This window comes from Lacibacter sp. H407, assembly GCF_037892605.1.
Lineage (GTDB): Bacteria > Bacteroidota > Bacteroidia > Chitinophagales > Chitinophagaceae > Lacibacter.
In genome coordinates this window covers 2,133,847-2,364,532 of sequence record NZ_JBBKTU010000001.1, presented here as the reverse complement: position 1 = coordinate 2,364,532, position 230,686 = coordinate 2,133,847, and the positions used below count along the sequence as shown (strand labels likewise).

217 protein-coding genes, 4 tRNA genes and 3 rRNA genes (2 of these 224 running past the window's edge) are annotated in these 230,686 nt (G+C 40.7%); 103 read left to right on the top strand and 121 right to left on the bottom strand.

Annotated features, from left to right (window positions below):
• The 4 genes from ccoG to WG989_RS10325 form a co-directional block, all read left to right on the top strand.
• Positions 1 to 361: the 3' portion of a cytochrome c oxidase accessory protein CcoG gene (gene ccoG / locus WG989_RS10340; RefSeq protein WP_340429243.1), read on the top strand. The gene continues 1,046 nt to the left of window position 1, outside the view; the window shows 361 of its 1,407 coding nt (coding positions 1,047-1,407); the start codon falls outside the window, past its left edge; the stop codon is at positions 359 to 361.
• A 12-nt stretch (positions 362 to 373) separates the two neighbouring features.
• A complete protein-coding gene (locus WG989_RS10335) occupies positions 374 to 817 on the top strand; it encodes a FixH family protein (RefSeq protein ID WP_340429242.1) in 444 nt (147 codons plus the stop codon).
• Positions 814 to 1,521: a sulfite exporter TauE/SafE family protein gene (locus WG989_RS10330; RefSeq protein WP_340429241.1), complete on the top strand. Its 708-nt coding sequence runs from the start codon at positions 814 to 816 to the stop codon at positions 1,519 to 1,521. The genes WG989_RS10335 and WG989_RS10330 overlap by 4 nt, the downstream gene beginning before the upstream one ends.
• Positions 1,522 to 1,638: 117 nt before the next feature.
• On the top strand, positions 1,639 to 2,034 hold the full coding sequence (locus WG989_RS10325) for a hypothetical protein (protein WP_340429240.1): 396 nt from the start codon (positions 1,639 to 1,641) through the stop codon (positions 2,032 to 2,034).
• A 73-nt stretch (positions 2,035 to 2,107) separates the two neighbouring features.
• On the opposite strand, the gene WG989_RS10320 is transcribed toward WG989_RS10325, so the two are convergent.
• Both WG989_RS10320 and WG989_RS10315 read right to left on the bottom strand, forming a co-directional pair.
• Positions 2,108 to 3,163 carry a response regulator gene (locus tag WG989_RS10320; protein ID WP_340429239.1) on the bottom strand — a complete coding sequence of 352 codons (1,056 nt, stop codon included), beginning with the start codon at positions 3,161 to 3,163 and terminating at the stop codon, positions 2,108 to 2,110.
• A gap of 80 nt (positions 3,164 to 3,243) precedes the next feature.
• Positions 3,244 to 4,458: a PAS domain-containing sensor histidine kinase gene (locus tag WG989_RS10315; protein ID WP_340429238.1), complete on the bottom strand. Its 1,215-nt coding sequence runs from the start codon at positions 4,456 to 4,458 to the stop codon at positions 3,244 to 3,246.
• A gap of 162 nt (positions 4,459 to 4,620) precedes the next feature.
• Here WG989_RS10315 and WG989_RS10310 point away from each other — a divergent pair, with 162 nt between their 5' ends.
• Genes WG989_RS10310 through WG989_RS10300 form a run of 3 tightly spaced genes read left to right on the top strand, consistent with a single transcriptional unit; the run spans position 4,621 to position 7,484 of the window.
• Entirely contained in the window at positions 4,621 to 5,232 is a 612-nt protein-coding gene (locus tag WG989_RS10310; protein WP_340429237.1) for a DUF6498-containing protein, read from the top strand.
• 21 nt (positions 5,233 to 5,253) lie between these two features.
• Positions 5,254 to 6,453 carry a DUF2130 domain-containing protein gene (locus WG989_RS10305; protein WP_340429235.1) on the top strand — a complete coding sequence of 400 codons (1,200 nt, stop codon included), beginning with the start codon at positions 5,254 to 5,256 and terminating at the stop codon, positions 6,451 to 6,453.
• 2 nt (positions 6,454 to 6,455) lie between these two features.
• Positions 6,456 to 7,484, top strand: coding sequence for a zinc-dependent peptidase (locus tag WG989_RS10300; protein WP_340429234.1), 1,029 nt, complete (start codon positions 6,456 to 6,458; stop codon positions 7,482 to 7,484).
• 38 nt (positions 7,485 to 7,522) lie between these two features.
• On the opposite strand, the gene WG989_RS10295 is transcribed toward WG989_RS10300, so the two are convergent.
• From WG989_RS10295 to WG989_RS10285, 3 genes are all read right to left on the bottom strand, one after another.
• Entirely contained in the window at positions 7,523 to 9,034 is a 1,512-nt protein-coding gene (locus WG989_RS10295; protein ID WP_340429232.1) for a magnesium chelatase, read from the bottom strand.
• A 14-nt stretch (positions 9,035 to 9,048) separates the two neighbouring features.
• Positions 9,049 to 9,462 (bottom strand): GxxExxY protein, encoded by a 414-nt coding sequence (locus WG989_RS10290; RefSeq protein WP_340429231.1) that lies wholly within the window; start codon positions 9,460 to 9,462, stop codon positions 9,049 to 9,051.
• Between the two features lie 97 nt (positions 9,463 to 9,559).
• Positions 9,560 to 10,657: a vWA domain-containing protein gene (locus tag WG989_RS10285; RefSeq protein WP_340429230.1), complete on the bottom strand. Its 1,098-nt coding sequence runs from the start codon at positions 10,655 to 10,657 to the stop codon at positions 9,560 to 9,562.
• 141 nt (positions 10,658 to 10,798) lie between these two features.
• Between WG989_RS10285 and WG989_RS10280 the strand changes: the two genes are divergently transcribed.
• Positions 10,799 to 11,398, top strand: coding sequence for a hypothetical protein (locus WG989_RS10280; RefSeq protein WP_340429229.1), 600 nt, complete (start codon positions 10,799 to 10,801; stop codon positions 11,396 to 11,398).
• 38 nt (positions 11,399 to 11,436) lie between these two features.
• Here WG989_RS10280 and WG989_RS10275 read toward each other — a convergent pair whose 3' ends face one another.
• The 3 genes from WG989_RS10275 to WG989_RS10265 form a co-directional block, all read right to left on the bottom strand.
• Positions 11,437 to 14,706 (bottom strand): glycosyltransferase family 117 protein, encoded by a 3,270-nt coding sequence (locus tag WG989_RS10275; protein ID WP_340429228.1) that lies wholly within the window; start codon positions 14,704 to 14,706, stop codon positions 11,437 to 11,439.
• Between the two features lie 115 nt (positions 14,707 to 14,821).
• Positions 14,822 to 15,643 carry an SAM hydrolase/SAM-dependent halogenase family protein gene (locus WG989_RS10270; RefSeq protein WP_340429227.1) on the bottom strand — a complete coding sequence of 274 codons (822 nt, stop codon included), beginning with the start codon at positions 15,641 to 15,643 and terminating at the stop codon, positions 14,822 to 14,824.
• Between the two features lie 98 nt (positions 15,644 to 15,741).
• Positions 15,742 to 16,545: an SDR family oxidoreductase gene (locus WG989_RS10265; protein ID WP_340429226.1), complete on the bottom strand. Its 804-nt coding sequence runs from the start codon at positions 16,543 to 16,545 to the stop codon at positions 15,742 to 15,744.
• 152 nt (positions 16,546 to 16,697) lie between these two features.
• On the opposite strand from WG989_RS10265, the gene WG989_RS10260 reads away from it, so the two are divergent.
• A tRNA-Lys gene (locus WG989_RS10260) sits at positions 16,698 to 16,770 on the top strand.
• 53 nt (positions 16,771 to 16,823) lie between these two features.
• On the opposite strand, the gene plsX is transcribed toward WG989_RS10260, so the two are convergent.
• The 3 genes from plsX to WG989_RS10245 are packed head-to-tail and all read right to left on the bottom strand — an operon-like array spanning position 16,824 to position 18,552.
• Complete coding sequence (gene plsX, locus WG989_RS10255) at positions 16,824 to 17,780, bottom strand: phosphate acyltransferase PlsX (RefSeq protein WP_340429225.1); 957 nt, start codon at positions 17,778 to 17,780, stop codon at positions 16,824 to 16,826.
• Positions 17,781 to 17,803: 23 nt separating this feature from the next.
• Positions 17,804 to 17,998 carry a 50S ribosomal protein L32 gene (rpmF, locus tag WG989_RS10250; protein WP_340429224.1) on the bottom strand — a complete coding sequence of 65 codons (195 nt, stop codon included), beginning with the start codon at positions 17,996 to 17,998 and terminating at the stop codon, positions 17,804 to 17,806.
• A gap of 11 nt (positions 17,999 to 18,009) precedes the next feature.
• Positions 18,010 to 18,552, bottom strand: coding sequence for a YceD family protein (locus WG989_RS10245; RefSeq protein ID WP_340429223.1), 543 nt, complete (start codon positions 18,550 to 18,552; stop codon positions 18,010 to 18,012).
• A 428-nt stretch (positions 18,553 to 18,980) separates the two neighbouring features.
• Here WG989_RS10245 and WG989_RS10240 point away from each other — a divergent pair, with 428 nt between their 5' ends.
• Complete coding sequence (locus WG989_RS10240; protein WP_340429222.1) at positions 18,981 to 20,072, top strand: DUF3810 domain-containing protein; 1,092 nt, start codon at positions 18,981 to 18,983, stop codon at positions 20,070 to 20,072.
• A 73-nt stretch (positions 20,073 to 20,145) separates the two neighbouring features.
• Here the strand turns inward: WG989_RS10240 and dcd are convergent, their stop codons facing one another.
• Positions 20,146 to 20,682, bottom strand: a complete 537-nt coding sequence (gene dcd, locus WG989_RS10235) for a dCTP deaminase (RefSeq protein WP_340429221.1) — start codon at positions 20,680 to 20,682, stop codon at positions 20,146 to 20,148.
• A gap of 68 nt (positions 20,683 to 20,750) precedes the next feature.
• Here dcd and WG989_RS10230 point away from each other — a divergent pair, with 68 nt between their 5' ends.
• On the top strand, positions 20,751 to 21,380 hold the full coding sequence (locus WG989_RS10230) for a 4'-phosphopantetheinyl transferase family protein (protein ID WP_340429219.1): 630 nt from the start codon (positions 20,751 to 20,753) through the stop codon (positions 21,378 to 21,380).
• A gap of 72 nt (positions 21,381 to 21,452) precedes the next feature.
• Here the strand turns inward: WG989_RS10230 and WG989_RS10225 are convergent, their stop codons facing one another.
• Positions 21,453 to 21,968, bottom strand: coding sequence for a hypothetical protein (locus WG989_RS10225; RefSeq protein ID WP_340429217.1), 516 nt, complete (start codon positions 21,966 to 21,968; stop codon positions 21,453 to 21,455).
• Between the two features lie 78 nt (positions 21,969 to 22,046).
• Entirely contained in the window at positions 22,047 to 23,069 is a 1,023-nt protein-coding gene (gene murB, locus WG989_RS10220; protein WP_340429216.1) for a UDP-N-acetylmuramate dehydrogenase, read from the bottom strand.
• A gap of 4 nt (positions 23,070 to 23,073) precedes the next feature.
• Here murB and WG989_RS10215 point away from each other — a divergent pair, with 4 nt between their 5' ends.
• The 3 genes from WG989_RS10215 (at position 23,074) to WG989_RS10205 (ending at position 25,241) form a co-directional block, all read left to right on the top strand.
• Entirely contained in the window at positions 23,074 to 23,745 is a 672-nt protein-coding gene (locus WG989_RS10215) for an NAD(P)H-binding protein (protein ID WP_340429214.1), read from the top strand.
• 83 nt (positions 23,746 to 23,828) lie between these two features.
• Complete coding sequence (locus tag WG989_RS10210) at positions 23,829 to 24,242, top strand: RNA recognition motif domain-containing protein (RefSeq protein WP_340429213.1); 414 nt, start codon at positions 23,829 to 23,831, stop codon at positions 24,240 to 24,242.
• A 477-nt stretch (positions 24,243 to 24,719) separates the two neighbouring features.
• On the top strand, positions 24,720 to 25,241 hold the full coding sequence (locus tag WG989_RS10205; protein ID WP_340429211.1) for a M23 family metallopeptidase: 522 nt from the start codon (positions 24,720 to 24,722) through the stop codon (positions 25,239 to 25,241).
• A gap of 45 nt (positions 25,242 to 25,286) precedes the next feature.
• On the opposite strand, the gene priA is transcribed toward WG989_RS10205, so the two are convergent.
• The 4 genes from priA to WG989_RS10185 form a co-directional block, all read right to left on the bottom strand.
• On the bottom strand, positions 25,287 to 27,725 hold the full coding sequence (gene priA, locus WG989_RS10200; protein WP_340429210.1) for a replication restart helicase PriA: 2,439 nt from the start codon (positions 27,723 to 27,725) through the stop codon (positions 25,287 to 25,289).
• Positions 27,726 to 27,809: 84 nt separating this feature from the next.
• Positions 27,810 to 28,580: a lysophospholipid acyltransferase family protein gene (locus tag WG989_RS10195; RefSeq protein WP_340429208.1), complete on the bottom strand. Its 771-nt coding sequence runs from the start codon at positions 28,578 to 28,580 to the stop codon at positions 27,810 to 27,812.
• An 88-nt stretch (positions 28,581 to 28,668) separates the two neighbouring features.
• Positions 28,669 to 29,127: a DUF4258 domain-containing protein gene (locus WG989_RS10190; protein WP_340429207.1), complete on the bottom strand. Its 459-nt coding sequence runs from the start codon at positions 29,125 to 29,127 to the stop codon at positions 28,669 to 28,671.
• A gap of 208 nt (positions 29,128 to 29,335) precedes the next feature.
• Positions 29,336 to 32,116, bottom strand: coding sequence for a DEAD/DEAH box helicase (locus WG989_RS10185; RefSeq protein WP_340429206.1), 2,781 nt, complete (start codon positions 32,114 to 32,116; stop codon positions 29,336 to 29,338).
• Positions 32,117 to 32,391: 275 nt separating this feature from the next.
• Here WG989_RS10185 and mtaB point away from each other — a divergent pair, with 275 nt between their 5' ends.
• A complete protein-coding gene (gene mtaB / locus WG989_RS10180) occupies positions 32,392 to 33,681 on the top strand; it encodes a tRNA (N(6)-L-threonylcarbamoyladenosine(37)-C(2))-methylthiotransferase MtaB (protein WP_340429205.1) in 1,290 nt (429 codons plus the stop codon).
• 52 nt (positions 33,682 to 33,733) lie between these two features.
• On the opposite strand, the gene WG989_RS10175 is transcribed toward mtaB, so the two are convergent.
• From WG989_RS10175 to WG989_RS10135, 9 genes are all read right to left on the bottom strand, one after another.
• Entirely contained in the window at positions 33,734 to 34,210 is a 477-nt protein-coding gene (locus WG989_RS10175) for an RrF2 family transcriptional regulator (RefSeq protein WP_324228146.1), read from the bottom strand.
• Positions 34,211 to 34,220: 10 nt separating this feature from the next.
• On the bottom strand, positions 34,221 to 34,772 hold the full coding sequence (locus WG989_RS10170) for a BrxA/BrxB family bacilliredoxin (RefSeq protein WP_340429204.1): 552 nt from the start codon (positions 34,770 to 34,772) through the stop codon (positions 34,221 to 34,223).
• Between the two features lie 130 nt (positions 34,773 to 34,902).
• A complete protein-coding gene (locus WG989_RS10165) occupies positions 34,903 to 35,220 on the bottom strand; it encodes a DUF59 domain-containing protein (protein WP_324228148.1) in 318 nt (105 codons plus the stop codon).
• Entirely contained in the window at positions 35,220 to 35,663 is a 444-nt protein-coding gene (locus tag WG989_RS10160) for a SufE family protein (protein ID WP_340429203.1), read from the bottom strand. Before WG989_RS10160 ends, WG989_RS10165 begins: the two co-directional genes overlap by 1 nt.
• Entirely contained in the window at positions 35,660 to 36,901 is a 1,242-nt protein-coding gene (locus tag WG989_RS10155; protein WP_340429201.1) for a SufS family cysteine desulfurase, read from the bottom strand. The genes WG989_RS10160 and WG989_RS10155 overlap by 4 nt, the downstream gene beginning before the upstream one ends.
• Positions 36,902 to 36,931: 30 nt before the next feature.
• Positions 36,932 to 38,239 (bottom strand): Fe-S cluster assembly protein SufD, encoded by a 1,308-nt coding sequence (gene sufD, locus WG989_RS10150; RefSeq protein WP_340429200.1) that lies wholly within the window; start codon positions 38,237 to 38,239, stop codon positions 36,932 to 36,934.
• 80 nt (positions 38,240 to 38,319) lie between these two features.
• Positions 38,320 to 39,084: a Fe-S cluster assembly ATPase SufC gene (gene sufC / locus WG989_RS10145; protein ID WP_340429198.1), complete on the bottom strand. Its 765-nt coding sequence runs from the start codon at positions 39,082 to 39,084 to the stop codon at positions 38,320 to 38,322.
• Between the two features lie 32 nt (positions 39,085 to 39,116).
• Positions 39,117 to 40,562 (bottom strand): Fe-S cluster assembly protein SufB, encoded by a 1,446-nt coding sequence (gene sufB, locus WG989_RS10140; protein ID WP_340429197.1) that lies wholly within the window; start codon positions 40,560 to 40,562, stop codon positions 39,117 to 39,119.
• A 300-nt stretch (positions 40,563 to 40,862) separates the two neighbouring features.
• The gene (locus tag WG989_RS10135; RefSeq protein ID WP_340429196.1) at positions 40,863 to 41,429 is read right to left on the bottom strand and encodes an ORF6N domain-containing protein; all 567 of its coding nucleotides are present in this window, start codon (positions 41,427 to 41,429) and stop codon (positions 40,863 to 40,865) included.
• A gap of 156 nt (positions 41,430 to 41,585) precedes the next feature.
• Here WG989_RS10135 and WG989_RS10130 point away from each other — a divergent pair, with 156 nt between their 5' ends.
• Positions 41,586 to 43,127, top strand: a complete 1,542-nt coding sequence (locus tag WG989_RS10130) for a choice-of-anchor I family protein (RefSeq protein ID WP_340429195.1) — start codon at positions 41,586 to 41,588, stop codon at positions 43,125 to 43,127.
• A 69-nt stretch (positions 43,128 to 43,196) separates the two neighbouring features.
• Here WG989_RS10130 and WG989_RS10125 read toward each other — a convergent pair whose 3' ends face one another.
• Entirely contained in the window at positions 43,197 to 44,066 is an 870-nt protein-coding gene (locus WG989_RS10125; protein ID WP_340429194.1) for an OmpA family protein, read from the bottom strand.
• 400 nt (positions 44,067 to 44,466) lie between these two features.
• Here WG989_RS10125 and WG989_RS10120 point away from each other — a divergent pair, with 400 nt between their 5' ends.
• Positions 44,467 to 45,189 (top strand): peroxiredoxin, encoded by a 723-nt coding sequence (locus WG989_RS10120; RefSeq protein WP_340429193.1) that lies wholly within the window; start codon positions 44,467 to 44,469, stop codon positions 45,187 to 45,189.
• Positions 45,190 to 45,258: 69 nt separating this feature from the next.
• On the opposite strand, the gene WG989_RS10115 is transcribed toward WG989_RS10120, so the two are convergent.
• From WG989_RS10115 to WG989_RS10095, 5 genes are all read right to left on the bottom strand, one after another.
• Complete coding sequence (locus WG989_RS10115) at positions 45,259 to 45,915, bottom strand: CoA transferase subunit B (RefSeq protein WP_340429192.1); 657 nt, start codon at positions 45,913 to 45,915, stop codon at positions 45,259 to 45,261.
• Between the two features lie 85 nt (positions 45,916 to 46,000).
• Complete coding sequence (locus WG989_RS10110; RefSeq protein WP_340429191.1) at positions 46,001 to 46,696, bottom strand: CoA transferase subunit A; 696 nt, start codon at positions 46,694 to 46,696, stop codon at positions 46,001 to 46,003.
• A gap of 123 nt (positions 46,697 to 46,819) precedes the next feature.
• Positions 46,820 to 49,042, bottom strand: coding sequence for an ATP-binding protein (locus WG989_RS10105; protein WP_340429189.1), 2,223 nt, complete (start codon positions 49,040 to 49,042; stop codon positions 46,820 to 46,822).
• 129 nt (positions 49,043 to 49,171) lie between these two features.
• Positions 49,172 to 50,119, bottom strand: a complete 948-nt coding sequence (locus WG989_RS10100; protein ID WP_340429188.1) for a class I SAM-dependent methyltransferase — start codon at positions 50,117 to 50,119, stop codon at positions 49,172 to 49,174.
• A gap of 98 nt (positions 50,120 to 50,217) precedes the next feature.
• Positions 50,218 to 51,198: a LuxE/PaaK family acyltransferase gene (locus tag WG989_RS10095; RefSeq protein WP_340429187.1), complete on the bottom strand. Its 981-nt coding sequence runs from the start codon at positions 51,196 to 51,198 to the stop codon at positions 50,218 to 50,220.
• Between the two features lie 48 nt (positions 51,199 to 51,246).
• On the opposite strand from WG989_RS10095, the gene WG989_RS10090 reads away from it, so the two are divergent.
• From WG989_RS10090 to WG989_RS10055, 8 genes are all read left to right on the top strand, one after another.
• Positions 51,247 to 51,720, top strand: coding sequence for a hypothetical protein (locus WG989_RS10090; protein ID WP_340429185.1), 474 nt, complete (start codon positions 51,247 to 51,249; stop codon positions 51,718 to 51,720).
• 21 nt (positions 51,721 to 51,741) lie between these two features.
• A complete protein-coding gene (locus tag WG989_RS10085) occupies positions 51,742 to 52,575 on the top strand; it encodes a UbiA prenyltransferase family protein (RefSeq protein ID WP_340429182.1) in 834 nt (277 codons plus the stop codon).
• A gap of 88 nt (positions 52,576 to 52,663) precedes the next feature.
• Complete coding sequence (locus WG989_RS10080; protein WP_340429179.1) at positions 52,664 to 53,779, top strand: M20/M25/M40 family metallo-hydrolase; 1,116 nt, start codon at positions 52,664 to 52,666, stop codon at positions 53,777 to 53,779.
• Positions 53,776 to 53,949 (top strand): hypothetical protein, encoded by a 174-nt coding sequence (locus WG989_RS10075; RefSeq protein WP_340429176.1) that lies wholly within the window; start codon positions 53,776 to 53,778, stop codon positions 53,947 to 53,949. The genes WG989_RS10080 and WG989_RS10075 overlap by 4 nt, the downstream gene beginning before the upstream one ends.
• Positions 53,933 to 55,306, top strand: coding sequence for a class I SAM-dependent methyltransferase (locus tag WG989_RS10070; RefSeq protein ID WP_340429174.1), 1,374 nt, complete (start codon positions 53,933 to 53,935; stop codon positions 55,304 to 55,306). Before WG989_RS10075 ends, WG989_RS10070 begins: the two co-directional genes overlap by 17 nt.
• 18 nt (positions 55,307 to 55,324) lie before the next feature.
• Positions 55,325 to 56,872, top strand: a complete 1,548-nt coding sequence (locus WG989_RS10065) for a sulfatase-like hydrolase/transferase (RefSeq protein WP_340429172.1) — start codon at positions 55,325 to 55,327, stop codon at positions 56,870 to 56,872.
• A gap of 142 nt (positions 56,873 to 57,014) precedes the next feature.
• The gene (locus WG989_RS10060) at positions 57,015 to 58,466 is read left to right on the top strand and encodes a sulfatase-like hydrolase/transferase (RefSeq protein WP_340429170.1); all 1,452 of its coding nucleotides are present in this window, start codon (positions 57,015 to 57,017) and stop codon (positions 58,464 to 58,466) included.
• An 86-nt stretch (positions 58,467 to 58,552) separates the two neighbouring features.
• A complete protein-coding gene (locus WG989_RS10055; protein WP_340429169.1) occupies positions 58,553 to 60,043 on the top strand; it encodes a sulfatase-like hydrolase/transferase in 1,491 nt (496 codons plus the stop codon).
• A gap of 3 nt (positions 60,044 to 60,046) precedes the next feature.
• Here WG989_RS10055 and aroQ read toward each other — a convergent pair whose 3' ends face one another.
• From aroQ to WG989_RS10005, 10 genes are all read right to left on the bottom strand, one after another.
• A complete protein-coding gene (gene aroQ, locus WG989_RS10050) occupies positions 60,047 to 60,466 on the bottom strand; it encodes a type II 3-dehydroquinate dehydratase (RefSeq protein WP_340429167.1) in 420 nt (139 codons plus the stop codon).
• A 147-nt stretch (positions 60,467 to 60,613) separates the two neighbouring features.
• On the bottom strand, positions 60,614 to 61,735 hold the full coding sequence (gene carA / locus WG989_RS10045) for a glutamine-hydrolyzing carbamoyl-phosphate synthase small subunit (protein ID WP_340429165.1): 1,122 nt from the start codon (positions 61,733 to 61,735) through the stop codon (positions 60,614 to 60,616).
• Positions 61,736 to 61,807: 72 nt separating this feature from the next.
• A complete protein-coding gene (gene rplQ, locus WG989_RS10040) occupies positions 61,808 to 62,317 on the bottom strand; it encodes a 50S ribosomal protein L17 (protein ID WP_445298476.1) in 510 nt (169 codons plus the stop codon).
• Between the two features lie 95 nt (positions 62,318 to 62,412).
• A complete protein-coding gene (locus WG989_RS10035; protein WP_340429163.1) occupies positions 62,413 to 63,411 on the bottom strand; it encodes a DNA-directed RNA polymerase subunit alpha in 999 nt (332 codons plus the stop codon).
• A 126-nt stretch (positions 63,412 to 63,537) separates the two neighbouring features.
• On the bottom strand, positions 63,538 to 64,143 hold the full coding sequence (gene rpsD, locus WG989_RS10030) for a 30S ribosomal protein S4 (RefSeq protein ID WP_340429161.1): 606 nt from the start codon (positions 64,141 to 64,143) through the stop codon (positions 63,538 to 63,540).
• A gap of 184 nt (positions 64,144 to 64,327) precedes the next feature.
• Positions 64,328 to 64,732 (bottom strand): 30S ribosomal protein S11, encoded by a 405-nt coding sequence (gene rpsK, locus WG989_RS10025; RefSeq protein ID WP_340429158.1) that lies wholly within the window; start codon positions 64,730 to 64,732, stop codon positions 64,328 to 64,330.
• A gap of 160 nt (positions 64,733 to 64,892) precedes the next feature.
• Positions 64,893 to 65,273, bottom strand: coding sequence for a 30S ribosomal protein S13 (gene rpsM / locus WG989_RS10020; protein ID WP_340429155.1), 381 nt, complete (start codon positions 65,271 to 65,273; stop codon positions 64,893 to 64,895).
• Positions 65,274 to 65,361: 88 nt separating this feature from the next.
• On the bottom strand, positions 65,362 to 65,478 hold the full coding sequence (ykgO, locus tag WG989_RS10015; RefSeq protein WP_083243899.1) for a type B 50S ribosomal protein L36: 117 nt from the start codon (positions 65,476 to 65,478) through the stop codon (positions 65,362 to 65,364).
• Positions 65,479 to 65,525: 47 nt separating this feature from the next.
• Entirely contained in the window at positions 65,526 to 65,744 is a 219-nt protein-coding gene (gene infA / locus WG989_RS10010; RefSeq protein WP_129130093.1) for a translation initiation factor IF-1, read from the bottom strand.
• 119 nt (positions 65,745 to 65,863) lie between these two features.
• The gene (locus WG989_RS10005) at positions 65,864 to 66,271 is read right to left on the bottom strand and encodes a hypothetical protein (RefSeq protein ID WP_340429145.1); all 408 of its coding nucleotides are present in this window, start codon (positions 66,269 to 66,271) and stop codon (positions 65,864 to 65,866) included.
• Positions 66,272 to 66,426: 155 nt separating this feature from the next.
• Between WG989_RS10005 and WG989_RS10000 the strand changes: the two genes are divergently transcribed.
• The 3 genes from WG989_RS10000 (at position 66,427) to WG989_RS09990 (ending at position 68,165) form a co-directional block, all read left to right on the top strand.
• Positions 66,427 to 67,056 carry a DUF4136 domain-containing protein gene (locus WG989_RS10000; protein WP_340429143.1) on the top strand — a complete coding sequence of 210 codons (630 nt, stop codon included), beginning with the start codon at positions 66,427 to 66,429 and terminating at the stop codon, positions 67,054 to 67,056.
• Between the two features lie 24 nt (positions 67,057 to 67,080).
• Complete coding sequence (locus WG989_RS09995) at positions 67,081 to 67,692, top strand: hypothetical protein (protein ID WP_340429141.1); 612 nt, start codon at positions 67,081 to 67,083, stop codon at positions 67,690 to 67,692.
• 101 nt (positions 67,693 to 67,793) lie between these two features.
• A complete protein-coding gene (locus tag WG989_RS09990; protein ID WP_340429139.1) occupies positions 67,794 to 68,165 on the top strand; it encodes an SPOR domain-containing protein in 372 nt (123 codons plus the stop codon).
• Between the two features lie 66 nt (positions 68,166 to 68,231).
• Here WG989_RS09990 and WG989_RS09985 read toward each other — a convergent pair whose 3' ends face one another.
• Positions 68,232 to 69,389: a homogentisate 1,2-dioxygenase gene (locus tag WG989_RS09985; protein ID WP_340429138.1), complete on the bottom strand. Its 1,158-nt coding sequence runs from the start codon at positions 69,387 to 69,389 to the stop codon at positions 68,232 to 68,234.
• 187 nt (positions 69,390 to 69,576) lie between these two features.
• Between WG989_RS09985 and WG989_RS09980 the strand changes: the two genes are divergently transcribed.
• The 3 genes from WG989_RS09980 (at position 69,577) to WG989_RS09970 (ending at position 71,824) form a co-directional block, all read left to right on the top strand.
• The gene (locus tag WG989_RS09980; protein ID WP_340429136.1) at positions 69,577 to 70,077 is read left to right on the top strand and encodes a metallophosphoesterase family protein; all 501 of its coding nucleotides are present in this window, start codon (positions 69,577 to 69,579) and stop codon (positions 70,075 to 70,077) included.
• Positions 70,078 to 70,138: 61 nt separating this feature from the next.
• Entirely contained in the window at positions 70,139 to 71,236 is a 1,098-nt protein-coding gene (locus WG989_RS09975) for a pyridoxal phosphate-dependent aminotransferase (protein WP_340429135.1), read from the top strand.
• A gap of 162 nt (positions 71,237 to 71,398) precedes the next feature.
• Positions 71,399 to 71,824 (top strand): nuclear transport factor 2 family protein, encoded by a 426-nt coding sequence (locus WG989_RS09970; RefSeq protein WP_340429134.1) that lies wholly within the window; start codon positions 71,399 to 71,401, stop codon positions 71,822 to 71,824.
• Between the two features lie 39 nt (positions 71,825 to 71,863).
• Here WG989_RS09970 and WG989_RS09965 read toward each other — a convergent pair whose 3' ends face one another.
• Positions 71,864 to 72,304, bottom strand: coding sequence for an LTA synthase family protein (locus WG989_RS09965; RefSeq protein ID WP_340429131.1), 441 nt, complete (start codon positions 72,302 to 72,304; stop codon positions 71,864 to 71,866).
• 126 nt (positions 72,305 to 72,430) lie between these two features.
• On the opposite strand from WG989_RS09965, the gene WG989_RS09960 reads away from it, so the two are divergent.
• Positions 72,431 to 72,826 carry a hypothetical protein gene (locus WG989_RS09960; protein WP_340429129.1) on the top strand — a complete coding sequence of 132 codons (396 nt, stop codon included), beginning with the start codon at positions 72,431 to 72,433 and terminating at the stop codon, positions 72,824 to 72,826.
• 99 nt (positions 72,827 to 72,925) lie between these two features.
• Here the strand turns inward: WG989_RS09960 and WG989_RS09955 are convergent, their stop codons facing one another.
• Positions 72,926 to 74,035, bottom strand: a complete 1,110-nt coding sequence (locus tag WG989_RS09955) for a TolB family protein (protein ID WP_340429128.1) — start codon at positions 74,033 to 74,035, stop codon at positions 72,926 to 72,928.
• A gap of 93 nt (positions 74,036 to 74,128) precedes the next feature.
• Here WG989_RS09955 and WG989_RS09950 point away from each other — a divergent pair, with 93 nt between their 5' ends.
• From WG989_RS09950 to WG989_RS09920, 7 genes are all read left to right on the top strand, one after another.
• Positions 74,129 to 74,953, top strand: a complete 825-nt coding sequence (locus WG989_RS09950; RefSeq protein WP_340429125.1) for a tetratricopeptide repeat protein — start codon at positions 74,129 to 74,131, stop codon at positions 74,951 to 74,953.
• Positions 74,954 to 75,026: 73 nt separating this feature from the next.
• Complete coding sequence (rpe, locus tag WG989_RS09945) at positions 75,027 to 75,674, top strand: ribulose-phosphate 3-epimerase (RefSeq protein ID WP_340429124.1); 648 nt, start codon at positions 75,027 to 75,029, stop codon at positions 75,672 to 75,674.
• A gap of 109 nt (positions 75,675 to 75,783) precedes the next feature.
• Positions 75,784 to 76,236, top strand: a complete 453-nt coding sequence (locus tag WG989_RS09940) for a hypothetical protein (protein WP_340429122.1) — start codon at positions 75,784 to 75,786, stop codon at positions 76,234 to 76,236.
• Between the two features lie 46 nt (positions 76,237 to 76,282).
• Entirely contained in the window at positions 76,283 to 78,766 is a 2,484-nt protein-coding gene (locus WG989_RS09935; protein ID WP_340429121.1) for a TonB-dependent receptor, read from the top strand.
• Positions 78,767 to 78,944: 178 nt separating this feature from the next.
• Entirely contained in the window at positions 78,945 to 79,577 is a 633-nt protein-coding gene (locus WG989_RS09930; protein WP_340429119.1) for a T9SS type A sorting domain-containing protein, read from the top strand.
• Positions 79,578 to 79,690: 113 nt separating this feature from the next.
• The gene (locus WG989_RS09925) at positions 79,691 to 81,334 is read left to right on the top strand and encodes an AMP-binding protein (RefSeq protein ID WP_340429118.1); all 1,644 of its coding nucleotides are present in this window, start codon (positions 79,691 to 79,693) and stop codon (positions 81,332 to 81,334) included.
• Between the two features lie 220 nt (positions 81,335 to 81,554).
• Positions 81,555 to 82,193, top strand: a complete 639-nt coding sequence (locus tag WG989_RS09920) for a class I SAM-dependent methyltransferase (RefSeq protein WP_340429116.1) — start codon at positions 81,555 to 81,557, stop codon at positions 82,191 to 82,193.
• Between the two features lie 2 nt (positions 82,194 to 82,195).
• Here the strand turns inward: WG989_RS09920 and WG989_RS09915 are convergent, their stop codons facing one another.
• The 6 genes from WG989_RS09915 to WG989_RS09890 all read right to left on the bottom strand — a co-directional run bounded on the left by WG989_RS09915 (position 82,196) and on the right by WG989_RS09890 (position 86,705).
• Positions 82,196 to 82,624: a hypothetical protein gene (locus tag WG989_RS09915; protein WP_340429114.1), complete on the bottom strand. Its 429-nt coding sequence runs from the start codon at positions 82,622 to 82,624 to the stop codon at positions 82,196 to 82,198.
• A 30-nt stretch (positions 82,625 to 82,654) separates the two neighbouring features.
• Positions 82,655 to 83,401, bottom strand: a complete 747-nt coding sequence (locus tag WG989_RS09910; RefSeq protein ID WP_340429111.1) for a tRNA threonylcarbamoyladenosine dehydratase — start codon at positions 83,399 to 83,401, stop codon at positions 82,655 to 82,657.
• Positions 83,401 to 84,060 (bottom strand): TatD family hydrolase, encoded by a 660-nt coding sequence (locus WG989_RS09905; protein ID WP_340429110.1) that lies wholly within the window; start codon positions 84,058 to 84,060, stop codon positions 83,401 to 83,403. The genes WG989_RS09910 and WG989_RS09905 overlap by 1 nt, the downstream gene beginning before the upstream one ends.
• Positions 84,061 to 84,077: 17 nt before the next feature.
• Positions 84,078 to 84,920, bottom strand: a complete 843-nt coding sequence (locus tag WG989_RS09900; protein ID WP_340429108.1) for an MBL fold metallo-hydrolase — start codon at positions 84,918 to 84,920, stop codon at positions 84,078 to 84,080.
• Between the two features lie 71 nt (positions 84,921 to 84,991).
• Positions 84,992 to 86,437: a DUF4403 family protein gene (locus WG989_RS09895; protein ID WP_340429106.1), complete on the bottom strand. Its 1,446-nt coding sequence runs from the start codon at positions 86,435 to 86,437 to the stop codon at positions 84,992 to 84,994.
• 136 nt (positions 86,438 to 86,573) lie between these two features.
• Positions 86,574 to 86,705 (bottom strand): hypothetical protein, encoded by a 132-nt coding sequence (locus WG989_RS09890; RefSeq protein ID WP_340429104.1) that lies wholly within the window; start codon positions 86,703 to 86,705, stop codon positions 86,574 to 86,576.
• 153 nt (positions 86,706 to 86,858) lie between these two features.
• Between WG989_RS09890 and WG989_RS09885 the strand changes: the two genes are divergently transcribed.
• The 11 genes from WG989_RS09885 (at position 86,859) to WG989_RS09835 (ending at position 97,712) form a co-directional block, all read left to right on the top strand.
• Complete coding sequence (locus WG989_RS09885; protein WP_340429103.1) at positions 86,859 to 87,845, top strand: PhoH family protein; 987 nt, start codon at positions 86,859 to 86,861, stop codon at positions 87,843 to 87,845.
• Between the two features lie 47 nt (positions 87,846 to 87,892).
• Positions 87,893 to 89,134 carry an acyltransferase family protein gene (locus WG989_RS09880; protein ID WP_340429102.1) on the top strand — a complete coding sequence of 414 codons (1,242 nt, stop codon included), beginning with the start codon at positions 87,893 to 87,895 and terminating at the stop codon, positions 89,132 to 89,134.
• An 84-nt stretch (positions 89,135 to 89,218) separates the two neighbouring features.
• Positions 89,219 to 89,620 carry a hypothetical protein gene (locus tag WG989_RS09875; RefSeq protein ID WP_340429100.1) on the top strand — a complete coding sequence of 134 codons (402 nt, stop codon included), beginning with the start codon at positions 89,219 to 89,221 and terminating at the stop codon, positions 89,618 to 89,620.
• 79 nt (positions 89,621 to 89,699) lie between these two features.
• Positions 89,700 to 90,062, top strand: coding sequence for a fluoride efflux transporter CrcB (gene crcB, locus WG989_RS09870; RefSeq protein WP_340429098.1), 363 nt, complete (start codon positions 89,700 to 89,702; stop codon positions 90,060 to 90,062).
• A gap of 15 nt (positions 90,063 to 90,077) precedes the next feature.
• Positions 90,078 to 90,803, top strand: coding sequence for a glycine-rich domain-containing protein (locus WG989_RS09865; RefSeq protein WP_340429097.1), 726 nt, complete (start codon positions 90,078 to 90,080; stop codon positions 90,801 to 90,803).
• A gap of 140 nt (positions 90,804 to 90,943) precedes the next feature.
• Positions 90,944 to 91,855: a ParB/RepB/Spo0J family partition protein gene (locus WG989_RS09860; protein ID WP_340429094.1), complete on the top strand. Its 912-nt coding sequence runs from the start codon at positions 90,944 to 90,946 to the stop codon at positions 91,853 to 91,855.
• 3 nt (positions 91,856 to 91,858) lie between these two features.
• On the top strand, positions 91,859 to 92,473 hold the full coding sequence (locus WG989_RS09855) for a DUF5683 domain-containing protein (RefSeq protein WP_340429093.1): 615 nt from the start codon (positions 91,859 to 91,861) through the stop codon (positions 92,471 to 92,473).
• Between the two features lie 44 nt (positions 92,474 to 92,517).
• The gene (gene dapB, locus WG989_RS09850) at positions 92,518 to 93,234 is read left to right on the top strand and encodes a 4-hydroxy-tetrahydrodipicolinate reductase (RefSeq protein WP_340429091.1); all 717 of its coding nucleotides are present in this window, start codon (positions 92,518 to 92,520) and stop codon (positions 93,232 to 93,234) included.
• A 5-nt stretch (positions 93,235 to 93,239) separates the two neighbouring features.
• Positions 93,240 to 95,063: a tetratricopeptide repeat-containing sensor histidine kinase gene (locus WG989_RS09845; protein WP_340429090.1), complete on the top strand. Its 1,824-nt coding sequence runs from the start codon at positions 93,240 to 93,242 to the stop codon at positions 95,061 to 95,063.
• A gap of 19 nt (positions 95,064 to 95,082) precedes the next feature.
• A complete protein-coding gene (locus WG989_RS09840; protein WP_340429088.1) occupies positions 95,083 to 97,038 on the top strand; it encodes a tetratricopeptide repeat-containing sensor histidine kinase in 1,956 nt (651 codons plus the stop codon).
• Positions 97,039 to 97,070: 32 nt separating this feature from the next.
• Positions 97,071 to 97,712, top strand: coding sequence for a response regulator (locus tag WG989_RS09835; protein WP_340429087.1), 642 nt, complete (start codon positions 97,071 to 97,073; stop codon positions 97,710 to 97,712).
• On the opposite strand, the gene WG989_RS09830 is transcribed toward WG989_RS09835, so the two are convergent.
• Together WG989_RS09830 and WG989_RS09825 are read right to left on the bottom strand one after the other, a co-directional pair.
• On the bottom strand, positions 97,709 to 98,218 hold the full coding sequence (locus tag WG989_RS09830) for a hypothetical protein (protein ID WP_340429086.1): 510 nt from the start codon (positions 98,216 to 98,218) through the stop codon (positions 97,709 to 97,711). The two genes, WG989_RS09835 and WG989_RS09830, sit on opposite strands and share 4 nt — an antisense overlap.
• 110 nt (positions 98,219 to 98,328) lie before the next feature.
• Positions 98,329 to 98,835, bottom strand: a complete 507-nt coding sequence (locus tag WG989_RS09825) for an outer membrane beta-barrel protein (RefSeq protein ID WP_340429084.1) — start codon at positions 98,833 to 98,835, stop codon at positions 98,329 to 98,331.
• A gap of 84 nt (positions 98,836 to 98,919) precedes the next feature.
• Here WG989_RS09825 and WG989_RS09820 point away from each other — a divergent pair, with 84 nt between their 5' ends.
• The 7 genes from WG989_RS09820 (at position 98,920) to WG989_RS09790 (ending at position 103,399) form a co-directional block, all read left to right on the top strand.
• The gene (locus tag WG989_RS09820; RefSeq protein WP_340429083.1) at positions 98,920 to 99,324 is read left to right on the top strand and encodes an RrF2 family transcriptional regulator; all 405 of its coding nucleotides are present in this window, start codon (positions 98,920 to 98,922) and stop codon (positions 99,322 to 99,324) included.
• The gene (locus WG989_RS09815) at positions 99,324 to 99,596 is read left to right on the top strand and encodes an acylphosphatase (RefSeq protein WP_340429081.1); all 273 of its coding nucleotides are present in this window, start codon (positions 99,324 to 99,326) and stop codon (positions 99,594 to 99,596) included. Before WG989_RS09820 ends, WG989_RS09815 begins: the two co-directional genes overlap by 1 nt.
• 128 nt (positions 99,597 to 99,724) lie before the next feature.
• Positions 99,725 to 100,507, top strand: a complete 783-nt coding sequence (locus WG989_RS09810; RefSeq protein ID WP_340429079.1) for a hypothetical protein — start codon at positions 99,725 to 99,727, stop codon at positions 100,505 to 100,507.
• A gap of 290 nt (positions 100,508 to 100,797) precedes the next feature.
• On the top strand, positions 100,798 to 101,304 hold the full coding sequence (locus tag WG989_RS09805) for a hypothetical protein (RefSeq protein WP_340429078.1): 507 nt from the start codon (positions 100,798 to 100,800) through the stop codon (positions 101,302 to 101,304).
• Positions 101,305 to 101,548: 244 nt separating this feature from the next.
• Positions 101,549 to 101,863: a hypothetical protein gene (locus tag WG989_RS09800; protein ID WP_340429076.1), complete on the top strand. Its 315-nt coding sequence runs from the start codon at positions 101,549 to 101,551 to the stop codon at positions 101,861 to 101,863.
• 98 nt (positions 101,864 to 101,961) lie between these two features.
• The gene (locus WG989_RS09795; RefSeq protein WP_340429075.1) at positions 101,962 to 102,885 is read left to right on the top strand and encodes a metallophosphoesterase family protein; all 924 of its coding nucleotides are present in this window, start codon (positions 101,962 to 101,964) and stop codon (positions 102,883 to 102,885) included.
• Positions 102,886 to 102,916: 31 nt separating this feature from the next.
• The gene (locus tag WG989_RS09790) at positions 102,917 to 103,399 is read left to right on the top strand and encodes a YdeI/OmpD-associated family protein (RefSeq protein WP_340429073.1); all 483 of its coding nucleotides are present in this window, start codon (positions 102,917 to 102,919) and stop codon (positions 103,397 to 103,399) included.
• Positions 103,400 to 103,549: 150 nt separating this feature from the next.
• Here WG989_RS09790 and WG989_RS09785 read toward each other — a convergent pair whose 3' ends face one another.
• From WG989_RS09785 to WG989_RS09775, 3 genes are all read right to left on the bottom strand, one after another.
• Positions 103,550 to 104,782 carry an isocitrate dehydrogenase (NADP(+)) gene (locus tag WG989_RS09785; RefSeq protein ID WP_340429071.1) on the bottom strand — a complete coding sequence of 411 codons (1,233 nt, stop codon included), beginning with the start codon at positions 104,780 to 104,782 and terminating at the stop codon, positions 103,550 to 103,552.
• A gap of 131 nt (positions 104,783 to 104,913) precedes the next feature.
• Positions 104,914 to 106,149, bottom strand: coding sequence for a TlpA disulfide reductase family protein (locus WG989_RS09780; RefSeq protein WP_340429069.1), 1,236 nt, complete (start codon positions 106,147 to 106,149; stop codon positions 104,914 to 104,916).
• Between the two features lie 118 nt (positions 106,150 to 106,267).
• Positions 106,268 to 107,206: an L-threonine 3-dehydrogenase gene (locus tag WG989_RS09775; protein WP_340429067.1), complete on the bottom strand. Its 939-nt coding sequence runs from the start codon at positions 107,204 to 107,206 to the stop codon at positions 106,268 to 106,270.
• Between the two features lie 231 nt (positions 107,207 to 107,437).
• On the opposite strand from WG989_RS09775, the gene kdsA reads away from it, so the two are divergent.
• Together kdsA and WG989_RS09765 are read left to right on the top strand one after the other, a co-directional pair.
• Positions 107,438 to 108,256, top strand: a complete 819-nt coding sequence (gene kdsA / locus WG989_RS09770) for a 3-deoxy-8-phosphooctulonate synthase (protein ID WP_324228230.1) — start codon at positions 107,438 to 107,440, stop codon at positions 108,254 to 108,256.
• A 79-nt stretch (positions 108,257 to 108,335) separates the two neighbouring features.
• Entirely contained in the window at positions 108,336 to 109,121 is a 786-nt protein-coding gene (locus tag WG989_RS09765; RefSeq protein WP_340429064.1) for a hypothetical protein, read from the top strand.
• Between the two features lie 299 nt (positions 109,122 to 109,420).
• Here WG989_RS09765 and WG989_RS09760 read toward each other — a convergent pair whose 3' ends face one another.
• The 3 genes from WG989_RS09760 to WG989_RS09750 form a co-directional block, all read right to left on the bottom strand.
• Positions 109,421 to 110,407: a helix-turn-helix transcriptional regulator gene (locus tag WG989_RS09760; RefSeq protein WP_340429063.1), complete on the bottom strand. Its 987-nt coding sequence runs from the start codon at positions 110,405 to 110,407 to the stop codon at positions 109,421 to 109,423.
• 30 nt (positions 110,408 to 110,437) lie between these two features.
• Positions 110,438 to 111,388, bottom strand: a complete 951-nt coding sequence (locus WG989_RS09755) for a helix-turn-helix domain-containing protein (RefSeq protein WP_340429062.1) — start codon at positions 111,386 to 111,388, stop codon at positions 110,438 to 110,440.
• Between the two features lie 99 nt (positions 111,389 to 111,487).
• On the bottom strand, positions 111,488 to 111,706 hold the full coding sequence (locus tag WG989_RS09750) for a PspC family transcriptional regulator (RefSeq protein WP_340429060.1): 219 nt from the start codon (positions 111,704 to 111,706) through the stop codon (positions 111,488 to 111,490).
• A 197-nt stretch (positions 111,707 to 111,903) separates the two neighbouring features.
• On the opposite strand from WG989_RS09750, the gene WG989_RS09745 reads away from it, so the two are divergent.
• Together WG989_RS09745 and WG989_RS09740 are read left to right on the top strand one after the other, a co-directional pair.
• A complete protein-coding gene (locus WG989_RS09745; protein ID WP_340429058.1) occupies positions 111,904 to 114,174 on the top strand; it encodes an aconitate hydratase in 2,271 nt (756 codons plus the stop codon).
• Between the two features lie 106 nt (positions 114,175 to 114,280).
• Positions 114,281 to 114,763 carry a nucleoside deaminase gene (locus tag WG989_RS09740; protein WP_340429057.1) on the top strand — a complete coding sequence of 161 codons (483 nt, stop codon included), beginning with the start codon at positions 114,281 to 114,283 and terminating at the stop codon, positions 114,761 to 114,763.
• Between the two features lie 149 nt (positions 114,764 to 114,912).
• On the opposite strand, the gene WG989_RS09735 is transcribed toward WG989_RS09740, so the two are convergent.
• Positions 114,913 to 115,548, bottom strand: coding sequence for an MCP four helix bundle domain-containing protein (locus WG989_RS09735; RefSeq protein WP_340429056.1), 636 nt, complete (start codon positions 115,546 to 115,548; stop codon positions 114,913 to 114,915).
• Positions 115,549 to 115,748: 200 nt separating this feature from the next.
• On the opposite strand from WG989_RS09735, the gene WG989_RS09730 reads away from it, so the two are divergent.
• Both WG989_RS09730 and WG989_RS09725 read left to right on the top strand, forming a co-directional pair.
• On the top strand, positions 115,749 to 117,644 hold the full coding sequence (locus tag WG989_RS09730; RefSeq protein WP_340429054.1) for a gamma-glutamyltransferase family protein: 1,896 nt from the start codon (positions 115,749 to 115,751) through the stop codon (positions 117,642 to 117,644).
• Between the two features lie 9 nt (positions 117,645 to 117,653).
• The gene (locus WG989_RS09725) at positions 117,654 to 118,322 is read left to right on the top strand and encodes a DNA alkylation repair protein (protein ID WP_340429052.1); all 669 of its coding nucleotides are present in this window, start codon (positions 117,654 to 117,656) and stop codon (positions 118,320 to 118,322) included.
• Between the two features lie 3 nt (positions 118,323 to 118,325).
• On the opposite strand, the gene WG989_RS09720 is transcribed toward WG989_RS09725, so the two are convergent.
• Both WG989_RS09720 and WG989_RS09715 read right to left on the bottom strand, forming a co-directional pair.
• On the bottom strand, positions 118,326 to 119,675 hold the full coding sequence (locus tag WG989_RS09720) for a T9SS type A sorting domain-containing protein (protein WP_340429050.1): 1,350 nt from the start codon (positions 119,673 to 119,675) through the stop codon (positions 118,326 to 118,328).
• A 168-nt stretch (positions 119,676 to 119,843) separates the two neighbouring features.
• Positions 119,844 to 120,230, bottom strand: coding sequence for an SET domain-containing protein (locus WG989_RS09715; RefSeq protein WP_340429048.1), 387 nt, complete (start codon positions 120,228 to 120,230; stop codon positions 119,844 to 119,846).
• 99 nt (positions 120,231 to 120,329) lie between these two features.
• Between WG989_RS09715 and mgtE the strand changes: the two genes are divergently transcribed.
• The 5 genes from mgtE (at position 120,330) to WG989_RS09690 (ending at position 124,025) form a co-directional block, all read left to right on the top strand.
• Positions 120,330 to 121,721 carry a magnesium transporter gene (gene mgtE, locus WG989_RS09710; RefSeq protein ID WP_340429047.1) on the top strand — a complete coding sequence of 464 codons (1,392 nt, stop codon included), beginning with the start codon at positions 120,330 to 120,332 and terminating at the stop codon, positions 121,719 to 121,721.
• A 26-nt stretch (positions 121,722 to 121,747) separates the two neighbouring features.
• The gene (locus WG989_RS09705; RefSeq protein WP_340429045.1) at positions 121,748 to 122,293 is read left to right on the top strand and encodes a DUF1003 domain-containing protein; all 546 of its coding nucleotides are present in this window, start codon (positions 121,748 to 121,750) and stop codon (positions 122,291 to 122,293) included.
• Positions 122,294 to 122,352: 59 nt separating this feature from the next.
• On the top strand, positions 122,353 to 122,643 hold the full coding sequence (gene gatC, locus WG989_RS09700; protein ID WP_340429043.1) for an Asp-tRNA(Asn)/Glu-tRNA(Gln) amidotransferase subunit GatC: 291 nt from the start codon (positions 122,353 to 122,355) through the stop codon (positions 122,641 to 122,643).
• A gap of 16 nt (positions 122,644 to 122,659) precedes the next feature.
• Positions 122,660 to 123,361, top strand: a complete 702-nt coding sequence (locus WG989_RS09695; protein ID WP_340429041.1) for an ABC transporter ATP-binding protein — start codon at positions 122,660 to 122,662, stop codon at positions 123,359 to 123,361.
• Between the two features lie 103 nt (positions 123,362 to 123,464).
• Positions 123,465 to 124,025 carry a cob(I)yrinic acid a,c-diamide adenosyltransferase gene (locus WG989_RS09690; RefSeq protein WP_340429039.1) on the top strand — a complete coding sequence of 187 codons (561 nt, stop codon included), beginning with the start codon at positions 123,465 to 123,467 and terminating at the stop codon, positions 124,023 to 124,025.
• A 101-nt stretch (positions 124,026 to 124,126) separates the two neighbouring features.
• Here the strand turns inward: WG989_RS09690 and WG989_RS09685 are convergent, their stop codons facing one another.
• Positions 124,127 to 124,792: an ABC transporter ATP-binding protein gene (locus WG989_RS09685; RefSeq protein ID WP_340429038.1), complete on the bottom strand. Its 666-nt coding sequence runs from the start codon at positions 124,790 to 124,792 to the stop codon at positions 124,127 to 124,129.
• A 158-nt stretch (positions 124,793 to 124,950) separates the two neighbouring features.
• Here WG989_RS09685 and WG989_RS09680 point away from each other — a divergent pair, with 158 nt between their 5' ends.
• Positions 124,951 to 125,172: a DUF2795 domain-containing protein gene (locus tag WG989_RS09680; protein WP_129130154.1), complete on the top strand. Its 222-nt coding sequence runs from the start codon at positions 124,951 to 124,953 to the stop codon at positions 125,170 to 125,172.
• 147 nt (positions 125,173 to 125,319) lie between these two features.
• On the opposite strand, the gene WG989_RS09675 is transcribed toward WG989_RS09680, so the two are convergent.
• The 3 genes from WG989_RS09675 to WG989_RS09665 all read right to left on the bottom strand — a co-directional run bounded on the left by WG989_RS09675 (position 125,320) and on the right by WG989_RS09665 (position 126,926).
• Positions 125,320 to 125,709 carry a VOC family protein gene (locus WG989_RS09675; RefSeq protein WP_340429035.1) on the bottom strand — a complete coding sequence of 130 codons (390 nt, stop codon included), beginning with the start codon at positions 125,707 to 125,709 and terminating at the stop codon, positions 125,320 to 125,322.
• A 2-nt stretch (positions 125,710 to 125,711) separates the two neighbouring features.
• Positions 125,712 to 125,981: an SWEET family sugar transporter gene (locus tag WG989_RS09670; protein ID WP_340429033.1), complete on the bottom strand. Its 270-nt coding sequence runs from the start codon at positions 125,979 to 125,981 to the stop codon at positions 125,712 to 125,714.
• A gap of 129 nt (positions 125,982 to 126,110) precedes the next feature.
• On the bottom strand, positions 126,111 to 126,926 hold the full coding sequence (locus WG989_RS09665) for an enoyl-ACP reductase FabI (protein WP_340429031.1): 816 nt from the start codon (positions 126,924 to 126,926) through the stop codon (positions 126,111 to 126,113).
• Positions 126,927 to 127,057: 131 nt separating this feature from the next.
• Between WG989_RS09665 and galK the strand changes: the two genes are divergently transcribed.
• Together galK and WG989_RS09655 are read left to right on the top strand one after the other, a co-directional pair.
• Positions 127,058 to 128,215 (top strand): galactokinase, encoded by a 1,158-nt coding sequence (galK, locus tag WG989_RS09660; protein ID WP_340429029.1) that lies wholly within the window; start codon positions 127,058 to 127,060, stop codon positions 128,213 to 128,215.
• A gap of 71 nt (positions 128,216 to 128,286) precedes the next feature.
• The gene (locus tag WG989_RS09655) at positions 128,287 to 128,565 is read left to right on the top strand and encodes a GNAT family N-acetyltransferase (protein ID WP_340429027.1); all 279 of its coding nucleotides are present in this window, start codon (positions 128,287 to 128,289) and stop codon (positions 128,563 to 128,565) included.
• Between the two features lie 111 nt (positions 128,566 to 128,676).
• Here WG989_RS09655 and sov read toward each other — a convergent pair whose 3' ends face one another.
• Complete coding sequence (gene sov, locus WG989_RS09650) at positions 128,677 to 135,942, bottom strand: T9SS outer membrane translocon Sov/SprA (RefSeq protein WP_340429026.1); 7,266 nt, start codon at positions 135,940 to 135,942, stop codon at positions 128,677 to 128,679.
• 61 nt (positions 135,943 to 136,003) lie between these two features.
• On the bottom strand, positions 136,004 to 136,588 hold the full coding sequence (gene ruvA, locus WG989_RS09645; protein WP_340429024.1) for a Holliday junction branch migration protein RuvA: 585 nt from the start codon (positions 136,586 to 136,588) through the stop codon (positions 136,004 to 136,006).
• Positions 136,589 to 136,794: 206 nt separating this feature from the next.
• Between ruvA and WG989_RS09640 the strand changes: the two genes are divergently transcribed.
• Together WG989_RS09640 and WG989_RS09635 are read left to right on the top strand one after the other, a co-directional pair.
• Complete coding sequence (locus tag WG989_RS09640) at positions 136,795 to 137,802, top strand: beta-ketoacyl-ACP synthase III (RefSeq protein WP_340429021.1); 1,008 nt, start codon at positions 136,795 to 136,797, stop codon at positions 137,800 to 137,802.
• A 120-nt stretch (positions 137,803 to 137,922) separates the two neighbouring features.
• The gene (locus WG989_RS09635) at positions 137,923 to 138,588 is read left to right on the top strand and encodes a hypothetical protein (RefSeq protein WP_340429019.1); all 666 of its coding nucleotides are present in this window, start codon (positions 137,923 to 137,925) and stop codon (positions 138,586 to 138,588) included.
• 172 nt (positions 138,589 to 138,760) lie between these two features.
• On the opposite strand, the gene WG989_RS09630 is transcribed toward WG989_RS09635, so the two are convergent.
• Positions 138,761 to 139,255 carry a DinB family protein gene (locus WG989_RS09630; RefSeq protein ID WP_340429018.1) on the bottom strand — a complete coding sequence of 165 codons (495 nt, stop codon included), beginning with the start codon at positions 139,253 to 139,255 and terminating at the stop codon, positions 138,761 to 138,763.
• A 105-nt stretch (positions 139,256 to 139,360) separates the two neighbouring features.
• Between WG989_RS09630 and WG989_RS09625 the strand changes: the two genes are divergently transcribed.
• The 3 genes from WG989_RS09625 to WG989_RS09615 all read left to right on the top strand — a co-directional run bounded on the left by WG989_RS09625 (position 139,361) and on the right by WG989_RS09615 (position 142,861).
• Positions 139,361 to 140,488, top strand: a complete 1,128-nt coding sequence (locus WG989_RS09625; RefSeq protein WP_340429017.1) for a trans-sulfuration enzyme family protein — start codon at positions 139,361 to 139,363, stop codon at positions 140,486 to 140,488.
• Positions 140,489 to 140,567: 79 nt separating this feature from the next.
• Positions 140,568 to 142,370, top strand: coding sequence for a serine hydrolase (locus tag WG989_RS09620; RefSeq protein ID WP_340429016.1), 1,803 nt, complete (start codon positions 140,568 to 140,570; stop codon positions 142,368 to 142,370).
• 47 nt (positions 142,371 to 142,417) lie between these two features.
• On the top strand, positions 142,418 to 142,861 hold the full coding sequence (locus tag WG989_RS09615) for a GNAT family N-acetyltransferase (RefSeq protein ID WP_340429014.1): 444 nt from the start codon (positions 142,418 to 142,420) through the stop codon (positions 142,859 to 142,861).
• 66 nt (positions 142,862 to 142,927) lie between these two features.
• Here WG989_RS09615 and fabD read toward each other — a convergent pair whose 3' ends face one another.
• From fabD to WG989_RS09595, 4 genes are all read right to left on the bottom strand, one after another.
• Positions 142,928 to 143,818, bottom strand: a complete 891-nt coding sequence (gene fabD / locus WG989_RS09610) for an ACP S-malonyltransferase (RefSeq protein WP_340429012.1) — start codon at positions 143,816 to 143,818, stop codon at positions 142,928 to 142,930.
• A gap of 77 nt (positions 143,819 to 143,895) precedes the next feature.
• A complete protein-coding gene (gene folE, locus WG989_RS09605) occupies positions 143,896 to 144,492 on the bottom strand; it encodes a GTP cyclohydrolase I FolE (protein ID WP_445298475.1) in 597 nt (198 codons plus the stop codon).
• Positions 144,493 to 144,549: 57 nt separating this feature from the next.
• The gene (locus tag WG989_RS09600; protein ID WP_340429010.1) at positions 144,550 to 144,963 is read right to left on the bottom strand and encodes a 6-pyruvoyl trahydropterin synthase family protein; all 414 of its coding nucleotides are present in this window, start codon (positions 144,961 to 144,963) and stop codon (positions 144,550 to 144,552) included.
• 96 nt (positions 144,964 to 145,059) lie between these two features.
• Positions 145,060 to 145,470 (bottom strand): 6-pyruvoyl trahydropterin synthase family protein, encoded by a 411-nt coding sequence (locus tag WG989_RS09595; protein WP_182804403.1) that lies wholly within the window; start codon positions 145,468 to 145,470, stop codon positions 145,060 to 145,062.
• 97 nt (positions 145,471 to 145,567) lie between these two features.
• Here WG989_RS09595 and mqnB point away from each other — a divergent pair, with 97 nt between their 5' ends.
• Complete coding sequence (gene mqnB, locus WG989_RS09590) at positions 145,568 to 146,224, top strand: futalosine hydrolase (protein ID WP_340429009.1); 657 nt, start codon at positions 145,568 to 145,570, stop codon at positions 146,222 to 146,224.
• Positions 146,225 to 146,234: 10 nt separating this feature from the next.
• Positions 146,235 to 147,053, top strand: coding sequence for a 1,4-dihydroxy-6-naphtoate synthase (locus WG989_RS09585; RefSeq protein ID WP_340429008.1), 819 nt, complete (start codon positions 146,235 to 146,237; stop codon positions 147,051 to 147,053).
• Between the two features lies 1 nt (position 147,054).
• On the opposite strand, the gene WG989_RS09580 is transcribed toward WG989_RS09585, so the two are convergent.
• The 4 genes from WG989_RS09580 to WG989_RS09565 form a co-directional block, all read right to left on the bottom strand.
• A complete protein-coding gene (locus tag WG989_RS09580; RefSeq protein WP_340429007.1) occupies positions 147,055 to 148,365 on the bottom strand; it encodes a cryptochrome/photolyase family protein in 1,311 nt (436 codons plus the stop codon).
• Between the two features lie 30 nt (positions 148,366 to 148,395).
• Positions 148,396 to 149,241: an aminotransferase class IV gene (locus tag WG989_RS09575; RefSeq protein WP_340429006.1), complete on the bottom strand. Its 846-nt coding sequence runs from the start codon at positions 149,239 to 149,241 to the stop codon at positions 148,396 to 148,398.
• A gap of 79 nt (positions 149,242 to 149,320) precedes the next feature.
• Positions 149,321 to 150,013, bottom strand: coding sequence for a response regulator (locus WG989_RS09570; protein WP_340429005.1), 693 nt, complete (start codon positions 150,011 to 150,013; stop codon positions 149,321 to 149,323).
• 111 nt (positions 150,014 to 150,124) lie between these two features.
• Complete coding sequence (locus tag WG989_RS09565) at positions 150,125 to 150,784, bottom strand: response regulator transcription factor (protein ID WP_340429003.1); 660 nt, start codon at positions 150,782 to 150,784, stop codon at positions 150,125 to 150,127.
• A gap of 629 nt (positions 150,785 to 151,413) precedes the next feature.
• On the opposite strand from WG989_RS09565, the gene WG989_RS09560 reads away from it, so the two are divergent.
• Genes WG989_RS09560 through WG989_RS09545 form a run of 4 tightly spaced genes read left to right on the top strand, consistent with a single transcriptional unit; the run spans position 151,414 to position 154,024 of the window.
• Positions 151,414 to 151,761, top strand: a complete 348-nt coding sequence (locus WG989_RS09560; protein ID WP_340429002.1) for a hypothetical protein — start codon at positions 151,414 to 151,416, stop codon at positions 151,759 to 151,761.
• A 59-nt stretch (positions 151,762 to 151,820) separates the two neighbouring features.
• Positions 151,821 to 152,480: a hypothetical protein gene (locus WG989_RS09555; RefSeq protein WP_340429001.1), complete on the top strand. Its 660-nt coding sequence runs from the start codon at positions 151,821 to 151,823 to the stop codon at positions 152,478 to 152,480.
• 32 nt (positions 152,481 to 152,512) lie between these two features.
• Complete coding sequence (locus tag WG989_RS09550; RefSeq protein WP_340428999.1) at positions 152,513 to 153,337, top strand: sensor histidine kinase; 825 nt, start codon at positions 152,513 to 152,515, stop codon at positions 153,335 to 153,337.
• Positions 153,338 to 153,373: 36 nt separating this feature from the next.
• Positions 153,374 to 154,024, top strand: a complete 651-nt coding sequence (locus WG989_RS09545) for a response regulator transcription factor (protein ID WP_340428998.1) — start codon at positions 153,374 to 153,376, stop codon at positions 154,022 to 154,024.
• Here the strand turns inward: WG989_RS09545 and WG989_RS09540 are convergent.
• The 7 genes from WG989_RS09540 to WG989_RS09510 form a co-directional block, all read right to left on the bottom strand.
• Positions 154,021 to 154,764, bottom strand: a complete 744-nt coding sequence (locus WG989_RS09540; RefSeq protein ID WP_340428996.1) for a hypothetical protein — start codon at positions 154,762 to 154,764, stop codon at positions 154,021 to 154,023. The genes WG989_RS09545 and WG989_RS09540 overlap by 4 nt on opposite strands.
• Complete coding sequence (locus WG989_RS09535; protein WP_340428994.1) at positions 154,718 to 155,131, bottom strand: DUF4296 domain-containing protein; 414 nt, start codon at positions 155,129 to 155,131, stop codon at positions 154,718 to 154,720. The genes WG989_RS09540 and WG989_RS09535 overlap by 47 nt, the downstream gene beginning before the upstream one ends.
• Positions 155,128 to 156,051 (bottom strand): type IX secretion system protein PorD, encoded by a 924-nt coding sequence (gene porD / locus WG989_RS09530; protein ID WP_340428992.1) that lies wholly within the window; start codon positions 156,049 to 156,051, stop codon positions 155,128 to 155,130. Before porD ends, WG989_RS09535 begins: the two co-directional genes overlap by 4 nt.
• A complete protein-coding gene (coaBC, locus tag WG989_RS09525) occupies positions 156,044 to 157,246 on the bottom strand; it encodes a bifunctional phosphopantothenoylcysteine decarboxylase/phosphopantothenate--cysteine ligase CoaBC (RefSeq protein ID WP_340428990.1) in 1,203 nt (400 codons plus the stop codon). The genes porD and coaBC overlap by 8 nt, the downstream gene beginning before the upstream one ends.
• A 90-nt stretch (positions 157,247 to 157,336) precedes the next feature.
• Complete coding sequence (locus tag WG989_RS09520) at positions 157,337 to 157,678, bottom strand: DNA-directed RNA polymerase subunit omega (RefSeq protein ID WP_340428989.1); 342 nt, start codon at positions 157,676 to 157,678, stop codon at positions 157,337 to 157,339.
• A complete protein-coding gene (locus tag WG989_RS09515) occupies positions 157,653 to 158,483 on the bottom strand; it encodes an outer membrane protein assembly factor BamD (protein ID WP_340428987.1) in 831 nt (276 codons plus the stop codon). Before WG989_RS09515 ends, WG989_RS09520 begins: the two co-directional genes overlap by 26 nt.
• Before the next feature lie 137 nt (positions 158,484 to 158,620).
• Positions 158,621 to 160,321, bottom strand: a complete 1,701-nt coding sequence (locus WG989_RS09510) for an OmpA family protein (RefSeq protein WP_340428985.1) — start codon at positions 160,319 to 160,321, stop codon at positions 158,621 to 158,623.
• A gap of 188 nt (positions 160,322 to 160,509) precedes the next feature.
• Here WG989_RS09510 and WG989_RS09505 point away from each other — a divergent pair, with 188 nt between their 5' ends.
• The 10 genes from WG989_RS09505 to WG989_RS09460 all read left to right on the top strand — a co-directional run bounded on the left by WG989_RS09505 (position 160,510) and on the right by WG989_RS09460 (position 174,323).
• Positions 160,510 to 161,481 carry a polyprenyl synthetase family protein gene (locus tag WG989_RS09505; protein WP_340428984.1) on the top strand — a complete coding sequence of 324 codons (972 nt, stop codon included), beginning with the start codon at positions 160,510 to 160,512 and terminating at the stop codon, positions 161,479 to 161,481.
• 2 nt (positions 161,482 to 161,483) lie between these two features.
• A complete protein-coding gene (recJ, locus tag WG989_RS09500; RefSeq protein ID WP_340428982.1) occupies positions 161,484 to 163,187 on the top strand; it encodes a single-stranded-DNA-specific exonuclease RecJ in 1,704 nt (567 codons plus the stop codon).
• Between the two features lie 26 nt (positions 163,188 to 163,213).
• Entirely contained in the window at positions 163,214 to 163,858 is a 645-nt protein-coding gene (locus WG989_RS09495) for a class I SAM-dependent methyltransferase (protein ID WP_340428981.1), read from the top strand.
• A 164-nt stretch (positions 163,859 to 164,022) separates the two neighbouring features.
• Positions 164,023 to 168,606 (top strand): T9SS-dependent choice-of-anchor J family protein, encoded by a 4,584-nt coding sequence (locus WG989_RS09490; RefSeq protein ID WP_340428979.1) that lies wholly within the window; start codon positions 164,023 to 164,025, stop codon positions 168,604 to 168,606.
• A 263-nt stretch (positions 168,607 to 168,869) separates the two neighbouring features.
• Positions 168,870 to 169,223 carry a 30S ribosomal protein S6 gene (gene rpsF, locus WG989_RS09485; RefSeq protein WP_340428975.1) on the top strand — a complete coding sequence of 118 codons (354 nt, stop codon included), beginning with the start codon at positions 168,870 to 168,872 and terminating at the stop codon, positions 169,221 to 169,223.
• 3 nt (positions 169,224 to 169,226) lie between these two features.
• Positions 169,227 to 169,490: a 30S ribosomal protein S18 gene (gene rpsR, locus WG989_RS09480; protein ID WP_340428972.1), complete on the top strand. Its 264-nt coding sequence runs from the start codon at positions 169,227 to 169,229 to the stop codon at positions 169,488 to 169,490.
• Positions 169,491 to 169,573: 83 nt separating this feature from the next.
• Positions 169,574 to 170,023, top strand: coding sequence for a 50S ribosomal protein L9 (rplI, locus tag WG989_RS09475; RefSeq protein WP_340428971.1), 450 nt, complete (start codon positions 169,574 to 169,576; stop codon positions 170,021 to 170,023).
• A 74-nt stretch (positions 170,024 to 170,097) separates the two neighbouring features.
• Positions 170,098 to 171,732, top strand: a complete 1,635-nt coding sequence (locus WG989_RS09470) for a L,D-transpeptidase family protein (protein WP_340428970.1) — start codon at positions 170,098 to 170,100, stop codon at positions 171,730 to 171,732.
• Complete coding sequence (locus WG989_RS09465; RefSeq protein ID WP_340428969.1) at positions 171,732 to 172,607, top strand: aldo/keto reductase; 876 nt, start codon at positions 171,732 to 171,734, stop codon at positions 172,605 to 172,607. The genes WG989_RS09470 and WG989_RS09465 overlap by 1 nt, the downstream gene beginning before the upstream one ends.
• A gap of 60 nt (positions 172,608 to 172,667) precedes the next feature.
• The gene (locus tag WG989_RS09460) at positions 172,668 to 174,323 is read left to right on the top strand and encodes a glycosyltransferase family 39 protein (protein ID WP_340428968.1); all 1,656 of its coding nucleotides are present in this window, start codon (positions 172,668 to 172,670) and stop codon (positions 174,321 to 174,323) included.
• Between the two features lie 3 nt (positions 174,324 to 174,326).
• Here the strand turns inward: WG989_RS09460 and WG989_RS09455 are convergent, their stop codons facing one another.
• Both WG989_RS09455 and WG989_RS09450 read right to left on the bottom strand, forming a co-directional pair.
• Positions 174,327 to 175,049, bottom strand: coding sequence for a glycosyltransferase family 2 protein (locus WG989_RS09455; RefSeq protein WP_340428967.1), 723 nt, complete (start codon positions 175,047 to 175,049; stop codon positions 174,327 to 174,329).
• 63 nt (positions 175,050 to 175,112) lie between these two features.
• Positions 175,113 to 176,348, bottom strand: coding sequence for an MFS transporter (locus WG989_RS09450; protein WP_340428966.1), 1,236 nt, complete (start codon positions 176,346 to 176,348; stop codon positions 175,113 to 175,115).
• A gap of 251 nt (positions 176,349 to 176,599) precedes the next feature.
• Between WG989_RS09450 and WG989_RS09445 the strand changes: the two genes are divergently transcribed.
• Both WG989_RS09445 and WG989_RS09440 read left to right on the top strand, forming a co-directional pair.
• On the top strand, positions 176,600 to 178,012 hold the full coding sequence (locus WG989_RS09445) for a Gfo/Idh/MocA family protein (protein WP_340428965.1): 1,413 nt from the start codon (positions 176,600 to 176,602) through the stop codon (positions 178,010 to 178,012).
• A gap of 93 nt (positions 178,013 to 178,105) precedes the next feature.
• Entirely contained in the window at positions 178,106 to 178,657 is a 552-nt protein-coding gene (locus WG989_RS09440; RefSeq protein WP_340428964.1) for a hypothetical protein, read from the top strand.
• 123 nt (positions 178,658 to 178,780) lie between these two features.
• On the opposite strand, the gene WG989_RS09435 is transcribed toward WG989_RS09440, so the two are convergent.
• The 18 genes from WG989_RS09435 to WG989_RS09350 all read right to left on the bottom strand — a co-directional run bounded on the left by WG989_RS09435 (position 178,781) and on the right by WG989_RS09350 (position 199,064).
• On the bottom strand, positions 178,781 to 180,148 hold the full coding sequence (locus WG989_RS09435; protein ID WP_340428963.1) for a 3-keto-disaccharide hydrolase: 1,368 nt from the start codon (positions 180,146 to 180,148) through the stop codon (positions 178,781 to 178,783).
• 9 nt (positions 180,149 to 180,157) lie between these two features.
• On the bottom strand, positions 180,158 to 181,363 hold the full coding sequence (locus WG989_RS09430) for a Gfo/Idh/MocA family protein (protein ID WP_340428962.1): 1,206 nt from the start codon (positions 181,361 to 181,363) through the stop codon (positions 180,158 to 180,160).
• A gap of 12 nt (positions 181,364 to 181,375) precedes the next feature.
• On the bottom strand, positions 181,376 to 182,374 hold the full coding sequence (locus WG989_RS09425; RefSeq protein WP_340428961.1) for an FAD:protein FMN transferase: 999 nt from the start codon (positions 182,372 to 182,374) through the stop codon (positions 181,376 to 181,378).
• 99 nt (positions 182,375 to 182,473) lie between these two features.
• Positions 182,474 to 183,307: an alpha/beta fold hydrolase gene (locus WG989_RS09420; RefSeq protein ID WP_340428959.1), complete on the bottom strand. Its 834-nt coding sequence runs from the start codon at positions 183,305 to 183,307 to the stop codon at positions 182,474 to 182,476.
• Positions 183,308 to 183,456: 149 nt separating this feature from the next.
• Complete coding sequence (locus WG989_RS09415; RefSeq protein WP_340428958.1) at positions 183,457 to 184,287, bottom strand: hypothetical protein; 831 nt, start codon at positions 184,285 to 184,287, stop codon at positions 183,457 to 183,459.
• A 10-nt stretch (positions 184,288 to 184,297) separates the two neighbouring features.
• Complete coding sequence (locus WG989_RS09410; protein WP_340428957.1) at positions 184,298 to 185,539, bottom strand: DUF418 domain-containing protein; 1,242 nt, start codon at positions 185,537 to 185,539, stop codon at positions 184,298 to 184,300.
• 1 nt (position 185,540) lies between these two features.
• Positions 185,541 to 186,392, bottom strand: a complete 852-nt coding sequence (locus WG989_RS09405) for an amidohydrolase family protein (RefSeq protein ID WP_340428956.1) — start codon at positions 186,390 to 186,392, stop codon at positions 185,541 to 185,543.
• A 57-nt stretch (positions 186,393 to 186,449) separates the two neighbouring features.
• Positions 186,450 to 188,177: a serine hydrolase domain-containing protein gene (locus WG989_RS09400; protein ID WP_340428954.1), complete on the bottom strand. Its 1,728-nt coding sequence runs from the start codon at positions 188,175 to 188,177 to the stop codon at positions 186,450 to 186,452.
• Positions 188,178 to 188,557: 380 nt separating this feature from the next.
• Positions 188,558 to 189,313 (bottom strand): hypothetical protein, encoded by a 756-nt coding sequence (locus WG989_RS09395; RefSeq protein ID WP_340428952.1) that lies wholly within the window; start codon positions 189,311 to 189,313, stop codon positions 188,558 to 188,560.
• A 75-nt stretch (positions 189,314 to 189,388) separates the two neighbouring features.
• Positions 189,389 to 190,462 carry an alpha/beta hydrolase gene (locus WG989_RS09390; RefSeq protein WP_340428950.1) on the bottom strand — a complete coding sequence of 358 codons (1,074 nt, stop codon included), beginning with the start codon at positions 190,460 to 190,462 and terminating at the stop codon, positions 189,389 to 189,391.
• A gap of 127 nt (positions 190,463 to 190,589) precedes the next feature.
• Positions 190,590 to 191,258 carry a DUF2306 domain-containing protein gene (locus WG989_RS09385; RefSeq protein ID WP_340428948.1) on the bottom strand — a complete coding sequence of 223 codons (669 nt, stop codon included), beginning with the start codon at positions 191,256 to 191,258 and terminating at the stop codon, positions 190,590 to 190,592.
• A gap of 181 nt (positions 191,259 to 191,439) precedes the next feature.
• Positions 191,440 to 191,551, bottom strand: a 5S ribosomal RNA gene (gene rrf, locus WG989_RS09380).
• Positions 191,552 to 191,608: 57 nt separating this feature from the next.
• Positions 191,609 to 194,484 (bottom strand): 23S ribosomal RNA (locus WG989_RS09375).
• Positions 194,485 to 194,645: 161 nt separating this feature from the next.
• A tRNA-Ala gene (locus WG989_RS09370) sits at positions 194,646 to 194,719 on the bottom strand.
• Positions 194,720 to 194,729: 10 nt separating this feature from the next.
• Positions 194,730 to 194,804: transfer RNA gene (locus WG989_RS09365), tRNA-Ile, on the bottom strand.
• 114 nt (positions 194,805 to 194,918) lie between these two features.
• Positions 194,919 to 196,450, bottom strand: a 16S ribosomal RNA gene (locus WG989_RS09360).
• Together the 16S, 23S and 5S rRNA genes with 2 tRNA genes alongside form the textbook arrangement of a ribosomal RNA operon.
• 567 nt (positions 196,451 to 197,017) lie before the next feature.
• Positions 197,018 to 197,767, bottom strand: a complete 750-nt coding sequence (gene truA / locus WG989_RS09355) for a tRNA pseudouridine(38-40) synthase TruA (protein ID WP_340428946.1) — start codon at positions 197,765 to 197,767, stop codon at positions 197,018 to 197,020.
• A 4-nt stretch (positions 197,768 to 197,771) separates the two neighbouring features.
• Positions 197,772 to 199,064: a DUF4476 domain-containing protein gene (locus WG989_RS09350; protein WP_340428944.1), complete on the bottom strand. Its 1,293-nt coding sequence runs from the start codon at positions 199,062 to 199,064 to the stop codon at positions 197,772 to 197,774.
• 176 nt (positions 199,065 to 199,240) lie between these two features.
• Between WG989_RS09350 and WG989_RS09345 the strand changes: the two genes are divergently transcribed.
• A complete protein-coding gene (locus WG989_RS09345; protein WP_340428942.1) occupies positions 199,241 to 201,739 on the top strand; it encodes a M1 family aminopeptidase in 2,499 nt (832 codons plus the stop codon).
• 531 nt (positions 201,740 to 202,270) lie between these two features.
• On the opposite strand, the gene WG989_RS09340 is transcribed toward WG989_RS09345, so the two are convergent.
• The 8 genes from WG989_RS09340 to gap form a co-directional block, all read right to left on the bottom strand.
• Positions 202,271 to 203,056: a CHASE2 domain-containing protein gene (locus WG989_RS09340; protein WP_340428940.1), complete on the bottom strand. Its 786-nt coding sequence runs from the start codon at positions 203,054 to 203,056 to the stop codon at positions 202,271 to 202,273.
• A gap of 343 nt (positions 203,057 to 203,399) precedes the next feature.
• Positions 203,400 to 204,209 (bottom strand): TPM domain-containing protein, encoded by an 810-nt coding sequence (locus WG989_RS09335; RefSeq protein WP_340428938.1) that lies wholly within the window; start codon positions 204,207 to 204,209, stop codon positions 203,400 to 203,402.
• A 6-nt stretch (positions 204,210 to 204,215) separates the two neighbouring features.
• Positions 204,216 to 204,677 (bottom strand): TPM domain-containing protein, encoded by a 462-nt coding sequence (locus WG989_RS09330; protein WP_340428937.1) that lies wholly within the window; start codon positions 204,675 to 204,677, stop codon positions 204,216 to 204,218.
• Between the two features lie 10 nt (positions 204,678 to 204,687).
• The gene (locus WG989_RS09325) at positions 204,688 to 205,278 is read right to left on the bottom strand and encodes a LemA family protein (protein ID WP_340428936.1); all 591 of its coding nucleotides are present in this window, start codon (positions 205,276 to 205,278) and stop codon (positions 204,688 to 204,690) included.
• A 205-nt stretch (positions 205,279 to 205,483) separates the two neighbouring features.
• A complete protein-coding gene (locus WG989_RS09320) occupies positions 205,484 to 205,978 on the bottom strand; it encodes an Lcl C-terminal domain-containing protein (protein WP_340428934.1) in 495 nt (164 codons plus the stop codon).
• Positions 205,979 to 206,043: 65 nt separating this feature from the next.
• A complete protein-coding gene (locus WG989_RS09315; RefSeq protein WP_340428932.1) occupies positions 206,044 to 207,243 on the bottom strand; it encodes a phosphoglycerate kinase in 1,200 nt (399 codons plus the stop codon).
• 72 nt (positions 207,244 to 207,315) lie between these two features.
• Entirely contained in the window at positions 207,316 to 208,134 is an 819-nt protein-coding gene (locus tag WG989_RS09310; protein ID WP_340428931.1) for a hypothetical protein, read from the bottom strand.
• 2 nt (positions 208,135 to 208,136) lie between these two features.
• Complete coding sequence (gene gap, locus WG989_RS09305; protein WP_340428929.1) at positions 208,137 to 209,147, bottom strand: type I glyceraldehyde-3-phosphate dehydrogenase; 1,011 nt, start codon at positions 209,145 to 209,147, stop codon at positions 208,137 to 208,139.
• Between the two features lie 228 nt (positions 209,148 to 209,375).
• Here gap and WG989_RS09300 point away from each other — a divergent pair.
• Both WG989_RS09300 and WG989_RS09295 read left to right on the top strand, forming a co-directional pair.
• Positions 209,376 to 209,447: transfer RNA gene (locus tag WG989_RS09300), tRNA-Glu, on the top strand.
• Positions 209,448 to 210,010: 563 nt separating this feature from the next.
• A complete protein-coding gene (locus tag WG989_RS09295; RefSeq protein WP_340428927.1) occupies positions 210,011 to 211,249 on the top strand; it encodes a T9SS type A sorting domain-containing protein in 1,239 nt (412 codons plus the stop codon).
• Between the two features lie 610 nt (positions 211,250 to 211,859).
• Here the strand turns inward: WG989_RS09295 and WG989_RS09290 are convergent.
• The 3 genes from WG989_RS09290 to WG989_RS09280 form a co-directional block, all read right to left on the bottom strand.
• Positions 211,860 to 213,260 carry an MBL fold metallo-hydrolase RNA specificity domain-containing protein gene (locus WG989_RS09290; protein WP_340428926.1) on the bottom strand — a complete coding sequence of 467 codons (1,401 nt, stop codon included), beginning with the start codon at positions 213,258 to 213,260 and terminating at the stop codon, positions 211,860 to 211,862.
• 71 nt (positions 213,261 to 213,331) lie between these two features.
• A complete protein-coding gene (locus WG989_RS09285) occupies positions 213,332 to 213,817 on the bottom strand; it encodes a DUF4442 domain-containing protein (protein WP_340428925.1) in 486 nt (161 codons plus the stop codon).
• A gap of 4 nt (positions 213,818 to 213,821) precedes the next feature.
• Positions 213,822 to 215,444: a C1 family peptidase gene (locus tag WG989_RS09280; RefSeq protein ID WP_340428922.1), complete on the bottom strand. Its 1,623-nt coding sequence runs from the start codon at positions 215,442 to 215,444 to the stop codon at positions 213,822 to 213,824.
• Positions 215,445 to 215,534: 90 nt separating this feature from the next.
• On the opposite strand from WG989_RS09280, the gene WG989_RS09275 reads away from it, so the two are divergent.
• Together WG989_RS09275 and WG989_RS09270 are read left to right on the top strand one after the other, a co-directional pair.
• Positions 215,535 to 217,307, top strand: a complete 1,773-nt coding sequence (locus WG989_RS09275; protein WP_340428919.1) for a caspase family protein — start codon at positions 215,535 to 215,537, stop codon at positions 217,305 to 217,307.
• A gap of 5 nt (positions 217,308 to 217,312) precedes the next feature.
• Complete coding sequence (locus WG989_RS09270) at positions 217,313 to 217,858, top strand: hypothetical protein (protein ID WP_340428917.1); 546 nt, start codon at positions 217,313 to 217,315, stop codon at positions 217,856 to 217,858.
• Position 217,859: 1 nt separating this feature from the next.
• On the opposite strand, the gene WG989_RS09265 is transcribed toward WG989_RS09270, so the two are convergent.
• From WG989_RS09265 to secA, 4 genes are all read right to left on the bottom strand, one after another.
• Positions 217,860 to 219,041, bottom strand: a complete 1,182-nt coding sequence (locus WG989_RS09265) for a M20 metallopeptidase family protein (RefSeq protein ID WP_340428915.1) — start codon at positions 219,039 to 219,041, stop codon at positions 217,860 to 217,862.
• 161 nt (positions 219,042 to 219,202) lie between these two features.
• On the bottom strand, positions 219,203 to 219,649 hold the full coding sequence (locus WG989_RS09260; protein WP_340428913.1) for an SPOR domain-containing protein: 447 nt from the start codon (positions 219,647 to 219,649) through the stop codon (positions 219,203 to 219,205).
• A 5-nt stretch (positions 219,650 to 219,654) separates the two neighbouring features.
• Positions 219,655 to 220,314 carry a deoxyribose-phosphate aldolase gene (gene deoC / locus WG989_RS09255; RefSeq protein WP_340428911.1) on the bottom strand — a complete coding sequence of 220 codons (660 nt, stop codon included), beginning with the start codon at positions 220,312 to 220,314 and terminating at the stop codon, positions 219,655 to 219,657.
• Positions 220,315 to 220,413: 99 nt separating this feature from the next.
• Entirely contained in the window at positions 220,414 to 223,743 is a 3,330-nt protein-coding gene (gene secA, locus WG989_RS09250) for a preprotein translocase subunit SecA (RefSeq protein WP_340428909.1), read from the bottom strand.
• Between the two features lie 446 nt (positions 223,744 to 224,189).
• On the opposite strand from secA, the gene WG989_RS09245 reads away from it, so the two are divergent.
• Complete coding sequence (locus WG989_RS09245; RefSeq protein WP_340428908.1) at positions 224,190 to 227,024, top strand: outer membrane beta-barrel protein; 2,835 nt, start codon at positions 224,190 to 224,192, stop codon at positions 227,022 to 227,024.
• Between the two features lie 45 nt (positions 227,025 to 227,069).
• Here WG989_RS09245 and WG989_RS09240 read toward each other — a convergent pair whose 3' ends face one another.
• Positions 227,070 to 227,810 carry a DUF3667 domain-containing protein gene (locus WG989_RS09240; RefSeq protein WP_340428906.1) on the bottom strand — a complete coding sequence of 247 codons (741 nt, stop codon included), beginning with the start codon at positions 227,808 to 227,810 and terminating at the stop codon, positions 227,070 to 227,072.
• Between the two features lie 180 nt (positions 227,811 to 227,990).
• Here WG989_RS09240 and atpG point away from each other — a divergent pair, with 180 nt between their 5' ends.
• The 3 genes from atpG to lysA form a co-directional block, all read left to right on the top strand.
• Complete coding sequence (gene atpG, locus WG989_RS09235) at positions 227,991 to 228,878, top strand: ATP synthase F1 subunit gamma (protein ID WP_340428904.1); 888 nt, start codon at positions 227,991 to 227,993, stop codon at positions 228,876 to 228,878.
• A gap of 67 nt (positions 228,879 to 228,945) precedes the next feature.
• Positions 228,946 to 229,860, top strand: a complete 915-nt coding sequence (gene scpB / locus WG989_RS09230) for an SMC-Scp complex subunit ScpB (RefSeq protein ID WP_340428902.1) — start codon at positions 228,946 to 228,948, stop codon at positions 229,858 to 229,860.
• Positions 229,861 to 229,990: 130 nt separating this feature from the next.
• Positions 229,991 to 230,686, top strand: the 5' portion of a protein-coding gene (gene lysA / locus WG989_RS09225; RefSeq protein ID WP_340428901.1) for a diaminopimelate decarboxylase. Its footprint extends 513 nt past the window's final position; the window shows 696 of its 1,209 coding nt (coding positions 1-696); it begins with the start codon at positions 229,991 to 229,993; its stop codon lies beyond the right edge, outside the window.

Sequence of the window (230,686 nt, the reverse complement as noted above, 5' to 3'; positions counted from 1 at the left end):
CACTTTACTTGTAACCAGAAAAGATATTACGGCTACCGTAATGCGTACACCGGGTTTACTCTTTCAGGAAAAAGGGACCGACAGTGTTTCGAATCTTTACAATATTAAAGTAGTAAATAAAACGGTGGAAGATATTCCACTCACCGTAAAACTCGAAGATGCAAACGGCACGGTACAGTTGGTTGGTAATAACATTCATGTGCAGAAAGAAGGACAAGGTGCGGGCTCCTTTTTTATTACGCTACCGAAAAGCCGAATCACACAACGGAAAACTGTTTTGCAGATAGGGCTTTATCAGGGCGATAAAAAAATTGACGTGGTGAAAACAAGTTTCCTCGGACCACTTTACAGTAACAATTAAAAACGAATTGATATGACATTTAACTGGGGACATAAACTAACACTCGCATTTTCTGCTTTTGTAGTGTTCATTTTTGTGATGGTATACAAAGCAGTGAATACCGATTTTCAATTAGTAACCAAAGAATATTACAAAGATGAATTGGCTTACCAGGAAGTGATTGATGGCACCAATAAGGCAAATCAACTCAGCACTGCAGTATCCATTCAACAGGTAAACGATCAACTCATCATTCAATTACCGGAAGAAATGAAACAGCAAACAGTAACCGGTACTATCTGGCTTTACTGTCCTTCAGAAGATAAGAATGACCGCAAACTTGTTTTAACAGTGAATGAAGAAGGAAAACAATTCATCTCTACCAAAACAATTGCAGCAGCCGGATACCTGGCGAAGATCAGGTGGAAAGCAAATGATCAAACTTATTATACCGAACAACGCATCACGATCAAATGATAACAGAAGCAATTACAGGAGGTTTAGTACTAGGTGCATTCAGCAGCCTGCATTGCATTGGCATGTGTGGACCACTTGCTCTTGCATTGCCCGTACAGCACTTACCTGTTTGGCAACAACGCTTTGCTGCATTGATGTATAATGCGGGACGCATTGTTACCTATGCATTGTTTGGTGTTGCGTTTGGGCTTGCAGGTCGTGGCCTTTACATTGCCGGTTTGCAACAATGGTTGTCCATCATCACCGGCGCAGTGATCCTTGCATTCATTGTTCACTATTATGTGTTGCGTAAAACATGGCAACCAACATGGATCACCAAACTGCATTCAACCATTCAACAACTGATGATCCGTTTACTGCAAACCGACAAGAAAGAAGTCTTCTTTTTATTTGGAATGATCAATGGATTGTTACCCTGCGGAATGGTGTATGTAGCACTGGCCGCTTCCTTAAATTTTCATGAAGTACAAAACAGCGTATTGTTCATGACGGCTTTTGGAACCGGTACTTTTCCAATGATGATGTTGTTAACCATTGTTGGGCATCGTCTTTCGTTCTCTGTACGATCGACCATCCGGAAGGCTGTTCCTTATCTGATGACCGCTATGGCTGTGCTGCTGATCCTGCGTGGTATGAACCTTGGTATTCCTTTCATCAGCCCGGTTATGGCAGGCCCGGGCGCAACACCTGTAACATGTCACTGACCAAAATCATGTATATGACAGGTATCAGCCGTGAAATTGATGGCAGTTCTTTACAACGGCTCTTGCAAAATATAGTTTTGCTTCTTAGTGAGACTCATTTGTTCACACTGAAATACAATGATCACAATCGTTATGGCGCACAATAAAAAATATTTACAGTATCGTCACGAAACAGATACGTGGAAACGTTACCTGCATTTTATTCAGCAGGAGAACAATCATTTAAAGAATCGCCTGTCGCAGGTACTGCAACACGATACGGATGAGCAATTCCTGGAACGTGCTGAATATTTTCAGAACAAATTTGTTGCTGAAGATGACACGGTGAATATGCTGCGTCAGGATATTCAGGAACTGGATCATTTATTAACAAAAGAAAGTGGCGAGGATGGAACTATGTTGAAAGATCTGCAGAAGAAATTAAAAAAGATGCAGAAGGATATGGAAATTGTAGAACGTCAATTCAGCAAACTGAAATCCGATTTTAATTTTTATTTGGCAGAAAGTTTATAAAAAAACAACCGGAACGAAAACGGCATCTTCCACACAATTGTGTAAAAGATGCCGTTCTTTATTTTAGTATTCTTTAGTTCAGTAAATTCTCCAGCTTCTTCTCATTAAGAATCACAATATGTCCGTCTTTAATATCAATTAATTTTTCGGAACGGAAATCGCCCAATGTTCGAATAAGTGATTCAGTAGCTGTACCGGCTATACTCGCCAGGTTTTCACGACTGATGTTAATGGAGAAATGACCTTCGCCCGTTTGGTATTTTTTCTGCAGACTGATCAACGCATCCGCTACTTTTTTACGCAATGAATTGTAAGCAAGCCCTAACAGATGATCTTCTTTCTCCGCCACATTCCTTGCCAGCAGTTGAATAAATTTTTGCGACACCTGACTGTTGCTGTGCATCAGTTCATCAAAATCAGCCTTGGGAATAATGGCCAGCTCACTGTCTTCCATTGCTTCAGCGGTTTCTTTGTACGAGCCGCCTTCGAGCAACGCTACATATCCTAAAAAATCTCCTTCGTTATACAAACCAACAACAAGTTCTTTACCATCATCGTTGGTTTTAAATGTTTTTACTTTTCCCTTCACCACATAAAACAAACGGGCGGCACGGTTGCCTTCGTTATAAACTGTTTGCTTCTTTTTGTATTTATTGATGTCACGGTCGGTTGTTAACGATTCCAACGCATCTTTCGATCCGCTTGCCGCCAACAGTTTACTCATCCCATCCAAACCCGATGTATATTCTTCTTTCAGCAGATCCGCTTTTTTCAACCGTCCTTCAATGGCATTCAGTAATTCTGTTCCGCTGAAAGGTTTGGTAATATAATCGTCGGCACCTAATTCCATTCCACGTCGCAGATCACTTCGTTCAGTCTTCGCCGTTAGAAAAATAAAGGGAATATTTTTTACCGATTCGTTTTTGTGCAGTGTATGCAACACGCCGTATCCATCCAATACCGGCATCATGATATCGCATACGATCAGATCGGGTTGTTCAGCAAGAGCTGTTTCAATTCCCAGCTTGCCATTGGGCGCTGTTACTACTTTGTAATTTGCCAGTTCCAATATCTCAGCGGTATTTTCCCTGATGTCGTCGTTGTCTTCGATTAAAAGAATTTTTTTCATGTGTTCATTTCGTTTAAAACCACATGGTTCGTCTCTGAAAAAAGTCCATGTGCTGCGTCTTGGTTGTTTATGAGGTGCTGTTACTTCTGAAAAGTTATGGTAAATTCTGTTCCTTTCTCCATTTCGCTCTTACAGAAAATACGTCCGTTCATCAATTCTGCATATTTCGACACAATATGCAGGCCCAAACCCGTACCCTGTATATTGATGGCGTTGGTGGCCCTGAAAAAACGTTCAAACAAATGTGCCTGATCCTCTTTTGAAATTCCAATACCGCTGTCTTTCACCCGCAGTTCAATTTTCGTTGGCGCTACAGCCGAGTGAATTTCAATTACTGCATTCTCCGGTGAAAATTTAATAGCATTCGATAGCAAATTTAAACTGATATGTTTGAACATGCCGGGATCAAGCTCCACTTCCGTTTCGCCACTGTGTTCATATTTGATCTGCTGACCGGCCTTACTTACACTCTGCATTTCAGCAATGGTGTCGGTCATATTTTTCTTGAGATCAAAGCGGCTGTACCGTGCCTGTATTTTTCCTTCTTCAATTTTTCCTACACTCAAAAAGTCGTTGAGTATATCTGTAAGCAGATTAACCGATGAAATGATGCGTTGAATATGCTTTTCCCGCTTGGGTTGATCCTCTGTATTGGTATATTTCTGCAGCAGGTACACACTTGATAGAACTGTACTGAGCGGAGTACGAAACTCATGCGATGCAACGGAAACAAATCTCGACTTCAATTCACCCAGTTCTTTTTCTTTGTCCAGGGCTGCCCGAAGCTCTTTATCCTTTTCTTCTGTTTCCCTGATCTGCTCATTCAATTTACCAACTGTTTCCTGCAAAGAGATGGTTCGGTCTTCTACTTTCTGCTCCAGCTCTTCATTTAAACGAATGATCACATTTTCGGCTTCTTTGCGTAACGTAATATCATTCACAAATGCCACTACAAATTTATTTCCTTCAATAAAGTAATTTCCAAGGCTGATCTCCACCGGAAATTCACTGCCGTCTTTTTTAACTGCAAACAGATCCAAACCAATACCCATTGGCCGGTTCTTCGGATCGTGCAAATAACCATCTCTGTGTTTTTCATGCCGGTGATGAAAACGGGCGGGAATCAACATTTCGATTTTCTTGCCAAAAACTTCTTCCCGTTCCGCATAACCAAACTGATGTAAAGCAAACCGATTGATAGAAATAATTTCAGCTTTTTCATCCACTACAATAATTCCGATGCTGGCATGATCAAAGATGGTTTGGAAAAGCTGTGAATCTGCTATGGATTGCATGTAAATAAGATATTCAAAAACAGGTGGCGTCTCCCGTAAATGAGTAGGTTGTGGTTGAAATTTTTTAACGGCTTAAAGGTACGATTTAACTGTTAGTAAATAGAGTGAAATCATGCTTTCTTTCTAACAGGAGTTCATTAATTTGAGTGAAAATTACCAAACTTGCTGCAACGTATCTCCAAAGACCCCGGCCTCTGGTTTTTAGTGCTGATGAATAGTTATCTGATTTACTATTACCTGCAACAGCCCGACGAATTCAATACTATTATCTGGATCTACTGGCTGCAAAGCATCCTCATCGGTTTTTTTAATTTCATTGATCTGATGACCGTAAAAAATCCCGATGAAAGCAGTATGAAAATGAACAACCAGCCGGTTACAAAAAGTAATATGGGATGTGCTGCCTGGTTCTTTCTGTTTCACTTCGGGTTCTTTCATTTTGTATATGCCATTTTTCTTTTAACCAGTAACCTCAAGGGAGCGAACGGAAAAATCATACTCATTAGTGCAGGTATTTTTTTGGCAGAAAGTACCATTCAGCTGATCCGTAAAAAAAGAAAACCCGAAACTGAAAAAGTAAACGTAGGAAAGATGTTTATGACTCCCTATCTCCGGATTGTACCGATGCATCTGGTAATACTCCTGCCTTCTTTTCTGGGAATTGCCGGCAGTCTTATTTTTCTTGTACTGAAAATGATCGCCGATGTTGGGATGTATCTGCTCACTACACAAAAAGATTTTTCATTGACGCAAACCTTAAAGCGATTAACGTAAACTTGCAAAAAGAAACAACACATGTCAACCGAAATAAAATGCCCGAACTGTGGACACGAATTTGAGCCTACCGACAGCATCCGTGAGGAAGTGCAGAAAGAGCTGCGTAGTAAAATGGCAGAGTGGCAAAAACAACAGCAGCAGAAATTTGATATGCAGTTGATGGAAGAAAAAAAGAAAACACAACAACAAACCGAAGAAACCATACGCAAATCCATTGCATCTGATTTTGAAAATAAACTCCGGATGCTGGAAGAAAATAATAAAGACACGCAGGAAAAATTAAAGCTGGCACGTGAAAAAGAAATTGAATTTCTGAAAAAAGAGCAGGCACTGCTTTCCAAAGAACAGGAACTTGACTTGCAATTACAGAAAATGTTATTGGAAGAACGGAATAAGTTAGCCGAAGTAATTCGCAAAGAAGAAGCAGAAAAAATTTCGTTGCGTGAAACAGAATATCAACTCAAGAACAGAGAGCTGGAAGAAAAACTGGAAGCACAGAAGAAGCTGGTGGATGAAATGAAACGCAAATCGGAGCAGGGCTCTATGCAATTGCAGGGTGAAGCGCAGGAGTTGATACTGGAAGATCTGTTGCGCCAGTCGTTTCCGTACGATAGTATTGAAGAAGTAGGTAAAGGAGTGAAAGGCGCTGATTGTATCTTGGTTGTCCGGAATAAATTCGGACAGGAATGTGGCAAAATCATTTTTGAGAGTAAACGCACCAAAGATTTTTCAGATCAATGGATCGAAAAGTTAAAAGCTGATATGCGCAGCCAGGCTGCTGTTGTTGCTGTAATTGTAACACAGGCAATGCCGAAAGGAATGGATCGGTTTGGTGAAAAAGATGGTGTATGGGTTTGCAGCTTTGCTGAAGTAAAAGCGCTCACCTACGTGTTGCGGGATGGAATTGTACGCATTGCACAAGCTACCACCGGTCAGGAAAACAAAGGTGAAAAAATGCACATGCTCTACGACTACTTAACCGGTAACGAATTTGCAGAGCAATGGAAAGCCATACGTGAAGGTTTTATGAGTATGAAAATGTCTATTCAGAAAGAACGTGATGCGATGGAAAAATTATGGAAGCAACGGGAAAAGCAATTAGAAAAAGTATTGCTCAATGCAGCACATATCCGTGGTTCGGTTGAAGGTATTGCCGGCACGGATGTAAATATTAATTTGCTGGAAGACGAAGACAACGATCAGTTAACTGAAGAATAAGCATGCCGCAAGATTCTGTATCTGTTAAGCTTACCTTTAAAGACTCCACTTTCACTGTATATTCATTGGAAGAATACAATGCATTGCCCGATTCGTTGAAAGGCAGTCCGGAGCAACAATACTTAGTTGATTCGTTTTACAATGCATTTACGTTGGTTGAACCGCCGGGAGCAGTTGATGTAGAAGATAATTATGCCGATGATGAAATTCCCGTGCCTGTTATTCTTTTTTTTATTTTTATCGGCATCGTTGTTTTCCGCCAAATGTGGAAACACAATGCAGAGCCGGAAACTGCAGCAACTATTTCCACCAACGAATTAGAAGGAGGTATTACCTGCCATACCTATCCCGGCCGCACATTGAAATTCAGCACCGAAGAAATTCACCGTGTTTGTAAAAAGTACAATCCCTACTTTCAAAAACTGGGCATTGAAGATCAACTGTTGTTTACAGAGCGGGTGCAGCGCTTTATCCGCAGCAAAGATTTTTATATTTATTCGCCGAAAGGATATCGGGAAATGCCGATTCTTGTTTCGGCTGCTGCTATACAGATCACATTTGGGTTACGGGATTATTTACTCCCGCATTTTTCAAACATCATTATTCATCCGGAAGAATACATTGCTTACGATCCGCTGCGGGTATTGATGGGAAATGTGCAGGGAAGATCGATCACACTTTCGTGGAAACATTTTCTGGAAGATTATCAACAACCTACCGACGGAAAGAATGTGGGCTTGCATGAAATGGCACATGCGCTCCAGGTGCAATACCTGTTCCGCAAACCCAATCGCAGCAATGCTTTCAAAGAAGATTTTGAGCACTACGATCGGGTTGATGATGAAGTATTGAACGCTGAAAAAAATAAGACCAGCAATCTATTTGATGCAAATGCACTCAGCAATAAAAATGAATTCTGGGCAACATCTGTTGAATTGTTTTTTGAAAAGCCTATTGCTTTAAAGGAGCAATACCCGCACTTGTACAACAGTATTTGTGTGGTGTTGAATCAGGATCCTGCAGCTATGTAACTAAAAAAGGCGACACAAAATTGTATCGCCCTTTTCTATTAATTTAAATCGTCGCTATCAAAATCTTCCTCTTCTTCGCCGCCCTTTGTATTCAGATTAATGATACTTCCCATCAGATCATTGAATTCAATACGTCCTTCCACTACTTTTTTACTGATGATGGAATAAGCAGCCAACCCATGCAGTACAAACTCCATTAAAAGCGCTGACTGTTTTTCATTGGCACCTTTGAAATATTTTTTCACAAGCGGATACAATCCATCAACACTGTACAACTGCTGAATTTTTGCTTCATCTTTTGTATTCATCAATAAGCTTAACTGATTGCCTTTGTCGAACCAATTGCTAATTGATTTATAAGGATTATCGGTTGCCGCTTCGCCTCTGCGTTTTTTAATTTGCTCGGGGTTGGGAAAGTATTGCAGAAACTGCGTACGGATGGCTTTATCCAACAAATGAAACGCCACCTGGTATGGACCTTCCTGTTCGCCTTCATATACTAATTCAATTTTTCCGGTGATCGACGGAATTACACCGATCAAATCACTCATCCACACTTGTGTTTGTTTTTCTTTATTCTGAATGGCACGAAGCTCTGCCGTACTCACTGCATTTTCATACGCAGAGATCGTTAACCTCGCACTCACACCACTCTTCTTATCGACGTACTCACTGTTTCTTGCTTCAAACGCAACTTGCTCAATAATGCGTTTCATCAAATCGCCGATCTCTACTTTCTTCGATTGCTCCGGATGAATGGCTGCTTCCTGTTCCGTGATCGCCAATCCTACATCAATTGTTTTTGGATAGTGTGTGAGGATCTGGCTTTCGATACGATCTTTCAACGGCGTTACAATTGATCCACGGTTGGTATAATCTTCCGGGTTGGCTGTAAACACAAACAGAATGTCTAGTGGTAAACGTAATTTAAAACCACGTATCTGCACATCGCCTTCTTCCAAAATGTTGAACAACGAAACCTGGATGCGTGCCTGCAGATCGGGAATTTCATTGATCACAAACACCGAACGGTTGCTGCGTGGAATAATGCCGTAATGGATCACCCGTTCATCTGCAAAACTCAATTTCAGATTCGCAGCTTTGATGGGATCAATATCACCAATAAGATCGGCCACACTTACATCAGGCGTTGCTAATTTTTCGCCATAACGTTTTGAACGATGGATCCACTCAATCGGCGTTGCATCACCTTTCTCTGCAATTAATTCTTTTGCAAAATGAGAAATGGGATGAAACGGATCATCATTTACTTCACTACCTGCAACAACGGGAATATATTCATCGAGTAACTCCGTCATCAAACGGGCCATTCTTGTTTTTGCCTGTCCACGCAAGCCAAGAAACAAAATGTTGTGACGTGATAATAAAGCACGCTCAACATCAGGGATTACTGAATCTTCATAACCCAATATGCCATGAAATACATTTTCGTTTTGCTGAAGCTTGGCAATTAAATTTTGCCGCACTTCTTCTTTGATACTCTTTGATTGATAGCCGCTTTTCTTTAATTCACCTAGTGTCTGAACCATGATTTGGGTGGATTTTATTGATTATTTTGATTATTGATTGATACGTATTTTGAATTTTCAAGTCTTTTGAATTGCAAGCTGATGCTGCCAAAATTGATGAGTAACCCAACCTGAACATTATATGCTTCAAGATAATTTTTTGCTTGAGCTAAATGAACATTTTCTAACTGAATGATTGCTTTTAATTCTACCATAATTTTCTCCTCAATGAAAAAGTCAACTCGCCTCATTCCTATTTCGATACCCTTATAAAATATTGGCATTTCCAACTCCCGCTTAAATTGCACACCGGAATCTGCCAACTCAATTTCCAACGCCCGTTGATAAATTACTTCCTGAAACCCGTTGCCGAGAGCTGAATGAACTTTCATTGCTGCACCAATGATTTTCTCTGTTATCTCTTTGTATTTATAGTCTGGTTGCGCCATCATTCAGGTAATTCTTAGGTTATATAAAAAGCGTAGCTACTCTATTCTGTATACTTCTCTTCTTCATCTTCCAAATCCACCCAAATCATGGTTCTGACTAGTAAACTGTCTTCCTCTTACCGCTTTCAAAATCCTTAAAAATAAATGCTCCCAGTTTATCCAGCGATGCAAAGAATGCTTTGCCATGATTGGTTTCTGTAAACTCCTGTACAAAACGTTGCAGATAAGGATCGGTTGCGATCATAAACGTAGTAATGGGTATTTTCAGTTTTTTACATTGTGCCGCCAGATTGATACAACGGTTCACCACTTTACGATCTAAGCCAAAACTATTTTTATAATATTTCTTACCGATCTTCAAACAGGTTGGCTTACCATCGGTGATCATGAAGATCTGTTTGTTCGGATTTTTTCGACGGCGTAAAATCTCCATGGCCAATTCAAGTCCTGCAACAGTGTTGGTATGATAAGGACCTACCTGCAAATACGGTAAATCTTTTACTTCGATCGACCATGCATCATTTCCAAACACCACAATGTCCAGTGTATCTTTCGGATAACGTGTGGTAATCAATTCACTCAGCGCCATTGCTACTTTTTTTGCCGGCGTAATTCTGTCTTCACCATACAAGATCATTGAATGTGAAATATCGATCATCAGCACAGTAGATGTTTGTGTTTTGAAATCTGTTTCACGAATTTCCAGATCATCTTCCCGCATCTGAAAACTATCAATACCATGGTTGATCTGTGCATTGCGGATAGAACTTGTAAAATCAATTTGCTCCAATGTATCACCAAACTGGAAGGGCCTTGTTTCAGGATTGATCTCATCGCCCATGCCCGGCTTAAACGTTGTATGATTGCCTTGTTTTGTTTTTTTGAGTTTGCCGAAAATTTCTTCCAGCGATTGCCGACGAATAGTTTGTTCTGTTTTGGAGGTGATATTGAATTGTCCGGTGATCTGGTTTTCTTCGAGATAACCTTTCTCTTTCAGCTCTTCAATAAAATCGCCCATGCCATATTCATCGTTGGTAAGTTGAAATTTACGGTCGAGTTGATTCAGCCAATCCATTGCTTCTGTTACATCACCACTGGTATAAGTCAACAATTGTGTAAACAGATCGAGCAATTGCTCAAACTTTGATTTACTGTTTTCTGATGGATCGTATTTGGAAAAGAAGTGTCCTATCATAGTATACAATTTACTTTAAAATCAGTTACCGGCTTTGTGGCCAATGTTAACTTCAGGAGAGATAACAAAAACTGAACCCGAAAAGTTCTTGACATATTTTCCGGTGTTTTCTTAATTTACCGGCAGAAAAAACACATATTCATGTTGAAGCACACCCATTTTGTCATTTTCGCTTTCCTTGGAATTCTTCTATTCAGCTCCTGCAGGCAGCAAAAAATGCTGCTGAAGCCAACTGCATCGATCGATACCCTGCATCTTGAACTGGACCTGCGCCTTATTCAACAATACGAATACAAACAGGCGCTGCTGCAAAAAATGACCAAGTTTGTGGAGGTGTATAATACGGAAGAGCATCCGTTCAAATTGTCGCTGAACAGTGGTGTGCAAACAACCAACTGCCATATTAAAGTAGCGAAGGTGAAATTTATTGGCCGTAAAGAAAATCTGATCGGTACAGCCATCAGCTTAGCCGGTATTGGAACAGCCGCTACACTCATTGCAACCGGATTTGCAGTTCCGTTTGGGTGGATCTATATTCCCAGCTCCAGAACAAGTCTTGAACCAAAACTCAGCAGCGATATTAGTGAAGTGATAAAATTTCAACGGGTAGCCATTACTTCAACAGGCATGTATCGCTCTCTCAACAAACAGATCGACTTGCAAAGCACTAAGTTTGTAAAGTATGCTGTCTCGGTTGTCCAAAGCGTGGAGAATGAATACAGGAAGAATAAACAACAATAGCTAAAAATAAACCCCCGAAAATTTCGGGGGTTTATTTTTTATTTCTGCGAATCTGTTGTGTTTTTGATTGTTTGCGGTACTTCTTTATTTTGAAGTGTGTCTTGCGGAGCTGTTCCGCCCGCCTGTGTGTATTGCTTTAACGCATTGTCAATTCCTTCAACCAATTGTTTTGCCATTTGGTATTCGTATTCCGATGGTGTTGCACCATCAGCACTTGTAATAGATTCGTAGAATGCCATTTGCTGTTGTGCATCTTTTTTCACTGCTTCCATAATACGCTTTCCTAATTCAAGATCACCTGCCTGGAAAGCAGTTACAGCAAAATAGAAACTCTTCTCGTTATGATCGTTACCATAACGTGATGCCATAGCATAAGGCACATTCTTATCTTTCATCATCTGATCGGCACGTTGCAACACTTTCTTCGCATCTTCTTTACGTCCTGCAGCGATCAGGTTCATTGCAAGAACGGTATGTGCATTACGGATGTTCACCATATGCCTGCGGTTCTCTTCATCAAAATAAACATTCTCTTTTTGCGCACCGCCATATTTGAACTTGTTCATCACCTTATCAAACATCCAGTCAACATTTGCTGTGCCTCTTGCATTTGGTACAGGTACCAAACGGAAGGTTAAACCATCCTGGCGCAAAAACTCATCAAAGCCAAGCTGATAGGGTTGCGTAAAGTAGATCGGACGCTTCCATTTATTAGCAGCAATAATGTTGAGGATCGCTGCGTCGTTTTTGAAGAGGTAACTTTTTGGAACAGTAAAACGCATTTCACTCAACACACTGTCTTTTGCCGTTACAGTTCCGTTTTGGCGAACAATGTTCGGATCAACCGGTACTTTAAAACGATTAGCAGGGAAATAGTTGATGAGTTCGCCACCCTGTGAACGATACATTTTGCTTTCTGCATCGCTGCCTACCTGATCTTTCATCATGGTGTACAGGTCATAATACGCAGTATCCGTTTGTGACACCGGAATATGATAGGTTACATTGCGTTTGTCGCCGGCAATTTGATCTTCATTCCAAATCACATCGATCACATCACTTTCGTTTACTTTATAACGAAGCTGATTGATATACCAATCGGTTCCTAATAAACTTGTATTGATAACTCGCACATCGGGGCGAATACCTTTTACTTCCTGTGCATACCAAAGCGGATACGTATCGTTATCACCTACTGTAAATAAAATGGCGTTGGGTGCGCAACTTTCAAGATAGTTGGTTGCCAGATCTGGAGCAATTGTTTTTTTGCTGCGATCATGATCATCCCAGTTTTGAACAGCCATTAAGAGTGGCACAGCCAAACAAATAATAGAGGTTGCTAATACAAGCGATTTTTCATTCTTGCCATTTCCAGACATGGCTTTTAGTAAGAAATACAAAAGGGCAATAACAGCTGCAAAAATAATTGTACTACTAAGTGAGGAGCCAAATGAACCTGCGAAAGAACCCGAAAGAGTACTCATTATAAGAGCAAGAAATGTTATTACAGCGCCTGATAAAAGCATTGTTAGAAACTCCTGCCTGCTACGTTTTACAGATTCAACAAGTCCAACAACAGACAAGCCAATCCAGATTGCAAATGCGTAAAAACTTCCTACGTATGCATAATCACGTTCACGTGGTTGCGGACCCGCCTGGTTCAAATACAATACAATGGCCAAACCGGTAAATAAGAATAACAAACCTACAATCAACCCATCTTTATTTTTCCGTGTGAATTGAAATACTAATCCAAAAACGCCCAAAAAGAATGGCAATAAAAAATACTTATTATTTGCCGGACTATTTTTTAAGCTGTCTGGCATCAACTTTTGATTTCCCAATCTCGTGTCATCAACAAATGAAATACCGCTGATCCAGTTACTGTTTCGGCGTTCGCCCAAACCTTGCACGTCATTTTGCTTTCCTGCAAAATTCCACATGAAATAACGGAAGTACATGATGTTTACCTGGTAGCCAAAGAAGAATTTAAAGTTATCGGCCATATCAGGATCACGCTCGTAAGAAACTTTTCCTGTTTGACGATCCTGGTATTTGCCAATACCAAGAAACTGTGCATAATAATCTGCATGTCCCTGATCGTTACTTGCATCCCATACACGTGGAAACACCATCGTTTTATCAGCAGGATAAACTGCTTTTCTTTTTTTACCTGTTACTTCATAACGATCGCCCACACGCTGGTACGAATCACCTTCTTCTGCATACTCTTCTGCTTCTGCTGTAAACATTTGGCCTTTCAACAATGGCACATCACCATATTGCTCACGACTGAGATAGCTTACTAATGAAATAGGATTGTTCACATCGTTCATATCAATACCGGGATTGGCATTGGAACGGATCATGGTAGTTAAGTAAGCTGAATATCCGATGAGCATAAACGTTAAACACCACAAGCCCAAACGCAAAAAACGATTGTGATTGGCTTGTGCCCAACGTAAACCAAACCAGATACCAACACCCAGCAACACAAAGAAGAAAATAAATCCACTGAAGAATGGTAAGCCGAAACTGTTTACAAATAAACGATCGAACCAACCGGCACTGCCAATACTCCACTGAATAACGGCTTTCTGAATAACACCGGTAATTACACAACCAATAAGGAAGGCAATAATGCCACCCGTCCATGTTGGTTTATATCTGCGGAAATAATACACCATTACAATGGCAGGAATAGTAAGGAGGTTCAATAAGTGAACTCCAATACTTAATCCCATCATAAAGAACGTCAACACGATCCAGCGTTCTGCACGTGTACGTTTAATATCATCCTCACCCGCTCTTGAATCTTCATGTTCCCATTTCAGGATCATCCAGAATACAATGGCTGTAAAGAAAGATGACAAGGCATATACTTCACCTTCTACCGCACTGTACCAAAACGAATCGCTGAATGTATAAGCTAATGCGCCGATAACACCGGCTGCCATCACCGTAAATAATTGATTGCCCTGTAATTCTTCATCTCCTTTCTGCACCAGTCTGCGGCCAAAATGTGTAATGGTCCAGAACAGGAACATAATGGTGAAACCACTTGATAAAGCGGAAAGAAGGTTTACACCAATCGCAGCATCACCCGGCGTAAACAAGGTAAATAAGCGGCCGAGCATAATAAACAACGGTGCGCCCGGAGGATGTGGAATACCTAATTTGTATGCACAGGAAATAAATTCACCTGTATCCCACAAACTACCTGTAGGTTCCATGGTTAACACGTACACAGCGCAGGCCACAAGACCAATAATCCAGCCTGTAATGTTGTTGAGCTTTTGAAAATTCATATGAAGCGTTGGTTTTGAAGTTCCCGGTTAAAGTGGGAGGAGGCAAAAATAAGGAGATGAGGGTAGAAACGAGTATTTAACAATTGTTTTAACAGGATAATTTGATGGGCTGCTTTTACTCAAAGTAAACCCTCACTGTTTGATAAAACAACCGGCTTTGCGTGTACTGGCTTGTGCTTTTTTCAGAAAATCCCTGCAAGCCAAACAGCCCGGCAGCATTTCCTTTGTTGATAGCGATCTCGAGGTAACCTGCTGAATTAAAGAGCGCCAGCTTTTCTCCTTCCGGCACGTCGGCATAAGTTTCACTTACACGGTCGATCACTTCATCACGTTTGAACACAATCTTAAACCTGCGGCCTTTTCGCTGTGCTTCAAATTCTTCGTGTGTAATGTTTACGATCACATTTTCAAAATGATCAATGGAAATAATTTGCCCTTCGATGTACTGACTGGTGCTGATGGGTCGCAACGGATTCCGCACCTGGATCGATACTGATGCATCGCCCAACTGTTTCATTGCTGTACCGGCAGCCACTTCTTTAATGGCCCGGCCAAATACTTCGGCACAAGCCAAAGTGTTTCGTGCAATGGATTTATCCAATGGTAACGCCACCACTTCATCCGGTGTTTCTTCAAGGATCATGGTGATGAGTCCGTTATCGGCCATACAGAAATACTGATCGTTATGTCGCACCATCAACAAGTGTTCAGGCTTGTATTGAAACAAATTCACCAGGATGATATGAAATGTACCCTGCGGAAATTGTTTAGTAGCGTTGCGGATAATGTAAGCGGCTTGCGGATCATTGTTTGGTGAAAGCTGATGGGTAATATCCAGTAATTGAAAAGTTGGATCCTGCCGTAACAAAACAGCTTTTACTGCCCCGGCCAGGTAGTCCTGCTCACCAATGTCAGATGTAAGGGTTAGTAACGCCATTCAGAAATAAACAATTAAAAACGAAAGATAAAAAATAATCGATAGGAAGCAGAAGGAAACTGCATGCTGTATTGATTGCAGCACTTGCAACAACCAGATTACTTAATGAGTTTCCCTTCCTTAAAGAAAAACTTATGAATGTATTTATCTGCAATGCCCGGTAAAAATTTACTCATCCATACAGTTGCCTTACCGGTAACCGTTAGTACAATGGAACGTTTCCGTTTTGCAATTGCAGTAAGTATATGCATTGCACATTCTTCAGGGCTCATCAGTTTCGATTCATCCATCGGTGTTTCACCAATGGGTTTACCTTCTGCATTCAATGCTACTGAACGGATATTGGTTGCAATAAAACCGGGCGACACCCACAATACATTTACACCATGATGAAACATTTCTACACGCAGTGCTTCCAGCCAACCTTGCATTGCAAATTTAGATGCTGAATAAGCACTGCGGCCGGGTATACCTCTGTTTCCAACAATAGAAGAAATACCGGCGATGCTTCCTTTTCGTTCAATGATATAGGGTAATGCAGCCTTGGTTGTATAAACAGTGCCCCAGAAATTTACATCCATCAAGCGCTTGAATGCCTGCACATCCGAATCAACAATTAAAGCACGCATCGATAATCCTGCATTGTTGATGAGAATATCAATACCGTCAAATGCAGTTACAGTTGAGCTGATGAAACGTTTACAATCGTCTTCATTGCTTACATCAGCAACGGATGTATGTAACGAGGCGCCTGCAAATTGTTGCTGCAATGAATATAACTTATCATGATTACGGCCGCAGGTTGCAACCTTTGCTCCTTTTTGCAATAAGATCTCCACCAATGCTTTTCCTATTCCATCACTGCCCCCTGTAATTACCACTACTTTATTTGTAAACTCCATTCAAAATTGATTAGAAAACAAAAATACGTCAGCCACATCCAATGCCACTGAATTGATTTTTATAAAAAAGAAAACATTTTTTGATAAAAGTTGGGAGCGAAATGTAATTACCCTATTTTTGCACTCCCAAAAAACAAATAATTTTTTGGAACGATTCCGTAGCTCAGTTGGTAGAGCACGACACTTTTAATGTTGGGGTCCTGGGTTCGAGTCCCAGCGGGATCACAGAAAAACTAAAGCCTCCTTTCGGAGGCTTTTCTGTTTTTTATAAGTTTATATCAGCTTGCTTCTTCGCCTTCCTCACTCACAAATTTTTCTTTCATCTTCTCCAGCAGTTTTGTTTCGATCATTTTTGTGGCTAAATGAATCATATTACGGTAGGCCTTTGGAGTAGAAATGCCATGACCAACAATCACCGGCTTGTCAACACCTAAAATGGGTGTGCCGCCATAGGTTTCGAAATTGAACCGCTTGAAATAATCATCTTCATCAAGGTTGCGTGATTTTGAAATATCAAAGATCGATTCTCCCAGTTTCAGGATCACATTACCGGTAAAGCCGTCACACACCATTACATCTGCCTTACCTGTAAGTATTTCACGCCCTTCAATATTCCCGATAAAATTGATCAGCTTATTTTCTTTCAGCAAGCGATAGGCCGCCTGTGCCAGCAGGTTTCCTTTTCCCTCTTCTTCTCCGATATTGATCAGTGCAACTGATGGATTTTCGATCTCCAGAATGGTTTGTGCATAGATGCTGCCGAGAATAGCATTTTGCAACAGATTTTCGGGTTTACAATCGGCTTGTAATCCCACATCCAGAATCAACCCATAACCACCTTGTACTTTTGGAATAACGGTTGAAATGGTTGGACGCAATACTCCTTCAATGGCTTTGATGGTATAAAATACACCCACCATCATAGCGCCTGTGTTACCAGCGCTTACAAATGCATCCACATTGCCTTTGGCCAGCAAGTCGAAACCAATGTTCATCGATGAACCCGGTTTATCACGCAGGGCACGTGTGGGCGGTTCGTGCATATCGATCACCTCGGTTGCATGCACAAACGAAACAGAAGGAGGAAGTGTGGAAAAATGTTCACGCAGCACTTGCTCATTCCCGATCAACACCAGTTCAATTCCGGGAACAGCATCGGCTAAAAACAAATCTACGCCCAACAGCGATTGCTGAGGGGCGTAGTCGCCACCCATCATGTCAATACCTATGACCATGCAGGTAAGTTAGTTATAAAAGCTTACGCTTTAGCAGGAGCTTTCTCAGCTACTAATTTTCCTTTGTAGTACAACTTACCTTCACTCACATGCGCACGGTGACGTGGATGTGTTTCGCCGGTAGTGCTGTCCTTTGTTAAGGTAACTTGCACGGCGGTGTAGTGTGTACGACGCTTTGCACTGCGTTGCTGCGAATGTCTGCGTTTTGGATTCGGCATATCTTTAAATTTTACTCGTTTCTGAATTTATCCAACCCTTTCCAGATGGATGTGTTATTACTATCGTTTGGCTGCGGGTTGAGTTGAGCAAGACGAGCCAGCACTTCTTTGTTGCAATGCGGTCCGCCCATTTCACTTTCCCTGCACATTTTTTGCATGGGGATGCTGAGTATGATGAACTCATAGATCCAGTTCTTCACGTGTAAATGACTTTCGGTTCGGGAGATATAATGCACATCGGGGCTCTCCTCTTCTTCATTCATCTTCTCCGGTTCATCGGTCATTTTCACCAGCATCTCGAATTCGTCCCACAGTTCTAAAGGTAAATCGTTACCGCAGCGGTCGCAAAGAACGCCGGCTGTACCGCCCACCTCAAACTTCAGCATCATAAAACCGGTATTCTTTTCCAGCTCCAGCTTTACGTTTGCCTTACAGTTTTCAAAGTCCTGTTTCCCGAATTCTTCAAAGAACCTGTCATCAATTTCATACTGAAACTCATGTATGCCGGGCTTCAATCCCACAAAAGCTATTTCATATTCCCGGCGAGTTCCCATATCACCCTATTTTAAAGAGTTTGCAAAGGTAGCCGAAATTCAAGTATCAGCCAAACGAAAAAGCGGGTTTATTTTTAAGAGCAGAAGCCTTCGGTTCCCTGCGTGGGCAGCGGTTTCCCGCCCTTTGTTCCTGCTCCGCTGTAAAAGCCGTTTCAACCCACTGCAAAGCTAAGATTTTGATTGATTGTCAGCACAAGCGCAAAGCCTTCGGGGCATCCACGACGGTCGGGGCTAAGCCGGGCAATAGGCAATTGGCAATAAGCAATTGGCAAAAAGCCAAATACCCAAATCCCTAATTCCAAATTCCCAATCCCTTTCCGTCTTGCCTATTGACCATTGCCTATTGCTAATTACCTATTTAATATTGACTATTGCCAATTGCCTATTGAATATTGGCCATTCCCCTTCCTCCCTTAATTTTGAATCTGATGACCTACGGTAAACTTATACGCATTTCACTTGTCAGTGCCCTGTCCATCCTTGCCCTGTTTATCTTTTTCATATCCGGCAACCACGATTGGATCGAGAAAAATTATGCCACCGGCTTTTATCCGAAGCTGGCCAGCACCTTACGCATCCTGTTTGGCTGGATGCCGTTTAGTTTTGGCGACATCATTTATTCCATTGTAACTATCAGTGTATTGTGGCAACTCGGCAAATTTGTGGTGCGGTTGTTTCATAAAACAGACAGTTGGAAGAAAAAGCTCACGCCTCTTTTTACTGCCGGCATCATTCTGCTGTTTGTGTATGTGTATTTCTATTTGTTCTGGGGGTTGAATTATTATCGCAATGGGATCGAATATCAGCTGGCCTTGGAAAACGGAAAGTTTGAAAAACAACAGTTGATTGAGCTCAACCAATTTCTCCTGCAGAAAATGAACAACAGCAAAGAAATTTGTTTGCAGCGAAAAGATACCGTGATGAGCAGGGAACGGATGTTCCAATCGGCACGTGAAGGTTATAAGAACGTTGAAAACTCATTTCCGTTTATCCGTTACCGTCATGCATCCATGAAAGCTTCCATGTTTGGTATTATTGGAAACTATGTGGGCTTCCAGGGATATTACAATCCCTTTACCGGCGAAGGACAGGTGAATACAGCTATCCCGAATTTTCTGCAACCTTATGTAACCTGTCATGAAATGGCACATCAGGTTGGTTATGCCAGCGAAAGTGAAGCCAACTTTGTAGGTTTTATGGCCGCTACCAATTCATCCGATACATTACTGCAATATTCTTCTTACTTCGATATGTTTTTGTATGCATGGAACAACCTGAAAATGGTTGATTCAACGGCTGCCAAAGAAATGGGAAAACAAATTCATCCCGGTGCAAGAAGGGACATGAGGGCGTATGCTGCGTATATCAAAAAACATCGCTCTTTCCTCAGCGATTGGACCGACGCATTATACGATTACTATCTCAAACAAAACCGTCAACGGAAAGGCATTGAAAGTTATGGTGAAGTAACGGGCTGGTTGATTGCGTACAGGAAGAAGTATCAGGAGAAGGGAAGTTGAAAAATTAAAAGGTTGAAAAGTTGACGACGCTCCCAATCAACTTTTCAACCTTTCAACTTAGTTGCCTACGAACCTAGAATTTATTCTTCCACATCATACTCTCTACCGGCTTGTTGTGTTGCCCACTATATTTTGCATTTGCCTTTTGATTGTACTTCACTTCAATTTCTCCATCAACAGGAAAATAAATAAGCTGACCAATGGGCATCCCTTTATAAATTTTTACGGGTTGCTTTACGGATATTTCCAATGTCCAGTTTCCACAAAAACCAACATCGCCTTTTCCTGCTGTTGCATGAATATCGATACCCAAACGACCTGTTGAGGATTTACCTTCGAGGAAGGGAACATGTGCATGTGTTTCCGTGTATTCCAAAGTAACACCTAAATAAAAAATATGCGGATACAACACAAATCCCTCTTCAGGAATTTCAATGTATTCGATCTGGTTGTGCTTTTTTGCATCGATCATATGTTCAGTGTACGTTGCCAGCGTACTTCCCAAATGCACATCGTAACTGTTACTGCCTAAACACTCACGATCGTAAGGTTCAACTTTAATGGTACCTTTTTCGATCTCTTCTAAAATGCGCTTATCACTTAAAATCATTTTGTTCTCTTTAGCTTTGCGTGAATGTATGAATCTAAAACCTGCAATCTAAAATCTTAAATCTGAATTTGCCGCTCGTTTATCAACATACTATCAACAGCAACACCAAAGCAGGGCTTTGGCACATTGAAGAACCCGAAGATTTTTTCCTTGAAAAGGTTCCGTTAAAGCGTGATGTTTCGCATCCGCATAAGCGGCTGCAACACTTGGCCGGGCGTTATTTGCTGCCTTTGCTGTTTGAAGATTTTCCGTTGCATGAGATTCTGATCGCTGATACAAGAAAGCCGTTTCTGCCCGATGAGAAATACCATTTTTCTATTTCGCATTGCGGCAATTATGCGGCAGCTATTGTAAGTTCCAATCAACGGGTGGGTGTGGATATTGAACAACCAACCGATAAAATTCTCCGCATCAGCCACAAATTTTTAACGCTCCATGAAAAAATGTTTCTGGACGAACAAATGAGTACGGCTCAACTGTTACAGCTTGCCACTTTGTTATGGAGTACCAAGGAATCGATGTTCAAATGGTTTGGAGATGGTGGTGTGGATTTTCGTGAGCACATGCATATTCAAAATATTGAAGGCAACGATGAAGAAGGAAAACTCATTTGCAGTTTCCAAAAATTTGATCCGCTGCCGTTAACTGTTCACTATCGTTTTATGAAAGAGTTGGTGATGAGTTGGGTGGTAAGTTGAGAAGAAAGCTGCGAGCTGTGACCCTTTAGCTGCGAGTTTTGCGTGATGTTTGATTCCTAATTTCTTTGAATTTCATTTTTTCTTCAGCGGAAGAATGATCCAGTCGAGACCACCGTAAATTGTAACCGGACTGTTCACTCCAAAATATCTCTGTTTCAAACTGCTGCTGTGGAAAATAGGCGAAAAGAATATCCGCAACTTTGGCGACTTTGTAATGTAATACGCAAAAGAAGCATAACCTGCAAGAGATGGGCGGTCATTCAAAATAACAAAAGGGATTGCGCCAGCTCCTACTTCAAACCTGGACGACTTTGAAAAATTATAATGCAATCCAACGGGTATTGTGAGAAACAGCGGACCTCTTATCGAATCACGAATTCCTCCGCCTGCTCCCAGTCCAACACGAAAAAAAAGCCCGTTCGTTTCATTCACATTCAAAATCTTTTGTTGATAATTTATGCTGGCTTGAAAACCGGGGCCAAAAAACTCAACAAAAATTGCCTTATCAAGTTTTTTAAATAAACTATCCTGTGCATTCACAGCAATACCTAAACATAGAACCAAAAGAAGTAGAATAGATGATTTCATATCGTTGATATTATTGAGCAAGATTTGTTGTAATAAAAAGCTCCGACTTGTTTCAACTCCTGCATTTGCTTGTAACTTCTACATAATATTCACTTCTCTCTCCAGCTCCACACCAAATTTCTGCTTCACACTTTGCATGATCTCTTCACTTAAATCAAAAATCTCTTTACCTGTTGCTGTACCATAATTTACCAGCACCAATGCCTGTTTTGCATGACAACCTGCATCACCTTTCCGATAGCCTTTCCAGCCACATTTTTCAATCAACCATCCGGCCGCCAGTTTCATTGTTCCATCCGGATTTACAAACGCAACCAGCGACGAAAATTCATTTTTCAACTGATCAAATTGTTCCTTATTCACCGATGGGTTTTTGAAAAAGCTTCCTGCATTACCAATCACTTTGGGGTCGGGTAATTTCGACGAACGGATATTGATCACCGCTTGGGATATAGCTGCTACAGATAATTCTTTTATACCCATCTGCTCCAACTCCTGATTGATAGGGCCATAACTTGTATTGAATACGGGCTGCTTGCGAAGCTTAAACGTTACATTCAAAATCACAAACTGATCTTTATACTGTCGCTTGAATACGCTTTCTCTGTAACCAAATGCGCAATCATTATTCGAGAACGTTATTGTCTTTTTATCGTTGAGATGATATGCTTCCAGTTCTTCAAACACATCTTTGATCTCTACACCATATGCACCAATATTCTGCATGGGACTGGCACCAACATTTCCGGGTATCAAACTTAAATTCTCTACGCCGCCCCAACCCTGCTGCACACAATGTTGTACGAAGCCATGCCAGTTAACACCTGCGCCAACCTTGAGATACACGAATGCATCATCTTCTTTAATTATTCGGATGCCTCCGATTTCGTTTTTCAGTACCAGGCCATTTACATCTTTCGTGAATAATAAATTGCTGCCGCCGCCAAGAATAAATCTTGCACTACGTGGTGATAACTGATGTACGTATTTGATTATTTCCTGTAACTCATCTGCTGATGAAAAATCAGCAAATAGTTTTGCTTTTACATCAATTCCAAATGTATTGTATTGCCGGAGTGAAAGATTTTCGTGAATTTGCATCTGGATGCAAAATAAACAAATTATAAACGGACAAACTGCTGTTGTGTTAGGTGCCACCGGATTAATCGGTTCTTCACTGGTGGAACAACTGTTAAACGATGATGCGTTTTCAACCGTACGTGTGCTGGTGCGCCGACCGATTGCAATACAACATCCGAAACTGGAAGTATGCATCACCGATTTTTCAGATTACGAAGCGTACAAAAAAAATATCGGCACCGGCGATTGTATTTTTTCCTGTATCGGCACTACCAATGCAAATGTAAAAGGCGATAAGCTGTTGTATCGTTCCATTGATTTTGACATACCTGTAAATGCAGCAAGGTTTGGCAGTGAAGCAGGTTTCAAACAGTATCTATTGGTATCGGCCATTGGCGCAGATGCGCATTCACGCATTTTTTATTCTCGGTTGAAAGGTGAAGTGGAAGAAGTGATCGCTACATTTCCTTTTGATGGATTACATATTTTTCGTCCGTCGTTATTGGTTGGCGAACGAAAAGAAAAACGATTGGGTGAAGTGATCGGCACCGTAATTTTTCGGATATTCTCCTTTCTCCTTCCATCAAAATACAAAGCTATCGAAGGCAAAACTGTTGCCAAAGCAATGTTGCTGGCTGCAAAAGCAAATAAGCCGGGAATAAACCTTTACGATTACAATGCCATGACCCGTTTTTGACAGATCGGTCTTTTTCCTGATAATCTCCATCAAATATGCACGGCGAAAGCAATAGTTAAGTAGATTTACAAAAAATATTTGTAATGAATTTATTTGTTGCCGGCCTACCCTATGATGTAGATGACGCCGAATTAGAAGAAATTTTTGAAAAATTTGGTAAAGTAGTTTCTGCGAAAGTATCGATCGATCGTGAAACAGGAAAAAGCCGCGGCTTTGGTTTTGTAACGATGCAGGAAGAACAAGATGGTAAAGATGCAATTGAATTGCTCAATGATATTACATTAGGTCGCAGCAGAAAACCATTGGTGGTGAAGCAGGCCGAAGATCGCCCAGGTGGTGGTGGTGGTAACAGAGGTGGCGGTGGCTACAGTGGAGGAAGACCAGGTGGCGGAGGCGGCTATGGTGGTGGACGTCCAAGTGGCGGTGGTGGCTACGGCGGCGGAAGCGGTGGCGGCGGTGGTTATAGTGGTGGCGGAGGCGGTGGCCGACGTTATTAATTTGTACGCAAGTAAACTACATTTATACAATCCCTCTTACCGGAGGGATTTTTTTTGCGTGTACCGATACAAGGCTGATGAATAAAAATAATATGTCGTAAAACCACGATGGAAATTTCCGCAAAAAAATCGGTCAAATGTACCCGAGCAACTATTCAAAACTCTTCCGACTTTTACATCAGTAATTAAGAATCCAATACCTGATAGAAAAATCCGTACTCTATTCGAACTAACAGAAATTTAAATCCTTTGAAAACTAAACAGAATTCGTATCCATGAAACCGATGATCCATCAACCCTATTAAAAAACACGACAAGAGACACATTTACCGAATTGATGGAACAAAATTCCTGCACGTCCCTCCGCTAAAACGGAGGGATTTGCTTTTGTGATATTCAGCATGATTAAGATGTAAAGAGATTGCAAAAAGAAGACCATGCAAGAATATCTTTCAGTGCTGGCCGTTATGCAATAACATGAAATTGTTTAAGCGATTTATTCTTGGCGCAGCTGTTATACTTGTTTTGGGATTTCTTATACCCGAAAGGTTTGTGAACCCGGTTAAAAGTGCAACTAAACAAAGTTATAATCAACAATCATTCTGGGCATATCCATGGGGAACGTCTGTAACACATAAAGGTGTTGATATATTTTCGAAAGAAGGAACTGATGTTGTTGCCTCGACTGGAGGCTTGGTTCTTTACACAGGTGAAATCAAAAAAGGCGGCAACATTGTATTGATACTTGGACCAAAATGGAGATTGCATTACTATGCACATCTGAAAGAAATAAAAACTTCAACACTTACATGGACAAATCGTAAAGAAGTAATTGGCACTGTTGGAACAACAGGTAATGCAAAAGGCAAAGCACCTCATTTGCATTATACGATCCGATCAATTTTACCATTACCCTGGAGAAAAGATGATTCCATTCAAGGATGGAAAAAGATGTTTTATTTGAACCCGATCGATTATTTGAATACGGCTCAACGTTGAGATACAAATTTTAACGTTCAGCCCGCTTAAAGCGTCCCGACCGTATTATATCTTATCTACATCCGGTATAATCACCACACTCTTCAAATTCGGATGATTATGTAAATGTATTTCTTGTGCAAGGATCATCTCTTTACATTGATGAATCAACTGTGCATCTTTCGGTAATTTAAACAGCAGCTCCATGATGTATTGATTACGGATGCGGTTCACCACCGGTTCTGCCGGTCCAACCATATAATTTGCAAACAGTGGTTTCATATTTTCTGCCACGAGTTGTGCCGCCGCTTCCACTACTTCCTTGTGTTTATGCCGAAACGTAAGTTGAATGATACGTGAAAACGGCGGATAAAAAAACTGCCGCCTGCCTTGTATCTCTTCTGCATAAAACGATTTGTAATCATGCGCTACCACATACTTTAAAACCGGGTGATTGGTGTTAGCTACCTGTATCAATACTTTGCCATGTGCATCTTTTCGTCCGGCACGACCACTCACCTGCTCCATCAATTGAAAACCACGTTCGTTCACACGAAAATCAGCAAAGCTTAATAAGCTATCTGCATCGAGTATACCAACGAGATTCACATGTTCAAAATCCAATCCCTTCACCACCATTTGCGTACCAACCAATACATCAATACGATGCTGCTCAAAATTTTGTATCAACTGATCGTGGGCTGTTTTACCACTCACTGTATCATAATCCATGCGTGCAATTTTTGCATGCGGAATTAATTCCTGTAATTGCTCTTCCACTTTTTCGGTACCAAAATTCTGCTGCATAAAATCGTGACTGCCGCAGGCTTCGCAAGTTGTAACAGTTGGATAAATTGTTCCGCAGTAATGGCACTGTAATTTATTTTTGAATTTGTGATAGGTTAAACTCACATCACAATACCTGCAATTCGGGATCCAGCCACAGGCTTTACATACCTGGTGAGGCGTATAACCTCTCCTGTTTTGAAACAGGATCACTTGTTTCTTTTTTTCTAATGATTCTTCAATGGCTTTTTGCAAAGCCGGTGCAATCATTACTTTTTCTTTTGTTTGTTTGAAGAGTGGCTTGGTATCGATCAGTTCAATGGCAGGTAACTCACCTTCACCATAACGTTCATTCAATTCAACCAGGCTATACTTTTCTGTTTGTGTGTTGTAATAGGTTTCAATGGAAGGTGTGCCACTTCCCAATAATACTTTCGCACCAAACACAGTTGCATAATAAACTGCTGCATCACGGGAATTATAACGTGGAGCAGGTTGCTGTTGCTTGTAACTGCTGTCGTGCTCTTCATCACAAACAATTAGACCAAGATCTGCAAAGGGAAGAAACAAGGAACTTCTTGCACCCAGCACCACTTTCATTTCACCACTCTTGATCTTGTTCCATATCTCTATACGTTCGTTCTGGTTAAACTTGCTGTGATAAATACCAATGTAACCACCAAAATGCTTTTGCAGTCGACGAATGATCTGTGCAGTGAGGGCAATCTCCGGTAACAGATACAATACCTGTTTCCCCTTTTTAATATACTCTTCAATGAGTTTAATGTAGAGCAATGTTTTCCCACTGCCAGTTACTCCATGCAACAGACAAACCGATTTCGCTTCAAACGATTTTCGTATCTCCTCCAATGATGTTTGTTGTGCAGCTGTTAATTCAAAATCGATTGATACATTTCTCGGCAGGTTCTGCAAACGATCGACCGAACACTTTTCTAAGAACAAAATATTCTTCTCAACCAACCCTTTCAACTGAGCATCACTTGCACCACTCTTTTTCAACAGCGCTGTTTTACTTACTTCACCTTCTGTTTTGATTAGGTGCAGATAGCTTAACAGCAATTCCATTTGCTTGGGTGCACGGCTCCAGTTGTTGAGCAACTCGCTTAACTGATCTTCATTATCATATTGCGGATTCAGCAAAACAAATGTTTCTTTCTTAGCTGAGTACGTTTCTTTCAGTGATTCCCACACAAAGCAAACACGCTTTTCAATCAACCGTTTCACTACAGGATACACATGTGATGTATCAAGTATTTGTTGTACTTCGGGCAACTTCAATTCTTTGCGTATCAACAATGCTTCAGCCACTAAATATTCATCGTGATCGAGTGTAGTAAAATCTTCACCAATCTCTTCATTATAAACTAAAATAGTTTCGCTGCTGAGTTTAAAATGTGCAGGCAATGCAGCTGCCATCACTTCACCTTCGGTACACAAATAATAGTCTGCTATCCATTGCCACAACTTTAATTGCTCTTCATGAATGATAGGTTCAACATCCAAGACATTCAAAATGTACTTTGGATCAAAAGCCGCTGGTTTATTATTGTGCAATGTTTTTATAACACCTGCATACCGTTTCTTGCGCAACTCCACTTCTACACGTACGCCCACACGCACCTGTTCCTGCAAACGTTCAGGAATGCTCCAGGTATAGTTTTTGGGGAGAGCAAGTGGTATGATGACTTCAGCGAACACGTGTGAATGGTCAATAGTGAATGGTGAATATGCAATTTAAAGAGTATAGAGCGAATTAGACAGTAAAAATTATCGAACACCTACTCACGACTCACCACTTTCGATCCAGCTTGCTTTATATTCAATCAACTTTTTCTCCATCAGATCATATACTTTCTTTTTCAATTGATCTGCATCAAAGGGAGTATAACCTTCAGGAGAAATTTCTTCGAGATAAACCGTTCTTAATTTACCCGGAGTCATTGCAAAAACGCTGCTCCAATGTAAACGATCAACCGAATCGAGAAACAACATCGGCTTAATGGGTGTTTCCGTTTCGATAGCGAGGCGAAATGCGCCATCATAAAAATCGATCAACGGTTTATCGGTCATATTAAATGTTCCTTCAGGAGCAATATAAATGGAGATCTCTTTGCTTAACACGCTTTTTAATGTCTTTACACTTTTCGCTCTGTTTTGAGCACTTCCTCTCAGCACCGTTACTACTGCTGCATTATAAATGATTCCGAAGAGCGGTATTTTACCTGTTTCCGCTTTGCCCAAAATGCGTAATGGACTGCGGATTGCTTTCAACATCTGCGGAATATCCATATACGAATTATGATTGCTCACAAAAATATAAGGCTGATGCTTTTTTATTTCTTGCTCAACAATACGCACATGAAAAATACCGATCATGAATAACCACACATCGGCCCACCAATGTACAATGCGCATAACAGCGTTGCCACCTTTGATCTTTCCAAAGAAAGAAGCAATGATCACAAAGGGAATAACGATGAACATCGTTACCACAAAAAGAATCATGGCATAGATGACGTAGATGATTTGCAGTGGTTTGAGTAAAATTTTCATGTATTTATTGTCATGTCGACGAAGGAGACATCTGTTTGGCTATGTGCAAATGACCGGCAGATCCCTCCTTCGTCGGGATGACAGATCATCATTTACAACTCGGGCACTCCCACTCTTCATCAAGATCGATCACGGTTACAATCGTTAAATGCCGTTGCTTCGGTGCTACAATGATACGTATACGTTGATTATCTCTCGATGTTATTCCTTCCAACGCATACTTTGGTCCTGGTGCTGCATCGAGTTCACTCTTCTTATAATTCACATCTGCTTTCTGCACAATTTCTTTTACTTCTTCCTGTGTGATGTGGCGACATTTCATTCGGCAACGTGCATGCTTGGTGAAATAAAATTCTGAAGTAGGGTCACGAAACACATCAAGATTTGATTTCTGATTATCCGTTTTCGCCTCTTCACGTTTGGTATCTTCTGTACGGTCTTTTGTTTTTTGATTATCGCTTACATTGTCCGTGTTGTTGCAACGACGGATCATAACTGCTGCGAGCAGCAATATGATGAGCAAGAGATAAGGAAGTGATTTTTTCATTTTTGTATTTGCTGTACAATAATATTGTTTTTTGATGAAACCCACCCCCGAACGATGTTCCTAACCTTCGCTTCGCTCGTTTACCTCCAAGGAAGGGATAACACCCTGATGAACGATTCTACAAATTATCTGAACTGTAGTTTCAAGATCAGAGTTCATCACAACATCTTCTGAATCCTAAAAATCCTATAAATCATGGTTCAGACAATTATTCCAACAAATACTTAATATCATCCAGCGTTAAACTCTTGACAAATCCCTCTTCAGCTGTAATAAGATCTTCGGCTAATTTCTTTTTACCCGCAGCCATCTTCATGATCTTTTCTTCAATACTGTCTTTACAGATCATTCGGTAGGCAAATACCTGGGATTGCTGACCGATACGATGTGTTCGGTCAATGGCCTGGTTTTCCACAGCCGTATTCCACCAGGGATCAAAGAGGAAGACATAATCCGCAGCGGTTAAAGTCAAACCGGCATTACCTGCTTTCAAACTCAACAGGAACACGGCTACATCACTCTCTTCATTCTGAAATTCTGTAACCAGTTCCTGGCGTTCTGAAATTTTTGTTTGTCCATCAAGGCGGATGTATTTAATGTTTTCTTTTTGCAAATCACGTTCCAGCAGATCAAGCATGGAAGTAAATTGACTGAACACCAATGCACGGTGTTGCGGTATGATCGTCTTTAATTCATCAATGAGCACTTTTGTTTTTATACTGTCGTACACAAATACATCTTCATCATTCACCAATTCGCAACTATTACAGATCTGACGGAGTTTTGTCAAGCCAGCCAGCACACTCATCTTGCCTTTGTTCAATCCATTCTCGCTGATGTCCATTAAAATATTTCCACGCACATTTTCTTTGATGCTTTCGTAAGCTGCACGTTGATCGGTTTCCATTTCGCACCAGAGAATCGATTCTGTTTTTGCAGGAAGATCAGGCGCAGCCTGTTCTTTGGTTCTGCGCAATACAAACGGACGAATGAGTTTTTGTAAAGCCGCTGCTTTCTCTGCATCGCCTTTCTGCTCAATGGGAATAGCATATTCTCTTCTGAAAAACTCGTTGCTGCCCAATAAACCAGGTAAGAGAAAATGCATCTGGCTGAAGAGATCGCCAGTGCCATTCATCACCGGCGTACCACTCAAAGCAATTTTTGTTTTCGCAACGAGTTGCCAGGTTGCTTTTGTTATTTGTGCAGATGGGTTTTTAATATTCTGACTTTCATCAATCACCACTGTATTCCACGGAATAGTTTGCAACAACTCAATATCCTGTCGTAACGTACCATAACTGGTGATGATGATTCTGTTTGTTTCATCTCTCAACTCTTCTTCATCTCTTCCGGCACCATGAAACACAACTGCCTTTACAACGGGTGCAAATTTTTCTAATTCCTTTTGCCAGTTGTACAACAAACTTGCAGGAGCAACAACCAAGTGCTGATCGGTTGGTTGTTCTTCAATTTTATGTAAAAGGAATGTGATCGTTTGTAATGTTTTACCCAAACCCATATCATCGGCCAAACAACCGCTACCGCCAATCTCCGATAGCAAACGCAACCACTCATATCCTTTTTGCTGATAAGGTCGTAGTTGTTCAACAGTTAATCCTTTCGGCAATGCATACAATGCATCTTCCTGCTTTTCCCATTGTTTCCATTTGCTGTACCATGTTGCGCTGATATCTGTTTTAATCGATGCATCTGCTTCTGTTTCGCCTGCTGCTTCACTCATCAGCAACCACTTTGGCACCAGCAATTCTTCTTTGCGCACTTTACCATGACGGATCATCATGCCGTATTGCTTCAACCATTCTTCGCCCAACACACCCAAACTTCCATCTTTCAACATCACGGCTTTCTGTCCGTTCATTAAACTTTTCTGTAAGTAGTTTAATGGTATCGCTTCCTTCCCAAACTTCACCGTCATAGCTACACAGATCCAGTTGCCTTCCACTTCCTGTTTGCTGATTACTGTCTCTGCAATATGCGGTGAGTAACGGAAATGCTTCATCAGATCAATACCAAGCAGATCGATATTCAGCTCGAGCAACTTGTGATAGACTTTCAGAAACCAACCTTTCTTCTGCGCTTCTGCAAAATTGAGATAGAAGAATCCATTGCTTTGATTCGCAAACTTTTCATGCAGCGAACGAAGAAACTCCACCAACTCTTCTTCTTTCTGTTTATGACGAACAATGGAAATTATTTTATCCCCTGATGATTGTTTGGTTACTTCTTCAAACGGGCCATCCACCACATACCCATCGTACACAAATCGTGGTTCGAGTTTTAAGAATGTGTTATTAAGTTCACTGAGCATTACCTGTGGCTGCGGCTCTGCAATCAACTCTTCACCTTTTGCAATGACGGATGCATCTACTTTCAACTCCCACTCTCTTAATTTATTCAACACCTGTTCAAATGCAGCAGGATCGTTGGTTGTCCACTTCGTTGCATCATGTTGCTGCAACCATTCAATGGCATCATGACTTTTTGAAGTAAGTTGATAATAACAGGATTCTGTTTCCACTAAAAAATGATAACGCTTGAATTCTGTCAACGGCATGCGCTCTTTTCCTTTCACCACATATACTTCAAGCTTGTATTGATCTTCATTTGTTGTTGCATGAAAAGCCAATTCAACAGGATACGCATAAAAAACGCATTTCACTGTTTGAGCAGCAGGATGATAAAACTCAACGCCCTGCAATTGCCGCACTGCACTCATCATCGATTGCAGTTTACGGGTCATTGCTTTTTTCTGCATCAAGGCCCGTTCCTTTTCATCTTTGATGTATTGCGATTGGCCAACGATATCTGCTTCTGTTTTCTGCCATTCCCATTTTGAAAAACTCAGCAGCGTTTTCATTCCGTCATCAGTTAGGTTGGGAAAGAAAACTTTTAGCTGTGCACGGTTCAGCGGTTGTTCACCCGGCGTAACACCGGTAGGTGTTTTGATCAATTGCCTGATTTCCAGCATCGGTCGCCTGGTAAACAGATGTTTCGGCTGAAAGAGTAAATATGTTTTGGTATTACGGTTGTCCATAGAAAAGAAGGCGGCAAAAATAAGGGGTTGTCCAGTGGTTGCCAACCTTTTGGAGGTCAGCAAGCATTTTAGTTTTTCCACAGCGGAATATCTATCCCCTCCTTGGGAGGGGCATCGGCGTGTTACACACTAGTAAAGACAGCAAGGGGTGGGTTTTCGATCATTCATTACAATCCTTTCTCTGTTCTTTGCTATCTTTGCAACCCTTTATGGCAGCAGCAAAATCAGTCGCATTTCACACACTCGGTTGTAAACTCAACTACTCCGAAACTTCCACCATCAGTCGCCTGATGGAAAATGAAGGTTTTGAGAAGAAAGAGTTTGATGACCTGGCCGATGTATATGTGATCAACACCTGTTCGGTTACTGATAATGCTGATAAAGAATGTCGTCAGCTGGTGCGTCGCATTCAACGTAAATCGCCGGAAAGTTTAGTAGTGATCACCGGTTGTTATGCGCAATTAAAACCAAAAGAAATAGCAGAGATTCCAGGTGTTGATTTAGTGCTGGGTGCTGCAGAAAAATTCAATATTGTTTCGCACATTAAAGAACTGGCGAAAGGCGATAGTGCAAAGATCAGCAGTTGCGAAATTGAAGATGTAAGTGGTTTCAATGCTTCTTATTCCATCAACGACCGTACACGTACATTTTTAAAAGTACAGGACGGTTGCGATTATACCTGTTCGTTCTGCACCATTCCGCAGGCACGTGGCAAAAGCAGAAGTGATAATGTGGCGAACGTGATTGCCAATGCAAAAGAAATTGCAGATGGTGGCAGCAAAGAAATTGTATTGACGGGTGTGAACCTTGGTGATTTTGGTAAAGGTGCCGATGGCAATGGTTCCCTTTCGATCCATAACCGTGAAGAAAACTTCTTCGACCTCATTCAGCAGTTAGATGAAGTGGAAGGTATTGAACGTTACCGCATCTCTTCCATTGAACCCAACCTGCTTACCAACGAGATCATTGAATTTGTAAGCAGGAGCAAAAAGTTCATGCCGCATTTTCATATTCCCTTGCAAAGTGGAAGCAATACCATTTTAGGTATGATGCGCCGCCGTTACAAGCGTGAACTCTATACCGAACGTGTGGCATTGATTAAAGAACTGATGCCGCATTGCTGTATTGGTGTGGATGTAATTGTTGGTTTCCCCGGCGAAACAGACGAACTCTTTCAGGAAACATTTGAATTCCTGCACTCACTCGATGTATCGTATTTGCATGTGTTCACTTATTCTGAACGTGATAACACACATGCATTAACACTTGATCCTGTTGTACCAATGACCACACGCTACGAACGTAACAAAACACTCCGCAACCTTTCTTACATGAAGATGCAATACTTCACTGAGCAACATGCAGGCGAAACAAGACCTGTGCTGTTTGAAGGGCACAGCAAAAACGGCATGATGGAAGGTTATACCGATAACTATATTAAGATCACTGCACCTGAGAAGAAAGAATGGGTGAATGAGATTGTGGATTGGAAAATATAAAAGAAAAAGGCTTTCAGATTTGAAAGCCTTTTTTAATATAATGATTTTGTTCTTACTTCAACAACTCCTCCACATTTCGCTGCAATATCGCTTCCAGTTTCAATTCTACTTCCTTTTCATTCACCATCAAATCTTTCAGCGTTAATTTATTGAGGAGATTATCAAGGGTGTACTGGATCATTTTCCACAAAGAACGTGTACTGCAATCAACCGAGTTGGTACACAAACGTCCAAGACCTGTATGTGTATCACAAAACTGCTGATCGAACAACATACCACCCAATGCTTTCAACACATCATTAATGATGATCTGTTCAGCAGGTTTCGCCAACACATAACCGCCTTTATAACCGGGCGTGCTGTTGATGAAGCCTTCCATACGCAATGTGCGGCAGATCTTTGCCACATGCGGCTCGGTAAGCTTCTCTGCTTCACTCAACTGCGGAATACTCAATCCTTCAACGGGATTAGCCGATGCAATGCGGATGAGGATCCTGATACCGTACTCTTCTGATGAAGTAATTTTCATGTGAGATGGTTTATGCTTGTGTTGCTAATGGATCTACCTGGTATAAATTTTTGAAATAAGTTCTTAACTCTTCACGCTCTGCTTCGGTTGATTGCTTTGTGCAGTGTTCGTTGTAAGCAGTGATCAATGCATCGGCAATGGTACCGGCATCAGTTGTTTCGATCTGGTGACGTTGCAGGTGCAACAATACTTTTCCATCTTTCAACAACAACACATTGGGCGAAGAAGGTGTAACACCGTTCAGGTATTTTGCACGGAAATGCACAACTGCTTCTTTTTCCATCCCTGCAAACAAGGTTGCTTTAACATCAGGTACCACATGATTAAAGAAACTCAGTAATGCACCAGGGCGACTTACTCTTGCGCTGCAACCACATACGCTGTTCAATACAACCAATATTGTTTTTCCGGGATTACCTGCCAGTACTTTTTCTACATCTTCCACTGTCATCATTTGTTCAAAACCTGCATCCACCAGCTCTTTACGGTAAGGTGCTGCTATTTGTTCGGGATAGCTGGAACCTTCATTGCCCATTAAACTATCTAAAGAGATCTTTGCCATAATTTATTTGTTTCTCACAGATTTCACTGATGAACACAGATGAAATCTGTTTGGGTGATTGTTATTGTTTTAAAAGCTCATTGATCAGCAGAAAAGTATCTGTGTTTATCTGCGTAATCTGTGAGCAACTCTACATAAATCCTAATTCCAATGCTGCCACTTCACTCATCATACTCTTCTCCCACTTGGGTGTCCAGGTGATCATCACATTTGCATCCGTCACTCCTTCTACTTCTCTTGTCTTTTGATCTACTTCAACGGGTAATGATTGTGCGGCCGGACAACTTGGTGCGGTTAATGTCATCGTGATATTCGCATATCCCTTGTCATTCACATCAATATTATAGATCAATCCAAGATCATAAATATTCACCGGCAACTCGGGATCGAATACCGTTTGCAGTTTTTCGATGATCTTTTCTTTGATATCTTCTTTGTTTAAACTCATCAGTTCTTACTTGCTTGTTGTGCTAAATAAACTGTTGCATCTAATTTCATTTGTTTCACCATGCTCAGCAAACCATTGCTTCTTGTCTGCGCCAGGTGTTGCTTCATACCGATCTTATCAATAAAATCCAGCTTTGCATCAATGATCTCCTTCGGTGCATGTCCGCTCAATACACGAATGAGCATACTCACCAAACCCTTTACGATCACGGCATCACTTTCTGCACGGTAATATACTTTCCCATCTTTCAACTCACTCACCATCCATACAGTACTCTGACAACCTTTAATCTTATTCTCGTCTTTCTTGTGTTCATCTTCCAATGGCTTCAACTTCTTCCCCATGTCGATGATGTATTCATACTTTTCATCCCATGTATCAAACAGGGAAAAATCATCAACTATTTCTTCTTCTATTTCTGCTATCGATTTCACTTCACTCATCTTAATAACTTAATTGCTTTATGTAACCCTGCAATCATCACATCAATTTCGTCTTTGGTATTGTACATCGCAAAACTTGCTCTTGTAGTGCCGGGGATACCAAAGCGGTTCATTAATGGCTGTGTGCAATGGTGACCTGTACGTACCGCCACACCTTGATTATCCAACAGAATACCTAAGTCCTGTGGATGAACTCCTTCCACGACAAATGATGCAACACTTACTTTCTGCTTTGCCTGTCCAATTAAACGGATGCCATCAATATTTTGTAATTCTTTTGTTGCATACCGTAACAGTTCTTCTTCGTGTAAACGGATCTGCTTCTTGCCGATGCGCTGTACAAAATCGATCGCTGCTTTTAATGCAACAGTATCAGCAATATTGGGTGTACCTGCTTCAAACTTATAAGGCAATTCGTTCCAGGTTGTTTTTTCAAACGTAACGTCTTTGATCATTTCACCACCGCCCATGAAGGGAGGCATGGCCTCGAGCAAAGCTCTTTTGCCATACAACACACCAATACCTGTGGGGCCATATACTTTATGTGAACTGATGGCAAAGAAATCACAATCGAGTTCCTCCACATCAATATCTAAATGAACAGTTGATTGTGCACCATCCAGCATTACAATTGCTCCAATCTTATGTGCTGCATCAATCATTTCTTTTACAGGGTTGATAGTACCAAGTGAATTGGATGCATGCACTACAGAAACCAGCTTCACTTTTTCGCTCAGCAGTTTGTGAAATTCATCCATCATCAATTCACCATTATCATCAACAGGAATCACTTTCAGTTTTGCACCTGTCATTTCAGTGATCAACTGCCAGGGAACAATATTGCTGTGATGTTCCATTCCGCTGATGATGATCTCATCACCGGCTTTCAGATTTGTACGTGCCCATGTATATGCAACGAGATTGATGCTTTCAGTTACACCTCTTGTGAAAATGATTTCTTCACGTTGCTTGGCATTAATGAATTGTTGCACCGTATCTCTTGTTGCTTCGTAAGCTGCAGTTGCTTCTTCAGCGAGTGAGTGAATACCACGGTGGATATTTGCATTAAAATATTGATAGTAGCTTGATAACGCATCAATCACTTCTACAGGTTTCTGTGTAGTGGCTGCATTATCAAAATAGACCAAGGGCTTTCCTTTTACCTCACGCTTCAATATCGGAAAGTGTCTTCTTACCTGATCTACATCAAACGCAATATGTAAAGCTGTTGCTGACATAAGTTTCTATTTATGCGACTTACACTTCAATTATATTTCAAAATCCAAACGCTCAGAAATGATCTGATCTACATACTGGCGGATCGGCTCCAGTTCAATCTTCTCCAAAATCTCAATAGCGAACGCATGCAGTAATAAAGCTTTTGCAGCTTTATCACCAATACCTCTTGATTGCAGGTAAAACAATGCCTCATCATCCAGTCTGCCAATGGTACAACCGTGAGAACATTTTACATCATCAGCAAAAATCTCCAGCTGTGGTTTGGTGTTCACGGTTGCAGTATCGCTCAATAAAATATTCTTATTGCTTTGATAAGCGTTTGTCTTTTGTGCATCCTGACGTACAAAAATCTTACCATTGAACACCGCCGTTGCATTTTCATCAATAATGCCTTTGTACAATTCATTGCTTAAACTGTTAGGCATTTTGTTGTCAACGATGGTATGATTATCTACATGTGTATCACCTTTCACGCAATACAATCCATACATATTGCTTTCGCAACCCGGCGCTTCTAAAATAAAGTTGAGGTTGTTTCGGATAACACCACCATTGAGTGTAATGGTTACAGAATTCACCTTGCTCACCCCTACCTGGCGCACATGGGTTGTTTTTACGCAACTGCTGTGACTGTCCTCGTTCTGAATTTTATATAAATGCACCTGTGCATTTTCTTCAACAACAATTTCAGAGATCTTATTGATGAATGAATCACTTGTACCAATCGTTACTTCTTCTTCAACGATCTTTACTTCTGCATTCACTGCCACGTGAATCAACGTACGTGGTTGCGATAACACATTCACTGTTCTTGCATCGTTAATATAATAGCAATACAAAGGATGCTCTACAGATTTGTTTTTCTTTACAGAAATAAACAAGCCCTGGTAAGCAAACGCATTGTTCAAGGCATTGATCCCATCTTTATGATAACCGGCGCTATGACCAAGATTGCTGTCAACAATCGATTTGTATTCGCCTTTCACTGCTTCACTCAACGGAAGAATCACCAACTCGTCAACAGATGATTGGATATTAGAAAGTTCTGCATGATAAATGCCGTTTACAAATACCAATTCGTTGGCTGCTTCATGACCCGGCAAACGAAACTCTTCCACGTCCTTTGCAGTGATTGCTGTTGCACCTTCTGCATAAGAAAAATCTTTGTTGAGCACAGCACTGATACGTGTATACTTCCACTCTTCATGCTTTACCGTTGGAATGCCCTGCTCATTGAACAGTTCCAATCCTTTTTGACTCAAAGCCTTTAATGAACCATTCCCACTGAACGATTCTTTATTGAGCTTATCCTGTATTAATTCTTTTAATTCTGACATCTTGATTTTTTTTCTCTCACTGATTTCACTGATGACCACAGAAAAAATCTGTGTAAATCTCTTTAATCTGTGAGCAATGTTTACGCTTCTACTTCTTCTCCCAATTCTTCTTTAATGAAATCGTATCCTTTTTCTTCCAGTTCAAGTGCTAATTCTTTACCACCTGTTTTTACAATACGTCCTTTGTAGAGGATGTGTACATAATCAGGAACGATATAATCGAGCAAGCGTTGGTAGTGCGTAATCACCAATGTAGCGTTGTCTTTTGATTTGAGTTTGTTTACACCTTCTGCAACAATACGCAGGGCATCAATATCCAAACCACTATCTGTTTCATCCAGGATCGCCAGCTTTGGTTCAAGCATCGCCATCTGGAAAATTTCATTACGTTTCTTTTCACCACCGCTGAAACCTTCGTTCAATGAACGGCTTAACAAAGCCTGGTCAATATTCACAAGCTTCATTCTTTCTTTCATCAGCTTTAAGAAAGCAACTGCATCCATTGGTTCTTCACCACGATACTTTCGAATTTCGTTCACCGCTGTTTTTACAAAGTTGGTGGTGCTTACACCGGGAATTTCAATTGGGTATTGAAATGCAAGGAACACACCTTCACGTGCACGATCTTCAGGAGAAAGCTCTAACAGATCTTTTCCCAAGAACTCAACACTGCCGGCGGTTACTTCGTAATCAGCACGACCAGCCAATACAGAAGCTAATGTAGATTTACCGCTACCGTTTGGTCCCATGATGGCATGTACTTCACCTGGTTTAATATCAAGATTGATACCTTTTAAGATTTCCTTCTCTTCAATCCTTGCCTGTAAATTTTTTATTGATAACATATACTTTGAAAATTGTGAATTTGAAAATTTGATTAACCAACACTTCCTTCTAATGAGATCGCCAACAGTTTCTGTGCTTCCACAGCAAACTCCATCGGCAACTGATTCATTACTTCTTTAGCAAAACCATTAATGATCAATGCAACTGCAGTTTCTGTATCCAAGCCACGTTGATTGCAATAGAAGATCTGGTCTTCACCAATTTTAGAAGTGGTGGCTTCATGCTCTACCTGAGCAGTGCTGTTCTTTACTTCAATGTAAGGGAAAGTGTGTGCACCACATTTATCGCCGAGCAACAAACTATCACACTGTGAAAAGTTTCTTGCATTAACAGCATTCTTACCAACCTGCACCAAGCCACGATAGGAGTTTTGACTGAAGCCTGCAGAAATACCTTTCGATACAATGCGGCTTCTTGTGTTCTTACCAATGTGCATCATCTTGGTACCGGTATCGGCTTGCTGATGATTGTTGGTAACAGCAACAGAATAAAATTCACCCTGGCTGTTATCACCTTTCAGAATTACTGAAGGATATTTCCATGTTACAGCAGAACCAGTTTCAACCTGTGTCCAGCTGATCTTTGAATTTACACCTGCACAAATACCACGCTTCGTAACGAAGTTGTAGATACCACCTTTACCATCTTTATCGCCAGGGTACCAGTTTTGTACGGTTGAATATTTTACTTCAGCATTATCGAGTGCAACAATTTCAACCACCGCAGCGTGCAATTGATTTTCATCACGCATAGGAGCAGTACAACCTTCGAGGTAACTTACATAGCTGCCTTCTTCGGCAACGATCAATGTACGCTCAAACTGTCCCGTGTTTTCGGCGTTGATGCGGAAGTACGTACTCAACTCCATCGGACTTTTTACACCTTTTGGAATGTAGCAGAAACTACCATCGCTGAACACCGCACTGTTCAATGCAGAGAAATAATTGTCTGTCATCGGCACAACCGAACCCAACCATTTTTTGATGAGTTCAGGATGTTCCTGTACCGCTTCACTCATGCTGCAGAAAATAATACCGAGCTCAGCAAGTTCTTTTTTAAATGTTGTTGCAATAGAAACGGAATCGATCACCGCATCCACCGCCACATTACTCAAACGCTTTTGCTCATCCAAAGAAATGCCCAGCTTTTCAAACGTAGCCCGTAATTCAGGGTCTACCTCGTCTAAACTGTTGAGCGTTTTCTTTTGCTTGGGAGCGCTGTAATATTTAATGGAATTGTAATCAACCTTTGGGTATTTCACATTGGCCCATTCCGGCTCGGTCATTTTTAACCAATGACGGTAGGCTTTAAGTCTCCATTCCAGCATCCACTCGGGTTCGTTCTTTTTGGCGCTGATGAAACGCACAATGTCTTCGCTTAGTCCGGGAGGCGCCTCGTCGGCTTCAATGTCGGTTACCCAACCATATTTGTACTCACTCAGGGCCGTTTGCTCCAGTGTATTGAGCATCTCACTCATGATTCGATTTGTTTAATCTGTTTACCTAAAATCTTGAACAATTACTATCTATACACAAAAGTACAGATTAATCTATACGAAAAAGTATAGATAATGTTCGAAAAGCGGAAAAATTGGCAATTTGGGGAATGGATGTGGGGAAATTGGGGCTGGGCCGGCCTGAAGTTTTGGGGAATTAGGATTGGGGCTGTGACCTTTAGGGCTTTGGGCGACAGTAGTTCCGGCTTTTCGCTGTACCTCCGCTACGCTGCGGTGCCGCTGCAATCCGGCAGCCCGTGGGCGGAATATTTCTATCAGCCATTATTTTTTCCTAAACCCAATCCTCTCCCGCTCATCCCACTTCCGGTCCGCAGCTTTTTCATCAAGCAGATTTTCCATCGCATCGTAAATCTGGTTGAGTTGCACATCATGTTCGCCCAATCGTTCCTTGATTTCTTTTAGTTGTTCTTTCAAATCATTTTCTTTCAGCAATATTCTTCTGATTTCTACAAAAGCCCGCATGATGGCAATGTTCATTTGAATGGCATTGTCGCTACTAAGGATGCCGCTGAGCATAGCTACACCTTGTTCGGTGAAGGCGTAAGGCATATATTTCCTGTTATGCCCACGGCCAGTTTTCAAGGTCACAATTTGTGACCTTGAAGAATTAGATGCCTCCAGTGTTTCTACCTGAAAACGAATGGATTCATAATCCTCAACAGTCAGTTGAAACATAAAATCTTTGGGAAATCTTGCAATATTCCGCTTTACGGACTGATTAAGGACTTTTGTAGGAACATCATAAAGGGCTGCCAGGTCAAAATCTAACATTACCCGTTCTCCCCTTATTTCATAAATGCGGTTTTGAATACTTCTGATGACTTGCATAGGCTGCTATTTATCCGTTAATATAAAATCAAAAAAGAAAATCTGCAAGCAGGTAAGAGCGAAACTGCAGCCTTACTTCATCTTTTCATAACCTTCCCGTCATATTCCCTTAACAATCTCCCGCTACCATTGCCGCTCAACTAATAAACTTACAAAATGAGAAAATCCCTTTTACTCATCAGCAGCATTGTATTACTGAATGCCTGTACAAAGCTTGGTACAGACCAACAAGATTCGAAACAGAATACTGGCTTTGCCGCACGCCAGGAGTCAAGCAGCTTTTCAGAAATAGGCAGTCTTGCCATTGGTGGCGGACTTGGTGCTGCCGAGATCAGTACCTACGATGCCGATACAAAAAAACTATTTGTGGTAAACAACAGCGCAGGTAATAATCGTATTGAAGTTGTTGATCTAAGTAATCCTGCATCGCCTGTAGTTACAGGAAATATCAATATTGCCATTTATGGTGGATTGGTAAATAGTGTGAGTGTGAGCAATGGCAAACTTGCAGCAGCAATTGAAGCAATTCCTAAAACAAATAATGGTAAAGTGGTTGTATTTAATACAACAACATATGATGCTATTGCCGTTGTAACTGTTGGTGCATTACCTGATATGATCACGTTTACACCCGATGGTAATTTTATTCTTACAGCAAACGAAGGTGAGCCAAATGATTCCTATACCATTGACCCGCTGGGCACAGTTTCAATTATTGATGTAAATAATAACTACACAGCCACAACAATTGACTTCAGCAAGTTTGCTACAAGAGCGGCTGAATTAAAAACAAAAGGCTTTCGTTTGTTTGGCAAAAATGCAAGTTTTGAACAGGATGTAGAACCTGAATACATTGCAGTTGCAAGCAACAGCCAAACTGCATGGGTTACCTTGCAGGAGAACAATGGTATTGCTAAAATTGATCTCACTACAAAAACCATTACGGATATTTTTCCATTAGGGTTTAAGGATTACAACAACCCGATGAATACAATTGATCCAAGTGACAGAGATGGTGGTGTTATTTTCGGAAACTGGCCGGTAAAAGGAATGTATTTACCTGATGCGATTGCTGTAAACAGTCACAATGGTGTTCCGTTTATTTACTCTGCCAATGAAGGAGATGCCAGAGAATATGCAGGCTTTTCAGAAATAAGACGCATCCATGAACCAAATTTACCACCTATTCTATTGGATGCACTTGCATTTCCTGATGCTGCAGCATTAAAAACAAATCCACAACTTGGTCGTTTAAATATCACCACTACATTGGGCGATACCGATGGCGATGGTGATTATGATGAATTGTATTCTTATGGTGCACGCTCATTCAGCATCTGGAATGGTTTAACTGGTCAATTGGTTTATGATAGCAAAAACCAGATCGATCTGAAAGCAAATGAACTTGGCAAATATCCTGATGGAAGAAGCGATGATAAAGGTTGCGAACCGGAAGGCATTACCACCGGTCGTGTTGGAAACAAGAGCCTGTTGTTTGTTGGTTTGGAAAGAGCCAATGCCGTAATGATCTACGATATTACAAACCCAACTAAACCGGTGTTCAGTCAATGGCTCAATACAGGCGTTGGACCTGAAGGTGTGTTATTTGTATCAGCCGATAAAAGCCCAAATGGTAAAAGTTTATTTATTGCCAGCAGCGAAACGGATGGTTTTATTAAAGTATATACAACAAATTGATAGAAGCATTTGCTTTCAATACGAAAAGGCCACATTACTGTGGCCTTTTCGATTTATGCTGATTGATTATTATTTCTGCGGCTCTAACAATTTAAAGAACTGATCTAACTGTGGAAGAATCACAATTCTTGTTCTCCTGTTCAATGCCTTTCCTTCTTTTGTATCATTAGTCCCTACTGGGTGATATTCACCACGACCGGCAGCTGCCATTTTCGCCGGATCTAAACCATATTGTTTCTGCAATAAACGAACAATAGCAGTTGCACGTTTTACACTTAAATCCCAATTGTCGATCAATGATGCATTACCACGGAAAGGAACGTTATCGGTATGTCCTTCCACCATAAATTCAATATCGGGTTGATTCTTTAATACCAATGCAACTTTACCTAATACTTCTTTTGCCCGATCTGTTACATCATAGCTGCCACTCTTGAATAATAATTTATCGGAGATATCAATGTACACTACCCCTTTATCTACTTTAATATTAATGTCTTCATCTTCAATATTGCCAATAGCTCCTTTCAAATTCATCACCAATACCATATTGAGCGAATCTTTATAAGCCATTTGTTGTTGCAAGGTTTGAATGTAAGCGTCTTTTGCACCAATGTTCTGCAAAGATTGTTTAATACTTTCGGCCTGTTGTTTGGAGATTACCGACAGATTTTCTAATTGCATTACAGCCTGTGTATAATTCTGCTTGATGTTTTCAATTTCTTTGTTGAGATCGGCAATGCGTTTGTTGAGATCTGCTTTTTCCCGCTCCAGTCCGGCTTTCTGGTTATTACAATCAGCCAATGTTCCCTCAAGCGTTACATAACGGGTTTGCAATTGTGCATAGTCGGCCTGCGATTTTTTAAACTTCTTACTGCTAACACAAGATGTAAATAATAGTGCGGCGCAGATAACTGCTACCAGGTAATTCAGTTTCATAACATTCTTTTTAATAAATGATTAATGCAGATGCTTTTCGGGCATGCAGACGTAATTCCATAAATAATTTTATCGATGAAAATGTATCAACATACATTCATCAATGATTACTTATGCGCCTGTACAGATAGATTCGGCAATTACAATTGCTGTGCTGCACAAAGAAGGATAAAAACCTTGCCAAACTTTAAATGGAACCGTCAAAAACTACAAAATCCAAGAATCCGTTTCTTATTTTGAATTCCTATTGAAATGTCTACGCCTTATTGCAAAGTATGCCTATCTGAAGTGGAATTTCCTTCCCACAATCACAATAATCCATGACTTCGCTCACTGGAAAACAGGGTATCATAACTGTATCTTCAATAGTTAACCGTTTATTCAATTAAAACTAATTTTTATGTTCAACGAAATAGAAAACCCAACTGCAATCAGTATGCCACGCATCGGCGATCCAGCTCCTTCGTTTACTGCAGTAACCACACAAGGCAATATTCATTTCCCCAACGATTATCAAGGTAAATGGATCGTACTGTTTAGCCATCCGGCCGACTTTACACCCGTCTGCACCTCTGAGTTTATGACCTTCGCTAAAATGGAGCCTGAATTTGCAAAACTCAATACACAATTAGTGGGATTGAGTGTGGATGGATTATACAGTCATATTGCATGGCTACGAACTATCAAAGATAAAATTGAATTTCGTGGTTGGAAAGATGTAGAAGTAAAGTTTCCTTTGATTGAAGATATTACAATGGAAATTGCCAAAATGTATGGCATGATACAACCCGGAGAAAGTTCTACTAAAGCAGTGAGAGCTGTGTTCTTCATTGATCCAAAGGGCATCATCAGAGCCATCATCTATTATCCACTTTCATTAGGTCGCAATTTTAAAGAATTGAAACGTGTATTGATGGGCCTACAAACAGCCGACAAACATGCAGTGGCACTTCCTGCCGATTGGATTCCGGGTGAAGATGTGATAGTGCCACCGGCTAACAGTTGTGGTGTTGCAAAGGAACGCATGGCTGGTAAAGAAAAGGATGTGTATTGTAAAGATTGGTTCTTCTGTATGAAACCATTGCCAAAAGAAGAACTGGAATTAGAAGCTGAATTGGTTTAATTGTCAGCGTTCAAATAAAAATCCCGGTTGTAGTAACCGGGATTTTTTATTGCATTATAATTTCATTTTTCAAAATGTCATCTCAGGTATTTCACCTTCTACGATCAACTTTCCTGCGGTCTTTGAAACAATTTCTTCCACTGAAACACCGGGAGCACGTTCCAGTAATTTAAATCCATCGGGAGTTACATCCAAAACGGCGAGATCGCTGACGATTTTCTTGACGCATTTTGTTCCTGTTAAAGGCAAGGCACATTGCGGTAACAATTTGCTTTCGCCTTTTGGATTGGTATGCATCATGGCCACAATAATATTTTTTGCACTTGCAACAAGATCCATGGCTCCACCCATTCCTTTCACCATCTTGCCCGGAATTTTCCAATTGGCAATATCACCTTGCTCACTTACTTCCATTGCCCCAAGTACCGTGAGATCAACTTTTCCTGCACGGATCATTCCAAAGCTCATGGCGCTATCAAAAAAAGCAGAGCCGGGTAATGTGGTGATGGTTTGTTTACCTGCGTTGATGAGATCGGGATCCTCTTCCCCTTCAAATGGAAAGGGTCCCATGCCCAGCAATCCATTTTCACTTTGTAATTCTACATGAATGCCTGCAGGAATATAATTCGCCACCAAGGTTGGAATTCCAATGCCAAGGTTTACATAGAATCCATCTTTTAATTCTTTGGCGATGCGTTGGGCAATTTGTTCTTTTGTTAAAGCCATATGATAATTTTTGAACCACGAAGACTCCAAGGCGCAAAGTTCCACAAAGGCTTCGTGCTGCTTTGTGTCTCTGTGGCTTTGTGGTTTATTTCTTTCTTACTGTCTTCTGTTCAATCCGCTTTTCATAATTCGTTCCTTTGAAAATGCGATGCACATAAATGCCCGGTGTGTGAATTTCGTTTGCATCTAACACTCCCGGTTCAACCAATTCTTCCACTTCAGCAATAGTGATCTTGCCTGCCATTGCCATTAATGGATTAAAGTTTCTTGCGGTGTCTTTAAATATGAGATTGCCCATTGTATCGCCCTTCCATGCTTTTACAATGGCATAGTCTGCATCAAACGCATATTCAAGTAAATAATCTTTCCCGTTGAAATTCCGGACTTCTTTTCCCTCGGCTACTTCTGTTCCAACTCCGGCTGGTGTATAAATAGCAGGCATTCCATAACCGGCTGCCATGCATCGGGTAGCCAATGTTCCTTGGGGAATTAGTTCTACTTCCAATTCACCACTCAGCAACTGGCGTTCAAATTCTGCATTTTCACCAACATAAGAGGAGATCATTTTTTTTACCTGCTTTTGTTTCAGCATTAAGCCAATACCAAAATCATCAACACCTGCATTGTTGGAAATGCATGTAAGGTGTTTTGTTCCTTTTTTTACTAAAGCGGAAATACAGTTTTCGGGAATGCCGCACAAACCAAAACCACCAAGCATAAGGGTTGCTCCATCGGGAATATCTTTTATTGCTTCATCGGCATTGGAAACAACTTTGTTCATTGCAATCGTATTTGATTGCAAGATAAGCGAAGAATAGAAATCATACAGTTAATACTAATCTGGTGGACCACCCAAAAAATACAGGCGGGTGACCGACCCTTGAAAGCGAGTGACTCAAAAAGATTAAGCGGCGGCAAGATATTCCCGCAGTTCCTGCAATACTACCTGCACAGAATTATCAATTTCATCGATCAGATGTTTGATTTGCTCTTTCTCAGCAGTAACAGAAATATCTCCTTTTTCAATCAAAATTACTTTTCCGGATATATCTTCTGCTACGCCTAATATGCGTAATGTAGATTTCATATTATGCGCCACTTCTTTCAGTAATGCCGGATCTTCAGCTGCGAAGGATTCCTGTAATTTTTTTATTTCGCCCGGTAAAAAATCAAAGGCTTTTGCAAGTAGATCTTCAATATTTTCTTTTTTACCGCCGGTGAGTCGTTGCAGGTATTCAATATTCACCAGTTTGAGTTGTGTATTATTTTTTTGTGCCGGTTGTGTATCCCAATCGTTGTAGTGATTCAGCAGTTCGAATAATTTTACTTCATCCACAGGCTTGGTGAGGTAAGCATTCATACCCGAATTAATCGCTGCCTGTTGTTCTTCAGCCTGGCAAAATGCACTTAAGCCAATGATTGGTGTTTGCAACTTTAATTCAGCCCTGATCCGTTTGGTTGTTTCAATTCCACTTATGCCGGGCATTTGAATATCCATTAAAATAAAATCAAAGCTATGTTGCTGTAACATTTGCAAAGCAATGATCCCATTCTCTGCTTTTTCATATTGGAAATGATGTTCTTTGAGTAAATAGCCCATCAGGTCACGGTTCATTTCATTGTCATCAACAATCAAAATACGCTTTGATACTAAAGGTTGTTGATTCCTTTCTGTTATAGTTATTTCAGCTTCAACAATAGGTGATTGATTCAATGCAAATGGCAGCAATACTTCGAACCTTGTTCCTTCGCCCGGAATTGAACTTGCACTGATCTCACCACCCTGCATTTCCACTAACTGCTTTACAATAGGCAGGCCTAATCCTGTTCCGAAATATTTTTTTGAAGTACCCGATTCAACCTGGTAAAACCGTTCGAATACATGTGGAAGTTTTTCCTCATCAATACCAATACCTGTATCCTGTACCACAAAGCTGATCCACGCTTTGTCGTTTCCATTCTTTAGCAATGATGCCTGTACTTTCACAGTTCCCTCTTCTGTAAATTTGATGGAGTTACCGGTGAGGTTTACCAAAATTTGCATTAGTTTTTTCTCATCGCCTAACAAATGCATGGGCACATCGTTCTCCATTTCCACAACCAGTGAAAGATTTTTACTTTCCGCTCTATTCAGTAAAACGTTGTATAAATTATCCATTACCGTATTCAACTGTAATGGTTCTTTTGCAAATTGCAGATGACCCGATTCCAGTTTAGAATAATCCAGCACATCATTGATCACTTCCATTAATAAATTGCCCGATATTTTCATTGATTGGATCCACTGCCTGTTCTCAGGTGTATGTTCCTTCTTCAATAACAGGTTTGTATAACCGATAATGGAGTTGAGCGGTGTACGTAGTTCATGTGTAACGTTGGAGATGAACTGATCTTTCACCAATTGCGCCTGCTGTTCTTTCTGAATAGCTACAGAAAGGTTTTCGTTAAGTCTGTTTGTTTCGATCATTTTATACAATACCAGCAAGGCGATGATTGACATAAAGATCAGCGAAACAATATTCCACTTTTTATCAAGGCTCAGCATTTCTGCTTTTTCGGCACCGATCGCTTTATTGAGTTGTGCAATTTCCAATCCCAATGCACCAATCAACTCTTGCGCACCCAGTGTTATTTGCTTTAAAGATGATTTGTATTGTTCGCCATCGATCAAAGCAAGTGCATTCGACTGCCCTTCGTTGTCATACACACTGAGAATAGTTTTATTCATCTCAATTCTATTCGCTGCTTTATGTACAAAAATGTTCACCAGGTATTTCGGCACATAACCGGCATAAGTACTTTTGACTTCCGTTAAGTTTTGTTCAATAGCTGTGATATTTTTCGAAAACCCTTCTTTCTTGGAAAGCGCCCCGGTTTGCAGATAATCTTCGAGATTGTGATCGCTCTGTGTAATGAGAAACATTGTTTTTTCCACGATCTGTTGGTATTGCTGGTGCTTACTAACAGAATCGCTTTGTGCAGTATGTTCCTTTACCGATCGAAGTACTTTTGACTCAATCATGAAATTCATACCGATGCCTGCAAATAGAATTAATCCTACTGCGGCAAATACAAAAACCTGTTTAAAACGGGGATTGCCCTTTAGTGAAGGAAGTACTGGTTTCATAGTTCTGGATTTTGAGGACTTTTGAGACTGAAAAAGTACTTCTAATAACTGTAAATTCCAATTCCAGCGCTTTGTTTATGTACTCAAATGCGTACGTAATACTACAAGGGAAATATACGTGTTTCTCTTTTATTTGATCATTCGCCAGCACCAGCGTTGTAGTTTTCCTTCAAAGTCGAAGGGTGTGGTTGCTTTCGTAATGTCCTTAATTGACGATGCCTGAATTTCTGCTTCCTGCAATTCAAACTTCCGGGCATTATTGCTGAAATATAAAACAGCACCGGGCTTCATTGCTTTCAATGTTTGATTCAACAACTCAACATGATCCTGCTGGATATCCAGAAAATCTTTCATCTTTTTACTGTTGCTGAACGTAGGAGGATCCATCACCACCAGATCGAATGTGTTCGGTGTAAGCGTTTGTAAATATTGTTTTACATCTGCCACTTCAAATTTGTATTTCTTTTGATCAATAAGAAAATTAGTTTCAAAATTTTTCTTCGCCCAGTCGATATAGGTATTCGACAGGTCAACGGTTATTACTTCTTCTGCACCTCCAGCAGCAGCATACACGCTGAAAGAACCGGTATAAGCAAACAGGTTCAATACTTTTTTTCCGGTTGCTTCTTCCATCACCATTTTTCTTGTAGTGCGGTGATCTAGAAACAAACCTGTGTCCAGATAATCAGAAAGGTTCACCAAAAATTTCAACCCATTTTCCTGCACTTCAAAAAACTCTTTTTCTTCGGCAGTTTTTTGATACTGGGCATGCCGATCGCTTTTTCTTCTTCGTTCTTTTGTATATATCTGTTCATCACTGATCTGCAATACGTTTGCAATTACCTGCACCGTTCCATCCAGCCAATCCAGATGTTCTTCTTCTGTAAGATTATGTTTCGCTTTGTATTCGCTCACACAAACCCTGCTGTCATATAGATCAATGCTCACAGGAAATTCAGGAAGATCTTTATCGTACAACCTGTAACAACTGATGCCCATACGTTTAGCCTGTTTACTCCGGTGTTTGTACACTTTCGTTAACCGGTTCTGAAACATTTGTAATTTATCTGAGAGCATGGTGATGAGTGATGAATAATGAGTGATGAGTTATAGATCTTGTGCTTTTCATTCTCCCTAAGTGTTTCTGTATTTTCGACTTCCCACTTTCGATTTCCCTACAGTGCCAGCAAACTGCAGCCTCTGATATCGCTGTTATCCATACGGCCAAGGATACGAAAACTGCCATCTTCAAATACTTCGCCCACATCATCCGTAGCAATAAAGCAGCAGGAATAAATATTGGCAAGGTCAATAATATTAATAGCTCCTTTCCCTTTTGTGCGGATATGCAGCGGATCGTCTTCATCACGCACCAATACTTTCATCCACGGTGGACAACGAAAAATTCCATCACCTGTTGAATAGGCCTGGCTTAATAATTCCGTCATACCGTATTCTGAATGGATCGATGGCAACCCAAAACTTTTTTTCAATTGCAAATGAACCTCTTCACGTGTCAACTCTTCTCTACGTCCTTTCATACCACCTGTTTCCAAAATAGTTGTGTACCGAAGAGGTAATTCAAATTGTTCAGCAAAATCAAGCAATGCAAACGTAACACCAAATAATAACGTTGGCTGCTTCTTTTCTTCAAGCTCCATTATTGTATTTGCCAACCTTTTAAACTCATGCAGGTAAAACCCATTGGCAGGATGTGCACTTTTATCCATCAGGCGTTTCACCATATAAACCAGCGAAGAATGACTTCGTTCAAGATAAGAAGGCAATAATCCCAGTATACAGAATTGTTCCGGGGCTCCATACTGCAAGTCAAATCCATTGAAAAATGCCTGCTCGTACAAAGCAATACTTTTTACATAATGCCGGCTTTGAATAGTTTGCGTAGTGCCACTGCTTTCAAAAACAGCTTCCGGCTCAAATATGGTACTCATCAGCTGCTTTGTTTTGAAGAAACCAATTGGCAAAAAGGGAATGCTGGTATAATCAGGTATATTATTTGCCTGAAACTGGAGTGCGTCACAAAAACGACGGTACACTTCGTTGGTTTCATACTGAAAACGAAAGCCATCAAGGGCCGCTTTGTTGAAAGAAGCGGGTCCTACCTCAAAAAGATTGTTAACAAACGATGGAATCAATTTTTTAGTGGATTATTAATGCTTAAATTTGAAACAGAATATTTCCGCATGAAAGCAAAACTATTATATCTTTTTTTATTCGCTGCGCTCTTTACGGCCTGTAAGAAAGACAACTTTACGACAAAGCCACAGATCAAGCTAAAAGAAATAAAAACTGCGAACGTACAAAGCGGCGGGGGAACAAACGGTGCCATTCTGGAATTTGAACTTGAAGTGACCGATGCCGAAGGAGATGTGCAGGGTGAAATTTATATTGACAAAGTGTATGCGGGACAAAATCCGACCTGCACAACCAGCAGTACCATTATCGGACTTATTTACCCTGTACCTGAATACCCAGGCAGTGCAAACCAAAAAGTATTGCTCCGTGTAAAATTTGCGAACATTTCATTACCCGGTTACGCTATCATTACCAATCAATGTACCGATCCTGACACTTCTTACTTTAATTTCGCCATTACTGATAAGGCAGGAAATACCAGCGATACATTACGCACCGAAGCTATACTTTTGCCTTTTTAGTAAATGTATGCAAGGGCACTAATGCAAAAGTTGTTCCGTTTTGTACTATTTCATCATATTATTATAGCACTTTGTGCCGCTGCTCTATGCGTACAAACCAAATTATTCTATTCTTTATTTGAATATCCGCTTACACTGATCGCCTTCGTTTTCTTTGCAACATTACTCAGTTACAATGCCCATTTCAGCTTTGCTGCTGCCAAAAGCAATGCATCCGAACAACTGCAATGGTTCAACGAAACAAAACGTTTCACTTTTGTTTTGAATATTTTATCGCTGCTGGCTACTCTGTGGTTCTGGTGGAAGATCAAAAGCATCAATACACATATTGTACTTGCCATTGTTTTCAATGCAGCCTATACAGCACCGTTATTACTTCGAAAGCCCATCAAACTGCCATCGTTCCTCACCTTCATCAAAAGTTATTTTATAGGTTTTGTGTGGGCTTATGCCACTGTAGTTTTGCCGCTTGCTTTTTTTGAAGTGGAGCCAAACATCAACGAAGTGTTTCTGTTTATCAGCCGGCTTCTATTGGTAGCAATTGCCACTATGATCTTTGACTATCGTGACCGGCTAAGGGATTTTGAAATGGGCGTACACACGCCGGCCAATATTATGAATGAGCAACAGTTTCAGGTGTTCTTTATCGTAAACGTAATACTGTATTCGTTCTCTGTTATTTTCTTAGCTATCCGCTTTGATACTTATGTACACTTGCTCCAATTGATACCTGGAGTTGTTGCCATGTATCTGCTTCGGATTTCGAAAAAACAGAATAGCGATTACTTCTATCTTGGCTGGGTCGATGGCCTGCTTATTCTCTCATCCATTCTCAGTTTGCTTCTCCTGCTCTGACCAACCCGGGCGAGACGTTGGTAAAAAGTAATACTGCCCGGCTATTTAAAAGAACTGAACCCGTACATTTGCTGAAAGCACTCATACGATGGCAAAAGCAACAAAATCAGCAAAGAAGAAATCCATTCTCACCAACACTTCACTCGACTTTTTAAAGAACTATCATAATACACATTCGCCGGTTGGTTTTGAAACCAGCGGACAAAAAGTATGGCTCGAATATCTGAAGCCATATATTGATACACACTTTACTGATCCGTATGGTTCAGCAGTAGGTGTTATTAATCCGCAACATACTTTCAAAGTAGTAATTGAAGCGCATGCTGATGAGATCAGCTGGTTTGTAAATTATATTACAGCAGAAGGATTGATTTATCTGAAACGAAATGGCGGTGTGGATCATCAGATCGCCCCCGCTAAACGTGTGTTGATCCATGGTAAAAAAGGAATTATAAAAGCGGTGTTTGGATGGCCTGCTATCCATACCCGTCTTGGTAATCCTGATGCTAAAGAACCGCAACCAAGAGTTGATAACCTGTGGCTCGATTGCGGTGCACGTACCAAAAAAGAAGTTGAAGAATTAGGTATTAAAGTAGGTTGTGTGGTTACCTACGAAGAAGGGTTTGATGAACTGGCACATGACTATTACATCGCCCGTGCATTTGATAACCGCATTGGTGGTTTTATGATCGCTGAAGTAGCACGTTTGCTGAAAGAAAACAAAAAAACACTTCCATACGGATTATACATTGTAAATGCGGTACAGGAAGAAATTGGCTTACGTGGTGCAGAAATGATCGCCCGCCGTATTAAACCGGATATTGCCATTGTTACTGATGTTACACATGATACCACAACACCAATGATCAGTAAAATTGTAGAAGGTGATATCAGTTGCGGTAAAGGACCATCGCTTGCAACAGCTCCGGCTGTTCATAATAAATTACTTGACTTTGTAACAGATGTTGCTGAGAAGAAAAAAATTCCGGTGCAATGGCGTTCACTAAGCCGGAGCACTGGCACTGATACTGATTCGTTTGCTTATGCAAATGATGGATGTCCATCTGTGCTTATCAGTATTCCATTGCGTTACATGCATACAACAGTAGAAATGTTGCACAAAAGCGACATTGAAAACACCATTCATCTGATGTATGAGACGTTACTGGCGCTATCTCCAAAAACCAACCTACGATATTTATGATGCAACTCTTATACCTTGATCCCGGTAGTGGCAGTTACCTCATTCAGGTGATTATTGCTGCTGTGCTTGGTGTTATCTTCTATTTCAAAACCGGATGGAACTGGATCAAAAGTTTTTTCAGCAAACCCAAACCTGAAACAGAAGAAGAAAAAAATGAGTCAACTGATTAATCATCATCCTGCTTCGTTTCGTGACCCTTCCGGTTTTATCTATGAAAAAGAGGGAACGGTGTACAGGTTTGTTTCGTCGCTGTATAAAGCGCATTATGAGTTGTTGCAATCCTCTGGGTTATCGGATGAGTTACTCAAGAAAAAATTATTGCTTCCCTACACTGCGTTACAGGAAAATCATACAGGCCGTGCAGATTGGTATCTAACACTTGTGCCGCAATATATTCCTCTGTTGTCATATGCATGGGAGTGGAGTTTTAGCCAGTTGAAAGATGCGGCATTGACAACGCTTTCCATTTGCAAAGCAGCTTTGCAAAAAGGAATGATCCTGAAAGATGCAACGCATACAAATATTCAGTTTGTTGATGGGAAAGCAAAGCTGATCGATACGCTTTCCTTTGAGCGATATGAGCAAGGTGAAGCATGGGTTGCGTATCGTCAGTTCTGCGAATGCTTTTTAAATCCACTATTGCTTGCACAGTACACCGGTTTTGAAGTTCACAAGTTGATGTTGAGTTATCCCGATGGAGTTCCAGCCAACATCACGTCGAAATTGCTACCACTTAAGACAAAGCTGAAACCATCTATTTATCTGCATGTTCATCTTCATGCAAACATGTCTGGTAAAGCAACCGGAACCGCAAACGGGTCAACCAAAAAAATTTCACAGAAAAATATTGAGCAAATTCTACAGAATCTTGAAGATTGTATCAGTAACTTGAAACTGCCCAGCACAACAACTACCTGGAATAATTATTACGACGAAACAATTTTGAGTGATGACTATCTGTCTGCTAAAAAAGAAATTGTTTCCTCCTTATTGGGAAGCTTGAACTATTCCTCAGTAATTGATCTTGGTGCAAACGAAGGTGAATTTTCGTTACTCTGTAAAAAAGAGGCGATGGTGGTTTCTACTGATTTTGACAGTGCCTGTATTGATTCACTTTATCAGCGGTTGAAAAAAGAAAAGCAACAGCACATTTTACCTTTGGTTGTTGACCTTACTTACCCTAGCCCGGGTATGGGCTGGACGAATGCCGAACGCACTTCTTTTTTTCAACGAAAATCATTCGATGTCTGTTTGGCGCTGGCCTTGATCCATCACCTTGCAATTGCTAAAAATATTTCGTTTGAACAACTTGCATCCTTCTTTGCTTCTATCTGTAAAACCCTTATTATTGAATTTGTGCCGAAAACAGATCCGAAAGTAGTGGGCATGTTGCAATGGCGGAAAGATATTTTCGAAGGGTATACAGAAGATCAATTTGAGGTAGCATTTGAAGAACGGTTTATACTGAAGCAAAAAACAGATGTTCCCGGTTCAAAAAGAACAATGTTTGTTTATCAAAAAAAATAATTCCGTCCTTTTTAACGCATGAAAAAAAAATTGAAAATAAAACTTCAACAAAAAGCATACTTCTTGGCATTACTCCCACTTGTGTTTATTCTGCATGGGAACAATGCCTTTTTCGGTTTTTTCCCGGCCTCGTTTGTAATTCTGAACTTATCAATCGTACTTCTTACTTCACTTTTACTTTATGCATGTTGCTACATTTTTATAAGGAACAAAAGAAAAGCCGTAATTCTCAGTTTTTGGTTACTACTATTTATTTTGTCATTTGGTTTTTTACATGATAGCACTAAGAAAATAATGGGTGACGGATTTTTCAGTAGCTACAAATTTATATTTGTGATTTCCCTTTTTCTTCTTGTTGTATTCTTTGTACTTATCAAAAAAAGGAATAGCCTGTTTCAACGCCATTTTTTTTTTATAAATACGTTGATCTTCTCATTGCTGCTGTATGAACTAGTTGACAGTATTATTCAATTTTCAAACTACAAGAATGAAAAAAAATTACTTGATAACCGCTTTAATGCCAGTAAACAGGCTAGGATTAATACAACTATCCCCGACTCGATAAAACCAGATATTTATTTTCTGGTTTTTGATGCTCTTCCATCTTCAATTGCCATGAAGTCCGAATGGGGGTTTGACAATAGTTTTCTAGACAGCTTTCTACTAAAAGAAAAATTCTATGTCCATTCAAAATCCAAAAGCAATTACAACCTAACTGTTTTGTCTGTAAGCAGCACGCTCAATATGGACTACACCCCTGCTGTTAATCTTTATCAGGATGAAGCAAAAATGTACTTCAAAGCCACAGCTTCATTACTTGACAACTCACTGACCCGCATACTAGAGCAGCAGAATTATGAAATCAAACAATACCAACCGATTTCGTTTGCTAATAAAGACTGGCATGGCAAATTATTCTTTGGCAATATACTGTATATGAATTATTTCTATCAAACACTACCCGGCAGAGTTTATCGTGACCTCGGCTGGAATGTTTCTCGGTTAAATATGAAAATATTAAATAACCGAAATTTCAAAAAATATCATAGTCGAAATCTTACTCTTCAAAACGATTTGCTGCAAACAAAACTACTGGTAAAAAAAAGCTGTTCGCTGACTAAAGAAAAAAAACAATTTGTATATGCGCATTTCCAACTGCCACATGATCCTTTTATTTTTGACAGTTCAGGAAAACTAAAGCCAACGGAAAAAACGATTTTATATTCAGAGGAGGAACAGCCGGCAGCGTTTATTGAACAAGTGAAATTCGCTAACAAAATTATTCAAGAACTCGTGGTGCACATCAAAAAAACTAACCGTCAGAATACTGTCATAATTATAGAAGGCGACCATGGCTACAGGAATATTACTGGCAAGAAAGGGTATATGATATTTGACAACTTCAATAGTGTTTATCTTCCCGATAATGATTACACGCAACACTATAGCACGATGAGTCCTGTAAACTCTTTTCGGTTGGTTTTGAATAAATTCTTTACTGCGAACCTTCCATTATTAAAAGATAGCAGTATTTTCATCCCTTACACTTTACCTGGCGAAAAATAAGTCAATGAAAAGGTTTTATCTGAAATTGAAACATTTTTTTAGCACATGGCCATTATTCCTTGTACTGTTACCTTTATTTTTTATTTACAGCGGTTACAATGAATTATTTGGCTTTCTTTCGTTGAAATATGTCTTCATAAATTTGTTAGTTGTACTCGTTTGTGCATTCGTTTTATGTTTCATTTCTTTTAAGCTGTTTCGTAACTTCAAAAAAGCAGCTATATCTACTTTTATCATCAGCCTATGCTGTCTTGCTTTTGGTTATCTGCACGACAGTTTAAAACAGCTTCTTCCTCAGAGCTACGTTTCGAAATTCATAGTTGTAATTCCTGCAACTTTTCTTCTGTTTTTGATTATATTTTTGATCTTAAAAAAAAGAAAAAGAACGTTTGATGATGCATATTTATTCCTGAACCTGTTATTTACCATTTTAATTCTTTCAGAAATACCAAATAGCATTAAGCGGTATCAAATTGACAAAAGTGTTGACAACCTTATTGATTTTCGCTTTAATGTATTCAATGACTATCAGCCTTCGAAAACGCTGCCAGATTCCTTGAAGCCAGATATTTACTTTCTTGTATTTGATGCGTTAGCTTCATCAAAAAGTATGCAACAAAATTTCAAAAAGAATACCTATCAATTAGATTCTCATTTACTGAAAAAAGGATTTTATGTTGTTACGAATGGCGCAGCGAATTACAACTGGACAATTCATTCACTTACCAGCACATTTAACATGGAGTATCTGCCACCTTGGATAGCTCCAGTTATGAATGACCCAAAAGTATATTTCTGGGGGTCCTCTTCAATACTAAATAATTCATTATTTCAAATTCTTAAAAAAGAAAAATACAATATTCATAACTATCAACCTATCTCATTTGATAATGAAGACTGGCCAGGAGATTCTTACTTCTTAAATATGAGACAACATCATTATTCTTTCAAAACACTTCCTGGACGTATTTACAGAGATATTTTTTGGAATTATAACCGCATCGACGTGCCTTTTATAAAAAATCGACAATTTAAAATAATCGATAAAAGGAATGCTGATAAGAAGAACTATTTTGACACGACAATTTCGATGATTAAAAACAGCTGTTCATTAACAGGTAAGCAAAAATTTGTTTACGGCCATTTTATGCTGCCACATGACCCATATATATTTGACAGCACTGGTAAAGTAAAAACTGCTGAAAAAACAATACTTAAAGTTGGCCCAGGAAATTCAGATTCATACTACCATCAAGTTGTGTATGCTGGCAAAATAATCAGAGAATTAACAAACTACATTCAATTACATAATAAAAAAAATACCATTATAATTATTGAAGGCGACCATGGTTTTCGTTCTCAAGAGGGCGATAAAGAAGGTTATACATTCCAAAATTTCAACTCTATTTATTTCCCTGACCAGAACTATGAACTTTTGTATGATTCACTTTCGCCGGTTAACACCTTTCGAATAGTACTAAATAAATATTTCGGCGCAAATCTAAATCTATTAAAAGATAGCAGCACATTAGTAACTGCTCAAAAAGAAACAGTTATAAAATCTGAAAAGATTCAACTAAATAAAATCAATTAAAATATTTATAACGACTTCCTTAAACAAAAAATATATTCTTTAGTTACAAGTATGAAAACTGAAAAATATATAACAAGGTTATTATAATGAAACTACTTCATAAAATACTGCCGAATTTTCTTCATTGCTTTTCAATACCAGTATTTTTCATACTTCATAACTATATTGATTTTGCAGGCTTAATTGATTTAGGGAAAATATCCGGTCTAATAATTGCATGGATAACAGCGCCAGCAGTTTTACTTTTTTTTTATTGGTTAATCCTCAGAGACTTGTCAAAGTCGGCATTATTAACCTCTATATTACTTTCAGTTTATTTTTTTGCAGCACCGTTTATGAAGGAAATCAAGGCTGTCCCTTTTCTATGTTATTTCTCTAGATATTCCATTTTTCTTCCGCTCCTATTTATTTCCCTCATATTAACTCATCATTTTGTTCATAAAACAAGGAAAAAGATTGAAAGAGCGCACTTGTTCTTAAATGTTACGATACTAATATTATTGAGTTATGAAATATTTCAACTTTCTATATACGGATTCGCTTCACTCAAGGAACGAAATGCAATAGTTACCCAAAATAACACGGTGCTAAATAAAATAGAAATAAAAGAACAAATTAAGCCGGATATTTTTTTTCTAATATTTGATGAACATCCCAGTACTAAATCACTTCATACACTATTCAACTATAATAATAACTCATTGGATAGTAGTTTGAGTAAACTTGATTTTAGAGTTTCGGCTGGCGCAACCAGCGCATATCACCATACTGTTGCGTGCATTTATTCACTACTTGGGCTCACTGAATTTTCGCCCAAAAACAGTAATGAACTTATTTTAAAACAACAGTATGCAATAAATATCAAACTCGCAGAAAATAGACTGGTCCCGTTCTTACAAACTAATGGTTACACATTTATTAATGCTAGCATGTTCGACTTTAAGGATAATAAATCATTGGTACGAAAGTATATCCATTGGAATTCTCCTGAAGATATGATTCAAAACCAAACTATTTTGAGAAAAGTAAAACAGGATATTGGTTGGAATTTTACTAGCTTTTATAAAAAGGCTTTTATTACTGATTTTAACCGACGAATCAATGATGAGGTAATATATACTAAAAGAATCAATCAATTAATCGACTCTTCATTAACCATCGATACTATTAAACCCAAGTTTTTCTATGGACACTTTTTTTTACCACATGATCCTTTCAAATTTGACGAAAAAGGCAATACAATTAATTGGAGCTATGAATCATACAAAAATCAATACCATACAACAGCGACCTATCTAAACCAAGTAAAGTATGCAAACAAAACAATCATTGAACTGGCTAATAAAATACTTAGAAACAATAAACGTCCTTCAATTATAATAATCCAAGGCGATCATGGTAACAGACGCTTCGATCTTAATAAATTCCCACAAGATCACAAACAAAAAATCCTATCTGCAATATACTTCCCTGATAAAGATTATAGCCAGATACCAGATGACCTATACTCTCCCAACACCTTCAGGATCATCCTCAATAAATACTTTCAGCAACAAATTCCGTTGCTGAAAAAGTAAACACTAGTGTAGCAGATAAAACACTCCCAACTCATACCCTTTCATCCCCAACCCAATAATACTACCGGCAGCCTTGGCACTTACATGCGACAGTTTCCGGAATTCTTCACGTGCATGTATATTGGAAATATGCACTTCCACAACAGGTGTTGTAATGGCTGCAATGGCATCGCCAATGGCAACGGAAGTATGGGTGTAGCCACCGGGATTCAGTACAATGCCATCATACGAAAATCCAACACGCTGTAGTTCATTGATCAACTCACCTTCTACATTGCTCTGATAATAATGAAACTCAACAGCAGGAAATTTTGCTTTCAGCTCTTCAAAATATTCTTCAAACGACTTGTTGCCATAAACTCCCGGCTCCCGTTTTCCAAGGAGGTTTAAGTTGGGCCCATTGATGATGGCGATCTTCTTCATAGCATAAATATAAAAAGAAATGAGGCACAAAATTTTCGAGATAGCTTAGGCAACAATCACTGAAAATTTGGTGGCGAATTCTATGTGGCAAAAAATCAATAAAAAAGAACACATGAAAAAGCCCCGATGTTGAATCGGGGCTCGGTATTAATTTAAACTGCTTTTGATCATTTGAATAAAATCATCAAACAGGTAACGGCTGTCGTGCGGGCCGGGTGTGCTCTCCGGATGATACTGCACCGAAAACGCAGGACGATCTTTCAAACGAATCCCTTCAATTGATTCATCATTCAGGTTCACATGGGTGATCTCGACATTGGCTGCTTTACGCACCGCTTCCGGATCAACACCAAATCCATGATTTTGTGTAGTGATCTCACACAATCCTGTCACCAGGTTTTTCACCGGGTGGTTTAATCCACGGTGACCATGATGCATTTTGAATGTGGAAATATCATTTGCCAACGCCAGCAACTGATGACCGAGACAGATACCAAACGTTGGCTTCTTCTCGTTGATGATCGCCTTCACTGTGTCAATGGCATAATCCATACTGGCAGGATCGCCGGGACCATTTGATATAAAGTAACCCGCAGGGTTAAACGCTTTCAGCTCTTCGATCTTTGTTTTTGCAGGGAATACTTTTAAATAAGCACCCCGATCAACCATGCATTGCAGAATGTTCAGCTTAGTACCAAAATCCATTACCGCAATACGGATCGGTGAATTTTCATCACCCATATTAAATGCTTCTGTTGTACTTACTGTGCTTGCCAACTCCAATCCTTCCATTGAGGGAACCTTTGCTAACTCTTCTTTCAGTTTTGCTTCGTCTAATATTTCCGATGAAATGATGCAGTTCATGGCGCCTTTCGTACGCACATGGGCTACCAAGGCTCTTGTATCTACATCTTCAATAGAAACAATATGCTGCTCTTCAAGGTATTGCTGCAATGATTTGTCAGCAAAATATCTTGAAAAACGATCTTCAAGATTACGGCCGATCAAACCTTTGATTTTTACACTGTTGCTTTCTACATCTTTTGCAAATGTGCCGTAGTTACCGGTATGCACATTGTTCATGATAATGATCTGGCCGGTATAACTGGGATCAGTAAATACTTCCTGGTAACCTGTCATACCTGTGTTGAAACAGATCTCACCGGTAGTAGTACCAATTTTCCCGAATGCTTTCCCGTAAAATACATTGCCATCTTCCAGCATGAGAATGGCAGTTTGAGTTCCTGTTGGCTTATGTGGTTGTGTCATAATTATTATGCAAAATAAAAGAGGCAGAACCAAATGTCCTGCCTCTGTATCAAAAACTTTTCAACATGAATATTATTCAGCTGATTTTTCTTCTTTTGTTTCTTCAGCAGCAGGAGCAGCAGCAACTTCTTCAGTTGTAGCTTCAGCCTTTTTCTTCGCACCACCGGCACGACGGGTTTTCTTAGCAGGCGCAGCAGCTTCACCTTTTCCTTTACCGTAGATCTCGTTGAAATCAACCAGTTCAATCATGGCTTTTTCTGCGTTATCACCTACACGTATACCTAATTTCAATACACGTGTATATCCACCCGGGCGGCTGGCAACTTTTTCAGCAACAGTGCTGAACAGTTCAGTAACAGCTTCTTTGTTTTGTAAGTAACTAAACACTACACGACGTGAGTGAGTAGAATTGTCTTTGGCTTTTGTAATCAGAGGCTCGATCCATGTACGTAACGCTTTTGCCTTTGTTAAGGTAGTAACGATACGTTTGTGTTGGATCAGCTCGATAGCTAGGTTAGTCAGCAACGCTTTTCTGTGAGAAGCGGTACGACTCAGATTTTTGATTTTGTCTCCGTGACGCATGACGTTTAAATTTAGAATCTTGTACCGTGTCAGGAATTACAAGACTATGTTTAAAAAAATACTCAGCTGCAGTAACTGCAGCTGAGTAAAAAATATTAATCGATATTATCCAATCCCATTTTGTGAAGATCCATACCAAAGTGTAAGCCTCTTTCGCCTAACACCTGCTCAATTTCAGCCAATGATTTTTGACCGAAGTTGCGGAACTTCATCAGGTCTTCCTGCTCGTACTGTACCAATTCACTCAATGAGTTGATCTTTGCAGCTTTCAAACAATTGAAGGCACGTACTGAAAGATCGAGATCTTCCAACGGAGTCTTCAATACCTTACGTAATTGCAGCATTTGCTCATCCACTACATCTTCTTTCTTCTCTTCCTTATTATCAAACGTGATGTTTTCATCAGTAATGATCATCAGGTGTTGAATCAAGATGCGGCTTGCTTGCTTTACTGCCTCTTCCGGATGAATTGTACCATCTGTAACAACATCCATTACTAATTTTTCGAAATCAGTACGCTGTTCCACACGTGTATTTTCGATCAGGTACTTTACGTTTTTAATGGGCGTAAAGATAGAGTCAGTAGCAATGTATCCAAATGGAGCATCTTTTGGTTTGTTATCTTCTGCAGGTACATAACCACGACCTCTTGCAATGTTGATCTCAATATCAAGCTTTGCACTTGGATCCATTGTGCAGATCAACAATTCAGGATTCATTACTTCAAAACTTGGAGAAGCTTCACCAATGTTAGCAGCAGTAAATTCTGTTTTATTTTTCAGACTTAACGTGATCTTTTCGTGACTTACTTCGTGCTCAACTTTTTTCTTAAAACGAACCTGCTTCAGGTTGAGGATAATTTCCACAACATCTTCGCTGATTCCTTTTACAGTACCAAACTCATGGTCAGCTCCCTCTATCTTAATACCTACAATTGCATATCCTTCCAATGAATTCAGCAACACACGGCGCAGTGCGTTACCAATGGTAACACCATAACCGGGTTCAAGCGGACGAAATTCAAATTGTGCTTCAAAGTCTGTTGCTTTCTGAAGAACAATTTTATCGGGTTTTACGAAATTCAAAATAGCCATATTGAAGTTTCTGTTTTACATTTTTGTAATCGGCTGTTACGCCTTGATGATTCTGCTGTTGCGTCGCACTCTTGTACGCTTTGTAACTGTATTGACCATTGATTACTCATCACTGATCACTCATTATTACTTGCTGTACAATTCCACAATCAGTTGCTCCTTGATATTCTCAGGAACGTTCTCACGCTCTGGATATGCAATGAACGTACCTTTCATTTCAGCTTCATTCCAGTCTAACCAGCTGAACTTTGGATTTTTACCTGCCAGTTTGCCTGTTACAGATGCATTATCCTTGCTCTTATCTTTTAAGCTGATTACGTCGCCGGGTTGTAATTGATACGAAGGAACATTCACTACTTCACCATTCACGGTAATGTGTTTGTGACTTACGAGCTGGCGTGCACCCGGACGACTTGGAGAAATACCTAAACGGTAAACTGCATTGTCCAAACGTGCTTCCAGTAAGCGGATCAGGTTTTCACCTGTTACGCCCTTGATACGGGCAGCTTCATCAAATGTTTTACGGAATTGTTTCTCCAATAAGCCATAAGTGTATTTGGCTTTTTGTTTTTCACGGAGCTGTAAAGCGTATTCACCTAACGTTTTACGTTTACGTTGTGCGCCGTGCTGGCCAGGAGGGTTGCTGTTCTTACCCAACCATTTGCCATTTCCTAAAATTGGCTCACCGAAAATACGGGAGATCTTGGTCTTTGGACCTGTGTAACGTGCCATAGTTTTTATTCATTTACGCTTTTTAGAAACCGGTGAACTGATCGGTAAAAGCGTTAAAAAATTAATCAGTCACCCTTTATTAAATGAATGAATCTTGGCGATTCAAATATGTCTTAACAACGAAGTAAGAAGTACGAGGTACGAAAAACGTACGTTGTACTTCACACTCCATATTTATTTCTAATTAAACTCTTCTCTTTTTCGGAGGACGACAACCATTGTGTGGTAAAGGCGTAACATCTTTGATCATTGCTACTTCAATACCTGATTGTGATAAAGCACGGATGGCGCTTTCACGACCAGAACCCGGACCTTTTACAAATACGTCCACACGTTTTACACCTGCATCAAATGCTTTTTTCGCAGCTTCAGCAGATGCTACCTGAGCAGCATAAGGAGTGTTTTTCTTGGAACCTTTAAAGCCCATTTTACCGGCGCTGCTCCATGAAATAACCTGACCTTGCTTGTTGGTTAAACTGATAATGATGTTGTTGAACGTGGCACTGATATGTGCATCACCGTGCGAATCAACCTTTACAACTCTTTTCTTGGCGGCTGCTTTAGCGCTCACCTGTTGTGCTTTTGCCATAATTGAAAACCTAGGTAATCTTTGTGTTTAAAATAATCCCGTTTAACACGAGACCAGACCAACGCTCCGTTGCACCATACATCTGCTGCTGATCTGTAAGAACCGGTGCATATTAAAAGCTAAAAGCTGATAGCTCGTGGCTAACAGCTTTTGGCATTTATTACTTCTTAGCTGCCTTTTTCTTTCCGGCAACTGTCTTGCGTTTACCTTTCCGTGTACGGCTGTTTGTTTTGGTACGTTGACCACGAACCGGTAATCCTTTACGGTGACGTAAGCCACGGTAGCAAGCAATATCAAGCAAACGCTTGATGCTCATTTGCACCTCACTACGCAACTGACCTTCTACTTTAAACTCGTTGGTAATAACGTTACGAATTGCATTCAATTCGTCATCATTCCACTGGTTCACTTTTTTATTTACATCAATACCTGATTTCTCAAGGATGTACTTTGCAGTAGAAGGACCAATACCATAGATATAGGTAAGGCCTATTTCTCCTCTTTTGTTCTTTGGTAAATCAACACCGGCAATACGAGCCATAACTTATTATTATTTAATTTCTTTTAATTCTAACAGGCAATAGACAATTGGCAATAGGCAATTTGCGTATTGCTGATTGCATATTGAATTATCCCTGGCGCTGCTTAAAGCGGGGATTCTTCTTGTTAATCACATAAAGGCGGCCCTTTCTGCGAACAATTTTGCAGTCAACGCTGCGCTTTTTGATGGATGCTCTAACTTTCATCGTTTTTATTTTTACTGCCCTCAGCCTTTAGCCTACAGCGTTAAACTTTACTTATACCTGAAAATAATACGACCCCTGCTCAAATCGTAGGGACTCATTTCTACACCAACTTTATCGCCCGGAAGGATTCGGATGTAGTGCATCCTCATTTTTCCTGAGATCGTGGCCAGAATTTCGTGCCCGTTTTCAAGCTGTACCCGAAACATAGCATTGCTCAATGCTTCTAAAATTTTACCGTCTTGCTTAATAAGTGCTTGTTTCGCCATACTTTTTGGGGTCGCAAAGATAGGAGGATTTCTGGAAAAGAATACAAAAAAATCAGCCCCGGCAGGCATTTTCAAAAAAAAATTACCACACCGGGGCCAAAAATAGAATTTTCTGCTATTTAAATTGCTTCTGCTGTAAGATGTACCTTGGTCATATCCAAATAATAATTCTGCAACTGATGGAGTGCAATCGGTTGATTTACATGGCGTTTATCTTCCCTGTACCAAAAGCTTATATTGCTGAAATCATCTTTTCTATCGAGATGAACCCTGAAAGCACCTTTCAGGTATTTTACCGACCCGTCCGGCTGATCTTCCCGCCGGAAATTAATTTTTTGCAGCGCTGCATCACTTAAGGGGATGGGGTTCAGCACTTCGCCTGCATACCAAAATTCATTTTGCCCGTTAGTGAGCACTTTTGCCAGTTTTTGGCCATTGTTTACTTCCAGCACCTCTCCTTCCATGAGTGTGCCTTCAAAATCAACCATTACAAGGTCTCCTTCTTTGAGTTCGGAAATTTTAATCATATGCAATCGTTTTTTTGTTTGCTCTAATTTAAACAAATAATGACAAAAATGCAGCCTAACTGAAAGTTGTTAGGTCCATTTGATCTTAACAGATTGTTTATAATCGAAATGGCCCTCTTTTTGTTTCTAGTATATATTAATTAAATAGAAAGGATATGAAACGATTGATCTTTCTTACAACAGCCCTGCCTTTGATGTTGCTGGTCAACTCCTGCCGCAAGGATCCTATAAAAAATTTGACTGCGGAAGAATCATGGGTGTACATCAGCAGTGGACAAAATGGAATCGCTTTTTCAAATTATCAAACATTTACATTACCCGATTCCATTATTCTGATAAGTAACCGGCAAGGCAGTAATAATTACGAAACAACCGCCCTTGCCCAATCAATGATCGCTGAAGTAAAAAGTACGTTGCAATCACGTGGTTACAGTATCACCGGCAAGGATAACAATCCCGACCTCGGTATAAGTATTGCAAGGATCGATAACAGCTATACCAATGTGGCGGCGTTTAATGGCTGGTGGGACCCCTACTATGGCTACTGGGACCCAACGTTTTGGGGCTATCCCGGTTTTGGATGGGCACCTACACAATTTGTATTCTATAACACAACTGAATCTGCATGGGCCATTGACATTATTGACTTGAAAAATACCAGTGGTAATTCATTGCAAATTCTCTGGAGCGGAACGATTCGTGGTTCTCAGATATTCAACAACCAGGCTCCGGCATTGCTTGTAAAGGGATTGTTTGATATTGCTCCATACATCAGCAGAAATTAATTTTCACACTGAAAGAAAAATAATATGAAAAAAGTATCCCTTTTATTTATTTGCTTCGGTATTAGTTATGCGGCTTCCGCTCAGCAGGGACTATCGAAAATAAGTGCACAGCAATCAACACATCTTCCACTCGGCAGTGTGCGTGCATCGGTTGACAAGCCGACTTTCCGTGGATTTGTTGCCGATTACAGTTACTTTCTTACAAACGAATTTTCCATTGGTGTTACAGGAGGATTCAACGATCTGTATGCAAAAAAAGACCGGAAAACATATGCATTGAATGAGGTGGATGTTTCAGCTGTAAAATCATATTCAATCCAAACCATTCCGATGATGTTGAAAGGAAGTTACAGTAAGATCAAAGAAGGCTCGCTGTTTCAACCATACGTTGGAATTGCCGCCGGCGCAAGTTTGGTGAACTATCAAGAATGGTATGGAACACTGGTAGATGAAAAAAGTGGATTACGTTTTTCCATTGCACCTGAAATCGGAACACGTATTTCTTTTAGTAAATACTCACTTGCAGGAGCCGACCTTAGTTTACGTTACCACTACACGGCGTTTAAATATAATGATGTAAACAATTTGCAAACGCTATCGCTAAACCTTGGGGTGTTTTTCTTTAACAGGAATTAAAGTATTTCGTCTCATTCTTGTTTACAAGAAATTACAGTAAGTAATCGTAGCTGACAATTGATTCTGGCTTGGATTTTGCCATTCCAGTGTATCCACACATGATGCACATCAAAAAAATCATCTATATCGCTTTTCTTCCTCTTGCTATGGCGGCCTGCACAGGATCGAAGACAACTACGTCAGCTCCAACAACAGTTAAGAAAAAGACAGTTACAACAAAGACTGTGAGTGGTTACCAACTCCAGGTACTGAATACCACCGACAGAACTGAAGCCATTAATGCAAAATCACTGCTGCTTTCAACATATCCGCAACAGAAAACATTCCTGATGTATCAAAGTCCGTATTATAAAATACGTTTTGGAAATTTTTTAACCAAGAGCGAAGCAGTCAGTTACCAGAAAAAAGTGAAGGCTGATTTTGCCAATGTATTTGTGATACCGGCGAAGTTTGAAATAAAGGTGGTTGAATAAACATATTCTTCATAAGAAAGAAAAGAGCCTTTTTGAAGCTCCTTTCTTTCTTTTTTTATGCCTCTCTTATTCCGCCCAACTCATTACATAATTTCCGTTTTCAATTTCCAATGCCTGTTTGGTTAGCATCAACGGCCGGAAAGTATCCACCATCACCGCCAATTCTTTTGTTTCCTTCGCACCAATACTTTTTTCAACAGCACCGGGATGAGGGCCATGTGGAATACCGGCAGGATGCAACGTGATCATTCCTCTTGTTACATTCTTCCTGCTCATAAAATCGCCATCCACATAATAGATCACTTCGTCACTATCAATATTACTGTGATTGTACGGAGCAGGAATTGCGTTTGGATGATAATCATATAACCTCGGTACAAACGAGCAAACCACAAATGCATTCGTTTCAAATGTTTGGTGAACTGGTGGCGGCTGATGTACACGACCAGTGATAGGTTCAAAATCATGAATGGAAAAAATATATGGATAACAACATCCATCCCAACCTACAACATCAAATGGATGTGTGCCGTAATGCAAACCATATAACATGCCCTTCTTTTTTGCCCGGATGAGAAAATCGCCATGCTCATCATGCGTTTTGAGATCTTGTGGTTTACGGATATCCCGTTCGCAATAAGGAGCATGCTCCATCAACTGTCCAAACTTACTCATGTAACGTTTTGGATAACGTAGTGGTGTAAACGATTCTACAATAAACAGGCGGTTGTTCGCATCATTGAATTCAATTTGATAGATGGTTCCTCTTGGCAATACAATGTAATCACCATAACCGAACGGCAATTCACCATATTGTGTTTTCACGGTGCCGCTCCCTTCATGTACAAAGATCATTTCATCTGCATCTGTATTTTTATAGAAATAACCGTTTGTTCCACTGGTTGGTGCTGCTAAAACAATATGGCAATCGCCATTCACTAAAACAGGAACACGGCTTTCTAAAAATTCACCGCCAGGTTTTAAATGAAACCCTTCAAAACAACGGTGCTGCAACATTTTTTCTTCTGCAATCTGCGGACTTACATCAATCTGCGGCTCTGTTTTAATGATCTGCGTTGGCGGATGACAATGGTACAGCAACGAATAATCATCACTAAAACCTTCGGTTGAAAATAATTGTTCGCTGTACAAACCACCATCGGGCTTGCGGAACTGTGTATGACGTTTGTGGGGAATATTTCCCAATGTATAATAATGTGCCATAAAATAACTGATAATTGGTTAATTGATAATTTCGAACACTTGTCAATTATCAATTCTTGCAAAGTTCTAACGATGCCAGCAGAAAAATATATTTCCACTTCCGTTTATCGATCCAATATGTGAAATTGCGGTTGAAAGGCATAGCATCATTTCAGGAAATCAAATCTACTAAACTTTACTTACAACATTGACAAGCATTGGACTTATATCCGACACGCATGGTTTCCTTGACGAAACTGTCTTCGATCATTTTAAAAATTGCGATGAAATATGGCATGCAGGTGATTTTGGAACTATTGAATTAGCTAATCGTCTGGCAACTCAAAGTGGCAAATCGATACGAGGTGTTTACGGCAATATTGATGGACAGGATGTTCGATCTATTTATCCCGAACAATTGATTTTTTATTGTGAAGAAGTGAAAGTGATGATCCGGCATATTGGTGGTGCGCCGCCCAAATACAACCCCGACACAAGAAAGGAATTGCAACTGCATCAACCCAACCTGTTCATTGCCGGTCATTCACATATTTTAAAAGTGATCTATGATGACAAGATCAATTGTCTGCACATGAATCCCGGTGCAGCAGGCAAACAAGGCTGGCACAAAGTGCGTACGCTGATCCGTTTTGTGATCGACGGATCAGATATGAAAAACTGCGAAATAATAGAGCTGGGCAACCGTTGACTCAATTCCCGTAGCCGGAAAAATATTTTTGAATTAACTTTCAGAACTAAAACAAACAGCTATGCAACGTCGTGATCTGTTGAAACAAACCGCTCTTACATTGGCCGCCTTCTCTTTTAGCCGGGATCTGTTTGCCGCCGAAGCAGAAAAATTTATTCAGCTCCCCGATGTTGACAAAGTCATCAAATTAAGTTCCAACGAAAATCCGCACGGTCCATCGCCAGCATCACGCAAAGCAATGATGGATGCTGTGAATGGCAGTAACCGCTATCCCTGGGATGTTACTACTAAACTGAGAGAAGAAATTGGCGCACTCACAGGACATACCAAAGAACATATTGTAATTGGAGCAGGGTCATCGGAATTGCTGGGCTTAACTGCAGTATGGGCCGCCACGCAAAAAGGGAATGCGGTTGCTCCCGATCCTACTTTTCGTTTATGGATGCCGGCTGCACGTAAAACTGGACTCGACATTAAACTCGTTCCGCTAACAGAAAAAAAGGAAACTGATCTGCAGCGCATGAAAGAGGCCATGAATGCAGAAACTAAAATGGTTTATCTGTGTAACCCCGGCAACCCCACCGGCACTATTATTCCTGCTAATGAACTCGAAGCATTTATAAAAGAAGTAGCACCCAAAGTAATTGTGTTACTCGATGAAGCCTATACCGAATTTTGTGATGAACCCAGCATGGCACATCTGGTAAACGATTATCCAAATCTTGTAATTGCTAAAACATTTTCAAAAGTATACGGCATGGCAGGTGCAAGGGTTGGCTATGTATTGGCACATCCTGCAACCGTTAAAAAATTAAATGAACTTCAGCCGTGGGCCAATGCGGGCGCAAGTGCTGTTTCATTGGCGGGTGCATTGGCAGCAATTAAAGACAAAGTGTTTATTGATTATTGTAAAAAAGAAAATGCAGCAGCCCGTGCTATATTTTACAAAGCATTGGAGAAGGCCGGCATTCCGTATATTCCATCGCACACAAGTTTTGTGTATTTCAACACGGCAAATTTCGGAAAAGATGTAAAAGCCATGCTGGAAGCAAAAGGCATTGTTGGTGCACGCTCATTTGAAGAAGGAACAAAGTGGTTACGGTTAAGCATAGGTACACAGGATGAAATGAAAAAAGCGGCCGCGGCTTTATTAAGTTGATAAATTCAAGTTTGTAGTTAGTGGTTTGTAATTGCTACCACACTTGTGCTATGTGCCTTATGCTTTGTCTCGCCAATCGTTCAACACAGCATCTTTCCATTCACAGATTTTTAACGAAGTAATTACAATTGATCTGTTTATTTTTCTTCAAACAAAAAAATTATGAAACCAATTCTCCTGATCATCGGCATCCTTTTTATTCATAGTTATGTAAAGGCGCAGGCTGATGCACAAACTATCAAAGACATTGAAACTGTTTGTAATTATTATTTGATTGGTGGCACCAACGGCGACAGTGTGATGTTTTCAAAAGCGTTTGACCCTGCCGGACAAATGCGTTATATGCGGAACGATACCTTGATGAATGTTTCATTGAAGGATTTTATGGCACGCACAAGAAATACAGGTGTAAAACAAAACCGCACCACGAAGATCGATCGGATAGAAGTATTTGGAAATGCTGCTACGGCCAAACTAACCATAGAGTATCCTACTTTTTACTTTCACGACATGATGAGCCTGATCAAAACTAAAGAAGGCTGGAAGATCGTTAGTAAAATATTTTACCGGGAAGACAAAAAGAAATAAACATAAAAGGCCTCCTATCGGAGGCCTTTTTATTATGAGTTACATACCGGGAAACCACGGCCTTGCAATTCCTTCACGGAATGGCCAGGGCACAGCCGCAATAATCAATACGAGAGCAATTACATACAACCACGATGCAGCGCCAAAGTTTTGTTTCTTTACTTTACCTCTTGCTACAGTGATCATTACAATAGCAAGGATCATTGCCGAAATATGTTCAACAACCCAGAAACGGGCGAAACTGTCTTTCATTACATTTCCGAAACCACCAAGTCGTTCGATCATGTGAAAGCCTACTGCTTCATTGTTGAAATATTGAAACAATCCGAGCAACAACGTAATGTGTGCAGCAATCAGCAAAAATAAACTGGTCTTTTGCAAGCCGCCTTTTTTTGTGAAAGCCTGAAACAATGCAATGAGTAATAAAATAAGAATAACCCAGCGGAGCACATTGTGCAGATGAAGCAATCCGGTATACATGGTAATTTGAAAATTTGAAGATGAAGAAATTATAACGATTCCTTTACAAAGTAAGGCGCAGAAAAGGACTTTGCAAAACTGTTTTTACAGAAAAATAACTATCTTGAAATGTCTTAATTAGCAGCTATGAAGAAACTTCTGATCACACTTGTAACTTTTTGCACAGCACAATCAGTGTTTGCACAATCCGATAAACTTTTTGTAAGCGATTCAAGCAAGCCAATTCTTCTACAACAATTACTTTTTCCCAACAGGATCATCGGCAAAACAAACAACGGAACCATTTATGCATTGCCGCAGGATAATATGCCCGTGTTTGTACCCGATAGTTCATTTACATCGAACATGCCGGTGAGTGGACGAACAAATCCACTCAGTACGGTTATGCCGAATCCTTATTATCCAAAGAAAAATTACGGAAACGGGTCAACGCAAAAGGTTGATTCCCTCATTCAAAAAACTCCGTTTAAGATATATCAATACAAGCAGCGGCCTGCTCCAAAAGAAAAGATTGAACGGTAAGCGAAGCAGATATCTACAAAACGATAAATAGAAGCGTCAATCTCGACTCCCGCTTGATACGGGTTCGCTCAGGACTGATTACTCATCATTCATTACTCATCATTCCTCCCAATCAGCAATAAAAATATTGGTATCTCTTGTACCACCGTTGTTGCGGTTGCTGCAGAAAACGATCTTCTTTCCATCGGGGCTAAACATCGGAAATGCATCAAACCCTTTATCTCTGCTGATCTTGGTGAGATTGCTACCGTCTTCATTCATTGTATATAAATTGAACGGAAAGCCACGTTTGTATTCATGATTGCTGGCGAAGATGATGCGCTTGTTATCGGGCATGTAGGCCGGTGCCCAGTTCGCTTGTCCAAAAGAAGAAACCTGTTTGGCATTTGTGCCATCCGCATTTGCTACCCACACTTCCATATTCGTAGGAGCAACTAATCCCTGTGCCAACAACTCTTTGTATTCTTTGATCTCTGCTTCTGTTTTTGGACGACTTGCACGCCAGATAAGTTTTTTACCATCAGGACTAAACCAGCCACCACCATCATAACCCAACAGGTTGGTCACTTTAATTTCTTTCCCTGTTTTCAAGTCCATCACATACATATCAATATCACCATCTTTCGTACTCGTGTATAACATTTTCTTTCCATCGGGAGAAAGTGTTGCTTCAGCATCATAACCTTTGCTGTTGGTGAGTTGCTTTACAATTTTTCCATTCAGATCGGCGATAAAAATATCGTAGCTGTCGTACAAAGGCCAGATGTATTTGTTGCCATATTTACTGCGGTCAGGAATGGGAGGACAATCGCCACTACCTAAATGTGTAGATGCATAAATAATGTGTTTACCATCTTTCATAAAAGCCCCACAGGTTGTGCGTCCTTTGCCAGTGCTTACCAGTTTAGGAGTAAACTTTTCACCAGCTTTTGTTGGAACTTTTGCGATATACATCTGGTCGCAGGATATACCCTCTTTTGCATAGGTCTTTTGGAAGATGAGCCATTTGCCATCAAAACTGAAATAAGCTTCAGCATTATCGCCGCCAAATGTGAGCTGCTGAATATTTTTAAAATGCTTTTCGTCGGGGTAAAGAATTGTGTCATTGGTTGTTGCTGTTTTTTCAGCAACTCCTTTACTCCCATTTTTAAACGACAACATTACAACCAAGGCAAAAGGTAAGGCAAACAACAGAGCGGACTTGTGCATATTACAGATTTTGAGCAAATGTAGTTTTTGAAATGCCCGCAAATGTCAGGAAAATGTAAGAACCAGCAGCCTAAAATAATTTAGCTTTGCGCCATGCAGTTGAAAGCCGCTTTGCTCACCGGATTTGTGACCCTCAGTTTATTTGCCTGTACCAACGATTCCCCCAAATCCAAGGCACAGGAACCAACTTCCGCAACCACCACCGATACTAAACTACAGGAACTGGAAAACAAACTGCAACAGGAACCACAGGTGGATAGTATTCGTGAAGAATTTGTGGAACAGCTTGTACAAAATGATGAGTACGATAACGCATTGCTGCAAATTGAACAACTTCTGCAAAAACAACCCAACAACCCGGCCTACTTATTTATGAAAGCTGATGCACTGGAGCGCAAAGGCGATACATCCAATGCAATAGCAACCTATGAGCAATCTATTGGGGCAGCAGGTTTGTTTACCCAGGCTGAGTTGCGGCTGGCATCTCTGTACGCCGAAACCGGTAATCAAAAAGCACTGGTTTTGTGTGATGCGTTGTTGAAAGATGCAGCTGCCGTTCAATTCCGAAGCGATATTCTTTTTATAAAAGCAGCTTACCATACGAAAGTAAAAGAGTCATCAAAAGCAATGGCTGTTTACAACCAGATCATCCGGGAAGATTATACTTACCTCGATGCATACATTGAAAAAGGATTGATCTATTACGATCAGAAAAAATTTGATGAGGCCCACAAAGTTTTTACACAAAGTACCAATGTAAGTAACAAATTTGCCGATGGTTATTTCTGGATGGCAAAAACGGAAGAAAAACTCAACCGCAAAACTGAAGCCATTGATAACTATAAACGTTCCCTCGCACTCGATCAAAGTATTACTGAAGCGAAAGATGCGTTGAAGAGATTGGGAGTCGTAAAATGATGAGTGATGAATGATGAGCAATGAGTAGAATACAACTAACTATAAACTATCAACTACAAACTTTGAATTTTTTATGCCGATTGTAGCCCCTTCTTTATTAAGTGCCAACTATATTCATCTACAGGCCGATTGTGATATGCTCAATGCGAGTGAAGCGGATTGGTATCACCTCGATGTAATGGATGGCCGCTTTGTACCCAATATCAGCTTTGGGCCCATGATCATCGAGTTCTTTCGCAAAGCCACCACCAAAGTGTGTGATGTGCATTTGATGATCGAAGAGCCGGAGAAATATGCTGAAGCATTTCAAAAAGCCGGTGCCGATATTCTCACGGTGCATTACGAAGCATGCACCCATTTGCACCGCAATATTCAACAGATCAAAGGGCTGGGTATGAAAGCAGGGATTGCATTGAATCCGCATACACCTGTTTCATTGTTGAAAGATGTATTGGCCGATATTGATATGGTTTGTTTGATGAGTGTGAATCCCGGTTTTGGCGGACAGGCATTTATTCCGCAAACGCTCAACAAGATCAAAGAACTCCGTAACATGATCGATGAAAAAGGATTGAACGTAGAGATTGAAATTGATGGCGGTGTTACGCTTGCAAATGCACAAAGTATTGTGGATGCCGGCGCAACGGTGTTGGTGGCAGGAAACACCGTGTTCAAAGCACCCAACCCAACGGAGATGATCTCATTGTTGAAGAAGATATAATTCGGAAGTCAAAAAGCGGGCAATTCAGAAAAGTCTGAATGAAACCACTCTGCCATTGGGTGGTTTCACATTTATGCAGCGCTTTCCAATATATTTTAGTCAATCAAATATGAAACAACTCGCCTATACTATTATTCTCCTTTTTCTGCTTAGCAGTTGTACGTATCCTTGCGGAAAATCTGACGGCTTCATCATTAATTTCATCTCCTATACTGAGCAGGAAGCAAGCACCTACACTGTAAAGAGATATTCGAAAGGAAGCAGCTTTAGTAACTTGATTGACTCTATGATCCTTGATGCTTCTGTAATAAGCTACAGGCTTAGTAACGATACATTGCAATGGACATCTTCGTCAAGTGTTGCAAATCTCAGGTCTGATTTCGACTACCGGATTTTGATTCCAGCTACCGGCAGCCAATACCAAATAACAGAAGTTCTTGAACCGCAACAGGAAGGCCGCAAGTCAATGAAAAAGCCATATTGCAGAAATGGCATTGTGTCCTGTAAGGTAAATGGAGTGGAAACAAATCTTTCTTTCGATAATCTTTACCTGAAAAAATAACTTGTACCGCTTTTCGTTTTAACAGAAAGGCTTAGTTTTATCTACCATGAAGGCAACCAAAACCTGCTTCCTCCTTGTAATGCTGCTGGCATCTGTTGTTTCTTTTGCCCAAAAGAAATCAGCTACCGTAACCGGTAAGGTGCTCGATGAAAATGAAAATCCGCTCAGTAATGTATCGGTTGTTATTCTTGGCCGCAGTGCAGGCGTTACCACAAACGATTCCGGTTATTTCAGCATTAAAGTTCCATCGGGCAAAGCCGTTGCATTAATTTTTTCATACACCTCCTACCGTTCAGAACAACGGAATTTCTTTTTAAATGATGATGAAGAAGAACGAATGGTGATGCGGCTCGAACGGGGCAGCAAAGAATTGCAGGAAGTAACGGTAACCGACAACCGCATACGATCCGAAGCATCGGCCATCCGCATCAATCCGAAAAATGCATTGCTACTTCCATCGGCTGTTGGCGGTGTGGAAGGATTATTAAAAATATTTGTGGGCAGCAATAACGAACTCACTTCACAATATTCTGTACGTGGGGGCAATTATGATGAGAATCTTATTTACGTAAACGATTTTGAAGTGTTCCGTCCTTATCTCGTTCGACAAGGGCAACAGGAAGGGTTGAGTTTTATCAATCCTGAAATGGTTCGCAGTCTTACATTTTACAACGGAGGCTTTCAGTCACGCTATGGTGATAAGATGAGTAGTGTGCTGGATATTCAATACAAACGTGCAAAGAAATTCGGCGGCTCAGCGTATGTTTCTTTACTCGAACAGGGATTGCATTTTGAAGGTGGCTCCAAAGATGAAAAAGTAAGTTTTACTGTTGGTGCACGTAACAGAAGCAATCAAAATTTATTAAGCAGTCAGCAAACAAAAGGGAATTATGTTCCTTCCAGTAACGACCTGCAGGGCTATGTTACCTGGCAACCAAATATCAAATGGATGTTTGAAGCAATGGGTAATTATTCCCGTACACAATTCAAATTAAATCCTAAATTCAGCAGCCAGACAGCATCTGTGTTCTCACCATTCTTCACTGCCAATCTTGGTTTGGATATTTATTTTGCAGGTGGTGAACGTGATCGTTACAGCACAGCAATGGCCGGCATTGCAACTACTTTTCAGCCGCATAAAAATTTGAAGTTGAAATGGATGCTGAGTCATTTCAGTAATAACGAAGAAGAATCGTTCGATATACAAGGTGCGTATTTATTTGGTGAACGTGATTTTGATCGCAGCCGTTCAAGTTTTGGTTTAATTGTAAATCCGTTGGGTGCCGGAGTGTTCCAGAATTTTGCACGCAACCAACTCAACATTCAAATTCAAAACGCCACGCACAAAGGCAGTTTGGAAAAAGGAAACCATTTTATTCAGTGGGGCCATAGTCTCGAACGCCAAAGCATCAACGATAAGTTGAATGAATGGGAACTGACGGATAGCGCCGGTTATACCTTACCGTTTGATCCCAATCAACTGCAGTTAACAAAAGTCATCAAATCAAAATCAGATCTTGTTTTCTTCCGCACAACAGGTTATGTGCAGGATAACATTATTCTGAACGATTCATTGAACATGACGCTGCAGATCGGTGTACGTTACAATTATAACACACTCAACAACGAGGTATTGATTCAACCAAGAGTGCAGTTTGCGATGCAGCCACTCGGTAAAAAAGATATTGTATTTCGTGCAGCAGCAGGTGCCTATCATCAACCACCCTTCTACCGTGAACTGCGTCGGTATGATGGTACTGTAAACGAATCAGTAAAAGCGCAAAAAAGTTGGCAGGTGGTAGCAGGCTTTGATTATAATTTCAAAGGCTGGGGCAATCGACCATTTAAACTGCAGGCCGAAGCGTATTACAAACACATGTATGATATTGTGCCGTATGATGTAGATAATGTTCGCATCCGCTATTTCGGCAGCAACAGTGCCAAAGCTTATGCAACAGGTATTGAAGCCCGTTTGTTTGGTGAGTTGGTGAAAGATGCTGAAAGCTGGGTAAGTATTGGCTTGATGCGCACACGTGAAAATTTAGATAACGATCAGTGGTATAATTATGCATTGGATTCGTTGAACCAACCCATCGATAGTACCTTGGTGCAAGGTGGCTGGATCAGACGACCAACCGATCGCTTCCTTACATTCGGTATGTTCTACCAGGATTATCTTTCAACCAATAAGAACTTTAAATTCTCCATGAACTTTTTATATGGCACCAATCTTCCTTACAATATTCCCAACAGTGCGAAGTACAGAAATGCATTGACCATCGATCCATACATCCGTGTCGATTTTGGTTTCAGTGCCTTGTTGCTTGATGGTGAAAAAAGCAAACGCCGCAGCCGCAATCCTTTTCGTGAGTTCAATAATGTCTGGGCCAGCTTAGAAATTTTTAATGTGATCGATCGACCCAATACCATTTCCTATTTGCTCATCAAAGATTTCAGCAACACGATTTTTTCAATTCCGAATCGTTTAACACCGAGACTGATCAATTTCAAGATTGTGGCGAGGTGGTAGAAGCAGCCTGTAGTTGATAGTTTGCCGAGCTGCAGAATGTTTATACACTTTAGGGAGATGTGTTAAAATGTTAAACAAAAGTGCTGCTGAAAGGGGTGGATGAAAAATTGCTTTTGTCACCCCACCGACTTTGATTCCACCCAATCCCAACCTATCTTTATATCGTAAATTCAGGAGTATGAAAACATTCATCACCGCCATCGTATTTTTCTTTACAGCTGTAACTGGTTTTGCGCAGGTAAATGATCCGTATCTCGTATTTCCGATTGAACTGAAATTTTTTCAGGCGCAAAAAATAAGTCAGTTCAATGTGTTGCGTTGGCTGGCACCATGCACATCCGATTTTGCTGCATTTGAAGTACAACATTCGAGCGACAATCAAAATTTTACTGTCCTCCATAGTTTTACTGCCGACCAGATCCGCTGTGCTGAACCGTTTGATTATACCGATCTGCAACGCCGTGAAGGAACAAACTATTACCGCATTAAACTTACTACACCCGCCAATACATCTGTCAACTCATTTATTGTTGCCGTGCTCAACGGAAGCAAAGGGTTTGCATTAAATGCATTGTTACCATCACTGGTGCAATCAAATGCCGTGCTCAGTATTTCATCAGCAGAAACAGATCGATTGCAGCTTACTATTACCGACATCAGCGGCAAACGCCATTCAGTTCGTCAGGAACAATTACAGGCAGGAAGCAACCAAGTGCAACTGAATCTTCAAAGCTTGCCGGCCGGTCAATACATTTTACAGGCGAGCAACAGCAAAGGTCATCAGCAACAACTGCGTTTTCTTAAACAATAAAAGGTTGATAAACCTGACCATCGTCAGTCAGATTTTCGCATGCAATAAAAACAAGCCATTGTTTTCGTGATGCTGCATTTAATTCAGTAGATTAGATCACCAAAACGATTGTCATGCACAAATCCACACCCCTGCATCAGTTCCTGAAAAACGAACAGGAATATTCAAACGATATTTTTTTACGTCAACCTTTCAATGGTGAATGGACTACTTGGACATGGAAACAAGCAGCTGATGAAAGCCGACGTATTGCCACGGCATTGCATTCAATGCAATTACCAAAAGGTTCGCATATAGCCATTCTGTCAAAGAACTGTGCACATTGGATGATGGCTGATATGGCGATCATGATGGCGGGCTGCATTTCGATTCCCATCTATCCCACATTAACAGCCGCATCCATTCAACCAATTCTGGAACACAGCGATGCAAAAGCAATTTTCATTGGTAAACTGGATGATTTTAAATCGCAGGAACATGGCATTCCACCTCAACTGATCCGCATTGGTTTTGATGCATATGAACGAAACGAACGTTACAACTGGAGTGAATTGATACAGCAACATCAACCGTTACAACATACGCATGAATGGCAGCAGGATGAATTAATGACGATCATTTATACATCGGGCACCACAGGCAAACCAAAAGGTGTAATGCACACGGCCGGTAATTTTGATCGTGTATTGCAAACGGCAACTGCTGAATTGCGTTTACCACATCGTTCTGCGTTGATCTCCTATTTACCTCTCAGCCATATTGCAGAACGTGTGGGAATTGAAATGAACGGACTTTACAATGGATCTGTTATTTCGTTTGCAGAATCGGTTGATACGTTTGCAAAAAATGTAGCGGAAGTTCAACCTGAATTATTTTTTGCTGTGCCGAGATTGTGGGGCAAGTTCAGAGAAGGTATTCTGAAAAAACTACCACAAAAGAAATTGGATCTGTTACTGTCGATACCCATCATCAACAACATCATTAAAAAAAGTATCAAGAAAAAACTGGGCTTAGCAAGGGCTTCTCATATTTACAGCGCCTCTGCTCCTATCGCTGTTGATCTGTTGAAATGGTTTTATAAACTGGATGTAAAAGTCATTCAGGCATTGGGCATGACGGAGGATTGTGTGTACGCACACTTTGAACGGCCGTTTGATTTTCGTCATGGTTCAGTTGGAAAACCATTCAGCGGTTTGCAGGTGAAAATTTCTGATGAAGGTGAATTACGGGTGAAGAGTGAAAGTAATATGATTGGTTATTACAAAGAACCGGAGATGACTGCCGAAATGTTTGATGAAGAGGGATTTTTAAAAACAGGTGATATCTGCGAATACGATCATGATGGATTTTTGTTTGTAACCGGTCGTTTGAAAGATCAATTCAAAACAGATAAAGGAAAATATATTTCGCCGGCACCGATCGAAATGAAAATACTGGCCAATGCTGACATTGAACAAACCTGTGTAGTAGGCATGGCTATTCCGCAGCCGATTGCGTTGGTTACATTGTCTGACATTGGTAAACAAAAAACAAAAGAAGAGATCAGTGAAAGTCTTGCTGCATCATTGGCTGCTATCAACCCGCATCTTGAAAAACATGAACGGATCGAAAAAGCAGTAGTAATGAAAGAGAACTGGACCATTGAAAATGGATTACTTACTCCTACAATGAAAGTAAAACGAAACCAGGTGGAAAAAATTCATCAGGCGTTTTATCCGAAATGGTTTGCCGTTGAAGGAAAAGTGATCTGGGAATAGTATTTCAAATTTGGGCTGCAACTTTATTATTTAGCAGTCTTCCATTTGAGAGATGTCTCGTGTCTCGACATGACGTACTTACGATTTTGAGTATTTGTAAACAGCCTAAACTTACAGAGACTCGTCATGTCGAAGCACGAGACATCTCCACTCACACAGGACGAAAACATTTCATCAACATCTTTCCCAAAAAATTATCGCAGGCCTTTACTTTGCAGCAATGGAATTTCAAACAACATTTCAACCGTTCCGGTTTGGCGATTACGAAGTAAAAGCAATTGTTCCCGATCCATTGGTATTGCAGCAATGGTATACAAAACAACTGCAAACAGATCCAACAACACCCACACCTTACTGGGCACAGGTGTGGCCATCAGCCTATGCACTTTGCGAATTCATAGCTTCACAACCCGATTGGCTGCAAAATAAAAAAGTATTGGAACTGGCAGCAGGCCTGGGATTACCTTCTCTTTTAGCTGCCCAATTTGCATCAGAAATAGTATGCAGCGATCATGTGCCCGCTGCAGTTGAACTCATGCAGCAATCGATTGAAAAAAATCAACTCACGAATATCAAAGCAACTGTAATTGATTGGAACAATGTACCCGATGATCTGTCGTGTGATGTATTATTGCTCAGCGATATAAATTACGAACCACAGGTATTTGAAACGGTATTCAATGTAATTGTATCGTTTATGCGAAAAGGAACAACAGTGCTTCTGTCTACACCGCAACGGCTGATGGCAAAACCATTCATTGATCGAATTTTACCTTACAGTATTTTTTGGGATGAAAAATTTGTAAGCAACTCAACTCCCATTGTAGCCTGTTCTATTTATGTGCTGCGGGAAGAGTGATCTTATTTCTTCAATACTTTTTCCAATCGTTTGAGATCGGTGATCTCTGCAGAAGATAAAACTTCGTTGTTGTCGTATTTATTTTTTAAGAACAGTACTTGCTTGTGTAAAGGATATTTTACAAGAATTGCATCTAATACTGCACCAATCGCTTCATCTTTTGTAAAGAAAGCGGTAGGTGCCGATGCAGCAGCTCGTTCTCTCGTCGGTTTTTTCAGAATGATGGCTTCGAGTGTAGCAAGTTTGTGCTCCGGCACTTCCGGAACTTTTGCTGCTTTTTGCAGTAGACCCTCCAGTTGTTTTTTACTCAATCCACCACGCTCTTCATATTGAAATGCAAGACTTTTAATGAACGTTGAATCGGGCCTTGCGACCAACATTTGTTGTAACACATCCCGCACCACATCCACATCTGCTTTTTTTCGTTGCATACTGTAAGTTACTGAAAAGCTCACCGCCAGTTATGAACCAACTATTTCGCTTTTTATTTTATCAATCAAATCCCTGATCACAACCGATGCAGTTACTGCACCAAACACAGCCGGTAAATACGAGATGGTACCATACGCCGACTTCTTGTAATTTTTTCCATCGGTCAACATCAAACTTTCTTTGATAGGTGCTTCCGGTGAAAACACAACTTTTACGCCTTTACGAATACCATGTCCCTTCAATGTTTTACGCACTTGTTGAGCAAACGGACAGTTATAGGTTTTGGAAATATCAACTACTCTCAATTGTGTAGGATCCAGTTTTGCGCCGGCACCCATACTGCTTACCAACGGCAATCCACTTTCATAAGCAAGACGAATAAATGTCAGCTTCGGCGTAACACTATCAATGGCATCAATAATATAATCCGGCTTTGCTGCAAGCAATTGCAACACCATCTCAGGATTCACAAATTGTTTCACCACATTCAATTCTAATTCTGGATTGATTGCTTTCAATCGCTCCGCCATGATCTCTGCTTTTGATACACCATGGTTGGTAGCCAATGCAGGCAACTGACGATTACGATTGGTTGGATCAACCACATCACCGTCAATAATGGTCATGATACCAATACCGCTACGGGCAATAAATTCTGCAGCAAAGGAACCTACACCACCCAACCCAACGATCATTACATGTTTGGTTGTGAGCGCACGCAGCGTTTCTGCGCCGATTAATAAACTGGTGCGTGAAAGCCAGGAAAGATCATTCATCATACTGTTGTAAGCGCAGCGCCAAAAACGGTGGCTGCATTTTTGTAAAGTTGCAAACTAAGTGAATCTTCCTGAATCTGAAAAGCGGAAGCTGCCAATGTGTAGAGTTGTTGTATCGAAATTTCGCTTTTATCTGTTTCCAAAAATAGTTGCTTCTTTGGTACAGCCGTCATTACCTCTGCTATAGAACTCTTTTCAATGTCTTTGCCAAACGACAGATAATATCCATGTGAAGTAAGCTGCAATGCCAGTTCTTTACTTTTATTAAACCCATGAAAAATAACCGGCATTTTATTCTGATGAATTGTAAGCAACTGCATCACTTCGGCATGTGCCCTCACACAATGAACGATCAATGGTTTCCGAATCTCGTTGGCCCATTGAATATGTGCTGCAAATATTTTCTTCTGCAACTCCATATCCGTTTCACATACTTTATCTAAACCTGCTTCACCAATTGCCAACACATGTTGTTCGACACTCCACTTTTTTACTTCACCAAATTCATGCGCCCATGTTTCTTCATTGAGGAACCAGGGGTGCAGTCCAACAGAAAAATAACCATCGGATGTAACGGATGGAAAGTTTTTATACAGATTCTGTATTGTAAGAACTCCTGCAACAATTTCGGCTTGATGACTATGAACGTTGATGTACATGCTGTTTCTCTGCTGAATTAAAATAACGACAACTGCGATTCATTCCTCGTTTGCTTATTACCCGCTTTCAGTGATTTGCGAACTGCCACCTTTACTCCATCAATGCTATACAAAGGAGATTCTTCATAACGGGAGGCCACAATAATCGTTGTGTTGCCTGCATGCGGTTGAAACAACGCCTCAACCAACTCGGGCTTGTTATTATTTTTTGAAAGATGCGATAAGATGAGGTGACTTAATTGTTTCGGACGGTGATGCAAAAACAGATCAAGTGCCTGTTTATTGGACAGATGCCCTTCATCGCCACTGATACGTTTTTTCAAATAGTAAGGATAGCTGCCATTCGCCAACATATCATCACAATAATTAGCTTCAAGAAATGACACATGGCTTTGCTTGAAAAAATGCAGCACTTGTTTGCAGGGATAACCAATATCAGTGATCACAGAAATATTAACTGATTGTGTGCTGATCATAAAACTATGTGGATCGGCAGCATCATGCGATTTGCTGAAACATTTTACCTGCATACCACCAACAGCAATTGTTTCATCTTTTCGAAAATAACGGATGAATTGCTCGTCAAGAACCAGATTTGAATTGGCTAATGTTTTTTGTGTGATGTAAACCGGAAGCTGATACTTTTTGCTGAGTGTTTGTATGCCGGTAATATGATCGCTGTGTTCGTGAGAAATAAAAACAGCTTTCAGGCTTTCCATCTTCAACCCAAGCCGCTGCATCCGCTTTTCGGTTTCCTTACAGGATAACCCTGCATCAACAAGTATTGCCTCGTTGCCATTACCGATATAATAGCAATTGGCATTACTGCCCGAATTCAACGAAGAAAAATAAACCGCCATGATAGTGTAAAAATAAGGGATCGGCAGGCAGGTTCAACATTCGTTTAACTGCTTTATGAAGGCTTCTTCTGTTATTCCTTCTGCGCTTTTTTGATGCGTAACCGTTTGCCCGGTTTTAATTTCTTCAGCAGAATACCTGCAGTAGCTTCAGCATGAATGATAAAATGAATCCCTTCCGCTCCCATTGAAATTTCACAACGGTGTACAGCAAGGTGCTCAAACTCAAGGTCAATTTTATCGCTCGACTTTCCTTTCGCAATCGCTGTTTCTACCAGTTGAGGAACAGTATCGATCAAAGCACGCATGCCAATGATCAAACGGGAAGCAATCGTATCTTTTACCTGTTGATGCAACAGCATATCACCTGCGTTGACCAGTGTGTTGTTACTGCTTACGGAATAATCAAAATTCCTGATCATTAATGACTGCGTTTCCGGATCAAATTCCAGTTTTCCACTTGCGATCAATTTTCCTTTCACATCTCTGCTGGTTTGTATTTCAATAGAAAGACCTGCTTCTGAAGCATATGCATTGATACCTTTTACACTCAGAGAATAACCTTCTGCATTAAATATTTTTTCTTTCAACTGACTGTTTAATTCCTCATTTATTTCTGCAAACGAAGTGAAGGCATATAAATGAATATCCGATTCGGTTGATGCATCTTTTAGTAAATGGTAGGCTGGTAATGGACTTGCTGCCGGCATTGCAGTGGTATCAGTAATAATTTTTGTTGTTGCCCTTACTCTTGTTTCACAGGTAATGGTTGATGGACCTAATACAATTTTTCCTTCAATCGATTCACAGTTGAACGTTAGCCAAACATTCGGTTGCTTTTTGTGAATGATAATTGGCTTTTGCAGATCCTTCCACACCTTTTCCAATGGCGGCTCCATTGATACGGTTTTATTGATTTCCCGATCCATGATCTTCGTGAGCATATCTTCATTTTCCTCCAGCCATTCGTTGATCTTCTTTTTCAGATTCTTTTTAAACGGGCCGATTTGAAAAACAGGTTCTTTGATCCATTGCAACTTTTCTATTTCAAAAGCTGTTACAAGATTCCAGTTTTTATCTAACGAAACAGGAGTGGATAACTCAATGTTCACTGTTGTAAGCACTGTGTCTGCTGAATTAGTAAGCCCCTTCCCCATCCTGCTTTTCAACAACACAGCTTCTAACTGCAATGGAACTAAGCAAATCAATTTTTTCCCATTTGAACTTACCCGGATCGTTCCTGTCTTTGTTAAAATCAATCGTGCTTCATCCCGTTTATCGTTGAGCGGATTGATAACTGTTTCAAGAAATTTCCCTTTGATCACCTGGTTGATCCATATTTCAAAATTCTGGAGATCGTACCGCACAGGAATATTAAAAATGGATAGCGGCAGATCAACCGTTATGCTATCTGTTACAGGTTGCGGCTTCACAACAACACTTCTTTGAAAACAACCATTGCAGCCCTGCAATAAAAGTGCAAGTAAGAAAACAAGTGATATGGCAGGTGCTAATTTCATATAAGTTCATACAGCGTAACTCAACAATTTAATACTTTCTTTCTGGATCTTCTGTTTTTATATTGAGGTGCTCATAACAGTTACTATTACTATGCCAATTCAGTTGATTGATTGGTGATGAACGGTTTGTATTTTTTCAACAGATCATTGCAGTTTCATTTACGTAAATAACTACCGCCGGTATTGCACGTACCGAAAAATATTCTTCACCCGGCGTTAACGTTTCCACATCCTGTGAATAAGTACCTTTATGAAAATCTGTTTTCAATGATTAATATTGGTAACAGATGGATTGGTTAGAAGTATCATAACCCAAATGCTACTTTATTGTGAACATGGTTTGGTTCTGAAATCGTACTGCTACGCAAAGGCCACACGTAGTAAACATTATTCCGGTACCGACCGCTAAACTGAAAAAACTTTGACTGAAACAATCATTAACCTCGAAACCGTTAACCCGATTGAATTTTTTGGTGTAAACAACGGCAAGCTCGATCTCCTCAAAAAGAAATTCCCGCTCTTAAAAATTTTATCTCGTGGCACACAGATCAAACTTAGCGGCAGCCCCGAACAGGTTGACCAGGCAAAAGAAAAAATTGATCTGCTGATTGCTTATCTGGAGCGGAACGGTCAACTCAGCGAAAATTATTTTGAACAAATTCTTGGCGGCGACGACCAGGAAACAGTAGATGCATTTGTAGAACGTAATCCCAGCGAAGTGTTGGTGTTTGGGCCCAATGGCCGCACCGTTCGTGCACGTACCCAAAACCAGAAACGGATGGTAGGTGCTGTTGATAAAAATGATATTGTATTTGCAATAGGGCCAGCAGGTACCGGCAAAACCTATACCGCTGTTGCACTTGCAGTACGTGCATTAAAAAACAAATTGGTGAAGAAGATCATACTTACACGACCTGCTGTTGAAGCTGGTGAAAGTCTTGGTTTCTTACCCGGAGATTTGAAAGAAAAGATCGATCCATATCTCCGTCCGTTATACGATGCGTTGGATGATATGATCCCTGCTGATAAACTTGGTTATTACATGAGCACACGTGTAATTGAAATTGCACCGTTGGCTTACATGCGTGGACGTACATTGGATAATGCATTCATCATTTTAGATGAGGCACAGAATACAACTGATCTGCAGTTGAAAATGTTCCTTACCCGTATTGGTGCAAATGCAAAAGCCATCATTACAGGTGATATGACACAGGTGGATCTGCCAAAGAACCAGCGTAGTGGTTTGGAAAAAGGGATCCGCATTTTAAAGAACATCGATGGTATAAGTCATATTGAATTGGATGAAGAAGATGTGGTTCGTCACCGTTTGGTGAAAGCCATTATCAGGGCGTATGATAAGGATCACAAGATCGATCAGGAGCAACCGAATGGCAACCGTCGATAGTATTTTGGTACTTACACCCCAGCATATAGAACTGTAAAATTCATTTGTTGGCTCAACAGCTGGCAACCCTGAATGAATGCAGCAGTTCAACCTTTCCCGTTTCAGTGATGAGACGGGATTTTTTTGAACAGAGTGTTCGCCACTTAATATATTTGCTAAAAAATTTGCCTTCTACTCGGCTTAAACAAACTTATTTTCCAAACCTTGACGCCTTGAGAGGGATTGCCGCAATTTTTGTGGTTTTAGGACATATTGAATTTTTAAAACCTGGGTTTAGATTAAAAAGGATTCCGCTATATTCCATATTTGACATCGGCGCAAATATAGCCGTAACTTTATTCTTTGTTCTTAGTGGCTTTCTGATTACCTATCTGCTTGTAAACGAGAAAGAGGAAAAACAAAAAATTTTTTTGAAAGAATTTTACATACGTCGAACACTCAGAATATGGCCGCTATTTTACCTTACCCTTTTTATTTCTTATATTATTGTTCCCCAATTCTTCCCTTCTTATAGTCGTTATGCCTATACTTCCTCGTTCGTTTTAAATGCTCTTTTTCTCACAAATATTACATACGCCTTACATAAGCCCCCACCGTTGGGTACGCCAGTTTGGTCCATTGGAATAGAAGAGCAATTTTATATTTTTTGGCCTTGGGTTTTGATAAAGACCAGATTAGAATCATTAATGAAAAGGCTTTTGCTTATTATACTGTCCATCTTTATTTTCAAAGCGGCTTTACTTTATTTCAGCAACCCCGGAAATTTCATTCACAAAATATGGATTCTTGTAAATATTACACGATACGATTGTTTATTTATTGGGGCTATTGCGGCTCTCTTATACAAGGGGCACAGCATTAAAATCGGAAGGCTTCAAATCAATTATTACTCTTTCGCCAACTATACAGCACAGGTAATTACATACACTCTGCTTATTTTAACCATACTTGCAAATTTATTTTATAAGTTGCCCATTATTCACCAATGGTATTCATTTCTTTTTATGTCAATGATTTTAAGTATGGCTACATATGAAAAATCTATTGTTAGAATTGATAATCGAATTTTGAATTACCTGGGGAAAATTTCTTACAGCATTTACCTGCTTCATATGTTTGTAATTGCTGTGTTATATAAATTCGTGATTTCTAACTTGCCGGATATTGATATTATTAGCCAGAATTTTATCATTTACAGCATGGTTATTTTATCAACCATAATAGTGGCGTCAGCTAGTTATTATTTCATAGAAAAACCTTTCCTTAAGCTTAAAGAAAAATTCCGATAATTGTAAACAGTCCCTTTCAAAAAATCAACCGTAATGTGTTAAAACGTTCTTTTCTATTCAATCCCTTTTGTACATTTGGGCATGATGAAGAAACTTGTATTGTTCCTTATTGTCGCACTGAGCGTGTATGCCTGCCAGCAAAAAAGAGAACGCCCTGCTGAAGCGTTGGACACAGCCCGTGAATTCATCCGCAGTTCCCTGGATGGCGATTATGATTGGGCACGTGAGCTGATGATCAAAGACAGTCTGAATTTATATGAACTGGACATCATCGAAAAAAAATACAACGACGAAATGAGCAAGAAGGATAAAGAGGGATACAAAAGTTCTTCCATCATTATCCATTCCATTGATAACGTAAGCGACACGGTGGTGATCGTTAACTATTCGAATTCTTACAAAAAGAAACAAATGCCGGTGAAAGTGATCAAGCGTGATGGTATTTGGCAGGTTGATTTCAATTATACATTTACGGGGAACCTATAAGAAAGCCGATAGCCGGAAGCCAGTAGATGGTAGCCATATACCATTAATAACTATCGGCTAACAACTAACTACTTGCACAATGCTGAAAAATTTTTTACTTGTTGGTCTTGGTGGTGCGGCGGGCAGTATGTTACGTTATGCGTTTTCAGTTTGGTTGAAACATGCATCGTTCCCGCTTGCAACTTTTTTGGTGAATATCATTGGCAGTTTTGTGATTGGACTTGTGTTTGCCTATGCCCTTCGCAGCGAAAGCTTTGCCATCAACTGGCGGTTGTTTCTGGCAGCAGGCATCTGCGGCGGCTTTACTACTTTCTCCGCTTTTTCATTGGAAAGTTTATCATTGTTGCAACAGCAACGGATCGGTATGTTTTTTCTATATGTGATTGGAAGTTTATTGCTGGGATTAGCGGCAACATGGCTGGGTTATAGTTTGCTCAAGTAATTACATAATAATTTCATGGTAACTGAAATCAACAAAAAGCAATTATGGTTACAATTGGATTCGTATCATTTCAACCATATTGTTCCTCCGAATGTTTGGAATAAGATCACAGAATTATTTGGCGGTGAAGACGCTTCGACGAAAGCATTTGCTGACAAAATAAAAAGAAAACATAACTGGACAAGCAATTTTGCTTTGCATGCTATCCACGAGTATAAAAAATTTGTTTACCTGGGTGTTATCAGCAATTTTCAGGTAACTCCTTCCAAGATCATCGATATTGTTTGGCATGAGCATTTGCTTTTCACAAAACCCTATCGTCAATTTTGTGACGAAGTGATTCAATACAATTTCGATCATCATCCTGAGCATATACCGTTTGATGATCAAACGGAAGCATTCGCCGAACAGTATATAAAAACACTTTTACTCTACCGTGCTGAATTTGGTTTTGATGCCCCGGTTGCAATTTGGGATTTGCCAAAGTTTAGTGAGAATCAGCTTAGCGTTGCTAAAAAAAACTACCAACGGCAATTGAATACCGTTTACAGTGACGGTGGCAATTCAGGTTATGGAAACGAAGCACCGTTATCGAGTTATTTTAACGATCCTCACTTTTCTGATTTTAACGGTGGTGATTTTGGCGGCGGAGGTGCAGGTGGCGACTTTGGTGATGCCAATGATGGCGGGAGCTCAAGTTGTGGTTCAAGTTGCAGTAGCGGATGTGGCGGAGGTGATTAGTAAGCGCTTTCCGCAGTCCAACAGCAGCTCTTAAGCTAAGCACTATGCGACTAAAAACTAACCACTATCCACTACCAACTTTCCCATCTTGTTTTTTGGTTTTTTTTCAGGTACTTCGCAGACTGTAACAACACGATAATATGTCTACCCCCGGAAAAAAAGATGCGTTAGGAAAAGGAATCCGTTCATTGCTGCAAAGTATTGATGAAGATCTGAAAACAACGGCTGGCCAGTTGAAACCAACTGTAACAGAGGCCGTTACAGGGATCATTCGTATTCCAATCAGTGATATTGACATCAACCCCAAACAACCCCGTCGGGATTTTGACGAACAGGCTCTCAAAGAACTGGCCGACAGCATCAAGATGCACGACATCATTCAGCCGGTTACAGTTTCAAAGGTCAGCACCGGAAAGTACCGGTTGATCTCCGGTGAACGCAGATGGCGGGCTTCCAAAATGGCGGGTCTTGTTGATATTCCGGCGTACATCCGCCAGGCCAACGATCAGGAACTGCTGGAACTGGCCCTGCTCGAAAACCTGCAACGTGAAAACCTGAATGCAGTGGAAATTGCCCTCAGCTACAAACGACTGATGGAAGAACTGGATTACACACAGGAACAGGTGGCCGAACGCATGGGGAAAGACAGAACTACGGTTACCAACTATATCCGCTTACTGAAACTCCCGCCCGATATTCAACTGGCTGTTCGCACCGGTGATCTGAGTATGGGCCATGCTCGTGCCTTGATCAATGTAGATACAATCGACAAGCAATTGTATGTGTTTCATCATATCAAAGAAAAAGGGTTATCGGTTCGCCAAACTGAAAGCCTTGTTCGGCAATTATATAAATCAGCTCCTGTTAAAAATGCCGTAAAGGGCAGTTTGCCTGAGGCATTTAAACGGATTGAAGATAACTTAGCATCGCAATTCGGCACCAAAGTAAAACTCAGCCATAGCAAAAAAGGAAACGGAAGTATTTTTATTGAGTATTACTCGCTTGAACAATTCAACCAGATATTGAAGCAACTGGGTACCGATGTTGAATGACACATGAGGCAATTCGTTTTTTTTATATTATTACAATGCTGTTGGTTAACACAGTTACATGCACAGGAAACTGTTGCAGCTGATACAACCATCAAGGGCACACAAACAGATACAACACAGGCATCAACAACAGCAGTGTTGATGAAAGAACATTCGCCCCGCAAAGCCACCATCCGCTCAGCCATTCTTCCCGGTTGGGGACAGGCTTACAATAAAAAGTATTGGAAAATTCCCATTGTATACGGAGCACTTGGAACAGCAGTTGGCTTCTTTGTTTATAATAACAGAGAATACATTGATGCAAGAGATGCCTACCGGAACATGAAAGACAACGACCCATCAAATGATTATCTCATTAAACCGAGATTCAGTCAACGGGATCCGGAAGCAGTGCGACAATACAGAATCGGCGTACGTCAATATGTAGATTATTCAGTACTTGCCTTTCTTTTATTGTGGGGATTGAATGTGGTGGATGCAACGGTTGACGGACATTTGAAAGCATTTGAAGTAAGTGATAACTTATCAATGCAGATCAATCCTACGTATGTGCCGCAAACAAAACAGGCAGCAGTAGGTTTGGTCTTCAACTTCGGTAAAAAATATACAGCGAAGTAATTTACTTTTCTGATAAGCATATAACCAACAACTAAACTAACGGAATGAACATTGCATTGATCGGCTATGGAAAAATGGGGAAAGCCATTCATGAAATTGCAAAACAACGTGGACATGAAGCGGTGTTGATCATTGATGCAGATAACCTGCACGATCTTACTCCCGAAAATATAAAGAAGGCCGATGTGGTAATTGAGTTTACCAGTCCGCATACCGCATTTAAAAACGTAACCTTTTGTTTGCAGCAAAGCGTACCGGTTGTATGTGGTTCAACCGGATGGCTCGACAAACTGGACGAAGCAAAAGCAATTGCAGAAGCTGCAAGAACAGGATTGATCGTTGCCAGTAACTTCAGCGTTGGTGTAAACATTTTCTTTGAAGTAAACAAACGCCTGGCACAACTCATGGCCGGGCAGGATAGTTATGATGTATCATTAAAAGAAATTCATCATACCGCAAAAAAAGATGCACCAAGTGGCACCGCCATATCGTTAGCTGAACAGGTATTGGATGCTGTACCACGAAAAGAAAAATGGGTGAACGATGAAAGCAGTAACGAATCTGACCTCTCCATCATCAGCGAACGCATTGATCCGGCACCCGGCACTCACTTTGTAAAATACAGTTCGGCAGTTGATGATATTGAAATTATCCATACCGCCCATAACCGCACCGGCTTTGCATTAGGCGCTGTATTGGCTGCTGAATTTTTAAAAAATAAAACCGGTTTCTTCGGAATGAAAGAAGTGCTTAACTTGTAAGCACCATGTGGCTGAACCCAAGATCTGCTTTACTTACCCTACTGCTCTTCTGTTGTACCCTGTTCGCTTTTTCGCAGGATACAACGATCGATAGCTTACGTGCAACTGTGCAATCATCTGCTAAAGATGAAACTAAGCTGAAAGCGTATGTGTTGCTCACCGGCAAACTAAGTCTCATCAGTTTTAACGAAACCATCCGCATTGGTGATGAAGGTTTACAACTGGCTGCCAAACTCAACGATTCATTGGCGTATGCCGAGTTGAACCGTTATATCGGTATGGCCAATTACTTTAAAGGCGATTATGAAAAAGCAGCTGCCAGTTATTATGTAGCAGCAGGAGTTTACGAACGCAGCGGCGATCAAAAAGCAGTAGGATATGTGTATAACGATATTGCCAAACTCTACCGTAAAACAAGAGATCTGAAACGGGCTGCTGAAAACTATGAAAAAGCATTAGCAGTGTTCAGAGCTATGAACGATTCAAGTGGTATACAGATGGTGATGAACGAAAGTGGTGTAGTGTACGAATACCAGGGAAATCTTGAAGAAGCGATCCGTCGTTACAAAGCATCGTTACAAATTGCAGAGAATTTAAAAGATGAGGCTGGCAAAGGTTGGTCGCTTTCATTTCTTGCCGGTATTTATACATTGCAAAGTAAATTTTTACTTGCTGAAGATTACAATCTTCAAACCTTAGGCATCCGCCAAAAATTAAAAGACACGTTTGCCATTACAGTCAGCTATGCTGATCTTGGTGTGATGTACAGCGCCTGGGGCAAATATGAACGGGCTGTGTATTATCTCGAAGAAAGCAGTAAGCTGGCTGAAAAAATGCAATACAAAGAATTAATGTCGAACAATTATGCAGAGCTAAGCCGCATTGCCAATGTTACCGGCGATTACAAACGGGCACTTGATTATTACACCTGGCATACACAATTGAAAGATTCGTTGTTCAATGCGCAAAAAACAAGACAAATTGAAGAGCTGAGTACTTTGTATGAAACCAATAAAAAAGAACAGCAGATACAGGTACAGCAACTCACCATAAAAAAAAGAAATAACCTCATCTTCCTCATACTTGGCATTGTACTGCTCGCTGCTGTTATTGCTTATCTTTTTTACAACCGTTACCGTTGGAAACAACAGGTAAAACTGCAAAATGAGATCATGCTGCAACAGGAGTTGGCTGCCAGATCAGTATTGGAAGCAGAAGAAAAAGAACGAAGCCGGATTGCCAAAGACCTGCACGATGGTGTAGGACAAATGATGAGTGCCGCACGTATGAATCTCTCATCGTATTACAACACGGCAAACATTCCGGACCAGGAACAAAACCAATCACTGCAGAATATTATTCAACTGGTAGATGATAGTTGTAAAGAAGTAAGAGCCGTATCGCATAGTATGATGCCGGCCGCTTTATTAAGCAAAGGCTTGCCCGATGCAGTAGCTGAGCTAACTTCAAAAGTGAGCAGCGATGCGTTGAAACTGAATTTTTACAGCGAAGGATTTACTGAACGCTTTAACTCTAACACCGAAACCATTCTCTACCGCATTATTCAGGAATGTGTGAACAATACCATCAAACATGCTGAAGCAACAGATCTGGATATTTCACTCATCAATGATGAAGATGGCATTAGTGTTACCATTGAAGACAATGGGAAAGGATTTGCGTACGATCCGCAGCAGGAGAATGAAGGCATTGGGTTGAGCAATATCCGAAGCCGTATCCAGTTCTTAAAAGGTACTGTTGATTTCGATTCAGCACCCGGAAAAGGAACATTGGTTGCCATTCATGTACCGCATCAAGTAAACGTATAATTTCAACTACTGAAACCATATGCTTTTAAAACATTTCCTGATCATTCCTGTTCTGCTGATTTGCTCAACCTTATTGCATGCGCAGAAAAATAAATCTGTGATCGATAGTCTCGAAAAAATGGTAGCTGTAACCAAAGACAGTCAACTTGTAAAAATTTACAATGATCTTACCTGGGAGTATCGGCTTGTAGATCGTGACAAAGCCATGAACTATGGGTACAAAGCTATTGCACAGGCAAAAAAATCAAACTACCCATCAGGGATCGCACAAGCGTATAATGATCTCGGTATTTTATTATACGATCAGGAGAAGTACGACAGCGCCATTGTCTTTTACCAGGAATCAAATAAGATCAGAAAACAGTTAAACGATGGACTCGGCATTGCAAAATTGTATAACAAGATCGGTATCGTGTATCAGAAAAAGGGTGCGTTTGATAAAGCGTTGGAGAATCAATTGCAAGCCCTCGCACTTTTTTCACAATACAAAAACGATATCGGTGTTTCCTATTCATTAAATAATATCGGTATCCTCAATCAAAATCTTGGCCGGTACGATGAAGCCATTAAATACCAGTTACAGTCAATTGAGATCAAAGAAAAATTAAAGGACAATTACGGTCTTGCCGGTTCGTTTGTAAACATCGCCAACATTTACAAGATCAAAGGCAACGATGCAAAAGCAATTGAGTTTTATAAGAAAGCCATTACCATTAGTCGTGAACTGGGCGATAAAGAATACCTGGCCAATGGTTTAAACAATATCGGATCGCTTTACATTAACCGGCAATTGTACAAGGAAGCACTTGAGGCCATTAATGAATCGCTTCAATTACGTAAAGATCTCAACGATACAAAAGGACAGGTTAGCTGCATGAATAACCTCGGCCTTCTTTTACAGGAACAACGATTATTCGATTCTTCATTAGCCGTTTTAAATGCAGCATTAACGATCGGGAAACCGGCCGACAACTGTTTGCCGGAGATCAATCAAACCTATCTCGCCCTTTCCAGATCGTATGAAGCATTGAATAGAGATGATGAAGCACTGTTAATGTATAAATCGTACGCCAGTACAAAAGATTCGCTGTTTACCGACAACCTCGGCGATAAATTTGCTGAACTTGAAACAAAATATCAAACACTCGAAAAAGAAAAAGAGATCGAACGGCAACAGCATGTGATCGCTGTAAAAAATTATTGGATATCCGGCATTTTGGTTGTCGGCATTCTTCTTGCCTTGTTGATCTTCTCCTATTACCGCCGTAAAAAAATTCAACAGGAAGCAAAGATGCAAAAAGCCGTTTTTGAACAGCAGCAATTAGCGGCAGCGGCTGTAATGGAAGCTGAAGAAAAAGAACGGCAACGCATTGCTAAAGATCTGCACGATGGTGTGGGCCAAATGATGAGTGCTGCTAAAATGAATTTATCTGCATTTGAACAAGACATGCAGTTTCAAAACCCTGAGCATAAGCTTTCGTTTGAACGCATCATCAGCCTTGTTGATGAAAGTGTAAAGGAGGTACGCACCGTATCACACCAGATGATGCCGAACATGTTACTGAAATCGGGTCTTGCAAAAGCAGTAGCTGAATTTCTTGATAAGATCGATCAACGCATCATCAAAGTAAATCTCTACACAGAAGGATTAAATGAGCGGATCGAAGAAAACAGTGAAATTGTATTATACCGTGTAATGCAGGAATGTGTGAACAACGTGATCAAACATTCGGCTGCAACAGAACTGGATATTTCGCTCATTAAAGATAAAGATGGTGTAAGTGTAACAATCGAAGACAATGGAAAAGGATTCGATAAAGATCAATTACCCGAAGAAGCAGGCATGGGACTTAAAAACATGAAAGCACGAATTGACTATTTGCATGGCAGTATCGATTTTGATACGGCGCCAGGCAAAGGAACGTTAGTAGCCATTCATTTACCTGCAGGTAAGAACAAAACAGTTGAACAGTAATTTTTTAATATCTTCGGTCAACCTCACGTATTATGTCTGCCACAAAATATAAATTAGCTATTGTTGATGACCATCAGATCGTGATCGATGGATTACGTTCACTTTTGAAAGGATATGATCAATACGAGATCGTCATTGAATCCAATCATCCCGAAACAATTCCATCGCTGTTACAACAGCAGCAGGTTGATATGATGCTTACCGATGTAATGATGCCGGTAATGACGGGTGTGGAACTTGCAAGAACGGTGAAAAAGGATTTCCCTTCCGTCAAGATCATTGCATTATCGATGAATGGTGAAGGCAGCCTGGTAAACCAGATGATTGAAGAAAGCGACATCAGCGGTTACCTGTTGAAAAATATTGGACAAACAGAATTTATTACGGCCCTTAATAAAATTGCAGCAGGTGGAATTTATTTCAGCGATGAAGTGCTGCAGGAAATGCTCAAAGCCAGCGAACGTAAACAGGTGAACGATGAGAGTAAACTCACCAACCGTGAAGTAGAGATCGTACGCCTCATTGAAAAGGAATACAGCAATAAAAAAATTGCGGAAGAATTATTCCTGAGCGAACGTACCGTTGAAACACACAGAAAAAATATCTTCCGCAAAACAAAAACCAATTCAGTGATCGGGTTAATTAAATATGCCTACGAGCACAAGCTTGTTTAGCGAATGGCAATACCCAGCTTCAGTAATACCGAATTTGATCCGCCATTGGTATTTTTCTTCTGCCATCCATCGTAGTGTACACTTGCATTAAAAATAGAAAAGCTCAACCCCGCACCCACATCATACGCAAAGCGGCTTTCCCGTGCATCAATGGTTTCATCTTTTATCAATCCAACACCGGCATTACCAGTAAGAAATAAATTTTTGATTGGATAAAAACGCACACCCGCTTTCAACGGCACCATTGTTATTTTACCATACGGGTTATAGGTTTCCGGTGCGTACGATTGAAACCCAATGGTACCGGTAATGTACACACTCTCAGCCACACCAAATCCGGCCAATCCTTCGATACCAAATACACTTCTGTAATCGTTTCGCAGATCGCCGAGTGGTGCACCAACAATTACATTACCACCAAAGATGGTATTGCCTTTTTGTGCAAATGTTATGGGCATCAAACCAAGAAAGGCTGCAAGAAGGGAAAACAACATTTTTTGTTTCATAACGTGATTTTAGAAAGCTGTTTTGCCAATATTGTACCAAACACAAAAAGCTGCAAGGCTTGTAATTTCTTTAACAAGACCTTGCAGCTTTTGGAAATAACCGGCAGCAATTATTTTAAGGCCAACCCAAGTTTGAGTAATACCGAGCCAGTATAACCGTTTGTATTTTGTCGTTTCCAGGCATCGTAGTGTACGCTGATCTGTCCAAGAATAATATGCAGACCAACACCCGCATCATACACAAATCTTGTTTCACGGGAATTCATGGTCTCATCTTTCAAAAAACCAACACCGGCATTACCGGTCAGGAATAACATATTAGTGGGGTAAACACGGATACCTGCTTTCAACGGGATCACTGTAATTTTTCCAAACTGGTTACCCTCTTTTTCTTTGTACGACATGTAGCCCAATGTTCCCAGTACAATGAATTTGGAACTGCCGAGGCCCATGGAGCCTTCAATACCGGTGGCACGTTTGTAGCCATTTTTAAAATCACCACTGGGAAAACCAACAATGAGGTTGCCACCCAGAAAGAGATTTGTTTTTTGCGCTCTTGCAGTTTGAAACGAGGCGGCCACGAATATCAGGGCCAGTAAAAATGTGGATTTTGGCATATAGTGAATTTTAAAAATAAAAATAGCAACTTTGCCAACAGACAAAATACCCGCTTCCACTTAGTTTTAAACGAATACAATACGATGCTTTCAAAAAAAACACAGTACGCATTCCAGGCACTGAGCTATATGGCCCAGCAAAAAAACAATGAGCCGTTGTTGATCGCTGATATTGCGAAGAAGAAAAAGATACCGCTCAAATTCTTAGAGAACATTTTATTGCTGATGCGGAAAGATGGCATCCTGGAAAGTAAAAAAGGAAAAGGCGGCGGTTACTATTTTAAAATGAAACCATCGCAGATCACACTGGCACGGGTGATCCGTTTGCTGGATGGCCCCATTGCTCCCCTCTCCTGCGTGAGCTTGCACTTTTACGAACGTTGCAAAAACTGCGATGAAAAACATTGCGGCCTGCACGATATGATGATCACTGTACGGGATGCCAATTTAAAGATCCTGGAAAAGCGAACCGTAGCCGATATTGTGTAATGCAAAAAACAGTAGCCATAACCGTTAGAGGAAAGGTGCAGGGCGTTTGGTTTCGCCGGTATACACTTGAGAAAGCGCAACAATTACAACTTACCGGCACCGTGCGCAACACGGATGATGGCGATGTGGCGGTTGTTGCCACCGGCACCGAAGATCAATTAGCCGATTTTATTGAATGGTGCTGGATGGGCTCGCCCAAGAGCAAGGTTACTTCTGTTACAGTTGATGAGAGAGAGTTGAAGGCATTTGTAGGGTTTGAGGTGGTGAGATGAATTGTTTGCGGACTTGAGTGTACTAACGACAATCTAAAAAATTGAATACTATACGATGGATTTTCAATTATAGTATTTTTCAAGAAATAACATCTTATATAAGGTATATTTTTGTTGCTTGCAACTTTATGAAGATCATAACTTTCATATTGTCATTACCTTTTTTTGGCTGCAATAGTCAAACAAATAATCCTTCAAAACAGTTTGATACAATCGTTGTTAAGAACCAAGCATCAATCGACAAATCTCAAATATATGCAAAAGGAGACAGTGTAATTATATCATCAAAACACTTTGACACAATCAAATATTCAAAAGAGCATTTTAATCAAATAGTTGACAATTTCCCGTCATTATATTCTTCAATTCCCGTAAACCCTGACATTTCCTATGCACAAAGTGGCTACTTCAAAGATATTGTTGAAGATAACGGCAGAAAAAAGCATTTAACATTTGGAAGTGAACAAGGGCAAGATACTTACTACATTTTATACTCGTACTTTTTGAGGCAAAAGCAAAATGAGAAAAGTTTGGATACAGTCAGGGAAAATCTGATAACCATTTACCAAACAATAAATGACATTTTTGGCTACTTACAATATGGTGGAACTTTCTTTGTACATCAATTCAACCGAATAAATGGCTATGCCGAGTATGGAGTTTACGAATACAAGTCGTTTTCGGACATCGATAATAAGCTGGTTGATATTAGAAAACTGAAAAAAAATTACTTAAACTCTTTGAAAGAAATAATTCACAGAGAAATAGAAGCGGACAATGAAATTCCTCAAAGAATCAATAAGAAAGAAAGAGAAAATGAACTTTTAAAGCATGTTGCAACTTTGGACAAATTAATTGACAATAATTTTTATTTAAAGAAAGCTCAGCAGTTTCAATATTCTTATTACTGACGGGAAAAAACCGCTACGCCAACTCTTCTTTCCCAGCACTGTATCCGAATTGACAAGATGAGAACCTTTACCAAAGCATAATGGGGACGGTGCGTAGTAAGGATTCAATACCACATTTACATTGGCACCCGAAAAATAAAAAAAGTTAAATTGTACCATGCAACGTCCTGCCTTGGCTTTTGTACAAGTAATTTTCCAGGTGCAAGCAGAGACGTTGCTCAGAAAAGGAGATGTACTATGCGTTTTACATGTCCCAATTTTAAAGTGCTATTAGTGATCGAATTGTAACCATGACAGAAACAGAAGCTAAAAAAATTGGTAGTCGGCAAGGGCTGGTTTGCGCTGGACTTGGCTTATTTATAGCCCAGCTAACTATGACAACGATGATTTCATCTGACCAAAATCTTTTTAAAGCATTCTTTTGGTTTACAAGAGTAAACTACAAACTGAACCTGTTTATTGGCGTCATTATCTTACTTCTTTGTGGGCACTTCTACGGACAACTTGCAGGCAAAGCTATTTTGATCAAAAAAAGAAATCCCATTTTAGTTGGGTTCTTATGCGGTATGACTGTTTTATTTACAACCGCTTTTGCTTCGAGCTGGACAGGCTTTTTTCAAGAAGGCATTGACAATATTGGCACAAATGACAATCCTTTTGAAGACTACATTTTCAAGCCACTTTATTGGGTGACACTCTTTGGAATTATTCCAGCTTTATTAGTTGGCATTTGGTTCGGTAGACAGATAAAACGAAAGGGACAAAAGCACAACACACAACAAGTGCATCTGCAATAGCATGGCTGACGGAATAAACTTCCTTTGCAGCACTGTATCCCAATAGATAAAGATAAGTGCCTGTACCAAAGCAAAATGGGGCGGTGCTTAGTAAGAATTAAACACATCATTCCCACTCATCACTGAAAAATAAAAAAGCTAAATTGTAGCACGCAAAGTCCTGCGACATTTTCTTTACAAATAACTTATGCTTTGCGGGCAGAAACATTGCTGAGAATATTCATCAACTACCAGGTTACAACTAATGGGAAATATTTTTTGGACAGGCTACACCAACGAAGAACGACATGCATCCATCAACACAATAAAAACGGTGGTAGCAACGCATGGTGACATCGTCGATTTCAAACTCTTTTCTGATATTTCGTTAACAATGACGATTGAAGTGGGCGAAATCAACATAGACCAACTGTACAACGAATTGGCAGCTACGATCAGCATGGATAAATTTGAATACCTGCACTCCTCTTCAAAAAAAGAACGAACCGTTTATTTGAATATTACATTTACCAAAAGCACCGGCAATTTGATCATTGAAACACCTGCTGTGCCGGGTTGAAAATGCGATGCAACGAAAAATTCGGCAGAAGAAGCTTTATAAATTTATCCGTACATCCCTCAAATCTTTTTTGTACTTTTTAGCAAAGAAAACCGCTCATGAAACGAAGTGATTTTTTACAAACATCCGCTGCACTTGTTGGCAGCAGTCTCCTGCCTTTTCACAGCTCAGCAGAAAACAGTAAAACAGGTAAGATACGCTTTGCCTATGTCACCGATATTCATGTAAAACCTGATGCTGTTGCTGAAGCAGGTATGGCAAAAGCGTTTCAACATGTGCAATCATTAAAAGAAAAAGTTGATTTTATTATCAATGGCGGTGACTCCATTATGGATTCACTGGATGCAGATAAACAAAAAACAAAAACACAATGGGATCTGTTTCACTCGATCCTGAAGAAAGAAAACAGTCTGCCGGTTTATCATTGTATCGGCAACCACGATGTGTGGGGCTGGTTCATTAAAAACGACCGGCCCGAAGCAGATAAGCTGTATGGCAAACAATGGGTGGTTGAAACATTGGCGTTGCCAAAACGCTATTATAGCTTTACAAAAAACAAATGGCAGTTTATTATACTTGACAGTACACAACTAAATCCTGCGGGCGGCTATATTGCTTATGTTGATCCTGCGCAACTGGATTGGCTGCAACAGGAACTGAACAATGCAAAAGATAAATTCATCTGTATTGTTTCGCACATCCCCATTTTATCAATTTGTGCAGGTTTATTCTTTAATAAAACAGAAGCCAATGGCGACCTGAAGATCCAACGCAACCTGATGCACACCGATTTTTTTGCGTTGAAGAAACTATTCCTGGGAAATCCCAATATTAAAGTCTGCTTAAGCGGTCATATTCACTTACAGGATGAGGTGGATTATCTCGGTGTGAAATATTTTTGCAACGGAGCCGTTTCAGGCAATTGGTGGAAAGGTGCGTTCCAGGAATTTGAACCTGCCTATGCAGTGTTTGATTTTTATGATGACGGAACGTTCGCCAGAAAAATGATGAAGCTTTCGTAACTAAAAAATCAGTTGATCATTTCCAGTAAGCATGCAGAAATTCAAAGCAACCATTGAACTGATCGGGATCAACCCATTTGTATTTGTTCCTGAAAAAATACTTGCTGCTGTTTTGCAGGAAGCAGGCAAAGAAAAAGGACCCATCCCAATAAAAGGTGTGATCAATAAAACCCCTTACCGACAAACATTGGTAAAGTATGCCGGGCATTGGCGCTTATACATCAACACCATCATGTTAAAAGATTCACCGAAACGAATTGGTGAAACCGTATCCATCAGTATTGCATTTGATCCCGCCGACAGGAAATTAAATATGCACGAAGGACTTGAGAAAGCATTGGCAAAGAATAAAACGGCAAACAAAAATTTCAAACAGCTACCTGCATCCCGTCAACAGGAGATCATCCGTTATATTTCCAATTTAAAAACAGCAGCAAGTGTTGAACGAAATATTACAAGAGCCATCAACTTTTTGAGTGGCAACGGAAGTTTTGTTGGCAGGGAGTCGCTTTGATAGGGTCGGGGCGCTAAAAGCGACCTGAACCATCTATCCGTTCCAATCGTTCAGGCCGGCGAAACCGTCCAGATTGTAATAAAAAAATCCCTCAGCAAATGCTGAGGGATTTCTATTTCAAATGATCGGAATTTCGACTATCACTCAGGATTAACCAAGCTTTGCTTTCAGGTTTGCATCAATTGCATCCAGGAATTCTTCTGTATACAAATAATGATCGCCGTGATTTACTTTGTTGCCATGCACACATACAGCAAGATCTTTTGTCATCTTACCGCTTTCTACTGTTTCAATACAAACAGCTTCCAATGCATTTGCAAAATTGATCAACGGTTGGTTGCCATCTAATTTGCCACGGAAAGCCAACCCACGTGTCCATGCAAAAATAGATGCAATCGGATTTGTAGAAGTTGGACGACCTTTCTGGTGCTCACGGTAGTGACGTGTTACGGTACCATGTGCAGCTTCTGCTTCCATTGTTTTACCATCAGGTGTAACCAATACAGAAGTCATTAAACCAAGTGAACCGAAACCTTGTGCAACGGTATCACTTTGTACATCACCATCATAGTTCTTACAAGCCCATACAAAATTGCCGTTCCATTTCAATGCACTCGCAACCATGTCATCAATTAAACGATGTTCGTACACGATGCCTGCTTCAACAAACTGTGCTTTGAATTCGTTTTGATAGATCTCTTCAAAAATATCTTTGAAACGTCCATCATATTTTTTCAGGATGGTATTTTTTGTAGAAAGATACAACGGCCATTTTTTGCTAAGCGCCATATTGAAACAGCTGCGTGCAAAACCCATGATACTTTCATCGGTATTGTACATGCTCATTGCAACACCATCGCCTTTGAAATTATATACTTCAAAAGTTTGTGGTTCGCCACCACCTTCCGGTGTAAAGGTCATGGTTAACTTTCCTTTGCCTTTGATCACCGTATCAGTTGCACGGTATTGATCACCAAATGCATGACGACCAACAATGATGGGTGCTGTCCAGTTTGTAACCAAACGTGGGATATTATTGATAACGATCGGCTCACGGAATACTGTACCATCTAAGATGTTGCGGATAGTTCCGTTCGGGCTCTTCCACATTTGTTTGAGTTTAAACTCTTCTACACGTTGCTCATCTGGAGTAATGGTAGCGCATTTGATACCAACGCCATATTGTTTAATTGCATTTGCAGCATCGATCGTTACCTGGTCATTGGTTTCATCTCTGTACTCAACACCAAGGTCGTAGTATTTAATATCCAGTTCGAGATAAGGAAGAATTAATTTCTCTTTAATAAATTTCCAGATGATCCTTGTCATCTCATCACCATCCAGTTCAACAACCGGGTTGGCTACTTTAATTTTCGCTGCCATCAGTTTAGTCTTTAAATGTTAAGTAATTCAAACAATATGATTGTTCACAGCAACCTTTACATGCAGGTGGTTGATGCCCCTGTTTTTTCAGGGTCAGCAAAGATAGTTGTGTAACACGAAAAAGTAAGCGGTTATTCTGCCAGTAAGGAGCGGATGGTACGATAAAACTCAGCTTTATACTCGGTATAGAAATCGCCTGTGCCCGGGCCATAGAAGCCTTGGTGAATTTTGGCAACGTTCCCGTTCTTTGAAAGAAAGATCGTTGTTGGAAACGAACGAATAGGAGTTAGCTGCGGTAATGTTTTTTCTGTCCGTTGTTCATCACTTGTAGTTGTGGGAGTAATAAGCACAGGATATTGAATACCGAAGCGTTTAATGAACTTTTGTACACTTGCTTTGGAACGGTTGAAATCGGTACTGTATTCATAAGCCAGTGCTATCACTTCAACTCCTTTGTTTTTATATTCCTTGTAAAAGCTGCTAAGGAATTTACTTTCGTCCATACAGTTGGGGCACCAGCTTCCCATGATCTGTATTACCACTACTTTATTCTTAAACCGTGCATCATTGATGGAAATATTTTTTTCATTCACATCTTTGAACGTGAAATTCAATTTGCTTTCTCCGGGCTTAAGCTCCGTAGTCTGCGTAGTATCGGGTAAGACCGCTTTTTCGTTTTTTGTTGCACGCCATTTTTCAGCGGGTACAGCACTGCTGTAATATATACCGTTCTTTATTTCGTTACCGCTGATGGTTGCAGTAAAAAGATAGGCATGACTACCATCGAAACAACTCAGCAATAAACTATCACCATCTACAACGCCTTCTAAAAAACGATAGTCGCCGCTTGGTGTTAAAAACGTTCCGGTTAATGCAGAACCTTTTTGTTGAAACTCTGCAATGGCCGGGCGGTCTGTTCCATTGGGCCTTGTAAAGGAAACCTGCCAACGACCGGTACTGTTTTCAGTAGCAGCCTTTGTTACAGCGAAACGTTCTTTATTTCCATACACAAACTCAACGGGAAACTCGAGCAGTTTTAAACTTCCTGCTTTAAACCACTTGCCAACCAGTTTTCCATCTTTCTGTATTTGCAAGCGAAAGAATGATTCAAAGAAGGGCATTTCAATGTTTACGGAATCGCCTTTCAGTTTAATATCATCCACCAATAAACGCTCTGCAGCATTGCGGATATACATCACCTGTTTTCCATTCTTCAATTGCACTTCTGCATTGAAAATAATTTCTGCACCATCTTCACGAACAATAGTAGCACGATACCAACCTGTGAGCAGTTTGCTCGTAGATTGAGTAAACACTGTTGTACTGAAAAAAAGAGCCACTATTATTGAAAGTAAAACTTGCTTCATGTAAATACCAGATTTTTCGCTCATGCTTATCATTAAAAAACGAAGCTGCAAGGTAAGGCTTGCAGCTTTCTCATATGGTCATGGCTCCGACAGCTTCTTTGCAGAACTGTGAAGGTTCTTATAAATTTTCAAACATGTCCTTTGTCATCTCAGGTAATTCATAGTCGTGTTTCCAACCCCAATCCCTTCTTGCAACACTGTCATCAATGCTTTGTGGCCAGCTGTTGGCGATCTGCTGACGGTAATCGGGTTTGTAGGTCATTTCAAAACCCGGACGATGTTTCACCACTTCTGCAGCAATTTCCTTCGGCGAAAAACTCATCGAAGAAATATTGTAGGAATGGCGAATAGAGATCTTCTCTGCCGGTGCTTCCATCAACTCAATAGTTGCACGGATAGCATCGGGCATATACATCATTGGCAGGTAAGTATCTTCCTGTAAAAAGCATTCGTATTTATTTTCTTCTAATGCTTCATGAAAAATTTCCACCGCATAATCGGTGGTGCCGCCGCCGGGAGCCGATTTATAAGAGATCAAACCGGGATAACGCAGACTTCTTACATCAACCCCATAGCGTTGAAAATAATAGTTGCACCAAAACTCTCCTGCATATTTGCTGATGCCGTAAACAGTTGTTGGCTCAATAATGGTTTGTTGCGGACAATTTTGTTTGGGTGATGTTGGACCGAATACCGCAATGGAGCTTGGCCAATAAACCTTGTGCAGTTTTTCTTCACGTGCTATGTCCAATACATTCAATAAACCTGTCATGTTGAGATTCCATGCGAGGTTGGGATTTTTTTCACCAGTTGCCGAAAGAATTGCCGCCAGCAAATAGATCTGTGTGATGTTTTGACGGATGACCTGCACATGCAGCATCTCTTTGTTCATGACATCAAGACTTACGTAAGGACCTGTGCCTTCAAGCAAAGGATTTTGCTCACGCAGATCCGAAGCGATCACATTTGCATTACCATACAGTTTACGCAGTGCCAATGTTAACTCAACACCTATCTGACCGGAAGCGCCAATCACTAATATTTTTTCTTTTACCATAGCAATAATCAATTGAGTGCCAAAATTAGGTGGAAAAACAAATAGACGAACATTCATTCGTTTGCGCAATTGTCTGAATCATGGTTTGGATAGATTAAACTGATTTGCCTGATTAAAATATACCGAGTTGCTAACTGCCTTACAAATCAGCCATCCTAAATCATCCATCAGAGATCATCCGTACTTCGTACCTCCTACTTCTAACTTCCCACTTCCCATTATCTTTGCCGCATGGAACAATTTCTGAAAGACCTGTTTGCCAACCAATCGTACGACGAAAAAAACTTTTTCCTCATTGCCGGACCATGTGTAGTTGAAAGTGAAGAACTGGTGATGGAAGTAGCAGATAAAGTGTCAACTATTTGCAAAGAGTTGGGCATTCCTTATGTGTTCAAAGCATCTTACAGAAAAGCCAACAGAACAAGTGCCGCTTCGTTCACGGGCTTAGGCGATGATACAGGTTTGAGTTTGATTGATAAAGTAAGAAAGAAATATAACCTCCCCGCAACATCAGATATTCATGCACATGAAGAAGCTGCAATGGCTTCTCCTTATATTGATATTTTACAGATACCTGCATTTCTTTGCCGCCAAACCGATCTGTTGGAAGCGGCTGCAGAAACAGGAAAAATAGTGAACGTAAAAAAAGGTCAGTTCCTGAGTGGACCTTCGATGAAGTTTGCAGTTGAGAAGATCCGCAAAGCAGGCAATAATAATATCATGCTTACTGAAAGAGGAAACACATTTGGTTATACTGATCTGGTGGTTGACTACCGCAACATTACCTGGATGAAAGAATTGAATGTTCCGGTGATCATGGATTGCACACATTCATTGCAGCAACCCAACCAAACAACCGGCGTTACCGGAGGTAATCCTCAACTCATCGGCACTATTGCCAAAGCCGCCATTGCAACAGGTGTTGATGGATTGTTTATTGAAACACACCCCAACCCTGCAGTAGCAAAAAGCGATGGCGCAAATATGTTACAGCTAGATAAACTGAAAGGTTTACTGGAGCAATTAGTGAAGCTCAGAAAAGCAATTTAATTTTTGTTGCCGTTCTCATTTTCAGCTTTTATTTAACAATAAGTTTCACGAACTTTAAAGAGCATCAAAAGCTCTTTATATGAAAAAAACTTTACTCATCATTACAGGCTCCTGCCTGTACCTTACATCATTTGCACAATTAGAATTGGGATTTGGTTACAGCAATCAAACGCCGCTCGGCAATATGGCTGAAAACATAAGTCCGGCACATGGCTTTAACTTCCAGGTGGGGTACCGACTCCCGTTTGCAGGAAAACAATTTGTGGCTTCGTTTGAAACAGGAAACGGCCGTTACGGCAAACAAAAAGTAACACAGAGCTTTCAGAATGAAGATATGAGCACCGCCGCTGAGTACCCGGTGAACTATATCAACTTCGCCAGCTTTAATCATCTCAATTTGCGGTATGAGCTCGTGAAGAATAAAAACATTACGCCGTATGTACAAATGTTGGGCGGACGTCAATCCTTAGGCACCAGAGTACGCATTAATGTGTATGATGAAAATAATCGTGACGATTGTGCACCACTTGAAAATGAAGTAACCTATCGCAAAGGCACAATGGTATGGGGCTACGGTGCAGGCTTGTTAATGAAGCTTGGCACACGCAGTAAATGCAGTCAACAAAGTGGCACATCATTGAACCTTTCTGTTACACGCATCCACGGTGGACGAATTGATTATGTAAATGTAAAGCAGCTGGAAGAACCCATTGCAACACAACCTGCACCCGACGATAGTAAACCGTTGACGATGCAATTTGTAAATATCAATACCAACCGCATTCACAACCATACAGTGGCACGGCTTTATAACAGTCCATTGCAACAACTGCAAGTGAAGTTGGGCCTTCTTTTTGACTTATAATTTTCTCGTCGGAATAAAAAAATTGAGGCTCTTATGCAAGAGCCTCTTTTTTGTGGGGGATGGATAAACTTGCGTCTTCATCAGGATGCAACGACAAAGGTTTCCTGTAACGCATGGGCATTACATGGACAGACAGGAATGATTCATATGCAACTATGAAACGCTTTACAGTGTGTGGGATTGGGGCTCAGAGGATGCAAGAATTAAAAACGAACCGGATGTTGTAACAGGAGGTTAGAAGCCTTCGCTTGAGTTGTTCTTTAAATGTAAGAAAAATAATAATAAATGAAATAAAATTTCTATACCTGGCTGGGAAGTATCCCGAATTCCTTTCTGAACGCCAGTGAAAAGTTACTGAGGTTGGTATAGCCCAGTTGTGTACCCACTTCTTTTACATTGTATTGGCCGGTGAGCAACATTGAGCGTGCTTTTTGCATACGGTTCTTCTGGAAATATTCATAAATACCCGTGCCGTACACCCGCTTATAGGCAGATTTTAGTTTTGATACACTCATGCCGGTTCGTGCTGCTAACGATACTATGGTAGGGGGAGGTTTGCTGAAATCGCTTACCAGCAACGATTCAATTTCCATCAACTTACTCATATCCGTTGCCTTGATCTTGCGGGGAGGTACATCGGTTTCCTGCTGCATTTTCCGGTAGATCTTCGACAGGAAATGTTCTAACAGCAACATGATACGGTTCTTAACGATCATTGTATGCAACGGGTTTCCCTGTTCGGGTTGAAACACCTCATCAAACAAAATTCTGTTTTGCGCATCAAAAGGCTCAGGATGCGTTAACGTATTACGTAGCGAATTGTAACGTGACAGTACCTGCAACTCGTTATACTTATTGAGATTTTCATTGATCCATTTGCCGGGCAGCAAAATGTTTATGCTCTTTGCTTTTGTATTGGCCTTTACCGTAATACTTATATCATTTGCACTGGAACTCATGGCCACTCCTGCCCTTCTTACACTTTTGTCGAACAGTTGTTTCCCGTTTCGTATAAAATGAAGGGGGTCGCTTATCTCAACATCATTAAAATGAAGAATACAGAAATAATCATCCGTTTTTTCCCGTTTATAAGTAACATCTGTTTTGTATCGGATATCAGACAGCAATGCTTCTAATCCATTGGGAAGCTCCACTACCTGTAAATATCCATCGCCTGCAGTTGAAGGCAAATACAGATATCCATCTTTCACATCAACATTCAATTGTTGCGAAATACTTTGCAATACTGCTGAATAGCTGGTATGTTTTAACTGTAACGTGATCACAGAAAAAAATTAAATACGTGTATACAGTTTTCAGTTCGCACTAAACTCAGATGGTTCCTGCTTCATGTACTTTCTGAACGCTGTGGTAAAATTGCTCATGTTACTGTAACCAATAATGCCTGCTACCTGCTTTACCGAATACTTACCGGTTGCCAGCAATTCGCCGGCACGTTCCATACGTTTTTGTTGGTAGTATTCGTAAATAGGCACACCAAAAACAGATTTAAAAATCTTTTTCAGTTTGGTAGAACTCATGGTTGCTTTGCGGGAAAGTTCTTCGATGGATCTGGGTTTGTGCGAAAAATTTTCAACCAGCAATTTTTCAATTTCCAGTACGGTATAGATATCATCGGGTTTGATATTACTTTGTACATCGGCCAGTGAAACACGTGAATGGATGCGTGTAAAAAAACGCTCCATCAACAACTGCACCCTGTTTTCAATATAGAGATGAGGAAAGGCGGCATCCGGTTCTTCATCCATGATCTCACGCATCAGTTTATAATAGACCGCATCCAGCGGTTCCATTGTAAAACTGCGGCTTTTCAATGCAATGTAAGCCGGCAGTATATCATCAAAGATTTCAATGCCCATTAACTTACCCAGCCATTCTTTCGGAATTAAAATATTAACGCCTTTAAAATGTGTACCCTTGGTACCATGATAGTACCAATCGAACAGGGAACTGGTAAGGTAGGCAACAGCAATGGTTTCTTTTTTCTTTTCCACCACATCTGTATCAATGCCAATGCTGATCTCCTTTTCAACCGTTAATTCATCAAATCGAAGCGTGTAATATTCTTCCTTGTCGCCTTTACGTTTCAAAAACCAATCCGTGTTGATCCGGCAATTCACAATATTTACATCCAGTCCGTTTGATAATTGCAATACTCTGTAATATCCACTTGCAATTTCTTCAGGAAAAAATAACCAGTTGTCCTTGAGTTTTACCTGCAGTTGTGCCGCAAGATCCCTGATCATATCGCTGTAACTGGAATGTATATACTCAAATGAGAACATGATCGGCTTACTCCCTCAAATTAAACAAAGGAAATCGCAAATACAATGATCCTGGTTATTTTAATAACGTAAGGGATTTCGTTTTCTGAACCAAATGTATTGGCGGATGTTCATCCAGAAAGCAACAAAGAAATAGATGATCAGAGGTGACCCCATGGTGAGGAAGGAGATATAGATAAAGTATTTACGGATGGTACTTGTAGCAATCCCCATGCGTTCGCCCAGCCAGCTGCAAACCCCAAACACATTCCACTCAATAAGATGACGTAAACGACCCATGCTTTTCATTTATACTGTGAAATTACTTTATTATACAATTCTTTCGCCCACTTGGTTCAAAAAGTTCCTGATAAATCGGTAAATTCGCACCCCAATCAATTACAGAATTGCAACTGCGGCTTACAGACCAGCCAACTATCAACCGGGCACCCCTTTAATCTGCAGTGAATATTTCGAAAAATCTTAAATTCTTACACATGGCATTTGATTTAGACCTCATCAAAAAATTGTATAGTGAAATGCCTGCCAAAGTGGATGCTGCCCGTAACGCACTGGGCCGCCCGTTAACATTGGCAGAAAAAATATTGTTCTCCCATTTGTGGAAGGGAGTAGATGTACAGGATTTCGAGCGTGGAAAAGCGTATGTTGATTTTGCACCCGATCGTGTGGCAATGCAGGATGCAACAGCTCAAATGGCCTTGCTGCAGTTTGACACAACGGGGCGTAAAAAAGTAGCAGTTCCTTCAACTGTGCATTGCGATCACCTGATCGTTGCAAAAACAGAAGGGAAAGAAGACCTGGTAAAAGCTGTCACTGATAATGAAGAGGTGTACAACTTCCTTTCATCGATCTCAAATAAATATGGCATTGGATTCTGGAAACCGGGTGCCGGTATCATACACCAGGTAGTTTTGGAAAACTATGCATTCCCGGGTGGTATGATGATTGGTACCGATAGCCATACGGTAAATGCCGGTGGTTTGGGTATGGTGGCGATTGGTGTAGGTGGTGCTGATGCTTGTGATGTTATGGCCGGCCTTAGCTGGGAATTGTTGATGCCGAAATTGATCGGCGTTAAGTTAACCGGCAAACTTAATGGCTGGACAGCTCCAAAAGATGTAATTCTGAAAGTGGCTGGTATCTTAACTGTAAAAGGTGGTACGAATGCAATTGTTGAATATTTTGGAGAAGGTGCAACAAGCATGAGCTGTACTGGTAAAGGAACCATTTGTAATATGGGTGCTGAAATTGGCGCTACCACTTCAACATTCGGTTACGATGAAAGCATGAGCCGTTACCTGAAAGCAACCGGTCGTGCAGAAGTTGCTGATGCAGCAGATAAAATCAAGGATTATTTAACAGGCGATGCTGATGTATATGCAAACCCTGAAAAATATTTCGATAAAGTAATTGAGATCAACCTCAGTGAATTGGAACCGCACTTGAACGGGCCTTTCACTCCGGATTTAGCAACACCAATTTCTCAAATGAAAGAAGCTGCTGCTAAAAACGGATGGCCTACAAAAATTGAAGTGGGTTTAATTGGCAGCTGTACCAACTCTTCTTACGAAGACATCAGCCGTGCAGTAAGTCTTGCAGAACAGGTAAGTGATAAAGGATTGAAGTTGAAATCTGAATTCACGATCACTCCAGGTAGCGAGCTCGTTCGTTATACCATTGAGCGTGATGGTTACTTAGGTGTGTTTGAAAAAATTGGTGCGACTGTATTTGCAAATGCATGCGGACCTTGTATTGGTATGTGGGACAGGGTTGGTGCTGAAAAAGCAGAACGCAATACCATCGTTCATTCATTCAATAGAAACTTTGCAAAACGTGCTGACGGCAATCCAAACACATTGGCGTTTGTTGCAAGTCCTGAATTGGTAACGGCATTGGCAATTGCAGGTGATCTTACATTTAACCCGCTTACTGATACATTAACCAATGATAAAGGTGAGCAGGTAAAACTCGATCCTCCAAGTGGTGATGAATTGCCAACTAAAGGATTTGCGGTTGAAGATGCCGGTTACCAGGCTCCTGCTGAAGATGGAAGCACTGTTGTATTAGATGTGAAATCAGATAGCAAACGTCTGCAATTATTATATCCGTTCTCTGCATGGGAAGGTGTTGATATCAAAGGATTGAAACTCCTCATCAAAGCAAAAGGGAAATGTACTACTGATCATATTTCAATGGCAGGCCCATGGTTGAAATTCCGTGGACACTTAGATAATATCAGTAACAACCTGTTGATTGGTGCTACCAATTTCTTCAATGAAAAAACTGATAGCGTAAAAAATCAGTTGACCAGCGAATACGGTACGGTACCAAATACACAACGTGCTTACAAAGCAGCCGGTGTTGGATCAATTGTAGTGGGTGATGAAAACTATGGTGAAGGTTCAAGTCGTGAACATGCAGCAATGGAGCCTCGTCATTTGGGTGTACGTGTGGTATTGGTGAAATCATTTGCACGTATTCACGAAACAAACCTGAAGAAGCAAGGTATGTTGGCGTTGACTTTTGCGAACAAAGAAGATTACGATAAGATCCTTGAAGATGACAGCATTGATGTGATAGGTTTAACTTCATTCACTCCTGGAGTGCCATTAGAGTTGGTATTGAATCATGCTGATGGAAGCAGTGAAACCATTACTGTTAACCACAGCTACAATGCGCAGCAGATCGAATGGTTTAAAGCAGGTGGTGCGTTGAACGTAATCAGAGCAGAATTTGCAAAAGGATAATCATTGATTCCGGCCGGAGCGCTTAAAGCGACCTGAACGATAATAAAATTAAATCCCCCGTTTTGAAACGGGGGATTTTTTATCTGAACAACTTTAATAAAAAGCGATGTCTCAATTTGTAACTAAAGAAGATTTTATGCGTGAAGCTATCCGGCTTTCCATTGACAACGTTGAGAGCGGAAAAGGCGGTCCTTTTGCAGCTGTGATTGTAAAAGATGGTAAGATCATAGCAAGTGGTGTAAATGAAGTTACCAGCAGTAAAGATCCTACTGCTCATGCTGAAGTAGTAGCTATCCGAAAGGCATGTTCAACATTACATTCCTTTCAATTAGATGGATGTGAAATTTATTGCAGTTGCGAACCCTGCCCCATGTGCCTCGGTGCCATCTATTGGGCACGGGCTGCAAAAATTTATTTTGCCAACACAAAAGAAGATGCAGCATCTGCTGACTTTGATGATAAATTTATTTATGATGAGATCGACCTTTCACATACCGGAAGAAAACTTACCACTCAACAATTGTTACGTGAAGAAGCATTGATTGCATTTGAGAAATGGAAAACAAGTCCGTTAAAGATGAAATATTGAAGCTATAAAAGCAATGAGCAACTTTATTGGAGAATGAGTGATGAGCAAAAGATGGTTTCGATATCAACCACCCGCCGAAAATGGACAAAATAATTTTCGAGGTAATAAAACGTCCATGAATTTAAACACCTAACAAAAAGGTAAACCCATTAATTGAGGATATGTTTTTGTTCGATCGGGAAAAATGGATTTTCTCTTCCAGCCAACAACGATAATACAATCACCGCCAGCACAATGATCATGGTAATTTCAAGATAAGTGTGCAACACCGTTTCACTGATAATTGCTTTTGAACTTCGTTGCAACAAGCTACCCTCTGTTGCCTGTATGGTATTCAGTTGATTCAACGCCAACTGGGCATTAATAAAACTTGCCTCCATTACTTTAGTTTGTAACTCCACCTCTTTATCTTCAGCAAGTTGGTATGCTGCCATACTTTGTAACAACTTATTCCAATGTTGTTTTTCGGCTGCGGTAAGGTAGGTTGCTTCGTATGCCTTTACAAGTTTTGCTATTGAGAGATCATGTTGCTGTAATTGTTGCTTCAGGTCAGTTGCAGGAATTCGTTCATCCATATGCAGCAATTGTTTCTGATACAGGTGATCGCTGATCTGAAACAGATAACCGGCAGGCATCAATCGATCGTTATAGATCGATGACATGTTTCTATCAAGCTTATCATAATCCTTGCTGTTAAAAAACATGTTCAAAAGAATTACTGCCAGCACAACAAACAGCGCTACGGCTGCTTTCTTTTTTTCTTTCAGTGATACGATCCATTTCATAGTCACACTTTTATTTATTTGCAAGCAATCAACTTCTTCAATTTACGAATAAAAGTCCGCAAAGCCGGTTTCAGGCAAACTGATCGCAGTAATTATTTCTGCTATTTGTCATCACCACCTGGTCTGGTATTGCAGCCGTTCATCCAATCATCATCGATAAACTTATTCTATCCCTAACTTTAAGTATTAAATTCTTCAGCATGAGACTCCTTCTTCTTTTAGCAGTTGCCGTTTCGGCACAATGCAGCTTTGCACAGCAAACACAAAAGCCGGTTCTACACGGCAAAAACTGGATGGCTATTACAGGTAAACCGTTAGCTGCAACTGCCGGCAGTATGGTGTTTCAGAAAGGTGGCAATGCAGTTGATGCTGCATGCGCTATGTTGGCGGCCACATGTACCATGTGGGATGTGCTGAGTTGGGGAGGCGAAACGCAGGCACTTATTTACAATCCAAAAACCGGAAAAGTAATTGGCATCAATGCATTGGGTGTTGCACCAACGGGCGCTACTGCAGAATTTTATAAAAGCAAAGGTTATAATTTCCCGCCGGAGTATGGGCCGTTAGCAGCGGTTACGCCAGGCACACCAGGTGGCATCTGTCATATGTTGGCGAATTACGGTACCATGAGTTTGAAAGAAGTGTTGGCGCCTGCAATGGAGTTAGCGGCAGGTTATCCCATTGAAGCGCAAACTGCCAACAGCATGGAGCGTGGAAAAGAACGCATCAAACAATGGCCGTACAGTAAAAAAGTTTTTCTTCCACATCTTGGTGAAAAACGGGAAGCACCTGAAGCGGGTGAAATTTTTGTTCAAAAAGATCTGTTGGAAACGCTTACCAAAATGGTACAGGCGGAGCAAGACGCATTAAAAAAAGGCAAGAGCAGAAAAGAAGCGATAATGGCGGCGTATGATCGGTTTTACAAAGGTGATATTGCCAAAGAATTTGTGCGTGGTTGCCAGGAACAAGGCGGTTTAATTACAATGAATGATCTGGCCAACTGGAAGCCGCTTGAAGAAGAACCCATGCACGTTAATTACAAAGGCATTGAAGTTTATAAACTGCAGCAATGGACGCAAGGACCGATGTTATTACAGAGTTTAAACATCCTTGAGAATTTTGATTTGAAGAGCATGGGTTATAACAGTGCAAAATATATTCATACTGTTTACCAAACCATGAATATGACATTTGCCGACCGTGATTTTTATTATGGCGACCCTGCCTTTCCTCCTGCTGAGCCAATGCAAGGTTTGTTAAGTAAAGAATATGCAAAATACAGAGCAAAGCAAATTTCAATGGAACGGAATATGCCAAACATTGGTCCGGGCGATCCATATCCGTTTGAAGGAAAAACAAATCCATTTATGGATGTGTTGAAGAAACGTGGATTCAATATGGATACAACATCAATACAAACACGAAATTTTGCCCCTGCACATGATGTCCGAAATGAAGCTGTGGCCGCTGCCGATGCTGAATACATGGACCGTTTATGGAGAGGAACAACTACAGTTGAAGCAGCCGATGCAGAAGGCTGGGTTGTTTCCATTACGCCGTCGGGTGGATGGTTGCCGGCAACCATTGCTGGTAATACAGGTGTAGGTATGAGTCAGCGTGGACAAAGTTTTGTACTTGATCCTGCACTCAATCCATTCAATGTAATTGAACCAGGCAAACGCCCCAGAGTAACATTAACTCCAACCATGGCATTGAAAGATGGAAAGCCGTATTTATCATTTGCTGTACAGGGAGGCGATACGCAGGATCAAAATTTATTGCAGTTCTTTTTAAACATCGTTGAATTTGGCATGAACGTGCAGGAAGCATGTGAAGCAGCAAACATTAACAGCAACCAACTTTGGTTATCACTAGGTGGAAGTAAAACAGAAGACCGAAAACCGAAACCCGGACATTTGTTATTACATACCAATACTTCCGAATGGGTGAGAAAAGAACTACGAAAAATGGGTTATACACTCTTTTTTGAGGACAGAACAAGTGGCCCAATCAATGCGATTTGGTTTGATTGGAAACACAAAAGTTTTTGGGGTGGCAGCAGTAATCATGGAGAAGACTATGGCATTGGTTGGTAAATAAAACAAATGCACGCATATCTTATTCCTTTGATAAAACAGTTTGAACAGGAAGCAAATCCTGTTCATGCGCAGGGTATGAAAGCATATATGCTAAACCAATTTGACTTTTATGGTTTAAAAGCTCCTGTTTGGCGAAAACTCAGCAAAGAATATTTTAAACAGTCGTTACCAGCGTTTGAAAGACTTCAAGCAATCATTAAAGACTGTTGGCAACATCCCAAACGGGAGATGCAATATGTTGCAATAGAATTACTGGCCTGCTATCAAAAAGAATGGAAGAAAGAAACGATTGATATGATCGAATACATCCTTACACACAAAAGCTGGTGGGAAACAGTTGATCACGCAGCCAGTTCTTTAACCGGACCTTATTTTCAAAAATTTCCGGAGCAACAAGTAAAGATCACAACCAAGTGGAACAAGAGTAAGAATATCTGGTTACAACGCAGCAGTATTATGTTTCAGAAAGCGTATAAAGAACAAACTGATACAGCCCTACTTTCAAAACACATTCTTCAGCTAAAAAAATCAAAGGAGTTTTTTATTCAGAAGGCCATTGGTTGGGCATTACGTGAATATTCCAAAACCGCTGCAACATGGGTACAGGCATTTGTAAAAAAACATTCCCTTTCACCGTTAAGTGAAAGGGAAGCATTGAAAAGAATAATTATCTAAAACTTATTGTTTGCTGAACTGTGTATAGTACCGCTTACCCGTTTGCGGTTGATACAATTCCATAAAGTAAGAACCTGTTTGCAGTGTTTTAATATTCACAGTTGGGTTTGCTGCTGATACATTTGTTACTTGCACCATACGTCCTTCTGTACTATACATTCTGCAAACAAACATGCCATTGCTTACCGGCAGATTAATGCGTAACGATTCACTGCTTGGATTAGGGAATACTTTAACGGTTACATTTTGCTCGCTTCCTAACCGTATTTTTCTAACATCGCTGTAAGTAATCACTTTATCGTTATTGATCACTTTGATCCTGTATGATGGTTCAATATCCCGTGCTGTAATTTTATCCTTGAATTCGTATTGAACAGCCTCGGTGCCCTCTTTGCCCATTACTAATCCGACGGTTTTAAATTCGCCGTTCCCGTCTTTACGTTGCACTTCGAAGTAATCTACCAATTGATTGTACTCAGATTTCCATTGTACCAAAACGTGATTGTCTTTATCCTGTACATTAGCTTCAATTGCTTTACCAGCAAGAATACCGTTAATTGGGGTAATAAATTTCACCGTGGAGTCCTTTTCAATAGTTACTGGGTTCACATTTGAACCATTGCAGTTACTTAAGTCAAAAGGTTGGTAAGCGTTTTCAGGATTTGCGTTTCGTATCAACACAATCGCTATATCCTTATGATTATCTTTTAATGTCTCACTATGACCACTCAATCCTTGTGCAATAAACTCGTCGGTATCAAACCCATAACCCGGTTGATTTAACTTGTAATAGGATATGTCTGCAATGTTTACCAACGTAAAATAAAAGTCAACCATCAATCGGTACGTATGTGGAGGGACCGGCCATATTTCTGTACAACTACTGGTTGATCTTTGAAAAAAACGCATTTGCATTGTTTTTGTTCCACCTGTCGCAACGGGTGCGTCTCTTGTTTGGTTTGTACTACCCCCTTTGATCCCCACTCCTAAAACAGAACCATTGCCAGGGTCAGGACCTATGTATAAAAATGGATTAGGTCCTGAATCCGCTCCAAACGTCGGAGCTAAAAAACTAGCATCGTTCAATGACGAAGATTGATTGCCATTATTATAAAAGTAGCTTTTATAACCAGCGAATGAAACTTTTGGAGAATGGTATTGCAATCCAATGCATATACCTACAATTTCAAAGTTGGTAATAGTTGCTGTATTATTTCTGATCGCTAATCGCACCACAACACGATTATTGGCGTTGTCATAAAAAGCATTTGCTAAAATATCAGCTTGTTGTCCGTAAGATGTGTTTTGCAGGATTGTTGTAACAACCAGCAACAAGAGTAACTTTCTAATCATATAGAATAGTTTAAATTGTTAACTGGTTTCCGTAGGTGAGGGAGATTAAAGGTGCGGTTTTTTCAAGGAAGTTGTAGGGCAAAAGTAGCATCCATTCTGCAAGAAAGCAACTTTAATCATAACTATTTTATGAATCAGGCATACGTAAATCTACGACAGCAGCGCATTTCAGCCTACTACATCAAACCAAACTTTTGTTTCATCGTTCCAGGTTCCGTTGTAATTGATCGTCACCTCTTCACCTGCTGCAATGGGCCAAACGGTTTTTACAAACATCTGCTCAGTTTCAAAATCCATGTAATACTCTGCATTGCTCTGGTAAGAATGGTTGTACACCGAAATCCAGCCAAGCGCCATCGCACATTGATCATTATCATCGCCCCACACAAAAATATAATCGTGCAGTCGGGTTTGGTCGATCAGTTTGCGCTCTTCGCCCGTCATCACGATCACCGGTGCTGTTTCCAGCAACGTGCCTGCTTCCAATGCCTCATTCGTAAACACAGCCCGGCCTTTCTGTTCTGTTTCTGCAATAAATAAACAAGGTAAACGCATCATGAAGTTTTTAATGGAGAAGTGCTCTTTCAGTCAAAGAAACTAACTTTAGCCAAATTGCAGAAATCAAGCATCTATCTTACAAAAAACAGTTGAATTATGAGTCTTGAACTGGAACAGGAAGTATCATTAAAGGAGCAGTTTGAAGCCTTAATGGTACGTGAAGATAAATTGGAAATCCAGGAGTTCCTCAATAACCAGAACATCAGCGATGTGGCCGAACTGGTGTACGAATTTCCCGATTATGAAAGCCAGATGCTGGCCAATATGAGCGTACACAGGGCGGTGAGTGTGTTTAAAATCCTTGATCTGCCTACTCAAAAACAGATCATTAAAGAACTGCCGCCTTTCAAAACAGCCGAGCTGTTGAATGAGCTCCCTGCGGATGATCGTACATCCTTCCTCGAAGAATTACCAAGTAGTGTTGTACGTGAGCTAATCAAATTGCTGAACCCAGAAGAACGGAAGATCACCCTGTCGCTTCTGGGTTATCCTGAAAACAGTATGGGCCGTTTGATGACGCCGGATTATGTGTATATCTATCCGCACAATACTGTTGTTGAAGTATTTGATACCATCCGTAAATATGGGAAAGACAGTGAAACCATCAACGTTCTGTACATCATTAATGAAAAAGGTGAATTGATCGATGACATCCGCATCCGTGATATTATTCTGGCTGCACCTGATAAACGGGTGGAAGAACTAATTGATGGACGCTTCATTGCACTCAATGTTTTTGACGATCAGGAAACTGCTAACGAAGCGTTTAAAATGAATAACCGGGATGCACTGCCGGTGGTAAGTAATACCAATAAGCTATTGGGCATTGTTACCATTGATGACGTATTGTGGGTAGCCAATGAAGAGTTTAGTGAAGACATGCAGAAAATGGGAGGTACCGCCGCACTCGATGAACCTTATATTGAGATCCCGATCTTCAAATTATTTCAGAAACGGGTGGTATGGCTCATCATATTGTTTTTTGGAGAGCTGCTCACTATTTCGGCTATGCAGGGCTACCAGGACGAAATTGCGAAAGTGGTAATACTTGCGACATTTATTCCCCTCATTATTTCCAGCGGTGGAAACAGCGGATCGCAAACATCTACCCTCATTATACAAGCCATGGCATTGGGTGAAATCAGCATTGCTGATTGGTGGCGCATCATGAAGCGTGAAATTGCATCCGGTTTATTACTGGGAACATCACTTTGCATCATTGCATTGACTATGATCTTTATCTGGAGCTCTTTCAGTACAACATTTGGCGATCATTCACTGCGGATTGGTTTAACGGTAGGCTGCTCACTTATTGGTATTGTGCTGTGGGGCACTTTAATGGGCTCTATGTTACCATTGTTGCTGAAGAAGTTCGGAGCAGATCCTGCCACTTCTTCTACCCCTTTTGTAGCAACATTAGTAGATGTAACAGGGCTCTTGATCTATTTTTCAATGGCATACCTGTTTTTGAATGGCGTGTTGTTGTAAAAATTGAACTTGCTTAATTACGTTTTATGGATACCAAAGATTATGATCAATTGTTCTCGATTGAAAACGAACATCTCAGCAAACTGCACAGTATTGTAAAACAAACAATGAAAGATGAAGAACTCATCATCAACAACCTGATGCATCCGCCCGAAGAAAATCTTACAGCCGGACAAAGTTTATCGGATAAAATCGCCCGGTTCGGAGGCAGCTGGATGTTCATCATTCTGTTTTTTGTGGTACTGATCAGCTGGATCGTGCTAAACAGTTTGTTGCCGGCGGGCGAAACGTTTGACCCTTATCCTTTTATTCTGATGAATCTTGTGTTATCCTGCATTGCAGCTTTGCAGGCACCCATTATTATGATGAGCCAAAACCGGCAGGAAGAAAAAGACAGGCAACGGGCTCAAAACGATTATCTCATCAACCTGAAAGCTGAACTGGAGATTCGTAGTCTTCACCAAAAATTCGACCTGGTGATCGAAGAACAATTAAAAACGTTGTTTGAAATTCAGCAGCAACAGTTAGAGTTGTTGAAGCAGATCCATTCCTCAACTCAAAAGCAGGAATAACCGCTTGTCCGTTCATCTAAAATAAATTCATCACCACGCAATTTGCTTATTTTTGACCGATGGAAGTAAACCATGCGTTAATTGATAAACTCAGCTTGCTGGCCCGCCTTGAAATTAAGCCGGATGAAAAAGACAAGCTGCGGGATGATCTGCAACAGATGATCGGTTTTATTGAAAAGCTGCAGGAACTCGACACAACAGGCATTGAACCGCTCATGCATTTAACAGAAGAGATCAATGTGCTTCGGCCCGATGAAGTAAAAGGTTCTGTTTCAAGAGAAGAAGCATTACAAAATGCACAACTCAAAAACAACAGCTTCTTTATGGTACCAAAAGTGATCAAAAAATAATTCTATATTCAACATTATGCAATCTGTTATTCACCTCGAACAACTCCGTAAAAGTTATTATCTCGGCAAGCAGGAATTACCGGTGCTAAAAGGCATTGACCTTGACATTCAAAAAAATGAATTTGTGGCGTTGATGGGCCCATCGGGTTCCGGTAAAAGTACCTTGATGAATATCCTCGGATGTTTAGATACATTGAGCGATGGTAAATATGTATTGAATGGAAATGATGTGAGCCAAATGAACGATAATGAACTGGCCGAGATCAGAAACCAGGAGATCGGGTTTGTGTTTCAACAATTCAACCTCCTGCCACGCTTATCTGCATTGGAAAATGTGGCGTTGCCATTGATCTATGCAGGGGTACCCAAAAAAGAACGTACAGAACGTGCATTGGAAATGTTAGAGAAAGTAAATCTCGCTGATCGATCGCATCACAAACCAAATGAATTAAGTGGTGGACAAATTCAACGTGTGGCCATTGCCCGTGCGTTGGTGAATAATCCTTCTATTATTCTTGCCGATGAACCAACGGGTAATCTTGATTCAAAAACATCGGTTGAAATTATGGGGCTTATTACAGATATTCACAAGCTTGGCAATACCGTTGTACTTGTTACACACGAAGAAGATATTGCACATTATGCCAAACGTGTTGTGCGTTTGCGTGATGGACTGGTTGAAACGGATATGTTGCAAGAGCAATTGGTTGCCCGGTAAGAATCTTTTTTTGAAATGAAAATGTGGAGAGTTTTTAACTCTCCTTTTTTATTTACAACCTTTTGGAGTCTACTTTTGTTAACAGCAGAATTGAAATAACTATATGGCATCAAAAATATATACCAAAACAGGTGACCTTGGCAAAACAAGTTTAATTGGCGGAACCAAAGTGCCCAAAAGTCATATACGTATTGAAACCTATGGCACTGTTGACGAGTTGAATTCTTACATTGGTCTTGTTACCGATCATGTAAGCGACATTCATACAAAAGCTGTTTTGAAGGAAATACAAGATCGTTTGTTTACCATTGGTTCGTCTCTTGCATGTGATCCGGAGAAAGAACCGAAGATGAAAATTCCTGATCTCAAAGAAAAAGATGTGGCCTTGCTTGAAAAGGAAATGGATAAAATGAATGACGCTATTCCGCCTATGAAATTCTTTGTTTTACCGGGCGGACATGTTTCTGTAAGTACAATGCACGTAGCCCGTTGTGTATGCCGCCGCTGCGAACGTTTATGCGTACACATGCAACAGGAAGAAATGTTTGTTGAACCGCTTGTGATCAAATACATTAATCGCCTTAGTGATTATTTATTTGTACTTGCCCGTTATACCGGTCATCAATTGGGTGTAGAAGAAATCCCGTGGAAGCCGAGAGTTTGAAGAAAAGTGGAAAGTGAAAAGTTGAAAGTACAAAGTAGCGACGCTACCATCATCAATAACTAAAGTGCTCCGAAGAAGTTGTACTTCTTACCTCGTTCTTCTTAATTCGTAGCTCCAACAACTATTCTCCCATCTTTCATATGCACAGTTCTGTCGCACTGAGCAGCTAACTCTTCGTTATGCGTTACAATTAAAAACGTTTGATTGAATTGTTTACGCAAATCAAAAAACAGTTGGTGTAACTCACGGGCATGCGTACTGTCTAAATTGCCGGTTGGCTCATCGGCCATGATAATGTCAGGGTTGTTGATCAAAGCACGTGCTACTGCCACCCGTTGCTGCTCTCCGCCCGAAAGTTCCGAGGGTTTGTTTTCCACGCGGCTTTCAAGGCCCAGCATTTTCAACAATTCTTTTGCCCGTTCTTCCACTTCTTTCTTTTTGCGGTTGCCCAGCCATCCGGGAATACAAACATTTTCCAAAGCTGTAAACTCCGGCAATAAATGATGAAACTGGAAAACAAAGCCAATATGTTTGTTTCGGAACGATGCCAGTTGATTTCCTTTCAACTGGTTCATTTGCACATTATTCAGCCAAACCTGTCCCCCATCCGCTTCATCCAATGTGCCGAGGATGTGCAGCAAAGTGCTTTTGCCGGCGCCGCTGCTGCCTACAAGACTCACAATTTCGCCTTTTTCAATCTGCAAATCCACGCCCTTCAACACTTCCAGGCTGCCATAACGTTTGGTGATCTGTTTACAACTTAGCATAGTTTGTTCTCCGTTTTACAAACCTAAGGCTTTGCATTTTGATGCAGCAGCGCCAAAAGCTAAAAATCTGAAAAACAGTTTATTCACAGCCTTAACAAAGCAGATTTGGTTATTTCCGCAGGAAAGTTACTTTTGCGGAAAATTAAAGGGTTTTCCTTATGTTCTGGACACTTGAATTAGCCTCGTACCTCGAAGATGCTCCCTGGCCTGCTACCAAGGACGAACTGATCGATTATTCTATTCGCAGTGGTGCTCCCATTGAAGTAGTGGAGAATTTACAGGAACTGGACGACGAGGGCGAAATTTATGAAAGCATTGATGACATCTGGCCGGATTACCCGAGCCAGGAAGATTTCTTTTTTAATGAAGATGAGTATTAAGAAGCTGTGAGCTACGAGCTTTTAGCTGTGAGTGAAATACATTGAACCCTGCCTTCAACGGCGGGGTTTGTTTTTAACCCTGAGCGAAGTCGAAGGAGTTTCATTCGAATCGAGCGCAGTCGAGGTACGTATGTTGAAACCCGTTTCTCAAACCGTCAATTCAATCCTGTTTTTCTCCGGATCAAGAATTACACTTTCGTAATATCCATCGCCCGTAGTTCTCGGGCCATCCAACACTTCAAATCCATCGTTTCGAAATTGTGCTGTCATCTCGTCTACTTTTTCTTTGCTCCCCAGCGATATAGCAAAATGAATCAACCCGGTAAACTGATCATACACATCATCTTTCGAATCAGGAACAGAAGGCATCTGCATCAACTCCAATCGTGGACCACCATCGAACGAAAGAAAATACGATCGAAATTGTTTTGTGTTGTTGAGGTATTGATCATTTGCAGTTGCATGAAAGTACTTGCAAAAGAATGCTTTCATTGCTTCGATATCTTTCACCCAAATTGCAATGTGCTCAATGTGCATATTTACTTTTTAAACGAGATCTTAAAATATAAAAGTACAAGTGATAATAAAAAGATGAACCCATTGCACAATACTACAGGCAGCAGCAATGGTTCATTGAAAAAACCGTAGACCAACCAAACCAATGTACTGCTCGAAACAATCAGAATGGTGTAAATACTGAGGTCGCCTACACTTTTGCTTCGCCATGCTTTGTACACTTGCGGCACAAACGTAATACTGCTTAGAAACGATCCAAAAAGACCAACAACCTCTACCCAAAATGGTGTCATGAAATTTGGTTTAAACATTAAAAAGTTGACAGGATACCCATCAACTTTTCAAACTGTAAATTTTATAGTAGAGAGATGAACAGGAACACATCGTGCCTCGCACATCAAACATCGTACTTCATACCTGGCTTACTTTTCCATCTGCTCAATCACTTCAGCCGTTACACCGGTAAAGCTGAATCCTCCATCGTGGAAAAGATTTTGCATGGTTACCATCCGGGTAAGATCGCTGAACATCACTGCCACATAATTTGCACAATCTTCACTGCTGGCATTTCCCAACGGACTCATCTTTTCTGCATAATTAATAAAGCCATCAAATCCTTTTACACCACTGCCGGCTGTTGTACGTGTTGGTGATTGTGAAATAGTGTTTACACGTACTTTCTTTTTTACTGCATAATGATAACCGAAGCTGCGTGTTACACTTTCCAGTAATGATTTTGCATCCGCCATTTCATTGTAATCGGGGAATACACGTTGTGCAGCAATATAAGTGAGTGCTACTACGCTACCCCATTCATTGATCGCATCGAGATCCCAGGCGGTGCGTAATACACGGTGCAAACTCATCGCAGAAATATCAAGAGTTTTGGTATTCCACTCGTAATTGAGTTCAGTATAATGTTTGCCTTTCCGCACATTCAGGCTCATACCAATTGAATGCAGCACAAAATCAACCTTTCCACCAAAATGCTCCATTGATTTTTCAAACAGATTTTTCAGATCATCCATATTGGTTACATCGGCACCAATAACGGGAGCGTTACCACAAGCTTCAGCCAGCTTATTGATCTCGCCCATACGCAAGGCAACCGGCGCATTGGTCAATACGATCTGTGCTCCTTCTTCATAACATTTCAACGCCGTTTTCCAGGCAATTGATTTTTCATCTAATGCACCGAAGATGATGCCCTTTTTTCCTTTCAGTAATTGATGACTCATATCGTTGATTTGTGTCAAAAGTAAGGAAGATGAGGGAAATCACATCAGCCGTAAAGTTTAGCAGTAACGGAAGGATGTTGCAAAAGGAAAGTTCGATATTTTTACAACCAATCATAAAATTTCGAACAAACGTGAATCATCAACTGGCAGAACAAACCCGATCGGCTTTTCTTCAACGCTTTTCAAAAGAACCTTCACTCTATTTTTCACCGGGTCGTATTAATTTATTGGGTGAACACGTTGATTACAATGATGGTTTTGTATTGCCTGCAGCCATTGACAAAGGCGTGTATTATGCCATTGCAACAAACGGCACAAGTGATTGTAATTTTTTCAGTATTGATTTTAATGAAGCGTACAGTACAGCAATATCATCATTAACCCCTGCAGGCGAATGGAAAAATTATGTATTGAGTGTTGTGAAGCAATTTGTACAAGCAGGAAAACAAATTCACGGATTTGATTGTGTGCTGGCGGGCGATATTCCACGTGGCTCCGGCATCTCTTCATCAGCAGCAGTGGAAGGAGGATTGGCCTTTGCATTAAACGAATTGTTTGATGCTGGCTACAACCGAAAAGAACTGGCCTTGCTTTGCCAACGTGCCGAACATGATTTCCCCAATGTAAAATGCGGCATTATGGATCAGTTTGCCAATATGCATGGAAAAAAAGATGCGGTTATTTTACTCGATTGCCAATCGCTGGAACATCAACATTTTCCTTTGCAATTGGATGGATATTCAATTGTACTCATCAATACAAAAGTGCATCATTCACTTGCATCATCTGCTTACAACCGTCGCAGGCAGGAATGTGAAGAAGGGCTGCTACTGATGCAGAGCGATAGCCCTGTGCGTTCGTTTCGTGATGTAACAAAGTGGGAAGATCTGATCGCTTATGAACCAACCATGGGCGAAGAAGTATTCAACCGTTGTTTGTTTGTGGTGCAGGAGATTGCACGTACACAGGAAGCGGCCAAATTATTGCAGCAACATGATCTGCCTGGCTTTGGCAAACTGATGTTTCAAACACATGAAGGCTTAAGCAAATTATACGAAGTGAGTTGTACCGAACTTGATTTTTTGGTGGAACTGGCAAAAGCCAATAACAATGTTCTGGGTGCAAGAATGATGGGTGGAGGTTTTGGCGGATGCACGATCAACATTATAGCGAATAATACAGTGCAGCCGTTTATTGACGAAGCTCTTGCTGCGTACAAAGAAAAATTCGGAATTGATGCAGAAGCTTACGTCGTGCAAACATCAGACGGAACAAACAAGATCAGTTAAAGCATTGCGGATAACGATGCATTGATACAACAACTTCTTATCACTATTTTTTATTCTAATAATATTACGAAATGGAGATTCTACAATCCGACGACGGAAAAAAAGGAGCATTTTACATTGAAGAAAACGGCGAACGACTTGCTGAGATGACGTATGTGTGGGCGGGCGATGCTAAATTCATTATTGACCACACCGAAGTAAGCGACAAGCTTGCAGGGAAAGGCGCAGGCAAACAATTAGTGGCAAAAGCTGTTGAGTTTGCAAGAGAGAAGGGATTGAAAATTATGCCGCTGTGCCCCTTTGCAAACAGTGTGTTCAAAAAAGTAGCGGAGTACAGCGATGTACTTTGACCTTAATCATCAACAACCTCATTAAAACAAACAGCCATCATTGATCAATGATGGCTGTTTGTTTATTCACTCAATTGTCAGTCACCTTTCAGGTGAGCAGACAACAACTATTTACTGTGCTAAACTGATATTCACCTGCAATCCTGCTCTTGTATTTACAACAGGCGGCGGTGTGGCGATATAACCTACTACCCTGTTCTGCTCAAAGAACAAACGCAAACGGATGCGATTGTTTAGTACATAATCGATGGAAGGATTGATCGACAATATTTTTTGTCCACCGGTTGGTATGGTGTTCCGCTGATCAAGAATATTATTGGATGTTGCATTATCTCGATAGGTCATATCAAAACGGAAACTCAGATCGTTTGATAATGTTTTTGAATCATCTTTTGTGAATGGTATTTTAAACGGCAGCTTCAAACCACGCTTACGCCATCCCGCACCAACGGTAATTTCAATGCTGCGTACTTCACTCACCTGGAAGTCGATCAAACTTAAACTGATCGTCCGGCTGCGTCCATAATCAACTTTGAAGTTGAGCTGATTGGTCATTTGTACATCCACACCAATCAATGGAGAAAAACGTTCGCTGATGGTTAAGTTGGGTACAATGAAGAACGGCACAAAGTTGTTCGACACCGGATCAACAAACGATGGGAAACCATATCCAAACTGATCTGCATACAACAAAGCAGATGTAAAATTATTCATACTCAGATTACTGCTGTAACCATGTGTAATTGTAAAGTTGGTGAAGATGCGATCGAGGCCCGGCAATCTGGACAAACCATTATAGGTTAACCGCCAGTTAGGTTTTGGTAAATAACGTTTGAACGGATTATCGTTTACACGTCGGTTGTTCTGATCAAGCAATCCTACTTTCAATGGATCCTGATTGGTATAAGCTGCAATAAACGCAGGTATCAACACATCCTGTGCATATCGGCCGTAACCTTTGTAATAACCATCGGGATTAATTTGGCCTAACGTGTATGGATTTGCATCGCCCAATCGCTGTGATAAGAGTAAACGGTTTTGTTCAAACTGCAGGAACGATTCGCCCGGCGTTGTAGCCGAATATTTCCTGAACATGGTTTGATAAGAGATGAACGAAATATCAAAACCACCGGCTGCTAACGGACTCAAATGACCGAAGTCGCCGTTACCGGTAGTGTCCTTGAACAGTTGCGAATAATTTTTACTGAAGGAACGTGTGAGGTTGAGATCAATGGTGAAGTCACGCATTGGCTCTACCGTTGCTTCCATTTTCAATTCCTGACGATAGCTTTGTGTAAACAGGAAGTTGAAGTTGGTGTCTCTCGTAACCCATCTTTTTGAAGCTGCTTCATCGAGCCATCGATTATCGGGCTGTTTGCCAAATACATAAGCAAGGCTCGGTGCACGGGTACCCCAGTTCTGTCCAAGGATCTGCGTACTGTCGGTGTAGCCCGGCAGTCGTGAATTGAACGACTCGTTATAATTTATGTTTATGTTTTTAACTGAGGTCAGCATTCGTCCAAAGAACTTTAAAGCATCGCCCGGTTCAACCTGCAGACTGTTATCTTTCTTCGCTTCCAATCGATTTAAACGACGGAATAATTTTGCTACATATTTCTTACTCTTTCCAACCGTATCTTTTGGATTGAATTTAATATTGGGCGATGCAAGCACTGGTTTTGCATTCGGGTCTTTCTCAGTTTCAAGCGAACGAAGGAATTTTGATTTCTGGTATAACCTTACAAAATCAAGCTGGCCGGTAAATACTCTTGTTTGTGAATTCTCGATCGTGTTACCTAAACTCACTGCTAAACGTGATGCGCCGATCCAGTTATACGTGGTGTTATAATTGAATCGTGCAGTTGTCCAATCAAGTGCAGGAATTTTTGCCAATGGCAAATTATAGGATGCATTGGCGGTTTGACGATAGATCACATTCCGTCCGCCGTCAAATAAATTTCTGCGAACACTGTCTTTCTTTTGTTTCGTATCAATTCGTCCAATCGGTTCATCTACACGTGCATTGTTGGTAGCGCTGAAATCAATATTAATGGAACGTGTTACATCCCAACGCATATTGTACACACGATCAAACACAAAATACTTATCGTAGGTCTCAGGAATTTTAAAAGGACTTGGTGCCACACCCGGTATGGTTACTTCTCTTGCACGTACTGCACCAAACTGACGATTCACATCTGCACGGAAACTTAACAGGCTTGGACGATAGTTGAAGTTGAAATCCTTTACAATATTCCACCAAGGGCTGCGGTATTTAATGAGCTTTTTGAATGGCTCTATAAACTTCGGTTGCGGGGCATAGTTATATCCTACACCGCCATAGTGTTTTTCAATCACATCATTTTCGATCAATGGATTGCGACGTTCGGTTTTTGTGTACGAATAGCTTACATCAAAATTCGAAACATCATAAATTTTGGCAGGCTTGCCATTGGTTTTATTTTTCCGCATGTTGGTTACGTTCACCGTTGTAATCGCAGAAAAATCCTGTGCAATATTTTTGATGGAATCTTTATTATTTACAGTTGCCAGTTTATCCTTGAACTTAATATCCTGATCGTATGGATCATATTCAGGATTCATCACTGTTTGTGAATAGCTGGCGTAAAAAGGAATTTCAAGTGCAGCTTTTTTCGGCAATAATTTTCCGAGTTGCAGATTAGTAGCAACATCAAACTGATAAAAGTTTTCCCTGCTACGTTCGTTCACACGTTGTTCAATGGTACCAAAGCCGGCACTACGTGCAGAACCTGAAACGGAAATGGTACCAAGGTCTGCCAGTTGAATATCAATCCGTCCGGTTGCAGCCCATCCACCTTTTTCATCAAGACCGCTTAAGCGAAGCTCATTGATCCAAACTTCAGCACAAATATTAGACGTATTGTCGTTGTTGTTATTTTCAACCCCAACAAGAAAGCCTTTTACTTCACCGAGATTTGGATTTCCCATCACAGCCCAACGGATACCATTGCCTCTGTCTTCGGAGTAAGCAGTATTTACACCACCTGTACGACGCAGTTTAAACCGCACCAAATCTTCGAGGTTTACATCAAACTGATTTGCACCCGGCCAAACAGCCGAAGTATCATCAGGGTTTATCGGACTTGGGTAACTTCCCCATCGTGTTGCTTTCAATGGCATCCGCACTTCATAATAATTATTAATGAAGTCGGTACCAAAACGGATCACAGCAATGGCTTCTCCATCCTGCAGATTGTCTGTTTTACCTCTTGATTCTGCATGCATGAACATACGCACACGCTTGTATTGACGAAGATCAAGATTGGTTGTTTTAAATACAGCACGGCTGTCACCATCCTGCAAATCACAAACCTGCATACTTAATGAAGCTTCATTTTGCAAAAGGTTGATACCGTTGTTACTCAATTGTTGTACACGCTCAATACCCGGTGGTATTACATAATTCACCGGCACACGTCTATCGTTTTCTTCTACGTTAACAGCCGTTACATTAAACGAAGTGATACCTTGGTTTTGGAGGGGCCTGTACTGGCCGGTTGTATCCAGATCAAATGTATGAGTACGCCACATGTTACGCACCAATTCCAACTTACCAAAACGTACAACCAATGAATCTTCAAAACCCGTCATAAACATCCTCATAAAACGGATCGATTTGAAATCGGGAATATTTCCAACTTTTGATTCGTATTCTTTTACAGGAATACGGAAGAGGAACCAGGTTTCTTTTCTTGTATTACCATCAGCAAGTTTCACATCCACTTCTCTTCTGTCAGCAATATAATTCTGACCTACCTGCATTAACGGATCATCTTTAGGACGAAGCTCTAAATGATACTGGAAATATTCTTCCACTTCATTCAACGTATTGTCTCTGTTGAGATCTTCATTATCCGGATACAACGTAGAGGCAGACGTATATTGAATATCGTTGCTGGCAACAGGGCTGTTACCGTGCGGATTATTAAAATCTTTGTAACGATTCAAGATGCTTGCATTATCCGGTTGATCAACACGGAAGTGTTTGTAATTATCACTACTAGGATCAGTTGCTAAACGCTGATAAGCTGCTCCTGTACCAAAATTGTTTCTGTATTGTGTGAGGAACGAATTAAACACCCGTGCTTCCGCACTATCTGATCTCCCATCTAAACCAACATCCTGTTGCGGACGCTCTTCAACAATATTACTGAACGCCTGTGCGATCTGGATCGGGTTACGTGGTACACGAGCCCAGTTACTTTCATCTTCACGTGCAGGAGTTTGTGTGGTGCTTAATCCGTTTTCATAAAAACGGCGGCCATCCTTTAAAATATCTTCAGAAATATTGCCAAGGTTGAAATACATCTGTCCGCCCGTACTCACAGGGTTGAGTATGAACGGATCCTGTACCCACATTTCAATAAACTCGATATTGTTTGTTTCAAAATCAATTTGATCGATGGCACGCATAATACCACCCCATCTGTTCCGTGGATTTAACAAATTTCCATTTGCAGGATTGATGCTTCCGTTCGCTGCATCAAAATTATAAGGACCACGTTGTGTTGGATAAAAAGCCATGTCGAATGTGATCAACTGGTTCTGTCCGAGATCGGGCGTTACCTGCGGAAATATTTCCTGACGATTTACAAAACGAACACGTGGATCAGACAGCTCTGCAATGTTATCGCCCAACGGATTGTTTGGATCACGACGTTGCTGTAATACCGGTTCAATATTATACCATGCAAGTTTTGCTCTGTTATAACCATATTGCAGATCATCGGTCAACTTCGCCTCCGGAAATAATTCAACGCCAAAACGATCTCTTGCTTCAAATGGTGTTGATGCCAACGACCATGCAATAAATGGAAAGCGCAGATCGATCCCATTTCTCGTTCCTTCAAAATCATCAATATAAATTAAACCACCGCCACCTTTTTCAGGACGGATCTGTTTTGCTGTACTTGGAATAATTTGTGCCGCTTCACCATATACATTGATGTTTGATGTTTGTCTTGTAGAATAGAATGGCAATCCATCCAGCCACTTGGTCATTCGTTTCCAATCGCTGCGGTAATTGATATCAGCACCGATCATGGTGTTACGAATAGGATCGTCACCGTAATTCATTTTTGTAAAGAAGGGACGCTCGCCCAACTTCATCACCGCTGCACCAATGTTCAGTTGTTTGGTTTGCTTTTCAAATGCTTTATAATCCAAACGCAACGCCATAAAGTTGCGGTTCTGCATACCGAATGTTGCATTGTTTTCAAACCCAACATTGATCGGCACACCTGAATTAACAATGGCCTGGTTAATAATTTTTACAGTACCTAAATTATAATCAACTGTGTAATCAACATTTTCACGCAACACTTGTCCGCCTGCAGAAACGGTAACAGAACCTTGCGGTACATTGAAGGCACCCAGCGGAATATCGCCACCGCCTCCAGCACTACGGGAAGCCCCTCTAAAAATATATCGATTCAATTGTGGCGATTGCTGTGCCACCCATTTGATTGAATCGTAAAGCGGATAGAATAAATATTTCTGACGTAGTTCAACAGAGTCGACTCCTCGGAAAATATATTCAAGGTCTTTCCCGAATGGTTCAAGCAACGGAAAAATAACACGACTCATTTGCGAGTTAACCGTAAAGCCTTCTATATAATCAAACACGCCATCGGGCTGTGGATCATTTTGATTGTTCAGTCGATCCAGATTCACCAATTCAATTATTGGTCGTCCTTTTTCTTCGCCTTCAGGAATATATCTTTTTTCACCACCACCCGGTTCCTGGTAAAGAATATTCAATTTGAAATCACGACGCTCCAATTGACCAAAGCCAACAGAGTACACATTCTTCATCATCAAATCCCAGATCGGTAACGACGGACGTTGTGAAGTTGCTTTCAGCATTTTCAAGAACAACACCTTCTGTGTACCGCTGTTGCCGGCTGTTGTATCGGGTGTTACATCATTTGAAAATTCACCTACCTGATAAATTTTTCCGTTTACAGCGTATTGAAATGCAATACCCAATACTTCGTCGGGCTGCAAGGTTGTATTGAGTGAAAGAAAACCAATTTGCGGATTGAAATAATATTCTTCAGGTCGTAGCTTACGGGCAAACGTGCGTTCGAAATCCTGCACAGCCGTTAAACCAAAACTGCTTAAGCGATTTGTTACCAAGGCAGCATCTCTTGTTGCCGGATCGTTTGCCAACCGTTGATACAGATCGTTCGCATCGTTGTACGGAAGAGGTGCCGTCGTAAGTGAAAAAACGTTCGGATTAAATGGTTCGCTTTCGCCAAGGTCCATCAATGCTACCACATTCCTGTTTTCGGTGGTAGAACCTGTACGGTTGGTAACCCACACTTCCACCCGCATGATCTGCACCGGCGTAATCACAGCCGGGATATTTTTCATGCTCGTGTTGTAATTCTTCTTAAAATACTGAGCTAGTAAGAAGTGGCGGTTTTCTTCGTATTCATCCGCCTTTACATTAAACTGTTGTAAACCGGAGCCACCAGCCAACTGCATCTGCTGGCGATTGGAATTTTGATTGGCCACTACAGCCGTTACATACAACTTGCCAAACTGCAATTCTGTTTTCAAACCAAATAAGGCAGAAGCACCGGGCATCAATGTTCCTTTTGCCGGGAAAGCGATATTACCCGCCTCGATCCGTTTGATGATGGCATCGGTATTACCAACATAATCCAGCTTGAGTTGATTTTCAAATTGGAAATTGGCAAGGGTATTATACGTTACGGGGAAATTCAGTTTGTCGCCGATCTTGGCATTCAAACCAAAATTGGCATTCATGTCAAAATCAAAACCACCATTTTTTCTTGCACGTTCGGGTAAGGTTGGGTTCTTAATATTTTGGCCGAGGTAGCCGGCAGTTAGTGTTACATCACCCTGCGGACGTATCTCCACTTTTGGAATACCGCTGTTGCTGAATAGGCGGTTGAAAAAGCTCGGACGCACCTGCAGCTTTGGATCTAATATTTTTCGGTTAAGATTTAAAGTTGTGTTGAGCCGGCGTTGAAAATAATCCCGTTCGTTCTGGCGGTTTTTGTACGCCACCATTTCATCGAAGGTGAGGTAGCTTGGTTTGCGGAACCAGCTACGGCCGATCTTTTCGTAGATGTAATATCTTTTTGTAACCGGATCGTACGCAATGGAATCTTTGATACTCGATGGCCGATGCAGATCAAATGTATTGCGATTGGGTTCTGTAAACGCATCGCCTCTGCGATCGGTTAATGGAAAACGTAAACTGTCTTTTCCGGGGATTGTATCACGAGCCGGTGTTTGAAATGCAGGAATACCACCATAACTCACCGTTGAGGAAAGGGTTATTACAATGGTCAGAAGGGCCACGATGGCGGATATGGTGCGTTGCATCCGGGTCAAAGTCTCAAAGCAAAGATTAAGTTGTTGGTTAAAGACACTTCAATGCCGCCTTAATCAGCTCTTGCACTTCAACAAATTCCGTATTTGTTTGCCGGGCTTTTTTTATGGCCGATTCGGCTGCATTTCGGGCTATGCCCAAAGCAGTCATAGCAGTTAACGCATCTTGTTCTAAAGTATTGTGAGTCAGTGCAGAAATATTCGCATCAATTGGCGACTTCGAAAGCTTGTCCCGCAGCTCTAAAACAATTCGCTGCGCCGTCTTTTTTCCAATCCCTTTTACGCTTTCCAATAAACCCTCATTTCCTGAAAGAATAGCTCGTACTACCTCTTCGGCCTGCAACGACGAAAGCATGATCCGTGCGGTGGAAGCACCAACCCCACTTACACTGAGCAGGTGAAGAAATACTTCTTTTTCGGAGCGTTCATAAAAACCGTAGAGAATATGAGCGTCTTCACGCACCAACAAATGGGTAAATAATGTTCCTTCCTGCAGGTTCTGGATCTTGGAATAGGTGTTCAAACTCACCTGTACTTCATAGCCGACACCATGTACATCAATGTGAACAACAGTTGGGGTTTTGAGGGTAAATGCTCCTTTGAGATATGCAAACATGGAACGAAAATAGAGTTTTTTACAAAGGATTGAGCAAAGGGTTGCCAACCTTTCGCTAACCGCACAAGTCTTCGTCACCCCGTACAAAGGTTAGCAACCCTACCGCTTCAACCTTAAACCATCTGCCTTCAACCCTGCGCTGCAAGTCTTATATTTGCACCCTGTCAAGCGGGCCTTTACCCGCTCCCTTTAAATACAAAGTATAAATGAGTAACAAAATCACTGCAGCCATTACGGCTGTTGCCGGATGGGTTCCTGAAGACCGGCTTACCAATTTTGATCTGGAGAAGATGGTTGATACCAACGACGAATGGATCCGCACACGTACCGGTATTTCTGAACGGAGAATTTTAAAAGGCGAAGGACTTGCTACTTCCGACATGATCGTCCCCGCTGTGCTTGATCTCTGCAAAAAACGTGGCATCGAACCATCAGAAATTGATTGCATGATCGTTGGAACGGTTACGCCTGATATGGTGTTTCCTTCCACTGCGAATGTGGTGTGCGATAAGATCGGTGCCGTGAATGCATGGGGTTTTGATTTGAGTGCTGCCTGCAGCGGATTTCTTTTTTCACTCACGACGGGCGCATCATATATCGAAAGTGGCCGCTATAAAAAAGTAGTAGTGGTTGGTGCAGATAAAATGAGTGCCATTATTGATTATACCGATCGCAACACTTGCGTGATCTTTGGCGATGGTGCTGCCTGTGTGTTGTTGGAACCCAATGAAGAAGGTTTTGGTGTACAAGACAGCATTTTAAAAAGCGACGGAGCCGGCAGAAATTTCCTGAACATGAAAGCTGGTGGCAGTCTTCGTCCCGCAAGTATGGAAACAGTTGCCAACCGGGAACATTTTGCTTACCAGGAAGGACAAACGGTTTTCAAGTTTGCAGTAAAAGGCATGGCCGATGTGAGTGCTGAATTATTAGAGCGCAACAATTTAACAGGTGAAGATATTGCATGGCTGGTACCACACCAGGCCAACCTCCGCATCATTGATGCAACAGCCAACCGCATGGGTTTGCCAAAAGAAAAAGTAATGATCAACATTGAAAAGTTTGGCAATACCACTGCCGGCACGATTCCTCTTTGTTTGTGGGAATGGGAACCGCAATTAAAGAAAGGCGATAACATTGTGCTGGCTGCATTTGGCGGCGGGTTTACTTGGGGCGCTACGTGGATCAAGTGGGCGTATGATGGAAAACAAAATTAGAATTGAAAAATATAGAAGAAAAGCGGTTGTGAAAGCAACCGTTTTTTTGTTTAATTTTTGATTTATGATATTGGTTATTCTTCAAGAAAAAGGCAAATTAGATAACATTAAGTTTTCTACATGAAATATTCTTATATAATTTTAATCTTGGCGCTATTCGCATCAAATACTTTTAGTCAGGTGAGAAACATAAAAACTGATACTTTTTATTTATCACAAGACCTGATGTTTTCGAGACTTCTTCTCTGTAGCGACTCTACCTTTTTCATTGTGACTGGCGGTTGCGTTGACGCTGGCATCTCAAAAGGCAAATGGATTAGAACTGCCAACAAGATTCTATTAAATGGAGTTTCTGAATGTGAGACTGAATTAAAGACAACTATAACTACACAGTTATTTAAAGAAGATAGTTTAGTCACTTTTACTTTCGTTGACATACTAAATCAAAAATTCGCAAACTACGCCGTAGTATTTTTTGATTCAAGCTTCAAGGAGACTAGGCTTTATACCGATATAAATGGAATTATTAAAACCAAACGAGGGGAATATGTTGCATTTTATACACAGAATGAAGAACAAAACGTAAATATTGGCGACGCAATTAATGACAAAATTCATTACTTGTGGAATAAATTGACCAGATATACGATAATGCTAAATTATCCAACTAGTGTTTTGACAGACAGGGGAATCACTGAAATTTACCAGTTTGGTAAAAGAGAATTCACTGTAAAAGGAATGGAGCTAATTGATAAGAAAAACAAACTCATCTATAAGTCTAATTAGCTTCGACAATCTCATTTTAGTATAATTATTCTCATGCCATTTCGACCTTTTTCATCTAATTAACAACATTTCTCTCAATCGTACCTACGGCACGAGAGCCCCTAATTACTATCTTTCTACCAATCAATTGTTCCTACGGAACATAGCGAATTAAAATTTGTTCTTCGAGACTTCAGACACGTGTACGATACCAATGAATAAAATCTGTTGCAGGAATTTCAGTAACACCTAACTCCCGCATCATCGTTACCAGTTGTCCACGGTGATAAGTACCATGATTGAACAAGTGATGTGTTACCTGCCACACTGCTGAACGGAACGAATCACCTTTCAGATTTTTATAATAAAATTCACGTTGCAGATTTTCTTCTGTGGTGCTGGTTATAAACCTTTCCCACTCTCCTGCCTGTTGCAGTAAGCCATTCACCGCTTCTTTCATGGTTGGATTAAATTGTTTGCTGGGTATCACCATTTGCTGATGCCCTTCCATTCGCTGCCACCAAATGCTTTCTGCATCCCATAAATGGAGAATTGTTGCGTACAAATTCGGGAAACTGCTTTTCACGATCTGTTGGTGCAGATGCTCATCCATTTGAAGGATGGTATCTGTAAGCGTTTGATAGGCCCACCGATTATATGCAGCATAAGCTGAAAGTAATTCTTTCATGTCAATATGTTTTTGTAGCTCAAATTAATGAATATATCTTCTGCCCGTAAAATCGCAAAGCACAGATTACGTACATTTATCCACGGATTACAAATACAACGGCATATGGAATTTTCAACACGCATTATACACGAAGACAATATTAAAGACGGAAGCGGTGCAGTAATGTCGCCCATTATTTTATCCACCACATTCGAACGTGGTGAAGACGGTATCAGTTACCCCAGTGGCTTCTTCTATTCTCGATACGACAACCCCAATCGTCATTCGCTTGAACAAAAACTGGCGAAGATGGAAAACGGCGTGGGCTGTGTAAGTTTTGCATCCGGACTTGCAGCAGCAACTGTAGTATTTCAAAGTTTAAAAACAGGCGATCACATTATTTTACCGGATGATACGTATTTCTCCATCCGTACGATTCTTGATACCATGTTTTCCGGTTTCGGTTTATCGTACACGTTAGTAGATATGACGGATCATGCTGCGTTGCGAAAAGCAATTCAACCCAATACAAAACTGGTATGGACCGAAACACCTTCTAATCCGTTGATCAAAGTAACCGACCTTGCGGCTGTTGTAGCTATTGCAAAAGAACACAACTGTTTTACAGTTGCTGATAATACATGGGCCACTCCTTACTATACCAAACCCATTGAACTGGGGATTGATATCGTATTACATTCAACCACAAAATATCTTGGCGGACATAGTGATATTTTAGGAGGCGCTTTAATTTTTGGAGAGAATAACCAACGCTATGAATTTATTAAAGCCTGCCAGAGACTTGGAGGCGCCGTTCCATCGCCTTACGATTGCTGGTTGTTGTGCAGAAGCTTAACAACGTTTACAGCACGTATGCCGATTCATTCAAACAATGCCATGCAATTAGCAACGTATCTTGAAGCACATCCAAAAATTGAACGTGTGTTGTATCCCGGCCTTGCATCGCATCCGCAATATGAAGTGGCGGCACGACAAATGACAAACGGATTTGGCGGCATGCTTTCCATTCTTGTAAAAGGTGATCGTACAACAGCATTGAAATTAGCAGATAAGCTGCAGTTGTTTACACATGCAACAAGTCTTGGAGGTGTAGAGAGTTTAATTGAGCACCGTAAATCAATTGAAGGCGATCTTTCACCAACACCTGATAACTTGTTACGCATTTCAGTTGGCATTGAAGATGTGAAAGATCTGATCAATGATTTTGAACAGGCATTGCTTTTCGTCTGACGCCCTCGTCTGACGAAAAAATAAAAATAATGCCATCAGACGAAGGCGTCAGATGGCTATAAAACCAAAATAACGCTACATGAAAAAAATGTCCCTTCTCTGCATTACTGTATTACTCCTGCAATCGGTAACTGCACAAACAACAGACAAACGTTTAGCTGGTCTTGACACATTCATCAATCGCATTTTAAAAGAATGGAGTGCAGCAGGTGTAACGGTAGCTGTGGTTGAAAAAAACAAAGTGATCCTGGCAAAAGGGTTTGGTTATAAAGATTACGAAAACAAAGTACCGGTTACTGAAAATACATTGTTTGCCATTGGCAGTTGCACCAAAGCATTTACATCTTCCTTACTTGCCTTCCCGATGAAAGAAGGGAAACTTGATCTAGATAAGCCCGTTACACAATATTTGCCCGAGCTTCGATTTATTGATGACGATTTGAACAACAATGTGACAGCAAGAGATATGATGAGCCACCGTACTGGCTTACCACGTCATGATCTTGCTTGGTATGGTGCGCCTACAAGAAGAGACAGTTTAATTTACATTATCCGCTATTTTGAAAAAACTGCACCGCTGCGCAGACTATGGCAATACAACAACTTTATGTTTCTTACACAAGGTGTGCTGGCAGAAAAATTAAGCGGCAAGAGTTGGGAAACATTAGTTAAAGAACAACTCTTTACCCCACTGAGCATGACAGCATCCAACACATCTATGAATGATCATGTGAAGGCACTGGATTATTCATTTGGCTACAACGAGAAAGATGGAGCAATAACAAAAATGAAATTTATGAATATTGATGGCATTGGTCCGGCTGGTTCCATTAACTCCAATGCAAAAGATATGGCGAATTGGGTAATGATGTGGGTGAATGGAGGTAAGTTTAACGGTAAAGAAATTTTACCTGCTTCGTATTACAATCAAGCTATCAGTTCACAAATGATCATTGGTGCAGGATTACCAACCAAAGAACAACCGGATGTATTCTTCAGCAATTATGGTCTTGCATGGTTCCTTGCAAACTACCGTGGTCATTATCGTGTAGAGCACGGAGGAAATATTGACGGTTTCAGCAGCAGCACATCATTTTTTCCAACTGATAGTATTGGCATTTTTATATCGGTAAATCAAAATGGATCACCTATTCCCGGTATCATCCGCAATACAATTGCTGATAGATTACTCGGATTGAAATATAAAGACTGGCACCGCACCCAAAAAAATGCCGTTGATAAAGCAAAAGCTGCTGCAAAAGAAAAACTGAAAGCCGACAGTACACAACGTAAGCGGGGAACAAGACCCACACATACAATTACGGACTATACCGGAACTTTTACCAACGAAGGGTATGGCACTTTAAAAATTGACTTACAAAAAGATTCATTGATTGGTAAATACAATGGGCTCAACTTTAAGATCAAGCATTATCATTTCAATTACTTCAACTTTATTCCGTACGATGAAGAATTGGGTACTGCCGAAGAAGATGATGCGATGAAAGGGCAATTCAATATTAATATCAAGGGCGAAATTGAATCATTGTCGTTGCCTTTGCAGGCTGGGGTAAAAGATATCGTATTCACAAAAAAAGTGGAAACAATTGATGTTAGTAAAGCTGATCTTGAAAAATATGTTGGCGAGTACGAATTACCCGGACCAACTCTCGTGAAAGTTTATATCAAAGGAGAGAACACATTGATTGCATTTGTAACCGGTCAAACAGATTATGAATTAGTGCCTGTAAAGCCCGATGTGTTCAATTTAAAAATTGCATCCGGTTACAGTGTTCGTTTTGAGAAAAATGAGGCAGGTGAAATCATTGCTCTATCATTTTTACAACCAAACGGAACGTTTAAAGCAACAAGAAAAAAATAAACTTCGTCGGTACGGCTGAAAGCCGTCAGACGTAAATTAATAGAAGTATGATTATCAGAAGAGCTGTAAAAGAAGATTGTCCCCGCTTACTGGAACTTATAAAAGAGCTGGCGCTTTATGAAAAAGCACCGGAAGAAGTAACAGTTACGTTAGAACATTTTGTTGACAGCGGTTTTGGAACAAATCCCGTTTGGCGGGCATTTGTAGCAGAAGAAAATGATGTTGTGCTGGGTTTTGCATTGTATTATATCCGCTACTCTACATGGAAAGGTCAACGTATGTACTTAGAAGATATTCTTGTAACCGAACAGGCAAGAGGAAAAGGCATCGGTAAATTATTATTCGATCAACTGATCGTTGAAGCTAAAGAAAAAAAGTTCAGCGGTATTGTATGGCAGGTATTGGAATGGAACGAACCTGCCATTAATTTCTATAAAAAATATAACAGCAACTTTGATCCTGAGTGGATCAATTGCAGCATACCCGTTTAAAAAAGAAAGAGGCCGCAACAATTTGCGGCCTCTTTCTTTTATCGTACATCTTACTTCGTACATCAATTAATTCACTCCTTCCACCACCATTTCTTTATTGATCTTTTGTACCAACCCTTGTAATACTTTACCCGGACCAACTTCTGTAAACTTGCTTGCACCATCGGCGATCATCGATTGCACACTTTGTGTCCAACGTACAGCACCGGTTAACTGATCAATTAAATTTTGTTTAATCTCATCTTTGTCCAATACAGCTTTCGCAACTACGTTTTGGTAAATGGCGCATTGCGGTGTATAGAAATTTGTGCTTTCAATTTTTGCTTTTAATTCTTCACGTGCAGGTTCCATCAGCGGACTATGAAACGCACCACCAACCGGTAATACCAATGCACGTTTTGCACCAGCCGCTTTCATCCGTTCGCAGGCAATATCAATTCCTTTGAGTGAACCGCTGATCACTAATTGTCCGGGACAATTGTAATTTGCTGGCACTACAACTTCACCTGTTTCTTCCTGCACCTGCTTACAAACTTCTTCTACTTTCTCATCTGCCAATGCCAGTACTGCAGCCATGGTTGAAGGATTTAGTTCACAAGCTTTTTGCATAGCCGTTGCACGAACGCTTACTAACTGCAATGCATCTTCAAAACTCAACACACCATTCGCCACCAATGCACTGAACTCACCCAACGAATGTCCTGCAACCATATCCGGCTTTGCCGATTCAATTGTTTTGTATGCTATTGCCGAATGCAAGAACACAGCAGGCTGTGTTACATTCGTCTGCTTCAGGTCTTCGTCTGTTCCATTGAACATGATATCAGAAATACGAAAACCTAAAATTTCATTGGCTAATTCAAACAATCGTTGGGCCGATACTCCTGCATCATACAAATTCTTCCCCATACCGCTAAACTGAGAACCCTGACCCGGAAAAACAAACGCATGTTTCATAATGAATATTTAATGGCCAAAAATAAAGAAGTCTGTTGCAATAATTACAACAGACTTCCACTATCAAAAAAGAAAATTTAATTGAATTTACCTGAGATCAGTTTCAGGAACTCACTTCGTGTTGCCTGTTTCTGAAACTCACCTGAAAAAGCTGAAGTGGTTGTTACAGAATTTTGCTTTTGCACACCACGCATCATCATACATAGATGTTGTGCTTCTACGACTACCGCCACCCCCATTGGATTCAACGATTCCTTAATTGCTTCAAGTATCTGTGTGGTTAATCGCTCCTGCACCTGCAAACGGCGACTATACACATCCACCACTCTTGCAAGTTTGCTCAACCCAGTGATATAGCCGTTGGGGATATAAGCAATATGCGCCTTACCAAAGAAAGGCAGCATATGGTGTTCACACATACTATACAGCTCAATATCTTTTACAATCACCATCTCACTCACTTCTTCATGAAATTTGGCGCTTTCAAGAATTGCTTTTGCATCCATCTGGTAGCCCTGCGTCATGTACTGCATTGCTTTTGCAACACGCTCCGGTGTTTTTATGAGGCCTTCACGTTCAGGATCTTCACCCAACAACTCAAGCGCACTTTTGTAACTGTCCACTAATCCCAACGTTACTTTCTCTTCGTATTCTTCTGTTTTTTTATAAGCCATGTTCGATATTTAAAATTGATCATTATATTTTTCCAACTCCGTCGTGTAATTGACAAATCATGCCGGATATTCCACAAAATTTCTTGGTGTTTCGTACAAACGTATCTGCAAATCTTTCTCTGCATCGATGTGTGGACGTAACAAATCATGAATCACAATGGCAATATGTTCTGCTGTTGGGTTGAGATGTTTGAACTCAACCGTATCAAGATTCAGATTTTTATGATCGAAACGTTCAAGAATTTCTCTCTTTATTAAATCACTCAATACTTTCAGATCCATCACATAGCCGGTGTCTTTATCAGGCACACCGGTGATCTTTACCACCAGTTCATAATTATGACCATGAAACGATGGGTTGTTGCATTTGCCAAATACGGCATCGTTCCGCTCATTTGTCCATTCCGGATTGTATAAACGATGGGCAGCGTTAAAATGTTCGTGACGAAAGACGGATACTTTTTTTTCCATGACAGAAAACCTGATTACATTTTACCTGCCATGAACTTTCATTAAAGCACCTTGCAGGGCGAGTGAAGAACTATAACAAGGTACGCCGCAAAAGGTTTATTCTCCAAAATATTCAACGTAAATGCGGGGCGTTTCGTAGAGTTTAATGCAGTGAAGCAACACTTCAGCAGGCAGATGTGGTTGTAATTGTTGCCAGATGGCTTTTGCCAGATTTTCAGTAGAACACATTTTTCCCTGCATGAAATCAACATCCATATTCAGGTTCTTGTGATCGAGTTTTTCCAGCACATGAATTTTGATGAGCTCACTTAGTTTCTTTACATCAAACAAAAAACCGGTGTCTTCATTCACTTGTCCTTTAATAGTAACAAACAGATCATAATTATGCCCATGCCAGTTTTCGTTGGCACATTTGCCGAACATAGCTTCATTCTTCTCCAGACTCCAGTTTGGATTGTAGAGCTTGTGCGCCGCATTAAAATGTTCTAATCGTGTTAAGTAAACCATTGCCGAACCCTTCAAATTGTTGGGCCGCAAAGGTAATAAGAATGCTGCATTTTGATGTTATTCCCTGATTTGTTTTATTCTTCCCGAAATTTGCCCCATGAATTGTTTAGTTGTTTCAGCCACCGTATTGGAAATCAAACCCTTTATTCAACATTGCCGCACCACTAACAAGCTGGATTATATTGATTTACAGCTCGATTTTCTGGTTACAGGCGTTGGTTCTATCAATACCACTTATGCGTTGATGAAGCATTTACAAGTGAAAAAGCCCGATATCGTGATAATGGCTGGTATTGCCGGTGCGTTTGACCAGTCCTTGAATTTAGGTGATGTGGTTGCTGTAAAGCAAGAAGCCTTGGCCGATTTGGGCGTGCAGGAAATAGATGGTTATAAAGATGTGTTTGATTTAAAACTGTTATCCGCCAATGAATTTCCTTTCAAACAAAAAAAGCTGGTGAATCCGTTTACCATGTTGATGGAACGTACAAAATTGCCATTGGTGGGAAGTGTTACGGTGAATCAAATTACATCTGCCAAAAAAACAGCTGAACTTTATCAAACAAAATATAAAGCGAAGATCGAGAATATGGAAGGTGCTGCGTTGCATCTCGTTTGTATGAAAGAAAACATTCCGTTTGTCCAGATCAGAAGTATTTCAAATTACGTAGGCGAACGCAACAAACAGAAATGGAAATTAAAAGAAGCTGTGCAGAACCTGAATAAAGAATTGATTCGTTTGGTTGAAGGTTTATAAATAGTAATTCATGACAACTTACACACTTGGCTTTTCGCCTTGTCCCAATGACACATTCATCTTCGATGCGTTGGTGAATGGCAAAATTGATTCGGAAGGTTTATCGTTTGATGTACAGTTGGAGGATGTGCAAACGTTGAACGAATGGGCAAAGCAAGGCAAACTTGATTTTTCAAAGATCAGTTACGGTGTTTATCCGCTTATTCGTCATCAATATCATTTATTAAAAAGCGGTGGTGCATTGGGCAAAGGTGTAGGACCTCTTTTAATTACAAAGAACGAAGCAGTAAGTACAAAGGTTGAAGAACTTCAGCAATTGGTGAATGATTCAACCATTGCAATACCCGGCACAAATACCACGGCTCATTTTTTATTTTCACAGGCATTCCCCAATGCAAAACAAAAACAGTTCATGGTCTTTCATGAAATTGAAGAAGCTGTATTGAGTGATAAAGTAGACATGGGTGTAATCATTCATGAAAACCGTTTTACTTATCAGCATAAAGGATTGCATAAGCTGATGGATCTTGGTGAATATTGGGAAACAACAACCGGTTATCCGATTCCGTTAGGTGGTATTGTTGCACATCAACGAATTGATGTTGAGCTGAAAAATAAAGTAGATCGATTGATTCGTAAAAGTTTGGAGTATGCTTTCAGCAATTATCCGCTCATAACAGATTATGTAAAACAACATTCACAGGAGATGAGTGAAGAAGTAATGCGCCAACACATTGATCTGTATGTGAACAACTATTCACTTGATTTAGGTGAAGATGGTATGCAGGCAGTAGAACAAATGCTGCAGACAGCCACGCAACATACGTGATCTATTTTTTCAATGCTTTGCTGTACACTTCGAGGCAACGTTTACGAGCAAGTTCATGTTGCACGATCGGTTTTACATAATCAAACCCTTCAAACTCCGGCACCCACTTGCGAATGTATTGCAACTTCGGATCAAACTTCTGCGTTTGCAAATAGGGATTGAAAATGCGGAAATAAGGTGCAGCATCACAACCACTTCCTGCCGCCCATTGCCAGCCGCCGTTGTTGGCAGCCAGATCAAAGTCCAGTAATTTTTTTGCGAAATACGCCTCGCCCCATCGCCAATCGAGTAGTAAATGTTTGGTGAGAAATGATGCAACGATCATTCGCACACGATTGTGCATAAAGCCCGTTGTGTTGAGTTCACGCATGCCTGCATCAACAATTGGGTAGCCTGTTTGTCCATCACACCATTTTTGAAAATCATTTTCGTTGTGTCGCCATTCAATAAAATCATATTCCTTTTTGAATGCTTTGCCTTCTCCTACTTGTGGGAAATGCCAAAGGATCATATGATAGAAATCACGCCAGATCAGTTCATTCAAAAATCCTTCATTTAATCCTTGTGCTTCTCTTGCAAGATCACGGATGCTGATGGTACCAAAACGTAAATGCACACTCAGTCTGCTTGTGCCATCAATCGCTGGAAAATCCCTTTGCTCTTTATACTTTTTGATAATTTCTTTCCTTGTTTCAGCAGATGGAAATAGTAAGCCGACTGCTTCAAAACCCATTTCCTTTAATGAAGGAATAGCTACCGGTGCCTGTTTGAAAAAGTTAGTTGTATATTCCTCTACAGGATAACTCTTCAAATAGAAATCATTGAGTTTGGCTTTCCATTTGCGGCTGTAAGGAGTAAAGACCGTGTAAGGTTTCCCATCATCTTTGAGCACTTCATCTTTTTCAAAAATCACCTGGTCTTTGAAAGTATGAAATGAAACACCTGCATCATTTAGTTGATGCTGAATGGCTGCATCTCTTGTTTGGGCATACGACTCATAATCATGATTGGTAAATACTTTATTGATTGAATATTTTTCAATCAGCTTTGCAAACACTTCGGCCGGGAAACCATGATACACTTCCATGCTGCTGCCCATACTTTGCAGTTGCTCTTGTATATCTGTAATGGCATGATGAATAAATTCAACACGGCGGTCAGTTTTATCTTCCAGTTTATCCAGGATTGCCTTATCAAAAACAAAAATGGGCACAACAGGCAAACCATCTTTCAATGCATGATATAAAGCTGCGTTATCATGTAACCGGAGATCTCTCCGAAACCAGCAGATATTTATTTTTTGTTTTGCCATGTTTGTATAACGATTCCGCCCGCAGAATGTTTACGGAAATAAAGGTGAAATAAAGCGATGGAAAATGGTTGAGGATTGCCGAAACTGATAGGCTCTGTCGCCCCATAGTTTTACCCATCGCAAACCATACATGGCATTGCTTAAGAAAATCTCATCGGCATCAGCAATTTCATCGGGCAAATAAGCCCCTTCTTTTACCTGGAAGCCTGCGTTATGAAGTTGATCCAGCAGGAAACTACGCATCACCCCATTGATGCATCCTTCTTCTAGTTGTGGAGTATAAATGATCCCATCCTTACTGAAAAACACATTGGCAATGGTGGCATCGCATATACGACCATGCTGGTTGAGCACCAAACATTCATTTAGCTTTTCAGCTTTTGCATATTGTGCAGCCAATGCATACAGCAGGTAATTATTAGTTTTAAGATTGGAAAAACTATCGCATGATTTTCTTCCGGCTTCAAATAAACCAATATCCAATCCATTTTCATTTATGCTAAATTCCTTTTTCTCCAGAGGCCAGCATTGTACTAAGCAATGAAACGGAGAACTTGGCCGTTCCCAAATGCCACCTTCGCCTTTAAAAAAAGTTATCCGCACTCTTGCAGCATCCACGCAATGATTTCGTTTTGCCACACGAAGAATCTCTTCTTTCAATTCAACTTCGTTAAAATGCGGAGGTAATTCAAAATATAATTTGGGTAACGATTCTATCAAGCGTTTCCAATGCAAATTCCATAATGGTATTTCGCCTTTATGCAAACGAATTGTTTCAAACAATCCTTCACCGTAACGAAAGGAACGGTTGTCAGGGTGAATACGCAGTTCATCTTCTGCAAAAATCTTCTTATCAAGGCTAAAGTAAAGTGACATGCAAAGCGAAAGTAAAACAAAAAAAGAGGCGACACTTTTCAGTATCGCCTATGCGGTTAGTTTTGGTTGAAAGTATTTTTTAACCTTCGATCAGGTTGTGTTTTACTGCGTACAAAATAAGACCTGCGGTAGATCTTGCGCCGATCTTTGATTTCAGTTTATCACGAATGGCCTCCACTGTTCTTGGACTGAGGTCAACGATATCTGCAATCTCCTTTGTACTCTTTTCTTCACACATCAAACGAAGGATATTGATCTCTTTATCGTTCAACTTCACATCATGCCCCATCATTGCATCACCCTGACGTTTCATTTTCAAACCGTCGATCAATGCTTTGTTGGTAAGTGTATTGAAGAAATACTCCTGCTCATGACAGGTTTTGATGGCTTCGTAGATCACTTCACTATCAGAATTCTTAGTAAGGTATGAGTTAGCGCCGAGTTCCATCAATCTGGTGATCATGGTATGTTCATCATGCATGGTAAGCATAATGATCTTAATATCAGGATAAAGCTTTTTTACTTCAGGGAGAGTAGCAATGCCGTCCATTATGGGCATTTGTACATCGAGCAGAATTACATCGGGCTGAATGGATTTAAGCATATTCAACAGGTGCATGCCATTGTCGGCTTCAAAAATTACCTGGATATCCTTTTTCATACCCAAAGCAGTCTTCACTCCGGCACGGTATAATACGTGGTCGTCTGTGATCGCTACTTTAATTAAGTCAGTGGTTGGTTCTACTGGTTTTACGGTTTTCATTGTGTACATAGGATATGTATGTTAAAGACAGAGTACTAATTTATCTGAGTGCAAGTTGTTAAATATTTTGTCATTTTCACAGGTAGTAGTACCTGACTTTCAACTTGTGGTTTTTACGGTCTACTCAATTAGCCGGTTCCGCATGCCGTAAACGATAAGCCCGGCAATAGTCTTTGCACCCACCCTGTTCTTCATATTCTGTCGAATGGTTTCAATCGTTCGTGGGCTGAGAAATACGATCTTGGATATTTCTTCGGTTGTCTTGTCTTCGGCCAGGAGTTTCAGTATCTGAATTTCCTTTTCGGAGAATTTGGTTGAATTGGGATAGAATTGCTTGACTGTTTTTTTATAATTCAATTTTAGCAGAACAGCCTGATTTACAAGCTCATTAAAATAAAAATCCTCATTCATGCAGGTGAGGATCGCATCGTAAATTTCGTTGGGATCAGTTGTTTTGGTGAGGTAAGCATTGGCACCCATTTCCATCATTTTGCTCACCATTTGCTGATCATCGTACATACTCAGCACGACGATCTTCACTTCTTCATACTCTTTTCGAATAAGTTGAAGTGCATTAATGCCGTCCAATTCAGGCATTCGAATATCCATAAGTAAAATGTCGGGCTTTTTGATGGTAAGCTTGTGCATCATGTCCTTACCGTCCTCAGCTTCCCAGATCAATTTGAGATGGGGTCTTCCGCCGAGCGCCATTTTAATACCGTCACGGAAAATTTTGTGATCGTCAGCAATGGCAAACTTAATGTTAGAGTCTACAGACATGGGATATTGTGGTTTTTGAGGTTCATGCAATTTACTTCAGAGTTTTGACACTTCAAAGAATACGTAACTGAAAATGGGGCCAAAACAATAATAATCCGGCACATTTACTGCGAAAAAGTAGTGAAATTTCATAAAATATCGTATTCTATGCCACTAAAAAAATGGTTAGTTCTTCTCTTGTAAACGTCAATAACGACGAGTACATTTGTATGATATCCTCTGAAACCAAAAGAAAGTTGTGAGCATTTGACCAAATTCACGAATTTTTGCAATGCTAAAGGCTCGCCACAAATCATAAAATAAAACACCTAAAGTCCCGTTTTTAAAATCCAGAACGTGCACATTCTAAGTGTTTTCACTTATGCACATTTTTTTCACAACGCACTCTTACTTGCAACATTTCCGCTTCTAAACATCGTTAAAGCCCTTAATTACGAATCGTAATTTTACGCAAAATTATTCGTATTATTGCTTTAGTCTTTTTACCTATTTGTATAAAATACAACTATATTGAATTGATTAAAAGCAATTTATGATTTATTTGACTAGTTATTCACATAGATGCCTATTGCATAGGGATTCAATTTTTGAAAATTTAGAGTCTTAAACTCACTTCTAAACCTACAACTATGCAAAAAGAATTACTTCAAAAACCACAGGTAGAAACTATTGGTAAGCACATTGGCTTTGAAGCCGGTGAAGAAATGGCTAAGCGCTTTTTCGATAAGCATCCAGAGCAGCAGTATGGCAACACAATGGGAAGAGAAATGATTGAAAAAATTCTCGCTCAGCCTGGATGTGTTGGTGTTACAATTGTTCCTGGCTATAACGAGCAAGGTGTTCGTCAAGCCATTCTTGTTGGCGTTGATGCAAACATGAACCCAATTCTCAATTACAACGTTGTGAACGCAACAGGTGAATTGGAAACAGAAGAAGGTTTAGTGAGCGATCAGACCTTCAAAACTGCCGGCTGGTAATTTAAAGGGAGTTTATACAAGTCTTTAAACTTCATTATATTTGACTCCAAAACTGGTATTTGGAGTTTTTAGAAACTATAGCAAGATTTTCACTATTACTACCCTGTTTTCTCTTTCTTCTTCGCAAAAGAAGTCAAAGTAGAGAAAACTGGGTAGTTTTTTTATTTGTGATATTTTCCATTTTACAACAGGCTACCTTTATACTAAGTGCCAAAACCAATCACTTGGAAGTTGCCGAAATAATCAGCTTCTTTAATCCAATAAGCTACCTGATTTTTATTTATTTCTTTTTCCAACAAGTATTGGTTGCTCCGGTTGATAAAAGGGTAGTTTTAATTTGTACGATTGCTTACATCGCCCTTCAATTAATTCCATTTCTTTTTGAAACAACTTCAACAGTTACTTCAATTTTAACAACTGTCAATACAGTATTAATTCTCCTGTTTTGCTTATTATACTTTTTTGAGCAAATACGCTTTCCGAAAACAATGTTCATTTATACTCAGAGTTCCTTTTGGTCAATTGTAGGTTTTTTGGTGTTTTCGGCAGGTACATTTTTTATTTTCTGGTATAACAACATTATAAAACAATCAGAGGTATTTGAAAATCAGTACATCATTATTCATGCTTTGATTTTTATCGTCAGGAATTTGTTATTTTCAATTGCCTTTGTAATAAAACCCGATAAGCAACCTCTTACAAACTTATCCCTAACCTAACCGAACACGAACCAAAACTACTGCCAAAACCCATGTTTTTTTTACAAGCCACAAACTCCACTAATGTAACCTATGTTGTGTACTTCGGTACTTTCGGCATGTTGCTGTTGGCAATAGGGCTCATTGTTTTTATTGTATTTCATCAACGAAAAGTGATTTACTTCCAGCTCCGCATGAAGAAAATGCAGGAAGAACAACAGCAGATGATGCTGCAGGCATCCATCCAAAGCCAGGAAGAAGAACGCCAGCGGATTGCTGCTGATCTGCACGATGATGCAGGGCCCTTACTTGCAACCGTCCGACTATATTTAAATGAGAACCTGATTCATCAGGATCAAGGTACACAGTTGCAAAGTATTTATAACGCCAAACAAATCATTGATGATACCATTCAACTTATCAGGAACATGTCTCACAGCCTGATTCCGCCAACATTGAAAAACTTTGGATTAGAAAGTGCGGTCAACGACATGTTTCAGAAAATTAATGGCAGCGGTTCAATCAGCGCAAGTGCCCGTTTTCATGATTATAAGCGTCGATTGAAACTGGAATATGAGTTATCTATTTTCCGTGTGTTACAGGAACTCGTAAATAACACGATCAAACATAGCCGTTCAAGTTTCATTCACTTAACACAAAATAAAACAGATCAGTATATTTATATCCGGATGCACCATGATGGCGAAGGATTGACACAAACCGAGTACGAAAAACTGAGAGATACACCCCAAGGCATGGGATTGAAGAATATTTACAGCCGGGTTAAGATATTAAATTCAAAAATTTTATTTGAAAAGGACCCATCTAACACGTATTACAAGGTTACCATTGAGATTCCGGTGGAAGCCATGTTATAATAGATTGAAAACACTAACTTTACAATCCTTGATCTTATGAGCCAGATTAAAGTTGCAATAGCTGATGACCATCAAATATTCAGAAAGGGTGTAATCCTTTCATTGAGGTCGTACACAAATATCAAATTCGTTTTGGAAGCTGAGAACGGCGAAGAATTATTAGCAGGTTTAGCGGAGGCTGAGCCTGATGTAATTTTAATGGATTTGCGTATGCCTGGTAAAGATGGCATTGAAACAACGAAAGCTGTGAATAAAATGTTTCCGAATATTCATGTATTGGTATTAACCATGTATGAAGATGAACGTTTTGTAACTCACCTGATGGAAAACGGTGCCAATGGGTACTTATTAAAAAGCTCAGACCCCTCCGAAATCAAAAAAGCCATTCTTGAAGTTTATACAAAAGGATATTACCTCAACAACTTTGTTAACAGAATACTACTAAAAAAGTCGCATAATAAAGTAAAATCAATTCCAACTCTTAATAGTGAGATACAGATCTCAGATAAAGAAAAACAGGTGATCCGACTCCTTTGTATGGAATACACAGCACAGGAAATAGCCAAGGAAATGGAAATCAGCCCACGCACTGTTGAGGCGATCAAAGACAGGCTGATGGAGCGTTTTGGTGTTAAGAATTCGGTAGGGTTAGTGTTTTTCGCAATGAAAAATTCATTGATCGATTAAGTTAGCATCGTTCTGATATGTTGCATAGCCAGCGACTTCTTGAAGAAGTCCTCGATATAACTCGCTAATTTCGGATTTACTTTCTCCAATATTGCTAAATCCTGCATGCCAAAATCGTAAGCCTGCTTTACAGCGTTTGCGTCATCACCCAACTCAAGAATCATATTCTCTTCTTTCTTTTGCCGATCTTCTTCAAGGTCTTTAAAATCATCAAGAAGTAAAATTGGTCTTGCTAATGAATACCATAAAGGCAAAAAAGTCTTTACCCATTCATCAGATAGATCAAGATCTACCAGCGTAAATAAAAAACTATCGGATCTGGCCAAAGCTTTATGCTTTGTTTCAAACTCAAAATATTTAGTGTCGTTATTGGATAACACTGCGAATAGATCAGCAGCTAAGTGAAATTGTTTTATTCTTCCGTGTAATAACTCTTTGCATTGGGAAAGAAACTCGCCAAATGAAATTTCATTATTTTCATAAAGACCTACTTTATCAAACCCTTCTTCCATCAACGTAATATGGTCCTCTTGCAACAATATGTCTGTTGAAATGCCACATTTATGAACAAGATCAAACATAAAGGGGATTGCCTGAAACCCCAAACCAAAAGAAATATAAACCCGCTTATTTCTCCAGTAAGCATTCTCTGCAGGCACTTTTCGTACATTGGCAAAATAGTGAGCAATGTCACTATTTATTCCCATTTCCAGCTCCAGTTTTCTTGAAGTTATTACCATTCGGTTTAGGTTTGGAAGTATCTATTGAAAGTTGAAGGTTCCTTTGATTAAGTACAGACGAGATAGAGTCTGTAATAACTTTGAGAAGATCCGGGCGCTGCAGGTAAAAATTATAACTCTTCATAAAGTCATTCTTACTCACAGCATGCAACTCAAATACTTTCAGAAAATATTTTGCATTTTCGTCGGTGATCTTGATGGCAGTATCCTTGAACGATCGTTCAAGGCTTAATCCATCAGCCAGCAAAACATCGGTAAGTACAGCTTGAAATTTTTCTGGCTGCATTATATTTGAAGGGATACGCCGGTTATCTGAACATGCCATCAATATCAGCAGCATCCATCCAATTAACACAAATTGTCTCATTTCAGTTCCTGTTTGTACTTATTGGAATTTGTAACATCGAGCCTGCTTACAATTTCGACGACTTTGGTTTTTTCAGGCGGCGCTGCTTTTTTGAACATATTAATGATCTCATCGGCTTTACCTAACATAAAGAACTGCACTACCATCAGGTTGGGTGTTTCTCTGTTTAAATTATCAAGATAAACAAGCGCATTGATCACTTCTGTCCTTGCCGCAGTTTCATTTTCGTACATCAGATCAAATCCTTTTCGGTAGTAATTGTAATACACATCATGAATAACAGTATAACGGTTGTTAATGAGATTTTCGGTTAACCAATAACGATTCCGGTTATTGTTCTCAAACGATTTCCAACCAGAAATTTTACTTCCGTCGGGTGCATTGTTTACAATGTTCAGGGCTTTCTGGAAATAGGGATCGCCGCCACGTGTTGAGAACGAAGCATAATCAAACCCAACAATGATGTAGGCGTAGTAAGCCAACACAGCAGTTAAATTCGAAACCAAGGGATCAGATCCTGACACTCGGTTTTCATTAAATTCAAGCGGCTGCGATTCAACGTACTTAAAATCAAAACTGGCATCTTTGAAATTTATAATAGGAGAAACATAAGACGTAGCATAAACAGGACGTGCAGCTTGTATGGTAATGCTCGCTGAAAAAATATTAGGCTCGGGCATCGTTTCCAGATTGATCAGGAACTGACAATTGATTTTTTCATTTGGCTTAAAGTTATCAGCCGACCATTTTCGATTATTTAAAAAATTGGTAAGTGATGCTTCAAGCGTCCTGAATATTTTCCGATCAATTGTTGTTGGTATCTGATTGTCAACTACACGTACTCTTGCATTTAACTCCTGGGAAATAATTTCCTGTGAAAGCAAACAACTTAAAATAAAAGCAAACAAGGCTTTATACATGCATCTGTAGTTTAATGGTATTCGCAATATCTGTAGCAACTTCTCTTTTGCTTTTTACTGTAAACGTATATTCCTGCTTGTTCTTACAAAAAATACTGACTTTATTTGTATCACCACCAAATCCGGCACCGGCATCTTTCAGCGAATTCAATACGATCATATCAGCATTTTTCGACTCGAGTTTACCCAGCGCATATTCCTTTTCATTTGTGGTTTCCAAAGCAAAGCCCACCAACCATTGTCCTTTTTTCTTCATAGAGCCCAGCGTCGCTAAAATATCTTTAGTACGTTTCAATTCGATCTGCATGCCGCCGTCATCCTGCTTTTTTATTTTATCTACAGCGATTTGTATGGGAGAGTAATCAGCAACCGCAGCCGACATAACAGCAAGTTGGCAATCCGGATAATGCTGTACGCTTGCTTCATACATTTCTTCGGCACTTTTTACATTCACCAACTTATACAAACGGTTGCTTATCTGTTGTGAGGACGGTCCAAGTACCAAAATCACATCGGCACCTCTTTTTGTCAACTCTTCTGCAATAGCGATCCCCATTTTCCCACTGGAATGATTGCCAATGAACCGAACAGGATCAATTGCTTCATAAGTTGGTCCTGCTGTTACAAGCACCTTCATTCCTTTAAAATCGGTTTGGGTCAAAAAAAAACCTACTACCGTGTTCATGATCTGCTCAGGCTCAGCCATTCTGCCTTCGCCAATTAAACCGCTGGCTAACTCACCGGCTTCAACAGGAATGATATGATTGCCGTATGATCGAAGTGTTTCGATGTTATGTTTCGTGGATGGGTGCTTCCACATGTCCTCGTCCATAGCTGGTGCAATCATTACCGGGCATGTTGCTGATAGATAAACAGCGATTAGTAAATTATCACACATTCCATGGGCAATTTTTGCAAGTGTATTGCAGCTTAGCGGCGCAATCAGCAATAGATCGGCCCATCGCCCTAACTCAACGTGGTTGGCCCAACTGTTTTCATCAAACAAATCAATCAGAACATTATTTTTTGATAAAGTTGAAAGTACCAAAGGCGACACGAAATCTTTCGCTGAGGGGGTAAGAATCACTTTTACCTCTGCGCCTTCTTTCACCAACAGCCGAACAAGTGAAATTGATTTGTAAGCAGCTATACTGCCCGTTATCCCTACTGCAACTTTTTTTCCTTGAAGTTTCATCGCAAATGAAAATAGAGTAAAATATTCAATTAAAAAACAGCAATGGCGGTCTGTTACGACCGCCATTCAAATACAGTAAATTTAATTCAGTTAAGAAAACAGATCATTATCAGCTCTACGGTGATATACTTTATCATCTACAAATTCCTGTGTTGCCAATAACGCCGGGTTGGGCATACGTTCGTAGGCCTTAGAAATTTCGATCTGCTCTTTATTCTCATGAATTTCTTCCAGGCTATCTGTATGACTTGCAAACTCTTCCAGTTTATTATGCAACTCTTCTTTCAGAGAGATATTGATCTGGTTGGCACGCTTAGCTATAACAGCAATTGATTCATACACATTACCTGTTTTAGCCTTCAAGTCAGCTACATTTTTTGTTTCAACAACATTGCTGGTGTTGGCGCTAACTTTTCGTATCAGTCTGCTCATTTTTATTTGCTTTTATATTGTTAGAAGAAAGATTAAAATATTTTTCAGCTTCTTTTAAAAGGCCACTTTCGGGAAACCGATCTACAAAGTCGTAGTACTCTTCAACCACTTTGGCAAACCGTTCTTTTTGCTTTTCTTCAATGCTCATTCCCGCATATTGATAATACGACTTAATGATCATCAATTTATATTCATCTGCCCGTTTCGATTCCGGATAGTTATTCAGCAAAGTAGTGAATGTAATTGCGGCAGCTCTGTAAGAGCCAACGTTGTAATACAATTCAGCACTTTTTTGTTCCTTTAATTCAAGTTTTGCAAAGCACTCGTCAATAATTTTTCTTGCTTCTGCTGCTTTTGACGATTCCGGGTAATTGTTAAGATGCGCCTGCATCGAACCTATGGCCTTTTGTGTTGGTGTTTGATCTAACTCCACTCTTGGCGACTGCTTATAATAACAGAAAGCCTTCATGTAATCCACCTCTGCAGCCCTTGGACTTTTTGGAAAAACTTCCAAAAATCCTTTGAATAAATTCTCAGCACTCAGATAATCTTTCTGATAAAAACCACAGTACGCATATTTATAGTAAAGATCTTCAAAGCGGGGATCATTTCTCAAAAGCGGGAACAGATCTTCATAAAGTATTTGAGCCTTGCTATATTTTTTATTGGCATAATACTGCTCTGCCATTCCAAGCTTATATTCTACATCTTTACTCTTGAGAATATTCGTAATCGTTTTCTTATTACACCCTGTAAGTGCTCCAAAAACTAAAACAACAAATAATAAACGGGTAATCAAATTCATAAAAGCCAGCAAAGTTAAGATTTTTGGGCAAATTAGCCTTATCCTTTTTGTAACACACTAAAAGGCGGTTAATCTTTTCCTAAAGAAAAGCCCCCCGGAAGACCGGAGGGCTATATAAGCAATTAGTCTATATTAATTTACTTCTGTTCTGCACGGAGCTCAACTACTGAAGGATCACCTTCATGACAATCGTACTGAGCTATTACACGGTCAGCGCTGATACCTTGTACTTCTACGAGGTACTTAACGATTGCGTCTACACGCTTCTGACCTAATGCCTGACCAGATTTGCTCTTCGCTGCGCTACCGCAAACTGTAAGCTTACATTCTGGATTACCACGCAATGAAGTTGCAACGCTACCAACCAATGCTTTTGCTTCAGCACTCAATACACTTGAGTTACCACCGAAGTTTATGCTCGGAAGATCAACCAGATTACATGCCGGAGGAGCAACTACTGGATTTTTGCAACACTCAGGATCTGGGCACTTACCAACACCATCAGCATCTACTGGCTGACACTGTGTAGGAGTGATCAATTCCTTATCCTTACAATCAGGAACACCATCACCATCAGTATCACGGCTTACACCATGTGTATCAACTGGACATCCTGCAGGAGTGTTTGGCTCATTATCAAACTGATCTGTTACGCCATCGCCATCAGCATCGTCCAAAACTGGTTTTGGAAGCTTCATGTGACGTGGAGCATTCAATTCGTTGTAAGCATAGTCCAATGGATTCAACCACCAAAGAGGCTCAACTGATTTAGAACCAAGGCTGTAGTTGAAATTGAGGTTTGTATAATGCCATGAATCGAAATCACGAGTTAAAACGGCGTCGCCCATTGCATGTTCCTGCCAACGCTGACCATCTAACAAATCATCCTTAGCAATAGTCAACACTTCTTCGATACCAATGCTGAAACGCTTTCCAACTTTAAATGCAACACCGGCACCAACTTGCGCCATTGGTCTGAAAGTCATATCAAACAATTTCGGACGGCGTAAATTTTGGCCTTCTGCTGCTGTTTCATACTTCTTGTCCATTCCGGCTTTCAGATCACGACGGATATCACGCTTATTTTTATTTGAAACCTGATATGAATTATAAACAGTACTAAACAACCCAGCATAAGAATTGCCGTTAGCATCCAATGCATCAACTGTAGTTTCATAAATCATACCGCCAACACCACCAAGACCGTAAACAATAAAGCTTGTTTTAGATTTATGGAAACGAATATTATTTAATGTGATAATACCTTGTAAAGACAATTGATGAGAAACAGTCCTGTTGTTATAATATACAACATCTTGATTATCCTCATTGTAAGGAACATAGTTTCCTAATGCAAAATCTCTTGATCCTAATTGATAAAGCTCACCAGGAGCCCCGTTCGGAAGACCAGGAACTGTACCAGCCGCGCCCGTATAACGATAGTTCATTGGTGCGTTGTATTCGCTTGTCCAAGCTGTATTTTTTGCAAAATTGAAAGCTGGAGTCCAGTTTAAGCCTTTAGCAATACCGCCCGCATATTGCAATCTTGCAGAAAAAATGTAACCAAAAGCCTTACGAACATGGGCGCCCCAACCAATTTGTGGAACTACAGGTGTAACGTCTCCTGCAATCAGAACGTTACCAACACTCAAACCAATTTCCCACTGGTTACGAGGTTTCGCAGGGAAGGGTTGTTGATTCTGTAAAAACTCGTTGTGCTGAGCCTGAGATTTCTTAGGAATCAGAGAGGAGTCTTTCCAATCGTAGCTCTGAGCAGATAGGTTTGTTAAGATAAAACATAGGGCCCCAAGTAAGAGGGTGTACTTTTTGCTTGCCATAGTTGTTGTAATTAAGTTTCGAAAATTCCTGATGATTATTGCAAAAATAGAGATCAGATGTTAAAAAGCAATTTTTTTTGCAATTTATTTACAATCAAATAGTCATATATGACCCATTCAACTAAATAATCGCTGCATATTACGCATAATAATTTGAAACAGCCCTATTTAATGTAAATTGCCGCCTCATGAATTCTTCCACATCTATTCAATTGCTGGTTAAAGACGAACTACAGGAGTTTGAAGAAAAATTCAGGCAAGCTGTTAAAAGTAGGGTTTCGTTGCTCGACAGGATCATGCAATATATCATCAAGCGAAAAGGCAAACAGGTAAGACCCATGTTCGTTTTCCTGAGCGCCAAGCTTTTTGGCCCTGTTTCCGAAAGCACCCACCGGGCAGCAGCATTGGTAGAACTCCTGCATACAGCTACACTGGTGCATGATGATGTAGTGGATGAATCAATGGAGCGGCGTGGTTTTTTCTCCATCAATGCCCTTTGGAAAAACAAAATCGCCGTTTTGGTGGGCGATTACCTCCTATCAAAAGGGTTATTACTTTCTTTAAAAAACAACGATTTCAACACCTTGAAAATACTATCGGAAGCCGTGGAACAAATGAGCGAAGGCGAGCTTTTGCAGATTGAAAAAACAAGAAAGCTCAATCTTAGTGAAGATGTTTATTTTGAAATTATCAAGAACAAAACTGCTTCCCTCCTTTCATCTGCCTGTGCTGCCGGAACTTGGTCGACAACGATGGATCTGGAAAAAACCGAACAAATGAAACTGTTTGGTGAAAAAGCAGGTATCGCTTTTCAAATCAAAGACGATCTGTTTGATTATGGCAGTGCGTCGATCGGAAAGCCTACGGGGAACGACATTAAAGAAAAAAAACTCACATTACCACTTATTTACACGCTCAATACCGTTGATCCGGCTAAAAAGAAACAACTTATTTATATTCTCAAAAACGAGAACCGGCAAAAGAAAAACGTGCAATGGGTGATCAACGAAGTGGTTGAAGCCGGCGGCATTACTTACGCCGAACAGGTAATGAATAAATACCGGGATGAAGCAATCAGTTTGCTTCATCAGTTTCCGAAGAATGAGATCAGAGATGGTCTTGAAGCATTGGTACGTTATACAACCGACCGAAAATATTAATTATGCAAAAAAGATGGACTCTTTTAGAGGCAAATAAAACTGCCACTGAAGCGCTACTCGACAAGCTGAAGATCCATCCTGTTCTCTGCAAAATATTGGCTCAACGAGGTTATGATACATTTGAAAAAGCGAAAGAATATTTCCGGCCACAAATAAGTGAGCTGCATGATCCCTGGCTGATGAAAGACATGCAAAAAGCTGTAACCAGAATTCAAACCGCTTTTCAACAAAAAGAAAAAATTCTGGTATTTGGAGATTATGATGTGGATGGTACCACAAGTGTAGCCTGCATGTTTCAATTCCTTTGTTCCATTTACGAGAAACAGTTACTCGATTTTTATATCCCACATCGATACAGGGAAGGATATGGTATCTCCAAACAAGGTATTGATTTTGCAAAAGCAAATGGATTCACGCTGATCATTTCATTAGACTGTGGAATCAAATCTGTTGAGTTGATCGCTTATGCCAAAGAATTGGGTATCGACTTTATTGTTTGCGATCATCACCTACCCGACGCCGTTATTCCCAATGCTGTGGCCATTCTTAATCCGAAACAAATTGATTGCCCTTATCCGTATAAGGAATTATGCGGTTGCGGTGTTGGCTTTAAACTCATTACTGCATTGGCACAAACGCTGCAAATGGAGAATGAGCAGACTTATCGTTATCTCGATCTCGTTGCAACAGCAATTGCGGCCGACATTGTTCCAATGACAGGCGAAAACAGAATCCTCGCCTTTCATGGATTGAAACGGGTCAATGAAAATCCTTCAAACGGAATTAAAGCATTGATGTTTTTAGGTGGCGCTACCACCACCATGCACATCAACAATCTTGTGTTCATGATTGCCCCAAGAGTAAATGCAGCCGGGCGTATGGACGATGCAAAAAAAGCCGTACAGATGTTCATTGCTTCTACCTATGAAGAAGCACTAACATTTGCTGAAATGTTACATGCGGATAATGATGAACGCAAAGAAGCCGACTCATCCATTTCTGAAGAAGCATTGGCGATCATTAACGGTGACGAACAACTGAAGATTAGAAAATCAACAGTACTATATCAACCGCATTGGCATAAAGGAGTTGTAGGTATTGTTGCATCCCGTTTAACAGAACATTTCTATCGCCCCACAATTGTGCTTACAAAAAGTGGCGATTATGTTGCAGGTAGTGCAAGAAGTGTAAACGGCTTTAATTTATACGAAGCGATACATGCCTGTAGGGAACACTTGCTCGGCTATGGCGGGCATTTTGCCGCAGCAGGACTTACTTTGATGCCGGAAAATATTGATGCGTTTGCAGCAGCCTTCGAACAGGAAGTTGCACGTACAATAAAACCTGAACAACTGATCCCTGAAATTATTATTGATAGTGAACTTTCATTTGCTGATATCAAACCGAACTTCTACAACATCATTAAACAGATGGAACCGTTTGGACCGGAGAATATGCGACCGGTTTTTGTATCACGAAATGTAACGGATAACGGCTACAGTAAAATCGTAAAAGAGCAACATCTGCGATTGGTAGTAAAGCAAGGCGACGCCGTCATTACAGGTATTTGTTTTCGTGCAGCACATTTATTTCCAATTGTTCAACAGGGACCGTTTGATGTTGTATATACCATTGATGAAAACGAATGGAATGGCAGCGTTAGTCTTCAGCTGAAAGTAATTGACATCAGACCATCAACTGCTTGAAACTATTTCAACACATAAAATATTTTTTGTACATCGCAACCAACTGGGGATTGCAAATTGCACTATTCACGCTTCGACAGGAATGGAGAGGTGAAAAAAAATACCGGATCAATACTACTTCATTCAGCGATCTCTCCCGTTTTAAAATCACCGGCAATCAACTCACTCATGCTACGGAATATATGCCGGTCAATTATTTTACAATTGAACATCTGTTCACTCATCTTCCGAAACAAGCAACACAACGATCGCTGCTTGATATTGGATGTGGTAAAGGAAGGGCGATGTGCGTTGCTGCATCCTATGGCTTTCAAAAAGTAATTGGAATTGACTTTGCAAAAGAAATGATCGATGCAGCAGAAAAAAATCTTGTTGTCACAAAAAATATACACCCATCTCTGCAATATCAATTAACATGGGCCGACATCAGTTCTTTGGAAATAGGTAAAGATGTCCAAACCATTTTTCTGTTCAACCCGTTCGATGAAATATTGCTGAAGGCAGTTGTTCAGAAAATTGAAGCCTCACTAAAAGCATATCCACGTGAGTTGTACGTTTTGTATGCAAGCCCCCGGCACGAGGATGTTTTCTTTGCAGCGGGATACGATGTCTTGTACAGAGTAAAAAAATATAAATTCCTCGAAGGAATCATTCTTACAAAAAAGAACTAACAAATTTATTATCCTTCAACCCGGGATTGTTAATAAATATTTCATCTCTATTTTAATTGTTGGAACATAGAATCAGCCTACATTTAATCTTCTATTATCCTACCGAATAATCCGATCCTTTTCCTGTCTTCTTCCACATTTTTTAAGAATCGTAAACTAAAGCAATGAGAAAATCAGTACAATTTTCATGTTTTGTCATGTTCGCCATGTTGTTGCTTCCATTAAGCATATGGAGCCAAAGCTTTTCGGCCATTTACAATTTTGCAAACGTAACGGCAACAACGGGAACAACAGACCCCACACCAGTTCCATCAGCGGCAGGTGTAATTTTTAGCTCCTTTACCGCAGTTGGTCAAACAACACTTAATCCAAACGCATCGGCCCGCTTCAGTTTTACCGGCCAACCGTTAGGTGCAGTAACCGCTTCAGATGTATTTACCGGATCAATCAACACAAACCAGTATTACGAAGTAACTGTAACTCCAACACCTGGCACTACACTTGATTTAAATTCAATCAAGTTTACGCTGCAACGATCAGGAACCGGAATAAGGCAATATGCAGTAAGATCAAGTTTTGATTACACAACAAATCTTCCCGCAAGTATATTCCCCGCTAATTCAGATCTTTCAGTAGTTGCAACAAATGTTTTCCAGGTTGTTGATCCTACAACAGCTGCTGAAGAAGGCAGTACTATTACGTTGGGATCATCTTTTGATGCAATTACTTCAGCTGTAACATTTCGATTCTACGGGTGGAATGCTGAAGCATCAGGAGGCACGTTTAGCATTGACAATGTAACGATCAATGGAACTGCAATACAAGTAACAGGGCTGCCTTCAGTTAACCTGTCGGTAAGCTCTAATACGGGAACTGAAGCCGGAACAACTGCCATCACAGTTACTGCCACAGCAAGCGAAGCAGTAACAATAAATCAAACAGTTGATCTTACTGTAACCGGAACAAATATCAATACGGGCGATTATTCTTTGAGTAGCAATATTGTTACCATCCCTGCGGGTCAAACATCAGGTTCAGTAACTTTTACAGTAATTGACGATCTGCTTTTCGAAGGAGAAGAAACTGCTATTCTCAGCATTAGTAATCCTTCCGAAGGAATTAGCCTCGGAAATACAACTACTCAAAACATTGTTGTAACAGACAATGAAGCTGCTCCACCAGTAGAAATTGTAATTAATGAAGTGTATGGTGGCGGTGGTAACGGCGGCTCTAATTTCAGAAACGATTTCATCGAATTATATAACAACAGTAATAGCCCTTTCAACCTTTCCGGCTGGTCAGTGCAATATAATTCAGCTGCCGGCATCGCAGCATGGCAGGTCACAAATCTTTCGGGGATTATTCCTGCGCATGGTTATTATCTGATTCAACAGGCAGCAGGTGCAGGCGGTATAGCCAACCTTCCAACACCAGATGCTACAGGCGCTATTGCAATGGCAGCCGGAGCCGGTAAAGTTGCGTTGGTAAATAATACTGTTGCGTTAGTCGGGCAAAATCCAACAAGCGTATCAATTATTGATAAAGTTGCCTATGGCTCAGTTACAGGTGGAGGTTTTGAAGGAACAGCTTCAGCACCGGCTCCATCTGCAGTGAATTCTATTCAACGAACACCAATTGGGTTCGACTCCGATAATAACAATACAGATTTCACATCCGGACTTCCAACTCCGAAAAATTCGGTAACTGATGTTACCGCTCCTGTAGTAACTGCATTTACTCCTTCTAATAGTTCTGCAAATGTTTCCACTTCTTTTATAGCAGTTATTGCTTTTAATGAAAATGTAGAAAAAGGAACAGGCACAATCACATTCAAAAAAACTTCTGATGGCAGCATCGTAAAAACATTTGATGTATCGAGTGCTGATGTAACAGTTGCAGGAAATACAGCTTCGTTTTTAATCCAAGGACTTGCATTTTCAACATCCTATTATTTTGAAGTAAGCAATGCTGCAATAAAAGATCCTTCAGGAAATAATTTTGCCGGCTTCTCCAGCAACAGTACATGGAGCTTTACAACAAGAAGCCAGCCACTTGGTATCGTTGGTAATCTTTACAACTTCAACACTTGTACAACTGGATTAACCGATGGCTTTAGCTTCTTCAGTTCCGTTGGTGCACAAGTTTGGGCTTGTACTGAATTTGGACGAAATGCTGCAGACCTTCCATTAGGTAGTGCACCGAATGGTGTTCAGATCAACGGGTTTGCAGGTGGCACTAATGTACCAAATGTTGATTGGTTGATTTCACCATCATTTGATTTAACTACCACAACCTATCCATTACTTTCATTCTGGAGCAGGGTTAGATTCAACGGTCAGCCTTTGAAATTAAAAGTTTCTACAGACTATGTAAGCGGAGACCCATCATCGGCAACATGGATAGACCTCAATGGCAAGTTCCCTGGCGCCACATCTGACACTTGGACCTTATCGGAGAATATAAATTTGACTGCTTATAAACAATCAAATGTGCATTTTGCATTTGTTTATTATTCAGATGAAGATGAAGGTGCACGTTGGACAGTGGATGATATCAGCCTCGGTAATTCACCTGTACCACCACCACCAAGTTTAACGGTAAGTACAACTGATGTTCAGTTTGCATTTGCAGCAAGCGGAACAACGGCAACTAAAACATTCAACTTTATCGGCAACGATTTAACGAATGATCTTACACTAACTTCAACAGGTGCGTTCAGCTTATCGAAAGACGGAATTAGTTTCAGTTCTTCTATCAACTATACCATTGCAGAAGCAAATAATGTTTCAAAAACAGTCCACGTTCGTTTTTCGCCGACACAAAACAACCGGGATTTTACCGGCAACATAACAATTACAACAGGTGCAATTTCTGAAATTGTTAGTCTTGGTGGAACAAGCATTGATCCTGTTACTACACTCGAAGTAGTGAACTGGAACATCGAATGGTTCGGCAGCACAGGCAACGGACCGACCAATGATCCGCAACAGGAACAGAATGTAAAAACCATTTTCGAAAATCTGAATGCCGACGTATATGCTCTCACTGAAATTGTAAGTGAAGAACGTTTAGCAGCAGTTGTGGCACAAATGCCGGGCTACGCTTATACGATCAGCAACTACGGATCGCACTCGAACACGAGTGTAAATCCTGCATCAGCGTTAGCAACAGCTCAAAAGATGGCCTTCATTTATAAAACAGATGTGTTGAGTAATGTAAGCACAACAGCATTGCTTTCACAAGGCATCAATTCTGCTGCTGATCTAAGCAATCCTGCTTACAACTATTGGGCAAGCGGACGTTTCCCTTACATGCTCACTGCTGATGTAACGTTAAATTGCGTTACCAAACAAGTACGTTTTGTATTGGTACACGGTAAAGCAAATACATCTCCTACATTAGAATCATATAACAGGAGAAAGCGTGGTGCAGATACATTGCATTATACCTTACAGCAGAATTATGCAAATGACAATATCATCATACTTGGTGATTATAATGATGATCTGGATGTAACCATTACAGCAGGTATTAACCCACCTGTAACATCCTACTCCATCTTTACTAACGATGCGGCTAATTTCACACCGGTTACATTGGCATTGAGTTTGGCTGGTAAGAAATCAACCGTAAGTTATAACGATGTAATTGATCATGTAACCGTTTCAAATGAATTGAACGGAGATTATCTTCCCGGAAGCGCAAACATCCTTACTGATGTTACATCACTTGTTTCAAACTATGGTTCTACAACTTCTGACCACTATCCTGTTTTCAGTCGTTTCAGATTCAATAACACAACTGCACCTGTAGTTACAACTTGCACAGCAACAGTTAGCTTCTGCGCTGTTACGAGCAACAGTTATACAATCCCTGTTTTTGCTGCAACGGATGATTGTGGCGATGCGATCGCATATGCTTACAGCATCAAGGGTGCAACGGAACGCAGCGGTTCAAGCAATGATGCCAGCGGCACATTCAACATCGGCACAAGTTTGATTGTATGGACAGCAACCGACTCATGGGGTAACGCTGCAACCTGCAGCACAACAGTTGTGATCAATGCCAATCCAACAGTTACCATTGCTGATGCGTATGCATTGCCAACAGGAACATTGGCCAACACCGTTTACATTGGATATGCACCGGCTTCATCCATCACGTTAACGGCTGCTGCAGGCGGCGGCACACCTGCTTACACTTACAGTTGGACGAGTGGTTCACTGGCAGCTACAACAACAGTAAGTCCGGTTACAGCAACCAACTACTCAGTTACAGTAACTGATGCCAACGGTTGCAAGGCTACTGCAGATAAAACAGTTGATGTACTTGATATCAGAAGTGGTAAGAAATTGGATAAAGTAACCATTTGCCACAAAGGCAATGGTATCAGCATTAGCCAAACAGATGTGCCGGATCATATGGCACATGGCGATATGCTCGGCGGTTGCAGCATCACTTCTCCTGCAGCCAATGCAAGAGCTGGCGAAGCGGCCATCAGTAAGTTTTCGGTTCAGGTATTGCCCAACCCTTCACCGGTTGAGTTTACACTTTTGATCAGTGGACTGAACCCGACCGAAAAGGCAAACTTGCGGATCATGGATATTCAGGGTCGCATCCTTGAACAGCGGACTAATATCAACCCCAGCCAGAAACTCATCGTTGGAGAAGGTTTCAGAGCAGGTGTTTATTTCGCTGAAATCACGCAGGGAAGCGAACGAAAAGTGATCAAGCTCCTGAAATTATAAGGCATTCTTCCGAATAAATGCAAACGCCCCCGATCGCTCGGGGGCGTTTTTTTGTTAAATGGCTGAGGATTAATCATCGATCAAAAGATCCGCAGATCTTTGCCAGTATTGATTTTCGCTGAAAAATAATCACTTTGACTGCGCCATTTTCAGCCCTATTCCCCTACCTTTGCAGCCCCAAATCTGTATTGGCAGATTTCCCGATCGAAAGACTGGGATCCGATGGGCAAACCCAATTATTAATTTTTAAATCACAAACTGTAATGAACAATTACGAAATGATGGTGATTTTTACCCCTGTTCTGTCTGACGAAGAGTTTAAGGCAGCACAAAAACGCTACACCGATTTACTTGCTGCTAATGGCGGCGAAGTGGTGCACAGCAATCCATGGGGTTTAAAATCTCTCGCTTATCCAATCGAGAAAAAAACAACCGGTATTTACTGGGTAATTGAGTACAAAGCTGCGTCAGATTTTAACGCAAAGCTGAATATTCAACTTCACCGTGATGAGCAAGTGCTCCGTCACATGTACACTGCACTCGACAAATATGCCGTTGAGTACAACGACCGGAAGAAAAAAGGCATTCCTACTGGTAATCAAAAAGCGGAGGCTTAAGTTATGGCAAAGAATGAAATTAAATACCTGACAGCGATCAAAACTGATAAGCCCAGGAAGAAGTATTGCCGTTTCAAAAAGTACGGTATCCGTTACATTGACTACAAAGATGTTGAGTTCCTGAAAAAATTTGTAAACGATCAGGGTAAGATCCTTCCCCGCCGTTTAACAGGTACTTCACTCAAGTATCAGCGTAAATTATCAGATGCAGTGAAAAAGGCCCGCCAAATGGCATTGATGCCTTACGTAACTGATTTATTGAAATAAGAAAATTAGTAACCTTTCCCTAACTCCCGGCCTTTCGGGAAGACAGTTGAACAACTGGGTTTCGGAAACTAAAAACAAACAAAATGGACGTTATTTTAATTCAGGATGTAAACACACTTGGTGGTAAAAACGAAGTGGTGAAAGTAAAGAACGGTTACGCCCGTAACTTTTTGATTCCTCAAAAATTTGCTGTTGAAGCTTCACCTTCAAACGTGAAGCAATTAGCTGAGCGCATGAAAGTACAGAAGAAGAAAGAAGATGCAATGTTGGCTGAAATTAAATCAGTAATTGCAAAACTTACTGAAGCTCCTGTAAAGCTGACTGCAAAAACAGGAACAAGCGGAAAGATCTTCGGAAGCATTACTACTGTAATGGTTGCCCGTGCTATTCGTGAGCAAAAAGGTTATGAAATTGACCGTCGGAAGATCCACATCGTAGACGAAGTGAAAGAGCTTGGTACATACAAAGCAAAAATTGATTTTGCAAATGGTACTGATGCTGAAATTGAACTGGAAGTGGTAGCTGAAGCTTAATTTCTTTTGAACTAAATACAAAGTCCTGCTTTTTTAAGCAGGACTTTTTTATTTTCATCCTGTTAAACATGACTATGCCCAACAGAATACTGTCAGCTGCCTGCACTTTACTCGTTCTTCTTTCGATCAACTTCTCCGCTTGTCGTTCAACGAACGGCAAAGAAAAAGAGGTTGCAGTTGATTCTATCCCGAAACCTGCAAATGATATTACCCTGCCTGGTAATTTCAGCAACCAAACAAAACTAAAGTTTGACAGTACTGCTATCCCTACCTTCTTTCAACAATACCCACAACTAAAAGCGTTTGAAAAGGAGCTGCAGGTATTTTACAGAAACCGGAAATTTACATATGCCTGGTTTGATCAGAAAGGCTTGATCGAACAAGCAAGTAATCTCTATAACAGAATTGAAAACATCTCCGACGAAGGAGTACCCGTTCAGTTGTTGTACGAAGATGAATTTCACAAGATGATGGATAACGATTCAACCGAAAATCTCACTGACAAAGCGAACCCAACGGTTGAATTAATGCTTACCGCTCAGTATTTTTTTTATGCGAAGAAAATCTGGACAGGACTTGGAATAAAAGGAATGAAGGAAAGCAATTGGGAACTGCCACGAAAAAAACTAGCGTATGATGCGTTCCTCGACTCATTGCTGGAAGCGCCTTCATCATCATTTATGAAAAACGAACCCGTGTTCCGGCAATATGGTTTGTTGAAATCGTTTTTGAAACAATATCGTTCAATTGAAGAAAGCGGCAAATGGAAAACGATCAAGCCCGATAAGAAAACATACAGACTTGGCGATAGCAGTAAAGTTGTACCAGAGATACGGGAGCATCTTTTTTTATTGGGCGATCTTGCATCGAACAATCAATCGCATTTATTTGATGCAGAACTTGAGATGGCTGTAAAACGTTTTCAACAACGGTATGGAATCAAAGATGATGGTATTGTTGGCCCCGGGATGATCAACGAACTAAACTATCCATTGTCCAAACGTGTAGAACAGATCATTGTGAATATGGAACGCTGCCGGTGGTTACCAGTTGCTTTAAACACCGATTATATTGTTGTAAACATTCCTGAATACAAATTCCATGCATTTGAAAACGATTCGCTTGAATGGAGCATGAATGTGGTGGTTGGTACTGTGTTGAATAAAACAGCCATCTTTAATGGCATGATGAATAACGTAGTATTTAGCCCTTACTGGAATGTGCCAACCAGTATAAAAAATAAAGAAATACTACCGGCCCTCCGTCGTAACAGCAATTATCTTGCACGCAACCACATGGAATGGAATGGAAATAATATCCGTCAAATACCGGGGCCATGGAATGCATTGGGGAAAGTGAAATTTTTATTTCCTAACAGCCACAGCATTTATTTGCACGACACTCCATCAAAATCATTATTCAGTCAGGATAAACGTGCATTCAGTCATGGTTGTATTCGTGTAGAAGATCCAAAACGTTTAGCGATGTATGTGTTACGTCATCAACCCGAATGGACAGAAGCACGAATTGATTCAGCCATGAATGCAGAAAAAGAACTGTATGTGAAAATAGCAAAGCCCATCCCTGTATTTATTGCTTACTTCACTTCGTGGGTTGATCGGGAAGGACGGCTCAACTTCCGTAACGATATTTACAAGCGTGACGGACGACTTGCAGAAATGATCATTGAAAATTCAAAACTGAAATAATGTATTCAAGAATTATTGCGGGTACAATGAAATGGGGAGCATGGGGCGCAAGGTTTGACACTGCGGCCTATGCACAAATGATCAACGATTGCCTGGCAGCCGGCGTTACTTCATTTGACCATGCAGATATTTATGGCGATTATACTACTGAAGAAGAGTTTGGAAAAGTTCTGCAGCAACAACCATCGCTTCGCCAACAAATGCAGTTGATCACAAAATGCGGAATACAGATGGTTTCAGCCAACAGGCCTCATCATAAAATAAAATCGTACGATACATCGTTTGAACACATCATTGCATCGGTTGAAACTTCACTTAAGAATTTAGCCACTGATTATATTGACTGTTTGCTTATTCATCGCCCTGATCCTTTGTTTCATGCAGATGAAGTAGCGAAAGCGTTTGAACAATTAAAGCAGCAAGGGAAAGTATTGGAGTTCGGTGTTTCGAATTTCAGAAAGTGGCAGGTTGATCTGCTCAGAAGTCGTTTCCCTGTTGCAGTGAATCAAGTGGAATGTTCGTTGCTTCATCTGGAACCATTTGGTGATGGCACATTGGATCAATGCCAGCAACACAACATTATCCCGATGGCATGGAGCCCTATGGGGGGTGGCAATTTATTTATTACAGACGATGATGATGAACGGAACAAACGCATCATTGCTGTGGCCAATATTCTTGCTGAAAAATATGTAACAAGTGCTGATATGATCATACTGAGTTGGTTAATGACGCACCCTTCCGGCATTCTTCCGGTACTGGGTACGTCCAGAATTGAACGTATACATGCAGCAGTAGCGGCAAGCACTTTAAAACTTGAACGTGAAGAATGGTTTATGTTGTGGCGGGCAAGTACAGGAAGAGAAGTTGCATAAGTTATATCATCATCAAAAAAACGAATGTAGTTTCGTGCTTTCACCAGGTAATTGTTGTACATGAATAAAACAAACATAGCCGTTCTTTTTGCACTGATCTGTGCCGTTTATTTTATTGGCATTGCTGTTGACACAATGGATGTAGATGCATCGCAATACGCAGCCATGAGCCGTGAAATGAAAGAGAGTGGCAGTTACCTGCAGGTGTATGAGCATGGTAAAGACTATTTAGATAAACCACCGTTTCTCTTTTGGGTATCTGCCATATCAATGAAAATATTTGGTGAGAATAATCTTGGTTATAAATTCCCATCTATTCTCTTTGCCATCTTTGCCGTGTTTGCAACATTTCGTTTTGCAAAACTATTTTACGACAGAACAATTGCTTTATTATCTGCTGCCGTGTTAGCAACCTGTCAGGCAATTTTCCTGATCACCAGCGATATACGTACTGATACCATTTTAATGAGCTGGGTAATTATTGCCATGTGGCAACTGGCAGAATGGTACAAATCAAGAAAACTACTGCATTTTATTTTAGGTGCCGCTGCTATTGGTGCCGGTATGGTCACTAAAGGACCGATCGCACTGTTCGTTCCAATCTTTGCATTCGGCAGTCATTTTATATTGAAACGAGAGTGGAAACAAATTTTACAACCGATCTATTTATTGGGCATAGTAGTAATAGTAATTATGTTGATACCAATGAGTATTGGCTTGTACCAGCAATTCGATCTGCATCCGGAAAAAACCGTGAATGGATTTAAGAATGTATCGGGTTTAAAATTCTTTTACTGGACACAAAGCTTTGGCCGTATTACCGGTGAAAATGTTTGGAATAATAATGCACCTTTCAGCTTCTTATTTGAAAATTTACTGTGGGGCATGTTACCATGGACCTTGTTCTTTGTTGCAGGACTTGTGTACGAGATCATCCGGATCATACGTAATCGTTTTTTTGTTGGCAGGAACGAAGAATTTTTAACAACAGGTGGTTTTATTCTTAGCTATTGTTCATTGGGTATTTCAAAATATCAACTACCGCATTATATCTATGTGGTGTTGCCATTCATCGCCATCATCACAGCAAAAATGATGTACCAATTATTTTGGGAGAACAAACTTCCTTTGCTGCGTACGATTCTAACACCTGTTCAATGGATAGTATGTGCGGCTTTAGTAATTGCTCCGGTAATGATTCTTCTATACAGCTTTCCAACAACATCTGTGTGGCCATGGATCATTCCTGTCATAAGCCTCATTGCAGCAATTGCATTGTTGTTGAATAAACAGGTAAACAAAAAACTCATCGCTATATCGCTTGCATTGATCGTTGGATTAAATGTTTTTCTCAGCTCCTGGTTTTATCCGCAGCTGTTGCAATATCAGTCGGGCAGTGTTGTGGGACGATATATTGTTGAGCAGAAAATTCCTGCCGATAAATTTTTCTTTTACAAGTTTACCGGCAGCGGCAAGTCCATTCACTTTTATGCAAAGCATATTATTGGAACGATCGATTCGCTTGATGCTGCTGTAACAGGAACCTATCTGTACACATCCGATGAAGGACTAAAAGAAATTCAACAAAGCGGAAAACTGCATGTAATAGAAAAAGAAGGACTCGATTATCATGTAACGGCATTAACAGGAAAATTCCTCAACAAGAATACAAGAGAAGAGCAGTGCGGAAAATATTATGTGGTGAAGATGCTGTAAATACTATCGAAATAAATTGTATTTCAGGATGCACCAGATAGCACGGAAACCATCTTTCCAGTTGATCTTCTTTCCTTCGGCATATGTACGTCCGTAATAAGAAATACCAACTTCATAAATACGTATATCCGGCTGGCGTGAAATTTTGGCTGTTACCTCGGGTTCAAAACCGAAACGTGTTTCTTTCAGATCAATTTTCTGAATGATATCACGGCGGAATAATTTATAACAGGTCTCCATATCTGTTAGGTTCAGATTCGTAAACATGTTTGATAATGTGGTAAGTACTTTATTACCGATGCTGTGCCAGAAGAATAAAATACGGTGTGCATTGCCACCCATGAAACGTGAACCATACACCACATCAGCAAAACCATCGAGTACCGGTTTCAGCAACACATTGAACTCCTGTGGATCGTATTCAAGATCGGCATCCTGTATCACCACCAATTCACCCGTAGCTTGCTTAATACCTGTATGTAATGCAGCGCCCTTGCCTTTGTTCACCTCATGATTGTATAACACGATCGGCAACGTTGATTGCTGCATGTAACGTTCAATGGCAGCCTTGGTATCGTCACTGCTGCAATCATTTACAATGATCACTTCCTTTTCAATATTGTTGAGCAATTGCACCGCATTGATCTTATCCAAGATCAGGTGAATTGTTCTTGCTTCATTATAAGCAGGTATTACAATCGAAAGTTTATGAATGGTTGCTGTCATGTAGTTGGTCTGTTCCAATTAAGCTGCAAGATTACAGAATTCCTTGGCTGATTAATGAAAAATCTATGCTTCCTGCAATGGTATTGATGTTTGAGATACCGGCTCATTCTGCATTTTACGAAACAATCTTCTCGCCAGGAAGTAACAGATGAGCAAGATCACAATACTCAGATAACCCAGCCATTCATAACGTAAGATCTTTCCTCCGGTTCCCTGTAACACAACCACACCCGAAATAAAAGAAGCAGATGCCGTTCCCAATTGCTGTACACTACTATTGAAACTCATAAAGCTTCCCCGATGTTGCGGGCTTACCACATTGCTGATCATTGCCTGAGCTGCTACCCCTCTGCCTGTTGCCAATACAAACCAGATGGCGAAGAGAGAAAGCATCGCTGCAACATGAACAGGTGGCAGGTTTGTGATGATCCATACAAAAATAAGAGAACTGAGAACCGATGTAGAAAACACAGTGAGCTTACCATACTTATCCGATAACTTACCTAAAATATTCGCAGCGAAGAAAGATGAGATACCACCAACCAGATAGATCATTGGCGTAACAGCTTTTGAATAGCCATTATTAAACTCCATATAGGGATTGATGAATGGAATAATCAAAAAGTGCCCCATCATCATTAAAAAAGAAAATAATAATGCAAGCCGCTGCGTAGGATTTTGTACTACTACCTGCAACACTTCAAATTTATTTCTGGTTTCATCTCTTTCTTTAATATGCCCACTCATAGCAGGAATATATTTCCAAACCAATGGAATAACGGCAATACCTACAATACCTACTAACAGAAAAGGTGCATGCCAACTGATAATATTGGCAAGATAAAGGGAAAATGGAACACCGAATGTTGAAGCCACTGCAAACGCACTCATGATAGCGCCCATTGCCGCACCTCTTCTTTCGTAAGGAATAATATCTGCTACTATCGACAATACCTGCGCCGCAATTAATCCTCCAAACAAACCTGCCAGTATGCGTGCTGCAAGTAACAACTCATATTTTGGTGCAATACCGCAGGCAACCGTGCCGATCAGGAATCCAATATACCCAAACAGCAATACTTTCTTCCGGTCGAATTGATTTACAAAAAACGCTGCTGTAAAACCGGATATGCCTGCCGTTAAGGTATAAGCCCCCACCAGAAAGGTGAATTGCTGTGGCGTAATTTTAAAATAAGGCATCAGGTAATTTCCCAAGGGCATCATGATCATAAAATCAAGAATGTGGGTGAAATTGATCGATGCCAGCAAAACAATGATCAGCCGTTCATTTTTACTCATACTTGTTCCAACTTTTATTTCCGTTTTGCAGCAGGGGAAGGTGTTCACGGGACATGTCACATATCAGAGTTCAGCGAAGATGATTTCCCGTAGAAGCAGCAAATTTACAGAAAGACGAAACAATGGCGGCTTATCCTTTACACAAGCGGAAAATAGTATGGGCAAACGATTGAGCGTTCGCTTTTCTCAATTTCATTATTACCTATCTTTAAACACAACAATTCCTGTCATACAAACAAATCGATTGTACAATGTCTGGTAACAATTATTCAAGAAGAAAATTTTTAAGAGATGCACTCTTAGCTTCGGCCGCAGCAGCCACTCCCGGTTTACTAATGGGAAGAGGTTTTGGAAGTGCAGATAAAGTAAACCTCGCCTGTATTGGTATTGGCAACCGTGGTGCGGAAATTATAAAAGCTTTATACGATACGGGGTTAGCCAATATCGTTGCGCTTTGCGATGTGGATATGGAAGCGCCTCACACATTGGGTATATTAAAACAGTTTCCGAATGTGCCACGCTTTAAAGACTTCCGCCAGATGTTCGATAAAATGGGCAACCAGATCGAAGCTGTTTCAATTGGTACTCCTGATTTTGCTCACTTCCCAATGACTATGATGGCGATTGGATTAGGCAAGCATGTGTATGTGGAAAAACCGATGGCCAGAACTTTCCAGGAAGTAGAGTTGATGATGAAGGCCGCTGCGAAATATCCGAAAGTTGTAACACAGATGGGCAACCAGGGACATTCAGAAGCAAATTATTTCCAATTCAAAACATGGAAAGAAGCGGGCATTATTAAAGATGTAACAGCGATTACTGCACATATGAACTCTGCAAGGCGTTGGCATGGATGGAATCCAAAGATCACTTCGTTTCCTGCAGCAGAACCTATTCCATCAACACTTGATTGGGATGTTTGGCAAATGCAAACACAAGGTCATCAGTTCAACAAAGATTTTGTGAACGGTCAATGGCGTTGCTGGTTCGACTTTGGTATGGGTGCCTTAGGCGATTGGGGTGCACATATTCTTGACACCGCACATGAGTTCCTTGATCTTGGTCTTCCATATGAAGTTGATCCATTGAGATTGGATGGACATAATAATTTCTTCTACCCAATGTCAACAACACTTTCATTTAAATTTCCAAAACGTGGTGCAATGCCGCCGGTTGAAATAAAATGGTATGATGGCATTGACAATCTTCCTCCAATACCGGCTGGTTATGGTGTGCAAGGTCTTGATCCAAGTATTCCACCACCGAGCACAGGTGCAATGCAACCGGCTAAATTGAATCCCGGTAAAATTATTTACAGCAAGGATCTTACATTCAAAGGTGGATCACATGCAAGTACATTATCAATTATTCCGGAAGAGAAAGCAAAAGAAATGGCGTCGAAGTTGCCAACTGTTCCAACAACTCCATCGAATCACTTTGCAAACTTTTTGAAAGCATGTAAAGGCGAAGAAAAAACAAGATCATCATTTGCAATTGCAGGTCCGTTAAGCCAGGTATTCTGTTTAGGAGTGTTGGCACAATGGACCGGTGAAAAAATTGTGTTCGACAGAACAAAGAAAATTGTTACCAGCAGTAAACGTGCAAATGAATTATTGATTGGTCCACCGCCACGGAAAGGTTGGGAGCAGTATTATAAAGTATAAGTTTCGTTAGATTTGCTGTCAGCACGTTTATCATCTTACCAGATTTGAAAATTAAGTATGTAAACTCTGATTTTTCTGCATCATAACATCACTATGTTACGACTGTTCATGATTTTAATCGTTTTGATTTTTTCACTAGGCACATTTGGACAAACCAATTGTTGTTTAACAGATACAATTTCAACTGGCGGACAAATCTTACAAAGATTAAAAGCAGATGGTATTGCAGGTTTAATAGTTACAAATAAAAATTCAGGAAAAAAATACCAAGGTTATAGAGTTTGCGAACATCATTATCTTCAAATTGACAGCTTAAATGAAATTCTTACTTACTCACAAGTTGACAGCTTACTAAATTGCGAGAATGGGACTTTAAAAACTACCGCTTTTATCTTATTCGCAAAGCGACACAATAACAAAGACAGTGTTATTAAGAAACTAAAAGAAATTCTAAATCAAGAATATATTGTTATGACAACAAGTTGCTCGGACGCAATACAAACTACAAGTTTGGGAAAGTTAAACTATGATCTGTTAATTAAGCCTAATTCCCTTTTTAAGCCAAGTTTTAGATTAACAAAGCAAGATCAAGCACTAATTGAGCTTGATCTTGCTTATTACGAACTACTGATGAAATCAAATTAACGATTGCCAGATACCAACAAAAGGCCTGGCCCTTATCGATAAAAGAAGAAGCCAACTGTAATCAGTTGGCTTCTTCTTTTATGATATGATTCAAAGGACGAGTTACTCATCATTCATCACTCATCATTTCAACTCTCTTATCTTAATGCTCTTAAACCAAACTTCATTGCCATGATCCTGCAACAGAATATGTCCTTTCGGTGCTTCACCAAAATCTTTCCATACTTTGTATTTACTGATGGCAACAAGATCACGAAAAGCTTGTGAACCCCGATCGTATTCCAACACTTTCACACCATTGAGATAATGTTCTACATGATTATTGGGATAAACAATAATTCGTGCGGTGTTCCATTTACCCGGCTGACGAATAAAACGTGTTGTCTTTTGAGCTTTGATTAGATCATATAACGAAGCCAGTGTGCGGTTTCCATCACGCCCCGCTTTTGCATCAGGATGCAGTGTGTCATCCAGCAACTGATACTCTAATCCAATGGCAGAGCCCTGCGTTTGTTCACTGAGGGTAACAAAATATTTCAACCCGCTGTTTGCGCCGGGTGTGAGTTTAAATTCGAAAGAAAGATCGAACGCACTGTACTGTTCTGTTGTAACAATATCACCACCATTGGTTGATTCTCCACCATTGGAAGCTACTACTTTCAAAATGCCCTCTTTTACTTCCCATCCTTTTGCAGGGAATGTGGTTTTGCCTGCCCCTTTCCAACCTTTTGTACTTACGCCATCAAACAATAATTTCCAACCGCTCTGTTCCTCGTAAGGAGTGAGTTTATTTGGAACTAAATTTGAAACATACAAACCTTTCGGGAAAGGCATTGCTTTGATATTCTTTGTTTGTATGCGGATGTTTTTCCAAAACATTTTAATGCCGGCAAGTTCAGGTTTGCCGATAGAATGCACCTGCAGCCCGATGATTCCTTCGTTCTCCGTTAATGTATCAACAAGGTAAGAAACAGGTACACCATCCAACCACGTTTTGGTTGTATTACCAATACATTCGATCCTTACTTTGTGATATACATTCGGTGAAAAAAAGATCTGCCCTTGGGGATTATTGGAAACAGCATACAACCACTCTCTTCTTCCTTCATCATAAATTCCACCACTCCACTTGCGTGATGATGGATCAAAATCGTATTGATAACCGTACACACGACCTTTCCCATTCATGGCCTTGGGATCAAAATTACTTTTGAACTGAACACCTGAGTTAGTGGTTGTATCAGTCATCATCGCTTCCAGTTCCAATACAAAATCGCCGGTAAAGCGTTGATCACTTACTAAAAAAGAATTGGGTGAGCCTGGTATTGTGGTGCCAACAATTTGTCCGTTCTCAACTGCATAGGGTGCAGAGCCCGTCATTTGTTTCCAGCCGTTGAGCGACTTGCCATCAAACAAAGATTGCCAGTTATTGCCTTGCGCAAAGCTGGTGGTTGTGAGCAATAAAAATGTAACAACAAATACTTTTTTCATTTTGATTGTTTATGCGAGATTAAATTCTGGTTTCCACGTTTCAATGGAATGTTTATAGATCGATTGGTTCATCAGGTGCACGCAAAAAGCTGTAGTTGCACCGGTGATCACATTTGATACAGGCTTTGAATTTTCTGTGATGGTTTTATAAAATTCCTGCAAAGCATACCAACTGCCATCTTTTGATTTCTCATTCAAAATAGGAATACCACCTTCTTTTGTCCATTCAATTTTTGTGGCACCGGTAACTCCATCAACTGTTTCCAATTCTTTCTTGGTTTGCTTTTCAGGAAAGAAGACACCATCATCTACCAATAACTGAATAGTTCCTTTTGTGCCTTTCAGTTTAAATAGATAACCATCTTTCTCATTGCCACAAGTAGCACCAAAGTTGCCGATCATGCCGTCTTTATTGTAACGCAAAATAGTTTGCACATTATCGAAGGTTTCTCTTCCGTCTTTATAATAATCAATACCACCTGTTCCAAGCACTTCATCTGGATGTGTATTAAAAGCCCAGTTAATAAAATCTACCTGGTGCGATAATAACTCTGCAGGCAATCCCCCGGAATATTCTTTGTACATGCGCCAGTTCACCTGCCTGTCAGTATACCCTGCAGGCACAGGTCTTCTCCAATTCCAGTTACGATCCCATCTGCAATCGATCTGTGTTACTTTACCGAGATACCCTTTATCGATCATCTCTTTCACTTTAAAATAAAGCGGTGTATAACGATATTGATGACCAACCTGTAACACCTGTTTTGGATATTGCTTCGTCAACTTCACTAATGCAAGTGCCTGCTCCGCATTATACGTCATTGTTTTTTCAAGATATACCTGCTTACCTGCTTTGATGGCCGCTGCTGCAATTTCATAATGATTATGCAGTGGTGTAGCAATGATCACTGCATCAATGGTTTTGTCATCGAGTAGTTTTCGGTAATCATTTTCGTAACGGAGATTATTTTGCTTATCAAGCTTTTTTGCCTGCTCCAGACGAAAAGCCAACACATCACAAACTGCTTTTAATTTAAACTGTGCAGGCATATTATTCAACACATAACCAAGACCAACACCTCTATCGCCACAACCAATAATACCAATGGAAATAATTTTATCTGCAGTTAATGTAGTTGCACCCAGCAATTGCTGATGCAATAAAAAACCGGCTGTAAGCAATCCCGATTGACGGATAAAATTTCTACGTTGCATGAGTAGGCTAAGTTACGGATTCATGAGTTTTAAAAATGCAGAACTTGCCGTGTCTGCGATGTTTCCATTGGCATTCTTATAAACAAAATAAGCAGCAAGGTCTTTTCGGCGCTCAACGAATACTAACGCTTGTTTTAAACCCATCAGCATAAGTGCATTATCATAGGCATCGGCTGTTATTGCATCTTTTGCATAAACAGTTACACTGATCAATTCATTCTTATGCGGATAACCTGTTTTTGGATTGATAAGATGGGTGATCTTTTCACCTTTACTTTCATAATACTTACGGTAGCTGCCCGATGTGGTGATGGCACCTCCATCCAGTTCAATGATCTTTTGCAGCGGATGATTTTCAAACGCATCTTCATTGGGTGATTCGATCCCGATCTTCATTTTTTCACCGGAAGGTTGTTTCCGTCCTTTCATGCTGATTTCACCACCTAACTCAACAATGTAATTTTTTATGCCATACTTTTCCAGCAATCCCGCCAATACATCTACAGAATAGCCTTGTGCAATTCCGTTGAGATCAATTTTTACACAAGGCTTTGCTTTAATCAACCTGTTTCCTTTCAACCGCAACAATTTTGTATTTACACAAGAGAGTATATTTTTAATGGCGGTTGCATCAGGAACAGTGTTTGTTTTTGTAACACCAAAGCCCCATGCGTTCACCAATGGCTGCACGGTGATATCAAACAACCCGTTTGTGGCTTTGTAAGTAGCAATTGATTTTTTTACAACTTCCCGTAAATGGTTGTCAATGGTTATGCCTTTTGCAGAATTATTGAATTGATTGATGCGTGAATAGGGTTTGTATAGAGAAAGTGAACTATCGAGACTCATAAGCACACTGTCAATCACTGATTTTGTAACCGCACTGTCTTCTGCATAATAACTAATAGAATAAGTCGTGCCCTGCGCAGTACCTGTAATAGTATAACGTTTCCATTCAACAGAACGATGCGCACCTAATACCACAATAAACAGAAGAAGAAACAACCGCATAGATCAAATGTACCAAAGAGCTTGTTTGGTAATTGTGAAAAGATAGGAAGAATTTGTAAGGCAGCTATCAAAGTATGCTGCGCAAACGATTACATAATTTTATTTATGGAATGATTGACGGGTAAGCAAAATCGGTATAAATGTCAAATTCATTTTTTCATCCGATCCAACTTCTTTTAATGTTGCTGCTTGTTTGCGAGCCTTAATGTAAAACTGATTTATATGATATTGAATAGCCTTAATAACAGTATCGGGTTGAAACTTTGCCATATGATGTCCGCTGTTGGTAATGATCTCATATTTCAGATTTGGTCTTTTCTTTGCCCATTTCTCCAATTCTTCTATCCATGCTTTATTCATAGGATTAGAAGGATCTCTATCCTGTCCTCCTTCTGCTTTACCAGCGGCTATTAATAATGTTGTTGGAGTTGAATGAAGTTTATCTGATCTTCTTGCCTGATTCATACTTGAATCATACATCCGCATTTCTTCCCTTTCACCCGGCCGGGTTTTACTATTCAATATTTCCTTAATGTATTTTTCATCTTCTTTCATCATCTCAGGAAATTCCTTTTCTAACCGGGCATATACTTCTTCAGGTGCAGGATCAACCAACACCATTCCGATAACATCGTTAGGATAAAGTCCGGCAAACACTCTTACTAATGATCCACCATATGACCACCCGGCGAATATATACGGGGGAAGAATATTGGCTTTTGTCAATGCTTCTTTCAATTCCTTTGTAATGGTGATCGCATCTCTGGGCGATGTACATGTATCAGAATTTAAATAACCGGGGCGGTCGTATGAAACAACTCTGGCAGAGTTTGCTAATTTAGGTTGAACCAATTGCCATGTTCTATGACTGGAGCCGCCTCCTGCTTCTAATATGACTGTTGGTTTACCTTTTCCAGATCCATAGAGTGTCATGACATGATCATGCACTTTTACTTTGATGGTATCAACTTGTTGCGCATTTGAAACACAGGCAAGTAATATACATATGAAAAACAAAGAATTCGACCGACTCATACTCAAGCTTTAAAATGAGAAAATAATTTTCTTTCAAAGGGGACGGTTTATTGTTCAACTAATTCAATCTGCAATCCATCCACCGCTTCAGGCAATATAAAAATACTGTTCGAATGTACATTACCTAAAAGCTTTTTTGATTCGAGAAATACTTTAGCATTCTTAATAGACTCTACTACGATCACAATTTTTGGTATCCGGTTTTTTGCATCTTGTTGTAACCTCAAATCAGGACCTTCACTGAATGAGAATAACCCGGCTTTTTGCTTTTTTACACCGGGCAGCTTTACAAACTGTTCATCATATTTCTTAAACTCAATAGTGCTTACTACAATTTCCTTTAAATAAAGAACTCCTAATTTGCCACCATTGATTTCTTTTAATTTATCTGCTGCTTTTTTTCGGTTGTCGCTAATGCGTTGCCTGTTCTTATAATCACATACAAACAAATTGGCTTCATTCGGCAACAAATCTTTTGGTGTAAACAACGACCAGCCATTTAAAGCACCGGTTGAATCTTTTGACACATTGCTGTTATCAATGGTATCATGTGCAATACTTAGCTGATCAAGTTCCTTTTCAAATTCTTCCATTGAATGGAATGGCTCCAATGCAATTCCATTGAAAGAAGTTGTGTCTGCACCTTTAAACGTTACCAGTTCAAAAACAACATTACCAAGTGTAACTCCGCCACTTGCAAAATCGCCCCAGGATTTATAGGGCCATACCACCGGCAACTCTAACTCTTTTGAAAAAAAATGAAATAATCGCTCTGCCTTGGGAGAGCTGGCAAAGAAATGTTCGATCTTATTTACCTGTGCATTGGTTTTAGCATATATGCTGATAAACGCAATTGTTAATACAAAAAAGAATTTCATAACAAGTAATTTACTTTTTTAATGGCAACCTTTTCCCGTAAGTCAACTGCCGCCATATCCATTCAACAGGACCGTAATTAAAATAACGCATCCACCAATAGCTATAGAAGAGCTGAAAACAATAAAATGCAAAAAAGATTGGCAGATAAAATGTTGGCCCCATTGCTCCACCAAATCCTAATCCAATTCCGTAGAAAAAGAATACCGCAAAGAACGATTGCATTAAATAATTAGTAAGCCCCATCCTTCCGGCTGCTGCCAACGTACTCAATAGTGGTTGCTTATTATTGTTAATCCAAATCAATGCAATGGTTGATGTATACGCAAGACATAAGGGAACAACATTTAATGCATAGCTCAACGTATCCAGTAAACCTGCTGCTTTAGGCAAACGCAGTTGATCGTTCTGAAAATAAGCCAAAGCTATTCTTGTAGGCAGACCAATAAGAAAACCCCAACGTTGTATTTTTTTAAATAACAGTTTGTGTTGTGCCAGTTGAAGATGCATCTGTCTTCTGCCAACATAATAACCTAATAAAAACATGGCTAACACCTTTGGAACACGGTTACTGTCGAGTCGCAGTTGCCAACCCCATAGAAAGCCTGAATGATTCCATCGAAGCATATCGCTATAATGATCATTGACAATCAACCATGTGCCGTAATTACTGGGAACAAGTCCATAGTGTTTGTCGGTAGCTTCTACTTGTACAAGAACCGGGTTGGCGACATTCCATTTTCCGTTACTGATAACTTTAATAAAATCAAAAAGAAGAGGCGATAACAACAATGCCATTACAAGGATAAGAATTGTTTTGTCGCTGCAGTTACGAAACAGCGGCAACAACATGCCGGCAACAGCATAAAAAAAGAGGATATCACCATCCCACAATAAAAAAGAATGTGCAAGACCAAAACAAAGAAGAACAATTAACCTGCGATAAAAAATAATCAATCCATTTCCTTGTTGTTGCCTGCGTGTAAGAATAATAGAAAAGCCAATTCCAAATAGTAAGGAGAATAAGGAGTAAAACTTCCCTTCTACCAATGCCGTTATAAAATAGTGAAGCCAATTATCAACAGCGCTTGTAGTAAAAGCCTTCTGAGTTTCCGGTGTTTGATAAACGTATAACGAAAACACCGCATAGTTGGCAATACCAATACCCAGCAATGCAAAACCACGCAGCATGTCGAGTATGGCAGCTCTTTCGTTTGCTGAAACTGGTATAGCAGTATTGGCCATTGAATTCATGTTAGTTTTTAAAGAATGCTTCAGCATTCAGGTGAAATATCTTTTCTTTCTGTTTTGCTGAAAGAAACTTCAGTTCTTCAACAGCGGCAATACAGGTTTTAATATCTGCATTATCCGATCCAAACAGTAATCTGTCCTCAAACCCTGCATCAATAAATGCCCTCATGATTGATGCAAAATCTTTTGCCGGAATAATGTAGGGGTTATTCAATACTGAAATATCTGTGTAAAGTCCCGGGTATGTCTTCATCATCTCAATACATTCTTTTACAAAAGGTGCTCCACCATGCATGAGCCATACTTTGAGCTTAGGGAATTTAATAAGTGTTTCTTTCAGCAACAAAGGATTACCCATCTCCTCTTTAAAGTTGGGACAACCATGATCAGGGCCGGCAGAACCTGTGTGAATGCCAACAGGCAAATTATATTTTTCAGCTAATGCGTAGTAGGGATACATCAATGAATCAGAAGATGAGATGCCATGATATTGTGTAAGTACTTCACCAATGAAATCAATTTTCTCGTCTTTGATTTGTTGCTCCACCCAGTTTACATCGGGCCATTCTTTCCCATCGTCAAAACACTGTTGCAAACTGTAAGGCACTTTTCCATTTGGGCATGGTACAAATAAACCGTGTGAAATTTTCAAGTCCTTGCTGCTTTGATAAGCTTGTTGTTGTGTCCAGGAAGTGCTGATGACAATTGTGTACACACCATTAATTGCAAGATTGCTAAGTTGTTTTTCCGGCTCAGGATCGCCATGAAGATGCACATCAAAAACCTTCAAGCCACCCCTTTTTTCATTGCATGTAATAAACAAAACGAATCCAATTAACAGTAAGGCGACTTTCATATTACTAATTTTTGGCTTTAGAATTCCAGAGTACCGATCAATCTATTCAAACGCTCATTAACGAACAACTTTCTCAAACCTGTGATGCATCATACGAACATGCTGCATATTGATACCGTCTATTCTTCCATTTTTGTCTTTGGTAAACACAGCAACTACATACCAGCTATCGCCACCAGCTTCCATTTCAAACAGAAATCTGTTTTCGCCATCCGGTACCAATTCTTTATCCGAAATCGTTGGCCGTCTAATGACTAATTGATTGCTTTCATTGAGAACGATCCTGCAATAAAAATCAAGATGCTTACTATGATATTCGCCAGTAAACTGTTTCAGGTATTCTTTTGAAAAGTTAGTGGCCGTATTCACTTTTACTAAATTTATGATACTGCCATCGGTTGGCCAGGCCTGTATTTTCATTGCTGAATCAGGGTGAGGTTTTGTAATTTTTATTATAGTGCCAAAATCAGGATCCTTAAACAAATCTTTTCCAACGGGAATCATTGTGAAATACTCGTTGGAAGTATAATAAAAATGCAGGCTGTCATCTACCTGTTTAATATCACAAAATCTGATATTGGTTAAATGACTGCTGTGTCCAACTGGTCTTTGTTCAAAATAACGGCCGGTATATTTTGCCAGCTCGTTTTTATTTATTGTTACCGGGTTAGTTGATATGAGTGGAGCTGTTATTTTGGAATCAGCTTTTTTGTTCAATAAAATATTAGAGAGGCTCATTACCACACTCATATTTTCAAATGCATTTCCAAAACCAATAATGGTTATTTTTTTGGATGGAATGTGGGTCATATAAAAATCCTCGTTAACACCGCCATGCTTTACGATATCTGTGTTTTCGATTTTATGCCATTCATGACCGAAGACGTAATGAATTTGTGGAGAAAGCACAGGAATCGGTCTTGCATTTCTATACAACCTGCGAAATGCTTTTGCTGCAACAGAAGTAGAGTCCTCCAATGCGATTGCCCATTTTTCCAGATCGGATGCTGTAGTAACGATCCGGTAATTGCCGCCAGGAGAAGTTTTTACACCAACTTGTTTAAAATATTTTTCACTACCATAATATTTATCTGCCAACCCCGGTATGATTTCATCGAGATAATCATTCATAAAGGTTGCGTTCATTCCTGACGGTGCAAACAGTTTCAGTTGCAAATAATCAGGTAAACTTTTTTCGGATGCTTTTTCCATGATCATTCGCAACAACGCAAAGTCTGAATTGGAATACATGTATCCTTTCCCGGGCTCCACCTGTGGTTTGGGTTGATTGTATAACAGGGTTAGCAATTGTTCTTTATCAACCCTGTTATCCATATTTGCCTGCATCAACAACATGGTTGCCCATTCGTCATCAAAGCCACTGCTGTGATTTAACAGGTCCTGTATGGTTACATCAGCACTCCATGCCGGTAGTTTTGGAAAATATTTTTTCACTTTATCATCAAATCGTAACAGCCCTTCTGCTTCCATTAATGCCAATCCTGCACACATAAACTCTCTTGCACCTGAGTAACCAAGCCGAACCGGTGTTTGATGTGTAAAAGCAACCTTATGCTCAAGGTTGGCCATGCCAAAATCTTTACTGGCTATTATTTTACCATCGTGAATAACGGTAACGGATATGCCGGGAGATCTGTCGTTATTGATTCGTTGAAATAATGAATCTATTTTTTGTTCAAGCGTTTGTTTGTCAGGTATTAGTTGTGCCTGTGATTGTACTAAAAATAACACTACAACTAATGAAAGCAATGTTTTCTTTCTCATAATCGTTATTTAGCAATTTGATTATTTATTTGTTCAATCACCATCTCTTTGCCCTTAACATGAATACTGTATATATTCCCCAGCTGTATTTTCCGTTCAGCCGTTGATCAGACGATTCGATTTCTATTCGTTTATATTTCGGCACTACATTCGTGTCTGTAATGCTGTAGTAAAATTCCGAATTATGACCGTAGATAAAATAATCATTATGATATGTGTACCCAACGGCACGCAGAGAAGATTCCATTTCACTAAACTTCTGATTTGTAATTTGTAGACGTACTGATTTTACTTTACGGAATAATTTCGTTTGTGAAGAAGAACCCCGGATACGCATAAACTCCTGCATGCAATTATATTTTTTTGGTTACAATCTGCATTTAAATCGCTTTACTTTTCTTTACTACTCCGGTAGTAAACAATCCAACCAAAAGAACCAAGAAAGCGCCTGTTACAGTCATAACCTTCGGAAGTGTACCTACAAATTCGGTTAGCGGCTGAATAAGGCTGTACTTATGTAACAGTTTACCAATGCTGTCATTGATAACAAAAAAGGAACCCGATAGCAGTATCGGCCAACCATTTCTTCTGTCCTTCAAAAAGAAGAGAAAGCCAATAACTAGAGTAATATACATACCATATCCGATCAGTTGGGGAGCTACGGCGAGGAACAAAAAGAATATACTAATGCCATTCATCAGAACAATTGTACTGAAAAGAAAAGCTCCGTGGATCTTTCTTCTTTTTTTCAAGATAAATGCCATTAAAATGATGAAGCCCAATTCTATTGTTCCAAATACATTTTGCACGATCAAAAAATCTCCTTGCCCGGAAACCAGGCCTTTATGAGCTGAATGAATGGCCAAGAGTACGGCGTGCGCAAATAGCATAGGGCCAAAAAATAAAATGGAGAACCCAACCCTTTGGTGTTTTGCGCCTTGATTACTTCCGATAAGGCTGAGCTGGTACAGCATCAGAAACAACCAGCTGAAATTAACGATCACATGAAGCGCTTGATACGGTGTGGGTTTTGCATCAGTTCCCAAAAAGATATTCCAAAACCCTGAAACGGTTAATGCTATTGTAATGATAATGAGCAGGTATTCAAAAATGTATTTTTTAATATTGATCATCATTCTGTTTTGTTTTAAGATTTGTTATTCACTAAAAAGTTTATACACTTATAAGGTCTTAAATCCTTTTAGGATAGTTTATTTGACATAGAGGTATTTATCAAAAAATGGAAGTAACTCATTAAATATCCGTCCATCAAAACCACCAAGCATGTTTCCATGATCGCCAATATATTCTTCAGCAAAATGTTTAATGCGGTAGGCTTCCAGTTTCTTACTGAATTCTAAACTTGTGTAAGGGATATGAGAAAACTCTTCATTACGCCCCCAATCTAATTTCAACGCAGTAAGGCTGCGTAACTGTGGCAGATAATGATCGATCATATAAAATGGAAATTGTGCTTCCCATTCAGTGATCACGTTCGGGTGATAAACCGCACTGTCCTTAACATACGAAACAGGAAAATCTGCAAGCAATTCTTTTTTTGTTGTATTGGCCGAATACACCCTTGCCATAGCAGTGAGTACTGCGGCAAAAAATGCATTGAAATCGCCGGTCTGATCAAATTCATTCAACCCTTTTATAATTGCATCTTCGTTATTTAATTTGCTGATCTGTTTGAACCCACCACTCCTTAAGGTAAAATCTCCATACCAATTCAATACTGCCGGACTAAGTGCATATACCGCACTGAATGTATCTGCAAATTGCATCCCTAATTTTAAAGCACCATTACCTCCCATTGAATGCCCGCAGAGTCCACGGCTTTTGCGATCAGGTATTGTTCTGAAATTTTTATCCATGTATTGCACCACATCTTTTGCAATATAATCGGCCCAGTTACCTGTAACAGAAGAGTTGGTATAAAAACTTCCCTGCAGTTTTGTATTGCTGTTTGGTGCCACTACAATCATGGGACGCATCTTTCCCGTTTTAATCGCTTCATCAAGTAGTTTTTTAAAATTGATCCATACGCCCATCATTACACTATCGGTTCCGCCATAGCCATGCAACACATAAATAACCGGGTAACGTTGTGTTCCTTGTTCATAATCGGGAGGCAGATATACCGTTAGCTGACGCAAAGGATCTTCGCCTGCTTTATTATTTTGCAAAGAAGCAGCCGTGAACTCACGCCTCAGCAATTTCCCTTGGGCAATACTGGTTGTTGATATAATCAGCAACAGCAAGCCAACTAGAATTTTTCTCATGTTGATATTTTGTATTGATGATGAGAATAAGATCAGAAACGCTTTCATATTTCCAGGTTTAAGTATCCGATTGAATTACTTATCAACCACATTTTTTTATGTTAATTGCGATACTAAATCAGTTGATTTATTCATGATGGTTTGCTTTGGAATGTTCCTCTTTGCTTTTAAATGTATAGGCTACCGATGGCCACCATATCATGAGGATCTCAACCACAATCAATGGCACAAACGAAAAGAAATATTCATTCACTACTCTTCTGAAAGTGGAATCATTTATTTCTCCAAATAAGAAGTTTAGAGAGAACATATCATCGATCCTCACCGCTACAAAAGCAATCACACATACATAACTCCGCACCATCATTTGCCGGTGGACTTTCGTATTCCTTGTTTTAATGGCTCTCCATGCAAACCAAGTGCTGAGTACAGCAAATACAGTCAATAAAAAAAGTGAGATGCGGCAGGGTACACAACTGCTGATCAACGAGAGTCTTCCTGCTGAAATACCAATCAATGCAATTCCTGCCATATAAATTTTGCCAGACAATCGATGAAAGGAAACAAATCGCTTACGCATAAATGGCCAGAACTGCATGGGGCCTAATAGCAACGCCATGCTTCCGCCAATCATATGCATTACTACCCATAGTTGATTATGAAATAATGTCTCTCCAAACATGCGGCTTCGATAACCGTAGAAATAGGCAATTACATTGTCAAAAAAGAAGTAAAGAGAAAGGGAGATAACAGACGACCATAATGTAACTAAAGCAATTGATCGAAACGTAAACATAAGCGGTTGGTTGGTCTTGGAATATACAGCAGTTTTTCTGCAAGTACAAAATTCCGCCAATTATACCAACCATAAAATCACCAATATGGGCGCTACAAGCCAAGCTTGAAGAAAGAAAAAATAGTGAAAAGTAATTCTGGAAAACAAAAAAGCCCCTCAGTAAACTGAAGGGCTTAAATAAATATGGCAGCTACCTACTCTCCCGCATTGTTGTGCAGTACCATCGGCCATGAAGGGCTTAACTTCTCTGTTCGGTATGGGAAGAGGTGAACACCTTCGGCAAAACCACCATAAAATCTTAAATAATATAACATATTGGGAAGTTGTAATTGCAAGTAGCAATTTAAAAAAAATTAAAGCTTACGGGTAATTAGTACTACTCGACTTTACTGTTACCAGTTTTACATCTGTAGCCTATCAACGTCATCGTCTTTGACGGCCCTTAAAAGTAAACTCATCTTAAGGAAGGTTTCACGCTTAGATGCTTTCAGCGTTTATCCTGGCCACACGTAGCTACTCTGCATTGCACCTGGCGGCACAACAGATACACCAGCGGTGTGTACGACCCGGTCCTCTCGTACTAAGGTCATGTCCTTTCAATTTACTAACGCCCACCACAGATAGGGACCGAACTGTCTTGCGACGTTCTGAACCCAGTTCACGTGCCACTTTAATCGGCGAACAGCCGAACCCTTGGGACCTTCTCCAGCCCCAGGATGTGACGAACCGACATCGAGGTGCCAAACCTCCCCGTCGATATGAGCTCTTGGGGGAGATCAGCCTGTTATCCCCGGAGTACCTTTTATCCTTTGAGCGACGGCCCTTCCATGCAGAACCGCCGGATCACTTTAGCCAGCTTTCGCTCCTGCTCGGCCTGTATGCCTCACAGTCAAGCACCCTTATACTAATGCGCTCTTCGTACGATTACCAACCGTACTGAGGGTACCTTTGCAAGCCTCCGTTACTTTTTAGGAGGCGACCACCCCAGTCAAACTACCCACCATGCACTGTCTCCCGTTAGGGATTAGATTCTAAATCAAAGAAGGTTGGTATTTCAACGACCGCTCCACAACTGCTGGCGCAGCTGCTTCAAAGCGTCCCAACTATTCTACACATCCGTAATTCAAAATCAATGCAAAGTTGTAGTGAAGGTTCACGGGGTCTTTCCGTCCCGTGGCGGGTAACCGGCATCTTCACCGATACTACAATTTCACCGGGCTCATGGAGGAGACAGTGTTCAACTCATTAGACCATTCGTGCAGGTCGGAACTTACCCGACAAGGAATTTCGCTACCTTAGGACCGTTATAGTTACGGCCGCCGTTTACTGGGGCTTCAGTCAGAAGCTTTGGCTTGCGCCGAACATCCTTCCTTAACCTTCCAGCACCGGGCAGGTATCAGGCTCTATACGTCATCTTTCGATTTTGCAGGGCCCTGTGTTTTTGCTAAACAGTTGGTTGAACCATTTTACTGAGACCATCCGAAGATGGTACGCTTTATCCCGAAGTTACAGCGTCAATTTGCCTAGTTCCTTCTCCATGGCTCACCCGAGCGCCTTAGAATATTCATCTCGTCCACCTGTGTCGGATTACGGTACGGGTTGCTTAAGCCTAACCTTAGAAGTTTTTCTCGGAGGTCTGATTAGGATCACTATCCACGCAGCCGAAGCTTTGCGGTACTATCACGTTCGACATTCTCTGCGGATTTACCTGCAAAAAATATATCTACACGCTTTAACGGACACTTCCGTACGTCCGCGGATCTTTCACTACCCCGTCACTCCATCGAAACAAAAGCAAGTGTTGGAATATTAACCAACTTTCCATCAGGTGCGCCTTTCGGCTTTCCCTAAGGACCCGACTAACCCTGATCTGATTAACATTGATCAGGAAACCTTGGACTTTCGGCGAAGTAGTTTTTCACTACTTTTATCGCTACTCATTCCTACATTTTCTTTTGAAATCGCTCCAGCATCCATCACCAGACACCTTCGCAGCAGATTTCAATGCTCCCCTACCAATTGTACAAGTACAATTTTAGAACTTCGGTTCGTAGTTTGATGCCCGATCATTTTCCGCGCAAGACCTCTCGACCAGTGAGCTGTTACGCACTCTTTAAATGAATTGCTGCTTCCAAGCAAACATCCTGGCTGTTATAGAAGTCTCACCTCGTTTGTTCAACTTAACTACGTATTAGGGACCTTAGTTGCTAATCTGGGTTATTTCCCTCTCGGCCACGGACCTTAGCGCCCGCAGCCTCACTCCCGGAGATATGTGTTAGCATTCGGAGTTTGTCAGGGTTTGGTAGGCGGTGAAGCCCCCTAGCCCAATCAGTAGCTCTACCTCTAACACACTTCTTAAATCCGAGGCTGTTCCTAAAAACATTTCGGGGAGAACGAGCTATCTCTCAGTTTGATTGGCCTTTCACCCCTATCCACAGGTCATCCCAGAGCTTTTCAACGCTCATGAGTTCGGTCCTCCATTCTGTGTTACCAGAACTTCAACCTGCCCATGGATAGATCACAAAGTTTCGCGTCTACCCCCACTGACTAAGCGCCCTATTCGGACTCGCTTTCGCTTCGGCTCCGTTACTTAAGAACTTAACCTCGCCAGTGAGGAGTAACTCGTAGGATCATTATGCAAAAGGCACGCCGTCATCCATTGCTGGACTCCGACCGCTTGTAGGCGTACGGTTTCAGGTACTATTTCACTCCCCTGTTTCGGGGTACTTTTCACCTTTCCCTTACGGTACTGGTTCACTATCGGTGTCTGAGGAGTATTTAGCCTTACCGGATGGTGCCGGCAGATTCAGGCAGGATTCCTCCGGTCCCGCCTTACTCAGGATACTGCTCGTCCTTCTCAATTTCTATCTACAGGGCTATCACCTGCTATGGCCCAACTTTCCAGAAGGTTCAATTTGATGAGAATTTCTAAATGCAGTCCTACAACCCTCAAGCGGCACGCCGCTCAAGTTTGGGCTCTTCCCGTTTCGCTCGCCACTACTCAGGGAATCATTGTTATTTTCTTTTCCTCTCCCTACTTAGATGTTTCAGTTCAGGAGGTTGGCTTCCTTTCGGATAACACACCTTCAGTGTGCTGGGTTTTCCCATTCGGAAATCTTCGGATATAATGCTTGTGTGCAGCTCCCCGAAGCTTATCGCAGCTTACCACGTCCTTCATCGCCTCTCAGACCCTAGGCATCCACCATACGCCCTTATTCGCTTTAAAAGAGTTATTACTAAAATCGCCTTACTAAACAATTACAACTTGTTTTATCCCAATATGTCAAAGAACTTAATCAATCAAACTCACGTTCAAATGAAAAGCTGATGTTATGATTACGAATCATCAGACCTGAAAGTCAACATCAAATAAAGAACTAATTTTCGTGGAGGATATCGGAGTCGAACCGATGACCCTCTGCGTGCAAGGCAGATGCTCTAGCCAACTGAGCTAACCCCCCGAGGTTATTGTAGACCCGCCCAGATTTGAACTGGGGACCCCTACATTATCAGTGTAGTGCTCTAACCAGGCTGAGCTACGGATCTATTTAACAATAGCCAATTGGCCTCTACGAATCCATAGCAACTGGCCGAATAATACATATAAGAACTTAATGTTTGAAAGAAGAAAAGCAACAGCAGTAAAAAAGCGTACTCTAAAAAGGAGGTATTCCAGCCGCACCTTCCGGTACGGCTACCTTGTTACGACTTAGCCCCAGTCACTAGTTTTACCCTAGGCGGCTCCTTGCGGTTACCGACTTTAGGTACACCCAGCTTCCATGGCTTGACGGGCGGTGTGTGCAAGGTCCGGGAACGTATTCACCGTATCATTGCTGATATACGATTACTAGTGATTCCAGCTTCATGGAGTCGAGTTGCAGACTCCAATCTGAACTGAGAGAGGGTTTTTGGGATTAGCTCCTTATCGCTAAGTGGCAGCCCTTTGTCCCCCCCATTGTAGCACGTGTGTAGCCCTGGGCATAAAGGCCATGATGACTTGACATCATCCCCTCCTTCCTCACGTCTTACGACGGCAGTTTCTTTAGAGTTCCCAGCATTACCTGATGGCAACTAAAGATAGGGGTTGCGCTCGTTGCGGGACTTAACCCAACACCTCACGGCACGAGCTGACGACAGCCATGCAGCACCTTACAAATTGTGTATTGCTACAAAACAGGCTTTCACCTGCGGTCAAAATGCATTCTAGCCCAGGTAAGGTTCCTCGCGTATCATCGAATTAAACCACATGCTCCACCACTTGTGCGGACCCCCGCCAATTCCTTTGAGTTTCAACCTTGCGGTCGTACTTCCCAGGTGGATTACTTAATGCTTTCGCTTAGACACTAACAGTAATATCGCTAATGTCGAGTAATCATCGTTTAGGGCGTGGACTACCAGGGTATCTAATCCTGTTTGATCCCCACGCTTTCGTGCCTCAGTGTCAATGTCTCCGTAGTAAGCTGCCTTCGCAATGGGTGTTCTATGTCATATCTAAGCATTTCACCGCTACATGACATATTCCGCTTACCTCCAGAGAATTCAAGACAAATAGTATCAATGGCAGTTTTCGGGTTAAGCCCAAAGATTTCACCACTGACTTAAATGTCCACCTACGCACCCTTTAAACCCAGTGAATCCGGATAACGCTTGCACCCTCCGTATTACCGCGGCTGCTGGCACGGAGTTAGCCGGTGCTTATTCCTCTGGTACCGTCAGGCCCTGTGGATACAGGGGGTTTCGTCCCAGAGAAAAGAAGTTTACAATCCAGAGGACCTTAATCCTTCACGCGGCATGGCTGGTTCAGACTTGCGTCCATTGACCAATATTCCTTACTGCTGCCTCCCGTAGGAGTCGGGCCCGTGTCTCAGTGCCCGTGTGGCTGATCATGCTCTCACATCAGCTACTGATCGCAGGCTTGGTGGGCCGTTACCCCGCCAACTACCTAATCAGACGCACGCCCATCTCTAACCGCCGGAGCTTTAATATCAAAGTGATGCCACTCTAATATGTTATGGAGTATTAATCCACCTTTCGGTGGGCTATCTTCCAGTTGGAGGGAGGTTGCGTACGTGTTCCGCACCCGTTTGCCGGTCGCCAGCATCTGTATTGCTACAAACCTGCTGCCCCACGACTTGCATGTATTAAGCCTGCCGCTAGCGTTCATCCTGAGCCAGGATCAAACTCTCCATTGTAAATGTTGTTTGATACTGACTATTAATTCTCAAGAATTAACAGTTCAAATTCGAATTATGTTACACTTAAAATTTACCCGTTCTAATTAATTAAAACGTTGCTGTTGCTTTCAAACTTTCAAAGATCTTTTTTCGTTTTTCGTTTCCCATTTTTTGAATGGGAGTGCAAAGGTAAGTGGCTAATTTTATTCACCAAATTTTTCTTTGTTTATTTTCAACTTTTTTTGTCGAATTACACTGTAGAAAAATTCGTTTTGTTGTGAATTGTTTTGCAGAAAACCTTTTGAAGAACTTTCGCTTTTTTCAAAGCGGGTTGCAAAGGTAAGCGGCTTTTCGAATCCACCAAATTTTTCTTTGTTTATTTTCAATTTATTTTCTGATAAATGATTCAGAAACAATGTTGTAATAGAGAAAGAAGAGATCACCTTTTGAAGAACTATTCCCCTTTTTTCGAAGCGGGTTGCAAAGGTAAGGGCTAGGTGATTTACAATCCAAACTTTTTTGCTTCTTTTTTACAGAAAAAGCTGAAATCCTTTACTGGCAAGGCTTGCAGTTGAAACTTTTTTTTCAGGGGTTTACAAACAAGGTGGCAGGATAGCTCACATGCATCAAAAACAAGCCTTTTGCAGGTGCCGAAAAATCTGCGGCGGAATACTCACCCCCCCGCAATAGTGCTTCAAACTCATCCAATTTCATCCCTCCACGTGCTACCCGGAGCATTGTTCCTACCAATCCTCGCACCATACCTCGCAAAAATCGGTTTGCTTCTACATTGTATACCAAACAACCATTCTCCTCATGCCAATAGCTTTCAACTATCTGGCAATGAAAGGTTTTCACCTGTGTATTCCGCTTTGAAAAGGCCAGGAAATTTTGATTTTGCCGCACCATTCCAGCACATTGATCCAATAATTCTTTGTTTACCGGGTAGGGGAAATACCAGGCTCTGTCCTGCAAAAAAGGGTTTTTGGTATGATAGATATAATACTGATACGTTCGTGCCGTAGCATGGAAGCGGCAATGAGCATCGGGGGTTACCTCCCGAACTGAGCGTACCACAATATCGTTGTGGAGGATGGCATTGAGATTATAAATCGCCTCTTGGGGAAAGGGTTTCTCCCGATCAAAATGGAAAAAATTCTGCAGTGCATGCACACCCGCATCAGTACGTGAGGAACCCGTAAGGGCTATGTTCTCCCGAAAAAAGACGTGTAAAGCACGCTCCATTTCAGATTGAATGGTTACAGCATTGTGTTGCACCTGGAAGCCACTAAAGTGCTCTCCCCTGTAACCGAGTTCCAGAAAATAACGTGGCATAAGCTTATTGATTGGGGAGCAGCGCTAAAAAACGCTTCTTATAATACTCATCCAGAATTGTTTCGCCCAGACTTTTGAAGTTGGAGAAATCAGTTACAAAGGGCATGGCCGCATCAAAGAAACGGTAACGGCCCTCATCACTGAGGAAAAGAACAGAGAGGTTCTTCAACTGGGCTGAAGTAAAACAATTCTTCTGAAAAGCTTTCTTCGCCTCATTGATCATTTGTTCATCTTTGCTTTGCGAAGCCATTCTGCGGCGGAGTTTGATCAAATCATCTTCGGTTGCAAAGTTCTTGCAGTTACTATTTGGCAATCCTTGCGGCTCTGTTTTTTGAACAGGAGGAACAACCGGTTGAACAATTTCTTCTTTCTTTTCAACCGTTTCCTCTTTTTTGGGAACTACTACCTGAATTGAATCTTTTTTCGCTTCAACCTTTACAGGTTCTTCTTTGGTTTGTGGAGGCACAACAGCAACGGTATCTTTCACAACTTCGGGTTGGACCGGTACTACCACCTGCGGAATGGGGGTACTGTCCTTTTCAATAAACAACCGTACGGTATCTCTTACGCCGTTGGATTCCTGTACTTCAAACACATAATCATTTCCTTCACGACTTTCAAACTTACGGATTTGTTTTACCGGCGTTTTTGCCGGGGCTATCCATACAGGTTCGTTGACAACCGGCTGCTCCTTTGGCTTTTCAGATTCCGTAGTTGTTTGTATAGTTGTAATTGAATCTTTTACAGGGGTTGTTGCAGGTGTCGTTACCACAGGCGTTGGGACATTCACAACGGCAGGCTTTTCCACTACCGGCTCCTTTACAACATTCACTGTTTTGACTGTGCTATCCTGTGTAACTTTTGAAAGCATATTGGAAAACGGATCGTTCGCAGGTGGTACCGAAACATTACTGGTATTGATTTTGGGGTCTGTTTTTACAGCCGCATAAAGTACAGAGGAACTCTGCAAGTCGTACAGCCCCCACCCTTTTTCATTAAAATTCTTGATCAGAAATCCTTTATCGGCCTGTTCAATATTACATTGAAACTGCTGCTCCTGCTGATCTGACTTCGGAAACCCGACCGCAAAATCAACCTGACCGCCTTTCAACTTCGACAGAATCAGGTACCCCGTTGCGGAGGAGCTGATGATCCGGTTGTTATATTTCACATAGAACGGCTGCTGATTATCTGTTTGTAGATAAATGAAATGATTCAACTGCGCCTGCGCCTGTATTCCAACTGCGGCTAACAACAACGCCACGAGTACAAATCTGCTGATCAATAACTTTCGCATAGTAACAAAGCTAATTTTTTTTGTTTATCCGATTCACAAACCATTTGTCAATTTCTGAAACCTGTAACATGTGCCCCTTTATCTTTACAATCCAAATTTCAAAAAAAGTCATTCCAAATTCAAAGACCGCATTCGATGCGTTTTGGATGACAACGATCTTGATCAACAAAAACACAATGAAAAAAGCGATGAAAAGAAATCTTACCGTTATTGGCTTGCTAATGCTATCGGTTGCAACAAGCTACGCACAGGCACCCGAACAAGCTGATACAAGCTGGAAAAAACTGTACCGTGCTACCCCCGAAAAAACACATGCACTACAACACACCAAATTAGAGGCCAGCTTTGATGTACCCAATGCACAACTCAATGGCAAGGTATGGCTCACATTGAAACCACATTTCTACCCAAGCAATACATTGGTGCTTGATGCAAAAGGAATGGACATCAATGATGTTGCTGTACAGAAAGGAACCGCACGAATAAAACTGAAATACGACTATGATGGTTTGTTATTGAAAGTAACACTCGACAAAGTTTACAAAGGAGGCGAAGCTTACACCGTATACATTCAGTACACAGCAAAACCGAACGACTTTAAAACTGCCGGTAGTGCCGCCATTACTGATGCAAAAGGTTTGTACTTCATCAATCCAAAAGGAGAAGAAAAAGACAAGCCTACACAAATATGGACACAAGGTGAAACAGAAGCTACCAGTGTATGGTGTCCAACGATCGATAAGACCAATCAAAAAACCACACAGGAATTTTATTTAACCGTTCCTGCTAAATGGGTTACACTCAGCAATGGTAAACTCGTGAGTCAAAAACCTGCGGGCAATGGTACACGTACCGATTACTGGAAAATGGACCAACCCCATTCGCCCTATCTGTTTTTTGTAGGTGCCGGTGATTTTGCCGTGATCAAAGAAACATGGAAAGGAAAAGAAGTGAGTTACTATGTAGATAAAGAGTATGCATCGGTTGCTAAAAAAATATTCGGTAACACTCCGGAGATGATGACATATTTCTCAAAGATCACAGGAGTTGAATACCCTTGGGTAAAATACGGACAAATGGTGGGACGTGATTATGTTAGTGGTGCTATGGAAAATACAACCGCTACTCTCCATCAGGAAAGTGCACAACAGGATGCCCGTGAATTGTTGGATGGAAATGCATGGGAAGGAACCATTGCACACGAATTGTTTCACCAATGGTTTGGTGATTATGTAACTACTGAAAGCTGGGGCAACTTAACACTCAACGAATCGTTTGCCAACTACAGCGAATACCTGTGGGATGAATACAAATACGGCAAAGACAAAGCCGATGCAACGCATTACAGTGCCATGCAAGGTTATTTGGGAAGTGGCAGCGAACAAAAAGATCTGGTTCGTTTTTACTACAGCGATAAAGAAGATATGTTTGATGCCGTAAGCTATAACAAAGGCGGACGCATTTTACACATGCTGCGGAATTATGTTGGCGACAGTGCGTTCTTTAAATCGCTCAACTTGTATTTAACGACACACAAATACAAAACAGCAGAAGCACATCAATTGCGTTTGGCATTTGAAGAAGTGACCGGTAAAGATCTGAACTGGTTCTTTAACCAATGGTATTTTGGTGCTGGACATCCAATGCTCGACATTAACTACAGTTATAATGAAGCAACCAAACAAGTAAACGTAATTGTAAAACAAACGCAAAAAGATAAACTGTTTCAATTGCCGGTTGCTATTGACATTTATAACGGAAGCAAGAAAACACGTGAGCAGGTTTGGGTGAAAAATGCAGTGGATACATTCTCATTCACTGTTTCAACAAAACCTGATCTGGTGAATTTTGACGGCGACAAAGTATTACTTGCCGTTAAGAAAGAAAACAAAACACTGGACGAATATATCCATCAATACAAACACGCAGGTTTGTATCTCGACAGAAGAGAAGCGATTGATTTTGCAGCGAAGAAACAAGATGATGAAAAAGCTGTTGCTCTATTAAGAGAAGCAATCAATGATAAGTACAGTGGCCTTCGCAATTTTGCATTGGGCAAAGTAGATCTCAAAAAATCATCGGTACTTGAAGCTACTGAAACAATGATTGCATCAATGGCACAAAAAGATGCAAGCCGTATTGTACGGAGCAAAGCGATAGAAGTATTGGGTAACCTGAAGAAACCGAATTACAAAAATCTGTTCCAGTCGGCCGTTAACGATTCGTCGTATTCAGTAAGTGCTGCCGCTTTACTGGCGTTGGAAAAATTGGATCCGCCTGCTGCTTTAACAGAGGCGAAACGTTTAGCGAAACAACCGATGAAAGGGAATTTGCTGGAAGCAGTTGCCACCACATTGATCAAAAGTGGCGATGAAAATTCGTTTGACGAAATTACCAAAGCATACAGCAGCATGGGCTTATCGCAGGCGAAGTTTAATTTAACTGCCACCTACGCCAACTTACTCGGCAATATGAAGAATACCGAAAAAGTAAAACGTGGTGTGGATGAAATTGTAAAGTTCCGTGAAGCCATTCCGGAGCAATATGGCTTGGGTCCTGTGTTTGAGAACTTTCTCAAAACCATTATCGGTAAAAAAGAAACCTTGAAGAAAGCAGGTGAAGATGTGAATGCATTGCAGGAACAGATTGATTATATTAAGAGTAAGATGAAGTGATGAATAACGAATGACGAGTAAAAGGCGGTTCTTGCGAACCGCCTTTTTGTTTGGATAAGGTTGTTTGCAGTTTATGATTCTTATCGCAGCGTCGGAACACGTTCGGCGGTGAGTTCCACAAAAACAACACACGGGCCTATCTGACACATCGCATGTGAAAGTTCAAGTTGGGAGACTCTGCGTCGAAAAACTTTTCGACTTCATAGCCTTGATCTCGTTGTTGGTGAAAAACACGCAACAACGGCTGCGGTAGTTTTAATCGGCAGCAATACCAACAGCAACACAAAAAAATAGCGGCGCCGTGTCCGCTATTTTTTTGTGTTGCTAATAAGCCATGCCCCAATGCTGCAGCAAAAAAGCTGATTAATTTGAGCTGCGTCTGGATAATCTTGAAACCAACGGTGCGGCGTACTTGTATCATTAGCATACCAAAAAGCGGCAAAAGACTTCTCCACCTATTTACATCAAGTGCCACCAACCAAATACACAAGACCTCCTGACACTCGCCCATTAAGTAGGACGGCAATTACCCTACTTAATTTCATATTCTAAAATTGTCCGTATTGTATTTGCAATAATAACGCCTCCATAGGTGTCAGGATTATTATCATTTTGCCGAGTAGAAAAACGAATTGGGGTAAAAAATTTATCCTCATTACTTGGACCCAAATAGGCAACTATTACAATTTTATTCTTTAAAAAACTCCAATGTTCTTTTGTAGTTAATACTCCCCCATTAAAATGAATAAATTGCTCCAAAGTTCTCGTGAATTTAATTGGAATAACTTGATTCACTTTAATACGATGCTTAAATCCTGTCTTCCACCTTTCAATAATTTTTAATTCGAATGATTTATGAATAGTAGTATCAATAACTCCGAGTGGAGTTTTAAAACTTGCTATACCCTCCAATGCTTGAACATTCGCAAGACCCACGTCAGTTACAAACGAACTAAACTTAACAATAGGCATTATGGGTTTTCCTGCTGAATCAAGTTTGCACGCCAAAATATCATTGTCAATCTCCTTAAAAGCTTGCATTAATATTGAATCCTGAATTGGATCCTTTTCGATTTCAAAAAACACATCAATTCCAATTAAAATTGGTTTACAACTATCTACAATTTTAAGTAGCTTACCAATAAATGCTCTGTCCTCCTCTTCTACATTGATTAAAACAATATCAGGGTCAATTTTCTCAGTTAGACTACCAAAATTCTTTTTGATAACTTTCTTTTGAGATGGACAGCTTAGCAAATAAATACAAACAATAATAGTTATTAAGACCAGAGCAATTATTACTTTTTTATACTTCATCCCGCTTAACAGATTTATCTTTATTAATCGAACTGCCAATTTTTCTTCGCCACCGAGTCTTCGCACTTCTAAGGCAACGTCTGGCAGCTCCGACTCGCAGTGAACGTTTTGGTGTGGAAGACTCGTCTGTGAAAGAATCTTCCTATTAAATATAGAGATGAATTTCGGGCTTTTGTCGTGTTATGAAAGCTGTCTGTTGTGGCAAACTACAGACAGCTTTCAGCTTTTTATTCATTACTCATCTTCAACCATTACCAGCTTTATGTGGCTGGAACAATCGAGATGAACGTGTACTTGAAATAAAAATGCCCATGTAAACCATGGGCATTTTTTTCAATTTTTTTTACCAGCTACCTCCGGCTCCACCGCCGCCAAAACTTCCACCACCAAAGCCGCCAAATCCTCCTCCGCCACCGCCGCTGCTTCCGCCGCCCCAGCCGCCGCCACCTCCGCCAAACCAGATAGGCGGAACACTATTCTCCCAACGGCGATACCCTCTGCGGCTCATCATACCACCGCCGCCACGTTTGTTGATGTTGGAAATGATGATCATAATGACGATGAACATGATCATGGCGCCCAGTATACTGCCGCCACCTTTTCCTTTTTTACGATTGCTGTAACCGGCCGGTGCTTTGTATTCACCTGCTGCTGCACGCATCAGGTCGCTGGTACCTTCGTCCAGTCCACGGTAAATATCATTGGCTTTAAAATTGGGAATGATATCGGCTTCAATAATTTTCTTTGCTGTAATATCAGGAATAGCACCTTCCAATCCATAACCTGTAGCGATCCACACCTGCCGCTTGCGTCCATCGGTTGGGATCAACACCACAAGCACCAATCCGTTATCGAATTCCTTACCGCCCACGCCCCACTTACGGCCAAGGGCAACCGCAAAATCGGCTATATCATAATCGCCAATGTCGCCAATGGTGATGATTACAAACTGGTTCGATGTACTGTCGTCGTAGGCCACCAGCTTTTGTTCAAGCGCCTGTTCCTGCTCGGGTGTAAGCACATCAATATAATCGTTCACCAGCTTTGCAGGGTTGGGAACCGTCGGGATATACTTTTCGATTCCCTGCGCCTGTAACGTTAAGCCGAAGGCAAGGAATAAAAAAGAAAGTATGGTTAATTGGAAAATCTTCATGTGTTGCTATCGTCCAAAAACGATGTCGTCTGGTAATTCATTCCTGTCTTCATTCTCGTAGGGGAAATGGGCTACTAATGCATCACCAATGTCGGTAATGATTTTTACAATCCCTTCCGCATAACTGTGTTTGCTGAAACTCGAAAGCATTTGCTGTACTTCGTTGTTCCAGAAAGCGGTACCTACTTTTTCGTGAATACCACTGTCGCCAAACACCGCCAGTTGATGGTCTTTCATGGCAATGTAAAGCAACACACCATTACGGTCATCTGTTTTTTCCATCTTCAATCCAAAAAACACTTCAGCAGCACGGTCAACAGGATCAACAAAACTGCAGCGGCTTTCCACGAACACACGGATCTCTCCGGATGTACGTTTCTCCGAAACACGGATCGCATTTACAATGGATGCGTGCTCTTCGGGTGTAAACCAGTCTTGCTTTTTACTGAAGAAAGAAAAAATGCCCATATTGCTGTTATCAGAATTTTACTTCAGGTGCTTTATCGCTGCCGGGATCTGCCGCAAAACCTTCTTTTGTTTTGAAACCAAACATACCCGCAAACAAATTCATGGGGAATGAACGTACACCTGTGTTGTAAACTCTTACCGCTTCATTAAATTCGTTGCGTGCAACTTTAATTCGGTTCTCCGTTCCTTCCAGCTGTGTTTGCAGGTTGCGGAAACCTTCATTGGCTTTGAGGTTGGGATAATTTTCAACCACTGCCAATAAACGGCTCAAGGCACTGCTTACACCACTTTGTGCCTGTTGAAATTCAGCAAGCTTTTCAGGAGTAATATTTGAAGGGTCTACTTTTACACTGGTTGCTTTGGAACGTGCTTCAATTACATTGATCAATGTTTGCTGTTCAAAGTTTGCCTCGCCTTTTACTGTGTTCACCAAATTGGGGATCAGATCAGCACGGCGCTGGTAATCACTTTGCACGTTGTTCCATTTCTCTTTTACTACTTCGTCTTGCTTTACCAATCCATTGTAACCGCTGCAGCCTCTGAAGCCAATAAAGGCTACAAGTACTAATACGACGATGGTGATGATACTTCCGGTTTTCATGTTCTGTTTGTTTATTTAATGATGAGTGTGATAATTGTTGTAAATGTTACAATGCTGTTTGTAAAATGCTTCCACTTGATACGGCGTTGTTTCGTCGCATTAAATTTAATCGAAACATTTTACTTGCAACGATGAATTTTACTGAACACAAAGGGTGCCGACTTTAAAAAGCTGACACCCTGTCGTTGTATAAACGCAATTCGATTCAATTTACTTTCCGGATACAAACGAAATGGTACTCATCCACTTTCTGTACATTATAAAATGCGCCTGAATAGAGGTATTTTGATACAGCCTGTGTTCCGTTGGCCTCCGTAGATGTCCACAAACTAATCCGTTCCTCAAAACCGAATTTTGTGATATTATCAAATACTGCATCTACTTCGCTTTTAGATGGCAGGTACCAGTCTGTTTTACCGGCATACCGGGAAGTATCACAAACCTTTGCTGCGTAAGCCTTTCCATCAAAACCTTTATTAGCCCCCACAAATTTTACAATTGCCTGCGTGTTGGCTGCACCATCATCTTCACTGCGCACAGCATCGCCAATTTCATCATATCCACCCCAGGTTATTTTTCCTGTTTGGGTCATATCAAGCACTTCGTACTTTTTGCCGTTGTGCTCAATTGACACAATACGTTGCGCCCCGGCAAATACGGGCAGCAACAAAAACATCAGTTTAACGAAAATTTTGTTCATTGTTTTTATGAACAAAATAGGGCCATCCGCTCAGCTGTAAAACCCGCAAAAGGGTGAGTATGCGATCATTTAATTGCAGCAATGCCCGGCAGTTGTTTTCCTTCAAAAAACTCCAGCATGGCACCGCCACCGGTTGAGATATAACTTACCTTATCAGTGTATCCGAAATCGTTTACCGCCGCCACACTATCGCCACCACCTACTAACGAAAATGCGCCATTGCTGGTAGCTTCAGCCACAGCCTGTGCAATGGTTTTTGTTCCGTGTTGGAATTTCTCCATTTCAAATACACCCATTGGGCCGTTCCATAAAATGGTTTTTGAATGCAGCAATACATTGCGAAACTGCTCACATGCATTGGTACCAATATCAAGCCCCATCCATCCATCAGGGATATGATTACTCGGAGCGGTTGACGTATTGGCATCGGCTGCAAACTTGTCGGCAATTACAGAATCGCTGGGAAGATGAATGCGAACACCTTTGGCCTCTGCTTTTTCAAGAATATCCTTCGCTGTATCTAACCGGTCATCTTCACATAACGAATTACCAATTACACCACCCATGGCTTTCATAAACGTATAGGCCATACCTCCGCCAATGATAATATCGGTTGCCCGTTCCAGTAAGTTTTCAATGATCAGAATTTTATCGCTCACCTTAGCGCCACCAATAATGGCGGTAAAAGGCTTCTCAGCTTTCAGCAATACTTTTTCAGCTGCCATCACTTCGCCTTCCATCAGTAAGCCGAACATTTTTTTATCGGCAGCAAAATAGTCGGCTATTACGGCAGTAGATGCATGTGCACGGTGAGCTGTACCAAATGCATCATTTACATATACATCGCCCAGCTTGCTGAGTTTTTCAGCAAATGCTTTATCGCCTTTTTCTTCTTCTTTGTAAAACCGGAGATTCTCCAGCAACAATACTTCGCCGGGTTTCATCATGCTTGCGGTTAAGTACGCCTGCTCTCCAATACAATCGTTGGCAAACAGCACGGGTGTGTTGCCGCCAAGTAGTGCAGCCAAATGACTGATGACATGTTTTAAGGAATACTTTTCTTCCGGTCCTTCTTTTGGCCGGCCGAGATGACTCATTAAAATAACACTTCCACCGTCGTTCAGAATTTTTTTGATGGTGGGAATAGCGGCTGTCATTCTTGTATCATCAGTGATCGCTTGTGTCTGCTTATCAAGCGGCACGTTAAAGTCAACACGGATCAATGCTTTTTGTCCGGAGAAATTATGGTTTGAAAATGTACTCATATGCAATAGTTTTTTATTTGAATAAGTGTTGAGCGAAGTTATTCCTTGCCCGATGAAAATACCAGAGCTAATTTATGATTGTATTGTTTTTAATAATTGTTGCAGGCAGTTGATGTTACGACGCACATCATCTTCGCCTTCGATCTTTACCTTCATCAACGCACCACTGATGAGTTGATATCCTTTCACTGCATCTTCTTTACTGAAAAAACAACTGTACCAATCGCTCAGTTCATTTTCATACGCCATACTCACTTTGTTGCTGTAAAATTTGATGGGCTGCGGATACCAGTTGCCACCCGGATTTTCCAGATCGTTATCGGCCGCATGTTGATATAATGCCAACATAAATTGCAGATAAGCAACAACCCGTTGTTTGATCTGTGCTTCAGTTTCCTGCTGCGTTGGTTTTGATCGCCATTTATGCATTTCTGCTTTGAACGGATCAGCAGCGGAACGATTGGTGATGGCAAACACATTCACGAGTTCATCCGGGTTTGCTTTATCGGGTGGATAGGTTTGGAAGAAGCTGAATTGTGTTTTGCCTGCATCCGGTTTCTGATCGAGCAGATAGCGTTCCGTAAGTTCTTCTGTTTTGATAGCGGGAACAAGCACCAGGATTTTTTTTGCTGCGTCGTACGACCATTTGCCCTGCTCAAACAACAGATCGGCACAGAGCGTGTACGTTCCATCAGGATAAAAACGAAGCGCATACAAGCCCAGTTTATTACCGGTGGTTGTTTCCTTTTTTTCCTGCTTTACATACCACTCACAGTTCTTGGGATCGGGTGGTAAAAAAGCAGCAGTACTTGGCCCATCGTTACAGGCCAGTATGAAAAAAGGGATACTCCATAAGAAATATCCCTTTAACAGTTTTGTATTCACCAACATATTTACTTGATCAATTTTGCAAAATAGTGAAGTGTACGAACCAACTGGCTTACATAACTCATTTCATTATCGTACCAGCTAACCACACGCACCAATTGTGTTTCGCCTACATTCTGCACTTTTGTTTGTGTTGCATCAAACAACGAACCGAAGCTTGTGCCAATGATATCGCTGCTCACAAGTTCATCTTCAGTATAACCAAAGCTTTCGTTTGCTGCTGCTTTCATTGCTGCATTAATTTCTTCCACCGTTACTTTTTTACCCAACAAGGCAGTTACTTCTGTTAATGAACCGGTAAGTGTTGGTACACGTTGTGCACTGCCATCCAGTTTACCTTTCAGGCTTGGCAATACCAATCCAATTGCTTTGGCTGCACCTGTGCTGTTCGGTACAATGTTTTGAGCGGCTGCACGTGCACGACGAAGATCCCCTTTTGGATGTGGAGCATCCTGTGTATTCTGATCATTTGTATAAGCGTGTACAGTTGTCATTAAACCATTCACAATACCATATTTCTCTTCCAGCACCTGTGCCATTGGAGCCAAACAGTTTGTTGTACAGCTTGCACAGCTGATCACTGTTTCGCTTCCATCAAGAATACTGTGGTTTACATTAAATACAATCGTTTTGAGATCACCTGTTGCAGGTGCACTGATCACCACTTTCTTTGCACCGGCTGCAATATGTCCTTCAGCTTTTGCTTTATCAGCAAAGAAACCTGTACACTCAAGCACTACATCTACCTGGTGTGCGCCCCATGGAATTTGTGCAGGATCTTTTTGTGCATAGATCTTGATCTCATCGCCGTTTACGATAATGGAGTTTTCGGTGCTCTTTACATCTGCATCAAAGCGACCCTGTGCAGTATCATATTTCAATAAATGTCCTAATACCTTGGGAGAAGTAAGATCGTTGATCGCCACTACATCAATGCCTTCCATTTTAGAGATCTGGCGGTAAACCAGTCGTCCGATACGTCCAAATCCATTAATCGCAACTTTAACTGTGCTCATGAGAAATTAAATTTAGTAGTTATAAAAATGCGCTGCGAAGGTAACGAGATTACAGATTAAACACCGTTAGTTTTTGGATTGAAGCAGATAAACATGTTCACACAAACGATTCCGTTCATTGGAATAGATGTGCAGGTTTAGGATGCTTGCCAAGGGCTGGAATAAAATCTTGAAAATTGTTTGGGAGGTAACATGCCCAATCCTATCTTTGCACTCCCAAAAAACAACGCCGCGTTGGTCAAGGGGTTAAGACGCCTCCCTTTCACGGAGGAATCACGGGTTCGAATCCCGTACGTGGTACAAAGCCCCGCAAACAGCGGGGCTTTTTTGTTTAAGAACCCTCGTCTACCCGGAACTCCAGATTAATACAGGCAAAACTTCCATTTCTTTCTAAACTGAATTACACAGGTTCTTTACAAATCAACTCTCATCCTGTTCATGTTTCCTCACTCAACTCACTCCTCCTGAAATAATACGGTGATGTTGGGAAAAACAACAGCATAATTACAACACCTCCCCAGTTTTTACGTGGTGAATTTTGCAGAAAATGAACACTAAAATGTATCGCAAGCACCCAGGTTTCAGGATTTTTCAAAATACTTTTCAACTATTTTTAAATTTTTCTTCGATCATATCGCTTGATTTTCAATGCATTTGATGTGTGAAAATTACGGTTGCGTAGTTTAACGTATACCAAGTCGTAGTTCTACTATTGCACATGTTAAAAACTCGGTGCAACTTTGTTCCAGATAAGCAGATACCCTTAGACGAATTGATAGTTAATCCAGCAGACGAGTAGTAAGAATCATTAGATCCGTTCCAAAAGGCCTGTACCGATTCGATCCCTATTAAAACAAAAAATAATGTCGTACCTCTACCCAACAGTAAAAAGAGCCGTAGCGCTCGTACTTTCTCTAACCGTAATTTTTCAGGTTAGTTTCTCCCAATTAGCATTTAACAACCCGGTATTAGTGAGTGGCACCGACCTTGAACAGGGCGCTGTTTATCGCTATGACAATGTGGCTCCGTTCGTAAGAGCGTTTGTAACCATCAGCCATATCGAAAACGGAAGCACCATTTTACACATGGATGAAAACGGGTTTGGTTATAATGGCGGTTTTCAGCCACTGATCAAATCAGGTGGACATGGTGAATCGTTTGTAACCTTCACATTTGCGTTTGAAAATACTACAACCGGTCTTCCGTTTTTGTTTCCCACATTGAATGCCAACATTCTTGATATTGATGGAAGCAATCAAGTGAAAGAGTTTGCCGAATTGAACATGAATAACGGCGTATCAACCTTAATGAATGCGGTGTCACACATTGAACTGGAGAACAGCACCAACCGTGTAATTGCCCGTAATACAGCTGGAGTTGAAATTGGCGGCATCAGCACTTCAGCAACAGAAGTAATGTTCCAGGTGAGCGGTATCAACATCTCAACATTTGATGTAAAATTCGGAACAAATTCAACCACAGGTTCGCATGCTTCCAGACAATACAGTTTATACTTCTTCAACTATACACTGCCTTCTTCATTACCGGTTTCATTAATAAACTTCCAGGCAACGCTGCGTGATAAAAATGCAACATTGGGCTGGACCACAACGAACCACTATAACTTCAGTCACTTTGTAATTGAAAAAAGTACAGATGCAAGAAGTTTTACTGAAGCTGCCGTTCTGTTTACTGAACAAAACACTTCAAATGCAGAATACAGCTACAAGTACAAAGACAATTTACAGAACAGCACAGCAAAAATTGTGTACTACCGCTTGAAAATGGTTGATGTTGATGGAACATTCACTTATTCTGAAACAAGAATGGTGCGTTTGACAAGTGAAGAAACAAAAGTACTCATCAGCACATTCCCTAACCCGGTTGCAAACGAAGTGCGTGTAATGATCCCAACCGAGTGGCAGGATAAAGCTGTAACCTACGAGGTATTTAACAGCAGCGGTTTATTGATGCAACGTTTCCAAACGAAGAATGCTGCACAGGTACAACAGTTGCAGGTACAACAGCTCAACAGCGGAACTTATATTTTGAAAGTGAGCAGCTCTATTGCCTCCACCACTTCGAAATTTATAAAATATTAATTGGTCTCTTGGTACGGACAAACAAGTTGCTAACCACCTACACCTTTTACCCAAACCACAACTTGTTTACCCAAACTCTACATTGTAAAACTTAAAAATATTATTTGGTCTCTTGGTACGGACAAACAAAGTTGCTAACCACCTACACCTTTTACTCAAACCACAACTTGTTTACCCAAACTCTACAAAACATGAAATCGATCACAACAACAATAAAGAACGTGCTGGACCTTATCAACAACAAGTTGGCTAACCCACACAGTTATTCCAATCTGCAACCGGTTTACGTAAGAACTACAAAACAAATTCGCCCGTAAAAAATATTCATTGGTCTCTTGGTACGGACAAACAAAGTTGCTAACCGCCTACACCTTTTACTCAAAAAACACAACTTGTTTACGCAAGATCCGCATCGTAGAACAACAACACCTGAACGCCTTTTTGCATAGAAGTGAATGTTGTTAACCGCCTGACCTGTTTTATGATGCTGCTGGTTCTGGTATAATTATGACAGTTGCTAACCTGCTACCTCTTGCTAACCTTTTACAAGTTTACCCAAAATCCTCATTGGATTTTTCAATTGGGCCCCTGGTTTACCGGGGGCTTTCTGTTATATCCCTATTTCAAAATGCATTTCCGGAATTACTACATCTGTAAATCCTTTACGCATTAAGCGTTGCTGAAAGGCATGCTGCACATCGTACTCGCCATGCACAAGAAATAATTTGTCGACGAGTTTTGGATCCTGGCATGCCAGCCATTGACTCATATCTTCATAATCACCATGTGCACTCATGCTGCGAATTTGTCCGATCTCTGCATGCACTTCTTTTTCTACGCCGAATATCTTCACTTCTTTTCGTCCATCTAATAACTTTCCACCTAATGAACGTGGTTCACAATACCCCGTGAGCAAAATAGTATTACGGCTGTTTTCAATTGTGTTATTGATGTGATGTTTTACTCGTCCTGCATCGGCCATACCACTTGCACTGATCACCACATATGGGCCGCTTTTAAAGTTTAATAATTTTGATTCCTCTACTGATTTCACAAACTTCAATCCTTTAAATCCAAATGGATCATTGTCGGTTTGTAATACTTTTTGAATACGCTTATTGAAATAGCCGGGATAACTCTTTACAATTTGTGTTGCTTCAATACTCAGCGGACTATCTACAAAGTACTCAAGATCAGGTAAGCGTCGTTCCAGTTCCAGTTGATTCAGATCGTATAATAATTCCTGCGTACGTCCAACGCTAAATGCAGGTACAATCAGCTTACCTTTCTTTTGCAAACAGGCTTTTTCAATCCATCGTAACAACTGATCGGGTGTTGACACCGCATTATCGTGCAGGCTGTTACCGTAGGTTGACTCCATGATAATAACATCAGCTTGTGGAAATACTTCCGGTGATTTTAAGATCACATCCCGATAACGGCCTATATCACCCGAAAATGTAATACACTTTGTTTTACCGTTCTCCGTTACTCTAATATGTACACAGGAACTGCCAATAATATGTCCTGCATCTGTAAACATGGCTTCAATGCCTTCGCCTACTTTAAACCAAACTCCATATCGTTGCTGCACAAAGCGCCCCAAGGCTGCTTTTGCATCTTCAATGGTGTACAAGGGTTGCAGATAAGGCATGTTTGAAGCAGCCCGGCGTTTGTTTTCATATTTCACTTCGTCTTCCTGTATCTCAGCACTGTCTTCCAACAACACGGATGTAAGCGTTGCCGTTGCATCGGTACAATGTATATCACCTTTGTATCCGTCTTTGCATAGTTTCGGAATCAATCCGCTGTGATCGATATGTGCATGACTCAGGATCATGTAATCAATTTCTGCCGGATCAAAACCCCAATGACGGTTCATTGCATCGGTATCTTTCCCCATGCCTTGAAACAGTCCGCAATCGAGTAATAATTTTTTCCCGTTAACGAGTGTAAGAATATGCTTGCTGCCTGTAACACAACGTGCAGCTCCGTGAAATGAAAGCTTCATAAAGACAATTTGAAAAATGATTCAATTTGAAAATTTGAAAATGCAAATACATTTTCAAACGATCCTTTTAGTTAACTCTTTGCTTTGAATGACCATGTAATATAGAACTCTGCAACAATCTCTCCAGCTTTGTTTCGGCCAACAGATTTTGCTTTGATACTTCTTGCTTCACCTGTTGCAATGGCTTCATCTACCAACTGTTCAATTGCTTTCCCATCTTCACATACAAAGGTTGTTACATCCGTTGCTTTTTTAAAATAATTTGCTTCTAATGATACCACTAACATTGATACGGATGGTTTGCGTCCCATGATCTGCATCAATCCCAATACACCGGTCGTCATTTCAGCTGCCATCGCCAAGCAGGCGAAATATATTGAACGGAATGGATTCTGCGAAAACCACTTATACGGCACCGTTACTACACATCGTTCTTCATCAATGGATTGAATACGGACGCCGCTGAAAAAAGCAGAGGGGAGTTTCAGCAACAGAAACAACTTTCCTTTTACCGGATGTTTGATTTGCCTGATGAACTGTGCGGCGGATTCTTTCATGAATTTATTTTGTTACCTCAACTATACAAGCTACTACATTGTTAGCATCGCCTGTTACATCAAAACGCATAGCACCTTTTCCGGTTGCGGAGTAACGCACATTTCGTATCAATGAACTTCCTAAGGCATTGTTTAATCTTGTGCCAAAATCAGCTGATGGGTTCGCACTGATCTGTTGATTAAGTTGATACCAATCGAGTTCTTTTTTACTGATCACCACAGCAATCACATCTCGTCCACCCATACCAATACTGTCAGGGGTCATACTTTTATCTTTTGGAAATAAACGTACACCGGTAATACCGCAGAACGGAGAATATTTTGTTTTCGTTGGATCATCAGTTCGTGGATAAGGGAACAATGTATAACTCGTGCCATCTACTTCTTTACCGAACACATATACATAACATTCCGTTGTATTCTTCAACTCCATTTTAAACTTATCGCCCGGACGAACGGGTGATGTTGTTTCAAAACGATTGCCTCCGATACTTCGCAACGAAATATAATCGCCTGCCACTGTTTTCTTGCCATCATACTGCACGCTCACCAAACCCACTTCACATGCAAACTGCTGCGCACTTTCATTTCCTGCATGCATTGGGTTTACTCCATAGGCTTCACGCACATAAGTTTGGAAATCGCCGTAACGCACCCATCCAAATCCATTCGTGCCCCACTCCTGTCCCCAACTGTTCATAATTAAAAATGCACCGCCATATTTTTTATCATCATAACCAACCACACACATGGCATGGCCGCCAAACCCCATCATACTTCTATCTCCACTTGCTGGTATCCACACATCCTGTCCCATCATTGGTTGCATAAAACTTTGTCCCACCATCATACCAATTACAACAGGTGCACCTTGTGCAAGATTTTCTTTGATGGCTCGCAGATCAACTGCATCATTCCGATCGCCTAAACTCAAACGGTTAAAACCACGCATCCGAAATTGCGTGGCTTGTTGTTGCAAACTATTATCCGGTTGACGTTCACAATCCTGATCAGTATAAGGAAACTGATCGTACGGCACATCACCACGCTTGGTCATAAACTCCATTGCACGGATGATATATGAACCTTGACAACCTTCTAATCCAATCTGGTTGTACATAAATGAAGGAGAGAACGCAACATCGTTTGGTTGCTTACCTGTTCGTGCCGATTCAAGAATGGTATGTGCTGCAAACGCACTGCTCCAGGCAACACAACTTCCCTGCGATCCCTGATTTTGTGGTGTGGGACAAAAACGCTGCAGATTTGCTGATTCCGGTAATGGATTTTTTGTATTATCATCGGCCAACGGTTCATAGATCTCTGCTTTTTCAAATTGCTTGGGATCCAAAAAACCGCCGGTTGTTAAACTTGCAATATCACTGATGTTACAACCTCCTTTACCCAATACAAAATAAGCACCCACTGCTACAACCAGTAACAATAAAATTCCTTTCCCTTTACCACCACCTTTCCCAAACAAACTCAAAAGCAATGGTAACAGGCTGAGTAAACCTCCGCCACCTCCACCTCTTCCTCCGCCACCGGGAAAACCTCCACCGCCTCCACCATCGTTACTTTGATGTTCCTGTTGATCCTGCGGATCGTCTGTCATACGTATTGGCATAGCTAAGTGTTTTATGTTATACTAAAATAGGAATAAAGAACATGGAAGTAGAATTAAATTTATACATTACACGCACCCAAACCAATTCGTATGTTGTGTAAAAAACCGTTCCGGTTATTATTCATTTTTGCATCCTTTTTTTGTTTTGCTTTTTCTTCCCATCAGCCAAGAAAAGGACCGGGCGTTAAAGGGATAAAAAAATCGTATACCTATGTCATTAGCATTGGAGTGGATGAGCCGCCGCTTTTTTTTGATCATAAACAAGTAACGAAATTAGCAGGTTGCAGTAATGATGTTGAGCAGGTTGCAAATTACTATTACTACAAAACAGATTCTGCTTTCAATAATGGCCCGCTTTTTATTAAAAACACCAGTACACCGGGTGGTACAGTAAAACATCTTTCGCAGGATTCATCTGCCATCATTTTTACATTATCGAATTCAAACGCTACGTTTAAACAACTGCAACAAGTTTTCGACGAAATAAAACACATGGCCAAACCGGAGGATGTTCTGGTATTTCATTATGCTGGCTTTGCATTTAATTTAAAGAACGAGACACTTGGCTCTACCTGTATTTTGCCTCTTTACGACCGGGTAAATGTGGAATCAAAGCAATCGCAAAAAGGAGATTATATTTCATTCGATCAATTGTCAAGAACACTCAACAGTTTTACGTTAAAATCTTTCCTTGCAGATATTCAATGCAATAAGCAGCTATTAATATTTGACGCAGGCTATGGAGAAAATTTTATTCCCGAATTTTTGAAACTTGTTATTGAAAAAGATCCGGCAAAGATGGCCTTGAACACCAAACAAAGATGTTTTATTTATAACAATGGCCTTGGTATGGAAACCAGAAATAAAGATGGTTTAACCGGCGGCTTGTTGACCACTGCATTTGTTGGAACACCCCGTGCCTCTATGTATAATTTTTTGAACGAACGAATGAAATTTGAAGCGGGCATTTACAATTCTTTTCTCTCATACGCCAAGCAAACATCTACTAAACAAATTGTACGTGTGAGTTATGAAAAGGATTTTGAATACTTTTTTACAAACGATGCCAAATCGCAAACCCGTGGATCTGGAGAAGAAGAAACAACTGCGCCAACAAAACAGATCACGATAAAAAACCAGGCACTTATTATTGGTACAAACCAGTATAGCAACAAAGGATGGAGCCAGTTAAGCAACCCGGTAAATGATGCCGGTACAATTGAAAAGGAATTAAGAGAGAATTTTTCTTTCAAAACAGAATTTCTTCGAAACCCAACAAGAGCAGAAATTCTGAAAGCACTATTGAAATACAAAAAAGAATTTCAATACGATTCCACCAGTCAGCTTTTTATCTTTATAGCCGGCCATGGCGGTTACGATGATCTTGTAAATGGTTTCATTGCCTGTAAAGATTCGAAAAGCAAAGAAGACGATCCACTAAGAGACTCATACATTACACATAGCTTTTTGAGAGACATTATAAATAATATTGACTGCAAGCACATCATGGTTGTACTCGACGTTTGTTTTGGAGGCACATTTGATGGCGGCGGCAGCCGAAATGAAGAGGATGCGTTGTACGAAGATCAGGATAGAAATGAATTCATTGCCGATAAATTACAATACAAATCAAGACTCTACTTAACATCGGGCGGCAAAGAATATGTGCCGGACGGAAGACCGGGATTTCACTCACCTTTTGCCTATCGCTTTATTGAAACATTGCGTACAAAAGGCGGCAAGGATAACATTATAACATGGAGTGAGCTTACGGCTGGTGTTGAAAAAGCAAAACCAGGCCCCAAGTTTGGTAACTTTGGCGATAATCAACCGGGAGGTAATTTTTTGTTTATAGCAAAATGATGAACATGAAAACGGGACTCATAATTACGATACTTCTACTAAACAATCTTTCGACCTTATCTGCAAAACCGAACCTGTGTTTTTCAGACACTGCTATTGCCGCAACAAAAGATGTGGAAACAGTGGATGCAATTATCGCTGCTTTATACGATGTGATCAGCGGACCTGCAGGCGAAGCAAGAAACTGGAACCGCATGCGAAGTTTATTTTTACCCGAAGGAAAATTAGTGGCAACTGCAGTTCGTCCAACCGGTGAAGTAGTGAAACGTGTATTAACAGTAGAAGAATATATTACAAGTAGTGGACCCACGTTAGAAAAAAATGGCTTCTTTGAGAAAGAGATCAGCCGCAAGCAGGAAGTATACGGACATATTGCTCATTGCTTCAGCACTTATGAAGCAAGAAGAACCGCAACCGATGCCGAACCGTTTATGCGTGGCATCAACAGCATTCAATTATACAATGATGGAAAACGTTGGTGGATACTTACTGTATTCTGGCAAACAGAGAATAAAGATCTGTTGATACCGAAGGAATATTTGAAACAGTAAACTACGGCTCCACTGTACTTCCCAACCAAGCCATCATCGCCATTCCTGTTTCAATTGCATCTTCATCAATATTAAAAGTAGGTGTATGCACACCACTGTTGATTCCTTTTTCGTTGTTCATCACTCCCAATCGAAAGAAACAACCGGGAATTACCTGTGAGTAATAACCAAAATCTTCAGCACCCATGCGAAGTTCGGTTTCTTCCACATGTGCAGCTCCTAATAAGTCAGCTGCTTTGGTTTTTGTTTTTTCGTTGAGTGCTTCGTTGTTGTAAACAGTTGGATAACCAACATCAATATGCAGATCCAGTTCACCACCCATGCTTTGCACTAATTGTGTTGCATTGCGGCGAATTAATTCGTGTGCTTCAAAACGCCATGCCTCATCCATTGCACGGAAAGTGCCCATCAACTTTACTTCGTTGGGAATTACATTGGTGGTTGTACCTGCATTGAATGCGGTTATTGATAAAACTGATGGATTATGCGGATTTCGATTACGGCTGATGATCTGCTGCAGACTTACTACCAAATGCGATGCGATCAAGATCGGATCAACGGATAAATGTGGCGAAGCTGCATGTCCGCCCTTACCCTTCACCGTTAGATACAGTTCATCGGCACTTGCCATTACTTTACCGGCACGAAAACTTAACTGACCCAATTGTAAACCGGGATGCACATGCAATCCAAAAATGCATTGTGGTTTTGGGTTTTCCAACACACCTTCTTTGATCATGATACTGGCACCACCGGGATTTTTTTCTTCACCCGGTTGAAAGATGAGCTTCACCGTTCCTTCCCACTCTGCTTTTAATTCGTTGAGAATTTTTGCTGCGCCAAGTAAACAGGTGGTGTGCACATCATGTCCGCAGGCATGCATCACCCCATCTACTTTCGATTTATACGGCACATCATTTTCTTCCAGTATCGGCAATGCATCCATATCAGCACGGAGTGCAATGATCTTTGCAGATGGATTCTTTCCTTCGATGATACCAACTACTCCTGTTTCAGCCATTACTGTAAACGGAATACCAAACTCGGTGAGCTTTGCCTGTACAAATTTTGATGTTTCAAATTCCTTGTAACTGAGTTCGGGATTTGCATGCAGGTGTTGACGCACGGCAATAAACTCTTCTTTGTATAGTTTGGCGAGTGATTGTATCTGATCTTTTAACATAGAAGCGCAAAAATACAAAAACCTGCAACGCTGCAGGCTTTCTTGATAACGGTTCACCTGAAAGGTGACAATTCATCATTTTCTTTGCGTTGTAAAGTCACCTTTCAGATGTACAGACAACTAGTAATCCGTCAGACGAGGGCGTCTGACGTGGCGTGTTGTCATTTGATCGTTTCTTCTTTTTCCGGAGGCGCTTTGTATTCAATTTCACTGGGGATCACAAACACACCGGTTGGAAACATACGGGCCATTTCCTTTTTCAGATCATCGGCTTCCGACTTCTCAACAAAATTGCCGATCCGTATTTTAAAATAAGGAGCCTGGTACATGAGATAGGTTTTATGTTCAGGATACTCCGTTAATAATTTTGATTTGATGGCCAGCGCCTGATTCCGATCGGTAGTGTTCAACACCTGGATGCGAAAACCTTTGGTTGGCTTTTTGGCATCAGCCGCCTTTTTATTGATCTCTGCTTTCTTTTTTGTTAGCAGATCAAAGCGACTGTCCTTCATTACAAATACTGTACTACTCACCGTATCAACCACCATCTGGGCATTGGCAACAGCAGCAACACTAATAATAAAACAAAACAGGAAAAGCTTTTTCATATTTTTTAATCGTTCAAACTTTCTTTTACGATCACTACACTGGCACTGCATCCCAACCTGTTTGCTCCTGCTTCCACCAATTGTTTGGCAAAAGCGAAATTCCGGATGCCGCCCGATGCTTTGATTTGGATGTTAGACGGTAAATGCTTCCTCATCAGTTGCACCGCTTCTATTGTTGCTCCTTTTTCTGCATACCCGGTTGAAGTTTTAACAAAATCTGCGCCAAGTTCGGCATAGATCTCACAACAACGGATGATCTCTTCATCGGTTAAAACGCCGCTTTCAATAATTACTTTGATATGCTTCTCTTTTTTATGCGCCATCGGAATCAGCACTTCTCCTTCATGCTTGATAAAGTTCCAATCACCATTTTTAATGGCCGAAATATTGGCCACCATATCAATCTCATCTACCCCATCTACAATCGCTAACAATGTTTCGGTCACTTTGGCTTCGATGGCAGAGTAGCCAAACGGGAATCCGATCACGGTTGCTGTTTTTACATTCGTTCCACCCAATAAACCTTTTGCAAATTTTGTAAAAGGCGGTGGCACACATACTGCCGCAAAATTGTACATGGTTGCTTCGGTACACAATTGCTCAATATCACTGATGAGTGTTGTTGGCTTGAGAATAGTATGATCGATATAAGAAGCAATATTCATGGCGCAAATGTATTTTTTTAATGGGTAGAAACAAGTTTAATGGCGGTTGTTTTCAATTTCCAAAAGAAGCTAAAAAAACCTCCCGAAGGAGGTTCGCTCTTATAAATCTTTACCGTGACATTGTTTGTATTTCTTACCGCTGCCGCAAGGACAAGGATCATTGCGTCCGATCTTTGGACCGGCGATGATCGGTTCCTGTTTTACATTTTCGGAAGGATCGTAGTAATCCGGTGTTTCCATCAGTTCAGAACCGGCACCTGCAGCAACCATATCTTCTTTGCGTTGGCGCATTTTGCTCATGTCGGTTTTTTGCTGACGACCTTCACGGATCTGCACGTTCGATGATTCCTCAACCGGTAAACCTGCATGTGAAAGGAAGGAAACTATATTTTTATTGATCTCGTTGTTCAATTGCTCAAACAAGGTGTATGCTTCCACTTTATAAATTACCAACGGATCTTTTTGCTCATACGTGGCGTTCTGTACCGATGTACGCAGATCATCCATTGCACGCAGATGTTCCTTCCATGCTTCATCAATAAACGCCAATGTAGATGTACGTTCCAAAGCATTCACCAATTCAACACCGTTTGTTTCGAGTGTTTTGTTCATTGGTGTTAACACCTGCAAGCCACGTTTACCATCACTGAACGGCACAAACACATTTTCAATATGTGCACCTTGCGTGGCTTTGATATTCTGGAATACCGGCATTGCATCTTTTTTCAATGCATCAGCTTTACGCAGGTAAGCGGTTTTTGCTTCTGTATAAAGCGCCTGTGCCAATGTATTACTATCAGTTTTATCCAATTGCTCAGCTGTAATTTCGGTATCGATACCGAAGCTGATGATACAAGCCATTTTAAATCCTTCGTGATCATTTTGTTCTTTGAACGAAGCGATCAAACCATCGGCCACTGTATAATAAGCATTGTCTATATCCAATGCCAAACGCTCTCCACTTAATGCATGGTTACGTCGTGTGTAAACAGCCGAACGTTGTTTGTTCATCACATCATCATACTCCAGCAAACGCTTCCGGATACCAAAGTTGTTTTCTTCTACTTTCTTTTGTGCACGCTCAATTGATTTCGTGATCATGCTATGCTGGATCACTTCGCCTTCTTTGTAGCCAAGTTTGTCCATCATACCGGCAATACGATCACTACCAAACATCCGCATCAGATCATCTTCCAACGACACATAGAATTGTGATGAACCGGGATCGCCTTGGCGACCGGCACGACCACGCAACTGACGATCGACACGACGGCTATCGTGACGTTCTGTACCAAGAATTGCCAAGCCTCCCGATTCTTTTACACCAGGTCCCAGTTTAATATCTGTACCACGACCGGCCATGTTGGTTGCTATGGTTATCATTCCCGCAAGACCCGCTTCGGCAACTACCTGTGCTTCACGGGCATGTTGTTTTGCGTTCAAAACATTGTGTGGAATTTTTTTCACCTGCAACATCTTGCCTAACAATTCACTCACCTCAACTGATGTTGTACCAACCAGTACCGGACGACCGGCTGCACGCAGTATTTCAATTTCATCAATAACTGCCTTATACTTTTCACGCTTTGTTTTGTAAACAAGATCCTGCTTATCATCACGCACCATGTTGAGATTGGTCGGAATTTTTACAACATCCAATTTGTAAATATCCCAGAACTCGCCTGCTTCTGTTTCGGCAGTACCCGTCATACCACAAAGTTTGTGATACATACGGAAGTAGTTTTGTAACGTGATGGTAGCATAGGTTTGCGTTGCCGCTTCAATATGCACATTTTCTTTTGCTTCAATAGCCTGATGCAAACCATCGCTGTAACGGCGGCCATCAAGAATACGACCGGTTTGTTCATCAACAATTTTCACTTGTCCATCTAACACCACGTATTCGATATCTTTTTCAAACAGCGAATATGCTTTCAGCATTTGCAGGACGGTATGTATACGATCTGCTTTCGCTGAATATTCAGTTAAGAAACTTTCTTTCTTTTGTAATTTTTCTTCAGCAGGAGCATCACTTTTATCAATGGCCGCTAATGCAGTACTGATATCAGGCAACACAAAGAAGTTTGGATCTTCATTATCCTTTGTGATCATGCTCAAACCTTTATCTGTAAGATCTACCGAGTTACTTTTTTCATCAATATGAAACAGTAATCCTTCATCCACCTTCGGCATTTCTTTTTGCTGATCGGCGAGATAATAGTTTTCTGCTTTCTGCAATTTCACTTTAATACCGGGCTCACTTAAGTATTTGATCAACGGACCATACTTCGGTAAACCTCTCCAGGCACGCATCAATGCAAGGCCACCACTCTTTGGATCATCATCACCTTCTGCAATTGATTTCTTTGCTTCATTCAAATATTGCTGCGCCAATCGTTTTTGGGCATCGATTAATTTTTCGATCCGTGGTTTCATGTTCTGGAACTGCTGCTCGTTGCTGCCTGTTCCAACCGGACCTGCAATGATCAATGGCGTACGTGCCTCATCGATCAAAATACTATCTACCTCATCCACCATGGCAAAATGCAATTTGCGTTGCACTTTCTCGGTTGTGTTCACCACCATGTTATCACGGAGATAATCGAAACCAAATTCGTTGTTGGTTCCGTAAACGATATCAGCCAGATATGCTTTGCGACGATCTTCGCTGTTTGGCTGATGTTTATCAATACAATCAACAGTCAATCCTAAAAATTCAAACAGGGTTCCGTTCCATTCACTATCACGACGGGCGAGATAATCATTCACTGTTACAAGATGCACACCTTCACCGGGCAAGGCATTTAAATAAGCAGGTAATGTTGATACAAGCGTTTTACCTTCACCGGTAGCCATCTCAGCAATTTTCCCTTGATGCAAAACACTACCACCGATCAACTGCACATCGTAATGCACCATATTCCACACTACTTCCGATCCACCTGCAAGCCATGCTTTTTTATAAAACACCTGATCGCCTTCAATACGCATATGCGCACGCTTTATCACAAGGTCTTTATCTAACTGAGTAGCTGTCGCCTGTAATTCCTCATTGTTGGTGAAACGGCGGGCCGCTTCTTTTACCACAGCAAAAGCTTCGGCCTGAATTTGTTCCAGTATCTCTTCGATCTTACTGTCACGCTCTTTTTTCAGCTTATCAATTTCCTGGTAAGTAAGGTCTTTGTCCTGGATCTGATCTTCGCCATATGCATCGGCTTGTGAAGTAAGTACCGAAATTTCCTTATCAATTACAGCGAGGTATTCTTTGATACGCACCCGGAACTCCTGCGTTTTATTACGGAGTTCATCGTTTGAAAGGCTTTGATATTGCTGAAAGTATTGATTGATCTTTTCAACGATGGGAGCAAGTTTCTGTACATCCTTTTCACTTTTACTTCCACCAAACAGTTTCGATAAGAATCCTAACATATTTATAGATTAATAAGTCAATTATTTTGATTGATGCCTCAACATGTCAAATACAATGCAAGTTTTTATTCAAGCCAATTTGACAGCTTTACCCACTTTTCAGGAAGGCCGACAAAGGTAATGTTTTAAGTGCTGTATGTTGTAGACAGTGCAGTGAATTTTGAGGACAGACACAGGGTTGAAAGAGGAAATTCCGTTCATCAATTAGATTCAGAACGAGGAACTTATATATTTCTAACCCCGTTAACCGAATCACAATAAGTGCCTCCATCCAGGATATACCCTCGAATACGGACAAATCCCTTCCATTGAACCAATAGTTTTACCTTTTATAACGATTCTGATGGGGAGAGCAATCTTTTTGTAACAATGCCGTCTGAACAATTAACATTTAGAAAATCAAAATATTGACGAAAAAATTCGTATTTCGCATTTCAAACAAGTTTATGAAGCATTTACTACTCATTGTCCTTATCATCACTGCAACCTTACCCGCTCTGGCGCAAACAAATGGCATTTCCGGAAAAGTGACCGACTCAACCGGTTCCAAGGGCTTAGACAAAGCCACCGTTAAACTGGTAGAGAAAGCTACTCCATCTGATACGCTACGCACAAGTACCAATGAAAAAGGTGAGTTCAGCTTTGCAAAAATTCCATCGTCTGCTTATTCGATCGTGATCAGCTACAGTGGCTACAAGCCAATGGTGAAAGAGTTTTTCAAACCATCTGCTGGTGTATCCAACATCGATCTTGGCGAGTTGATCCTTGTCAATTCATACCTTGATCTGCAGGAAATCGTGATCGAAGCGCCAGCTGTTACCATGAAAGAAGATACAGTTGAATTTCGTGCAAGTGCCTTTCAAACAAAGCCCAACGCTGCAACCGAAGACCTGTTGAAAAAATTACCTGGTGTACAGGTTGACCGGGACGGAAATGTTACCGCACAGGGTAAAGCTGTAACACGTATAAAGGTAAATGGTAAAGATTTCTTTACAGGCGATCCAAAAACAGCCACGAAAGAAATTCCGGCCGATATGATCGATAAAGTACAGGTGATCGATGATTATGGTGATCAATCGAGTGTTTCAGGGATACGTGACGGGGAACCGGAAAAAGTAATTAATCTTCAACTGAAAAAAGATAAGAACAAAGGCGTATTTGGCCGTGCACAGGCAGGCTACGGCACAAATGACCGTTACATGGGTGCCCTTACCGTTAACCGGTTTAATAACAGCAAGCAGCTTTCACTCATTGCCAATAGTAATAATATCAATACATCCACTTTTCAACAGGAAGCAAGCAGTGGCGGCAGCGGTGCAAGTTTTGGTGGTGCAGGTGGTGGCCGTGGAGGTGGTGGTATGAGTTTTGGCGGCGGTAATAATAATAACAACGCCAACCAAAATGGTATTACTAAACTAAACTCCATCGGTTTAAACTACCGGAACGACTTTGGAAAACGCAACTCGTTCTATGGAAGTTATACTTACACACACCGGTCAACTACAATTGAACAATTTACAGCACAGCAGAATATTGGCCGTGCCGGTTCCGGTTCATTATTGACCAATACAGATCGCAACTCATTAAATAAAAGTGGCGCCCATCGTGCTTTTGCCAACCTGGAATTGTGGGTCGATTCATTTAATTACATCAAGTTCAGCCCAAGTTTTACAATGAGCGAAAGCAATAACTTCACTTCCAGTTTGTTCGATATTTCGAATGATGATGGGTTGTTGCAGGATGGTGACAACAAGAATCGCTCCTTGAGCGATCGGCCAAATTTCAGAAGTAATTTATTGTACAACCATCGTTTCAAAAAGCGTGGCCGTAACTTTTCGTTCAACAGCGATCTTAATTTTTCATCAAGCCTCAGCGATCAGTTTACCAATAACGAATCGATCTTTTACTTAACAAACGGCACAAAAGATTCAACACTGAATCAAAATATTCTGCAGGATAATGTTACCCGTAATATCAACGTACGAGCAACTTACACCGAGCCACTTTCAACTGACCGTTTCCTGGATCTGAGTTATAATTTCAATAAGAATTTTGGCAGCAACGACCGCCGCAACTTTATTCAGTTGCCAAACAACGGGGATTATACATTTATTGATTCACTGAGTAACGCATACGAAAACAACTTTGATTTTAACCGTTTTGGTGCCAGCGTACGTACCGTTAAGAAGAAATACAATTATACATTGGGTGTTATTTTTCAACCGGTTGTTTTAAATGGCTATAGCTTGACGAAAGACAGTGCGTACAAGCCCATTACCAATTTCAACTGGTTCCCGGTAGCAAGGTTTACGTATAATTTCGCCCGTACAAAATCACTCAACTTCAATTATAACGGTAATGCCAGACAACCTGATTTTGAACAACTGCAACCTGTAATTGATCAAAGTAATCCCCAATATTTGACAGAGGGTAATCCATTGTTGCGTCCTTCAACCAGTCATAACTTCAATACGAACTTCAACAATTTTAATTTTGGTACCGGTCGTATTTTCCTGATCAACTTAGGTTTCAATTTTGTTGACAACCAAATTGTAAACAATGTGATTCGGTTTAAAGATGCAAACGACAAACTTACCGGCCAGCAGTTGACCCGCCCTGAAAACGTAGACGGTTATTATAATACCAACTTGTTTGTTACTTATGCACGGCCTTTTAAAAACAGAAAGTATGTGATCAGCACCAACAGCTTGGTTAACTATAACAATAACATCAGCCTGGTTGATAATGAGCGTACCATTGGTCGTAACTGGTTATACAGTCAAGGTGCTAATTTCGAATTCAATATTCCATGGCTTGAATTGGTGACGGGTGTGCGTTATAACCTCAACTATGCAGATTTCAGAGATGCCGGACAATCCATCACCCGCCAAAGTACATGGACGCTCAGCAGTGATGCACGATTTGATTTTGGTGCAGGCTTTATTTTCCGTTGGGATTTTGATTACCTGTTAAACCAAGGGTTAGCAGCAGGTGTGCAGCAAAACGTAGCATTGCTGAATGCATCGCTGGAAAAAGAGATCTTTAAAAGCAAAAACGGAATTATCCGTTTGGCAGGTTTCGACATTTTGAAACAAAATACCAGCGTTAGCCGTAACATCAGTACCAACTTTATTACTGATACAAGAACCAACAGGCTTACACAATATTTCATGCTCAGCTTTACATATCGCTTGAACAAATTCAAAGGCACACAAGCTCCACAACAGGAAAACAATATGCGCAGAATGGGCGGACGAAGCATGATGATGAACGACAATTAATCAATACAAACTTTCTATTTTGTAAAGCAGCCTCAACAGGCTGCTTTATTTTTTGGAGTGGAAAAAATAAAAGTAAATAAAGTACGTACCAGTAATTAAAAGCATTGTTGCGATCTGAGTAAATATAGTTGAGAGAACCCCTTTCAGAAACGATATGGATCTTCGTCCGTTATAAAATTGTGAGCAGGCCCAGCCATAATAGCAACTCCAGCAAAGCAAATAAATCGCAAGAAATACATAATAAGGCGGATGAAAGAGCAGCCACACCGGCGCAATGATCAAACTGAAAAAGATCGATCGCTCACCTGATGTAAACGCTGCCAGCACCAGGTTTTCTGAATAGTTTGTGTTTGCACGCCGAAACAGCAACCGGTTAAAAAGTGCAAGCAGCGGTATATTCAGAAAAATCAGCAGGTTAATATGCTTGTCCAGAAACGGAGAGATCGGATTCTTGGGCATCGCTGAATTTCCCGAAAAGCTGGTAAAGCCTGAGCTGATGAGAATTACAGAAGCAAACCCCACGATCAAGATTACAAACGTAAACGGGTTGAAATATTTTTTCCGTTTGCCATCCACATATTCCCGTGCAACTATTCCCGGACGAACAGCTAAATGCCCGACGAGTGAAAAGATCCCTTTATCAGCATGGGTAAATGCATGGATCAGGTCGTGCCAGATATGGCTGAAATTCAGACGGTGCGTATCGGCTTTTTGCCCGCATTGCGGACAAAAAAGCACTTCGGGCGAAAGCCCGGCACCACAATTTAAACAGTTGGTTGAATGCATAAGCAGATTTGGCTTTGGTGAAAATAATAAAATACTTCATCTCCCCTGCTTTCGGTTCTTCATTCATCGCCCAGCGGTCGCCCATAATCCGGATTTTGCTTTTCCACAAATTCAAATGGGGCTTGTGGTTGTAAGCCTGTTTCCATTACCTTTGCGCCCTGAAATTAAACGTATAAAAACATGCCCGGACAATTAAAAGAGGTACGTAACAGGATTAAGAGTGTGCAGAGCACCCAGCAGATCACAAAAGCAATGAAAATGGTGAGTGCGGCCAAGCTCCGCAGAGCACAGGATGCCATCATTCAAATGCGTCCGTATGCACAAAAATTGCAGGAAATGCTGAGCAACATCGTTAGCAACAGCGATGGAAGTGTGAGCATGAAACTCGCTGCTGAACGTCCGGTGAATAAAGTACTGATTATTCTGGTTACCAGCGATCGTGGTTTGTGCGGCGGTTACAATGCCAACCTCGTAAAGCTTGCCAAGCAGGCAGTAGCTGAAAAATATGCCGAGCAAAACGGCAAAGGCAATGTAGAAGTTTGGGGTATTGGTAAAAAAGGAACCGAAGCAATGATTCGTGCCGGTTTTAAAACCAGCGAAACATATAAAGATATTTTCCTGCAACTCTCCTTTGAGAATGTGCAAAAAGCGGCGGCGGCGGCCATGGAAGCGTTTGTAAGAGGTGATTATGATGTAGTAGAACTGGTGTACAGCCAATTTAAAAATGCCGCTACACAGGAATTTAAACTGGAACGTTTTCTGCCTATTCCAAAAGTGGTGAACACCGGGGCTGCAGCCAAAACCAAAGCAGACTTTATTTTCGAACCGGGCAAAGAAGAACTCGTAGCCGAGTTAATGCCGAAAATCCTCAATACACAATTATTCAAAGCTGTACTTGACGCCAACGCATCTGAACACGGTGCACGTATGACGGCGATGGATAAAGCCAGCGATAATGCCAACGAATTGTTGCGTTCACTCCGCATCAGTTATAACCGTGCACGCCAGGCCGCCATTACAACCGAACTTACAGAAATCGTAAGTGGTGCAGCAGCATTGAACGGGTAAGTTCAAAATTGATAATTGATAATGGACAGCATTATCAATTATGCATTATCAATTATTAATTAATCAGATGGAACTAAGTGTCATTATCCCACATATTGAAGCGCTGATTTTTGCGGCCGAACGTCCACTCACTACATTGGAGTTGTGCGATCTGGTAAACAATGCGCTTGGTTTTATTGAAGACCGTGCTACACTCGACCAGACAGAAGCAGCAGTAGAAGCCATCAAAGAAAAATACGCATCCGAATTTTATCCATTTGAAATCAGAGAAAGTGGCGGTGGTTTGCAGTTTCTTACAAAAAAAGAATACCACAAAACGGTTGCCCAGATCAACGGCGATAAATTCCTGAAACGTTTAAGTACAGCAGCATTGGAAACATTGTCCATTATTGCCTACAAGCAACCCATCACCAAAGGTGAAATGGAAGCCATCCGTGGCGTGAATTGTGATTATGCCGTACAGAAATTATTAGAGAAAGAATTGATCGTGATATTGGGACGGAATGAAAAAATGCCCGGACATCCATTGATCTATGGCACTTCCCGTTCGTTCATGGATTATTTTGGCATCAACTCACCGGAAGATCTGCCGAAGATCAAAGAAATCATTGGTGCTGAATTAACTGAACCAACCGGCGTACAAAGTGATACATTACATGTTGCAGGTGAAGAAGAACAGGAACTTGTTTCTACTGAAGCGTTGGTAGTAACTGAAGATGGAAGTTTGGTGGAACAGCCGCTTGATGAAGTTGCTGCTGAAGAAACAGAAATTGAAACAGACGAAACGGTTGTTGAAGAAATAACGGAAGAAGAGAATCTCACAGACGATGTTACAATAGAAGAAGAAATCATTGAAGTGGTGATTGATGAAGAAGAATTACCTGCAGATGAAGAAGAAATTATTGAAACCGAAGAAGAAGCTGAAGAAACATCCGACGAAAGTGATGTAGAAGAGCAGGACGAAGAAGAAAAAAATGACTGACAATTATAAAATGAATCCCCGCTACTTGCGGGGATTTTTATTTGCTACTCAGCTGCTGATGGATCGTTCAGGCCGCTTTAGCGTCCCGACCGTTTTTTCAACTAAATTCGCAGCCTAGCAACATCGACACATGAATCTTTCTATCTCCAAAGAACAATTGATCAGCATTGCACAGCAATACGGCACTCCTGTATATGTTTATGATGCAGAAAAAATAAAACAGCAATACGAAACATTGGTGAATGCGTTTTCTGTATTGGACACACGTATTTTTTATGCATCCAAAGCATTGACGAATATTCACATTGTACGTTACATCAACAGCCTTGGTTGTAATATCGATTGCAGCAGCATTAACGAAGTAAAGCTGGCATTGCATGCAGGTGTGGCTCCTGAAAATGTGTTGTACACCAGCAACGGTATTTCATTTGTTGAAATTGAAGAAGCAGTGGCAGCAGGTGTACATGTAAACATCGACAGTTTATCGAACCTTGAAAAGTTTGGAAAAAAGTATGGTCATAGTTATCCTGTTGGTGTTCGTCTTCGTCCAAACATCATGGCAGGTGGCAATCTCAAAATTTCAACAGGACATAATAAGAGCAAGTTTGGTATTGCTGTCGAGCAGATCGGCGAACTGGAAGCCATTGTGAAAGCAAATAATATTTTTATCCGCACTTTGCACATTCATACCGGCAGTGAAATTAAAGATGCCGATGTATTTGTAAAAGGCATTGAAGTGTTGTTCGATCTCATCCCACATTTTCCCGAACTGGAAGTAATTGATCTTGGCGGTGGTTTTAAAGTACCATATATCCCCGGAGAAAAA

Excerpts from the sequence above, each read along its gene's own strand:
- scpB (WP_340428902.1), top strand. The coding sequence starts at position 228,946 with ATGGAACTAAGTGTCATTATCCCACATATTGAAGCGCTGATTTTTGCG.
- WG989_RS09385 (WP_340428948.1), bottom strand. The coding sequence starts at position 191,258 with ATGTTTACGTTTCGATCAATTGCTTTAGTTACATTATGGTCGTCTGTT.
- WG989_RS09510 (WP_340428985.1), bottom strand. The coding sequence starts at position 160,321 with ATGGCAAGCAAAAAGTACACCCTCTTACTTGGGGCCCTATGTTTTATC.
- WG989_RS09285 (WP_340428925.1), bottom strand. The coding sequence starts at position 213,817 with ATGAAAGAATCCGCCGCACAGTTCATCAGGCAAATCAAACATCCGGTA.
- WG989_RS09550 (WP_340428999.1), top strand. The coding sequence starts at position 152,513 with ATGTTTTTTTTACAAGCCACAAACTCCACTAATGTAACCTATGTTGTG.
- WG989_RS09795 (WP_340429075.1), top strand. The coding sequence starts at position 101,962 with ATGAAACGAAGTGATTTTTTACAAACATCCGCTGCACTTGTTGGCAGC.
- WG989_RS09990 (WP_340429139.1), top strand. The coding sequence starts at position 67,794 with ATGCACATCAAAAAAATCATCTATATCGCTTTTCTTCCTCTTGCTATG.
- WG989_RS09615 (WP_340429014.1), top strand. The coding sequence starts at position 142,418 with ATGATTATCAGAAGAGCTGTAAAAGAAGATTGTCCCCGCTTACTGGAA.
- WG989_RS10215 (WP_340429214.1), top strand. The coding sequence starts at position 23,074 with ATGCAAAATAAACAAATTATAAACGGACAAACTGCTGTTGTGTTAGGT.
- WG989_RS09915 (WP_340429114.1), bottom strand. The coding sequence starts at position 82,624 with ATGCAACGAAAAAAAGCAGATGTGGATGTGGTGCGGGATGTGTTACAA.
- WG989_RS09565 (WP_340429003.1), bottom strand. The coding sequence starts at position 150,784 with ATGTCTGTAGACTCTAACATTAAGTTTGCCATTGCTGACGATCACAAA.
- rpsD (WP_340429161.1), bottom strand. The coding sequence starts at position 64,143 with ATGGCACGTTACACAGGTCCAAAGACCAAGATCTCCCGTATTTTCGGT.
- WG989_RS09465 (WP_340428969.1), top strand. The coding sequence starts at position 171,732 with ATGTATTCAAGAATTATTGCGGGTACAATGAAATGGGGAGCATGGGGC.
- WG989_RS09245 (WP_340428908.1), top strand. The coding sequence starts at position 224,190 with ATGAAGCATTTACTACTCATTGTCCTTATCATCACTGCAACCTTACCC.
- WG989_RS09705 (WP_340429045.1), top strand. The coding sequence starts at position 121,748 with ATGGATACCAAAGATTATGATCAATTGTTCTCGATTGAAAACGAACAT.
- WG989_RS09310 (WP_340428931.1), bottom strand. The coding sequence starts at position 208,134 with ATGTTGGTGAATACAAAACTGTTAAAGGGATATTTCTTATGGAGTATC.
- WG989_RS09785 (WP_340429071.1), bottom strand. The coding sequence starts at position 104,782 with ATGGCAGCGAAAATTAAAGTAGCCAACCCGGTTGTTGAACTGGATGGT.
- WG989_RS09695 (WP_340429041.1), top strand. The coding sequence starts at position 122,660 with ATGCAATCTGTTATTCACCTCGAACAACTCCGTAAAAGTTATTATCTC.
- truA (WP_340428946.1), bottom strand. The coding sequence starts at position 197,767 with ATGCCACGTTATTTTCTGGAACTCGGTTACAGGGGAGAGCACTTTAGT.
- WG989_RS09675 (WP_340429035.1), bottom strand. The coding sequence starts at position 125,709 with ATGCACATTGAGCACATTGCAATTTGGGTGAAAGATATCGAAGCAATG.
- WG989_RS10270 (WP_340429227.1), bottom strand. The coding sequence starts at position 15,643 with ATGGCGTTACTAACCCTTACATCTGACATTGGTGAGCAGGACTACCTG.
- folE (WP_445298475.1), bottom strand. The coding sequence starts at position 144,492 with ATGGCTTATAAAAAAACAGAAGAATACGAAGAGAAAGTAACGTTGGGA.
- WG989_RS09410 (WP_340428957.1), bottom strand. The coding sequence starts at position 185,539 with ATGAATTCAATGGCCAATACTGCTATACCAGTTTCAGCAAACGAAAGA.
- WG989_RS09470 (WP_340428970.1), top strand. The coding sequence starts at position 170,098 with ATGCCCAACAGAATACTGTCAGCTGCCTGCACTTTACTCGTTCTTCTT.
- WG989_RS10240 (WP_340429222.1), top strand. The coding sequence starts at position 18,981 with ATGACCTACGGTAAACTTATACGCATTTCACTTGTCAGTGCCCTGTCC.
- WG989_RS09270 (WP_340428917.1), top strand. The coding sequence starts at position 217,313 with ATGAAAACGGGACTCATAATTACGATACTTCTACTAAACAATCTTTCG.
- rpsR (WP_340428972.1), top strand. The coding sequence starts at position 169,227 with ATGGCAAAGAATGAAATTAAATACCTGACAGCGATCAAAACTGATAAG.
- WG989_RS10185 (WP_340429206.1), bottom strand. The coding sequence starts at position 32,116 with ATGCTGGAAATCAGGCAATTGATCAAAACACCTACCGGTGTTACGCCG.
- WG989_RS09275 (WP_340428919.1), top strand. The coding sequence starts at position 215,535 with ATGTTGTGTAAAAAACCGTTCCGGTTATTATTCATTTTTGCATCCTTT.
- WG989_RS09715 (WP_340429048.1), bottom strand. The coding sequence starts at position 120,230 with ATGCGTTTACCTTGTTTATTTATTGCAGAAACAGAACAGAAAGGCCGG.
- WG989_RS09820 (WP_340429083.1), top strand. The coding sequence starts at position 98,920 with ATGCTTTCAAAAAAAACACAGTACGCATTCCAGGCACTGAGCTATATG.
- gap (WP_340428929.1), bottom strand. The coding sequence starts at position 209,147 with ATGAGCACAGTTAAAGTTGCGATTAATGGATTTGGACGTATCGGACGA.
- murB (WP_340429216.1), bottom strand. The coding sequence starts at position 23,069 with ATGCAAATTCACGAAAATCTTTCACTCCGGCAATACAATACATTTGGA.
- WG989_RS10085 (WP_340429182.1), top strand. The coding sequence starts at position 51,742 with ATGCAAAAGTTGTTCCGTTTTGTACTATTTCATCATATTATTATAGCA.
- rpsM (WP_340429155.1), bottom strand. The coding sequence starts at position 65,273 with ATGGCTCGTATTGCCGGTGTTGATTTACCAAAGAACAAAAGAGGAGAA.
- WG989_RS10035 (WP_340429163.1), bottom strand. The coding sequence starts at position 63,411 with ATGGCTATTTTGAATTTCGTAAAACCCGATAAAATTGTTCTTCAGAAA.
- WG989_RS09445 (WP_340428965.1), top strand. The coding sequence starts at position 176,600 with ATGTCTGGTAACAATTATTCAAGAAGAAAATTTTTAAGAGATGCACTC.
- WG989_RS10070 (WP_340429174.1), top strand. The coding sequence starts at position 53,933 with ATGAGTCAACTGATTAATCATCATCCTGCTTCGTTTCGTGACCCTTCC.
- WG989_RS10195 (WP_340429208.1), bottom strand. The coding sequence starts at position 28,580 with ATGAAAATTTTACTCAAACCACTGCAAATCATCTACGTCATCTATGCC.
- WG989_RS09505 (WP_340428984.1), top strand. The coding sequence starts at position 160,510 with ATGAATTCTTCCACATCTATTCAATTGCTGGTTAAAGACGAACTACAG.
- WG989_RS09325 (WP_340428936.1), bottom strand. The coding sequence starts at position 205,278 with ATGAAAACCGGAAGTATCATCACCATCGTCGTATTAGTACTTGTAGCC.
- WG989_RS10330 (WP_340429241.1), top strand. The coding sequence starts at position 814 with ATGATAACAGAAGCAATTACAGGAGGTTTAGTACTAGGTGCATTCAGC.
- WG989_RS09455 (WP_340428967.1), bottom strand. The coding sequence starts at position 175,049 with ATGACAGCAACCATTCATAAACTTTCGATTGTAATACCTGCTTATAAT.
- WG989_RS09920 (WP_340429116.1), top strand. The coding sequence starts at position 81,555 with ATGGAATTTCAAACAACATTTCAACCGTTCCGGTTTGGCGATTACGAA.
- WG989_RS09265 (WP_340428915.1), bottom strand. The coding sequence starts at position 219,041 with ATGTTAAAAGATCAGATACAATCACTCGCCAAACTATACAAAGAAGAG.
- WG989_RS09630 (WP_340429018.1), bottom strand. The coding sequence starts at position 139,255 with ATGAAAGAATTACTTTCAGCTTATGCTGCATATAATCGGTGGGCCTAT.
- WG989_RS09295 (WP_340428927.1), top strand. The coding sequence starts at position 210,011 with ATGTCGTACCTCTACCCAACAGTAAAAAGAGCCGTAGCGCTCGTACTT.
- WG989_RS09670 (WP_340429033.1), bottom strand. The coding sequence starts at position 125,981 with ATGACACCATTTTGGGTAGAGGTTGTTGGTCTTTTTGGATCGTTTCTA.
- WG989_RS09775 (WP_340429067.1), bottom strand. The coding sequence starts at position 107,206 with ATGGTAAAAGAAAAAATATTAGTGATTGGCGCTTCCGGTCAGATAGGT.
- WG989_RS09725 (WP_340429052.1), top strand. The coding sequence starts at position 117,654 with ATGCACGCATATCTTATTCCTTTGATAAAACAGTTTGAACAGGAAGCA.
- WG989_RS09240 (WP_340428906.1), bottom strand. The coding sequence starts at position 227,810 with ATGCATTCAACCAACTGTTTAAATTGTGGTGCCGGGCTTTCGCCCGAA.
- WG989_RS09665 (WP_340429031.1), bottom strand. The coding sequence starts at position 126,926 with ATGAGTCATCAATTACTGAAAGGAAAAAAGGGCATCATCTTCGGTGCA.
- WG989_RS09895 (WP_340429106.1), bottom strand. The coding sequence starts at position 86,437 with ATGAAATTAGCACCTGCCATATCACTTGTTTTCTTACTTGCACTTTTA.
- WG989_RS09460 (WP_340428968.1), top strand. The coding sequence starts at position 172,668 with ATGAATAAAACAAACATAGCCGTTCTTTTTGCACTGATCTGTGCCGTT.
- WG989_RS09965 (WP_340429131.1), bottom strand. The coding sequence starts at position 72,304 with ATGTATACCGGATTGCTTCATCTGCACAATGTGCTCCGCTGGGTTATT.
- WG989_RS10290 (WP_340429231.1), bottom strand. The coding sequence starts at position 9,462 with ATGGCGCAACCAGACTATAAATACAAAGAGATAACAGAGAAAATCATT.
- WG989_RS09960 (WP_340429129.1), top strand. The coding sequence starts at position 72,431 with ATGAAGAAACTTCTGATCACACTTGTAACTTTTTGCACAGCACAATCA.
- mqnB (WP_340429009.1), top strand. The coding sequence starts at position 145,568 with ATGAATTGTTTAGTTGTTTCAGCCACCGTATTGGAAATCAAACCCTTT.
- WG989_RS09975 (WP_340429135.1), top strand. The coding sequence starts at position 70,139 with ATGCAACGTCGTGATCTGTTGAAACAAACCGCTCTTACATTGGCCGCC.
- WG989_RS10115 (WP_340429192.1), bottom strand. The coding sequence starts at position 45,915 with ATGGCTTTAACAAAAGAACAAATTGCCCAACGCATCGCCAAAGAATTA.
- WG989_RS09985 (WP_340429138.1), bottom strand. The coding sequence starts at position 69,389 with ATGGCACATTATTATACATTGGGAAATATTCCCCACAAACGTCATACA.
- WG989_RS09435 (WP_340428963.1), bottom strand. The coding sequence starts at position 180,148 with ATGAAAAAAGTATTTGTTGTTACATTTTTATTGCTCACAACCACCAGC.
- WG989_RS10205 (WP_340429211.1), top strand. The coding sequence starts at position 24,720 with ATGAAATTGTTTAAGCGATTTATTCTTGGCGCAGCTGTTATACTTGTT.
- WG989_RS09425 (WP_340428961.1), bottom strand. The coding sequence starts at position 182,374 with ATGCGGTTGTTTCTTCTTCTGTTTATTGTGGTATTAGGTGCGCATCGT.
- WG989_RS09420 (WP_340428959.1), bottom strand. The coding sequence starts at position 183,307 with ATGACACTCTATGGATCTGGAAAAGGTAAACCAACAGTCATATTAGAA.
- WG989_RS10100 (WP_340429188.1), bottom strand. The coding sequence starts at position 50,119 with ATGCTCTCAGATAAATTACAAATGTTTCAGAACCGGTTAACGAAAGTG.
- gatC (WP_340429043.1), top strand. The coding sequence starts at position 122,353 with ATGGAAGTAAACCATGCGTTAATTGATAAACTCAGCTTGCTGGCCCGC.
- rpsK (WP_340429158.1), bottom strand. The coding sequence starts at position 64,732 with ATGGCAAAAGCACAACAGGTGAGCGCTAAAGCAGCCGCCAAGAAAAGA.
- WG989_RS10175 (WP_324228146.1), bottom strand. The coding sequence starts at position 34,210 with ATGAAAATTACTTCATCAGAAGAGTACGGTATCAGGATCCTCATCCGC.
- WG989_RS09625 (WP_340429017.1), top strand. The coding sequence starts at position 139,361 with ATGGAATTTTCAACACGCATTATACACGAAGACAATATTAAAGACGGA.
- WG989_RS09805 (WP_340429078.1), top strand. The coding sequence starts at position 100,798 with ATGACAGAAACAGAAGCTAAAAAAATTGGTAGTCGGCAAGGGCTGGTT.
- sufC (WP_340429198.1), bottom strand. The coding sequence starts at position 39,084 with ATGTTATCAATAAAAAATTTACAGGCAAGGATTGAAGAGAAGGAAATC.
- WG989_RS10105 (WP_340429189.1), bottom strand. The coding sequence starts at position 49,042 with ATGAAACCAGTACTTCCTTCACTAAAGGGCAATCCCCGTTTTAAACAG.
- WG989_RS10000 (WP_340429143.1), top strand. The coding sequence starts at position 66,427 with ATGAAACGATTGATCTTTCTTACAACAGCCCTGCCTTTGATGTTGCTG.
- mtaB (WP_340429205.1), top strand. The coding sequence starts at position 32,392 with ATGGCAGCAGCAAAATCAGTCGCATTTCACACACTCGGTTGTAAACTC.
- kdsA (WP_324228230.1), top strand. The coding sequence starts at position 107,438 with ATGGAACAATTTCTGAAAGACCTGTTTGCCAACCAATCGTACGACGAA.
- ykgO (WP_083243899.1), bottom strand. The coding sequence starts at position 65,478 with ATGAAAGTTAGAGCATCCATCAAAAAGCGCAGCGTTGACTGCAAAATT.
- WG989_RS09790 (WP_340429073.1), top strand. The coding sequence starts at position 102,917 with ATGCAGAAATTCAAAGCAACCATTGAACTGATCGGGATCAACCCATTT.
- rpe (WP_340429124.1), top strand. The coding sequence starts at position 75,027 with ATGCCGATTGTAGCCCCTTCTTTATTAAGTGCCAACTATATTCATCTA.
- WG989_RS10315 (WP_340429238.1), bottom strand. The coding sequence starts at position 4,458 with ATGCAATCCATAGCAGATTCACAGCTTTTCCAAACCATCTTTGATCAT.
- WG989_RS09825 (WP_340429084.1), bottom strand. The coding sequence starts at position 98,835 with ATGCCAAAATCCACATTTTTACTGGCCCTGATATTCGTGGCCGCCTCG.
- WG989_RS09750 (WP_340429060.1), bottom strand. The coding sequence starts at position 111,706 with ATGGGTCGTTTACGTCATCTTATTGAGTGGAATGTGTTTGGGGTTTGC.
- WG989_RS09730 (WP_340429054.1), top strand. The coding sequence starts at position 115,749 with ATGAGACTCCTTCTTCTTTTAGCAGTTGCCGTTTCGGCACAATGCAGC.
- WG989_RS09900 (WP_340429108.1), bottom strand. The coding sequence starts at position 84,920 with ATGGCGGTTTATTTTTCTTCGTTGAATTCGGGCAGTAATGCCAATTGC.
- porD (WP_340428992.1), bottom strand. The coding sequence starts at position 156,051 with ATGTATAAAGCCTTGTTTGCTTTTATTTTAAGTTGTTTGCTTTCACAG.
- WG989_RS10160 (WP_340429203.1), bottom strand. The coding sequence starts at position 35,663 with ATGAGTGAAGTGAAATCGATAGCAGAAATAGAAGAAGAAATAGTTGAT.
- WG989_RS10225 (WP_340429217.1), bottom strand. The coding sequence starts at position 21,968 with ATGAAATCATCTATTCTACTTCTTTTGGTTCTATGTTTAGGTATTGCT.
- WG989_RS09720 (WP_340429050.1), bottom strand. The coding sequence starts at position 119,675 with ATGATTAGAAAGTTACTCTTGTTGCTGGTTGTTACAACAATCCTGCAA.
- WG989_RS10170 (WP_340429204.1), bottom strand. The coding sequence starts at position 34,772 with ATGGCAAAGATCTCTTTAGATAGTTTAATGGGCAATGAAGGTTCCAGC.
- WG989_RS09280 (WP_340428922.1), bottom strand. The coding sequence starts at position 215,444 with ATGCCAATACGTATGACAGACGATCCGCAGGATCAACAGGAACATCAA.
- WG989_RS09755 (WP_340429062.1), bottom strand. The coding sequence starts at position 111,388 with ATGATCAGGGATCTTGCGGCACAACTGCAGGTAAAACTCAAGGACAAC.
- WG989_RS10305 (WP_340429235.1), top strand. The coding sequence starts at position 5,254 with ATGTCAACCGAAATAAAATGCCCGAACTGTGGACACGAATTTGAGCCT.
- sufD (WP_340429200.1), bottom strand. The coding sequence starts at position 38,239 with ATGTCAGAATTAAAAGAATTAATACAGGATAAGCTCAATAAAGAATCG.
- WG989_RS10210 (WP_340429213.1), top strand. The coding sequence starts at position 23,829 with ATGAATTTATTTGTTGCCGGCCTACCCTATGATGTAGATGACGCCGAA.
- WG989_RS09585 (WP_340429008.1), top strand. The coding sequence starts at position 146,235 with ATGACAACTTACACACTTGGCTTTTCGCCTTGTCCCAATGACACATTC.
- rplI (WP_340428971.1), top strand. The coding sequence starts at position 169,574 with ATGGACGTTATTTTAATTCAGGATGTAAACACACTTGGTGGTAAAAAC.
- WG989_RS09970 (WP_340429134.1), top strand. The coding sequence starts at position 71,399 with ATGAAACCAATTCTCCTGATCATCGGCATCCTTTTTATTCATAGTTAT.
- WG989_RS10320 (WP_340429239.1), bottom strand. The coding sequence starts at position 3,163 with ATGAAAAAAATTCTTTTAATCGAAGACAACGACGACATCAGGGAAAAT.
- secA (WP_340428909.1), bottom strand. The coding sequence starts at position 223,743 with ATGTTAGGATTCTTATCGAAACTGTTTGGTGGAAGTAAAAGTGAAAAG.
- carA (WP_340429165.1), bottom strand. The coding sequence starts at position 61,735 with ATGACACAACCACATAAGCCAACAGGAACTCAAACTGCCATTCTCATG.
- dapB (WP_340429091.1), top strand. The coding sequence starts at position 92,518 with ATGAACATTGCATTGATCGGCTATGGAAAAATGGGGAAAGCCATTCAT.
- WG989_RS09600 (WP_340429010.1), bottom strand. The coding sequence starts at position 144,963 with ATGGAAAAAAAAGTATCCGTCTTTCGTCACGAACATTTTAACGCTGCC.
- fabD (WP_340429012.1), bottom strand. The coding sequence starts at position 143,818 with ATGAAACATGCGTTTGTTTTTCCGGGTCAGGGTTCTCAGTTTAGCGGT.
- WG989_RS09745 (WP_340429058.1), top strand. The coding sequence starts at position 111,904 with ATGGCATTTGATTTAGACCTCATCAAAAAATTGTATAGTGAAATGCCT.
- WG989_RS10055 (WP_340429169.1), top strand. The coding sequence starts at position 58,553 with ATGAAACTACTTCATAAAATACTGCCGAATTTTCTTCATTGCTTTTCA.
- plsX (WP_340429225.1), bottom strand. The coding sequence starts at position 17,780 with ATGGTCATAGGTATTGACATGATGGGTGGCGACTACGCCCCTCAGCAA.
- WG989_RS09815 (WP_340429081.1), top strand. The coding sequence starts at position 99,324 with ATGCAAAAAACAGTAGCCATAACCGTTAGAGGAAAGGTGCAGGGCGTT.
- WG989_RS09260 (WP_340428913.1), bottom strand. The coding sequence starts at position 219,649 with ATGAAAAAGCTTTTCCTGTTTTGTTTTATTATTAGTGTTGCTGCTGTT.
- WG989_RS10335 (WP_340429242.1), top strand. The coding sequence starts at position 374 with ATGACATTTAACTGGGGACATAAACTAACACTCGCATTTTCTGCTTTT.
- WG989_RS10165 (WP_324228148.1), bottom strand. The coding sequence starts at position 35,220 with ATGAGTTTAAACAAAGAAGATATCAAAGAAAAGATCATCGAAAAACTG.
- WG989_RS09540 (WP_340428996.1), bottom strand. The coding sequence starts at position 154,764 with ATGGTAATAACTTCAAGAAAACTGGAGCTGGAAATGGGAATAAATAGT.
- WG989_RS09955 (WP_340429128.1), bottom strand. The coding sequence starts at position 74,035 with ATGCACAAGTCCGCTCTGTTGTTTGCCTTACCTTTTGCCTTGGTTGTA.
- WG989_RS10080 (WP_340429179.1), top strand. The coding sequence starts at position 52,664 with ATGGCAAAAGCAACAAAATCAGCAAAGAAGAAATCCATTCTCACCAAC.
- WG989_RS10155 (WP_340429201.1), bottom strand. The coding sequence starts at position 36,901 with ATGTCAGCAACAGCTTTACATATTGCGTTTGATGTAGATCAGGTAAGA.
- coaBC (WP_340428990.1), bottom strand. The coding sequence starts at position 157,246 with ATGAAACTTCAAGGAAAAAAAGTTGCAGTAGGGATAACGGGCAGTATA.
- WG989_RS10300 (WP_340429234.1), top strand. The coding sequence starts at position 6,456 with ATGCCGCAAGATTCTGTATCTGTTAAGCTTACCTTTAAAGACTCCACT.
- WG989_RS10285 (WP_340429230.1), bottom strand. The coding sequence starts at position 10,657 with ATGATAGGACACTTCTTTTCCAAATACGATCCATCAGAAAACAGTAAA.
- WG989_RS09515 (WP_340428987.1), bottom strand. The coding sequence starts at position 158,483 with ATGAATTTGATTACCCGTTTATTATTTGTTGTTTTAGTTTTTGGAGCA.
- WG989_RS09400 (WP_340428954.1), bottom strand. The coding sequence starts at position 188,177 with ATGAGAAAGAAAACATTGCTTTCATTAGTTGTAGTGTTATTTTTAGTA.
- WG989_RS10295 (WP_340429232.1), bottom strand. The coding sequence starts at position 9,034 with ATGGTTCAGACACTAGGTGAATTAAAGAAAAGCGGCTATCAATCAAAG.
- WG989_RS09680 (WP_129130154.1), top strand. The coding sequence starts at position 124,951 with ATGTTCTGGACACTTGAATTAGCCTCGTACCTCGAAGATGCTCCCTGG.
- crcB (WP_340429098.1), top strand. The coding sequence starts at position 89,700 with ATGCTGAAAAATTTTTTACTTGTTGGTCTTGGTGGTGCGGCGGGCAGT.
- WG989_RS09320 (WP_340428934.1), bottom strand. The coding sequence starts at position 205,978 with ATGAACAAAATTTTCGTTAAACTGATGTTTTTGTTGCTGCCCGTATTT.
- rpmF (WP_340429224.1), bottom strand. The coding sequence starts at position 17,998 with ATGCCGAATCCAAAACGCAGACATTCGCAGCAACGCAGTGCAAAGCGT.
- WG989_RS09810 (WP_340429079.1), top strand. The coding sequence starts at position 99,725 with ATGAAGATCATAACTTTCATATTGTCATTACCTTTTTTTGGCTGCAAT.
- WG989_RS09860 (WP_340429094.1), top strand. The coding sequence starts at position 90,944 with ATGTCTACCCCCGGAAAAAAAGATGCGTTAGGAAAAGGAATCCGTTCA.
- WG989_RS10065 (WP_340429172.1), top strand. The coding sequence starts at position 55,325 with ATGAAAAAAAAATTGAAAATAAAACTTCAACAAAAAGCATACTTCTTG.
- WG989_RS09450 (WP_340428966.1), bottom strand. The coding sequence starts at position 176,348 with ATGAGTAAAAATGAACGGCTGATCATTGTTTTGCTGGCATCGATCAAT.
- WG989_RS09620 (WP_340429016.1), top strand. The coding sequence starts at position 140,568 with ATGAAAAAAATGTCCCTTCTCTGCATTACTGTATTACTCCTGCAATCG.
- infA (WP_129130093.1), bottom strand. The coding sequence starts at position 65,744 with ATGGCGAAACAAGCACTTATTAAGCAAGACGGTAAAATTTTAGAAGCA.
- WG989_RS09575 (WP_340429006.1), bottom strand. The coding sequence starts at position 149,241 with ATGTCACTTTACTTTAGCCTTGATAAGAAGATTTTTGCAGAAGATGAA.
- WG989_RS09950 (WP_340429125.1), top strand. The coding sequence starts at position 74,129 with ATGCAGTTGAAAGCCGCTTTGCTCACCGGATTTGTGACCCTCAGTTTA.
- WG989_RS09405 (WP_340428956.1), bottom strand. The coding sequence starts at position 186,392 with ATGAAAGTCGCCTTACTGTTAATTGGATTCGTTTTGTTTATTACATGC.
- mgtE (WP_340429047.1), top strand. The coding sequence starts at position 120,330 with ATGAGTCTTGAACTGGAACAGGAAGTATCATTAAAGGAGCAGTTTGAA.
- WG989_RS09925 (WP_340429118.1), top strand. The coding sequence starts at position 79,691 with ATGCACAAATCCACACCCCTGCATCAGTTCCTGAAAAACGAACAGGAA.
- WG989_RS10280 (WP_340429229.1), top strand. The coding sequence starts at position 10,799 with ATGTTGAAGCACACCCATTTTGTCATTTTCGCTTTCCTTGGAATTCTT.
- WG989_RS09690 (WP_340429039.1), top strand. The coding sequence starts at position 123,465 with ATGGCATCAAAAATATATACCAAAACAGGTGACCTTGGCAAAACAAGT.
- atpG (WP_340428904.1), top strand. The coding sequence starts at position 227,991 with ATGCCCGGACAATTAAAAGAGGTACGTAACAGGATTAAGAGTGTGCAG.
- WG989_RS09930 (WP_340429119.1), top strand. The coding sequence starts at position 78,945 with ATGAAAACATTCATCACCGCCATCGTATTTTTCTTTACAGCTGTAACT.
- WG989_RS09580 (WP_340429007.1), bottom strand. The coding sequence starts at position 148,365 with ATGGCAAAACAAAAAATAAATATCTGCTGGTTTCGGAGAGATCTCCGG.
- WG989_RS10245 (WP_340429223.1), bottom strand. The coding sequence starts at position 18,552 with ATGGGAACTCGCCGGGAATATGAAATAGCTTTTGTGGGATTGAAGCCC.
- WG989_RS09570 (WP_340429005.1), bottom strand. The coding sequence starts at position 150,013 with ATGTACACAATGAAAACCGTAAAACCAGTAGAACCAACCACTGACTTA.
- WG989_RS09395 (WP_340428952.1), bottom strand. The coding sequence starts at position 189,313 with ATGATGATCAATATTAAAAAATACATTTTTGAATACCTGCTCATTATC.
- WG989_RS09520 (WP_340428989.1), bottom strand. The coding sequence starts at position 157,678 with ATGAGCAGACTGATACGAAAAGTTAGCGCCAACACCAGCAATGTTGTT.
- WG989_RS09940 (WP_340429122.1), top strand. The coding sequence starts at position 75,784 with ATGAAACAACTCGCCTATACTATTATTCTCCTTTTTCTGCTTAGCAGT.
- sufB (WP_340429197.1), bottom strand. The coding sequence starts at position 40,562 with ATGAGTGAGATGCTCAATACACTGGAGCAAACGGCCCTGAGTGAGTAC.
- WG989_RS09290 (WP_340428926.1), bottom strand. The coding sequence starts at position 213,260 with ATGAAGCTTTCATTTCACGGAGCTGCACGTTGTGTTACAGGCAGCAAG.
- rpsF (WP_340428975.1), top strand. The coding sequence starts at position 168,870 with ATGAACAATTACGAAATGATGGTGATTTTTACCCCTGTTCTGTCTGAC.
- WG989_RS10135 (WP_340429196.1), bottom strand. The coding sequence starts at position 41,429 with ATGCAAGTCATCAGAAGTATTCAAAACCGCATTTATGAAATAAGGGGA.
- WG989_RS09655 (WP_340429027.1), top strand. The coding sequence starts at position 128,287 with ATGGAGATTCTACAATCCGACGACGGAAAAAAAGGAGCATTTTACATT.
- recJ (WP_340428982.1), top strand. The coding sequence starts at position 161,484 with ATGCAAAAAAGATGGACTCTTTTAGAGGCAAATAAAACTGCCACTGAA.
- WG989_RS09390 (WP_340428950.1), bottom strand. The coding sequence starts at position 190,462 with ATGAGAAAAATTCTAGTTGGCTTGCTGTTGCTGATTATATCAACAACC.
- WG989_RS09340 (WP_340428940.1), bottom strand. The coding sequence starts at position 203,056 with ATGAAGTATAAAAAAGTAATAATTGCTCTGGTCTTAATAACTATTATT.
- aroQ (WP_340429167.1), bottom strand. The coding sequence starts at position 60,466 with ATGAAGAAGATCGCCATCATCAATGGGCCCAACTTAAACCTCCTTGGA.
- rplQ (WP_445298476.1), bottom strand. The coding sequence starts at position 62,317 with ATGCGTCACGGAGACAAAATCAAAAATCTGAGTCGTACCGCTTCTCAC.
- WG989_RS09835 (WP_340429087.1), top strand. The coding sequence starts at position 97,071 with ATGTCTGCCACAAAATATAAATTAGCTATTGTTGATGACCATCAGATC.
- WG989_RS09440 (WP_340428964.1), top strand. The coding sequence starts at position 178,106 with ATGTTACGACTGTTCATGATTTTAATCGTTTTGATTTTTTCACTAGGC.
- WG989_RS10075 (WP_340429176.1), top strand. The coding sequence starts at position 53,776 with ATGATGCAACTCTTATACCTTGATCCCGGTAGTGGCAGTTACCTCATT.
- WG989_RS09735 (WP_340429056.1), bottom strand. The coding sequence starts at position 115,548 with ATGAAATGGATCGTATCACTGAAAGAAAAAAAGAAAGCAGCCGTAGCG.
- WG989_RS10005 (WP_340429145.1), bottom strand. The coding sequence starts at position 66,271 with ATGATTAAAATTTCCGAACTCAAAGAAGGAGACCTTGTAATGGTTGAT.
- WG989_RS09800 (WP_340429076.1), top strand. The coding sequence starts at position 101,549 with ATGGGAAATATTTTTTGGACAGGCTACACCAACGAAGAACGACATGCA.
- WG989_RS09415 (WP_340428958.1), bottom strand. The coding sequence starts at position 184,287 with ATGAAATTCTTTTTTGTATTAACAATTGCGTTTATCAGCATATATGCT.
- WG989_RS09345 (WP_340428942.1), top strand. The coding sequence starts at position 199,241 with ATGAAAAAAGCGATGAAAAGAAATCTTACCGTTATTGGCTTGCTAATG.
- WG989_RS09875 (WP_340429100.1), top strand. The coding sequence starts at position 89,219 with ATGAAGAAACTTGTATTGTTCCTTATTGTCGCACTGAGCGTGTATGCC.
- WG989_RS09685 (WP_340429038.1), bottom strand. The coding sequence starts at position 124,792 with ATGCTAAGTTGTAAACAGATCACCAAACGTTATGGCAGCCTGGAAGTG.
- WG989_RS09490 (WP_340428979.1), top strand. The coding sequence starts at position 164,023 with ATGAGAAAATCAGTACAATTTTCATGTTTTGTCATGTTCGCCATGTTG.
- WG989_RS09865 (WP_340429097.1), top strand. The coding sequence starts at position 90,078 with ATGGTAACTGAAATCAACAAAAAGCAATTATGGTTACAATTGGATTCG.
- WG989_RS09635 (WP_340429019.1), top strand. The coding sequence starts at position 137,923 with ATGAAATATTCTTATATAATTTTAATCTTGGCGCTATTCGCATCAAAT.
- WG989_RS10090 (WP_340429185.1), top strand. The coding sequence starts at position 51,247 with ATGAAAGCAAAACTATTATATCTTTTTTTATTCGCTGCGCTCTTTACG.
- WG989_RS10130 (WP_340429195.1), top strand. The coding sequence starts at position 41,586 with ATGAGAAAATCCCTTTTACTCATCAGCAGCATTGTATTACTGAATGCC.
- ruvA (WP_340429024.1), bottom strand. The coding sequence starts at position 136,588 with ATGTTTGCATATCTCAAAGGAGCATTTACCCTCAAAACCCCAACTGTT.
- WG989_RS09905 (WP_340429110.1), bottom strand. The coding sequence starts at position 84,060 with ATGTACATCAACGTTCATAGTCATCAAGCCGAAATTGTTGCAGGAGTT.
- WG989_RS10325 (WP_340429240.1), top strand. The coding sequence starts at position 1,639 with ATGATCACAATCGTTATGGCGCACAATAAAAAATATTTACAGTATCGT.
- deoC (WP_340428911.1), bottom strand. The coding sequence starts at position 220,314 with ATGAATATTGCTTCTTATATCGATCATACTATTCTCAAGCCAACAACA.
- WG989_RS09430 (WP_340428962.1), bottom strand. The coding sequence starts at position 181,363 with ATGCAACGTAGAAATTTTATCCGTCAATCGGGATTGCTTACAGCCGGT.
- WG989_RS09640 (WP_340429021.1), top strand. The coding sequence starts at position 136,795 with ATGAGTAACAAAATCACTGCAGCCATTACGGCTGTTGCCGGATGGGTT.
- WG989_RS10120 (WP_340429193.1), top strand. The coding sequence starts at position 44,467 with ATGTTCAACGAAATAGAAAACCCAACTGCAATCAGTATGCCACGCATC.
- WG989_RS10275 (WP_340429228.1), bottom strand. The coding sequence starts at position 14,706 with ATGAATTTTCAAAAGCTCAACAACATTACAGGCTGGATTATTGGTCTT.
- dcd (WP_340429221.1), bottom strand. The coding sequence starts at position 20,682 with ATGATTTTAAGTGATAAGCGCATTTTAGAAGAGATCGAAAAAGGTACC.
- WG989_RS09995 (WP_340429141.1), top strand. The coding sequence starts at position 67,081 with ATGAAAAAAGTATCCCTTTTATTTATTTGCTTCGGTATTAGTTATGCG.
- WG989_RS09855 (WP_340429093.1), top strand. The coding sequence starts at position 91,859 with ATGAGGCAATTCGTTTTTTTTATATTATTACAATGCTGTTGGTTAACA.
- WG989_RS09765 (WP_340429064.1), top strand. The coding sequence starts at position 108,336 with ATGAAAAAAACTTTACTCATCATTACAGGCTCCTGCCTGTACCTTACA.
- WG989_RS09740 (WP_340429057.1), top strand. The coding sequence starts at position 114,281 with ATGTCTCAATTTGTAACTAAAGAAGATTTTATGCGTGAAGCTATCCGG.
- WG989_RS09935 (WP_340429121.1), top strand. The coding sequence starts at position 76,283 with ATGAAGGCAACCAAAACCTGCTTCCTCCTTGTAATGCTGCTGGCATCT.
- WG989_RS09830 (WP_340429086.1), bottom strand. The coding sequence starts at position 98,218 with ATGAAACAAAAAATGTTGTTTTCCCTTCTTGCAGCCTTTCTTGGTTTG.
- WG989_RS09335 (WP_340428938.1), bottom strand. The coding sequence starts at position 204,209 with ATGAAGATTTTCCAATTAACCATACTTTCTTTTTTATTCCTTGCCTTC.
- WG989_RS09315 (WP_340428932.1), bottom strand. The coding sequence starts at position 207,243 with ATGAGTACATTTTCAAACCATAATTTCTCCGGACAAAAAGCATTGATC.
- WG989_RS10190 (WP_340429207.1), bottom strand. The coding sequence starts at position 29,127 with ATGAAAAAATCACTTCCTTATCTCTTGCTCATCATATTGCTGCTCGCA.
- WG989_RS09545 (WP_340428998.1), top strand. The coding sequence starts at position 153,374 with ATGAGCCAGATTAAAGTTGCAATAGCTGATGACCATCAAATATTCAGA.
- WG989_RS09780 (WP_340429069.1), bottom strand. The coding sequence starts at position 106,149 with ATGAAGCAAGTTTTACTTTCAATAATAGTGGCTCTTTTTTTCAGTACA.
- WG989_RS09840 (WP_340429088.1), top strand. The coding sequence starts at position 95,083 with ATGCTTTTAAAACATTTCCTGATCATTCCTGTTCTGCTGATTTGCTCA.
- WG989_RS10110 (WP_340429191.1), bottom strand. The coding sequence starts at position 46,696 with ATGAACAAAGTTGTTTCCAATGCCGATGAAGCAATAAAAGATATTCCC.
- WG989_RS09910 (WP_340429111.1), bottom strand. The coding sequence starts at position 83,401 with ATGAATGATCTTTCCTGGCTTTCACGCACCAGTTTATTAATCGGCGCA.
- WG989_RS09595 (WP_182804403.1), bottom strand. The coding sequence starts at position 145,470 with ATGGTTTACTTAACACGATTAGAACATTTTAATGCGGCGCACAAGCTC.
- WG989_RS09845 (WP_340429090.1), top strand. The coding sequence starts at position 93,240 with ATGTGGCTGAACCCAAGATCTGCTTTACTTACCCTACTGCTCTTCTGT.
- WG989_RS09330 (WP_340428937.1), bottom strand. The coding sequence starts at position 204,677 with ATGGGCATTTTTTCTTTCTTCAGTAAAAAGCAAGACTGGTTTACACCC.
- WG989_RS10125 (WP_340429194.1), bottom strand. The coding sequence starts at position 44,066 with ATGAAACTGAATTACCTGGTAGCAGTTATCTGCGCCGCACTATTATTT.
- WG989_RS09350 (WP_340428944.1), bottom strand. The coding sequence starts at position 199,064 with ATGCGAAAGTTATTGATCAGCAGATTTGTACTCGTGGCGTTGTTGTTA.
- WG989_RS10265 (WP_340429226.1), bottom strand. The coding sequence starts at position 16,545 with ATGGAGTTTACAAATAAAGTAGTGGTAATTACAGGGGGCAGTGATGGA.
- WG989_RS09535 (WP_340428994.1), bottom strand. The coding sequence starts at position 155,131 with ATGAGACAATTTGTGTTAATTGGATGGATGCTGCTGATATTGATGGCA.
- WG989_RS09560 (WP_340429002.1), top strand. The coding sequence starts at position 151,414 with ATGCAAAAAGAATTACTTCAAAAACCACAGGTAGAAACTATTGGTAAG.